The 229,861-nt window shown below is 62.1% G+C and carries 211 protein-coding genes, 1 tRNA gene, 7 pseudogenes and 1 other annotated feature (2 of these 220 cut by a window edge); of the genes and pseudogenes, 111 read left to right on the top strand and 108 right to left on the bottom strand.

Features of this window, described 5'->3' with window-relative positions; translation table 11 throughout:
* Positions 1–1,715, bottom strand: partial view of an AsmA family protein gene (locus GA829_RS31195; RefSeq protein WP_195176376.1) — the 5' portion only. Its footprint begins 139 nt before the window's first position; only the first 1,715 of its 1,854 coding nucleotides appear in the window; the start codon lies at positions 1,713–1,715; its stop codon lies off the left edge, out of view.
* Between the two features lie 201 nt (positions 1,716–1,916).
* On the opposite strand from GA829_RS31195, the gene GA829_RS31190 reads away from it, so the two are divergent.
* The gene (locus GA829_RS31190; protein WP_195176375.1) at positions 1,917–3,881 is read left to right on the top strand and encodes an acetoacetate--CoA ligase; all 1,965 of its coding nucleotides are present in this window, start codon (positions 1,917–1,919) and stop codon (positions 3,879–3,881) included.
* Between the two features lie 272 nt (positions 3,882–4,153).
* On the opposite strand, the gene GA829_RS31185 is transcribed toward GA829_RS31190, so the two are convergent.
* A complete protein-coding gene (locus GA829_RS31185) occupies positions 4,154–8,302 on the bottom strand; it encodes a PAS domain S-box protein (RefSeq protein ID WP_195176374.1) in 4,149 nt (1,382 codons plus the stop codon).
* A 249-nt stretch (positions 8,303–8,551) separates the two neighbouring features.
* Here GA829_RS31185 and GA829_RS31180 point away from each other — a divergent pair, with 249 nt between their 5' ends.
* The 4 genes from GA829_RS31180 to GA829_RS36945 all read left to right on the top strand — a co-directional run bounded on the left by GA829_RS31180 (position 8,552) and on the right by GA829_RS36945 (position 10,970).
* Entirely contained in the window at positions 8,552–9,010 is a 459-nt protein-coding gene (locus tag GA829_RS31180) for a phasin (protein ID WP_195176373.1), read from the top strand.
* 391 nt (positions 9,011–9,401) lie between these two features.
* Positions 9,402–9,478, top strand: a tRNA-His gene (locus tag GA829_RS31175).
* Positions 9,479–9,597: 119 nt separating this feature from the next.
* Positions 9,598–9,960, top strand: a complete 363-nt coding sequence (locus tag GA829_RS36950; protein ID WP_258052025.1) for a DUF6538 domain-containing protein — start codon at positions 9,598–9,600, stop codon at positions 9,958–9,960.
* A 176-nt stretch (positions 9,961–10,136) separates the two neighbouring features.
* The gene (locus tag GA829_RS36945) at positions 10,137–10,970 is read left to right on the top strand and encodes a site-specific integrase (RefSeq protein ID WP_258052024.1); all 834 of its coding nucleotides are present in this window, start codon (positions 10,137–10,139) and stop codon (positions 10,968–10,970) included.
* A 423-nt stretch (positions 10,971–11,393) separates the two neighbouring features.
* Here the strand turns inward: GA829_RS36945 and istB are convergent, their stop codons facing one another.
* The 10 genes and pseudogenes from istB to GA829_RS31120 form a co-directional block, all read right to left on the bottom strand.
* Positions 11,394–12,206, bottom strand: coding sequence for an IS21-like element helper ATPase IstB (istB, locus tag GA829_RS31165; RefSeq protein ID WP_195176372.1), 813 nt, complete (start codon positions 12,204–12,206; stop codon positions 11,394–11,396).
* Positions 12,196–13,724 (bottom strand): annotated as a pseudogene (gene istA / locus GA829_RS31160) (IS21 family transposase). The gene istB and the pseudogene istA overlap by 11 nt, the downstream one beginning before the upstream one ends.
* A 122-nt stretch (positions 13,725–13,846) precedes the next feature.
* Positions 13,847–14,353 carry a hypothetical protein gene (locus GA829_RS31155; RefSeq protein ID WP_195176371.1) on the bottom strand — a complete coding sequence of 169 codons (507 nt, stop codon included), beginning with the start codon at positions 14,351–14,353 and terminating at the stop codon, positions 13,847–13,849.
* Between the two features lie 103 nt (positions 14,354–14,456).
* A protein-coding gene (locus GA829_RS31150; RefSeq protein WP_258052023.1) for an IS630 family transposase occupies positions 14,457–15,405 on the bottom strand; the annotation gives its coding sequence in 2 pieces (ribosomal slippage) (positions 14,457–15,063 and positions 15,062–15,405; 951 coding nt in all).
* Between the two features lie 326 nt (positions 15,406–15,731).
* Positions 15,732–17,081: a phage/plasmid primase, P4 family gene (locus tag GA829_RS31145; protein WP_210337719.1), complete on the bottom strand. Its 1,350-nt coding sequence runs from the start codon at positions 17,079–17,081 to the stop codon at positions 15,732–15,734.
* A gap of 29 nt (positions 17,082–17,110) precedes the next feature.
* The gene (locus tag GA829_RS31140; RefSeq protein WP_195176368.1) at positions 17,111–17,554 is read right to left on the bottom strand and encodes a hypothetical protein; all 444 of its coding nucleotides are present in this window, start codon (positions 17,552–17,554) and stop codon (positions 17,111–17,113) included.
* A 118-nt stretch (positions 17,555–17,672) separates the two neighbouring features.
* On the bottom strand, positions 17,673–17,906 hold the full coding sequence (locus GA829_RS37390) for a helix-turn-helix transcriptional regulator (protein WP_195176367.1): 234 nt from the start codon (positions 17,904–17,906) through the stop codon (positions 17,673–17,675).
* Positions 17,907–18,007: 101 nt separating this feature from the next.
* Positions 18,008–18,493, bottom strand: coding sequence for a hypothetical protein (locus GA829_RS31130; RefSeq protein WP_195176366.1), 486 nt, complete (start codon positions 18,491–18,493; stop codon positions 18,008–18,010).
* Positions 18,490–19,791 (bottom strand): tyrosine-type recombinase/integrase, encoded by a 1,302-nt coding sequence (locus GA829_RS31125; protein ID WP_195176365.1) that lies wholly within the window; start codon positions 19,789–19,791, stop codon positions 18,490–18,492. Before GA829_RS31125 ends, GA829_RS31130 begins: the two co-directional genes overlap by 4 nt.
* A 1,167-nt stretch (positions 19,792–20,958) precedes the next feature.
* Positions 20,959–21,654, bottom strand: coding sequence for an antitoxin Xre/MbcA/ParS-like domain-containing protein (locus GA829_RS31120; RefSeq protein WP_195176364.1), 696 nt, complete (start codon positions 21,652–21,654; stop codon positions 20,959–20,961).
* Positions 21,655–22,024: 370 nt separating this feature from the next.
* Between GA829_RS31120 and GA829_RS31115 the strand changes: the two genes are divergently transcribed.
* Positions 22,025–23,212 carry a porin gene (locus GA829_RS31115; RefSeq protein ID WP_195176363.1) on the top strand — a complete coding sequence of 396 codons (1,188 nt, stop codon included), beginning with the start codon at positions 22,025–22,027 and terminating at the stop codon, positions 23,210–23,212.
* 345 nt (positions 23,213–23,557) lie between these two features.
* Here the strand turns inward: GA829_RS31115 and GA829_RS31110 are convergent, their stop codons facing one another.
* The 5 genes from GA829_RS31110 to GA829_RS36940 form a co-directional block, all read right to left on the bottom strand.
* Entirely contained in the window at positions 23,558–25,228 is a 1,671-nt protein-coding gene (locus GA829_RS31110) for a tetratricopeptide repeat-containing sulfotransferase family protein (RefSeq protein ID WP_195176362.1), read from the bottom strand.
* 788 nt (positions 25,229–26,016) lie between these two features.
* A complete protein-coding gene (locus tag GA829_RS31105) occupies positions 26,017–26,784 on the bottom strand; it encodes a thermonuclease family protein (protein WP_195176361.1) in 768 nt (255 codons plus the stop codon).
* 8 nt (positions 26,785–26,792) lie between these two features.
* A complete protein-coding gene (locus GA829_RS31100) occupies positions 26,793–27,257 on the bottom strand; it encodes a hypothetical protein (RefSeq protein ID WP_195176360.1) in 465 nt (154 codons plus the stop codon).
* A gap of 758 nt (positions 27,258–28,015) precedes the next feature.
* A complete protein-coding gene (locus GA829_RS31095; RefSeq protein ID WP_258052320.1) occupies positions 28,016–28,969 on the bottom strand; it encodes an IS3 family transposase in 954 nt (317 codons plus the stop codon).
* The gene (locus GA829_RS36940; protein ID WP_003603283.1) at positions 28,939–29,205 is read right to left on the bottom strand and encodes a transposase; all 267 of its coding nucleotides are present in this window, start codon (positions 29,203–29,205) and stop codon (positions 28,939–28,941) included. Before GA829_RS36940 ends, GA829_RS31095 begins: the two co-directional genes overlap by 31 nt.
* A gap of 105 nt (positions 29,206–29,310) precedes the next feature.
* Here GA829_RS36940 and GA829_RS31090 point away from each other — a divergent pair, with 105 nt between their 5' ends.
* Together GA829_RS31090 and GA829_RS31085 are read left to right on the top strand one after the other, a co-directional pair.
* Positions 29,311–30,174, top strand: coding sequence for an ATP-dependent DNA ligase (locus tag GA829_RS31090; RefSeq protein ID WP_195176358.1), 864 nt, complete (start codon positions 29,311–29,313; stop codon positions 30,172–30,174).
* A 160-nt stretch (positions 30,175–30,334) separates the two neighbouring features.
* A complete protein-coding gene (locus tag GA829_RS31085; RefSeq protein WP_195176357.1) occupies positions 30,335–30,874 on the top strand; it encodes a class I SAM-dependent methyltransferase in 540 nt (179 codons plus the stop codon).
* A 77-nt stretch (positions 30,875–30,951) separates the two neighbouring features.
* Here GA829_RS31085 and GA829_RS31080 read toward each other — a convergent pair whose 3' ends face one another.
* Genes GA829_RS31080 through GA829_RS31065 form a run of 4 tightly spaced genes read right to left on the bottom strand, consistent with a single transcriptional unit; the run spans position 30,952 to position 32,298 of the window.
* Complete coding sequence (locus GA829_RS31080) at positions 30,952–31,215, bottom strand: hypothetical protein (protein ID WP_195176356.1); 264 nt, start codon at positions 31,213–31,215, stop codon at positions 30,952–30,954.
* On the bottom strand, positions 31,215–31,403 hold the full coding sequence (locus GA829_RS31075) for a hypothetical protein (protein ID WP_195179906.1): 189 nt from the start codon (positions 31,401–31,403) through the stop codon (positions 31,215–31,217). Before GA829_RS31075 ends, GA829_RS31080 begins: the two co-directional genes overlap by 1 nt.
* Positions 31,400–31,582, bottom strand: a complete 183-nt coding sequence (locus GA829_RS31070) for a hypothetical protein (RefSeq protein ID WP_195176355.1) — start codon at positions 31,580–31,582, stop codon at positions 31,400–31,402. Before GA829_RS31070 ends, GA829_RS31075 begins: the two co-directional genes overlap by 4 nt.
* An 11-nt stretch (positions 31,583–31,593) precedes the next feature.
* On the bottom strand, positions 31,594–32,298 hold the full coding sequence (locus tag GA829_RS31065; protein ID WP_195176354.1) for an SOS response-associated peptidase: 705 nt from the start codon (positions 32,296–32,298) through the stop codon (positions 31,594–31,596).
* 249 nt (positions 32,299–32,547) lie between these two features.
* On the opposite strand from GA829_RS31065, the gene GA829_RS31060 reads away from it, so the two are divergent.
* Positions 32,548–32,820 (top strand): hypothetical protein, encoded by a 273-nt coding sequence (locus GA829_RS31060; protein WP_195176353.1) that lies wholly within the window; start codon positions 32,548–32,550, stop codon positions 32,818–32,820.
* 340 nt (positions 32,821–33,160) lie between these two features.
* Here the strand turns inward: GA829_RS31060 and GA829_RS31055 are convergent, their stop codons facing one another.
* The 4 genes and pseudogenes from GA829_RS31055 to GA829_RS31040 all read right to left on the bottom strand — a co-directional run bounded on the left by GA829_RS31055 (position 33,161) and on the right by GA829_RS31040 (position 36,612).
* The gene (locus GA829_RS31055) at positions 33,161–33,439 is read right to left on the bottom strand and encodes a hypothetical protein (protein WP_210337718.1); all 279 of its coding nucleotides are present in this window, start codon (positions 33,437–33,439) and stop codon (positions 33,161–33,163) included.
* 299 nt (positions 33,440–33,738) lie between these two features.
* Positions 33,739–34,941 (bottom strand): annotated as a pseudogene (locus tag GA829_RS31050) (IS3 family transposase).
* Positions 34,541–34,657: a sequence feature (AL1L pseudoknot), on the bottom strand. It overlaps the preceding pseudogene by 117 nt.
* A 12-nt stretch (positions 34,942–34,953) precedes the next feature.
* Entirely contained in the window at positions 34,954–35,265 is a 312-nt protein-coding gene (gene traD, locus GA829_RS31045) for a conjugal transfer protein TraD (RefSeq protein ID WP_210337854.1), read from the bottom strand.
* Positions 35,266–35,580: 315 nt separating this feature from the next.
* Complete coding sequence (locus GA829_RS31040) at positions 35,581–36,612, bottom strand: IS110 family RNA-guided transposase (protein ID WP_195176351.1); 1,032 nt, start codon at positions 36,610–36,612, stop codon at positions 35,581–35,583.
* 313 nt (positions 36,613–36,925) lie between these two features.
* On the opposite strand from GA829_RS31040, the pseudogene traA reads away from it, so the two are divergent.
* Positions 36,926–39,954: pseudogene (traA, locus tag GA829_RS31035) on the top strand (Ti-type conjugative transfer relaxase TraA).
* Here the strand turns inward: traA and GA829_RS31030 are convergent.
* Both GA829_RS31030 and GA829_RS31025 read right to left on the bottom strand, forming a co-directional pair.
* Positions 39,918–40,547 (bottom strand): DUF262 domain-containing protein, encoded by a 630-nt coding sequence (locus GA829_RS31030; RefSeq protein WP_195176350.1) that lies wholly within the window; start codon positions 40,545–40,547, stop codon positions 39,918–39,920. The pseudogene traA and the gene GA829_RS31030 sit on opposite strands and share 37 nt — an antisense overlap.
* Positions 40,548–41,265: 718 nt before the next feature.
* Positions 41,266–41,817: a hypothetical protein gene (locus GA829_RS31025; RefSeq protein WP_195176349.1), complete on the bottom strand. Its 552-nt coding sequence runs from the start codon at positions 41,815–41,817 to the stop codon at positions 41,266–41,268.
* Positions 41,818–41,959: 142 nt separating this feature from the next.
* Here GA829_RS31025 and GA829_RS31020 point away from each other — a divergent pair, with 142 nt between their 5' ends.
* The 4 genes from GA829_RS31020 to GA829_RS31010 all read left to right on the top strand — a co-directional run bounded on the left by GA829_RS31020 (position 41,960) and on the right by GA829_RS31010 (position 45,283).
* Positions 41,960–42,142 carry a type II toxin-antitoxin system antitoxin gene (locus GA829_RS31020; RefSeq protein WP_195176348.1) on the top strand — a complete coding sequence of 61 codons (183 nt, stop codon included), beginning with the start codon at positions 41,960–41,962 and terminating at the stop codon, positions 42,140–42,142.
* Between the two features lie 261 nt (positions 42,143–42,403).
* Positions 42,404–42,691 carry a DUF6538 domain-containing protein gene (locus GA829_RS37385; RefSeq protein WP_308462309.1) on the top strand — a complete coding sequence of 96 codons (288 nt, stop codon included), beginning with the start codon at positions 42,404–42,406 and terminating at the stop codon, positions 42,689–42,691.
* Between the two features lie 38 nt (positions 42,692–42,729).
* Positions 42,730–44,081, top strand: a protein-coding gene (locus GA829_RS31015; RefSeq protein WP_195176347.1) for an IS3 family transposase whose coding sequence is annotated in 2 segments (ribosomal slippage) — positions 42,730–43,066 and positions 43,066–44,081 — 1,353 coding nt in all. Because the reading frame shifts where the segments join, the coding sequence is not laid out codon by codon here.
* Between the two features lie 119 nt (positions 44,082–44,200).
* Positions 44,201–45,283 (top strand): site-specific integrase, encoded by a 1,083-nt coding sequence (locus GA829_RS31010; RefSeq protein WP_195176346.1) that lies wholly within the window; start codon positions 44,201–44,203, stop codon positions 45,281–45,283.
* A gap of 475 nt (positions 45,284–45,758) precedes the next feature.
* Here GA829_RS31010 and GA829_RS31005 read toward each other — a convergent pair whose 3' ends face one another.
* The gene (locus tag GA829_RS31005; RefSeq protein WP_195176345.1) at positions 45,759–46,016 is read right to left on the bottom strand and encodes a hypothetical protein; all 258 of its coding nucleotides are present in this window, start codon (positions 46,014–46,016) and stop codon (positions 45,759–45,761) included.
* Positions 46,017–46,767: 751 nt separating this feature from the next.
* Between GA829_RS31005 and GA829_RS31000 the strand changes: the two genes are divergently transcribed.
* Genes GA829_RS31000 through GA829_RS30985 form a run of 4 tightly spaced genes read left to right on the top strand, consistent with a single transcriptional unit; the run spans position 46,768 to position 49,671 of the window.
* Positions 46,768–47,481: a GntR family transcriptional regulator gene (locus GA829_RS31000; RefSeq protein WP_195176344.1), complete on the top strand. Its 714-nt coding sequence runs from the start codon at positions 46,768–46,770 to the stop codon at positions 47,479–47,481.
* The gene (locus GA829_RS30995; protein WP_195179877.1) at positions 47,481–48,575 is read left to right on the top strand and encodes an LLM class flavin-dependent oxidoreductase; all 1,095 of its coding nucleotides are present in this window, start codon (positions 47,481–47,483) and stop codon (positions 48,573–48,575) included. The genes GA829_RS31000 and GA829_RS30995 overlap by 1 nt, the downstream gene beginning before the upstream one ends.
* The gene (locus GA829_RS30990; RefSeq protein ID WP_195176343.1) at positions 48,575–49,117 is read left to right on the top strand and encodes a flavin reductase family protein; all 543 of its coding nucleotides are present in this window, start codon (positions 48,575–48,577) and stop codon (positions 49,115–49,117) included. The genes GA829_RS30995 and GA829_RS30990 overlap by 1 nt, the downstream gene beginning before the upstream one ends.
* Positions 49,118–49,170: 53 nt before the next feature.
* Complete coding sequence (locus GA829_RS30985) at positions 49,171–49,671, top strand: V4R domain-containing protein (RefSeq protein WP_195176342.1); 501 nt, start codon at positions 49,171–49,173, stop codon at positions 49,669–49,671.
* Positions 49,672–49,763: 92 nt separating this feature from the next.
* On the opposite strand, the gene GA829_RS30980 is transcribed toward GA829_RS30985, so the two are convergent.
* Both GA829_RS30980 and GA829_RS30975 read right to left on the bottom strand, forming a co-directional pair.
* Entirely contained in the window at positions 49,764–49,943 is a 180-nt protein-coding gene (locus tag GA829_RS30980; RefSeq protein WP_258052022.1) for a hypothetical protein, read from the bottom strand.
* A gap of 55 nt (positions 49,944–49,998) precedes the next feature.
* Positions 49,999–50,439 (bottom strand): Lrp/AsnC family transcriptional regulator, encoded by a 441-nt coding sequence (locus GA829_RS30975; protein WP_195176341.1) that lies wholly within the window; start codon positions 50,437–50,439, stop codon positions 49,999–50,001.
* Positions 50,440–50,575: 136 nt separating this feature from the next.
* Between GA829_RS30975 and rocF the strand changes: the two genes are divergently transcribed.
* Genes rocF through GA829_RS36930 form a run of 6 tightly spaced genes read left to right on the top strand, consistent with a single transcriptional unit; the run spans position 50,576 to position 53,919 of the window.
* Complete coding sequence (rocF, locus tag GA829_RS30970; RefSeq protein WP_195176340.1) at positions 50,576–51,508, top strand: arginase; 933 nt, start codon at positions 50,576–50,578, stop codon at positions 51,506–51,508.
* Between the two features lie 50 nt (positions 51,509–51,558).
* On the top strand, positions 51,559–52,566 hold the full coding sequence (locus GA829_RS30965) for an ornithine cyclodeaminase (RefSeq protein WP_258052376.1): 1,008 nt from the start codon (positions 51,559–51,561) through the stop codon (positions 52,564–52,566).
* Positions 52,567–52,609: 43 nt separating this feature from the next.
* The gene (locus GA829_RS30960; RefSeq protein WP_195176338.1) at positions 52,610–53,188 is read left to right on the top strand and encodes an efflux RND transporter permease subunit; all 579 of its coding nucleotides are present in this window, start codon (positions 52,610–52,612) and stop codon (positions 53,186–53,188) included.
* Entirely contained in the window at positions 53,185–53,439 is a 255-nt protein-coding gene (locus GA829_RS30955) for an efflux RND transporter permease subunit (protein WP_195176337.1), read from the top strand. The genes GA829_RS30960 and GA829_RS30955 overlap by 4 nt, the downstream gene beginning before the upstream one ends.
* A complete protein-coding gene (locus tag GA829_RS37380) occupies positions 53,435–53,713 on the top strand; it encodes an efflux RND transporter permease subunit (RefSeq protein WP_308462349.1) in 279 nt (92 codons plus the stop codon). The genes GA829_RS30955 and GA829_RS37380 overlap by 5 nt, the downstream gene beginning before the upstream one ends.
* Positions 53,710–53,919 (top strand): efflux RND transporter permease subunit, encoded by a 210-nt coding sequence (locus tag GA829_RS36930; protein ID WP_258052021.1) that lies wholly within the window; start codon positions 53,710–53,712, stop codon positions 53,917–53,919. The genes GA829_RS37380 and GA829_RS36930 overlap by 4 nt, the downstream gene beginning before the upstream one ends.
* 116 nt (positions 53,920–54,035) lie before the next feature.
* On the opposite strand, the gene GA829_RS30945 is transcribed toward GA829_RS36930, so the two are convergent.
* The 5 genes from GA829_RS30945 to cyoA all read right to left on the bottom strand — a co-directional run bounded on the left by GA829_RS30945 (position 54,036) and on the right by cyoA (position 59,034).
* A complete protein-coding gene (locus GA829_RS30945) occupies positions 54,036–54,740 on the bottom strand; it encodes an SURF1 family protein (RefSeq protein WP_195179876.1) in 705 nt (234 codons plus the stop codon).
* 90 nt (positions 54,741–54,830) lie between these two features.
* Complete coding sequence (gene cyoD / locus GA829_RS30940; protein ID WP_195176336.1) at positions 54,831–55,211, bottom strand: cytochrome o ubiquinol oxidase subunit IV; 381 nt, start codon at positions 55,209–55,211, stop codon at positions 54,831–54,833.
* The gene (cyoC, locus tag GA829_RS30935) at positions 55,208–55,834 is read right to left on the bottom strand and encodes a cytochrome o ubiquinol oxidase subunit III (RefSeq protein ID WP_195176335.1); all 627 of its coding nucleotides are present in this window, start codon (positions 55,832–55,834) and stop codon (positions 55,208–55,210) included. Before cyoC ends, cyoD begins: the two co-directional genes overlap by 4 nt.
* A gap of 5 nt (positions 55,835–55,839) precedes the next feature.
* Complete coding sequence (gene cyoB, locus GA829_RS30930) at positions 55,840–57,849, bottom strand: cytochrome o ubiquinol oxidase subunit I (RefSeq protein ID WP_195176334.1); 2,010 nt, start codon at positions 57,847–57,849, stop codon at positions 55,840–55,842.
* A 15-nt stretch (positions 57,850–57,864) separates the two neighbouring features.
* Positions 57,865–59,034, bottom strand: a complete 1,170-nt coding sequence (gene cyoA / locus GA829_RS30925; RefSeq protein ID WP_195176333.1) for a ubiquinol oxidase subunit II — start codon at positions 59,032–59,034, stop codon at positions 57,865–57,867.
* Between the two features lie 157 nt (positions 59,035–59,191).
* On the opposite strand from cyoA, the gene GA829_RS30920 reads away from it, so the two are divergent.
* The 3 genes from GA829_RS30920 to GA829_RS30910 are packed head-to-tail and all read left to right on the top strand — an operon-like array spanning position 59,192 to position 62,349.
* Positions 59,192–60,505, top strand: coding sequence for an MFS transporter (locus GA829_RS30920; protein WP_195176332.1), 1,314 nt, complete (start codon positions 59,192–59,194; stop codon positions 60,503–60,505).
* A gap of 40 nt (positions 60,506–60,545) precedes the next feature.
* A complete protein-coding gene (locus GA829_RS30915) occupies positions 60,546–61,826 on the top strand; it encodes an ATP-binding protein (RefSeq protein ID WP_195176331.1) in 1,281 nt (426 codons plus the stop codon).
* Positions 61,816–62,349, top strand: coding sequence for a response regulator transcription factor (locus GA829_RS30910; RefSeq protein ID WP_195176330.1), 534 nt, complete (start codon positions 61,816–61,818; stop codon positions 62,347–62,349). The genes GA829_RS30915 and GA829_RS30910 overlap by 11 nt, the downstream gene beginning before the upstream one ends.
* Before the next feature lie 49 nt (positions 62,350–62,398).
* Here the strand turns inward: GA829_RS30910 and GA829_RS30905 are convergent, their stop codons facing one another.
* From GA829_RS30905 to GA829_RS30885, 5 genes are all read right to left on the bottom strand, one after another.
* On the bottom strand, positions 62,399–63,196 hold the full coding sequence (locus GA829_RS30905; protein WP_195176329.1) for a M55 family metallopeptidase: 798 nt from the start codon (positions 63,194–63,196) through the stop codon (positions 62,399–62,401).
* 19 nt (positions 63,197–63,215) lie between these two features.
* Positions 63,216–64,310, bottom strand: a complete 1,095-nt coding sequence (locus GA829_RS30900) for an aminotransferase class I/II-fold pyridoxal phosphate-dependent enzyme (RefSeq protein ID WP_195176328.1) — start codon at positions 64,308–64,310, stop codon at positions 63,216–63,218.
* A gap of 14 nt (positions 64,311–64,324) precedes the next feature.
* On the bottom strand, positions 64,325–65,998 hold the full coding sequence (locus GA829_RS30895) for a serine hydrolase domain-containing protein (RefSeq protein WP_195176327.1): 1,674 nt from the start codon (positions 65,996–65,998) through the stop codon (positions 64,325–64,327).
* A gap of 111 nt (positions 65,999–66,109) precedes the next feature.
* Positions 66,110–67,372, bottom strand: a complete 1,263-nt coding sequence (locus GA829_RS30890; protein WP_195176326.1) for an amino acid deaminase — start codon at positions 67,370–67,372, stop codon at positions 66,110–66,112.
* A gap of 25 nt (positions 67,373–67,397) precedes the next feature.
* Entirely contained in the window at positions 67,398–68,546 is a 1,149-nt protein-coding gene (locus GA829_RS30885; RefSeq protein ID WP_195176325.1) for an NAD(P)/FAD-dependent oxidoreductase, read from the bottom strand.
* A gap of 128 nt (positions 68,547–68,674) precedes the next feature.
* On the opposite strand from GA829_RS30885, the gene GA829_RS30880 reads away from it, so the two are divergent.
* The 6 genes from GA829_RS30880 to GA829_RS30855 all read left to right on the top strand — a co-directional run bounded on the left by GA829_RS30880 (position 68,675) and on the right by GA829_RS30855 (position 75,221).
* The gene (locus GA829_RS30880) at positions 68,675–69,358 is read left to right on the top strand and encodes a helix-turn-helix domain-containing protein (protein WP_195176324.1); all 684 of its coding nucleotides are present in this window, start codon (positions 68,675–68,677) and stop codon (positions 69,356–69,358) included.
* A 96-nt stretch (positions 69,359–69,454) separates the two neighbouring features.
* Complete coding sequence (locus GA829_RS30875) at positions 69,455–70,996, top strand: ABC transporter substrate-binding protein (RefSeq protein WP_195176323.1); 1,542 nt, start codon at positions 69,455–69,457, stop codon at positions 70,994–70,996.
* 262 nt (positions 70,997–71,258) lie between these two features.
* Positions 71,259–72,275: an ABC transporter permease gene (locus GA829_RS30870; protein WP_195176322.1), complete on the top strand. Its 1,017-nt coding sequence runs from the start codon at positions 71,259–71,261 to the stop codon at positions 72,273–72,275.
* A complete protein-coding gene (ddpC, locus tag GA829_RS30865; RefSeq protein WP_195176321.1) occupies positions 72,275–73,168 on the top strand; it encodes a D,D-dipeptide ABC transporter permease in 894 nt (297 codons plus the stop codon). The genes GA829_RS30870 and ddpC overlap by 1 nt, the downstream gene beginning before the upstream one ends.
* Positions 73,168–74,205, top strand: a complete 1,038-nt coding sequence (locus GA829_RS30860) for an ABC transporter ATP-binding protein (RefSeq protein WP_195176320.1) — start codon at positions 73,168–73,170, stop codon at positions 74,203–74,205. The genes ddpC and GA829_RS30860 overlap by 1 nt, the downstream gene beginning before the upstream one ends.
* Entirely contained in the window at positions 74,202–75,221 is a 1,020-nt protein-coding gene (locus GA829_RS30855; protein ID WP_195176319.1) for an oligopeptide/dipeptide ABC transporter ATP-binding protein, read from the top strand. The genes GA829_RS30860 and GA829_RS30855 overlap by 4 nt, the downstream gene beginning before the upstream one ends.
* Before the next feature lie 63 nt (positions 75,222–75,284).
* On the opposite strand, the gene GA829_RS30850 is transcribed toward GA829_RS30855, so the two are convergent.
* Both GA829_RS30850 and GA829_RS30845 read right to left on the bottom strand, forming a co-directional pair.
* A complete protein-coding gene (locus tag GA829_RS30850; protein ID WP_195176318.1) occupies positions 75,285–76,751 on the bottom strand; it encodes a M81 family metallopeptidase in 1,467 nt (488 codons plus the stop codon).
* Positions 76,752–76,875: 124 nt separating this feature from the next.
* Entirely contained in the window at positions 76,876–77,733 is an 858-nt protein-coding gene (locus GA829_RS30845) for a LysR family transcriptional regulator (protein WP_195176317.1), read from the bottom strand.
* Positions 77,734–77,750: 17 nt separating this feature from the next.
* On the opposite strand from GA829_RS30845, the pseudogene GA829_RS30840 reads away from it, so the two are divergent.
* A pseudogene (locus tag GA829_RS30840) lies at positions 77,751–78,044 on the top strand (ABC transporter substrate-binding protein); the annotation flags it as partial.
* Between the two features lie 129 nt (positions 78,045–78,173).
* On the opposite strand, the gene GA829_RS30835 reads toward GA829_RS30840, so the two are convergent.
* Together GA829_RS30835 and GA829_RS30830 are read right to left on the bottom strand one after the other, a co-directional pair.
* Positions 78,174–79,346 carry an ABC transporter substrate-binding protein gene (locus tag GA829_RS30835; RefSeq protein ID WP_195176316.1) on the bottom strand — a complete coding sequence of 391 codons (1,173 nt, stop codon included), beginning with the start codon at positions 79,344–79,346 and terminating at the stop codon, positions 78,174–78,176.
* 324 nt (positions 79,347–79,670) lie between these two features.
* Positions 79,671–80,609 carry a LysR family transcriptional regulator gene (locus tag GA829_RS30830; RefSeq protein ID WP_195176315.1) on the bottom strand — a complete coding sequence of 313 codons (939 nt, stop codon included), beginning with the start codon at positions 80,607–80,609 and terminating at the stop codon, positions 79,671–79,673.
* A 229-nt stretch (positions 80,610–80,838) separates the two neighbouring features.
* Between GA829_RS30830 and GA829_RS30825 the strand changes: the two genes are divergently transcribed.
* Genes GA829_RS30825 through GA829_RS30815 form a run of 3 tightly spaced genes read left to right on the top strand, consistent with a single transcriptional unit; the run spans position 80,839 to position 83,746 of the window.
* Positions 80,839–81,996 (top strand): FAD-dependent oxidoreductase, encoded by a 1,158-nt coding sequence (locus GA829_RS30825; protein ID WP_195176314.1) that lies wholly within the window; start codon positions 80,839–80,841, stop codon positions 81,994–81,996.
* Between the two features lie 54 nt (positions 81,997–82,050).
* Positions 82,051–82,839, top strand: coding sequence for an alpha/beta fold hydrolase (locus GA829_RS30820; protein WP_195176313.1), 789 nt, complete (start codon positions 82,051–82,053; stop codon positions 82,837–82,839).
* Between the two features lie 31 nt (positions 82,840–82,870).
* Positions 82,871–83,746, top strand: a complete 876-nt coding sequence (locus tag GA829_RS30815; RefSeq protein WP_195176312.1) for an alpha/beta hydrolase — start codon at positions 82,871–82,873, stop codon at positions 83,744–83,746.
* 142 nt (positions 83,747–83,888) lie between these two features.
* Here GA829_RS30815 and GA829_RS30810 read toward each other — a convergent pair whose 3' ends face one another.
* Positions 83,889–84,377 carry a MarR family winged helix-turn-helix transcriptional regulator gene (locus tag GA829_RS30810; RefSeq protein WP_195176311.1) on the bottom strand — a complete coding sequence of 163 codons (489 nt, stop codon included), beginning with the start codon at positions 84,375–84,377 and terminating at the stop codon, positions 83,889–83,891.
* Between the two features lie 86 nt (positions 84,378–84,463).
* Between GA829_RS30810 and GA829_RS30805 the strand changes: the two genes are divergently transcribed.
* Positions 84,464–84,754 (top strand): DUF1330 domain-containing protein, encoded by a 291-nt coding sequence (locus GA829_RS30805; protein WP_195176310.1) that lies wholly within the window; start codon positions 84,464–84,466, stop codon positions 84,752–84,754.
* Positions 84,755–84,779: 25 nt separating this feature from the next.
* Here GA829_RS30805 and GA829_RS30800 read toward each other — a convergent pair whose 3' ends face one another.
* Positions 84,780–85,688 (bottom strand): LysR family transcriptional regulator, encoded by a 909-nt coding sequence (locus GA829_RS30800; RefSeq protein ID WP_195176309.1) that lies wholly within the window; start codon positions 85,686–85,688, stop codon positions 84,780–84,782.
* Positions 85,689–85,973: 285 nt separating this feature from the next.
* Here GA829_RS30800 and GA829_RS30795 point away from each other — a divergent pair, with 285 nt between their 5' ends.
* The 10 genes from GA829_RS30795 (at position 85,974) to GA829_RS30750 (ending at position 95,387) form a co-directional block, all read left to right on the top strand.
* A complete protein-coding gene (locus GA829_RS30795; protein ID WP_195176308.1) occupies positions 85,974–86,933 on the top strand; it encodes a dihydrodipicolinate synthase family protein in 960 nt (319 codons plus the stop codon).
* Positions 86,934–86,970: 37 nt separating this feature from the next.
* Positions 86,971–87,516 (top strand): 3-hydroxyanthranilate 3,4-dioxygenase, encoded by a 546-nt coding sequence (locus GA829_RS30790; RefSeq protein ID WP_195176307.1) that lies wholly within the window; start codon positions 86,971–86,973, stop codon positions 87,514–87,516.
* 7 nt (positions 87,517–87,523) lie between these two features.
* Positions 87,524–88,501, top strand: a complete 978-nt coding sequence (locus tag GA829_RS30785; protein WP_195176306.1) for an MBL fold metallo-hydrolase — start codon at positions 87,524–87,526, stop codon at positions 88,499–88,501.
* Positions 88,498–89,667, top strand: coding sequence for an ABC transporter substrate-binding protein (locus tag GA829_RS30780; protein WP_195176305.1), 1,170 nt, complete (start codon positions 88,498–88,500; stop codon positions 89,665–89,667). The genes GA829_RS30785 and GA829_RS30780 overlap by 4 nt, the downstream gene beginning before the upstream one ends.
* A gap of 74 nt (positions 89,668–89,741) precedes the next feature.
* On the top strand, positions 89,742–90,656 hold the full coding sequence (locus GA829_RS30775; protein ID WP_195176304.1) for a branched-chain amino acid ABC transporter permease: 915 nt from the start codon (positions 89,742–89,744) through the stop codon (positions 90,654–90,656).
* A gap of 19 nt (positions 90,657–90,675) precedes the next feature.
* Positions 90,676–91,659, top strand: a complete 984-nt coding sequence (locus GA829_RS30770) for a branched-chain amino acid ABC transporter permease (protein ID WP_195176303.1) — start codon at positions 90,676–90,678, stop codon at positions 91,657–91,659.
* Positions 91,656–92,414 (top strand): ABC transporter ATP-binding protein, encoded by a 759-nt coding sequence (locus GA829_RS30765; protein WP_195176302.1) that lies wholly within the window; start codon positions 91,656–91,658, stop codon positions 92,412–92,414. The genes GA829_RS30770 and GA829_RS30765 overlap by 4 nt, the downstream gene beginning before the upstream one ends.
* Positions 92,408–93,109: an ABC transporter ATP-binding protein gene (locus GA829_RS30760; protein WP_195176301.1), complete on the top strand. Its 702-nt coding sequence runs from the start codon at positions 92,408–92,410 to the stop codon at positions 93,107–93,109. Before GA829_RS30765 ends, GA829_RS30760 begins: the two co-directional genes overlap by 7 nt.
* Complete coding sequence (locus tag GA829_RS30755; protein ID WP_195176300.1) at positions 93,096–93,923, top strand: aspartate dehydrogenase; 828 nt, start codon at positions 93,096–93,098, stop codon at positions 93,921–93,923. Before GA829_RS30760 ends, GA829_RS30755 begins: the two co-directional genes overlap by 14 nt.
* A gap of 24 nt (positions 93,924–93,947) precedes the next feature.
* On the top strand, positions 93,948–95,387 hold the full coding sequence (locus GA829_RS30750) for an NAD-dependent succinate-semialdehyde dehydrogenase (protein WP_195176299.1): 1,440 nt from the start codon (positions 93,948–93,950) through the stop codon (positions 95,385–95,387).
* 58 nt (positions 95,388–95,445) lie between these two features.
* Here GA829_RS30750 and GA829_RS30745 read toward each other — a convergent pair whose 3' ends face one another.
* A complete protein-coding gene (locus tag GA829_RS30745; RefSeq protein ID WP_210337715.1) occupies positions 95,446–96,837 on the bottom strand; it encodes an aspartate ammonia-lyase in 1,392 nt (463 codons plus the stop codon).
* Positions 96,838–96,848: 11 nt separating this feature from the next.
* The gene (locus GA829_RS30740) at positions 96,849–98,918 is read right to left on the bottom strand and encodes an oxidoreductase (protein WP_195176298.1); all 2,070 of its coding nucleotides are present in this window, start codon (positions 98,916–98,918) and stop codon (positions 96,849–96,851) included.
* Between the two features lie 274 nt (positions 98,919–99,192).
* On the opposite strand from GA829_RS30740, the gene argE reads away from it, so the two are divergent.
* A complete protein-coding gene (gene argE, locus GA829_RS30735) occupies positions 99,193–100,350 on the top strand; it encodes an acetylornithine deacetylase (RefSeq protein ID WP_195176297.1) in 1,158 nt (385 codons plus the stop codon).
* Between the two features lie 12 nt (positions 100,351–100,362).
* Here the strand turns inward: argE and GA829_RS30730 are convergent, their stop codons facing one another.
* The 9 genes from GA829_RS30730 to GA829_RS30690 form a co-directional block, all read right to left on the bottom strand.
* On the bottom strand, positions 100,363–101,298 hold the full coding sequence (locus GA829_RS30730; protein WP_195176296.1) for a LysR family transcriptional regulator: 936 nt from the start codon (positions 101,296–101,298) through the stop codon (positions 100,363–100,365).
* A gap of 48 nt (positions 101,299–101,346) precedes the next feature.
* Positions 101,347–102,837: an aldehyde dehydrogenase gene (locus GA829_RS30725; RefSeq protein WP_195176295.1), complete on the bottom strand. Its 1,491-nt coding sequence runs from the start codon at positions 102,835–102,837 to the stop codon at positions 101,347–101,349.
* A 24-nt stretch (positions 102,838–102,861) separates the two neighbouring features.
* Positions 102,862–103,536: a DUF1028 domain-containing protein gene (locus GA829_RS30720; RefSeq protein ID WP_195176294.1), complete on the bottom strand. Its 675-nt coding sequence runs from the start codon at positions 103,534–103,536 to the stop codon at positions 102,862–102,864.
* A gap of 4 nt (positions 103,537–103,540) precedes the next feature.
* Positions 103,541–103,957, bottom strand: a complete 417-nt coding sequence (locus GA829_RS30715; protein ID WP_195179873.1) for a RidA family protein — start codon at positions 103,955–103,957, stop codon at positions 103,541–103,543.
* A gap of 200 nt (positions 103,958–104,157) precedes the next feature.
* Positions 104,158–105,432: a flavin-containing monooxygenase gene (locus GA829_RS30710; RefSeq protein WP_195176293.1), complete on the bottom strand. Its 1,275-nt coding sequence runs from the start codon at positions 105,430–105,432 to the stop codon at positions 104,158–104,160.
* 192 nt (positions 105,433–105,624) lie between these two features.
* Positions 105,625–106,326, bottom strand: coding sequence for an ABC transporter ATP-binding protein (locus GA829_RS30705; RefSeq protein ID WP_195176292.1), 702 nt, complete (start codon positions 106,324–106,326; stop codon positions 105,625–105,627).
* Entirely contained in the window at positions 106,319–107,104 is a 786-nt protein-coding gene (locus tag GA829_RS30700) for an ABC transporter ATP-binding protein (protein ID WP_195176291.1), read from the bottom strand. Before GA829_RS30700 ends, GA829_RS30705 begins: the two co-directional genes overlap by 8 nt.
* Positions 107,101–108,276, bottom strand: a complete 1,176-nt coding sequence (locus tag GA829_RS30695; RefSeq protein WP_195176290.1) for a branched-chain amino acid ABC transporter permease — start codon at positions 108,274–108,276, stop codon at positions 107,101–107,103. Before GA829_RS30695 ends, GA829_RS30700 begins: the two co-directional genes overlap by 4 nt.
* Positions 108,276–109,193 carry a branched-chain amino acid ABC transporter permease gene (locus tag GA829_RS30690; RefSeq protein ID WP_195176289.1) on the bottom strand — a complete coding sequence of 306 codons (918 nt, stop codon included), beginning with the start codon at positions 109,191–109,193 and terminating at the stop codon, positions 108,276–108,278. The genes GA829_RS30695 and GA829_RS30690 overlap by 1 nt, the downstream gene beginning before the upstream one ends.
* Before the next feature lie 207 nt (positions 109,194–109,400).
* On the opposite strand from GA829_RS30690, the gene GA829_RS30685 reads away from it, so the two are divergent.
* The 8 genes from GA829_RS30685 to GA829_RS30650 all read left to right on the top strand — a co-directional run bounded on the left by GA829_RS30685 (position 109,401) and on the right by GA829_RS30650 (position 117,327).
* Positions 109,401–110,531 (top strand): branched-chain amino acid ABC transporter substrate-binding protein, encoded by a 1,131-nt coding sequence (locus GA829_RS30685; RefSeq protein ID WP_195176288.1) that lies wholly within the window; start codon positions 109,401–109,403, stop codon positions 110,529–110,531.
* Between the two features lie 108 nt (positions 110,532–110,639).
* The gene (locus GA829_RS30680) at positions 110,640–111,731 is read left to right on the top strand and encodes an ABC transporter ATP-binding protein (protein WP_210337714.1); all 1,092 of its coding nucleotides are present in this window, start codon (positions 110,640–110,642) and stop codon (positions 111,729–111,731) included.
* A complete protein-coding gene (locus GA829_RS30675; RefSeq protein WP_195176287.1) occupies positions 111,728–112,627 on the top strand; it encodes an ABC transporter permease in 900 nt (299 codons plus the stop codon). The genes GA829_RS30680 and GA829_RS30675 overlap by 4 nt, the downstream gene beginning before the upstream one ends.
* Complete coding sequence (locus GA829_RS30670) at positions 112,624–113,412, top strand: ABC transporter permease (protein WP_195176286.1); 789 nt, start codon at positions 112,624–112,626, stop codon at positions 113,410–113,412. The genes GA829_RS30675 and GA829_RS30670 overlap by 4 nt, the downstream gene beginning before the upstream one ends.
* 107 nt (positions 113,413–113,519) lie before the next feature.
* The gene (locus GA829_RS30665; RefSeq protein ID WP_195176285.1) at positions 113,520–114,557 is read left to right on the top strand and encodes an extracellular solute-binding protein; all 1,038 of its coding nucleotides are present in this window, start codon (positions 113,520–113,522) and stop codon (positions 114,555–114,557) included.
* A gap of 88 nt (positions 114,558–114,645) precedes the next feature.
* Complete coding sequence (locus GA829_RS30660; RefSeq protein ID WP_195179871.1) at positions 114,646–116,250, top strand: GMC family oxidoreductase; 1,605 nt, start codon at positions 114,646–114,648, stop codon at positions 116,248–116,250.
* Positions 116,251–116,572: 322 nt separating this feature from the next.
* A complete protein-coding gene (locus GA829_RS30655) occupies positions 116,573–116,932 on the top strand; it encodes a hypothetical protein (RefSeq protein WP_210337713.1) in 360 nt (119 codons plus the stop codon).
* 80 nt (positions 116,933–117,012) lie between these two features.
* Complete coding sequence (locus tag GA829_RS30650) at positions 117,013–117,327, top strand: hypothetical protein (RefSeq protein ID WP_195176283.1); 315 nt, start codon at positions 117,013–117,015, stop codon at positions 117,325–117,327.
* Positions 117,328–117,340: 13 nt separating this feature from the next.
* Here the strand turns inward: GA829_RS30650 and GA829_RS30645 are convergent, their stop codons facing one another.
* The 7 genes from GA829_RS30645 to GA829_RS30615 all read right to left on the bottom strand — a co-directional run bounded on the left by GA829_RS30645 (position 117,341) and on the right by GA829_RS30615 (position 125,159).
* Positions 117,341–118,141 (bottom strand): VirK/YbjX family protein, encoded by an 801-nt coding sequence (locus tag GA829_RS30645; protein ID WP_258052019.1) that lies wholly within the window; start codon positions 118,139–118,141, stop codon positions 117,341–117,343.
* Positions 118,142–118,499: 358 nt separating this feature from the next.
* Positions 118,500–119,666, bottom strand: coding sequence for an ATP-binding protein (locus GA829_RS30640; protein WP_195176281.1), 1,167 nt, complete (start codon positions 119,664–119,666; stop codon positions 118,500–118,502).
* A complete protein-coding gene (locus GA829_RS30635; RefSeq protein ID WP_195179870.1) occupies positions 119,663–120,355 on the bottom strand; it encodes a response regulator in 693 nt (230 codons plus the stop codon). Before GA829_RS30635 ends, GA829_RS30640 begins: the two co-directional genes overlap by 4 nt.
* A 202-nt stretch (positions 120,356–120,557) precedes the next feature.
* Complete coding sequence (locus tag GA829_RS30630; protein WP_195176280.1) at positions 120,558–121,469, bottom strand: dihydrodipicolinate synthase family protein; 912 nt, start codon at positions 121,467–121,469, stop codon at positions 120,558–120,560.
* A gap of 8 nt (positions 121,470–121,477) precedes the next feature.
* Positions 121,478–123,190: an IlvD/Edd family dehydratase gene (locus tag GA829_RS30625; protein WP_195176279.1), complete on the bottom strand. Its 1,713-nt coding sequence runs from the start codon at positions 123,188–123,190 to the stop codon at positions 121,478–121,480.
* A gap of 122 nt (positions 123,191–123,312) precedes the next feature.
* A complete protein-coding gene (gene dgoD / locus GA829_RS30620; RefSeq protein WP_195176278.1) occupies positions 123,313–124,461 on the bottom strand; it encodes a galactonate dehydratase in 1,149 nt (382 codons plus the stop codon).
* An 8-nt stretch (positions 124,462–124,469) separates the two neighbouring features.
* Complete coding sequence (locus tag GA829_RS30615) at positions 124,470–125,159, bottom strand: FadR/GntR family transcriptional regulator (protein WP_258052374.1); 690 nt, start codon at positions 125,157–125,159, stop codon at positions 124,470–124,472.
* A 260-nt stretch (positions 125,160–125,419) separates the two neighbouring features.
* On the opposite strand from GA829_RS30615, the gene GA829_RS30610 reads away from it, so the two are divergent.
* From GA829_RS30610 to GA829_RS30580, 7 genes are all read left to right on the top strand, one after another.
* Positions 125,420–126,412 carry an arabinose ABC transporter substrate-binding protein gene (locus GA829_RS30610; RefSeq protein WP_195176276.1) on the top strand — a complete coding sequence of 331 codons (993 nt, stop codon included), beginning with the start codon at positions 125,420–125,422 and terminating at the stop codon, positions 126,410–126,412.
* A gap of 67 nt (positions 126,413–126,479) precedes the next feature.
* Positions 126,480–127,991 carry an L-arabinose ABC transporter ATP-binding protein AraG gene (araG, locus tag GA829_RS30605; protein ID WP_195176275.1) on the top strand — a complete coding sequence of 504 codons (1,512 nt, stop codon included), beginning with the start codon at positions 126,480–126,482 and terminating at the stop codon, positions 127,989–127,991.
* Between the two features lie 10 nt (positions 127,992–128,001).
* Positions 128,002–128,952 carry an L-arabinose ABC transporter permease AraH gene (gene araH / locus GA829_RS30600; RefSeq protein WP_195176274.1) on the top strand — a complete coding sequence of 317 codons (951 nt, stop codon included), beginning with the start codon at positions 128,002–128,004 and terminating at the stop codon, positions 128,950–128,952.
* 13 nt (positions 128,953–128,965) lie between these two features.
* A complete protein-coding gene (locus GA829_RS30595; protein WP_195176273.1) occupies positions 128,966–129,856 on the top strand; it encodes an aldose 1-epimerase in 891 nt (296 codons plus the stop codon).
* Positions 129,849–130,628 (top strand): SDR family oxidoreductase, encoded by a 780-nt coding sequence (locus tag GA829_RS30590; protein ID WP_195176272.1) that lies wholly within the window; start codon positions 129,849–129,851, stop codon positions 130,626–130,628. The genes GA829_RS30595 and GA829_RS30590 overlap by 8 nt, the downstream gene beginning before the upstream one ends.
* Positions 130,629–130,738: 110 nt before the next feature.
* Positions 130,739–131,554, top strand: coding sequence for an NAD-dependent epimerase/dehydratase family protein (locus tag GA829_RS30585; RefSeq protein WP_195176271.1), 816 nt, complete (start codon positions 130,739–130,741; stop codon positions 131,552–131,554).
* Between the two features lie 427 nt (positions 131,555–131,981).
* A complete protein-coding gene (locus tag GA829_RS30580) occupies positions 131,982–132,230 on the top strand; it encodes a DUF768 domain-containing protein (protein WP_195176270.1) in 249 nt (82 codons plus the stop codon).
* Between the two features lie 75 nt (positions 132,231–132,305).
* Here GA829_RS30580 and GA829_RS30575 read toward each other — a convergent pair whose 3' ends face one another.
* Positions 132,306–133,439 (bottom strand): DmpA family aminopeptidase, encoded by a 1,134-nt coding sequence (locus GA829_RS30575; RefSeq protein ID WP_195176269.1) that lies wholly within the window; start codon positions 133,437–133,439, stop codon positions 132,306–132,308.
* Positions 133,440–133,448: 9 nt separating this feature from the next.
* Entirely contained in the window at positions 133,449–135,014 is a 1,566-nt protein-coding gene (gene xseA, locus GA829_RS30570; protein ID WP_195176268.1) for an exodeoxyribonuclease VII large subunit, read from the bottom strand.
* A 120-nt stretch (positions 135,015–135,134) separates the two neighbouring features.
* Between xseA and GA829_RS30565 the strand changes: the two genes are divergently transcribed.
* Positions 135,135–137,345, top strand: a complete 2,211-nt coding sequence (locus GA829_RS30565; RefSeq protein WP_258052018.1) for a bifunctional diguanylate cyclase/phosphodiesterase — start codon at positions 135,135–135,137, stop codon at positions 137,343–137,345.
* 6 nt (positions 137,346–137,351) lie between these two features.
* Here GA829_RS30565 and GA829_RS30560 read toward each other — a convergent pair whose 3' ends face one another.
* Positions 137,352–138,308, bottom strand: a complete 957-nt coding sequence (locus GA829_RS30560; RefSeq protein ID WP_195176267.1) for a LysR substrate-binding domain-containing protein — start codon at positions 138,306–138,308, stop codon at positions 137,352–137,354.
* Between the two features lie 171 nt (positions 138,309–138,479).
* On the opposite strand from GA829_RS30560, the gene GA829_RS30555 reads away from it, so the two are divergent.
* Positions 138,480–138,770: a DUF1127 domain-containing protein gene (locus GA829_RS30555; RefSeq protein ID WP_195176266.1), complete on the top strand. Its 291-nt coding sequence runs from the start codon at positions 138,480–138,482 to the stop codon at positions 138,768–138,770.
* A 159-nt stretch (positions 138,771–138,929) separates the two neighbouring features.
* On the opposite strand, the gene GA829_RS30550 is transcribed toward GA829_RS30555, so the two are convergent.
* From GA829_RS30550 to GA829_RS30535, 4 genes are all read right to left on the bottom strand, one after another.
* A complete protein-coding gene (locus GA829_RS30550; protein WP_195176265.1) occupies positions 138,930–139,949 on the bottom strand; it encodes a DUF937 domain-containing protein in 1,020 nt (339 codons plus the stop codon).
* 100 nt (positions 139,950–140,049) lie between these two features.
* Entirely contained in the window at positions 140,050–141,423 is a 1,374-nt protein-coding gene (locus GA829_RS30545; protein WP_195176264.1) for a glutamate--cysteine ligase, read from the bottom strand.
* Between the two features lie 244 nt (positions 141,424–141,667).
* On the bottom strand, positions 141,668–142,402 hold the full coding sequence (locus GA829_RS30540) for a 16S rRNA (uracil(1498)-N(3))-methyltransferase (RefSeq protein WP_195176263.1): 735 nt from the start codon (positions 142,400–142,402) through the stop codon (positions 141,668–141,670).
* Positions 142,403–142,433: 31 nt separating this feature from the next.
* Positions 142,434–143,081 carry a hypothetical protein gene (locus tag GA829_RS30535; RefSeq protein ID WP_195176262.1) on the bottom strand — a complete coding sequence of 216 codons (648 nt, stop codon included), beginning with the start codon at positions 143,079–143,081 and terminating at the stop codon, positions 142,434–142,436.
* Positions 143,082–143,169: 88 nt separating this feature from the next.
* On the opposite strand from GA829_RS30535, the gene GA829_RS30530 reads away from it, so the two are divergent.
* The 5 genes from GA829_RS30530 (at position 143,170) to GA829_RS30510 (ending at position 146,796) form a co-directional block, all read left to right on the top strand.
* The gene (locus GA829_RS30530) at positions 143,170–143,868 is read left to right on the top strand and encodes a type 1 glutamine amidotransferase (protein WP_195176261.1); all 699 of its coding nucleotides are present in this window, start codon (positions 143,170–143,172) and stop codon (positions 143,866–143,868) included.
* 319 nt (positions 143,869–144,187) lie between these two features.
* The gene (locus GA829_RS30525) at positions 144,188–144,328 is read left to right on the top strand and encodes a hypothetical protein (RefSeq protein WP_023782442.1); all 141 of its coding nucleotides are present in this window, start codon (positions 144,188–144,190) and stop codon (positions 144,326–144,328) included.
* Between the two features lie 290 nt (positions 144,329–144,618).
* A complete protein-coding gene (locus GA829_RS30520) occupies positions 144,619–144,933 on the top strand; it encodes a putative quinol monooxygenase (RefSeq protein ID WP_195176260.1) in 315 nt (104 codons plus the stop codon).
* A gap of 111 nt (positions 144,934–145,044) precedes the next feature.
* Positions 145,045–145,932 carry an alpha/beta hydrolase gene (locus GA829_RS30515; RefSeq protein WP_195176259.1) on the top strand — a complete coding sequence of 296 codons (888 nt, stop codon included), beginning with the start codon at positions 145,045–145,047 and terminating at the stop codon, positions 145,930–145,932.
* Positions 145,933–145,941: 9 nt separating this feature from the next.
* Positions 145,942–146,796 (top strand): sigma-70 family RNA polymerase sigma factor, encoded by an 855-nt coding sequence (locus GA829_RS30510; RefSeq protein ID WP_195176258.1) that lies wholly within the window; start codon positions 145,942–145,944, stop codon positions 146,794–146,796.
* 56 nt (positions 146,797–146,852) lie between these two features.
* On the opposite strand, the gene GA829_RS30505 is transcribed toward GA829_RS30510, so the two are convergent.
* The 3 genes from GA829_RS30505 to GA829_RS30495 are packed head-to-tail and all read right to left on the bottom strand — an operon-like array spanning position 146,853 to position 149,614.
* Positions 146,853–147,626 (bottom strand): metallophosphoesterase, encoded by a 774-nt coding sequence (locus GA829_RS30505; protein ID WP_195176257.1) that lies wholly within the window; start codon positions 147,624–147,626, stop codon positions 146,853–146,855.
* Between the two features lie 35 nt (positions 147,627–147,661).
* Positions 147,662–148,798: an alpha-hydroxy acid oxidase gene (locus GA829_RS30500; protein WP_195176256.1), complete on the bottom strand. Its 1,137-nt coding sequence runs from the start codon at positions 148,796–148,798 to the stop codon at positions 147,662–147,664.
* Between the two features lie 18 nt (positions 148,799–148,816).
* Entirely contained in the window at positions 148,817–149,614 is a 798-nt protein-coding gene (locus GA829_RS30495) for a FadR/GntR family transcriptional regulator (RefSeq protein WP_195176255.1), read from the bottom strand.
* Between the two features lie 211 nt (positions 149,615–149,825).
* On the opposite strand from GA829_RS30495, the gene GA829_RS30490 reads away from it, so the two are divergent.
* The 5 genes from GA829_RS30490 to glcF all read left to right on the top strand — a co-directional run bounded on the left by GA829_RS30490 (position 149,826) and on the right by glcF (position 156,042).
* A complete protein-coding gene (locus GA829_RS30490) occupies positions 149,826–151,148 on the top strand; it encodes a DUF3422 family protein (RefSeq protein ID WP_195176254.1) in 1,323 nt (440 codons plus the stop codon).
* 163 nt (positions 151,149–151,311) lie between these two features.
* Entirely contained in the window at positions 151,312–152,808 is a 1,497-nt protein-coding gene (locus tag GA829_RS30485; protein ID WP_195176253.1) for an FAD-linked oxidase C-terminal domain-containing protein, read from the top strand.
* Between the two features lie 227 nt (positions 152,809–153,035).
* A complete protein-coding gene (locus GA829_RS30480; protein ID WP_195176252.1) occupies positions 153,036–154,292 on the top strand; it encodes an FAD-binding protein in 1,257 nt (418 codons plus the stop codon).
* Positions 154,289–154,681: a DUF4870 family protein gene (locus GA829_RS30475; RefSeq protein ID WP_195176251.1), complete on the top strand. Its 393-nt coding sequence runs from the start codon at positions 154,289–154,291 to the stop codon at positions 154,679–154,681. The genes GA829_RS30480 and GA829_RS30475 overlap by 4 nt, the downstream gene beginning before the upstream one ends.
* Positions 154,682–154,716: 35 nt before the next feature.
* A complete protein-coding gene (gene glcF / locus GA829_RS30470) occupies positions 154,717–156,042 on the top strand; it encodes a glycolate oxidase subunit GlcF (RefSeq protein WP_195176250.1) in 1,326 nt (441 codons plus the stop codon).
* Positions 156,043–156,057: 15 nt separating this feature from the next.
* On the opposite strand, the gene GA829_RS30465 is transcribed toward glcF, so the two are convergent.
* Both GA829_RS30465 and GA829_RS30460 read right to left on the bottom strand, forming a co-directional pair.
* Positions 156,058–156,978, bottom strand: coding sequence for a bifunctional 5,10-methylenetetrahydrofolate dehydrogenase/5,10-methenyltetrahydrofolate cyclohydrolase (locus tag GA829_RS30465; protein WP_195176249.1), 921 nt, complete (start codon positions 156,976–156,978; stop codon positions 156,058–156,060).
* A 274-nt stretch (positions 156,979–157,252) separates the two neighbouring features.
* Positions 157,253–157,987, bottom strand: a complete 735-nt coding sequence (locus GA829_RS30460; RefSeq protein ID WP_195176248.1) for a L,D-transpeptidase — start codon at positions 157,985–157,987, stop codon at positions 157,253–157,255.
* Between the two features lie 211 nt (positions 157,988–158,198).
* Here GA829_RS30460 and GA829_RS30455 point away from each other — a divergent pair, with 211 nt between their 5' ends.
* Positions 158,199–158,837, top strand: coding sequence for a DNA-3-methyladenine glycosylase I (locus GA829_RS30455; RefSeq protein ID WP_195176247.1), 639 nt, complete (start codon positions 158,199–158,201; stop codon positions 158,835–158,837).
* An 11-nt stretch (positions 158,838–158,848) separates the two neighbouring features.
* Here the strand turns inward: GA829_RS30455 and GA829_RS30450 are convergent, their stop codons facing one another.
* Positions 158,849–159,220, bottom strand: a complete 372-nt coding sequence (locus tag GA829_RS30450; protein WP_308462308.1) for a hypothetical protein — start codon at positions 159,218–159,220, stop codon at positions 158,849–158,851.
* 131 nt (positions 159,221–159,351) lie between these two features.
* Between GA829_RS30450 and hisS the strand changes: the two genes are divergently transcribed.
* The 6 genes from hisS (at position 159,352) to GA829_RS30420 (ending at position 166,359) form a co-directional block, all read left to right on the top strand.
* Positions 159,352–160,851, top strand: coding sequence for a histidine--tRNA ligase (gene hisS, locus GA829_RS30445; protein ID WP_195176246.1), 1,500 nt, complete (start codon positions 159,352–159,354; stop codon positions 160,849–160,851).
* A gap of 181 nt (positions 160,852–161,032) precedes the next feature.
* Positions 161,033–162,154: an ATP phosphoribosyltransferase regulatory subunit gene (locus tag GA829_RS30440; RefSeq protein WP_195176245.1), complete on the top strand. Its 1,122-nt coding sequence runs from the start codon at positions 161,033–161,035 to the stop codon at positions 162,152–162,154.
* The gene (gene hisG, locus GA829_RS30435; protein ID WP_195176244.1) at positions 162,151–162,849 is read left to right on the top strand and encodes an ATP phosphoribosyltransferase; all 699 of its coding nucleotides are present in this window, start codon (positions 162,151–162,153) and stop codon (positions 162,847–162,849) included. Before GA829_RS30440 ends, hisG begins: the two co-directional genes overlap by 4 nt.
* 81 nt (positions 162,850–162,930) lie before the next feature.
* A complete protein-coding gene (locus GA829_RS30430) occupies positions 162,931–164,703 on the top strand; it encodes an AMP-binding protein (RefSeq protein ID WP_195176243.1) in 1,773 nt (590 codons plus the stop codon).
* Between the two features lie 328 nt (positions 164,704–165,031).
* A complete protein-coding gene (locus GA829_RS30425; RefSeq protein WP_195176242.1) occupies positions 165,032–165,502 on the top strand; it encodes a carboxymuconolactone decarboxylase family protein in 471 nt (156 codons plus the stop codon).
* A 59-nt stretch (positions 165,503–165,561) separates the two neighbouring features.
* Positions 165,562–166,359, top strand: a complete 798-nt coding sequence (locus GA829_RS30420) for a sigma-70 family RNA polymerase sigma factor (protein WP_258052373.1) — start codon at positions 165,562–165,564, stop codon at positions 166,357–166,359.
* Positions 166,360–166,365: 6 nt separating this feature from the next.
* Here GA829_RS30420 and GA829_RS30415 read toward each other — a convergent pair whose 3' ends face one another.
* From GA829_RS30415 to GA829_RS30400, 4 genes are all read right to left on the bottom strand, one after another.
* On the bottom strand, positions 166,366–167,310 hold the full coding sequence (locus GA829_RS30415; protein ID WP_195176241.1) for a phosphoribosylaminoimidazolesuccinocarboxamide synthase: 945 nt from the start codon (positions 167,308–167,310) through the stop codon (positions 166,366–166,368).
* Positions 167,311–167,373: 63 nt separating this feature from the next.
* Positions 167,374–168,390, bottom strand: coding sequence for an RNA polymerase subunit sigma-70 (locus GA829_RS30410; RefSeq protein WP_195176240.1), 1,017 nt, complete (start codon positions 168,388–168,390; stop codon positions 167,374–167,376).
* Complete coding sequence (locus GA829_RS30405; protein WP_195176239.1) at positions 168,390–169,133, bottom strand: SDR family oxidoreductase; 744 nt, start codon at positions 169,131–169,133, stop codon at positions 168,390–168,392. Before GA829_RS30405 ends, GA829_RS30410 begins: the two co-directional genes overlap by 1 nt.
* A 205-nt stretch (positions 169,134–169,338) precedes the next feature.
* Positions 169,339–170,247 (bottom strand): hydrogen peroxide-inducible genes activator, encoded by a 909-nt coding sequence (locus GA829_RS30400; RefSeq protein ID WP_195176238.1) that lies wholly within the window; start codon positions 170,245–170,247, stop codon positions 169,339–169,341.
* 129 nt (positions 170,248–170,376) lie between these two features.
* On the opposite strand from GA829_RS30400, the gene katG reads away from it, so the two are divergent.
* Positions 170,377–172,572 carry a catalase/peroxidase HPI gene (gene katG / locus GA829_RS30395; protein WP_195176237.1) on the top strand — a complete coding sequence of 732 codons (2,196 nt, stop codon included), beginning with the start codon at positions 170,377–170,379 and terminating at the stop codon, positions 172,570–172,572.
* 100 nt (positions 172,573–172,672) lie between these two features.
* Here the strand turns inward: katG and GA829_RS30390 are convergent, their stop codons facing one another.
* Positions 172,673–173,350, bottom strand: coding sequence for an MIP family channel protein (locus tag GA829_RS30390; protein WP_195176236.1), 678 nt, complete (start codon positions 173,348–173,350; stop codon positions 172,673–172,675).
* Between the two features lie 323 nt (positions 173,351–173,673).
* On the opposite strand from GA829_RS30390, the gene GA829_RS30385 reads away from it, so the two are divergent.
* From GA829_RS30385 to GA829_RS30370, 4 genes and pseudogenes are all read left to right on the top strand, one after another.
* The gene (locus GA829_RS30385; protein ID WP_195176235.1) at positions 173,674–174,963 is read left to right on the top strand and encodes an RsmB/NOP family class I SAM-dependent RNA methyltransferase; all 1,290 of its coding nucleotides are present in this window, start codon (positions 173,674–173,676) and stop codon (positions 174,961–174,963) included.
* Positions 174,964–175,039: 76 nt separating this feature from the next.
* Positions 175,040–175,492 carry a TspO/MBR family protein gene (locus GA829_RS30380; RefSeq protein WP_195176234.1) on the top strand — a complete coding sequence of 151 codons (453 nt, stop codon included), beginning with the start codon at positions 175,040–175,042 and terminating at the stop codon, positions 175,490–175,492.
* Between the two features lie 102 nt (positions 175,493–175,594).
* Positions 175,595–176,054: pseudogene (locus tag GA829_RS30375) on the top strand (PaaI family thioesterase).
* Between the two features lie 3 nt (positions 176,055–176,057).
* Positions 176,058–176,693, top strand: coding sequence for a 5'-methylthioadenosine/S-adenosylhomocysteine nucleosidase (locus GA829_RS30370; RefSeq protein WP_195176232.1), 636 nt, complete (start codon positions 176,058–176,060; stop codon positions 176,691–176,693).
* Between the two features lie 5 nt (positions 176,694–176,698).
* On the opposite strand, the gene GA829_RS30365 is transcribed toward GA829_RS30370, so the two are convergent.
* The gene (locus tag GA829_RS30365) at positions 176,699–177,016 is read right to left on the bottom strand and encodes a hypothetical protein (RefSeq protein ID WP_195176231.1); all 318 of its coding nucleotides are present in this window, start codon (positions 177,014–177,016) and stop codon (positions 176,699–176,701) included.
* A gap of 86 nt (positions 177,017–177,102) precedes the next feature.
* Between GA829_RS30365 and GA829_RS30360 the strand changes: the two genes are divergently transcribed.
* The 11 genes and pseudogenes from GA829_RS30360 to GA829_RS30310 all read left to right on the top strand — a co-directional run bounded on the left by GA829_RS30360 (position 177,103) and on the right by GA829_RS30310 (position 188,332).
* A complete protein-coding gene (locus tag GA829_RS30360) occupies positions 177,103–177,582 on the top strand; it encodes a MarR family winged helix-turn-helix transcriptional regulator (protein WP_195176230.1) in 480 nt (159 codons plus the stop codon).
* A gap of 55 nt (positions 177,583–177,637) precedes the next feature.
* Entirely contained in the window at positions 177,638–179,200 is a 1,563-nt protein-coding gene (gene guaA / locus GA829_RS30355; RefSeq protein WP_195176229.1) for a glutamine-hydrolyzing GMP synthase, read from the top strand.
* 292 nt (positions 179,201–179,492) lie between these two features.
* Positions 179,493–180,029 (top strand): annotated as a pseudogene (locus tag GA829_RS30350) (tyrosine-type recombinase/integrase); the annotation flags it as partial.
* A gap of 186 nt (positions 180,030–180,215) precedes the next feature.
* Positions 180,216–181,691, top strand: a complete 1,476-nt coding sequence (locus GA829_RS30345; RefSeq protein WP_195176228.1) for an aminotransferase-like domain-containing protein — start codon at positions 180,216–180,218, stop codon at positions 181,689–181,691.
* Between the two features lie 140 nt (positions 181,692–181,831).
* Positions 181,832–182,602, top strand: a complete 771-nt coding sequence (locus tag GA829_RS30340; RefSeq protein ID WP_195176227.1) for an ABC transporter ATP-binding protein — start codon at positions 181,832–181,834, stop codon at positions 182,600–182,602.
* 42 nt (positions 182,603–182,644) lie between these two features.
* On the top strand, positions 182,645–183,439 hold the full coding sequence (locus tag GA829_RS30335) for a transporter substrate-binding domain-containing protein (protein ID WP_195176226.1): 795 nt from the start codon (positions 182,645–182,647) through the stop codon (positions 183,437–183,439).
* 147 nt (positions 183,440–183,586) lie between these two features.
* A complete protein-coding gene (locus GA829_RS30330) occupies positions 183,587–184,207 on the top strand; it encodes an ABC transporter permease (protein ID WP_258052017.1) in 621 nt (206 codons plus the stop codon).
* On the top strand, positions 184,204–184,938 hold the full coding sequence (locus GA829_RS30325) for an ABC transporter permease (protein ID WP_195176225.1): 735 nt from the start codon (positions 184,204–184,206) through the stop codon (positions 184,936–184,938). Before GA829_RS30330 ends, GA829_RS30325 begins: the two co-directional genes overlap by 4 nt.
* Entirely contained in the window at positions 184,925–185,737 is an 813-nt protein-coding gene (locus GA829_RS30320; protein WP_195176224.1) for an inositol monophosphatase family protein, read from the top strand. The genes GA829_RS30325 and GA829_RS30320 overlap by 14 nt, the downstream gene beginning before the upstream one ends.
* Positions 185,738–185,921: 184 nt before the next feature.
* On the top strand, positions 185,922–187,181 hold the full coding sequence (locus tag GA829_RS30315) for a cysteine desulfurase-like protein (RefSeq protein ID WP_195176223.1): 1,260 nt from the start codon (positions 185,922–185,924) through the stop codon (positions 187,179–187,181).
* Positions 187,182–187,213: 32 nt separating this feature from the next.
* Positions 187,214–188,332, top strand: a complete 1,119-nt coding sequence (locus tag GA829_RS30310; RefSeq protein ID WP_195176222.1) for an aminotransferase class I/II-fold pyridoxal phosphate-dependent enzyme — start codon at positions 187,214–187,216, stop codon at positions 188,330–188,332.
* A gap of 268 nt (positions 188,333–188,600) precedes the next feature.
* Here GA829_RS30310 and GA829_RS30305 read toward each other — a convergent pair whose 3' ends face one another.
* The 3 genes from GA829_RS30305 to GA829_RS30295 are packed head-to-tail and all read right to left on the bottom strand — an operon-like array spanning position 188,601 to position 190,868.
* A complete protein-coding gene (locus GA829_RS30305; protein ID WP_195176221.1) occupies positions 188,601–189,731 on the bottom strand; it encodes an aminotransferase in 1,131 nt (376 codons plus the stop codon).
* A 25-nt stretch (positions 189,732–189,756) separates the two neighbouring features.
* Positions 189,757–190,701 carry an ornithine cyclodeaminase family protein gene (locus GA829_RS30300; protein ID WP_195176220.1) on the bottom strand — a complete coding sequence of 315 codons (945 nt, stop codon included), beginning with the start codon at positions 190,699–190,701 and terminating at the stop codon, positions 189,757–189,759.
* 14 nt (positions 190,702–190,715) lie between these two features.
* A complete protein-coding gene (locus GA829_RS30295; RefSeq protein ID WP_195179905.1) occupies positions 190,716–190,868 on the bottom strand; it encodes a hypothetical protein in 153 nt (50 codons plus the stop codon).
* A gap of 39 nt (positions 190,869–190,907) precedes the next feature.
* On the opposite strand from GA829_RS30295, the gene GA829_RS30290 reads away from it, so the two are divergent.
* On the top strand, positions 190,908–191,390 hold the full coding sequence (locus tag GA829_RS30290; protein ID WP_258052016.1) for a helix-turn-helix domain-containing protein: 483 nt from the start codon (positions 190,908–190,910) through the stop codon (positions 191,388–191,390).
* A gap of 479 nt (positions 191,391–191,869) precedes the next feature.
* Here GA829_RS30290 and GA829_RS30285 read toward each other — a convergent pair whose 3' ends face one another.
* From GA829_RS30285 to GA829_RS30240, 10 genes are all read right to left on the bottom strand, one after another.
* Positions 191,870–193,063, bottom strand: coding sequence for an IS91 family transposase (locus GA829_RS30285; protein WP_195176218.1), 1,194 nt, complete (start codon positions 193,061–193,063; stop codon positions 191,870–191,872).
* A gap of 3 nt (positions 193,064–193,066) precedes the next feature.
* Complete coding sequence (locus GA829_RS30280) at positions 193,067–193,975, bottom strand: tyrosine-type recombinase/integrase (RefSeq protein ID WP_195176217.1); 909 nt, start codon at positions 193,973–193,975, stop codon at positions 193,067–193,069.
* Positions 193,976–194,309: 334 nt separating this feature from the next.
* Positions 194,310–194,804, bottom strand: coding sequence for a glycosyltransferase family 32 protein (locus GA829_RS30275; RefSeq protein WP_195176216.1), 495 nt, complete (start codon positions 194,802–194,804; stop codon positions 194,310–194,312).
* A 158-nt stretch (positions 194,805–194,962) separates the two neighbouring features.
* Positions 194,963–196,615, bottom strand: a complete 1,653-nt coding sequence (locus GA829_RS30270) for an ABC transporter substrate-binding protein (RefSeq protein ID WP_195176215.1) — start codon at positions 196,613–196,615, stop codon at positions 194,963–194,965.
* 153 nt (positions 196,616–196,768) lie between these two features.
* Positions 196,769–198,139: an MmgE/PrpD family protein gene (locus tag GA829_RS30265; RefSeq protein WP_195176214.1), complete on the bottom strand. Its 1,371-nt coding sequence runs from the start codon at positions 198,137–198,139 to the stop codon at positions 196,769–196,771.
* A 19-nt stretch (positions 198,140–198,158) separates the two neighbouring features.
* The gene (locus GA829_RS30260) at positions 198,159–199,838 is read right to left on the bottom strand and encodes a thiamine pyrophosphate-dependent enzyme (RefSeq protein ID WP_195176213.1); all 1,680 of its coding nucleotides are present in this window, start codon (positions 199,836–199,838) and stop codon (positions 198,159–198,161) included.
* 110 nt (positions 199,839–199,948) lie between these two features.
* Positions 199,949–200,848 (bottom strand): LysR substrate-binding domain-containing protein, encoded by a 900-nt coding sequence (locus GA829_RS30255; RefSeq protein ID WP_195176212.1) that lies wholly within the window; start codon positions 200,846–200,848, stop codon positions 199,949–199,951.
* A gap of 122 nt (positions 200,849–200,970) precedes the next feature.
* Positions 200,971–202,221 carry a pyridoxal phosphate-dependent aminotransferase gene (locus GA829_RS30250; protein WP_195176211.1) on the bottom strand — a complete coding sequence of 417 codons (1,251 nt, stop codon included), beginning with the start codon at positions 202,219–202,221 and terminating at the stop codon, positions 200,971–200,973.
* 147 nt (positions 202,222–202,368) lie between these two features.
* The gene (locus tag GA829_RS30245) at positions 202,369–204,786 is read right to left on the bottom strand and encodes an FAD-dependent oxidoreductase (RefSeq protein WP_195176210.1); all 2,418 of its coding nucleotides are present in this window, start codon (positions 204,784–204,786) and stop codon (positions 202,369–202,371) included.
* A 52-nt stretch (positions 204,787–204,838) separates the two neighbouring features.
* The gene (locus GA829_RS30240) at positions 204,839–206,359 is read right to left on the bottom strand and encodes a trimethylamine methyltransferase family protein (protein WP_195176209.1); all 1,521 of its coding nucleotides are present in this window, start codon (positions 206,357–206,359) and stop codon (positions 204,839–204,841) included.
* A gap of 1,472 nt (positions 206,360–207,831) precedes the next feature.
* Here GA829_RS30240 and GA829_RS36925 point away from each other — a divergent pair.
* Positions 207,832–208,128: pseudogene (locus GA829_RS36925) on the top strand (IS110 family transposase); the annotation flags it as partial.
* Between the two features lie 147 nt (positions 208,129–208,275).
* On the opposite strand, the gene GA829_RS30230 reads toward GA829_RS36925, so the two are convergent.
* The 9 genes from GA829_RS30230 to GA829_RS30190 form a co-directional block, all read right to left on the bottom strand.
* Positions 208,276–208,827, bottom strand: a complete 552-nt coding sequence (locus GA829_RS30230) for a LysE family translocator (protein ID WP_195176208.1) — start codon at positions 208,825–208,827, stop codon at positions 208,276–208,278.
* A 6-nt stretch (positions 208,828–208,833) separates the two neighbouring features.
* The gene (locus GA829_RS30225; RefSeq protein WP_195176207.1) at positions 208,834–210,195 is read right to left on the bottom strand and encodes an amidophosphoribosyltransferase; all 1,362 of its coding nucleotides are present in this window, start codon (positions 210,193–210,195) and stop codon (positions 208,834–208,836) included.
* 153 nt (positions 210,196–210,348) lie between these two features.
* Positions 210,349–211,386, bottom strand: a complete 1,038-nt coding sequence (locus tag GA829_RS30220; protein WP_195176206.1) for a zinc-dependent dehydrogenase — start codon at positions 211,384–211,386, stop codon at positions 210,349–210,351.
* 20 nt (positions 211,387–211,406) lie between these two features.
* Positions 211,407–212,093 carry a phosphoribosylanthranilate isomerase gene (locus GA829_RS30215; RefSeq protein ID WP_195176205.1) on the bottom strand — a complete coding sequence of 229 codons (687 nt, stop codon included), beginning with the start codon at positions 212,091–212,093 and terminating at the stop codon, positions 211,407–211,409.
* A complete protein-coding gene (gene trpD, locus GA829_RS30210) occupies positions 212,077–213,087 on the bottom strand; it encodes an anthranilate phosphoribosyltransferase (protein WP_195176204.1) in 1,011 nt (336 codons plus the stop codon). Before trpD ends, GA829_RS30215 begins: the two co-directional genes overlap by 17 nt.
* A gap of 29 nt (positions 213,088–213,116) precedes the next feature.
* Positions 213,117–213,956, bottom strand: a complete 840-nt coding sequence (locus tag GA829_RS30205; RefSeq protein ID WP_195176203.1) for a class I fructose-bisphosphate aldolase — start codon at positions 213,954–213,956, stop codon at positions 213,117–213,119.
* A 26-nt stretch (positions 213,957–213,982) separates the two neighbouring features.
* Positions 213,983–215,605 (bottom strand): NAD(P)/FAD-dependent oxidoreductase, encoded by a 1,623-nt coding sequence (locus tag GA829_RS30200; protein ID WP_195176202.1) that lies wholly within the window; start codon positions 215,603–215,605, stop codon positions 213,983–213,985.
* A gap of 35 nt (positions 215,606–215,640) precedes the next feature.
* Positions 215,641–216,273 (bottom strand): phosphoribosyltransferase family protein, encoded by a 633-nt coding sequence (locus GA829_RS30195; RefSeq protein ID WP_195176201.1) that lies wholly within the window; start codon positions 216,271–216,273, stop codon positions 215,641–215,643.
* Positions 216,274–216,338: 65 nt separating this feature from the next.
* Entirely contained in the window at positions 216,339–216,977 is a 639-nt protein-coding gene (locus GA829_RS30190; protein ID WP_195176200.1) for a cysteine hydrolase family protein, read from the bottom strand.
* 248 nt (positions 216,978–217,225) lie between these two features.
* On the opposite strand from GA829_RS30190, the gene GA829_RS30185 reads away from it, so the two are divergent.
* Entirely contained in the window at positions 217,226–218,149 is a 924-nt protein-coding gene (locus GA829_RS30185) for a DMT family transporter (protein ID WP_195176199.1), read from the top strand.
* Positions 218,150–218,182: 33 nt separating this feature from the next.
* On the opposite strand, the gene GA829_RS30180 is transcribed toward GA829_RS30185, so the two are convergent.
* A complete protein-coding gene (locus tag GA829_RS30180; protein WP_195176198.1) occupies positions 218,183–219,112 on the bottom strand; it encodes a helix-turn-helix transcriptional regulator in 930 nt (309 codons plus the stop codon).
* A 292-nt stretch (positions 219,113–219,404) separates the two neighbouring features.
* On the opposite strand from GA829_RS30180, the gene hutC reads away from it, so the two are divergent.
* The 7 genes from hutC to GA829_RS30145 all read left to right on the top strand — a co-directional run bounded on the left by hutC (position 219,405) and on the right by GA829_RS30145 (position 226,179).
* Entirely contained in the window at positions 219,405–220,211 is an 807-nt protein-coding gene (hutC, locus tag GA829_RS30175; protein WP_195176197.1) for a histidine utilization repressor, read from the top strand.
* 50 nt (positions 220,212–220,261) lie between these two features.
* Complete coding sequence (locus tag GA829_RS30170) at positions 220,262–221,407, top strand: ABC transporter substrate-binding protein (RefSeq protein WP_195176196.1); 1,146 nt, start codon at positions 220,262–220,264, stop codon at positions 221,405–221,407.
* 144 nt (positions 221,408–221,551) lie between these two features.
* Positions 221,552–222,415: a branched-chain amino acid ABC transporter permease gene (locus GA829_RS30165; RefSeq protein WP_195176195.1), complete on the top strand. Its 864-nt coding sequence runs from the start codon at positions 221,552–221,554 to the stop codon at positions 222,413–222,415.
* A 1-nt stretch (position 222,416) separates the two neighbouring features.
* A complete protein-coding gene (locus GA829_RS30160) occupies positions 222,417–223,268 on the top strand; it encodes a branched-chain amino acid ABC transporter permease (protein WP_195176194.1) in 852 nt (283 codons plus the stop codon).
* Positions 223,265–224,014, top strand: a complete 750-nt coding sequence (locus tag GA829_RS30155; RefSeq protein WP_195176193.1) for an ABC transporter ATP-binding protein — start codon at positions 223,265–223,267, stop codon at positions 224,012–224,014. Before GA829_RS30160 ends, GA829_RS30155 begins: the two co-directional genes overlap by 4 nt.
* A complete protein-coding gene (locus GA829_RS30150; protein ID WP_195176192.1) occupies positions 224,014–224,715 on the top strand; it encodes an ABC transporter ATP-binding protein in 702 nt (233 codons plus the stop codon). Before GA829_RS30155 ends, GA829_RS30150 begins: the two co-directional genes overlap by 1 nt.
* Positions 224,716–225,516: 801 nt before the next feature.
* Positions 225,517–226,179, top strand: coding sequence for an FMN-dependent NADH-azoreductase (locus GA829_RS30145; RefSeq protein ID WP_195176191.1), 663 nt, complete (start codon positions 225,517–225,519; stop codon positions 226,177–226,179).
* A 57-nt stretch (positions 226,180–226,236) separates the two neighbouring features.
* Here the strand turns inward: GA829_RS30145 and GA829_RS30140 are convergent, their stop codons facing one another.
* Positions 226,237–227,454, bottom strand: coding sequence for an ABC transporter substrate-binding protein (locus GA829_RS30140; RefSeq protein WP_195176190.1), 1,218 nt, complete (start codon positions 227,452–227,454; stop codon positions 226,237–226,239).
* A gap of 126 nt (positions 227,455–227,580) precedes the next feature.
* Here GA829_RS30140 and GA829_RS30135 point away from each other — a divergent pair, with 126 nt between their 5' ends.
* Positions 227,581–228,591 (top strand): GntR family transcriptional regulator, encoded by a 1,011-nt coding sequence (locus GA829_RS30135; protein ID WP_195176189.1) that lies wholly within the window; start codon positions 227,581–227,583, stop codon positions 228,589–228,591.
* A 15-nt stretch (positions 228,592–228,606) separates the two neighbouring features.
* A complete protein-coding gene (locus GA829_RS37375) occupies positions 228,607–229,527 on the top strand; it encodes a LysR substrate-binding domain-containing protein (RefSeq protein WP_195176188.1) in 921 nt (306 codons plus the stop codon).
* Here GA829_RS37375 and GA829_RS30125 read toward each other — a convergent pair.
* Positions 229,506–229,861, bottom strand: partial view of a polysaccharide deacetylase family protein gene (locus tag GA829_RS30125; RefSeq protein WP_195176187.1) — the 3' end only. It continues 562 nt past the right edge of the window; the window shows 356 of its 918 coding nt (coding positions 563–918); its start codon lies beyond the right edge, outside the window — the gene reads right to left on this strand; its stop codon occupies positions 229,506–229,508. The two genes, GA829_RS37375 and GA829_RS30125, sit on opposite strands and share 22 nt — an antisense overlap.

Below are 229,861 nucleotides of genomic sequence, written 5' to 3'. Positions count from 1 at the left end.
AAGGCCAGTCCTCGGCCGGCATAGGAGGCGATGCCGGACAGCCAGAGCTTGTACTTTGCCGAATTGGCTTCTGCCTTGTCGATCCTTGCCACGCCTTTCGAGATCGTGGCTTTGATCTCGGCCCCGTCGATAGGCAAGGTACCGTCCGAAACATCGTCAAGCGCGAAGAAGCCGCCTTGTTCGGTATGCTTGAGGAACGCGGGAAGATTGAGTGCGCTGAGCGCGCCGGGGCCGAAGGTCGCCGAAACCGAGCCGTCGGCATTCTCGAAAACGGAATCCCACGCCTTTCCCGGCCCCTTGAGAATTACGGATACGGTTCCGGTGCCGATCGGCACCAGCCGCGTCATTCCTGCCGCCGTGCCGAAAGCGCCGCCATCGATATCGGACGCCAGAAGCCGTATCTCAACCTGCGTGCCCTCGGGCTTGCGATCGAAACGAAGGCTGCTCTGGATGTTGCCGCCGAAGGCCGAAGCATCCGAGATATCGAAGACCGAGAGCCCGTCCTTGACCTGGGCCGTGGCGGCGACGTCGGCAAGCTGGATGGCGCCGGCGGTGGCGTGCGCGGCGGACACGCGAAGATCGAGATTGACGCGGTCGGCGAAGCTGGTGTCGACCTCGTCAGGCGCCGTCGTGCCGGTGGCTGGCGCCAAAGGCGTGAAGGCGGAAAGAAACGAGCGCAGGTCAAGCGTGTCGAAGGCGAGCGTGCCCGAGATCACCGGCCGGGCTTCGCCGTAGGAGAAGTCCAGCGCACCCATGCCCGGATTGTTGTCCAGGGCTATCGCGGTGTTCTCGAATTTGACACGGCCGGCAGCCGCCGAGACCTTGCTGGAGATCGAAACGGAGCCGATCGCGGCGCTCGGAGCGATGCCGGCCTTTGCCCATTCGAGCACGCGCCGCAGCGAAGGTGCCGAGAATTTAGCCTGGCCGTCGAAATAGGCGTTGTCGGACATGCTGGCCACGCCGTCGAAAGAGAAGGTGGCGGGAGCCGCCTTGAAAGACAAGGTGAGGGGAGCGGTGCCGCCCGCGAACAGCACAAGCGGCTTTGGCGAGGCGGCATCGACAGCGATGCTTTCGCCGCGCCAGATACCGGTTGCCGACAACGTCGCGTTGCTGTTCATCGCCGCCCAACTCGCCTGGCCGCTCAGGCTGCTGAGGATTTCGTCATCCTTGCCGCCAACGGAAGCCACCATGCGGCCGTCCCTGAATTCCACCGTGCCGAAGGCGTCAGCCGGCAGCTTGTCGAGATCCGGTTTGGCGGGATCGGCATTGACCACGCCGCGAGCCGTGTCGATGGAGCGCGTGATGCGCCCGCCGGTTGGCTGCGCCGGCAGGAACAGCCCGTTGGCGGTGCGCTGAACCCTGATTGTCGGCCGCACCAGCCGTGCTGTCGAAAACGCCACATCGCCGCGCAAGGCTGCCATGGCGGAAAGGTCGATCTCGACCCGTTCGGCCTCGATCACCGGTGGCGCGTCGGTTTCAGTCCATTGTGAAAGGGTTACGTCGGACAGGATGGCACGGAACTTCGGCCAGACCTCAATCCGCGGCGAGCCCTCGATTGTGACCCTGAAACCGCTCCACGCGCTCATCTCCCAGGCGATGCGGTCGCGCACGAGGCGGGTGGACGCGATCAGGGGCAGCGCGGCCACGACCAGCGCGATGACGATCACGGCAACGCCGATCGCCCATACTCCGCGCCGGATCAAAGATGATGGCATATTGCCCCGTATGCTTCCATTCCCACAAAGATCGCCCGACGGGTGTAATCCTCAGTCGTCACTACGACTTAGGGCTGAGGCATTTCAAGTCTTTATGGCCCGGCGATGGCATTTGCGCACAGTCGGACCCTCGGACTGAACAAAATCTTGCTCTGTTGCGGCGCAATATGCATAAGCGATGCAGCCTGTGGAGGAACGATGATGGCTGGCGACGTACCCCTCTGGACCCCAACCAAGGATCAGATCGACGCAGCACCGCTGACCGCCTTCACAAAGGCCGCGGCAGCGAAATCGGGCATTGATTTCCCCACCTATGCGGATTTTCATCGGTGGTCGGTTGATGATCGCGAGGCGTTCTGGGGGCTGGTCTGGGATTTTTGCGGCATTGTCGGCGACAAGGGAAACCAAGGCCGTGTGCTGGTCGATGGCGACAAGATGCCCGGTGCATCGTTTTTTCCCGACGCGACGTTGAATTTTGCCGAGAACCTGTTGTGCAAGACCGGGTCTGGCGAGGCAATCGTGTTTCGCGGAGAGGACAAGGTTGAACGGCGGCTATCCTGGAATGAACTGCACGCACTGACCTCCCGCCTGCAACAGCTCTTCCTGTTGCTCAAGGTCAAGAAGGGCGATCGCATAGCCGCGATGATGCCCAATATGCCCGAAGCCGTCGCCGCGATGCTGGCGGCCGCCTCGATCGGCGCGGTCTGGTCGTCCTGTTCCCCCGATTTCGGCGAGCAGGGCGTCGTCGACCGGTTCGGCCAGATCGAGCCTGTCGTTTTCATCGCGCCGGACGGCTATTGGTACAATGGCAAGGCGATCGAGGTGGGTGAGAAGATCGCGGCGGTCGCGGCGAAGCTGACAACTGTCCGCAAGATTCTGATCGTCGACTATCTCGGCACCTCAGGCGATGTCGCTGATACGATCGACAAGGCCGTGTCACTGGAAGAGGCGCTGTCGCCCTTTGCGGCCAAGGCGGTCAGCTTCGAACGGCTGCCTTTCGCGCACCCGCTCTACATCCTGTTTTCGTCGGGAACGACCGGCATTCCGAAATGCATTGTCCATTCGGCAGGCGGCACGCTGATCCAGCACGTCAAGGAGCAGCGGCTGCACGCCGGCTTGCTCGAAGGCGATCGTTTCTTCTATTTCACCACCTGCGGCTGGATGATGTGGAACTGGCTGGTCTCGGGCCTCGCTTCAGGCGCCACGCTGCTGCTCTATGATGGCTCGCCGTTCTACCCCGACGGCAACGTGCTGTTCGACTTCGCCGATGCCGAGAAGATGACCTATTTCGGCACCTCGGCCAAGTTCATCGATTCTGTGCGCAAGGCCGGCCTCAAGCCCATCCGCACGCATGATCTTTCGACGGTGCGCACCCTTTCATCCACCGGCTCGCCGCTATCGCCGGAGGATTTCCGGTTCGTCTATGACGGCATCAAGAAGGATGTGCATCTCGCCTCGATCTCCGGCGGCACCGATATCGTCTCCTGTTTCGTTCTGGGCGTGCCGACCTTGCCGGTCTGGACCGGCGAGATCCAGGGACCGGGTCTTGGCCTTGCTGTTGACGTGTGGGACGATGACGGCAAGCCGATCCGCCAGGAGAAGGGCGAACTGGTCTGCACGAAGGCGTTTCCAGCCATGCCTATCGGTTTCTGGAACGACGCCGACGGCAAGAAATACCAGGCCGCCTATTTCGAGCGCTTCGACAATATCTGGTGCCATGGCGACTTCGCCGAATGGACGGTGCATGGCGGCCTGATCATTCACGGCCGCTCCGACGCCACGCTCAATCCCGGCGGTGTGCGCATCGGCACGGCGGAGATCTACAACCAGGTCGAACAGATGCCCGAAGTCCTGGAGGCGCTCTGCATCGGCCAGGATTTCGACAATGATGTCCGCGTCGTGCTGTTTGTGCGGCTGGCGGCAGGCGTGCAGCTCGATGCCGAACTGGAAAAGCGTATCCGCGCCAAGATTCGCACCGGGGCCAGCCCCCGCCATGTGCCGGCCAAGATTGTCGCCGTGTCGGACATTCCGCGCACCAAATCGGGCAAGATCACCGAGCTTGCGGTGCGAGACATGGTGCATGGCCGCACCATCAAGAACAGGGAGGCGCTCGCCAATCCCGAGGCACTGGAGCTGTTTCGCAACCTGCCTGAGCTTGCCGAATAAGGGCCTCGGCATGGTTAATGAAATCTGTCGCTTAAATTTACCTAGATTTCATCAGTGGTACACATTGGTAAACTTTCCGCCGTGCCGGTAAGGATTTGTTAAGGGCCGACGCCGATAGTCGCATGTAACTTGAGGGAGAAATCCCGTCCTCCTTGCCCCAGAGGATCCGACATTCGCTCAAGCCTCGTTGTGACAGCAATCCCATCACTTAAGGCGTCCTTTTGGGCGCCTTTTCTTTTTCAGGCCATGCCCAAACTCAGCGTCGCAAAAGCTTAGTCGGCAAGCACGCGGGTCGATGGGAACGCGACTTCGACCAGCGTTCCTTCGCCTGGCGTCGAGTTGATGGTGAACCGCGCGCGGTTGGCTTCCACCATCGCCTTGGTCAAGGGCAGGCCGAGACCCGTGCCGTCGCCGCGTCCGCGCTTCAGCGCGTTGATCTGCTTGAACGGCTTCAGCGCCTGCTCGATTTCCGCCGGGCTCATGCCGATGCCGGTATCGCGCACGCGCATGACGACGTCGCCTGACGTTTCGTAAGCGGTCGAGACGATCACTTGACCGCCGGCTTGCGTGTAGCGGATGGCATTCGACAGGATATTGAGCGCTATCTGGCGCACGCTGCGCAGATCGGCCACCACTTCCGGCAGCCGTGAGGCGAAGCTGGAGCGGATGATGACGCGTTCGCGGTTGGCCTGCGGCTGCATCATCGCCACTGTTTCGGCCAGCGTGTCGTTGAGAGACACCGCTTCATAAGCCATTTCCTGCTGGCCGGCCTCGATCTTCGAGATGTCGAGCAGGTCATTGACCAGGTCGAGCACATGATTGCCCGACCTGTTGATGTCGCGCAGATAGTCGCGATAGCGGTCATTGGCCACCGGGCCGAACTTCTCGTCCACCATCAGTTCGGAAAATCCGATGATGGCGTTGAGCGGTGTGCGGATCTCGTGGCTGATGCGGGCGAGGAAATCGGTCTTCTGCGAAGAAGCGCGCTCGGCCACCGCGCGTGCCTGGGTCAGGTCTTCTTCAGCCCGCTTCCACTGGGTGATGTCGCGCACCACCGCACAGAACCCGCTGTCGCTGGGCAGCCGGCCGATGGTCATGAACAGCGGGATGAAGCGTCCTTGCGCCTCGCGCCCGATCACCTCGCGGCCATCGTTCAGCACGCTCGCCACGCCGGGTTCGGATAGTCCTTCGAGGTAGTCTCGCGCCGCGCGCTGGCTTTCGATCGCAAACAGCGAGGCGAACGGCTTGCCGATCACGTCGTCGCTGTCGAAACCGAACAGCGCTTCCGCCGGGCGGCTGATCGAGCGGATCGTGCCGTCGCGGCCGATCAGCACGACGCCGTCGGTGGCGGTGTCGATGATGGTGCGCATTTCGGCGATACGCGCCTTGAGCTCCGGAATGTCGGGCTGCGTTGGCTCGTCGGCGACAACATGCACGGCGGCGGCATCGTCGTCGCCGGAGCGCCGCACGACCAGCATCAATGCCTTGCCGTCGCGCCACGGAACCGAGCGCAGAATGGCCTCGATCGGGAATTCCTGCCCGTCACGTGTCTTCAGCCGCAAGGCGCGGTCGGACCCATCAGAGGCGCTGTCATCAGCGTAAGGGTCGGCAAAAAGCGCGCCGAGGCCGCCGGCATCTTCCAGGTCATCTGTCGTGGCGTAGCCTGTCAGGCTGAGGAACTCCTCGTTCGCATAGTGCAAATGGTCGCCGGAATGGATGAGCAACGGCACGGGCAGCTTGCCCAGAAGCGACGTGTCCGGTGCCTTGTTTTCTTGCCCCGACGAGAAGGCCGACGGAACAAATCCTTCGGTCTTGAGCGGCGGCACGAACAGGCGTGGCCGCTCGACCGGTGTCGCCACCGTGCTGGCGCTGACATGCTCCTCCGCGGGCACTGCGATCTGGTCGTGGGAGGTAGCCACGGTTTCGTCTTCAGGCTGCGCCCAGTCCTCGCTGTCCTCGGCGTCGCGGAAATCGGCGGCGGTAATGCTGTCATCGTCGACCACGGCACCATCCGCCGCCCCGGTGGCAACGCGCTCTTCGTTCACAGCCACCGGGCCGGTAATGTCCTGATCTGCGGAGGGCACCGGTTCGGAAACCCGGGCCGCCTCGCTGTTGTCAGCGACAGGGTCAACGTTGTCCCCCGGGCCGGCATAGTCGAGCAGCGAGCCCGTCGCATGGGGCAGAGCCTCTGCGGGCTCATCATGAGCCATCTCATCGGGCCGTGCGCCATCAAGCCGCGCCAGATCCGCCTCGTCATCGGCGTCGGACGCAACGTCCTCATTTTCCAGCGTCTCATGCACCGATCCTGCCGCCGTCGTCTCGCCAGCAGTTGGCTCTTCCCGAGGTGGCGTATCCGTCGTGTTCAGCGCCTCGTGAGCGGCTTCGTCTGGCCGCGCGCCGTCAAGCCGCGCCAGATCCGCCTGATCACCCGCGTCGATCTCCGACGCGGCGTCACGTTCCGCCGTCTCATTCTCCAGATTTGCCGCCGTAACCCCATCGGCATGCGTTGGCTCTTCGGTCGGCGACGCATAGGTCGCTGACGGAACCTCACCTATGGTCTCGCCCGGAGCTTTGGTCTCCGCCGTCGGCACTATTGTTGTTTCCGCCGCCGGCGCCGGCGGTTTATCGAGGTTGGGTTTCGCGGCCTCTGGTTCGGTTGCGCCACTGTCTTTCTTCAGCCGTTCGCCAATCTCGCGGAACGCGCTGCGCTCCAGCGTCGACAGGCCTTTGTCGTTGGCCGGCTGACGATGCTCCGCCAGCCTGATCACCTTGTCGGCAAAGCGCCGCTCCGGTTTTGGCACGATGGTCAGGGCCGGCACCTCGCCCTTGAACGGGTCCGGCGTCTTGGGCTCTTCAGGCGCAGGCTCGACGGCTTCCGGCACCGGCGGCGCCTCGCCATTCGGCACCAGTGCCATGCCGATGGCTTCCGGGTCGACCACCGCGTCGCCGGTACGGGCAACGCCAAAGCCTCGGAAACCTTCAAAGGCGCGGCTGCGGCCATAAACAGGAAGCGCTGCCAGGTCGACAGGGATCTTCAGATCGGTGCCAACGACCGGCCACAGCACGGAGCGGCCGGACCAGGTGTCGCGCCGTTCCAAGAGGCCAGCGATTTCGCCTGAGGTATCGAGGCCGAAAGTAGCCGCGACATCCTTGAAGCGCCGGCCAATGACATCGGCGGCGGTCTTGCCGACAATGTCAGCGAATTCCGGGGATAGGGCGCTGAACTTGCCCTCGGCATCGGTGCGCCAGACGAAACGCACCGGTGCCGCCGTGCGGTCGATCTTGCGCATGGCCGGCCGTTCGGCAGGGGAGGCGAGCCCGGCGTGAGCCTGTGCCGGACCTTCCGGTGTCGCTTCCAGAATGGGGGGAGGTGTTTCAACAGGCCCGGCCGCCGCGGCTGGTTGGTCCGTCTGCGCCGGCTCTTCCTCGCCGGCATGGAAGTACCAATGGTCATGCTGCGTTGGCGTACTGTCGTTCGCGGGTTGGTCGTGATCGGCAGCGACCTGTCCGGCGTCATCGTCGCTCCCCTGCGGAGCCGGCGTGGAGATATCTTCGACCGCAACTGGTGCGGCCGCCTCTTCCTGGACGGCGTCCGTCGTCGAGGCTGTAGCGGCCGGCTCGTTGTTCTGGTTCAACTCAGATGTCGCGACAGCATCGGCCGCCGTCGCTGATGGATCGGCAGCGATCGCAGCGGCAGCAGGTGCCATTGTTCCGGCCTGCACGTCCGTCAGCGGTTCTTCGACCGAAGCCTTGTCCTCAAGCTGGTCTTCGTCGATCACCACCAGCAGATGCCGTTGCTCGGTCAATCGGGCGAAGCCAGCGGGATAGGAGGCAGCGCCGCCGGGGACGAGGCGCTTGACGATGCGTTCGCTGCCGCTCGCGACGTCAGCGACGAGCGCCGCCAGCGTCTCAGGCTTGATGGCCAGTGCCGAAAATCCTTCCGACGCGGCTTCGATATTGCCCTTGGCGTCGACAAAGGCGATGAAATGACCGTCCTCGGTAAAGCCGCTGATGGCGCGGGCGGCGATTTCGCCGCCGCTGCGTGAGCCGGTCTGCGCTGCCGGCACCGCCAGCATGATTGCCTTTTCGCCATCGGGCATGGCTACCGCGCTGGCCAGGAAGCCGACCGCGCGGCTTGTCATGCCGGTCGCCAGCCGCACCATGATCGAACGGTCGCGGCCGATTTCTGGAAACCCGCTGGTCGCCATGATCTGTCGCCTTGCGATCAGCGGCAGCTGCGCCGAGGCGCCGATGATGGCCTCGATGTTGGCATAGCCGAACACCTTGGCACCCGGCCCGTTTGCCCAGATGACCTGCTCCAGATCCCCCGACAGGATCGCTATCGCGTCACCCTGGGCAAACCGCTCGCGGACCGTGTCGAGCACGGCGACGTCAAGGAAGGAATAATTTTCGGACGGCATGCGCTTGGCGGACCCCACGGAGCGGGCAAAATAGCAGTTAACGCTTTGTTAATAAAAGCCGGCGGCGCGAAGGTCCACAAGCCATAACGTGCAGAGGCCGGTTTCTGGGCTCTTGGTTAACGGCCCGAAAGAAATTTATGGTGCAGTGCAACAAAGATATTGCAATGCACAAAAATTGCCTTTATATTGCCATCATACATGAACGAGACGGCTTTCTGTCAAAGCCGCTGACGCTGAAAAGGATGGAAAATGTCCAGGACCAAGACCGCCGACACGATCGAAAACGTTGAATTCCCAAGCTTTGACGCTTCCAAGGCCACCGACCAGATCCGCGCTTTCGCCGAAAAGGGCGTTGAGCAGTCGAAAGAGGCCTATGCCAAGATGAAGACCGGCGCCGAAGAAACCCAGAAGGCTCTCGAGTCGACCTACGAGACCGCCAAGACCGTCTCCAGCGACCTGTCGCTCAAGACCATTTCAGCCCTGCGTGCCAACGCCGAAGCCGGCTTCTCGCATCTCGAAGCCCTGATCGGCGCGAAGTCGCTGTCGGAAGTCGTCGAACTGCAGACCGCGTTCCTGCGCAAGCGCGTCGAAGCGAGCGTCGAGCAGGTCAAGGACTTCCAGACCGTTGCCTCCAAGGCGGCTGAAGACGTCTCCAAGCCGATCAAGACCGCCTTCGAGAAGGCGATGAAGGAAATCAAGGTTGCCTGATATCCGCGCATGACCCGGAGATGCAACAAAGCGTCGCATTTTCCCGGAAATGATCAAGCGTAGGATACTAGCAGCTAAGGAATACCCGGTGGGTGGAACCTCCTCCCTCTGCTCCCGGGGTGACCAGCCAGCACCTCCTCCCGCTGGCTCGTAACAGGAAAAGGCCGGCACCTCCTCCCGCCGGCCTTTTTCTTTGCCTCGCGAAACCCGATTGCCGCGCAGGAATGTGGCCTTGCCGTAGCGGTGCGGATTTTCCCGGGAGCACCCATTCGGGAACGATTTTCGATTTCGGGGTATCCACCGCCAAAAGTCTTGAATTAAAATCCATTAGCCCGTATGGACGCATCGCCGAACGACGGAGCGGATCAATCCGATCCCGCCAGGCAAACGTGCCGTTGTAGCTCAGATGGTTAGAGCGCCGGATTGTGGATCCGGAGGTCGCTGGTTCGATCCCAGCCAACGGTACCACTGATCTCCTCGCATAAGTCATTGATTTTGCTGGGTAAATTCCTTTATTGCGACGGGGATATTGCCCCAGTTTGGCCTTTTGTGATACTTATTGTGTTACGTATTGTGATACAAATGGTATGATGGCGGCAATGGGACGACGACGCGAAGAGCACGACCCACATCGGTTTCTGCAACGAAGGGGAGATCGTTTCCACTACTATCGGCGCATTCCAAAAGAGCTGAAAGATCTTGACGACCGCGGCGAATTCGTGCGCCGCGCATTGGACACGTCCGATAGATCAAAGGCGTGCACCGCCCGCGATCTCCATGAGGCTGCCGACAATGCTCTTTGGGCCTCGCTTGTGCTGGGGGATAACCCTCAGGCCGCACGCATCCGATACCAGGGAGCGCTCAAACGCGCCGAAGCGCTGGGGTTCGTTTATCGGCCGCTCGCCGAAATCTCGTTGCCGAGCCGCTCGACACCATCCTCCACCGAGTAGAGGCTACGAATGGAAAGCCTGGCACCTCTCCCGTCGTCGATGCGGTGACTGGTACCATATCTCCTCCTAACGACAAGATTTCGGAGGCGCTGCGGCACTACTTCAACGAGATCGCTCGCGACGAAATCCGCACAAAAAGCCCAGACCAGAGAAAACGATGGAAGGCAAAACGCCAAATGAGCGTCGATGCCTTTATCGCCTTGGTCGGCGACAAGCAAATGGGGCAAATCACCCGCGATGATGCCCGATCGGTGCACAAATATTGGCTCGACCGAATCGCACCCCAGAAGGGAAGGGCAGATCGCTCCGCGTCGACTGGCAACCGAAATATGGGAAACTTGCGGACCCTATACGCCGATTACTACCGCCATCTAGGCTTTCCCGAGCAAAAGAACCCCTTCGCAGATCTGTCATTCAGCGACAAGTCGAAGCGCACGCGGCCTCCATTTTCAACCGAGTGGATTCGCGACAAGATATTTGCACTTGGCGCGCTGGCGACTCTAAATGACGAGGCGCGCGGGATCGTTCTTGCCTTTGCTGAAACGGGCGCCAGGCCAAGCGAGCTCGCGAACCTCCACTCAGGTGTCATCCACCTCGATCATGAAGTGCCGCACATTTCGGTCGAGCCACGTGACGATCCTGATGATCCTCGCGAAATCAAGTCGGTTTCATCCGTGCGCAAAATACCTCTGGTCGGTGTCGCGCTTGAGGTGTTCAAGAAACATCCGAAGGGCTTTCTGCGCTACAAGGATCGTGAGGCGTCCTTGTCAGCGCTGCTCAACAAGCACTTTGAGAATCACAAATTATTCCCAACCGACAAGCACACGGTTTATTCGCTGCGGCACTCCTTCGAAGACCGCATGAAGAACGCGCGGTTGGATGAGGAACTGCGGCGCATGCTGATGGGCCATACGATTGATCGGCCGAAATATGGCGAGGGCGGTGACATGAAGATGTGGCAAGAAGAACTCATGAAGATCGTCCTGTCGTTTGATCCCGCGATCGTCTAACGCGCTCCCGCACCGCCACAAGGCGATCCTGTTTTGCGTGGCGATCCTGCAGCGCACGCTCGAGATAGTCGTATAGCGGAAGCCATGCCTGACCCTGCTCGCCTCGTGCAACGATGATCTCGGCTACGCGATCGAGCGCTCGCTCAATCCGTTGCACGGTGATTGGCTGAAGCATGGGCGAATATCGCCTCACGGCTTCGCCTTTCTGCAGGGCCATAAGTGTAGCATGCCCTATGCGTAGGCAGACTATCCCAGTGCAGTGAAGGCCTGCGTTCGGCTCGCACTGCAATCGGCGGCTACGGAGTGCAAATAGCAAAGGCTCTCTGACAGTCGGGGGTTGGTAGCGGGAGACCGCTACATCGCGAGACTGTTGATTTTCACTGAGAACTGACCCGGCATTTCCACCGAGATTTGACCCGCCTTTCACGTATGTTTCGGTTCTGTGGGAACGGTCAAGGTTCTGGCTTTCTCCTTCGCTTTCTTAGGCTCGTGTGCAGAGCTGTTCTTGAAGCGGAAGCTGTCGTTTCCGGTTTCGAGGATGTGGCAATGGTGGGTTAGCCTGTCGAGAAGCGCGGTCGTCATCTTGGCGTCGCCGAAGACACTGGCCCACTCGCTGAAGCTGAGGTTTGTGGTGATGATGACGCTGGTGCGTTCGTAGAGTTTGCTCAGCAGATGGAAGAGCAATGCTCCACCTGATGCACTGAACGGCAGATAGCCAAGTTCGTCCAGGATCACGAGATCGGAATGGACGAGGCGATTGGCGATCTGGCCGGATCTCCCCTGAGCCTTCTCCTGTTCGAGCGCATTGACCAGCTCGACCGTCGAGAAGAACCGAACCCGCTTGTGATGATGCTCGATGGCCTGCACGCCAAGGGCGGTCGCAATATGGGTTTTGCCTGTGCCGGGGCCGCCGACGAGCACAATGTTGTGGGCCTCATCGACGAATTCGCAGCGATGAAGCTGCCGCACGAGTGCCTCGTTGATCTCGCTGCTGACAAAATCAAAGCCGTTGAGATCGCGATAGGCTGGAAAGCGTGCGATCTTGAGCTGATAGGCTGTCGACCTGACCTCACGTTCCGCCGTCTCGGCCTTGAGCAGTTGCGACAGGATCGGAATGGCGGCTTCAAACGCCGGCGCTCCCTGTTCGGTGAGTTCGCCGACAGCCTGCGCCATGCCGTGCATCTTCAGGCTCCGGAGCATGATGACGATTGCGCCGCTGGCAGGGTTATGACGCATGGCGCACCTCCAGGGCCTTCCTCAAGGCATCATAACGTTCGACATTGGCCTTCGGCTCATTGGTGAGCGTCAAAGCCTGAGGAGCGCTGATGGTCGGGGGCGTGAGCGATTTGCCGTCGACGAGCCGATGGAGAAGGTTCAGCACATGGGTTTTGGTAGGAACACCGGCTTCCAACGCCATCTCCACGGCCAGAAGCACGGCCTGCTCGTCGTGTTGCAGGACAAGTGCCAGAATCTCGACCATCTCGCGATCGGCGCCCGGCTTCTTGAGCAAATGCTGCTGCAACGACCTGAATGCATCGGGAAGTTCGGCAAAGGGTGCTCCGTTGCGTAGGGCGCCTGGCTTGCGCTGAACGACAGCCAGATAGTGCCGCCAGTCATAGATCGTCTGCCCTGGTCGATCATGCGAACGATCAATGATGCGGCGATGCTCACAGACAATCAGACCCTCTGCAGCGACAACGACACGATCCGGATAGACCCGAAGGCTCACGGGCCGATTGGCAAACGACGCCGGCACGCTGTAGCGGTTGCGCTCCAGATGCACGTGACAGGTCGGGGAGACCCGCTTGGTGTATTCGACAAAGCCGTCGAAGAGACGGGACGCCGGCATGAGGGCCTGGGCTTCCTCAGCCCAGATATCGGCAATGGTGCCGCGCATTTTTCCATGCGGGATCTTGTGCCAAAATTCTTGGCATCGAAGCTCCAGCCAGTCGTTCAGGGCTTCCAGGGATGGAAAGCGTGGAACAGGTTGAAAGAACCGATGACGCGCATCCTGCACATTCTTCTCGACCTGTCCCTTCTCCCAGCCGGACGCGGGATTGCAGAACTCAGGCTCGTAAAGGTAGTGGCTGGCCATGGCCATGAAGCGGACATTGACGTCGCGCTCCTTGCCGCGGCCGACCTTGTCGATCGCTGTCCGCATATTATCGTAGATGCCGCGCCGGGGAACGCCGCCAAAGACACGGAAAGCATGATTATGAGCGTCGAACAGCATCTCATGCGTCTGCAACAGATAGGCCCGGACGATGAAGGCCCTGGAGTAGCTGAGCTTGCTATGGGCCACCTGCAGCTTGGTGCGTTCATGGCCGATGATTGCCCAGTCCTCGGACCAGTCGAACTGGAACGCTTCACCTGGATCGAAAGAAAGCGGCACGAATGTCCCGCGCCCTGTCGTCTGTAATTCCCTCTGCAGATCAGCCTTCCACTCCCGAGCGAAAGCCGCAACACGACCGTATGACCCTCATAGCCAAGGCTCAGCAGATCGGCATGAAGCTGCTTGATCGTGCGTTTCTGTTTGCGGTTCTTTTTGGCCTCCGTCCTCAGCCAGGCTGACAAGCGGTCGGCAAATGCGTCAAGCCTGCTTGGCCGCTCTGAAACCTTGAACTTCGGCTCCACCTCGTCCACCCGCAGGTATTTGCGCACCGTATTCCGAGACAGGCCGGTCCTGCGGCTAATCTCTCGGATCGATAAATGCTCTCGATAATGCCAGCGTCGGATCACGCTCAATAATGCCATGTCGATCACTCCGTAATCCCCGCTGAAAAAACGCAGGGTAAGGGTCAAACATGGGTCAATTCTCGGTGGAAATATCCTGGGTTGCCGGGTCAGTTCTCAGTGGCAATCAACAGGGTTGTCCTTCAGTTTCGTTCTGCACCACCCCCGTTTGGCGTCACGTTGCCCACTAAGGCTTGGCCGCCCGCATGGACATGTACATGCTCGACCAAGACCTTTTGCTGGTTCTTGCCGCGATGCCGATTGAACGTCTCGACCAAGCTAGAAAACGCCCGCAGAAGCTTATTCGCGTGCCCCAAGTTTTCGTCGCGCCCTATCATCGTCTGGTTCGGCAGCATGGCACGCCGGAAACATTCCATTGACGCGTTATGTGCGGCGATCATCTGCGAGACCATCATACCTTCAAGTTCATCGCGCGGCGCGATTTGCTCCAGGGCATCGAGGATGGCATTTAGCTGTTTGGCACGATCCTCGCTGCTGCAATCGCCGTTCCATAGCGTCAGCAAAGTCTGCTCCGCGAGCATATCCGTCCAAGTGTCGGAAGGCGCGCCGGCCGAAGCCGAAGGTTTTAGTGCGACAGTTGAAACGTCGTTCCCCGACGCTCCCTTAGTGGCCGTGCCATTTTTGCTCATTCTAAATCTCCGAACTTTTCATCTTCGATACGTTCGCCTGAAACAGGCGATAGGATTTTCGGCCCAGCAAGGCCCCGACGAGGCGAACTAGAGCAGAATCTGATCATTCCGGCTCATATCCTGTTGCGGCGAAGTAGTTGGCGCACTCTGTTGGTGTGAAGCATGGCAGTGCGGCGCTGATGGTATCCCACAATTCCGCGACGGTTCGTGCGGCGGCTTTGCGTAGGATCGATTTCAGCTTGGAAAAGGCGTTCTCGATCGGGTTGAAGTCAGGAGAGTAGGGCGGGAGGAACATCATCCTTGCGCCGGTCGCTTCGATCGCCTCACGGGCGGCTGCGCTTTTGTGCGCCGGCAGGTTGTCGAGGATCACGACATCGTCGGGCCGCAGCGTCGGCACGAGAACCTGCTCGACATAGGCGACGAACCATTCGCCCGTCATCGGGCCGTCCAGGACCATTGGCGCGGTCATGCCAGTGAGGCGCAGGGCGCCGGTGAACGTCGTCGTCTTCCAATGGCCATGCGGGATTGGCGATCGGCACCGCATCCCGCGCTTCGTGCGCCCCCGCAGTCGAGCCATCTTTGTCGAGGCTCCGGTCTCGTCGATGAAGACCAGATGCTCGGGATCAAGATCGGGCTGGGCGTCGAACCACGCGTTTCGTCGCGCGGCTACGTCTGGTCGCTCCTGCTCGCTGGCGTGCGCCGTTTTTTTTGAAGGTCATGGAGTGACGATCGAGAAAGCGCCAGATCGTGCTCGTCGCAAACGACGCGCCATGCTCTTGTCGCAGCAACTCGGCGAGTTCGACCAGCGTGATGTCCACCCGCCTCTCGATCGCCGCCAGAAGGATGTCGCGATACGCTTCGACGCGGTGGGACCGCCTGTCGCCGCCCTGCGGCTTTGCGCAGGTGGATCCGCTCGCGCGCCATTCCCGGACCCAACGCACCGCGCTTGCCGCCGCCACGCCAAATCGCGCCGCTGCCGCCCGTCGCGACAGGCCGCCATCAACCGCTGCGACCACGCGAGCCCGCAAGTCTTCGGATAAGGATTTCGCCATGCCACGCCGGCCTCCTAATCCAGCAGATATGCTGAATCAGATTTCCAATCCCCACGAAACCCCTATCGATTCTATTCGCTCGGATTTTGCTCTAGCGGGCATTGCGGAAGTTTTCCGCGAGAGATTTCCGTCCCCGTCGAAAGGTTCCCGATCTGCGCCAGCCAGGGCGATGATCGGGCGTCGCAAAATCGACCTGATGTTGTTTGGGCAGTTGCGTAGTAGCGATTGCTGTAGGTGACGCATGTGACGCCAGTTCAGGTCAACACCGTTACGCGCGCGCATGACGTCTATAGCCAGACCTAGCGTCACATGCGTCACCAGCTTGCTCACTGATCGCTCCAATGCGGCTGGAGATCATCGGAGCGGTCGATCACCAACCCGTGAAATCCTCTGCCGTTTTTCTTCCGGAGTTGCTGGAAACCCCGCGTTTCGAGGTTCTGCGCGAACCGCTTTGTTGAGCCCGCGAATTCGCCTGCTCTGTCTGCCCATGCCTTCCAAGAGGCGAACAGTTCGCTGGTTCCGGTCCATCCCTGCGGGTCACGAGTACAACACTCTTCGATCCATGCAGCCATGGCGTCTTCTGCTTCGAGATAGGCCGCCGTGGCGTCGATGACTGCGCTTGGCGGACAGAGCCCGTTGGACTGCCAATCGAGGCATCCGTCGATCATCCATTGCAGGATGCCTGACCATTCGGCTTTCAGTTTGGACTTCAGCTTCAGGTCGCGATCCGCTGCGGGGATCGTCACAGTGAATGGCACAAGATGGAACCGACGCCGGATTGCCTCGTCCACCGAGCGCAGGCCGGGTTTGTGGTTTCCAGCGATAACGAGTTTGAATTGTGGAGAGAACTCGAAAAAGTCTTGCCGCATGAAGCGGGCCGAGATCTTGTCTCCCCCTGTCAGGCTTTTGATCCTGCTTTCGGCCCAACGTCGGCCTTCCTCCGTCTCGACGGCGGTTACGAGACGCGCGCCGCGAAGGCCGGCGAGGTCTGTCGGATGTCGGTCGCTATTGGATGCGGTGAAGGTCTCGATAGGCGCTGTTTTATGGTAGTCGGCTAAAATGTCCGACACGGTATCGATCGCCACGCTCTTGCCGTTGCCGCCTGTACCATAGAGGAAAAAAAGGGCGTGAGCCGAGGTGTCACCCGTCAGGCCATAGCCAAACATCCGCTGGATAAATGCCTGTAGGTCGCGGTCGCCAGCGGTAATGCGATCGAGGAAAGCAAGCCACGTCCGACACTCGCTGCCAGGCGACACGGCCGTGATCTTGGTCAGATAGTGGCTCGCATCGTGCGGACGGCTTTTGCCGGTCCGCAAGTCTATCACCCCGCCAGGAGTGTTAAGCACCCAAGGATCAGCATCCCATTGGGCAACGGTGGCGGCAAGACGGCGGTCGGCTTTGGCGAGGCGCTCCACGGCCGCAACCGTCTTGGCGCTTGCCACCAAAGCAGCAGTTCTGTCCTTGTCACATTTAGCCGCTTCCTCTCGGCAAACCACACGAGCGAGATTGAACGCGAGCAGCGTGTCATCGAGCCGCCAATGCATCCCCGTCCAGTGGAGCCATTTCGACCACGAGGCAACATAGCGTAGGTCGTTTGCATGACGATTGGCAAACCGAAGTGCCAAGGCTTCATCCGAGAAATCCGGCGGCCGAGCGTCCTGGGCGGCGAAAGCCACTGGCCTCGCATCCGCTGCTGTGTAACAGGTCATGACCGACTACCCCACGCCGGCTCAGGCAGCGTGCCGCGCTGGAACAGGTACCAACGACGTCGAAGCTCTGGGCTGAGGCCGTATTTAGCAATGAGGTCGGTAACGATCTTACGCCCGTCCGGGTCAGGGCGACCATCTGAACCCGCATGCAAGTCCGCGAGCATCGAGAAACAAACCATCGTACCTGGTGGGGTGATCTCATTTTTATGGTCAGGCCCGACCCGAAGGATTGGTCGGTTGTCATAGTCAAAATACACGCGACTCTTGTTTTCTTTGACGTAGGCAACTGCAAATGGGGCAATGCGCCACTTGGGCTCGCTTGCAAAAAGCCGAGAAATTTCCCGTTCGTATTCTAGAGAACCATCGAGAGGGGCGAGATTTTCCGGGCGCGAATTATTTGCAACGGCCTTGTTCCGTCGTAGAGATTCTCTAGGGTACATGGGTTGCTTTTGCCTTGAGTTCTGCGGCACCCCGTTGTAAAAATCTCACTCTCACATGGATTTTTACGGAGCGTCCGGCTGATCTTTCGGCCGGGCGTTTTTTCTGCCCGGCGGTGATTTAGGCGGCCGACTTCTGGTGCTCCCACGCTTCAAGGTCCGCGATGCGCCAGCGCGAGCAGCCAGACGACAATGAGACGGGACGGGGGAAAGAAGGATCGCTTTTGAGCCAACGCCAAACGGTTGCTCTGCTGGCGCCGTAACGTGCACCTACCTGGTAATCAGTGACGAATAGCGCAGCCGGATCGGGCTTGGTCTTCTTTGGCCTTTCTGTGTCAGGCGTGCAGGAAGTCATATCGCGGCTCCGTCAGTGTTAGACGGAGTCATATAGTCGCAATTTTTTATTATGTCATTGAAATTGCAGGGTAATTAAATTGGCATCTCATTACCGTGACTTCACCGCTTCGTACTCTTTCCCTGGCGGCGCGTGTCGTAAGCGTCGCGCACGGTTTGAGGACCGACCTTGATATTAGTAGCTGGCAACCACTCGTGCACTGCGGCTATTGCCGCTTCGTATTTTTCCCCAACGGCGATCTTCCGCTCGACTTCGCGGCCGATGAAGTAGTCGCGGACCACGAATTCTAGGTTCGACCTATCGCCACGCCGCTTGCCACTTATGGAGAGCCCGAAAGGCAGCGCATCTTTGAGCTTCGATGGCAGCACATCTGGGCTGTCCGCTCTTGCCATCATTGCCGCGACCAGCAAAACATTCTCGGGCGAAGGCTTGTGGCCGCGCAAAACCCAGTCAAAGAACGGCCGGGTATCGCCCGCCGTCAGCCAGAAGCCAATTATGTTATCGCGAGCGTTCGGCAGCGTTATACCTGTTTGGTCGCAATGCTCCTGCGCCAATGCATCCCAAGCCGAGCGAATATCCTCCGTCATGTGCGGGCCTCTCGAAGCCGGACTACGGTGGCCTTGGCGGCACGGCCGGTGAGGAAGCCAGACCATGACGCCATCATCTGGCGCCGCTTTTCCAGCTGATCGCCGCGCCGATAGGCCGCTTCAACGGCGTTGCTAACCTTGTGCGCCAAGGCAACTTCGGCCATATCGCCCGGAAATGTGGTGCGCTCAGCCACCCAATCTCTGAACGTCGAGCGAAGACCGTGCGGCACGGCAGGCCGCTTCGACGCGCGGTCGATAAAGCCCGTGCAACCGCGTTCGATGTCCGCATCATGAAGCCGTCGCATGGTGGCGCTCAAGGTCATGTCGGACAGTTGCCCGCCCTTTGGGGCATGGAACACAATTGGGTTATCGGCAAGGCGCGGCAGGGCTTCGAGCAGCGCTACGGCATGCGCTGTCAGCGGCACGCGATGCTCCCGACCCATCTTCATCCGAGCGGCCGGCACGACCCAGAGCGCCTTATCAAGATCGATCTCATCCCAGGTTGCCCCGCGCACTTCTTGCGACCGGCAGGCCGTTAGTGCCGCAAATTCCAGCGCGCGGCTCCCAATGCCATCCCGCGTCCCCAGCGATTTGAACCATCTACCAGCATCGTCAAGCTGGAGGGCTGGCTGGTTTTCGCCGCCGGCAACCTTTGACGGCGCGGGCAGCAACTCTTTTAGATTGCCGGCCCAGCGTGCGGGATTGTCGCCGGTTCGATGACCGGCAACCGTCGCCCATGCTAGTACGGCCTCAATTCGCCCACGCACGCGGCTGGCGGTTTCGGTCTTCGTCTTCCAGATCGGTTGGAGCACCCGGAGCACGTCCTGCACACCAATATCTGAAACCAGCAGCGCGCCAAGTTCCGGCCCGGCATAGCTTTTAAGGGTCATTTCCCATTGAGCACGGTGCTTGGCATTCTTGAAGGCATCCAGTTTGGCGGCGAGATAGCGATCAACCGCATCACCAAACATCAGCCCGCGCGCCTGCGCGGCGGCAAGGGCTGCCCGCGCGGCCTTTCGTTCCTCGACGGGGTCGACGCCAGCCAAGATCTTGACTTTCGCCTCGCGCGCCCGTCGAACGGCTTCGGCCAGGGGTACATCCGGATACCCACCCAGCCCTATCTCCCGCCGCTTCGTTCCTACAATTGTGCGCAGCAGCCAGGTGCGCGCGCCGCCTGGCGTGCACTGCAATAGCAGCCCCGAAACGTTGCCGACGGCAACCGCAGCGTTTCCGCCTTTGCCGGGGTGCCGCAGTCGGGACACCTCCAGCGCGGTGAGGTCTTTCGCTTTCTTCGGCATTGACCACCCCTCATCATACCCGCCAAACCGAACGCGATTTATCGCTACTATCTGCGACAAGTCAAGACAGGGGATTCGCTGGTATCACGACAACATACTGATTAAATGAGACAAACTGAGACGAAAAGCGACGGAATGGTATCTCACAATGGCGGCCTCCCTCTCCGCCAAATAATTTGATTCATTGATTTTTTGGCAAAGTCCTTTGTGTACAATATAACCAGAAACAAGCCGCGCGTCACCGGGGCTTGGTGCTGCCGAAGCGTCGACCAATGTGATCATTAGATCACACCGCACTTCTGCGGAGATCTCGGCATTGGCGACAGCGAAACAGCCAATTTCGCGGTCGCAGGCACCGATGACAAACAGAACCCGGACCACCGCCGTCACGTGCGCGGATCGCCAGTTGGCTGAACACTAACGCACATTGGATTACAAGGCCATGACGACGCCGTAATGGAGACGCTCGGGACATAGAGCCGTGTGGCGTTGCAGCGTCAGGTGATGCCGGCGCAAGACCCGCAGCACCGTTTGGCATTGACGGTCAGCTTGCTTTCGACTCGACGTTGCCGGGTGATCAGCGCGGTGACACTGCGATAACAATCGCTCGGCCGTCTGTCGATGATCAGCCTACTCTTGGCCAGCAGATCGGCATCTTCGAGCTTGCGGTTCGGTCCGCGCCGGACAACTGGAGAGGAGGCGCGTTCGATGAGATTGGAGCGCGCGCGATGCCCAAGGTTCCGGCAATCAGGCTGACCGGGAACACTAGAACACCAAGGGCAATGTGTATTTTTTGGGCGAGCGACCTCGATCGCCTCTCTGAGAATCTCGGTCTCAATGGTCTTTCGGCCCAGCATCCGTTCCAGGTCGCGGACACGCTTTTACAACTCGCGCACCTTCGAGGCGGCCACGACATCTTTGTCGGCCTGCACTACGGCATTACCATTTACGGCCGAATTCAAGCGAGACTCTGGCGCCAATCCAATCCACGCCCAACTGTGGAAGCAAATTCCGCTTCGCATGGTCCTGTGAGAGGTGCCTAGAAACCCTGGCAAGTGGCCACCGGCCGTACGGCTGGACGAAATCAACCCGCCGATGCGCGTGAGCGCCAACGCCATGCGGGGCATGCCGCGAGAATCCCGTTGCTACCGAAAAGTGCCTTTGGCATTACATTTTGGTTTTAGCAGATCGTGCCGAGTTGATCACTAACTCAACATTGCCATCAAGGAGAACAGTTAGTGGCGGCCGCCCCCCAAAGCCGGCGCTTGGCTCGACTAGCCACTTCCACGCGGTGCGTTGATCTCCGAAGAGAGATATAAGGGAAGAGATGCCTTCGGCTGGGCGCGCATCAACGAACTGTTTCAGTGGGAACACGGGTTTGCTAGTTCTTGTGTTGAGCGCCACGGCTTCGTTCCGCTTCTGCCATCTATAAAGAGTTGAACGGGGTATGCCATAGTGCTGTTCGATGACTGTGGGTCCCGCAACGGGCCCAGCCCAATCGTCAACCAGCTGTAGTGCTCCTGCGTCTGGGCCCGGCGGGGGTGAAGCCCGGAAGCCCTTAATGCGCTTGTTTGTGCCGGCGGTTGCTTCACTGATCAGATGGGCAATGAAATCGTCTCCATATCGATCCATTTCCCCCTCGATTGTTTGGAACGCCCGCTGCACGGCTTGAGTCTGCACCGCGATCTTCGATGCCAATAAGCCAGCCAGCTTCGATGCCGCTTGTGCCGCACGCTTGCGGATGGTGGGGTCATGCTTCTTAAGGAGCGCTTCAACTGCTGCGGAAACGGCGTGTTCCAGTTCCTCTCGACGTGCGAGTTTAAACTCGTTTCCCCTTCGCGAAAAACCCCGTCGCGTTACCATTCGTCTGCCCTCATTGTAATCTACGCGCTGAAAGGTAGCCGACAGGATGCGCTGGGAGCAACCTTATGGAGGCGATCGCTCAATAGAGCCGAGTCCGTCGCCGGAAGCCGCATTCTCAGTCTTTTGCTTAACAAATGATTATCGCCAACCCCAAAACGTGACCTTTCTGCAACAACGATATCAGATAGCGCGAACGAACGGGTCCGTGGAGACCGATCGTTGTTGAACGCCGCCGCCTCATGGGTAATGTCGATTTCGAAGGAGCGGCGCGGTGCGCATCTTTTTCGGTAGTGGGGATGGGGCAGGGAACGCTGTCCTTCAGCAAAGAATACCCAGACCCGTTTTTTAACTTTTGACTGGAGGTCAGAAAATGAACATTAAGAGCCTTCTTCTCGGCTCCGCTGCGGCCCTGATCGCAGTTTCCGGTGCGCGCGCCGCCGACGCCGTCGTCGTCGCCGAGCCGGAACCCGCTGAATACGTCAAGATCTGCGACGTCTACGGCGCTGGCTACTTCTACATCCCCGGCACCGAAACCTGCCTCCGCATCGGCGGCTATGTTCGTTACGACATCGGCGGTGGCGATATCGGCTCCTTCGATGGTGCCCGCTCGGCAGACGTGCGGACTGGCAAGGACCAGGGTACCTGGGCAAAGAACGCCCGCTTCACGCTGAAGACCTGGACCGGCCAGGAAACCGAACTTGGTACCTTGAAGACCTACACCGAGACCCGCTTCAATTTCGGCAACACTTCGCGCAGTGGTCAGAACCAAATCACGACCACACAAACAACTGGCGGTGGCACTGTTACTAGTTCTACCCGTGGTCCCGGCGCTTTCAACAAGGGCGTTTCTCTGAACTTCGCATGGATCCAGCTCGGTGGTCTCCGCGTCGGTAAGGACGAATCGGCGTTCGATACGTTCATCGGCTACGCCGGCAACGTCATCCAGGATACGCTGGTTCCCTACGGCGGCTTTGACACCAACGTCGTGCAGTACTACTTCGACGCTGGCAACGGCTTCTCGGCCGTGGCCTCTCTCGAAGAAGGCTCCGGGCAGGGAGGCACGATCGACAGCTATGTTCCGCATGTCGTCGGCGGCGTGAAGTACACGCAGGGCTGGGGCGCTATTACTGGCGTCGGCGCTTACGACAGCAACTACGATGAGTTTGCCGGTAAGGTTCGTTTGGACGTGAACGTTTCCAGCGCACTGTCGCTATTCATCATGGGCGGCTATGGCACCGACGGCAAGCTTAGCGACGCCGGTAACTTTGTGAACGCAAATGGTCGCGGCTTCTACAAGCAGTGGAGCGGCAACTGGGCAATCTGGGGTGGCGGCACCTACAAGTTCAACGAGAAGACCTCGTTCAACGCCCAGGTGTCATATGACGAAGGCAAGAACCTCGGCATCGCGGCGAACGTCGCCTATGACGTCGTCCCCGGCTTCACAGTCACGGCCGAAGTCGACTACCTCAACGTTGGCAACAACACTGTGTCCAACTGGACCGATGCCGACAAGAAGAGCAACATTGGTGGCATCCTCCGCTTCCAGCGCTCGTTCTAATCAGATCCTAATCTGAGCAAGATTAAACCCGGCGGGTAACCGCCGGGTTTTTTCATGCGCGTATGGCACGAAGACGGTGATCGGAAAAAACGAAATAGTCGCCGCAATGCGAGATTTCCCGCGAGGCTTCCCACCAAAGTGCGACCAGCTTGAGATTGCCGAGTGAGCATGGTGATTGCGGGAATGCTTTACGCACAGCTCGCACCTCCGATACCCTGCTCTCCAGTTTGGGAACAATGCCATGCGAGGATGGCGTATCGGGTGCATCCCTCCACGCCTTGACATCGACTGCTTACGTCCAGGTATGACCTCAAGTCGAAGCGCGCGACATCAAGCGGATGCCATTCAGAGTTCGGCCAAGTCACCCAGCGCATTGATTAACGGCCGGATGCTACCTTCGTAGTTTTTCCAACGTTTAACCGACGACGTGTAGATTGGTTGGCGAACTTGCCAGCGGCTGATGGTTCTGACCGACCCGACCTTTTCAAAAAAGCGAAGACAGGCGTCATCCCATGGCAGGCCAAGGTGGTCGATCATGCGACGCGACTGCCCTTCCTGATCAGCGATTAGGTCTTCGTAGCGGTTCTCAAAAATTCGCCCCGGGAATACCGACTGCCAGTGGCGCATAAGCCGATCATACTCACGATAGACTAGCCCGAGAGTCCGCAAATCATAACTGTAACTGAGGCCTTCTTGAAGGTTTGAAAAGAAGCATGAAAGACAATTGTCGATTGCATCACGCCTGCAGTGAATAATCCGAGCATTGGGGAAAAGGATTCCAACCAAGCCGATAAGTTCAAAATTATGAGGCATCTTATCGGTGATACGGGGAGCGCCAGAAGAATAGAGACGCAGGTTAGAGAGATATTCTGCGGCCAACGCTTGCGATTGCTTGATTGTCAGCGCCCGAATCGGCTCACCGAACGTTCCTTGCTCGTCCAGCTTCAAACCGATGGAAGCTGCCATGCGCCCTAGTTTTGTAAGCTCGCCCGCCCCGTGAACGGCCGGATGACTTGAGCAGATTTGTTCCGCCAGGGTTGTACCCGAACGTGGCATTCCCAGGATGAAAATCGGGGTCTCGGATCGACTCCCATAACCAGCCTTACTGGCCAGGAACTCCGTATCGAATAGGTTGATTATCGAATCCACCCGCTTGCGATAGACATCAATGTCAAAATCATGAGCCTTTAAGCTCTTGGCATTCAGGAAATGCTCCATCGCCTCACCGTAACGCTTAAGGTCGTTAAAGACCTTGCCCGCTGCTAGGTGGAGCTGGCTCGACTCGTCTGGAGAAATCGCCGGGTTGTTGAGCTCGTCTAGGATGGATCTCAGTTCCTCCGGCTCGGTCGAGAATTTTCGAGTGTCTACGAGGCTGTTATAGGCGTCTGGTACGCTCAAGCGGCGCGCGATAGCTTCCTTCAAACAGGTTGCAGCCTCATCCATCCGTCCCAAACTCATCAGCGTTCGTGCTAAGCCAGTTCGAACGAGGGGGTGATTTGGGTTCATCAAGAGCGCCTTTTCGAAGAGTGGCAAAGCCATATCCGCCTTGTCAAAGTCGAGATAAGCAGTTCCCAGCCAACAGACCGCCTCCACAAGATCCGGCTTTAGTTCACTGGCCCGTTGCAAATGGGTGATCGCTGGCGGGTAGTCGCCCACCTTCAACCGGGCCTCACCCAAGCTGAGCTGATAATACGGGTTGTTCGGTTCTTGCGCGGCCGCTCGCGCGAAGTACTTGATTGCCAACTCTTTGTCGAAGTCGATTCCCAGCGTGCCAAGTATGTATAGAGAGAGAGCATGGTTGGGGGAGCGAGCCAGAACGCGATGACACAGATCTTCTGCTTCGGTAAAACGCTCCGCGTTCTGAAGCTCAAGAGCCTGCCTCAGCAACATTTCATCGGACGGGTCGGGCAATAGTTTTCTTGCAAGCGGTGGCCTTGCTCCAGGCACAGGTGACGTTTGGGGGCCGGAAGCGACTTTCAAATGCTTGGACCAAGCGGGCGGCAGACGATTGTTCATGGTTTCTGGCTAGCAAAAAAAATCGATAGAATCCAGTGAGACAATCCGCACTTGCTGCGAGCTTGCGAGCGTCGTCTCGACAAGCTGCCAAGAAAGCCCATTTTTCGAGAGCTTTTAGCCATGCGCGCCCCTACGAGACTAAGATGTATTTTAGGCACCTGAAAGGCGACCAAGTGTCAGGAGCGGTTCATCCGGCCCTTGCCGGCGCAGCTGATCTTCTTATGTGTCCGAGGGAGTCGATCTACACGGCTAGCGAGCCGCGCAAATGGGTAAGCGAAATTTCGACTGAAATTCGCGATCGTATGCGGGAACTGTTAGATCGGGACGAATTATGGCAACTCGCAAAATAGGTCTTCAGGATATTGAGGAAACCAGGAGCCCTAGGAGGCTTCGGCTTCTCGCCCCCCTTCGTTATCTGAGCATAGAGGCCGCCGAGAAGGCGCGTTATGACCTGACGATTCCCGGCTTGTCAGGGTTGGCGCTGTGGGTTGGCTACAACCTGCTCGACCCGAAGCCCTCGCTGTTTGGGGTGGACGGAATTTCGACTAGTGCTCAGTCGTTTTTAATAATGGCCGTTCCATTCTTGATTGGAGCACTTGCATCGGTGGCGATGGGCTCACCTGGGGCGCATCTCGACCGGCGCGCAGTTGGGGTGGGCATTGTTCTAGACGGACAATCCATTTCACTTCGGCAGTTTGTTTGCCACCTACTCGGCTACCTCTCGTTCTTAGGCTTGGTAGCGTTCCTGGTGATCACGGTCGCAACTTTTGCTCGGCTAACCGCTATCGCTATGTTCGCCGGCACTGGGCCTCGTCGCAGGAACCGATCTGTTTGCATGTCAGCCGCGGTTCGCACGAATAGCCGCTCTGCGCGACCAGCTTGCGGCCGATGATGCCAAGCGGCTGGCTCGACGGCGCTGCACCGTCCGCGTGTGCCGCGCGCCAATCCCATGGCGCCTGAAATGCCCCGGCCCGCAGCCCGACTTTGGCCGCCTTTGCCTTCGCCTGTTGCGCGGCATAGGCGCCGTGGCTGTAGCGGGGCCAGTCCAGCGCCTGGCCGTGCTCCACCATCCAAGCGGCGACGCTGGTGCCATCTGCGCGCTGGCAGTCGCCGACAAAGCGGCCATAGCGGTCCCAATCGACGAAGGTGCATGCGACCGGCCTCAAGGCAGCCAAGAACGTGTCAAGCGCTTCGTTCGATCGCCGGCCGCAAGGATATTCGAAGCCCTTGGCGTCGTCGCAATATTGCCCGCTCTCAGGCGCGTCGATGCCGTTGAAGCGGATGCGCTGTCCGTGGATCTCGATCGTGTCGCCGTCAATGACGGAGGCGACGCCGGCAATCGGCGCTGGAGATGCGCCGAGTAATTTTGGCCGACTGAGCTTGGTCACCTGGTCGCCGTGCTGCATGACGAACTGCGTGATCAAGGCTGCAATGGCTGCGACCGTGATGACGACGACGCGCTTCGGCACACTGGCCAAAAGGATTGCGCGCCGGCGCCAGGCCCCGGTGCGCTTTCGCCACTGATCAGACCGATTGTCGTGCCGTGATCTGTCCATGGGCGCCCCTACGCCGACCAGCCCGGCCATGCCGTGTCGATCATCGGCATCCCGGCGCAGTAGTAGTCGTCCACAAACCGGCCGGTAGCTCTGTCTCGACAGCGCCAGATCAGATTGTGGCCTTGGCCATAGAACTGGTCCCAGGCGATGCCGTAAACAGGGCGAGGTGCGTAATATCCGCCGCCGCCATTGTTAGCGGCAACTGCAACCGCAGCGCCTCCGACCGCAGCCACCGCTATGCCAGTCGCAACCGCATTGTCCGCCTGGACAAGGCGCATGCACTTCTCGGCCGTTGCACCGCGCTTTACTAGAAGCGCGGCAGCCCGAATTCGGTACTGTTCATAAGTGCTCGCAGCCAATTCGTGACACAATGTCACCGTGCTCTTCGCCGTCAATTCGCTGTCGGAAACACTGTATGTAGAGTTGCAACCGCTTAATAGCGTCACAATCGCCAGAAGTGATGTTCTGTTCATTTGTTTTCCCCCAGCAAATACTGGAGCAATGTGGCGGAGAGAGTCCAGCGGTTTGTTTCTCAACGCGCTAGCAAAACCAACCGCCTGATCGTGCCGGTCCGACGCGAAATTCAGGATGGTCTTTACGATCTCGCGGGGCAGGTCGACGACGCGCTGACGAGCAGGCCCCCGGAGCAGAACCGACGATTGCCTTTAAACAGCGCGGAGCCTATTGTGCCTTCGGCTAGACTTCAAACCTCTGGCCGCCCATTCTCGATTTCAACCCGTCGGCTCGCGCTGGCGGGTTTTTTTGTTTCCCCCTTGGGAACTCTCTGAACGTAGGCTAGTTGGCAGAAGTCAGCTTGCAAAAGCTGGTGACCGGCCCTCCGGTCGGCCCGCGTGCATCCCGCCAGATTGTGCGCGGGCCATCCTACGCTGCTTGATCTAGCGACTCCAGAACCATCGCCCCGCTGGCTCCCGGCCCGCGCGGGTCTTTTTGTTGCCGATGTGTGGCTGCCATGCGCTTGACATCGGGAGGCCATTCGACAGATTGGCGACGAGGGAAAAGCTAGGGGTTCCAAATGAAAAAGACATACGAGAAGCCTGTGCTGGCTAAGCGTGAACGGCTGTCCAGCGTAACTGCGATTGCAGTCAATTCTCAGGGCACTCCACAGGGCGGTCTCTGACAGCGTAAAGCACCATTCTGCCCGCTGCCGAGAGGTGGCGGGCTTTTTCCGTTTCGGGAACCATTTCAGCGCAAGTGACCTGCCCCTGACCTGTCATCCAGCTGCGATTAGAGTCTCGACCGTTTTTGTTACGCCATGTGGCGCGGGTTGAGCAACCGGCGGAGGCGCGGAGCCTTCCATCAGCACAGCGTCGGAGCCGGTTGCGGTGATGACCTCGGCATAGGCTGCCGGGGTCTGGTAGCCGAGCGAGGAATGCGGCCTCGCGGTGTTGAAGTCCTCCCTCCATTCGGCGATGGCGCTGCGGGCGTGGTCGAGACCGAAGAACAGGCTCTCGTTCAACAGCTCATCGCGCATCCGGCCGTTGAAACTCTCGACATAGCCATTCTGCATCGGCTTGCCCGGCGCGATGTAGTGCCATTCGATTCTGTGATCCTTCGACCAAGCGAGGATGGCGTTCGAGGTGAACTCGGTGCCGTGGTCGGAGACGATCATGCCCGGCTTGCCGCGCTGGGTGATCAGTTCCGTCAGTTCACGCGCAACCCGACGGCCGGAGATCGAGGTGTCCGGGATCGCCGCCAGGCATTCGCGTGTCACGTCGTCGACGATGTTGAGCACGCGAAACCTGCGGCCGCAGGCGAACTGGTCATGCACGAAATCCAGCGACCAGCGCGCGTTCGGCTTTGCCTCGACCAGGATCGGCGCCCGCGTGCCGACTGCTCGCCGTCTTGCCCGGCGCTTGCGCACCGTCAGACCTTCCTCGCGATAGAGACGGTAGATACGGTTGACCCCAGATGCCTCGCCCTCGCGCCTGAGCAGGATGAACAGCCGCCGGTAGCCAAAGCGTCGGCGCTCGTTGGCGAGGTCGCGCAACCTGCCACGCAGCTCCGTCTCTGGCGGTCGCCTTGACCGGTAGCGGATCATCTTGCGATCGGCGCCGACGAAGGAACAGGCCCGACGCTCCGACAAGCCCATGACGGCCTGCAGATGCGCGACGGCTTCGCGCTTGGCGGCGGGCCCTACCATTTTTTTGACAGAAGCTCGCGCAATGCCGAGGCTTCCAGCATCTGGTCGGCGAGCAGCTTCTTCAGCTTGGCGTTCTCGTCTTCCAGAGCCTTCAGCCGCTTGGCGTCCGAGACGTCCATCCCGCCATACTTGGCCTTCCAGTTATACAGCGTCGCCTCAGAGACCCCGTGCTTGCGGGCAAGATCGCCCGCCTTCGCACCCGCCTCGTGCTCGCGAAGAACCGCAATGATCTGCTCTTCCGTAAACCGCTTTCTCTTCATCAGTCCGTCCTTCGATCAAGGGCCGGACTCTAATCTCAGATGGAGGAAATTCTCAGTGGCAGGTCACAAGCTAATTGAATCGAGGGTTTTGCGGGTTCTCTGGGCATGCGTTTGAAATTTGTCGAGCCGGTCATGCCGACCTTGGTGGAGAAGCCACCCGAGGGAGCTGACTGGATTCACGAGATCAAATTCGACGGCTACCGCTCGCAGATCATTCTCGACCACGATGTCCGCATCTTCACCCGAAACGGCGTGGACTGGACGGCGAAATACCGCGACCTTGCCGGCGCGGCCAAGCGCCTCGGCCTGGATAATGCCATCATCGACGGCGAGATCGTGGTGCTAAACGAGGCCGGCCTGTCTGACTTCGGCGCGCTACGCAAGGCCATCACCGGGCGTCAGTATGACCTCTATTTCGTCGCCTTCGACCTGCTTCACCTGAATGGCCATGATCTGCGCGACATGGCTCTGGAGGACCGTCGCGAGATCCTTGAAGGCATCATCCAACCGGACAGCCACATACAATTCAGCCAGGCGCTGCCCGGCGATGCCAAGGCGATATTCGACCTGATCGACAAAGCCGGTATCGAGGGGATGGTTTCGAAGCGGCGCGACAGCAAGTACCGCAGTGGCCGATCGACGAACTGGTTGAAGACTAAGAGCTACGCTGTCGAGGAGTACGATCTGCTTGGTGTCGAACGAGAGCCAGGCAAGCCGGCCTTCGCCCTGATGGCGGATCGCAAGACCGGGAAATATGTCGGGTCCGCCTTCATCAACTCCAGCCGCGTCATTCGAGAACGGCTATGGAAGCGCGTGCAGGAGCATGCCGGTCCGGCGCCTAAGGGGATGAAACGTCCCGCGACGGAGTGGGTCAAACCTGGGCTCATCGGACGTGTGAAGCACTTGCGCGGCGAGGAGGATTTGCGGCACGCTTCCCTTCAAGACTTCCGAGAGGACGGGGCCATCTGAGCTGGAAGACGTGGAGGCGGAGGCAGGTGGTAGGGGAGTTGCCGGGGCCCGGCGTGCCGTCCTATGATCCGAGACGGGGTAGGATACAGTGGCGCCAAGGTTCATAGCAAAACAGCTCTCTCAGCCCACCGGAATCGGCGGCTGGCTAGTCCGGGCTGGCATGAACCGTGGCAATGCGCGGCTGAACAGCTACGCGTTCGATCAATTGCAACTGGTTCCGGAAGATCGTGTCATGGAGGTCGGATTCGGCGGCGCAGGGGTAATCCCCAGACTTCTCCGAAGTGCGGCATTCGTCTGCGGTGTTGATCGCTCAAAGGATGTCGTGGAAGCGGCCGACCGCCGGTTCGCCGATGCGGTGCGCGCGGGCCGTGCCGAGTTCCGAACCGGGACAGTCGAGAGCCTGCCGTTGCCGGATGCCACATTCGACAAGGGCCTCAGCGTCCACACAGTCTACTTCTGGCAAAGCCTGAGAGCTGGATCTGCGGAGTTTGCGCGCGTACTCGCGCCGGGCGGGCGAGTCGTGCTTGGCTTTCTTCCGAAGGTGCATATGGATCGGATGAATATGCCGGGCGACATCTTCACGCCACGCGAGCCGGATGAGGTTATAGCCGCCTTGCAAGATGCAGGCTTCGGCGACACTGAGATTCGGAGACCGAGCCTAGAGACTGCGTGGCTCGTCGCGACAGGCGTGCGCGGTTGAGTTATTTTCATCTCAGCGGCTAGACTTACCAGAGCCTCGTCGGTCTCCGGGCCTTGGGATGGCTGTAGGTCATCTTATCACTCCATGTCCGGCACATCGCCGCTGACAAACAGCGTCGTTGTCGGCCCGTAGTCACCAAGCGCTGGATCGGCCTCGCGGCTCCAGGCAATGACACCGACGTGCTTTCCCGCCAAAGCCCTGGCGGTACGGATCACCCGGTCCTCGCTTTGCTGGTCGACAGGACCGAAGGCCGTGAACATCTCCCCATCCTCGCCGCAGTCGAATGCAACGACAACGATCAGCTTCGGTTTCTTCTGGCTGGGCAGAATGTGATCTGACATCAGAGATACCCTTCGCCATCCGCCCGATGCTCAAAGCAGAACCAGTGCGACGGTCGGCGCGGCTTCGCGAAACCCCAGCCCGCGTCCTTGCCGCAACCGGCATGCTCGCATACGTGCCCAAGGACGCCGCCATGACCGCGCGCCGCTGGCGTCATTCCCTCGGCAAGCGTGGCTGGTTCGTCGCTCACCCGTTTCGCCGCGGCATTGGCCGCTCGATCGCCTGTAGCCGCTCCTCGAGGTGCCCGTTCAATACCATCATCTCCTTGAGGGCTTTCATCACGTTGCCGTTGTGCAGGGCGACGAACTTGACGGCTGCGGCCTGTAAAGCGGCCTCCTGACGGCTGTCGAGCGTGACAATGTGATCCATGGCTTGCCTCCTTAGAACAGCGTGCCTTGCGTCGGCACCTGTTGCGGAAACTTGATTTGGGTCGCCGGCTTCTCCACGATTACCAGCGCATTATCCGGCGCGGAGCGCTGAAGCTTCTTTGCCTCCGACCACGGCGCCGTAAGCCATGTCTCGATTTCATCCTCGGTGGTCAGGATGACCGGCATGGCTTTTTCATGGATCGGAGCAATGAGCGCGTTCGGTTTCGTGGTCATGAAGCCGTAAAGCTCGAAGTCGCCTGGCCCGTCCTTGACCTTGCGCACACCTTGCCATTGCGTCCAGAGGCCGGCGAAGAAGAACAGCGGCCGCTCCTCGCCGCGCGCAAACCAGAAATTGCGCTGAATTCCGGTTTCAGGGTCCTTGTCTCCTGGCGTCGGGGAAGGCTCGGCGAAGCTGGTGACCGGAACGACGCAGCGGTGCTCAACCCCGACATACTGCTGCCAGTGGCCATATTGCGGGTTGCGAATGTTGGTGGTGCCGTAATCCGCTTTGCCCTTTACCCGTTCAGCCGGCGTCGGCATGCCCCAAAGGAGGTTTGCAAGCTCGCGCTCGCCATCCTGCCCATTGCGCACCACCGGGCCGGGTTGATTGGGGTAGAGGTCCAGCGACGGCACGAGGTTGCCGATGATGTCCCGCAAGGTGCGGGTCATCTGCCGTATCGCTTCCTGGCTGGTGGTGATGTTGTAGAGGTTGCACATCTCGTTGCCCCTAGTTAGCCGCAGCCTTCATGCTCTCTCGCAGATAGATATCGATCTGCTCACGCATGGCATCGGGCTGCTCGGCCTGAGTGACAATGGTCGACTTCATGGCGTGTCTCCATTTTGATCGCAGTGAACAAAAAGAGAACTCTTGAGTCAATAGGCTCTTGACCGGGAAGGAATATGTTCCTCTTTTAGGGCATGCCAGAGCAACCAGACAAATGGCCCAAAGGCCAACCGTGGACATTGATGCATGCCCACAATGCCGGGCAGGCGGCCAAGGTGCGCTGCGGCCTTTGCAGCGTCACGCGCTTTTACAAGCCGGCGGAATTACGTGAGGTCTACGGCAACGTCACCATCCGCGAGATCGGCCAGAAAATGCGTTGCATGAAGTGCGACAAGGGAGAGTACATGGATGCTGATCTGCTCGTTCCGCTCGGCGCCGAGGCAATCTCGATCAAATATCGGCGCCTGGTTCGGATCGAATTCTTGCGTCACATCGTGTGGCGAGACGAGCCGTGAACAGCCCGCTCGGGTCTATGGCCAACTGGATATGACAGCCGCAAGACCGCTAAGTACGACAGATACTGCTGTCCAAAACGCAGCGGTTTTTTTGAGAGAGGCGGATTCGCGAGCGGCCTGCATGATTCCGACAATCCAGCTGTTCGGGTCGCCCCCAGGCGGCTCAATGACGCCCATCTGTTGCCATAGCGGCGTGATTTCCACCTTGCTTGCCTGGTACCATTTCCAGGCAGCAAACAGGCCGCTTGCAGTGCCAGTAGTGCTAGTGCGAAGCTGGCAGACATGATCTCGCCCCCTTCTCGGTTCGACGATAGCGCGTCAGACATCGGCGCTTCATGGCTCAGTTGTCGACCTCGTTGCCGTCGTCATCTTCATCGGATCCTCGATTGGGATTTTCGACGTAGGCTTCGCATCCCTCAATGAAGGACTGACTATTGCCGGAACAGTCTGACGTGTCGCTCACCCCATTCTGCTGAGCCCAGTCGTAGCCGGCCTTATGGCCTGAACAATCTTCGGTGCAGTCGTACGTGACCTTGCCATTCGGCAACTCGCCGTCCGCCCGCCTGACGTCGGCCAGCGCATCGATCGTCTGGTCGACACCCTCCTTAAGGTTGGCCAAATCGTTTTGAAGTTGCGTGCTCGCGATGGGCGGTTTTTGTGGCGAAGGGATTTAGGGTGCACCAGAACGTCGCTTCCACGATTGCATCGAAAGGGCCGAGCAGCGCTCCGCACACAGATATCTCAGATGCTGGTTGGAAGTCCGTTGCCGTTAGCCCCGGCGATGTTCCGAAGCGGTTGGTGCAGAGGCCCGAGTTCTGCGCGGTCCCGGCACCGAGAGTCTACTCGACTTGCACACGGAAAACTAGGCCAGTAAGAGCGTGAACCGCCCCGGGTTTTCCGGAGGCCGTTTCGTTTGAGTCACGCGGCCATGGCTGGTTCATCCAGCATGGCGTAGTAGCGTTCCTCGGCTTCGGCCGGCGGGATGTTGCCGATGGGCTCCAATAGCCGGCGATTGTTGAACCAGTCGACCCATTCGAGCGTGGCGAACTCGACGGCCTCGAATGAGCGCCAGGGTCCGCGTCGATGGATCACCTCGGCCTTGTAAAGACCGTTGATCGTTTCGGCGAAAGCATTGTCGTAAGAGTCGCCGACACTGCCCACCGAAGGTTCGACGCCGGCCTCCGCCAGGCGCTCGGTGTATCTGATAGAGACGTATTGGCTGCCTCTATCGCTATGATGCACGAGCCCGCCGCGGTGGATCGGCCGCCGATCATGAAGTGCCTGTTCCAGTCCGGCTCACCCGCCAGCCAACGATCCTTCGCGCATAGGTGTCGATGACAAAGGCGACATAAACGAAGCCCGCCCAGGTCGCGACGTAGGTGAAGTCGGAGACCCACAGCATGTTCGGCGCCGGGGCATGGAACTGGCGATTAACGTGATCGAGAGGGCAAGGTGCGGCCTTGTCGCTCACCGTGGTGCGGATCGGCTTGCCGCGGATGATGCCTTCGAGGCCCATGGCCTTCATCAGGCGTGCAACCGTGCAGCGGGCGACGTCGAAGCCCTCGCGCTGCAACTGCCGCCAGACCTTGCGAACGCCGTAGACGCGGAAGTTGGCCTCGAACACGCGTCGGACCTCATCCCTCAAAGCCTCGTCCCGCTTCGCCCGAGCCGACAGCAGGGAGGGATCGACGCGCTTGGCGACATGGTCGTGGTAGGTCGACGGGGCGATCGGCAGCACCTTGCAGATCGGCTCGACCCCATGCGCCTGGCGGTGATCGTCGATGAACGCGATCATGGCTTGAACCGGCGGTCGAGCTCCGCCTGGGCAAAATACGCGGAAGCCTTGCGAAGGATTTCGTTGGCCTGGCGAAGCTCGCGGTTCTCGCGTTCCAAAGCCTTGAGTTTCGTCGCCACATCCGTAGGCACACCGGCTCGCACGCCACTGTCGCGCTCGGCCTTCTTCACCCACTCATGCAGCGTCTGCGCCGTGCAGCCGATCTTGGCGGCGATCGACGAGACCGCCGCCCACCGCGAGGCATGCTCGCCTTCGTGATCTAGAACCAGCCGCACCGCACGGGTCCGGACTTCGGGAGAGAACTTGTTGGTCGTCTTGCTTGTCATGGCTCCACCTTCTCAGGAGTTGGAGCCTCCGATCAACCCGGGGCGGTTCAGAGCGCCGCGAGGGTTGCGCTGAGATGCCGGAGCAGTTCGCCGGAACCTGCTCTCGAAAAACATCACCCCACGCTTGGCCCATGCCTCGCGCTTTGCGGTGTCTTTCGTCTCATTGATTGCGACCAGTGCGCCGGCCAGTTCGTCGGTGCTAAGCTGATCGGCGCCGGTGGCGATCACCAGTTCGCCAAGTTGCTGCACCTTTCGCGTTTTGAGCTCTCGCGCTTTGTCTTCCAGTGCCTTCAGTTCAGCGTCAAAATCCCGTGGTTGTCTAATCGCTTTCATCTGGTCAACTCCATTTCTAGTCGGGCGATGGATTGCACCGCCGCAGGTTGGAACGAAGAATGGGCATGCCCGCAATGGCCGCTTTCACACGAGTCTTATGCGAGTGCCGGGAGCAGGGTTGTCTCCGCGATCGGCATTTTGCCGTCGCATTATGGGTCTTCGCAGGCGAGGCCTTCCTGTGTTTGCGCCGCAATCTCCGTAGAGCTGCAATCACGAGAACGGAATGGTCTGACCCACGTCCCGGCGGGGACGCCTCGGCGCGCTAGAATGACGACGCGCTGAGAGTGTAGAACTGAGTTGCCTAGGCTAGGCGCTGGCCCCAGCCGATCGGTTGAAAGCTTCTCCTGACTTAAGCATCGCGTGCATGATGACTGACAGTTTACGCGCCACCGCGATCGCTGCGCGCTTGAAGCCCAGGCGCTCGCGTAGCTGGCGTCCCCAGGTCTTGAGGCTGCTCTCGTTCTTGGCGCCGGTTCGGGTGAGGATCACCAGCGCTGCTTCATAAAGCAAGCTGCGTAGGCGTTTGTCACCTCGTCGTGAGATGTGGCCGTCATAGTCGACCTCACCGGACTGGTAACGCCGTGTGGTCAGGCCCAGCCAAGCGCCCACCGCGCGTGACTTTCGGAAATTGTCGGGGTCTTCAATCGCTGCGACATAGGAAATAGCCGTCACCGCACCAATGCCGGGGACAGTCATCAGCAACTGAGCCCGCTGACTTTTGCGCACCATCGCAATTAGCTGATGATCGAGATCGGCCGCGCGCTTGCGAACGTCGCGCCAGGCTTCGAGCAGCGGCAGCATGATCCGAGCCAGACCTTCTTCGCCGTCCAGAAGGTGCCGGACATTGTTTTCGAACGCGCCTCCTTTGCCCCGCGGAACAATGAGCCCGAACGTCTTCATTGTTCCGCGTGTCTGGTTGCCAAGTTGCGTCGAGATGAGGATGAATTGATTGCGTGCCGCCACCAGCGTGCGGATCAACATCGTGTCGTACGACTTGACTCGCACCGCTTTGAAGAAGCCGGCTTCGGCAAGCCGGGCTAACCCATCCGCGTCATTGGCATCGGTCTTGTTGAGCGTTTCGCCCAGCACCTTCTGCGCATGGCGCGCTTCGATGCAGATCGCAGGCAGACCTTTAGCCGCCAACGTGTGATAGAACCAAGTTGCCGATGGCCCTGTCTCGAAGACGACGCGGCTGGCGTGCGGTGCATGCTTGCGGATCACTTGCGCCAGTATCTGAGGGTCAGAAGGACATTTTCCACGCCAAATCCGCTCACCATCCTGGCGGATCGAAATTGCGGTGTCTTTCAAGGAAACATCAAGGCCGACATACTGCTCCATGGTTGCTCTCCGTCCGATATTTGGGCCCGGCGCCAATCGTGGGACCGCTTCCGATTCTATCGAGGAGCAACCACCTTCACCATCCGCCGTCCCGACGGAATGGATCGTGAGTCGCGCCGCGATTAGCCCATGTTTGCGCATGGCTGTCTCCATTGATTGTTGATGCCGCGATGATAGGCGAGCGTCCGCCGGAAGGCTTCAGGGTTGCCGAGACAGCCCGGGACGGGCTGGTCCATCCAGAGAATTTTTCGAGGGAGGGCGCGCTTATACGTCGTGCCGACGTGGGCTTTGCCGTGCAAATGATCTGGTCGCGATGGCGATCTATCATCTTCACGTCAAGGTCATTGGCCGCAAGGCCGGGAGCAGTGCTGTGGCGTCGGCCGCCTACCGCTCGGCCTCGCGGTTGCGCGACGAGCGCATTGATCGTGTGCAGGATTTTTCCAGCAAGCGCGGCGTGGTGCATTCCGAGGTTCTGCTGCCGGAAAATGCTCCGCAAGCCTGGAGCGACCGCGAACGGCTGTGGAACGATGTAGAGGCGTTCGAGGTGCGCAAGGATGCTCAGCTTGCCCGGGAGGTGGAGTTTGCCCTTCCACGCGAACTGAGCCAGGCGCACGGCATCGAACTGGCGCGAGACTTTGTACAAGTCGAGTTTGTCAGCAAGGGCATGGTCGCCGATCTCAATGTGCATTGGGACAGGGAGAGGATGGCAGCCCCAAGCCGCATGCCCATGTCATGCTCACCATGCGATCCGTGGACGAGAACGGTTTTGGCGCGAAAGTGCGCGACTGGAACCAGACCGAGCTGGTCGAGCGCTGGCGTGAGCGATGGGCCGAGTTTGTCAATGAGCGCCTAGCCGAACTCGACATCGACGCCTGCATTGATCATCGCAGTCTGGAAGCGCAGGGCATCTTACTGGAGCCGCAAACCCAGATTGGTGCACCGGCCCAGCGCATCGAGGGCGACATTGAAGCAGATCGCGCCGAACTGCATCGCGAGATCGCGCGCAACAATGGCGCGCGCATCATTGCCGATCCATCCGTGGCGCTGGATGCCATCACGCATCAGCAATCGACCTTCACGAGAAAAGACATTGCAAAATTCTCGCATCGCCACAGCGACGGAATGGAGCAGTTCGATGCGGTGGTGGCAGCCATCAGCAACGCGCCCGATCTGGTCGAACTCGGCAAGGATGGACGCGGCGAAGATCGCTTCACCACCCGGCAGATGATCGAGACCGAACAGCGCTTGCATCACGCGGCGGAACGCATGGCCGGGGAGGAGCGTCATGCGGTGAGTGACGCACAGCGAGAGGCAGCTTTGGCGCGTGCCAAGCAGCGCGGGCTTATCCTCTCGGGCGAGCAGACCGATGCGATGGATCACATTACCGATGGCCGCGGTCTTGGTATCGTTGTCGGCTTTGCCGGCACGGGAAAGAGCGCCATGCTGGGCGTTGCGCGCCAGGCATGGGCAGCAGCAGGCTACGAGGTTCGAGGCGCGGCACTCTCAGGCATCGCGGCAGAGAATCTCGAAAGCGGATCGGGTATCCCGTCTCGCACCATCGCCAGCATGGAACATGGCTGGGGACAGGGGCGCGATCTGCTCACCGCGCGTGATGTCGTGGTGATCGACGAGGCCGGCATGGTCGGCACGCGCCAGTTGGAGCGCGTGCTCTCCCATGCCGCCAACGTTGGCGCGAAAGTCGTCCTCGTCGGCGATCCGCAGCAGTTGCAGGCGATCGAAGCCGGCGCTGCATTCCGCTCCATCCACGAACGCCACGGTGGCGTCGAGATCGGCGAAGTCCGCCGGCAGCGCGAGGAATGGCAGCGGGACGCAACGCGTGACCTAGCGACAGGCAGGATCGGTGCAGCGATCAGCGCTTATGACACGCAAGGCATGGTGCATCAGGCTGCGTCGCGCAATGACGCACGCAGCGATCTGGTCGAGCGCTGGGATCGCGACAGACAGGCGCAGCCACAGGCAAGCCGGATCATTCTCACCCATACAAACGACGAAGTGCTCGCGCTCAACCAGGCAGCGCGCGAGCGCATGCGCGCTGCCGGCGATCTCGGCGAAGAAGTGCAGGTGGATGTCGAACGCGGGATGAGAAGTTTCGCCAGCGGCGACCGCATCATGTTCCTGCGCAACGAGCGCGGACTCGGCGTCAAGAACGGAACGCTCGGCATCGTGGAGGAAGTCAGCACACAAAGCATGGTAGTGCGTACAGACGACGGCAGGTCGGTGCGCTTTGACCTGAAAGATTACGCACACATCGACCACGGCTATGCCGCGACCATTCACAAGGCGCAGGGCATGACCGTCGAGCGGACCCATGTGCTCGCTACGCCGGGCATGGATTCGCACGGCAGCTACGTCGCCCTGTCGCGTCATCGAAACGGGATGGACCTGCATTACGGCAGCGACGACTTCGCCACACGCGACCGGCTGATCCGGACGCTGTCACGCGACCGCGCCAAGGACATGGCGTCGGATTACGAGCAAGTTGACCCGGCGCAGAATTATGCCGAGCGGCGCGGTATTACTTTCCGCGAGCGTTTAGTCGAGATCGTGCGCCGGATCGTGCCGGAGAAGCTGCGCGAGAGGATCGGCGGCCTGCTGGACGGGTTGCGCTCGCCCGGAGACGTCGAGCCCGGCCAGGACCGTGGCCGCAGGCCGGGAAGGGAAAATGGTGAAGGTCGAACCGGTGATGCCGGCCCTGCGCCTGGGAGAGAAATTTCCGCCAGGGGAGCGCAACGCGAAACGGACGCGCCGTTGGACTCGGAAGCGGCGTTGCGCAGCGCGCGCACCAAGGCGCTTGTTCGTCACGCGCGCGCGCTCGACACGATCCTGGGCACTGGAAACGCAGACGGACAGGGCAGCCCCGAGCAGACGCGTGAATTGAGGGATGCCCGCGGTGCGTTCGAGAAAGTTCGGCCGCATGGTTGGCGCGATGCCGAAGCGGCCTATGTCAAGAACCCTGAACTCGTCCGTGAGGCCGGCGCCGGTCGGGTCAATCGGGTCGTGCTGGCTCTCCAGCTTGAGACGGAAATCCGCACCGGACTGGATACCGATCCGGGCCGCCGCGCCGACCGCTTCGTGGAACGCTGGCAGAAGCTCGACCGCACGGGCCAGCATCAATACCAGGCCGGCGACATGTCCGGCTACAAGTCAACGCGCTCGGCCATGTCCGATATGGCCAAGAGCCTCGAACGTGATCCGCAGCTCGAATCCCTGCTCGCAAATCATAAGAAGGCGCTTGGCATTCATACCGATTCCGGCCGCCGCCTCGGCGCGGAACTCGCATTCAGCTATGGCATCGGCAGGGGACGTGGGATCGGGATCTGAACACGTCCGATTCGCCGCCGTTTCCACGCCGCAGGCGGACGAGGCGACAAATTTGATTGCGTCCAGCATCGGTTCGTCCTGTCTGTCCCATTAGATATCGACAAAAGCCAGTGAGGAGCAGGCGAACCATGTCCGAGCCGGATCGCAGGAAACGCGTCCAGAGCGCCTTCCAACGCTGGCGCCTGCTGCATCTCATCGTAGGTCAGATTTTCCAGGTCGGCCCGATATTTGCAACCTTTTAGGCGCAGCGGGTCTTTCGTATCCAGACAGAACCGGGCAAGCGAGTTCAGGCGCTGCTTGCCATCGATTACCGCGAAACGGCCCGGTTGCGTTTCTGCAAGGACGATCTGGGGGACCGGAAGCCGTAGGAACAGACTCTCGATAAACTTGGACATCTTGTCCGTCGTCCATGCGATGCGCCGCTGGTAATTGGGCTGGAGGTCGATTTTCTTCCGCTTCAACAGGTCGATCAGAACTCCAATGGTCCAGTCGGTGGGTTCAACCACCATTTCCTGGAAGTCTTTGGGTTTGATATTGAGGTCGTCTTCGCTGACCTCGCCTACGCTGCTGAACAGATCGTCGTTGTCGTCCATGCGTCCCTCCGCGTTGGCCGTAGCCTAGCGATATTATACGCAGAGTCATCGGCCTGAATGTCGAATTGGATTGGTATGACCAAGCCACAGTTATTGAACCGCGGGCATTGCCAGATAGCTTACTATGACTTGGGCAATGCCTACGAGAATGAGAACCCCTTCAAGGCGGCAAGGATGTCCTGAAGCTGGGCATTCTGCTTGATCTCCTCTCCTCGAGTTCATATGCAATCAGCCCAGATATGCCGCTGGGCGACAGTCGGTAGTTACCGGCTTCCTGGACCAGCTCCCGAGATTCCACCAAAGACGCAAGAATGAGGCCGTAGTAGTTTGTGGTGGCCTCCCGCTCCGGGTGCCGAAAGCTACGGAGGGGATAGAGTTTCCAAATTAAGTCTGTTCGATCGGATGTGAAGCGGCTTTTCTCGATCGTGTTCGAGACGAAGTAGCGGAGGACATCAATGCGCCTCTGCCGCACTAGGGGCTTACGGTTGAACCGTGCCTGTGCCCACCGGTCCCTCAGATTGTAAGTCCAAAAATATAACGTCCAATGACGCAAAAAAAAGCGCCAAGCTTTCGTCGTGACGATTTGATGACCCTTGAAATAGTGCTCCGCCTTGAAGCCAAAATCTTGCAGAGACCGGCGAAGGACTGAACATGGAAAGGCGCTGCCGGTTGACTCGTTGTAGTAGTGTCCGGCCGCCGCTTGGCGGCCGAGCACAGGCTAATTGTTCCGCTTAAGCATTTCGACCCAAAATCGGTATTGCTTTTCGTCGGCTGCGCACCAAGCCGCATATGCGGCCCAAGCGGCGTATGCGTTCCGTTGATCGGCAATATGCTCAAGGTCGGCAAGCACTGAGCGAATATGAGGACCCGGGAACTCTGCAATGTCGGTATTGTCCTCGCACTCTCCGAGGATCATTTTCAGCTTCCCGACGATGCCGCTAACTGTCAAAGCAGGTGTGAGAGGCAAAGAATCAAGAAGCGTCTGCTCAACGTCGGCAGCCAAATTCTCTTCCCTGATCGCATCCGTGTGACGATCTCGAAGGTCGTGATCGCGACCGTCAACTGCGTCAGCCAAGCGAATTTCATGCTGTTGCTGCTGGATGCACAATGCTTGAGTCTTCGCGTGTGCTTCAGTCCATTTGATCGCGAGCATCACCGCAGGGTCGCGAGACGTGTCTCGGAGACCTTCCATTGATGATAATGTCTGACTCTTGATTTCGTCCCCCCGCGTGACGAAAGGCAAAGTCGTGCTATTGTCGGAATCAGCCATGATCCGAGCTCCACCCAGCTTGGGTTTGGTCAGGTTAGTCAGAGCGTTACAGCGCTCGGGCTAATCATTGCACGTGCAAGGAAAGTGCACTGCACGTGCGCCTTAAAACACATTTGCGATTGAAGCGCAAGACTGCGACTGGATGACAAAAAAGAAACCCTTCACCACCCGGATGGACCCGGCCATTTTGGAGCTAGCGGAGCGGCTGGCGGCGCTCGACCGCCGGTCGGTGACGGCGGTGATCGAGCTAGCGCTAATCGACTATGCCGAGCGGCGCGGGCTAGCAGTCGAGAAGAAAACGGGGAACAGTGAGCCAGGCAGCTAGGCCGCTCACGCTACTACATCCAGCAGGTTACGGGATATTCTAACGCCATGAGAATGCCGGGGCCTTCTGCCAGAGTCCAAGCCCCAGCCGATCCCAATTGCTGCTATCGCAATTGCACCGCCGGTCGCGATTCGACGTAATGCAGCCGCATTAGATGTACTAACAATTGCAACTGCGATCTGCTACTTTCACGCTTTCACGCATTAGTCTTGCCCCGTTTTGTGCTTTTGTGCTACCTATTGTGCTACAAAGGGTCAGGACATGGGACGACGCCGAGAAGAGCAAGACCCAGACCGCTTCCTTCGAATGCGGGGCAGTCATTTTCACTATTGCCGGCGCGTTCCAAAGGCACTCCGTGAGCTCGACGAGCGTGGTGAATTCGTGCGTCGCGCCCTGGACACTATCGACCGTTCAAAGGCGCGTACCGCGCGCGACCTTCACGAGGCTGCCGATAACGCACTTTGGTCCTCACTCATGCTGGGAGATAATCCACAGGCCGCACGTGTTCCCCGTCAGCACCTGTGTCCCAGATTTGAGGTTGTGAATTAAGGAGGGTTTTGGTCTCGTCAGCTGACGAAGGAACCAAGATGAACCCTAGATCCTCAAGTGCCAAAAAGCCTGCCGAGCAGGTTGTGAAGGACATCCGCCGGGCGACCCGACGGCACTTTTCAGCGGAAGACAAGATCCGGATCGTGCTGGACGGTTTGCGCGGCGAAGACAGCATCGCCGAGCTGTGCCGCAAGGAAGGCATCGCGCAGAGCCTGTATTACACCTGGTCGAAAGAGTTCATGGAGGCCGGCAAGCGCCGCCTGGCTGGCGATACGGCGCGTGCTGCCACCAGCGATGAGGTCAAGGACCTGCGCCGCGAAGCCAGCGCGTTGAAGGAATGCGTTGCCGACCTGACGCTGGAAAACCGCCTGCTCAAAAAAAGCATGATCGCAGATGGGGACGAGCAAGAATGAGATATCCCGCATTCGAAAAGCTCGAGATCATCAGGCTCGTCGAGCAGTCGCACCTGCCCACCCGCAAAACGCTGGACCGGCTGGGGGTCCCACGACGGACCTTCTATCGCTGGTATGACCGCTATCTCGGTGGCGGCCCTGAGGCGCTGGAAGATCGACCATCGGCGCCGAGCCGCGTGTGGAACCGCATCCCGCCTGCCATCCATGACCAGATCATCGAACTGGCGCTGGAGCAGTCCGAGCTCAGCCCGCGCGAACTGGCGGTGCGGTTCACCGACGAGAAGCGCTACTTCGTGTCGGAAGCCAGTGTTTACCGGCTGCTCAAGGCCTACGATCTGATCACCAGCCCGGCCTATGTGGTGATCAAGGCGGCGAACGAGTTCCACACCAAAACCACTCGGCCCAACGAGATGTGGCAGACCGATTTTACCTACTTCAAGATCATCGGTTGGGGCTGGATGTATCTGTCAACCGTGCTCGACGATTACTCCCGCTACATCATCGCCTGGAAGCTGTGCAGCACCATGCGGGCGCAGGACGTCACCGACACGCTGGATCTGGCGTTGGCCGCCTCAGGCTGCGATCAGGCCCATGTCCGCCACAAGCCACGTCTGTTGAGCGACAATGGCCCCAGCTATATCGCCGGCGAACTGGCCGATTATATCGAGGCCCAACGCATGAGCCATGTTCGGGGCGCCCCGATGCATCCCCAAACCCAGGGCAAGATCGAGCGCTGGCACCAGACCCTCAAGAACCGGATCCTGCTGGAAAACTACTTCCTGCCCGGCGACCTCGAAGCCCAGATCGCAGCCTTCATCGAGCATTACAACCATCGGCGCTACCACGAGAGCCTCGACAACGTGACCCCAGCCGACGCCTACTTCGGCAGGGCCCAGACCATCATCAAACAGCGCGAAAGGATCAAACGGCAAACCATCCAACATCGGCGCTTGCAGCACCGCAAGATCGCCGCATAACATCAACCCCAAGATGAGGCCGACACTCCGCTAAGCTACGCCGCAAACTGAGCCGAATGTTCTGACGACGGACAGCCGCACGTATTTTATACCAGCGAGCGGTCAAGCGCGCTGAGGCGTTGGGGTTCGTTTATCGGCCGCTCGCGGATATCCTTGTTGCCGAGCCGCTGGATACGATCCTGCAACGGGTAGAAGCAACGTTCGGAAAGCCTCCCACTTCGCCCGTCGTCGATGCTGTGACTGGAAGCGCTTCCCCGCCTGACGACAAGATTTCGGAGGCGCTGAAGCTCTATTTCAACGATATCGCCCGGGACGACCTCCGCACAAAAAGCCCTGATCAGCGAAAACGATGGAAAGCAAAACGCCAAATGAGCGTGGATGTCTTCATCTCTCTCGTAGGCGACAAGCCAATGGGTGAGGTCACACGCGACGACGCGCGAGTTATCCATAAATATTGGCTGGATCGGATTGCCCCCGAGAAGGGTAGGGCTGATCGTTCGGCATCGACCGGCAATCGGAACATGGGCAACCTCCGGATCCTGTACGCCGATTACTACCGTCATCTCGGTTTTCCGGAGCAGAAGAACCCTTTCGCTGACTTGTCATTCAGCGACAAGTCCAAGCGGTCGCGGCCTCCATTTCCGACCGACTGGATTCGCGACAAGATATTTGCACCAGGGGCGCTGGCGAAGCTCAATGACGAAGCGCGGGGCATTGTGCTTGCATTGGCAGAGACAGGCGCTAGGCCAAGCGAACTCGCGAACCTCCACGCAGGTGTCATCCATCTTGATCATGAAGTGCCGCATATTTCGGTCCAGCCGCGTGACGATCCTGACGACCCGCGCGAGATCAAGACCGCATCATCCGTGCGCAAGGTGCCCCTGATCGGCGTCGCGCTTGATGTGTTCAGGAAGCACCCACAGGGCTTCCCGCGTTACAAGGATCGTGAGGCGGCCTTGTCAGCGCTGCTCAATAATCACTTCAAGACCCACAAACTGTTCCCAACTGACAAACATACTTTCTACTCGCTACGCCACTCTTTCGAGGACCGCATGAAGAACGCGAGATTGGACGAGGAACTGCGGCGCATGCTGATGGGCCATACGATTAATAGGCCGAAATATGGCGAAGGCGGTGATATGAAGATGTGGCAGGAAGAGCTTATGAAGATCGCGCTGCCGTTTGATCCCGCGATCGTCTAGCGGGCTGCCGCCCCGCGGCTGGGCAGACCTGTTTCGACTGATGATCCTGGAGCGCCGGTTGAACATGATCGTATAATGGCAGCCACCCCTCGCCCTGTTTCCCACGGGCAACGATGATATTGGCTATACGATCGAGCGCGCGCTCGATACGTTCTGCAGTGGGTGGCCGAGGAGCGCAAGCGTGTCGCCTCACGGCTCGTTCTTTCGGAACATCCAAAAACCCAGCATGCTTTCTGGGTAATCGAGCTTTGATCAGGAAGGGACGGCGTGCCTACGGCTTGCGCGGCAAATGGCTGCAGAGGCGTGTTTTTAGGACCGATCGCCGCTTCTGGATCCATCGGCGCATCGGGTCGCCCGACAAGCCCCTACCAGAGGCTTGTATGCCGGGCGTGGCTCTTCTCGGCCTGCGCCCGTGGTCCTGGCCCAGGCTCGGCCTCTCCGGGCGCGCAGTCAGTCGAGCAACCCGCCGATCCTGTCACGCAGCTTTGTTGTACCCCAGACAGCTGGCTCGCAGGGCTTCATCATTCTTCATAAACAGAGAGGTGTGCGTCGCCGCCATAACTTCGATCATTGCCGGGGCAATCACTCGGCGGCCCTCGACCAACGATTTCCGGGCTAAGTCCACCAGCCGGTGTGCTTCAATAAGTGGAAGCGCCGCGCGCTCAGCTGTCCTCTGATCAGCCGCCTGCAAAATCGAACCCTCATTTTTGAAGCGACCGGAGTTCCTGTTCACGCACCATTCAGTCGCCTCCGGCCAGGGCAGGGGAAGGGTTGGCCAGCTATGTCGTCGGGGAGTTGAAACCAAACTCCAACCGATTTGCTCGACGTTGAACGTATTTCATGCGCGTCATTTACGCTCCGTCAGTAGCGCGCGCCAGCAGCAAACGTGCGGATCGGACTTCAGCCTTTAAGCAATATCAGGCACTTGCTTGAGGGGTGGCGCACCCGACAGGAAGCGGCGCCGGTACGGTTCCAATCTGGAGAGATCAGTCCGGCGCCCGCGAACCTCATCAATCGCGATTTCCAGGCAGCGGCCACGAACGAGAAGTCGTTGACCGACATCACAGAATTTATCCGGGCCGACTATCGCCCATCATCGACTGCTTGCGCGAATGCCTTCGAATGCGGAGCGGGGCTGGGCATTCGCCGGGTAGGTCGACGCGCGGGCATTGTTCAGAGTCACGATAAATGCTCACTCCCTGGACTGCGAGGACTTGCCGGATGCCAGCGCGGCACGCTGTTCATCCTTGCCCGGTTTCTTTCAACGCGTGGCGACACGGCGAAAGACAACCACATAACCATATACTGTTTAAGCTTAAAATAATTTGGTTTCGCGCTTGCAGTTGCCGAAAATTCTGGAAATACTCACCAAACGAGTGCGAAGAGCGCCATTTTGTCGAAAATAGAACAGCGGATCACAGATAAAAGCACCCAGTCCGCGAATAAACAGTATACAGATTGGTTGAAAATCGGCAGGAGAGGCGATGGTTTCGCAAACGGCGATACGGCCTAGTGGCAATGGCAGTCTGCGCGTCCGAGTCTATGACGAAATCCGCGCCCGCATCCACGGCGGCTTGCTTGGCCAGGACGAGAAGCTCGTCGATGTCGATATCGCCAATCGGCTTGGCGTGTCGCGCATGCCGGTTCGTGAGGCGCTTTTGCAGCTGACCCATGAAGGCTATCTGGTCGGCACGACGCGTGGCTTCATGCTGCCGCGCCTTACAGCAACGGATGTCGCAAATATTTTCGAAGTACGCCGCTGCCTTGAGCCCCGTGCGGCGGCGCATGCGGCGCGCGACATCGACGAAGAGGGCATGAGGCGGCTGGCCGAGGCTCTCGATGATGCCGAACAGGCCGCCTCGACGGGCGACGCGGAATTGCTGTTTCAGGCGAATGTGCGTTTTCGCAGCTGCTGGCTGGAGGCCGTCAGGAACGACCGGTTGGCATCGGCCATCTCGCGCTTTGCCGACCACGTCCAGGTGGTGCGGCTGGGAACACTGACGCACTTGCCGACCCAGGCTGTCGTGGTCGCCGGCATGCGCAAGCTGCACGAAGCCTTCGTGCGTCGCGATCCGATGGCTGCATTCGACCACATGACCCGCTTTATCGAGACCGCGGAGGAGCGCTTCGTGGTGCTTACGCAAGCGCTGGAAGCATCCGCCATGGAAAACCGGACCGCCGGACAGGGACGTACATGATGATGAGACCCCACCCACTCAAAGGCCCCAACAAGTTCAAGCTCGGCGTCTTCTCGATGAATGCCGATGGCGGCTTGGCGATGACCACCGTGCCCGAACGTTGGCGCGCCCGCTGGGATGACAATTTGCATGCCGCACGCATCGCCGACAGCGCCGGCATGGAGTTCCTGCTGCCGATCGCGCGTTGGCGCGGTTTCGGGGGTGTGACGCGGGCGCGCGAATGGTCGTTCGAGACGTTCACCTGGGCAGCGGGCCTTGCCGGCGCGACCAGCGACATCGCCCTGTTCATGACCGTGCATGTGCCGCTGGTCCATCCTCTGCAGGCCGCCAAGGCGCTGGCGACGGTCGACCACATTTCGGGCGGACGGGCCGGCCTCAACATCGTTTGCGGCTGGAATCCCGACGAATTCGCCATGTTCGGTCAGAAGGTCGGCGATCGGACTTACGATCAAGCCGAGGAATGGATCACCATCATCGAACGCGCCTACGCCTCCCAGGAGCCGTTCGATTTCGCCGGCGATTTTTATGACCTGAAGGGGGTCGTCAGCAAACCGGCCAGCCTGCAGGCGCCGCGCCCGGTGACGATGAACGCCGCCTTTGGCGCCCCCGGCCGCAACTTCGCGGCGCGCCATTGCGATTTCCTGTTCTCGACATTCTCGGAGATCGAGGACGGCAACGCCCACGTCCTCGACATCCGCAAACGCTCGGCCGAGGTCGGCCGCGATGTCGGCATCTATACGGTCTGCCATGTTGTCTGCCGCGAAACGCAAGCCGAGGCTGACGACTACTATCGCCACTATGCAGTCGAGCAGGCCGACCAGGGCGCCGTCGACGAGCACATGAGCAAGAAGAAGGAATTCGCCAATTCGCACGACGATAAGGCGTTCCTGCAGTACCGCCAGCGTTTCGCCGGCGGCGCCGGTACCTATCCGCTGATCGGCACGCCGGAAAAGATCGTCGACGACCTCATCCGCATCATGGATCAAGGCTATTCGGGTGCCGGGCTCAGCTTCACCAACTACACCTACGAGTTGCCATTCTTCTGCGACCGCGTGCTGCCGCTGATGCGCCAGGCCGGCCTCAGGGTGACCTGATGAATGCTGTCGCCTCCCAGGTGCCGCGCGTGGCTGGCATGCCTCGCGCCGTCGATCCGCGTGGCTTCAAGCAAGGCATGCGGGCGCTGGCCGGCGCCGTGGCAATCCTGGCCACTGAAGATCAGGAGCATGGCTGCTGCGGATTGACGGCGACAGCGATCTGTTCACTCAGCGCCGAGCCGCCCTGCCTGCTGGTCTGCCTCAATCAGAAAAGCTCGATGGCCGCGATCATTCGCCAGGGCACGCCCTTCTCGATCAATTTGCCGGCTCATGATCAGGAGCATGTGGCGCGCGCCTTTGGCGGCATGACCATCGCCAAGGGCGTTGCACGGTTTTCGGCCGGTTCATGGGTGCGCGGTGAAAGCGGCGCGCCAAGGCTGGTGGGCGCACGCGCTGTCTTCGAATGTCTGGTGGACGACGTCATTGCGCGAGCCTCGCACGTCATCGTCATCGGATTGGTCCTGGCCGTCGCCCTCGATCGCGAGAGCCGCGATCCGCTCCTCTACGCGGATGGCCGTTTTGCCACTGTGCGCACCGCTTAGAGGAGTTCAAAAATGTCCGAATTGCTTTCCAGCAAAAGTTCTGCAGGGGTTTCATGACGACCGTCCCGTTTCGCGAACGCCTGGTCTTCGACAACGCCAATGGTGAAATCCTCGATGAGAGCCGACGATACATGCTGATGCGTCCCGAAGCGTTGATGGGTATCTTCCAACGTCTCGACGTCGAGACGCGCGCGAAGACGCTCGAAGCGTTCGCGGCCTCCGTCATCGAGATGGGAGGCAACAGCGCGCGCGCCTATCGCGCCCATGGCGGCGGCGACGCCAAGGCGCTGCTGACCACTGTTGCGGCGACCGCGCCTGATCTTGGCTGGGGCCGCTGGACGTTCGATCACCGAGAGACCAGACTTCAGCTGACGGTCCAGAATAGCCCCTTCGCGGCTGGATACGGCCGCGCAACGCATCCGGTCTGCCAGGCCATATCCGGCATGGTGACCGCCGTTGCGAGACTTGCACTGGACCGAGACGACGTGGCAGCCAGGGAGACGGCATGCGCCGCCTGCGGCGCGCCAGCTTGCATCTTCGAAGCCAGCGCCTGATGGGAGAAGCCGAACAGCGGCCGCCCCTATCGCAGTGCAACAACGGCCGCCCCCATCGCTGTGCATTGACACAGCCCGCTTTTGGAGCGGATTCACGCCAGAAGCGCCAAAGCCAGTATGTGTGGAAGGTTGGACCAATCGACGTTGATGTCGGCGGAGCGGTTCAGCTCATACCGCAGCAGTGTCAAGGCATCGCGGGGCACGCCATAGGGAATGACGCTGGACCGCTCGATCAAGCCGGCATTGCCGTATCTCGTTTCTAACGCCGGCAACGCACTTTGCTCACTGCTCCTTCCGCGTTCGCCGGGTTTGTCAGCACCGCGACAGCTAGGTCAGCCGTGCCCTGGTCGTGCGCGGCGTGGCCAGGAGCAGGTTGGTTTCGCTGCCGGTTATCCCGGGAATAAGGCGGATCCGGCGCAGCACGGCATCGAAATCGGTCAAAGAGGCGGTTCCGAGTTCCACGACCAGATCCCACCGGCCATTGGTCGTGTGGATGTCCGACACCTCGGGAAAGCCCCCCAGCGAGCGCACCACGCGATCAGCGGCGTGGCCCTCGATCTCGATCAGCATGATGCCCCGGATGCGTTGGTCGACCGCGTCGGCGCGCAGCACCACCGTGTAGCCGATGATCTGGCCGGACCGCTCCAGCCGCTCCATGCGCGCCCTGACAGTGGCGCGCGAGACACCGAGGTCGACAGCGAGATCAGATACGCTGCGCCGACCATCGTGCCGAAGCAAGGTCACAAGCCGTTCGTCCAGAGAATCCATTGCCGCCGCCATTTTGATCAAAATCGGTGCCAATATGATAAGATAGCCTTTCCGAATTGCCAATTTAATATGTTCACGTCGCCGTGTCGCCATGGTTCTTTCCCGGACTATTCAAGCGTTGCCAGCGGGAGAAACAATGCGTTGCAAAATCGTCGGGGCGCCGGTGCAGGACGGCGCTGGCAGAATGGGATGTGAGATGGGGCCGAGTGCCCTGAGGACCGCCGGTCTTGCCGATGTGCTGTCCGGTCTCGGCCATGTTGTCGAGGATATGGGCACCGTCCAGGCAATTCCGACAAGGCGCATCGTGCATGGCAACCTGGCCCTGAAAGCCCTGCCTGAAATATCGGCCTGGACCTCCGCCATATCGGAGGCCGCCTACACTGCCAGCAAGGATGCCATGCCGATCTTTCTCGGCGGCGACCATTCGATCTCGGCGGGAACGGTATCGGGCCTCGCCCGCCGCGCCGCCGAAAGCGGACGCCCGCTGTTTGTGCTATGGCTCGACGCGCATCCGGACTTTCATACGCTCGACACCACCGCCAGCGGCAATTTGCACGGTGTTCCGCTCGCCTATGCCAGCGGCCAGCCGGGTTTCCATGGCTATTTTCCGGATCTGCCGGCAGCCGTCGATCCCAAGCGTATCTGCACCATGGGCCTGCGCAGTGTAGACCCGGCCGAGCGGAGTGCGCTGAACGAGGCAGGGGTAACCGTGCACGACATGCGCGCTATCGATGAGCACGGAATCGCGCCGCTACTGCGTGCTTTCCTGGCGCGCGTGTCGACCGAAGACGGCCTTCTGCATGTTAGTCTCGACGTCGACTTCCTCGATCCGTCGATCGCGCCGGGGGTCGGCACCACCGTTCCAGGCGGCGCCACCTTCCGCGAGGCGCATCTGGTAATGGAGATGCTGTCCGACAGCGGCCTCGTTTCCAGCCTCGATCTGGTCGAATTGAATCCCTTTCTGGACGAGCGCGGCCGGACCGCGACATTGATGGTCGACCTGACGGCCAGCCTGATGGGACGACGCATCATGGACCGCCCCACCCGCAGCCATTCCGGGAGCTTTTGATCGTGACCGCAGCAAAGCTGAACATCGTCCCCTTCGTCAGCGTCGACCGCATGATGAAACTGGTGATCGCCATCGGCGTCGAGCGCTTCCTGACGGAACTCGCAAGCTACATCGAGGAAGACTTTCGCCGCTGGGAGCTTTTCGACAAGACGCCGCGCATCGCCTCGCACAGCCATGACGGCGTCATCGAGCTGATGCCGACAAGCGATGGGCGTCTCTATGGTTTCAAATACGTCAACGGCCATCCCAAGAACATGCGGCAAGGCTTGCAGACGGTCACCGCCTTCGGCGTGCTGGCCGATGTCGGCAGTGGCTACCCGATGTTGCTCACCGAAATGACCATCCTGACCGCGCTTCGCACTGCCGCCACCTCCGCTGTCGCGGCCAAGTATCTGGCGCCGAAAGGCACCCGCACGATGGCTATCATCGGCAATGGCGCCCAGTCGGAATTCCAGGCCATCGCATTCAAGGCGCTGACCGGCGTCGATCGGCTCCGGCTCTATGACATCGACAGGTCAGCCTCGTTGAAATGCGCGAAGAACCTGACAGGCATGGGATTCGATATCACCATTTGCGGGACTGGGCAGGAAGCGGTTGAAGGTGCGGGGATCATCACGACCGTCACCGCCGACAAGCAGAGCGCCACCATTCTCACCGACAACATGGTTGGCTCCGGCGTCCACATCAACGCCGTCGGTGGCGATTGTCCGGGGAAGACCGAACTGCACAGGGACATCCTGCTGCGCTCCGATATTTTCGTGGAATTCCCACCACAGACCCGCATCGAGGGCGAGATCCAGCAATTGGACCCCGATCATCCAGTGACCGAACTCTGGCAAGTGATCGGCGCGAAGGCCGAGGGACGCCGCGACTCCAAGCAGATCACCCTGTTCGATTCTGTCGGCTTCGCCATCGAGGATTTTTCCGCGCTCCGCTATGTGCGCGACCAGTTGCAGGCGACCGGCCTCTACGAGGAACTCGACCTGCTGGCCGACCCGGATGAACCGCGCGACCTCTTCGGCATGCTTTTGCGGGCGGCCATGCAGCCGGCAGTCTGAGGAGGCTTGCTCGAACGGCAGCCGGCCAGTCCCAGCATCGCTGTTGACGGAATGGTGCCGCCACATAGGCGCGGTTTGCCGTGACCATGGAAAGACGCATCGTGAAGCCTCGCGCAATCTTTGCAGTGTAGTCTGCCACCAGATTGCGAGGCTCCATGACGCGCAAACCATTGCTGCTTTTCGCCTTCCCAGCTTTTTTCTTGCTAATTCTGGCGGCGGAGCGGACGGCTACCGTCCTGCTCGGGTCTATCCGGCAAGTCCCGAAATGTGGAGAATCTGGCTCGCGCTGCATGCGTTGCCAGCGGCGTTCTTCCTGACCAACCACATGGCCCTGCTTCTAGTGGGGGTATTGATCCTTGTCGGTGGCCAAACCGAGCCTTTGCTGGCGCCGGAACTCATTGTCAAACCGCGCTTTGACGAAGCGGTCCGGCTTGGTGTGTCGGCCGCGTCGGTTGGCGCGGTGGCGCGCATCGCCACGCTTGGCGAGATCGATTCCGCGTCGGCGCATTTCAATCTCGGCGGCCGCCAGGTGCCGATCCGCGTGCTCCTCGACAAGTCGGCGAGCGGCGATCTGGAGACGTTTCGGAAGCTTCGGGTGAGAACCTCAATGGCGGCGTCGTGACCCTGGCCGCGGTCGCCGATATCTCTTTCGACGCGGTGGAAGGAAAAGCCGAACGGCTTGACCGCAAGGGTCTGACTGCCGTCGAGGCCAATCCGAGGGAAGCAACGCTCCGCACCGCGATGAACGCGATCATGGTCCTGCCGGCCCTTACGAACCTGCCGCCCAGCGTCTCCATGATCGAATACGGCGACGTCGAGAACATGTCGGAAATGTTCCGCAGCTTCGCGCTGGCGCTGCTTCCGGCATATTGATGGTGACCGCCGTCCTGGTGCTTCTGTTCAAGGACTTCCTGCAGCCGGTCACCATTGCACTTCCGCTTCGATAGGCGGAGCTGCACCGGGTCTGATCCTCTATAGCGCCGCACTCGATCTCTCGTCGACCATCGGTGTTCTCATGCTGATGGGCATCGTCTGCAAGAACTCCATCCTGCTGGTGGACTATGCGATCGAAGCGCGAAACGCCGGGATGGACCGCCGCTCGGCCCTGCTCAAGGCCGGGACCACCCGTGCTCTCCCATCGTCATGACGACGATTGCCATGGTGGCCGGCATGCTGCCCGCGGCTGCTGGCGTGGATGCCTATGCAGGGTTTCGCGCACCGATGGCGGTGGCCGTGATAGGCGGCTTCATCGCGTCGACCCTGCTCAGCCTTGTGGTAGTCCCGGTGATGTTCGCCGCGATGAATGATCTTAGTTCCTGGTTCGGGCGCAGGCTGAAAGGACTGTCTTCGTGATCGATGCCGACCGCATTGCCGGCGCGGTGCTCGCGGAGCAAAATCTGAGGGGCGCGAGGTTCCCGGCGGAATGAAGGACCGCGCGCCCGTCCAGGTCAGCGTCCGCGCGCACGGCATCAGTCTCTTCCCGAAGACCGCGTTGCCTGGCGCAGCAGATAAGCGACCGCGCCAAGCATCATCAGCGCCAGTCCAAACCACGTCACGGCATAGACGAGGTGGCTGTTGTGAAACGAAACGACCGTCAGGCCGCCGACCGGCCATCCACCCGGGTTGGGTGTGGCGTCGGCGTCGATGAAATAGGGTGCAACCTGCGCAATACCTTGTGCGGCGGCGATTGCCTGGATATCGCGTGAATACCAGCGATTGGCCGCCGCATCATTGGCACGCAGGAAGCCACCCTTGGGCTCGGTCATGCGAAGCAGGCCGTGAAGGACCGTGAGGTCGCTCGACACCCGGGCCATGGGGCGAGCCGTGGGGTCGCGTTTGTCCGCTGGCACGAAGCCGCGATTGACCAACACGATGAAACCCGCATCCGTCCGGAACGGCGCCATCACCCAGAAGCCACCGCCGAGATCGGTCACCGCCTGAACCAGGGTCTCGCGGTCGTCGACAAAACGGCCAGGCACGGCAAGCCGCCGGTACTCGTCATCCGCCGCGCTGACCGTCGCCCAGGCGTCTGGTCCAGGTGCCGCGACAGGCGCGGCTTGCAGGCGATGCTCGACGCGATCGATGAGATCGAGCTTCCAGACCCGGCGCTCCAGCTGCCAGATGCCAAGCGCCGAGAATCCGGCCACACCGATGGCGCCGCAGAGGCAAAGCACCAGCAGCGTCCATGTCGAGGCCCGCTGGTCATTGTCGGCGTCAAATCGTGGCCGCGTCTGTGTCGCTGTGTGCAAAGCCGGCTACGCCTCTCAGGGCATCTGGCCCATGTCGTGGCCAGGCATCATGTTGGTGTTCAGGTGGTACATGACCCAGAGCGAACCGGTCAGCGTGATGACCACGAGAATGAGGGTGAAGATCAGCGCCATCATGATCCAGCCGCTTTCCGAGCGGGTGTTCATATGCAGGAAGAACACCATGTGGACGACGATCTGGACGACAGCGAAGCCCATGATGGCGATTGCCGATGCCGTCTGGTTGCCCAGTGCGTTGCTCATGACCAGCCAGAACGGAATCGCGGTCAGCAGCACCGACAGGCCGAAGCCCGTCAGGTAGCCCTTCAGCGAGCCATGGTCGACGCCGTGATGCAAGCGCGCGTGGTGTTTGGCGTCGGCTTGGTGTCCTGTACTCATCGCAGCATTCCCATCAGGTAGACGAAGGTGAAGACGCCGATCCATATGACGTCGAGGAAGTGCCAGAACATGCTGAGGCACATCAGGCGCCGCTGGTTGGCGGCGATAAGCCCGTGCTTGGAAACCTGGACCATCAGCACCACCAGCCAGACCAGGCCGAACGTGACGTGCAGCCCGTGCGTTCCCACCAGCGCGAAGAACGAGGACAGGAAGCCGCTGCGTTGCGGCGTTGCGCCTTCGTGGATCAGATGCGCGAATTCGTAGAGTTCGATGCCGATGAAGGCGAGGCCGAACAGGCCGGTGATCACCAGCCACGCCTGCATCGGGCCGACACGTCCTTTCGCCATCTCCAGCATGGCGAAGCCATAGGTGATGGACGAGAGCAGCAGCATGGATGTGTTCAGCGCGACGAGCGGCAGATCGAACAGATCCTTTGGCGCCGGCCCGGCCGCATAATTGCCGCCGAGAACGCCATAGACCGCGAACAGCATCGCGAAGATGAGACAATCGCTCATCAGATACATCCAGAAGCCGAGCATGGTGCTGCTGCCGCTTTCGGCGTGCCCATGGTCATCTTCGAGGTGGAAGATAGTGTCGTCGGTCACGTCATGCGCAAGTGCCATGGTGCTCACCCCGCTGCCTGGCTGGCGAGCAGGCGCGTCCGCGCGTCCTCGACGCGGCTGACGTCGCTGGAACCAATGTGGAAGTCCCTGTTATAGTTGAACGTGTGGGCGATGGCGTAGCCGATCAGGCCAACGAAGCTCACGATCGCCAGCCACCAGATGTACCAGATCAACGCCACGGCGAGCACCACGCTCAAGCCCGCCAGGATGACGCCGGCACCGGTGTTGCGCGGCATGTGGATATCACGGAAGCCGGTCAGCGGACGCCGGTAGCCGCGCTTCTTCATGTCCGCCCATGCGTCGCCGTCATGAACGATCGGCGTGAAGGCGAAATTGTAGGCCGGCGGCGGCGACGATGTCGCCCATTCGAGCGTGCGCCCGTCCCATGGATCGCCGTTGTCATCGCGAAGCAGCTCGCGCCGCCGCACGCTGATGAAGATCTGGATCAGGAAGGACACGATGCCGAGCAGGATCAGGAAAGCACCGAACGCGGCGATGATGAACCAGATCTGCAGCGAGGGGTCCTCGAAGGTGCGCAGCCGGCGCGTCACACCCATCAGGCCCAGGATATAGAGCGGCATGAAGGCGAACCAGAAGCCGACAACCCAGAACCAGAAGGACATCTTGCCCCAGAATGGGTCGAGCCTGAAGCCAAACGCCTTGGGGAACCAGTAGCTGATGCCGGCGAACAGGCCGAACAGTACGCCGCCGATGATGACGTTGTGGAAATGCGCGACCAGGAACAGGCTGTTGTGAAGCACGAAGTCGGCCGGCGGAACGGCAAGCAGCACGCCGGTCATGCCGCCGACCGTGAAGGTCAGCATGAAGGCCAACGTCCACATCATAGGCAGCTCGAAGCGGATGCGGCCTCGGTACATCGTGAACAGCCAGTTGAAGATCTTGGCGCCTGTCGGGATCGAGATGATCATCGTGGTGATGCCGAAGAACGAGTTGACGCTCGCTCCCGACCCCATTGTGAAGAAGTGATGCAGCCAGACCAGATAGGACAGGATGGTGATGACGATCGTCGCGTAGACCATCGACGTGTAGCCGAACAGGCGCTTGCCGCAGAAGGTCGAGGTCACTTCCGAGAAGATGCCGAAGGCCGGCAGGATCAGGATGTAGACTTCCGGGTGGCCCCAGATCCAGATCAGGTTCACGTACATCATCGGATTGCCGCCGAAGTCGTTCGTGAAGAAGTTGGTGCCGACATAGCGGTCAAGCGACAGCAGCGCCAGGACAGCCGTCAACACCGGGAAGGCGGCGACGATGAGCACGTTGGTGCAGAGGGCCGTCCAGGTGAAGATCGGCATTCTCATCATGGTCATGCCGGGCGCCCGCATCTTGACGATGGTGCAGACGAGGTTGACACCTGACAGCAGCGTGCCGACGCCTGCCACCTGCAGCGCCCAGATATAGTAGTCGACGCCGACATCGGGGCTGTAGCCTATGCCCGAAAGCGGCGGATAGGCGAGCCAGCCGGTACGCGCGAACTCGCCGACGAACAGCGACATCATGACGATGATCGCGCCGCCGGCCGTCATCCAGAAGCTGAAATTGTTGAGGAACGGGAACGAGACGTCGCGCGCGCCGATCTGCAGCGGAACGACGAAATTCATCAGGCCGGTGACCAGCGGCATCGCCACGAAGAAGATCATGATCACGCCATGCGCGGTGAAGATCTGGTCGTAGTGATGCGAGTTGAGATAACCCTCGGAACCGCCAAAGGCCATCGCCTGCTGCAGGCGCATCATGATCGCGTCGCTGAAGCCGCGCAGCAGCATGACGATGCCAAGCACCATGTACATGATGCCGATGCGCTTATGGTCGACGCTGGTGAACCACTCGCGCCACAGATAGCCCCAGAGCCGGTAGTAGGTCAGTGCGCCGACAAGGGCGATGCCGCCCAGCGCGACGGCGCCGAAGGTCGCCACGACGATGGGCTCATGCAGCGGAAGCGACTCGAGTGTCAGGCGGCCAAAGATCGCCTTTGTAAATGCGGGATTGTCGAACATGTCTTGCGTGGCGCCTCAGGAGTTGAACGGCGACCGAAGCGTGCCGGTTGTGGATGGTGCCGGCAGTCGGATCGACAGCGGCGTTGGCCGTTTCAGGCCGGCGCCGAGGATTGGCGTGGAAGTCATCGGCACGTCGGGTTGCGCCGCGTTCGAGGCCGCCAGCGCCTCTTCGGTCGTGCATATGCTGGCGACGTAGGAGGGCGAGGGGCCGAAAATCGTTCCGCGCCGCGCGAACTTGTCATATTCCAGCGGCAAGGTGTTGTAGATGCCGGCCATGCCAAGCCCGCCCTTGGCATCGATCTGTGACATCTCGCTCATGCACATCTTGCCGCGCTCGACGCACATGTTGAGGACCGCCTTGTAAAGGTCCGCGTCGACCGCCGCATATCGGCTCACGGGCTGGTTCTCGCTCGGCCGTTCAAGCTCCAGATAGACGCTCCGGTTCAGCTTGCCGCCGGCGTCCTTCGCCTTGGCAATCCAGGTCTGGAAGTCGGCATCCGTCAGTCCGTGAAAGCCGAAGCGCATTCCGGAGAAACCGGCGCCGCTGTAATTGGCGGAGAACCCCTCATAGTCGCCGGTCTTGTTGATGACCGCGTGCAGCTTCGTTTCCATGCCGGGCATCGCATAGATCTGGCCGGCCAGTGCGGGGATGTAGAAGGAGTTCATCACCGACGCCGAGGTGATGCGGAAGCTGATTGGCCGGTCGACCGGAGCCGCCAGCTCATTGACCGTCGCAACCCCATATTCCGGATAGATGAACAGCCATTTCCAGTCGAGGGCGACGACTTCCACCTCGAGCGGACGCACGTCTGGCACGAGCGGCTTGCCGGCGGCGACGCGTCCGATCGGACGGTAGGGGTCGAGCAGATGCGTGCCCATCCAGGTCACGGCGCCAAGGCAGATGATGATCAGCAAAGGCACGGCCCAGATGACGAGTTCGAGATGGGTGGAATGGTCCCAGTCCGGCTCGTAGCGCGCCTCGCGGTTCGACTGGCGGTAGCGCCAGGCAAAGAATATGGTCAGCGCCATGACCGGAATGATGATGATCAGCATCAGCACCGTGGAGATGACCAGCAGGTCGCGCTGCTGCGCGGCCACGTCGCCGGAGGGGTCCATGACCACCATGCCGCAGGAGGCCAGGGACGCTAGCAAAGGCAGCAGGAAGAGGATGCGGAGACGGCTCACGGGATGACCTGTCGGTTGTTCTCCCAAGTGCTAGCTGCAGTGCAGCAATGAAGGCATTGGACAATTTGTCCAATGCCGCAATGTCGCGCCAACCGGCATCAAGGCATCCGGCCCGCGCGCGCTAAGCAACCGTTTGTCCCGGGCGACGGAGAATGCTGTGAGCCCAACTTCGAAGATCGAGGCCGACGCCAGACGGATCACCGCGCGCCATCACGAGGTGAACCCGGGAGAAATCGCCATCGGTGTCATTATCGGCCGGACGTCGGATTTCTTCGACTTCTTCGTCTACGCGATCGCCTCGGTCATCGTCTTTCCCAAGCTCGTATTCCCTTATGTGGACCCGCTTACGGGCACGCTCTACTCATTCGGCATCTTTGCCCTTGCCTTCATTGCCCGCCCGTTCGGAACGACCATCTTCACGGCCATCGACCAGGCCTATGGACGCAGCGCCAAACTGACCATCGCGCTGTTCCTGCTCGGCACATCGACGGTCGCGATCGCCTTTATCCCGGGTCATGACCAGATCGGCTCGGCCTCGGCATGGCTGCTGGCAATGTTCCGGATTGGCCAGGGCCTCGCGCTCGGCGGAACCTGGGACGGGCTCGCCTCGCTGCTGGCGTTGAACGCTCCGGAAAAACGCCGCGGCTGGTACGCCATGATCCCGCAACTGGGTGCGCCGCTCGGACTGATCGTCGCCAGCGCGCTGTTTGCGTTCTTCGTCGGCAATCTCTCGGCGGAAGACTTCTTCAGCTGGGGTTGGCGCTATCCGTTCTTCGTCGCCTTCGCCATCAATGTCGTCGCCCTGTTCGCGCGGCTGCGGATCGTGGTGACGCCGGAATACACCAGACTGTTCGAAACCCGCGAGCTGCAGCCCACCTCTGTGGCCGAGACCTTGCGTGCGGAAGGCCGCACCGTCGTGCTCGGCGCTTTCGCGCCGCTGGCGAGCTTTGCCTTGTTTCATATGGTGACGGTGTTTCCGCTGTCGTGGATCTTCCTGTTCACGCGCGAAGGGCCGGCGCGGTTCCTGGTCATCGAGACCATCGGCGCCTTCTTCGGCCTTGCCGCGATCGTGATCTCCGGCTTCGTCGCCGACCGCGTAGGGCGCTGGCCGCTGCTGGGCGGTTCCGCCGTGGCCATCGCCGCGTTCAGCGGCTTCGCGCCTCAGCTCCTTGATGGTGGCTTTATTGGCGAGGCCATGTTCATGGTGCTCGGCTTCATCCTGCTTGGCCTGTCGTTCGGTCAGTCTTCCGGCGCGGTCGCGTCGAATTTCTCCAAGACTTATCGGTACACCGGCGCGGCGCTGACCTCGGATCTCGCCTGGCTGTTTGGCGCCGGCTTCGCGCCCATAGTTGCGCTCTTCCTGTCCAGCCATTTCGGGCTGATCTCATCGGGCGCCTATCTGTTGTCGGGGGCGGTCTGCACCTTGCTGGCCCTCAGGCTGAGCCAGCGCCTGGATCGGAGCACCGCTTGAGCCGGCAAGAGGCGATTGTATCAGCCAGGCGGAGGCCTGAATGACGCTGCACGATAAAACCAACAAGCAGAACTTCCTGCTTCTGATCCAGTTGCGCTGGATCGCCGTCGCCGGCCAGGTGGTGACCATTCTGGTTGTCCACTACCTGCTTGGCATCGACCTGCCGCTCATCCCGATGGCGGTGGTGATCCTGCTGCTGGTCGGGCTCAACATCGCCAGCCTGCGCCGGCACAGCAGTCAGGATGCCGTCACCAACACGGAGCTCTTCCTTGGGCTTCTGCTCGATGTCGCCGCGCTGACGGTGCAGCTCTACCTGAGCGGCGGGGCGTCCAATCCCTTCGTCTCGCTCTATCTGCTGCAGGTCATCCTGGGCGCGGTATTGCTCGAGACCTGGTCCGTCTGGGCGCTGGTTCTGATCACCAGCGCCTGCTTTGTCGCCCTGACCACCTTCTATCGCGCGATCGACCTGCCGCCGACCCATGGCGCCGGGCTGTTCAACCTGCACATCCAGGGCATGTTCATCTGCTTCGTGCTGGCAGCAACGCTGCTGGTGCTGTTCATCACCCGGGTGCAGCACAATCTGCGTACCCGCGATGCCCATCTGGCCGACCTGCGCCAGCAATCCGTGGAAGAGCATCACATCGTCAGGATGGGCCTGCTCGCCTCGGGCGCCGCGCATGAACTGGGCACGCCGCTGGCCACGCTTTCGGTCATCCTCAACGATTGGCAACGCATGCCGGTCCTCAAGGCCGATCCGGAGCTGGCACAGGAAATCCTGGAGATGCAGGGCCAGCTGGATCGTTGCAAGAAGATCGTCTCGGGGATCTTGATGTCGTCGGGGGAATTGCGCGGTGAGGGAACCATTCGCACCACGGTAGGCGCATTCTGGGCCGAACTTGTCGAGGAATGGAAATCGACGCGGTTGCCTCAAGGTTTCGAGTACACCAACCGCTTCGGGTCCAACCAGGAGATTGTGTCCGACCCTGCGCTGAAACAGGTGATGTTCAACGTGCTGGACAACGCGCTTGAAGCATCGCCTCATTGGGTCGGGCTGACCATCAGCCATCACGCGGGCAATCTTGGCGTCGAAGTCGTTGATGCGGGTCCGGGATTTGAAAAGGCCATGCTGGCGGAATTCGGCAAGCCTTACACGTCGACCAAGAACCGGCCCGGCAGCGGGCTCGGGCTGTTTCTCGTCGTCAATGTCATCCGCAAGCTGGGCGGCGCCGTTACCGTCAGGAACCGATCAGAGGGGGGAGCCTCGGTGACGCTGCGCCTGCCGCTGACGGCTCTGTCCGCAGGAGAGAAAAATGCCAGCTAAGCGCACGCTGTTGATCGTCGAGGATGATGTTGCCTTCGCGAACGCCCTGCGCCGATCCTTCGAGCGGCGCGACTACGAGACCCACATTTGCCAGAGCGTCGACGGCGTTCTTTCGCTCATCGGCAGCGTCGCGTTTCGGTATGCCGTCGTCGATCTCAAGCTTGCTCGCGGTTCGGGGCTGGAATGCGTCAAGGCGCTGCACGAACATGATCCCGAGACGAGTATTGTCGTGCTGACAGGCTTTGCCAGCATCGCCACGGCGGTCGAGGCAATCAAGCTCGGCGCCAGCCATTATCTGGCCAAGCCCGCCAATACGGACGACATCGAAGCTGCCTTCGCCAAGGCCGAAGGCGACGCGTCCGTGCCACTGACGCGCCGTTCGACCTCGATCAAGAACCTGGAATGGGAACGTATCCACGAGACGCTGGTGGAGACGGATTTCAACATCTCCGAGACCGCCCGCCGCCTCGGCATGCACAGGCGCACGCTGGCCAGGAAGCTGGACAAAAGGCCACTGAAGTGATCACCAGGCTGCGCCTGCCGGAGAACCGATCCGGGTCGAAGGCTCAGCCTCAGACGATGAAACGCACCGCTCGCTGAATGTCGAAGAAATCGGCGGCCTTGAAGCGCAGCGTGCGCGCCGCAAAATGTTCGACACCCGGATACCAGCTGGCATTGTAGGCCTCGACCGGCGTGGTGTATTCGACCACCAGTTCGAACCCGTCGGCAAGCCCAGGCAGGCAAGCCGAAAGGTCGCGTGATAGCGCCGCTTCGACCCCATTGCGGATTGCTTTGACGGCAGCGCCCGGCGTCAGTGATGAGGTCGCCGGGCCAAAGCCCTCGCTGGTCGCTACCGTGCCGATGGCCGGCACCAGTGTCTTCGCCTCGGCGCACATGCCGGCATCGCCGCTGAGAAATGCCGACGGCACGCCATAGCGCGCCGCGCAGAGCGCGTTCAGCGTGTATTCCGATGCGACCTCGCCATTAATCAGCAGCCTCGAAACGGTGCGGGTGAAGGTGTGCGCCAGCGGGTTGGTGTCGGTTCCCGCCTTGTTGTGATAGCCGGTATAGAGTGCGGCGGCGAAGCTGGCGTCGATGCCGAACATCATCATATCAGGATGGCCGCTCCAGCCGCGCACGATGCGGACATAGTCGGGCAGTTTCGACAGGATGAGGTTGCGCGCCGAAGAATGCGCGTCCTTCACCACCACCTCCGTGGCGCCAGCCGCCTTTGCCCCCTCGCAGGCCGCGACCAGTTCGTCGGTCATGTACTCGCGGAACTCGGCGTAATCAGGGTTGCCCTTCCTGGCTTCGTCCCAGTCGGTGATGCCGGCGGTGCCTTCGATGTCGGCGCTGATGAAGACTTTCATTGTCTGTCCTTCCGCATGTTTAAAGAAGCTCGGCCATCGACGACAACAGTCGGTCGATCTGCTCCGGCGAATGTTCTGAAAACACCGCCAACCGCATCATCGGCACGTCGGGCGCGTCGGAATATCCGGATGCTTTCGTCACCTTGACGACAATGTCGCGCTCGTCGAGCCGGGCTTGCAGCGCGTCGAAATCGACAGCGCCCCGGATCGAGACGATAGGGACCGGCGTGTCCACCACATCGAAACCAAGCTTGCGCAAACCGCCGCGCATATGGCCGACATTGCGGACCAGGTCGGAACGCATCCGTGGCGTCGCCGCCAGGATGCGCAAGGCAGCGCTGGCTGCCGCCGCGGCGCCGGGCGGTGGCGGCGAGGCACCGCGCATGATCATGGCGTTGCGGCCTACCTTCTCGGCCAGCGCCGTCTCGCCTGGGATGATGCCGCCGAGTGCGCCGAATGCCTTGCTCAGCGTGCCGGAGAGATAATTGCCTTCCGCTTCCAGGCCGGCATGTTCCAGCGAACCGCGCCCGCCCGCGCCAATGGCGCCGACGCCATGGGAATCGTCGATGCAGAGCAGGGCGCCGTCATAGGGCGCCATCGCCTTGCGGTAGTCCTCAAGTGGCGCCAGCGCACCCGTTGAAGGAAACACGCCGTCGGCGACAATGACGGGGCGCTGGCCAGGCCCCACATGGTTCGACAGTTGCTCGGCAAGGCTGCCGGCATCAAGATGGCGAAAGCCGTGGACCGGCTTGCCGAGCGTCGGGATGGCATCGCGGCTGCTGTAATGGGTCGCGGCGTCCATGAGCACCAGGTCGAAGTCGTCGCGCAGGCCCTGCAACAGGGCCATCGGCCCGGTGTAGCCAGAAATCATGGCCACGACCTGCTCCGTGCCGAACCATGCGCGAAGCCGCTCGTCAAGGTCGCTGTAGACCTGCATCTGCGCCAGCGTCCCCGGTCCCATGCCGAACTGCCGCGTGGCGGCGCAGGCGGCTTCGATGACCTCGGGGTGGCCGTGCAGGCAGAAGTAGCTTGTGCCGCAGAAATAATCGGCATCGCGGCCGTTGATGCGCATGCGGGCGCCCAACGGCGATTCCATGGTGACCGGCGTTGCCATTCGCGCTCTCCCGCTCAGCCAGCGATTGCCGCCGGGGCGTGCCGGCGCTCGAGGAACATCGGGCCGACGCGGATGCCATGCCGGCCATGATCGTCAACGGCATCGAGTTCGAGGACTTCCTCTTCGTAGAGCAGGCCATGCATGCGAAAGCGCCCGGCTTCCAGCGGCTCGCAATTGTGGGTGCAGAAATACTCGATCAGGCATTTCAGCTGACCATGGCTGTAGCTCAGATAGGTGATGTTGAAGTCCGGCCCGTATTCGCCGAGATGCGGCGCGATCTCGGTTGGCACCGTCTCGGCGGGCAGTGCATCGATGCGCGACCAGTGCGCGCCCTTCCACACCAAGCTCCCCGGCTTGGGGAACGACAGGTTCATATGCGGATACTCGGCACCGCGACCGTAAATACGTCCGTCTATGGTGAAATCCGAGCCGGCGATGGGACGGATCTGCAACGGCACGCCTTCGCCCATCAGGTAGAGTTTTTCAGCCCTGGCCTTGACCTCGACGATCTCGCCGGAAGTCTCGTTCCGGTAATGGCCGGGAAGTGCCGCGAGTTGATCGGCGGCGACAGGCGGCAGGCTCTGCCGCCGCGCTGGCAACGCGCCCATGTGGCGTTCGGCCAGCGCGATGCGCAGGCCCTCGACCCCCAGCCGCGCACCGATCTGGTTGGAGAAATCCAGTGTCGAGAAGATCAGCACGCCAACGCCGGCGGCTGGCAGCAGGATCATCTGCGAGGAATAGCCATAGACGGCGCCACCATGTCCCACCGACGTCCAACCGTCGACATCGCCGACGCCGAAGCACAGGCCATAGGTGTTGGCGACCCTTTCGCCGGAGGCGCGCTTGCCGATCGGCACCCACATTTCGCGCAGCGAGCCGGGTGACGCGATGACCCGGCCGTCCGGCGCGAAGCCGCCGCGCAGCAGGCATTGGGCATAGCGCGCCATGTCGCCAATGGTGGAATAGATGTTGCCGGCGGGCGGGCCGCCAAGATCGAACACAGGCGCCGGACTGTCGCCCTCCAGCGTCCACATGTCGGCCGGCGCCAACCGCTCGGCAATGCCCGGCGCCAGGCCCGACGAAGTCTGGTCCATGCCGAGCGGCTTCAGGACATTTTCAGTGACGTATTCGGCGTAGCTCTTGCCCGTCAGCGTCTCGATGACCATCCCGGCCACGGCGATGCCGGCGTTGGAATAGTGCATCTCGCCAAGGCTCGGATCCTGCTTCAGGATAGAAGTGGCAAGTTCGGCCACGGTGTCAGCCAGCGGCGGCCGCGACGCGTCCAGGTAGTGGCCGCTCTTGGGCTCGCGCACCATGCCTGCGGTGTGGCTCATCAGCTTGCGCAGGCTGATCTGGGAGCCATGCGGGCCGCCATCGCGTCCCGCATACGGATTGATTGGCCTAAAGCCGGGCAGGTATTCGGAGACGTCGACGTCGAGATCGACAAGCCCCTTCTCGGCAAGCTGCATGATCGACAAGGCGGTGAATGTCTTGGTGATCGAGCCGATGCGGAAACAGGTGTCGTCGCCCATGGCGAAACCGCGGTCATGGCGCTGGATATGGCCGGCCGCCATCAGCCCGTCGCGGTCGACAAGGCCGTACGAGATGGAGGGGATCGCCTTGTCCTCGACCTGCTGTCGGATCAGGTCCTCGAACAGCTCGCTAGCGGCGGCGGACAGTCGGCTCATTGGTGGTCTCCTCGAAAAATCAGTCGCTGACAATCAACTTGGTCATTCCGCGGGGGAGGGCGAGTTGAGCTAAGCTCGATCCCGCCAAGTACCGGACGGTGGTGCGCCGGCTTAAAAGAAGGTCTTCATCGCTTCCATCACCCTGTAGTCGTCGTCGACGAGGTAGATGATCTGCCACTTGTCGAATGTCGTGCAGGGATGAGAAATGCCGAGCCCGACACGGTCTCCCACGGCAAGTGGCAGATCGATGGGAAAGCGCATGTAGGCGTGCTGATCGTTGAGGTTGACGATCTCGCACCCTGCCGGCAGGTCCTGCGGGCGGGCACCCGCCCGCGACAACAGCAGCGGTACCGGGAATCCCGAATCCGTACCGCAATCACGCCGGCCGGCGGTCAGCAAGGCAAGCCCCGGCTCCGGTATCGATTGCACGTAAGCCCAGATTTCCAACGCTCTGCGCAATCCGTCCTGCGCGCCGGTCTTGGCTTGCAGGCGCTCGTGGGCGCTCTGATAGAGCCCGGAATCATGCGTGACGTAGCAGCCGCTTCTCGTCACCACACGGGCGCCGCAACGCGCCAGCCCATCGATGACGATGTCGTAGTACGAGGAGCCGCCGGCGGTGATCACCGGCGCATCGCTCTCAAACAGATCCTCATTCGCGCACAGGCCGAAGAGCGTGGCAATCTCATCCATGAAGGCCCCGACCGCCTGGTCGGGCGAGCCGTTTTCGGTTTTTATCAGGCCTTCGAAGGTTTCGATCCCGACAAGGCGAAGCTCCGGGGCTGCGCGTATCTGTCTGGCGAGGGCAATGGCGATGTCATTGGTCCGGCAGCCGGTGCGGCCGCCGGGGTAGCCGCGTTCAAGAAGCAGTTGCAGCGGACGGTCGAGCTGGTTGCGCCGGACTGTCTCGGCGGCGGCCTCGATGCCGGCGGCGCTGTCGACGATCATCATGAAGTCGAGATCGGGCGCCTTGACCATGGCGGCGATCGCGTCGAGCTCGGCTCGGCCGACAGCCTGGTTGGCGAGAATGATCCGGTCGGCGCCGAAAGTACGGCAGACCCGCATCTGCTGGACCGTGGCGACGGTGACGCCCCAGGCGCCATCCGCGATCTGACGGGCTATGATCTGCGGGCACATCGTCGTCTTGACGTGCGGCGCGATCAGCGCGCCACGTTCGGCGACGAAACGCTGCATCCAGCGCGAATTGTGGGCAAGGGCGTCGGCGCGAATGACCGCGGCAGGCAAAGGCAAGTCGCCGGCAAGCATGTTCCAGCCCTGGGCGGCGACATCGGCGAACCCGAGTTTCGCACCGAATGGAATGCCCTTGATGCTGTCGTCCAGGACGACCGTCGCCAGTGCGTCAAGATTGAAGGCCATTGGATGATCTCCCCCAAGATCAGAGTTATGCTTCGGCATGCACCGCCGCGCCAAGCCCGGAGCGGGCGGGCGAAACAGCGTCGGGATTGAAACCGGCTTCGAGGATTTCGTCGGCTATTGGCCTGCGGTTGGCCAGTGCGGCGACCACCTTGGCCAGCGCCGGAGCTGTCTGGATACCATAGCCGCCCTGGCCAGCCAGCCAGAAGAAACCCTCGACACGCGGGTCGAACCCAACCACCGGGCTGCGATCGGCGGCGAAGGTGCGCAGGCCGGCCCAGCGGCGTGGAATCGAACGCACCGGCAGGTCGGCCGCCTGTTGGATGCGGTCGATGGCGACGGCGATATCGAACTCGTCGGCCTGTGCATCGCATGGTTCGCTTGGGGTTTCGTCCGCCGGCGAGGCAAGAAGCCGTCCCGCGTCCGGCTTGAAATAGAACTCCTCATCGACGTCAATCACATGCGGCCAGGACGAAGCGTCAATGCCATCGGGCAGGTCCAGCATCATGGCGGTGCGGCGCAGCGGCGTCAGTCCGGCCGCTGCAACGCCAGCCATCGCCGCAATGCTGTCTGCCCATGCGCCGCTGGCATTGACGATGGTCCTTGCCTGGAACTGCTCTCTTGCCGTGGTGACACGCCAGCCGGATGGCCCCTTGTCAATATTCAGGACTTCGGCCGAGACCGCGATGCTGGCGCCCCGTGCGCGGGCGCCGCGCAGATAGCCTTGATGCAAGGCATGGACGTCAATATCCATCGACGTCTCATCAAGCAGGGCCTGCGCCACATAGTCGGTACGCATGATCGGCACGCGCTCGCGCACGGCATCGGCGCTGAGAACCCGCGGCGGCTTTCCGCCGGCCTGCATGAAGATCTCGCTCAGATGGGCGATGCTCGCTGCCTGATCGGCGCGTGCTATGAAAAGCACATGGCGTGGCGTCAGCAGGGGATGTTCGGAAAAGCCGGCCGGGGGCGCCTCATACAGGCGGCGGCTGGCGCGCGTCAGCGACCGGATCGCGGCGTTGCCGTAGGTTTCCGAAAAGAGCGCGGCGGAGCGGCCGGTCGTGTGATAGCCGCAATGCTCCTCACGTTCGACAAGCAGGACGCTTGCCCCGTCGGCCAATTCATAAGCCGCCGATGCGCCCGCTATGCCACCGCCGATCACAACAAAGTCGAACATCATTCACCTGAGGCTGATTACCCCTATCAGAAACTTATTTTTCCTATTGATCAAGTCGTTTTCCGTATCGCGCAAAAAATTAGAGTGTAGTATCCCTAAAGGTCTGAGATGCGGGATCAGCAGCTGAAATGACGGATCAGAAAGCAAGCCTGGGCGATTTCCTGCGGGAAATCCGCACGCGAAACCATTGGACCTTGTCGCAAGTCAGCGCGATGACGGGGCTCGCGATATCGACGCTGTCCAAGGTTGAAAACAACCAGATGTCGTTGACATACGACCGCATCGTGCAACTGGCGGAGGGGCTGAAGGTCGACATCGTCGAATTGTTCGGGACCCGTGCGGCTGAAACCAGCCCCAGTCCGCTCGGCCGCCGCACGATCAGCAGGGCTGGCGAAGGCCGTTCCATCAAGACCAGGAACTACGATTACCTCTATCTGTGCACCGACATTTCGAAAAAATCGATCGTGCCGATGTTCGGCACGGCGCATGCCCGCACGATGGAAGAGTTCGGTGCTTTCATCCGCCATGTCGGGGAGGAGTATACCTATGTGGTCGAGGGCGAGCTGGAACTTCACACCGAGCACTATGAGCCTGTGAAGCTGAGGGCCGGAGACTCCGTCTATTTCGACGCGACTATGGGGCATGCCTACCTGACGGTAAGCGAGAAACCGGTAAGCTTTGTCTGCATCTGCTCGACTTCGGAGAAGGAGTTGATCGACGCGATCGGCTCGTCCTCGATCAGCGAAAGCGCTATTTCGAAACTGACACCCCGTGCCAAGACCGAGCAACTTGTGAGTACGATAAGAAAATAAGTTGCGCTTAGGAAAACCCTTGCCTAATCTGATCCGGCGGACAAATTGCCGGAAACAGGCGTCGTTCGAGTCCGCCGAACCTCAGAGGGTAGAGAGATGGTTTTCGCGCACTGGAAGAAGTTGGGCCTTGCCCTTTTAGTCACCTCGTCGCTCACACAAGCAGCATGGGCCGCCTCGGATGTGCTGGTTCTCAGCCGGGCGGAGGACGCGCCGACCGCGGACCCCGGGGTCGAGATCAGCAACAGCGGCTATACCTTCATCTATGCCGCTTACGAGCATCTGGTGGCTTACAAGGGCGCCACCACCGAAGTCGTTCCGGAGCTTGCGGAAAGCTGGACCGTCGACGACACCAACACGGTTTGGACCTTCAAGCTGGCGCAGGGACACAAGTTCGATGACGGCACACCTGTCGACGCCGCCGCCGTGAAGTTCAGTTTCGACCGGGCGATGAAGCTCAAGGCAGGCCCTTCAGATGCCTTTCCCGTGCTGAAGGAAGTGCAGGTCGTTGATCCAGGCACCGTCAAGTTCATTCTCTCCTCGCAGTTCGCGCCGTTCCTCTCGACCATGGCCGTCTCGGGCGCGGCCATCATCAATCCCAAGGTAATGGAACATGAAAAAGATGGCGACATGGCCAAGGCCTGGCTTGCCGAGCACACAGCCGGCAGTGGCGCATACAAGATCACGAGCTGGGAACGAAACCAGAGTGTCGTGCTCGATCGCAACGAGCATTACAGCGGCCCAACTCCCGCCCTGAAGCAGATCGTGGTGCGTACCGTCGGTGAAATTTCAGCCCGGCGCCTGCAACTCGTCAACGGCGATGCCGACATTATCGAACAGGTCCCCGTCGATCAGGCAGCGGCGTTGAAAAGCGACGCCAGCATCGTCGTGGAGAGCAACCCGAGCCTCTACGTCAACTACGTCTACATGAACAACAAGCGGCCGCCGCTCGACGATCCGCGCGTGCGCCAGGCGATCTCCTACGCGGTGGACTACAAGGGCATCGTCGACGGCATCATGCAGGGCCAGGCCGAGCAGATGCGTGGCGCTGTTCCGGACGGCATGTGGGGGCATGATCCCCAGGGCTTCCAGTACAGCTACGACGTCGAGAAGGCCAAGGCGCTGCTGAAGGAAGCCGGCAAGTCCGACATCCACCTCACCTACACATTCTCGCAGGCAGATACAGCTTGGGAGCCGGTCGGCCTGGCATTGCAGGCCAACCTTGCCGACATCGGCATCAAGCTCGACCTGCAGGCCGTCGCCGACACCACCAAGCGTGAGATGGCGGCGAGCGGCAATTACGACCTGGCCCCAGGCGCATGGACGCCTGACTTCGCCGACCCCTACATGTTCATGAACTACTGGTTCGATCCGGACCGCATGGGTGGCCCCGGCAACCGCGCCTTCTACAACAATCCCAAGGTTGCCGATCTTGTCCGCGAGGCCGCCAGCATCATCGACCAGCCCAAGCGCGAGCAGCTCTATCTCGAGGCGCAGAAGCTTTCGACGCAGGATGCGCCCTATCTCTACCTGATGCAGAAGAACGACATCTTCGCGCGCCGCGCGGTGGTCAAGGGTTACGTCTACAACCCGATGCTGATCCAGGTCTACAACTTCGCCACCATGTCGAAGTCTGAATGATCGCGCGCGACGGAGCGCCTTTGGCGCTCCGGTTTGCCACCCCTATGGAACCTGACTTTCCTGGCGACATTGCCTTGCGCAATGCCGCGCCGCCAGATGTCTCCCGCTCTATATCAGGAGGCATCTGGCCGCGCCGTCTCCGTGATATCCTGAGCAGCGGAAGCCTCGGACAATGTCCGGCGGCCGGCGGGGCGCAACGCCTGGCCGGTCGTCATCTTCCATAGGGAAACGAAACCCGCAGCGCCGCGAGGACCGACCTCACATGACGATCATGCGCATTATCATCCCCCGCCTTGTGATGCTGTTCTTCGTCGTTTTCGGCGTCGCGGTCATCACCTTCATCATCTCCCACCTGATCCCCGGAGATCCCGCCCGGATGATTGCCGGCGACAGGGCAAGCGCCGAGACGCTGATGAGCGTGCGGCGTGATCTCGGGCTCGACCGGCCTGTCTGGGACCAGTTCACCATCTATGTCAGCAACCTGTTGCACGGCGACCTCGGCACTTCGCTCAGGACACGCCGCTCGGTTGCCGGCGACATCGCCACCTTCCTTCCGGCGACGATGGAACTCGGCGCCATCTCGCTCATCCTGGCGATCGTCATCGGCATTCCGCTTGGCGTGGCGTCCGCGATCTACAAGGACGGCCCGATCGATCAGGTGGCCCGCACCATCTCTGTCTGCGGCATCTCGATGCCGGTGTTCTGGTTCGCGCTGGTGCTGGTGCTGCTGTTCTACGCCAAGCTGCACATTCTGCCCGGCAGTGGCCGCATCGACATGGGCATTGCGCTGCCGACGCGTGTCACCGGCTTCTTCCTGATCGATTCATTGCTCGAAGGCCGCATGGATGCATTCTGGAGCAGCGTGCGGCATCTCATCTTGCCCTCTTTCGTGCTTGCCTTCGCCAATCTCGGCGTCATCACCCGGCAGATCCGGGCATCGATGCTGGATGTCCTGGAGGAGGACTATATCCGCACCGCCCGTGCCAGCGGCCTGAGGCGCCGGGTCATCATCTTCAACCATGCCTTGCGCAACGCCTTGATCCCGTCGATCACCTTGCTCGGCCTCGCGCTCGGCGATCTTCTCTACGGCGCGGTGCTGACCGAAACCGTGTTCGCGTGGCCCGGCATGGGTACCTATGTCGTGACCTCGATCCAGACCCTCGATTTCCCGGCGATCATGGGGTTCACCGTGGTCGCGTCGATCGGCTACGTCCTCATCAACCTCGTCGTCGACATCGCCTATATGTTCGCCGATCCGCAGATCAGGGAGATCGGATGATGAGCGTGACATCTCCCTTGGCGCAGTCCGTCCCTGCCGCTTCCGGCTGGAAGTCGCGGTTGCATTTTCTCTGGTATCTGACCCGCCGCAGTCCGCTGACGCTGGTCGGCGTGGCGATCATCGTCATGGTCATCATCATGATCGTCGCCGCGCCGCTGATCGCGCCCTACAATCCCGACAAGCTGATGCTGTCGGCGCGTCTGCAACCGCCGAGCGCGCAGCACTGGTTCGGTACGGATGAGGTAGGGCGCGACCTGTTCTCGCGAATCATCTACGGATCGCGCGCCTCCTGCGTGGCCGCCTTCATGATCGTCCTCATATCGGTCGGCGTCGGCGTGGCGATCGGCTGTCTGTCGGGCATACTGGGCGGCCGCATCGACACCGCGATCATGCGGCTGATGGACGTCATCATGGCCTTGCCGGCACTGGTCCTGGCCATGGCGCTGGCGGCGGCACTAGGCCCCAGCCTGGTGAACTCGATGCTGGCCGTGGCGTTGGTTCGCATTCCAGCCTATGTGCGGCTGGCGCGCGGGCAGACGCTGTCGCTGCGCGAGCGGGTCTACGTCAAGGCGGCGCGCACCTTCGGCGCTTCGCCGCTCTACATCCTGCGCTGGCATCTGCTGCCCAACGCGATGTCGCCGATCATCGTGCAGGCGACGCTCGACCTTGGCGGCATCGTGCTGATTGCCGCCGCACTGAGCTTCATTGGCCTGGGGGCGCAGCCGCCAACTTCCGAATGGGGTGCGCTGGTCAGCACCGGCCGCAACTACATCCTCGACCAATGGTGGTACTGCACCTTTCCCGGCCTTGCCATCCTGATCACCGCCATGGGCTGCAACCTGCTTGGCGACGGCATCCGCGACATGCTCGATCCGCGATTAGGAGGACGATGATGGCCTCTGCATCCGAACCCAGGAAACCGGACGGGCAGAAACCCCCGGCACTTACCATCGAAGGCCTGTCGCTGGAATTCCCGACCTATGCCGGCGCCATCAAGGCGCTGGACGATGTGACGATCGAGATCGGCAATTCAGAGATTGTCGGCCTCGTCGGCGAGTCCGGCTGCGGCAAGTCGGTGACCACGATGGCGGCGACAAGGCTGCTGCCGGAAGGCCGCTACCGCGTCACGTCAGGCAGTATCCGGCTGTTTGGCCGCGACCCGTTCGCGATGGACGAGACCGAACTGCAGGATGTCCGAGGCAAGCTGGTCTCGACCATCTTCCAGGAGCCGATGAACGCGCTCAATCCGACCATCCGCATCGGCAAGCAACTGGTCGGCGTCATCCAGCGCCACGAAGCGGTGAGCCGCGAAGAGGCCGAGCGCACGGCACGTGGCATTCTGAGGGACATGCTGATCGCGGAGCCCGAGCGCATCATGCGGGCCTATCCGTTCGAATTGTCGGGCGGCATGCGGCAGCGCGTGCTCATCGCCATGGCCTTCTCTTGCAATCCCGGCCTGATCATCGCCGACGAACCGACGACGGCGCTTGATGTGACCGTGCAGGCGGTGATCCTGCGGCTGATCCTGGACCGCGCCAAGCGGACTGGCACCTCGGTCGTCTTCATCTCGCACAACATCGCTGTCGTCTCGCAGCTCTGCGACCGGCTCTACGTCATGTATGCGGGGCGCATCGTCGAGGCCGGTCCGACGCGGGCGGTGCTGGAATCGCCACAGCATCCCTATACGCAAGCCCTGCTGCGCTGCCTGCCGGAACGGGTGGAGCCGAAAGCCGAACTGGAAGCCATTCCCGGCACTGTGCCCAACCTGCTTGATCCGCCGCAAGGCTGCTTTTACCGGCCAAGGTGCCCGGAGGCCAACGAACAGTGTTTCACGAAGCCGCCGTCGATGGCGCCGGCTCCCGATCATCTCGTCGCCTGCTGGCGGCGCGAAATGATCCAGCCATCGATGATCAGCGAGGCCCAGCAATGACGACCGCGCCTCTCCTCAGCGTCGAGGACTTGACCGTCAACTTTCCCATTCCCGGCGGCTGGTTTGGCGGATCCAAATCCTATGTCCATGCCGTCAACCAGGTTGACCTGACGATCCGCCCAGGCGAAAGCCTTGGCATCGTCGGCGAGTCCGGTTGCGGCAAGAGCACGCTCGTCCAGGCGATCATCGGCCTTGTCCAGCGCAGTTCAGGCAAGGTGCTGATTGACGGCCAGGATTTTCACGACGCGCGCGGCAAGCGCAAACGTGAAATCCGCCAGCAGATGCAGATCGTCTTCCAGGATCCGCAATCGTCGCTCGATCCGCGCCTGCCGGTCTGGCGGCTGATTACCGAGCCGCTGCATGTACGCGGCGGCATGTCGAAAGCCGAGTTGCGGGCGCGCGCCGCCGAACTCGCGGCGTCCGTTGGCTTGCGGCCGGAGCACCTGGACCGGCGGCCGCATGAATTCTCCGGCGGCCAGCGGCAGCGCATCGCGGTTGCCCGCGCCATCAGCACCGATCCGGACCTGTTGATCCTGGACGAGCCGACATCCGCACTCGACGTCTCGGTGCAGGCGCAGATCATCAACCTCTTGCTCAAACTGCAGCGCGAACTGGGCCTCGCCTATCTCATGATCTCGCACGATGTCTCGCTGGTGCGCCACTTCTGCGACCGCGTCGCGGTGATGTATCTTGGCCAGATTGTCGAGGCTGGACCAGCCGTGCAGGTGCTCGACGTCCCGGCCCATCCCTATACCAGGACCTTGCTCGCCACCGTTCCCAGCCTGAGCCATCCCTTGCCCGAGCTCGCCGCGACCCGCGTCGGGGAATTGCCCAACAATCGGGTCCTGCCCACCGGCTGCTACTATCGTGATCGCTGCTCGTTCGCCGCCGCTGGCTGTGATCGCCCGCAACCGCTTGTCGAGACAGGCGGCGATGCCGGAGCTATGTCCCAGCAGGACAAGGCGGCATCGCCGCGCTCGGTCCGCTGCCATCGGGCGCAAGCCGGCGAGATCTGAACAGAGCATCGGCAAGCCGGGTTACCCGGCTTGCCGATGCAACGGCTGGTATTCAGGTCTGGATTATACGGCCAGTTCCGAAAACGGATCCGACACCTTGGGCCAGTAGGGGTGCCGCAGCTTGGTGTATGCCAGATCGCGGAAATTGGGCTGCAGCGCGCCGGGAGCGGCCACATAGAGGATGTCCCTGGCGATCGGCTCGAAACCGGCACGGAAATGGTTGCTCGACTTGACGATCACGATCTTTCGCGTCGCGGGATCAAGCCCAAGCGTGGTCATGCATTCAGGGTGGAAGGTCTGTGTCCGCACGCTGTTGATCACGAGATCGATGCCGTCGGCGCTGACCCAGGCGCAGTCGCCGATCGGCAGCGGCACCACGCCAAAGCGCTGGGTGACGCCGGAAGCGATGCGGCGCACGGTAACGGTGAGGTCGAGCGGTTCGCCGGATGCCGGGCCGATCTTGCCGCCGATCCGCAGCGGCAGCGTCGCGCCTTCGCCGGCTGCCTGGCACAGCCGCACCGCGATCGGATCCCAGTAGAGGCAACTGGCAACGCCGCGTATGCCACGCTCGATGACACGGCGAATGATGAACGTGGAATCGCCCGGCGCGCCGCCGCCGGCATTGTCCGAGACATCGGCGAGCACCACCGGCCCGCCGTCGATCGCCATCGCGCGGTCAAGCGCTTCGTCGATGCCAAGATGATGCGGCTCGAGCGCATCGCGCAGCGCGAAAATCTCCTTACCAAAGGCCGACGCGACCGCGTGCGCCTTGCCCACATCGCCATCCGCCACGACCAGCATCCTGGCCCCGACATTGGCGACATCGCCCCACGGGAAGCCGTGCCCGAAAGACACCGACAGGATACCGTCGCGGCCCTGGCTCGCCTTCATGCGATCGACGAGGCCACGCAGTGGTTGTTGATGCGGCCTGAAGGTGCCGATCATGCGGCAATCGAACAGCGCCATGACAGGGCGTACCTCGCCTGCCAGCACCTTGGCCATCAGTTCGAACAAATGGCCGGCGCGCTCCTCGATGTCGGTATGGGGGTATTCCAAATAGGCAACGATCATCGTCGCGCTTTCGACCATGCGCTGCGTCAAATGGCAGTGCAGATCGAGCTCCGCGCCGATGGGAATATCGGGCCCGACCAGTGCTCGGACATGGGCCAGAAGATCGCCTTCGACGTCGTCATAACCCTCGGCGACGCAAGCGCCGTGCAAAGCCAGAAGCACCCCGTCGACCGGCATCGCGGCCTTGAGGTCGCGCAGGATCTCGGTACGGAAAGCCTCGTAGACGGAGCGTGTTGTCGTGCCGCCGGGTTCCGCCACGGCGCAAAGGCTCTCGACGATATCCCAGCCGCGCGCACGGGCGGCACCCCGCCAGACAAACAGCTGCGACGAGCAGCAGTTCAGCGGCTTCGTGGTGGCATCGCCATGCGCAATCTGCCCCTCGGCAAACGCGTCATGGCCGGTGCGTATCGGAGAAAACGTGTTGGTTTCGGTGTCCAACCCAGCCATGAACAACTTCACGAAACCACCTCATACGCCAACCGAAACGATTTTTATGATCAATAAAAATCTGTTTATGTTCGGAAAGTCAACTGAGCTATGCGCCTGTGCGGGCGGGATCAGGCGGGCGGCCATATCGTTGATCCTAAAGCGATGGAAGAATACGCCTGATGTGATTGGCGAAGGCCTCGATCGCCGGTGATGGCTCGGATTCCGCAAAAGCGATCAACACCCCAAGCCGAGGCAACTGAGGCATCGGCGCATTGAGAATGAAAAGGTCCGGAGGCACCGCTTCCTCTGTCATCACGCTGATCGCCAGGCCGGAGCGGGCGACGGCTATCAACCCGGCAAGGCTGTTGCTCGCATACGAGATCCTGTAGCGCAGGCCCGCACCGGCCATGGCATCGCAGGCAGCCCGGTGGTCCATGGCGTTCGACGCCGGCAATGCCAGGGGAACGGTGTCGCCAAAATTATGAAGCTCCAGCGTCGGTTTGCTGCCGACCCACACGAGCGCTTCCGTTCGCACGACATCCCGTGAGGCGCTTGCATCGGGGATCGAGACAAGCGCCAGATCGATTTGCCGTGAATGCAGGAGCGTGCGCAGTTCAACGGTCGGCGCCGAAACGACCTTGATTTCGACATCGGGGTGAATGCTTCCGAAGCTCCGCAAGAGCGTGGGGAAGAACGCGATCAGATAGTCTTCGGGGCTGCCGAATGTCATCGAGCCACGCAAGCCCTTGTCCGAGAGCGCCGAGATAGCCTCGTCATGGATTTTGAGAATGCGCTCGGCATAAGCGAGGAAGCGTTCTCCATTCCCGGTGAGGCGGACCCCGCTGCCGCTCCGGTGAAACAGGCTTTGGCCGAGCGCTTCCTCGAGCCGCTGGATCTGCATGGTCACGGCGGATTGCGTGCGCCCGACCTGTATCGCCGTCGCACTCAGCGTTCCCGAGTGAGCCGCACGAACGAACGTTGCCAGAAGCCTGAGATCGAGTGGAGCTTGCATATCAATTCTGCTGATATCGGAACCCGGCCGCCAAGGATATCGTCGAGAGGTTCCGCACAGCCGGCTTCGAGCCGGAAGCCTACACGCTGTACTCTTATGCCGCGGTCCAGATTATCGCCGCCGCGATCACCAAGACTGGCTCCGCCGATGACGCGACCAAGGTTGCCGACACCATCAAGGCATACGGTCCGTTCAAGACCGCCATCGGCGACTTCGGCTACGACGCGAAGGGCGACCCAACGCGTCCGGACTACGTCATCTATGAATGGAAGAAGGGTGAGGACGGCAAGCCGACCTATTTCCAAAAATAGGAACCCGGAGCCCAGAGGTTACAAAAAAGAGATGCCCGGCACCACTGCCGGGCATCAATCGTTTGCAAGCTGCAAACAATGTCGTCGCATCGCAGCCGCATGTGACGGCAGCACGGACGCCGGACCGTTTCAGTCCTTCGGCATCTTGCAGTCGGCCGCGTAGCTGTCGCCATGCGCCGTCAGCACCTTGCCGTCTGTCTTGAGCACCATCTTGCCATCGGCGCCTTTTTCCGCCTTCAGCGCATACCAGTCCTGGATCGGGTGCTGGTTCGGGCCGAACTTGAACGAGCCACGCACCGAGGGGATGGCCGAGGTCAAAAGCGCCTTGCGGAAGGCGGGCAGGTCTTCGACGCCCGCTTTCTCCAGGCCGGTGCCGATCAGCAGCGCCGCATCGTAGCCCTGCGCGGCATAATAGGTGATCGGACGGTCGCCGAATTTGGCATGCCATGCCGCGACAAAGGTCTTGTTGACCGGGTTGTCGAAATCGTCGTTCCAGTGGCTGGTGACCTTCACGCCGGCGGCGGCATCGCCGACAGCCTGGACGATGACCTGGTCGAGGGATGCCGGATGGACCACCATCGGGATGTCCTTGAGCAGGCCGGCCTGCTGGTACTGGCGCATGAAGGCGATGCCGAGGCCGCCGGGCTCGAATTCATAGACAACGTCGGGCTTGGCGGCGCGAATCTGCGCCATCTCGGCGGCGAAATCGGTTTGATCGAGACCCGTATAGGTCTCGCCGACGACTTCGCCCTTGTAGAAGCGCTTGAAGGCGACCATCGTCTCCTTGCCGGCCTGATAGTTCGGCGCGATCAGGAAGGCCTTCTTGTAGCCGAGCGACTGGGCGAGCGCGCCGGCACTTTCGCCCTGGCTGTCATCCTGCCACGAACTGACGAAATAGTTCGGGTTGCAATCCTTGCCGGCGAAGGTCGCCGATGCCGTGTTGGCGCTGACATAGATGGCGTCGCCGTCCAGGATGTCGGGAACCGCCGCGAAGGCGACGTTGGCGAAGACCATGCCGGTGAAGATCTTGATGCCCTGTTCGGACAGCATCTTGTCGGCGATCTGCTTGGCGTTGCCGGGCTTCAGGCTGTCGTCCTCGACCACCAGTTCCACCGGCTTGCCGCCAAGCTGGCCCTTGTTCTGGTCGATGGCGAGCTGGAAGCCGTCGCGGATGTCCTGGCCCAGGTACCCGGCCGGGCCGGAGAGCGTGGTGATCATGCCGATCTTGAGCGGATCCTCGGCATGGGCGGCGCTTATCGACAGGGCCAGCATGGCCGCCGACAGAATTCCCTTGAAACGCATCAGGTCAGTTTCTCCCCTCAAATTCCCGGCCGCTTTGTGCGATTCCGGATCGTGGTTTCCGCTGCCGTCGAAGGCAGCCTGTGATTTTGCAGGGAAGGTTCAGCACGTCAGGCGGTCACCCCAACGCCTGGCGACCGGCATTGGTTCGCCAGTCTCCGAGCCGATGGACCGCAGGCGACACGCCACTCCTCCCAGTGTCGTCCAGCCGGCCGGTATGGTCCCGCCAGGCTGGTTCAACCGGCCAACCTTGGCGCAATCATCATTGCGGTAAATGGAAAACTCGTCATCCAGCCATAACGAAATGGAATATCCGGCGGCTCCGGGTTACCGATCTCTCATGACGCTGAGGTCGGCGGCGGTCTGGCGCAAGGTCTCGACGAGCACCTCTGCCGCCGGCGAGAGCCGGGCATTGGTGCGGGTGGTGATGCCGATGGGCATGGCGGTGGCGCGCAATGTCACCGGCAATATGGTGATGGCGCCGGCCGCCGCCTCGCGGCGCGCGACCTGCGCGGGAAAGACGCCGAGATAGTCAGCATCGACCAACAATGCCCGGTTGGTCAGAAGAGATACGGAATCGACCGCATGCGGCGGCGGCTCCAGTCCCTCCTCGCGAAAGGCGATGTCGATCTGGCGGCGCAGGCTGGTCTCCTGGGGCGGCAGGATCCACTCCCAGCCGATCAGGTCGGCGAGGCTCAGTTGCTGGCGCTCGGCCAGCGGATGGCCGCGCCGGGCGACGACGCGGGCGATGTCGTCCATCAGCACTTCCTGGACGACATTCAGCCGGTCGCGGTGCTCGGACAGGCGCCCCACCACCATGTCGAGCTCGCCGGCCTTGAGCGCGGGGATCAGCACATCATTGGTGCCTTCGACGACCTTGACGACAAGCTTGGGCCGCTCCTTGCGCAGGCGGGCAATGGCGGTCGGCAGCAGTTCAGCGGAGGCCGACAGCAGCGTGCCGATCGCGACGCGGCCGCCGGTGCCGTCGCGCAGATCGGCCAGATGTTCCTCGGCATGGGCAAGCTGCGTGATGACAAGACGGGCGTGCTGGGCCAGCGTATCGCCGAACACAGTCGGCACGACGCCGCGATTGGTGCGGTCGAACAGCCGCGCCATGGTCAGCGCCTCGATCTCCTGCAGGGCCTTGGTCACGGCCGACTGCGTCATGTTCAGCCGCCGGGCCGCGCGCACGAGATTGCCTTCCTCGACGATGGCCACGACCATGCGCAGGTGACGGATCGTGAGGCGGCTGGTGACCAGCTTCATCGTGGTTGCCGTTTTCCAATTGATATGCCGGCCTGATATTCCAGATGCTCATAGAAAATTCCAGAGAATTCACTTGTCTGAATTCCTGTTCGCTGGAACCTATGCCCCGACAGGGCGCTGGCGGCGCGGGGATCGTGGCCGGTGCCTGGAGGTATTTCAGGCCGAAGCCGCCAGGGGCGCTTCGCCGCAAACGTCGGCAGGATTGCCGCACGGGGAGGAAACTCAAGACATGATGGAGAAAACCGGAGCCGGACGCAGGGCAGAAATCGCCGGCGCGGGAATTGGCGGCCTGACCACGGCGGCGGCACTCGCGCAGCGCGGCTGGTCGGTGACGGTGCACGAACGCGCACCGACTCTCAGGACCTTCGGTGCCGGCATCTACATCTGGAGCAACGGCCTGCGCGTGCTGCAGGCCATCGGCGCCTACGGCCAGGCGACGGTCGGGGCGCATGTCGGCCCGCAATTCCATACGCGTGACCACAACAACACGACGATGGAGGAAATCCCGATCAACGGCATCGGGGACGCCCGCCTGATCACCATCCTGCGTGAGACGCTGATCAACTCGCTGGTCGACACGTGCCGTCGCAGCGGCGTCGAAATCCTCACCAATTCGGAAGCTGTCGGCGCTACCGCCGAGGGCGAACTGGTGCTGGCGGATGGTTCGCGGCGAAAGGCCGACCTCGTCGTTGGCGCCGATGGCATCAATTCCAGGGTGCGCGATTCACTCGACCTGATGATGTACCGCAAGCATCTCGGCTATGGCGCTATCCGCATGCTGATCGCGCGCGACGACGGCGACGTGCCGGTGGAGGACCGCGAGCGCTATATCGAATATTTCACCGGCTCGCGCCGGATCCTCTACACGCCGGCCAGCGCCACCGATCTGTATGTCGCGCTATGTTGCGCCGCCGACGACGCGGCTGCGCTGAAGGTTCCGGCTGACCGCGCGCTCTGGACACAATCCTTCCCGCATCTCGCCAATCTTGTCACTCGTTTCGGCGACGCCGGGCGCTGGGATGCGTTCGAGGTGGTCAAGCTCAAGCGATGGAGCGCCGGCCGGGTCGCTATTCTCGGTGACGCCGCTCACGCCATGCCGCCCTATCTCGGACAAGGCGGCGGCTGCGCGCTGATGAACGGGCTTGGCCTGGCGGCAGCCGTGGACGGCACAACCGAAGTGACGGAGGCGCTGGCCGCCTGGGAGGCTCGCGAGCGTCCGATGACCGAGCACACGCAGGACACCGCCGAGCGCCTTGGTGACATGAACCTATGGCCCGACGATATCCGCTCGCAGGTACTGAAGATCACGGGCAAGAGCCGCGAGATCGGCATGGAACGCATGAAAACCGCCCGCCACGCCCCGACCGCCACCGACGCGCTGGCCTGATCCCCATCGATGTTTTCGAGAGCCGTTCGCTCCTCATCAGTTCGGAGTCCATATATGAAATCCGTCACGCTCGGCGCCAACACATTTTCCTATGACGACATCGGGGAGGGGCCGGCCCTGCTGCTTCTGTCGGGCTGGTGCCAGGATCACCGCCTGTTTAAGACGCTGGCGCCGGAACTCGCCCGGACCCACCGCGTCATCCGGCTCGACTGGCGCGGCCATGGCGAGCACCGTAGCCACGACGGCGATTTCACCACCGATGACCAGGCTGACGATGTCGTGGCCTTTCTCGATCACATGAAGATCGACACGGTCGTGCCGGTTTCGACCTCGCATGGCGGATGGGCCAATATCGAGGTCACCGACCGCCTGGGTAAGACGCGCATTCCGCGTTGCGTGGTGATCGACTGGATCCAGACAACGCCCAACGAGGCCTTCTTCTCGATGATCGATCATATCCAAGATCGGTCCAACTGGGAGAACGGTCGCGGCGATTTCTTCAACTACTGGATCGGGGATACCGAAAACCTCGACATTATCGACCACGTCAACAACGAGATGGCCAAGTACAGTTTCGAGATGTGGGCGCGGTCGGGCCGCGAGATCGCCAGGGCCTACCGCAAATGGGGCAACCCGATGCAGCGCATGGCTGAGATGAAGCAACATCGCCCGATCACGCATATCTATTCGCAACCCTTCGAGCCGGAATACGCGCAGGCGCAGCTCGATTTCGCCGCTGGGAACGACTGGTACAAGCCCAACAAGCTGCCGGGCAAGACGCATTTCCCGACGCTGGAACAGCCGAAGCTGGTGGCCGACACCATTCGTGCCTTCGTAAAGTAGGACTGACACCAGGAATGTGGATGGAGTTGCGATGAGCGCGCTTGCGAAGGAAGCAGATTGGCCGCGTGAGGTCCTCGACCGCGACTACAGCGCCCGCGCGTCGGTGACCATGGAGGTCTTCGATGCGGCGATGCGGCACTATCGCAGGCGCTCGCTGGAGATGCAGGGCCATGCGTCGCATCTCGATCTCGTCTATGATGCCGGCAGCGGCCAGACGATCGATATCTACGGCACCGGACCCGAGCCGCGCCCGGTCTTCGTCTTCATCCATGGCGGCTATTGGCGGATGCTGTCGAAGCACGATTCCGCCTTCATGGCGGCCATGCTTGCCCGCCATGGCATCGCCACCGCCGTTGTCGATTACCGGCTGGCGCCGGAGGTGACGCTGGAAGAGATCGTGCGCGAGGTCCGCGCGGCGATCGGCTTCCTGTGGAAGAACGGGGACCGCTACGGCATCGACCCTGAACGTATCCACGTCGGTGGCAGTTCGGCTGGTGGCCATCTGACCGGAGTGGTGCTCTCCGGCGGATGGCACGAAGAATTTGGCGTGCCGGAAAATGTGGTGAAGAGCGCGCTGCCGATCAGCGGCCTTTTTGATCTGGCGCCGATCGCGAAGTCTTTCGTGCAGGACTGGATCAAGCTGGACGATGCGATGGTTGAGCGGCTGAGCCCGGCGACGAATATTCCGGCCAAAGGCTGCCCGATCGTGGTCGCCTATGCCGATGGCGAACCCGCCGGTTTCAAGCGCCAGTCGACCGAGTATGATCGGCTCTGGCGCGAAGCCGGGTTTCCCTCGCGGTTGATCGAAGTGGCCAGCCGCAACCATTTCGACGTGCTGCTCGATCTCGCCTCGGACGGCAGCGTGCTGTCGCGGGCGCTGGTGCAACTCATCAATGGACCGGGCTGAGACCTAGGTCCTGTTGCCGCCGGAGCGTGGGGCTGGTCGCGACTTGCCGGGGATAGTCGGCGGCTCCCTCGATGGGATGCTTCGTCCCGCAGGTCGGCTATCCGTGGCGACAGGATGCTGGCCGCCACGCGATTGTCGCGCTCTATTTGGAAGGGCCACGGTCGATCCCGGCTCCGTCCGGTTGGTAACTGGCGGCCTCGGCAAGCTCAAGCATGGCCCGTCTTGCGGACTGGAGCGCTTCCTTCCCCAGGCGTCGAGACAACTCAGCCCTTGCCAATTCCCAGCGAGGCAACGCTTCCGCCATCAACCTGCGTCCCGCTTCTGTCAGACCGAGTTGCTTGCCCCAACGGCCACGGCCACCCTCCGCGCGGACCAAATCGCGGCGCTCAAGATTTTGCACATTGCGGCTGAGCGTGGTCGCATCGACGCCGGCGCTTACCGCCAGACCCGCGACAGTCGCGCTTCGCGTCGACCCGACCCCCACAAGCAAACTGAACTGTTCGGCCGTCAGCCCAAGCGGTTTGAAGAAGGTGTTGTAGTGGCGCGTGACGGCGCGCGCCGTGGCTCTGGCCTGGAATCCCGGGCAATCGGCCGCGACAAGTTTCAATCGCTCCGGGTCGAATCCGTTCAAGTCCGCACTCCAAGCAATTCCACAAACTTAATGCTGCATATACACTATGGTATTGATAATGTATATGCAGCATAAGGAGAGCGATCATGCCAGCTTACGTTCACGTGAATCTACGAATCATCGACGCGGCGAAGCAGGCGGCTCTGGCGCCGCGCTTTCAAGCTGCCTTGCAGGAGGCCGGCGGAAGGATTCTGCATTTCGGCCAGGTCGCCACCGCGCTTGAAGGCGAAGTGGCGCCGTTGCCGTTTGCGGGCATATTCGAGTTTCCTACCTTGGCCCAGGCGTTGGCCTTCTATGATTCCGAGCAGTACGCGCCGATCAAGCTCGAACGTCAGGATGCTCAGCAGGCCAGGATGTTCGTCGTGGACGCCGCGTGACTGCCGGTCGGAGGGCGTTGCGTCTTCAGCTTTCACGCGGCGTCAGTTGCTGGGCGTAGCGGCGCACGACGGCGGCGAAGGCCGAGACGGCCGGTGACACCGATCGTCCGGTGGCATGGATCATGACGATTTCCCGCGAGATGCTGGGCTCGGTCAAGGGCTTGCCGACCACCTTGCGATGCCGCGCGGCGGCCAGCGCGTAGGCCGGCAGCACGGCGACGCCGAGGCCAGCCTCGACCAGCGCTATCGCGGTGGTGATCTGGGTCACCTCGTAGGCTGGCTTCAGCGCCATTTCGCCCGCTTCGAAGCCAACCTCGACCAGCAGGCGGATGCCGCTGTCGCGCGTCAGCGTGATCAGGGGCTGGTCCTTAAGGTCCCGCCAGGCAACCGAAGCAGCACTGCTGAACGGACTGCGATGGTCGCAGAACAGCATCAGGCTGTCGCGCACCAGGGGCAGGCGCTCGATGCCGTCCTCAACCGGCGAGAAGGTGCCGAGGCCGCAATCGGCCTTGCCGGTGCGCACGCTGTCCACGATCTGCTCGGTGCCGACATCAGCGAGCTGGACCGAGATTCCAGGATAATTCTGGCGAAACTCGGCGATCGCGTGCGGCAGGATCACGGCGGCGAGCAACGGCGGTGCCGCGATGCGCAGGCGGCCGCGCCGGCGCTCGGCCAGTTCGTGCACGCTTTCCACCGCATGGTCGAGTTCTTCCATGACCTTGGCCGCCGAGTGGCGGAACTCGCGGCCGGCATCGGTGAGCTCGACCCGGCGCGTGGTGCGGTCGAACAGGCGCACGGCGAGCTCCGATTCGAGATCCTTGATCGCTTGCGAAAGCGCCGGCTGGGCGGTGTTCAGCCGTTTTGACGCGCGCGAGAAATTGCCGAGATCGGCGACGGCAAGAAAGCTTTCAATCTGTCGGATGGTGATCTTCATAGTGCTGATCATCTATCGCAATTTGATATGAATTAATACATAGAATGACGATTATCATATAGATTGAGTTCGTGTTCTCTGCGGGGGAGAGGTCAGGCCCCAGTGCCTGGCACGCGGAGGAATTCTTGAGCGCAACGGATGCAACGGCGTCAACGGTGTCGGGCAGGCCGATGCCATGGCCGATGCGCACCTATGCAACGCGAACAGCCCTCAGATGCCGCTCGAAGCCGAGAAGAACCGGCTCGCCATGCAAAGCCGCGCCAGCGGCAACCAGACGGATGACCGATGAAATACACCAGGAAAGACGCCAAGGCGCATTCGCGGGCGACGATGAAAGGCATCTGGGCGGCGGGGCTCATGCCGTTCACGCCGCAACTGGCGATCGACGAGGAGGGCTTTCGCCGCAACATCGATCACTGGATCGAGGACCTCAAGATCGACGGGTTCTTCATCGCCGGCAAGCAGGGCGAGTTCTTCGCGATGTCGCTGGACGAGCGCAAGCGCAGTTTCGACCTGGCCGTAGAGGCCTGCGCCGGCCGTGCCCAGACCATCATGTCCTGCTCCGACCAGAACATGGATGTGGTCATAGAGCTTGCCCGGCATGCGCAGAAATGCGGCGCCGACTACATCGTCGTGCACGCACCGATCCTGCATTTCTTCAAGGCGCAGGATGAGACGCTGATCAACTACTACCGCACCATCGCCGAGAAGGTCGATATCGGCATCGCGCTGTGGAGCCATCCCGACAGCGGCTATCTGATGAGCCCGGAGCTGTGCAACACGCTCGCCGATATCGAGAATGTCGTTGCCATCAAGTATAGCGTGCCGCGCCCGATGTACCGGGAACTGACCCGGCTGGCCGGTGACCGCATCCTGGTCAGCACTGCCTCCGAAGAGGAGTGGCTGGACAATATCGCTGAGCTCAACTGGCAGCTTTACCTCTGCTCGTCGCCGCCCTACCTGATCCAGACAAAGCACGACACGCGCATGCGCCAATACACTGACCTGGCCTTTGCTGGCGACATCGACTCGGCGCGCGCCGTCCGCGACAGTCTGGATCCCATGCGTGCCGCGCTTAGGGACACGCGCCCCGCCGAGAAGCCGCATGCGCACCAGAAATACTGGCAGGACCTGCTTGGCCAAACAGGCGGCACGGTTCGCCCGCCGCTGCTCGAACTGACCGAGGAAGAAAAGCGCGCGACCCGCGCCGCATTCGAGACCTGTGGTCTCAGGACCACGCCCTGATCCCATCACCGACGCGCCGCCACCCTGGAGGAATGACATGACCAGACGCCTCGCCGCCTTCAACTTCTCGAAATGGATCGACGAGCACCAGCACCTGCTCAAGCCGCCGGTCGGCAACCAGCAGATCTGGGAAGACGCGGACCTGATGGTGACCGTGGTGGGCGGCCCCAACAAGCGCACCGACTATCATGATGATCCGGTCGAGGAATTCTTCTACCAGCTCAGGGGCGACATGATGCTCAAGGTGGTCGACAACGGCAATTTCTACGATGTGCCGATCCGCGAGGGCGAGATTTTCCTGCTGCCGCCGCATGTGCGCCATTCGCCGCAGCGTCCTCAGGAAGGTTCGGTCGGCCTCGTCGTCGAGCCGAAGCGCCAGCCCGACCAGCACGACGCCTTCGAATGGTACTGCTTCGAGTGCAACAGCCTGGTCAAGCGCGTCGAGGTCTCGTTGAAGAGCATCGTGCGCGACCTGCCGCCGATCTACCAGGCATTCTACGCCGACGAGAAAGCGCGCACCTGCCCAAAATGCGGCAGCGTCCATCCGGGCAAGACTCCGCCCGAGGGCTGGGTGAAGCTCTGAGCCGGATATGAAGGTCGTCAGGCAACCGATCGCGGAACTTGGTATCGAACTGGAGCGCCTCGAAAGCGGCCCGGTAACGGTCACCTGCGTGCCCGACATGGCCAATGTCGCCTGGCCCGCCCAATCGATCTTCGGCGAGCTCTCGGCCAGCGATCTGGAACGTGCCGAGAAAGACGCGCCGGCCGGCACGGTCGACGCCGCCGGCGGCACGGTGCGGCTCAGCTTCAACTGCTATGTCATCGAAACCCCAGACTATATCGCCGTCATCGATGGCGGCATCGGCGACGGCAAGGAGCGTCCGCACCGGCCGGCGTGGCATCGGCGCGAGACCCTGTTCCTCGACACGCTGAAGGCCATCGGCATCGCGGCGGAGGATGTCGACATCGTCATCAACACGCATCTGCATGCCGACCATGTCGGCTGGAACACCAGGCGGGAAGGCGAGACCTGGCGGCCGACCTTTCCCAATGCGCGCTATGTCGTCTCAGAAACCGAGCTTTCCCACTGGACGGCCGTCCACGCGGCCCAGCCGGACGCGCTGCACGGCGCCTTCGCGGACAGTGTGTTGCCCATCATCGAGACGGTTGGCTTCGAGGCCGTGGCGTCCGACGCGCAAGTGGCGGTCGGCCTGAAGCTGCATCCGGCTCCAGGCCATTCGCCGGGCATGGTGGCGGTGGCGCTGTCGACGGCCGACGGCGAGGTGCTTTTCCTGGCCGACGCCATCCATCACCCGCTGCAGCTCAGCGATAACGATATCGTCTGCGAGGACCCCGAATTGGCGCGCACGACCAGGCTGGCGCTTCTGATGCAGGCCGTCGGCGGCGATGTCGTCCTGGCGCCCTACCACTTTCCCGCTCCTGTCTTCGGCCGGCTGAAGGCGGAAGCGGCGTCCTTCCGGTTCGTTCCTCTCGACATCGAGGCGACCGGCCACCCGCAAACAACAAGACGCGCTGAATGCGCCGACCAGAGGAGAACCAAAGCATGAGTTTCAAGAGAGCATTGCTTGCCCTTTCCATCTCTGCCCTCACGGTCCTGCCGGCGGCGGCCGCCGACGCTGTCAAGATCGGCATGATCACCACGCTTTCCGGACCCGCCGGCTATCTCGGCCAGGACGTGCGCGACGGCTTCAAGCTGGCGATGGCGCTGGAAGGCGGCAAGCTGGGCGGCGTGCCGGTCGACCTCGTGGTGGAGGATGACGGCCTGAAACCCGGGCAGGGCAAGCAGATCGCCGAACGCTTCCTGAGCGAGGACGGCATCAAGCTGTTCACCGGCATCGTCTTCTCCAATGTCGCCGGCGCCACCGTGCCCGACATCGTTGATGCCGGCGCCTTCTATCTCAGCCCCAATGCCGGGCCTTCGAACCTTGCCGGCAAGGAGTGCAACAAGAACTATTTCGTCGTCTCGTGGCAGAACGACAGCCTGCACGAAAGTGCCGGCCAGCTTGCCACCAACCTTGGCTACAAGACCGCCTTCGTGCTGGCGCCGAACTATCAGGCCGGCAAGGACGCGCTCGCAGGCTTCAAGCGCTACTTCAAGGGCCAGATCGTCGGCGAGGTCTACACCCGGCTCGACCAGACTGATTTCGCCGCTGAACTAGCCCAGGTCCGCGCCGCCAAGCCGGAAGTGGTGTTCCAGTTCCACCCCGGCGGCCTTGGCATCACCTTCCTGCGCCAGTACGAGCAGGCCGGCCTGATGAAGGAAATCCCGATGGTGGTCGCCGAGCCGTCCATGGACGGCGTCACGCTCGCCGCCGTCGGCGACGCGGCCATCGGCATCAATGTCTCGGCGCACTGGAATTCCGACTTCGACAATCCCGCCAACAAGACCTTCATGGATGCCTGGAACAAGACCTACAATCGTCCCGTCACCTACTATGCCAGCCAGGGCTATGACACCGCACTTGCCTACGCCTCGGCTCTGAAGGCGACCGGCGGCAACATCGACGATGCAGACGCCTTCCGCGCGGCGCTGCGCAAGGCCGACTTCCATTCGGTTCGCGGCAAGTTCTCCTTTGGTCCCAACCAGCACCCGATCCAGGACTGGTACGCGCTCAAGGTCGAGAAGGGCGCCGATGGCAAGCCGGTTATCAAGACCGTCGGCGAGGTGCTCAAGGATCACGGCGACGCCTATTCGGCCGAGTGCAAGATGTAAGCCGGCATTCGCGGCCTTCGGGGCAGCGGCGCCGCCGCTCCCCTTTCTCTCCAGTCTGCTCGAAATGGTCACGGATGACGCTTTTTCTCGAACAACTTCTGAATGGCGTCCAGTTCGGCATCATGCTGTTCCTGCTAGCCGCCGGCCTGACACTGATCTTCGGCATCATGGGCGTCATCAACCTGGCGCACGGCTCGATCTACATGATCGGCGCTTATGCCGGGACCTGGGTTGCGGCGCGGACCGGCTCGTTCTGGCTGGGCATCCCGGCGGCACTCGCCGCTGCGGCCTTTGCCGGCCTGGCGATCGAGTTCCTCGTCGTGCGCCGGCTCTACGGGCGTGACCATCTCGACCAGGTGTTGGCAACCTTCGGCCTGATCCTGATCTTCAACCAGGCGGTAACGATGATCTTCGGACGCCAGCCGCTGTTCGTAGCCATACCGTCCCTGCTCGATGGATCGGTCGAACTGCTGCCAGGGCTCGTCTACCCGGTCTACCGCCTGGCGATCATCGCCGTCGGCCTCCTGGTTGCCGTTGGCCTCTACCTGCTCATCAACAGGACCCGCATCGGCATGCTGGTGCGCGCCGGCTCGACCAATCGCGAGATGGTGCGCGCGCTCGGCGTCGACGTGCGCCTGCTCTACACGCTGGTGTTCGGGCTCGGCGCGCTGCTGGCGGGACTGGCGGGTTTCATGGCTGGGCCGATCCTGGCGGTGCAGGTCGGCATGGGCGAGCAGATCCTCATCACCACCTTCGTCGTGGTGGTCATCGGTGGCGTCGGTTCCATCCGGGGCGCGTTCTTCGCCAGCCTGATTCTCGGCGTCGTCGACACCGGCCTGCGCGCCTACCTGCCGGGGCTGCTGCGCCACGTGATGGTGGGGCCGGACGCCGACGCGCTTGGCGCCGGCATTTCCTCGATGGGCATCTACCTTCTGATGGCGATCGTTCTCCTGATCAGGCCCAAGGGCCTGTTCATCCGAAATTCGTGATCGAGGCGCTGGCTGCATCATGGAAAAATCGTTCAAACAACCGGCTCTGCTGGCCATCGTGCTGATCGCACTGATCGCGCTGCCGATCGTGGCGGACGCTGCCGGCTATGCATCGCTGACGTCGCTGGCGACGCGCGTGCTGATCTACGGCATCGCGGCGGCGAGCCTCAACCTGGTGCTCGGCTATGGCGGCATGGTGAGCTTCGGCCATGCGGCGTTCTTCGGCATCGGCGGCTATGTCGTTGGCATCCTCTACCAGCACTATTCGCTGGACGAACCGCTGTTCGGCTTCATCTCCGGCTCCAACCAGTTGCTGGTCACTTTGCCGGCGGCGATCATCGTCAGCGGCATCATGGCGGCGGCGATCGGTGCGCTGTCGCTGCGCACCGGCGGCGTGCAGTTCATCATGATCACGCTGGCGTTCGCGCAGATGCTGTTCTTCCTGTTCGTCTCGCTCAAGACCTATGGCGGCGATGACGGGCTGATCATCCGCCGCACCAACGAGCTGGCCGGCCTCAACATGCGCGACAAGCAGACGTTCTACTATGTTTGCCTGTCCATCGCCATGCTGTTCTTCGTGGTGCTGTGGCGCATCGTCAATTCGCGCTTCGGCAATGTCCTCGTCGGCTTGCGCCAGAGCGGGAAGCGCATGGCGGCCATCGGCCTGCCGGCCTATCGCTACAAGCTGATGGCCTTCGTCATCTCCGGCATGGGCTGCGGCCTCGCCGGCGCGCTGATGGCCAACTTCCTGCGCTTCACCAGCCCCGACATGATGCATTGGACCAAGTCGGGCGAGCTGATGATCATGGTCATACTCGGTGGCGTCGGCACGCTGTTCGGCCCGCTGGTTGGTGCTGCCGTGTTCACCGTGCTGGAATCCGTCCTCGCGTCCTGGACCGAGAACTGGCAGCTCGCTCTCGGCTTCATCCTGCTGTTTGTCGTCCTTTACACGCAGGGCGGCGTCCAGGCGGCCTTCGCGCGCCTTTTCGGGAAGCACGCATGACGCCGCCGATCCTCAATGTCCGCGGCCTGGTCAAGCGTTTCGGCGGCCTGCTGGCCACCGACCATGTCGACCTGACCGTGCGGCCCGGCGAGATCCACGCCCTCATCGGCCCCAACGGCGCCGGCAAGACGACGTTGATCTCCCAGCTGATGGGCGAGCTCAAGCCCAACGGAGGTTCCATCGAACTCGAGGGCAAGCCGATCGATGGCCTGCCGACGGCCAGGCGCGTCTCGCTTGGCCTGGCGCGCACATTCCAGATCACCTGCCTGCTGCCGGACTATAGCGTGCTCGACAATGTCGCCATCGCCGTCCAGGTGCGGCAGGGCCATTCCTTCCGCTTCTGGCGCAATGTGCGCGGCGAGGCGGCTCTGCGTCAGGAGGCTGCCACCTTCCTCGCCGGCGTCGGGCTTGAAGCCCGCGCTGACGAACTGGTCGCCAATCTCTCGCATGGCGAGCAGAAGCAGCTCGAACTGGCGGTGGCGCTGGCGACCAAGCCGCGTCTGTTGCTGCTCGACGAGCCGATGGCCGGCCTCGGCCACGCCGAGAGCCAGCAGATGATTGCCATGCTGCGCGAACTCAAGAACCAGGTGAGCATGCTGCTGGTCGAGCATGACATGGATGCCGTGTTCGCACTCGCCGATCGCGTCTCTGTGCTTGTCTATGGCCGCGTCATCGCGACCGGGACGGTGGACGAGATCAGGGACAATCCGGAAGTCCGCACTGCTTATCTGGGCGAAGGAGACGAGTTGTGCTGAGCGTCGCCAAGCTGCAATCGGGTTACGGCTCGAGCCAGGTGCTTTTCGATGTCGCGCTGGAGATCGGCGACGGCGAGGTGGTGACCTTGCTTGGCCGCAACGGCATGGGCAAGACCACCACTGTCAAGTCGATCATGGGGCTGATCAAGCCGCTGTCGGGCGCGGTGCGCTTCACCGGCCGTGATGTATGTGGCGCGACGCCCGAGACGGTGGCGAGGCTAGGCGTCGGCCTGGTGCCTGAGGGACGGCAGACCTTCGCCACGCTGACTGTACGCGAGAACCTGGTCGCCACCGCTGCCAACCGTCTCGGCCGCAAGGACCCTTGGACGCTGGAGCGCGTCTATGCGCTGTTCCCGCGCTTGCGAGAGCGCGCGGGGCAAGCGGCAGGCACGCTTTCCGGTGGCGAGCAGCAGATGCTGGTTGTTGGTCGCGCGCTGATGACCAACCCGAAGCTGCTCATCCTCGATGAGGCGACGGAAGGTCTGGCGCCGGTTATCCGCGCCGAAATCTGGGGCTGCATCGCCGCGCTGAAAGCCGAGGGGCAATCGATCCTTTTGATCGACAAGAACCTGCATGTGCTGAAGCGCCTCGCCGATCGCCACTACATCCTCGAAAAGGGCCGCACCGTCTGGTCGGGCAATGGCGAGGACCTGACCCGCAACGCCGAACTGGTGCAGCGCTATGTCGGCCTCTGACAGCACAGCGCGGCGCCTGCGCCTCTGCTTCGTCGGCTGGGGCGCCATCGCCAGCCGCGTCGCCGAACTGCTCGCGGAGCGCCAGCCGGCGAGCGTCGAGGTCGTGGCCGTTGCCGTGCGCGATTCCAGCCGCGAACGCGCCGGCATTCCCTCGAGCGCGCGATTGATCGTCGGGCCCGAAGAGTTGGCCGGGCTCTGCATCGACATGGTGATCGAGGCCGCCGGGCGTCCGGCTATCGCCATCTGGGGCGAGGCCGCGTTGCGTCATGCCGGCAGCTTCGTTGTTTCGTCAACAAGCGCCTTCACCGACGAGGCGCTACTGGAGCGGCTCATTGCCGTGGCGCTGGAAAATGGCAGCCGCATCGTGGTGCCGCCCGGCGCGCTTGGCGGCATGGACGCGCTCGCGGCGGCGGCGGTGCTGCCGCTCGACGAAGTCGTACACAGCATCATCAAGCCGCCGCGCGCCTGGCAAGGCACCAGGGCGGCGGAGCTCGTCGACCTCGGCGCGCTCTCGGAGCGGACAGTGTTCTTCACGGGTTCGGCGCGCCAGGCGGCCAGCGAATTTCCACAGAACGCCAATGTCGCCGTCATTTCGGCACTGTCGGGCATCGGCCTCGACCGCACGCGGGTCGAGCTTGTAGCCGACCCCGCTGCGTCCCGTAATTCCCATCGGCTTCGCGCTTCGGGCGCGTTCGGCCGCCTGGACATGCTGTTCGAGAACGAACCGCTGAAGACCAATCCGAAATCATCCGAGATGACGGCCCTCAACCTCGTGCGGCTTGTCGAAAGCCGGCTCGCCCCCCTCGCGCTTTAGCCGCCAGGGACAATGGAGACTACCATGACCAAGCACTACCCCGACCTTATGCTGTATATCGGCGGCGCGTGGCGCAAGACCGCCGATGCGCAGCCGGTGCTCAACCCGGCCGACGAGGCCGTCATCGGCGCGGTGCCGGTCGCCTCGCGCGCTGACCTCGACGACGCGCTAGACGCCGCCGCGAAGGGCTTCAATGTGTGGCGCCGCGTGTCGCCTGCGAAGCGCGCCGAGGTGATCCTCAAGGCCGCCCGGCTGATGCGCGAACGCATCGACGAGATCGCCCATGACATCACCCTGGAGCACGGCAAGCCGCTCGCCCAGGCGCGTCTCGAGGTTATCAGGGGCTGCGAGTTCTTCGAATGGGATGCGGCCGAGGGCCAGCGCACCTATGGCCGCGTCATTCCAAGCGAGCCAGGCATCAAATACATCGTGCATCACGAGCCTATCGGCACGGTGGCGGCCTTCTCGCCATGGAACTTCCCGATGAGCCAGCCAGCGCGCAAGATCGGCGGTGCGCTTGCAGCGGGATGCTCGATCATCCTGAAGGCCGCCGAGGAAACGCCAGCCGGCGCCTTCCATATCGCCCGCGCGTTCCACGATGCGGGCCTGCCCGCTGGCGTCTTCAACCTCGTCTTCGGCGTGCCCGCCGATATCTCGAGCTATCTCATCCCGCACAACCAGATCCGCATGGTGGCTTTCACCGGCTCGACCGCCGTCGGCAAGCATCTGACCGGGCTCGCGGCACGCCACATGAAGCCGGTGCTGATGGAACTCGGCGGACATGCGCCGGTCATCGTCTGTGATGATGTCGACCCCGTTGCAGCCGCTATCACCTCGGCGGTGCGCAAGGCGCGCAATGCCGGGCAGGTCTGCACCTCGCCGACGCGCTTCTTCGTGCAGGAGCGTGTCTATGAAGCCTTCACCAGGGCATTCGCCGAGAAGGCCCGCGCCATCGCTGTCGGCAACGGCCTGGATGCGGCCACGGAGATGGGGCCGCTGGCCAATCATCGCCGGATCGAGGCCATGGAAATGCTGGTGGCTGATGCGCGCGCCAAGGGGGCCCGCGTGCTGGCGGGCGGCGAACGGCTGGGCAATCGCGGCTATTTCTTCCCGGTCACCGTGATGGCCGATCTTCCTGACGACGCGCGCGCCATGCGCGAAGAGCCGTTCGGCCCGATGGCGCTGATCAACCCGGTTGCTTCATTGGAGGAAGCAATCGAGAAGGCCAACGCGCTGCCCTTTGGCCTGGCCGCCTATGCCTTCACGCACTCCGCCCGCAACGCCGACCAGCTCGCGGAGGGGATCGAGGCTGGCAATGTCTCGATCAACACGCTGGAAGCCTCCATTCCCGAAACGCCGTTCGGCGGCGTCAAGGAAAGCGGCTATGGCCGTGAAGGCGGTCTCGAAGGGCTGGCTCACTACACCGTCATCAAGAACGTGTCGCACCGCATGATGATCGCCTGACAGGCGATGCCTCCGGCGTCGGGCGCCCAAGGTCGCGCGCGACGCTGGTTGGTCGTCTCTAGGAAGGGGCAAACGCCCAGGCGTCTTGCTTGAGGGACACGAACTCAGTGGCCGACATCAATCCAAACTCGGCGACGATCTCCGCGATCGTTCGGCCTGTTGCTTTTGCCGTGCCCGCGACGCGGGCAGCGCTCTCGTAGCCTATCCGTGGCACCAGCGCTGTCGCCAGGATCAGGCTGCCATCGACGAGAGCCTCGCAGCGTTCCTTGTCCGCCTCGATGCCATCAATGCAACGATCGCTCAGCACCAGTATCGCGCGGGTCAGGATGCGCACCGACTGAAGGATGTTGAACAGCATGACCGGCTCCATCGCGTTGAGCTGCAACTGGCCGGCCTCCGCGGCGAACGTCACGGTCAGGTCGTTGCCGATGACCTGATAGGCAACCTGGTTGACGACCTCCGGAATAACAGGATTGACCTTCCCGGGCATGATCGACGAGCCCGGCTGAACCGCCGGCAGCCTGATCTCGCCAAGGCCGGCGCGCGGACCGCTGCTCAGCAGCCGAAGGTCATTGCAGATCTTGGACAGTTTGACGGCAATGCGCTTCAGCACGCCGGAGAAGGTGACGAACGCGCCGACGTCGGATGTCGCCCCGACGAGGTTCCTGGCCTGGATCAGTTGGTAGCCGCAGATGCCCGAGAGATGGGACACGGCGAGGGCGCCATAGCCAGGCGGTGCGTTGATGCCGGTACCGATCGCGGTCCCGCCCAGGTTCACTTCCTTGAGCAGCTTGGCGAGTCGCGCGACGCGTTCAATGTCTTCCGCGACCGTCGCGGCAAAGCCGGCGAATTCCATGCCCAGTGTCATGGGCACGGCGTCCTGCAATTGCGTGCGCCCGACCTTGCCTATGGCCGCAAAGGCGGTAGCCTTCCTTTCAAACGCCCGCACCAGTCGTTCCATGGCAGCCTTCAGCGGTTCGCATTGGCTCAACACCGCCAGGCGCATCGCGGTTGGGTAGACGTCGTTGGTGGATTGGGAGCGGTTGACGTGATCATTGGGGTGAAGTCGGTCATAGCTGCCCGGCGCGGCACCCAGCATCCCAAGGCCAATGTTGGCGATCACCTCGTTGGCGTTCATGTTGGTGGACGTGCCAGCCCCACCCTGGATCATGTCCACGACAAAGGCAGCATGATGGTTTCCCGCTATGATCTCGTCGCAGGCTTTCACGATCAGGTCGCAGATGTTTTCGTCCAGCGCGAGAAGCTCGCGATTCGCCAGCGCGCATGCTTTCTTGACCATGGCCAGGGCAACCACCAGCTCCGGAAAATGGCTGATCGGAACATCGGTTATCGGGAAGTTGTCGAGCGCGCGTGCGGTCTGAATGCCATAAAGTGCATCGACGGGCAGTTGCATCTCGCCAAGGAAGTCGTGCTCGGTACGTTGGCTCACGGATAATTGCCCTAGTCGGCGGCCAGGGCGGTGATCTCCCGGCGGAAGGGCAAGGCATCGCCGATATCGGCTTCGTCCAGTTCACGGGCAAAGCGATGACCGGCATAAGTTGCCCAGGCGATAGGGCCAGGCGCCTCGGCATCACCGATCACCTTGATCGAGCGGATGCCGTTGTCGGCCCATTCGCCTTGGCGTGCTTTCAGCTCATGCCAGAGGCTATCGTCTTGCTGGCGCGAGGTCACCAGCACCACGGCGTCGGCGGCAATGTTGCGTTCCGAACCGGTGTAGGCGCAGGCGGTTGCGACAGCGCCGTTCAGAAGACGGGTGACATTGCGATTGAGAACGATCTCGACGCCCAGATCCGCCAGCCGGCGATGAATGGCACCTTGTTCCAGTGTGTTGCGGGTCCAGTCGGAGACGTAGGCGGATGGCGTCACCAGCGTCACTTTCGCGCCCTGCCGGGCCATCAATTCGGCAAGCACGCCACCCATGTAATAGTGGTCGTCGTCGAACAGCACGACATTGCCCGCCGGCACGTTTCCAGCCATCAGGTCGTCCGGTGTGTAGACCGGCATCGCGGGATCCATCGGCATCGCGACGACATGGGCGCGCGCCACGCCGTCCCGCCGCCAGGTCGAGCCGGTCGCGAGAGCGATGTTCTGGAAGCCAAAGGCCAGAATGTCGTCGGCTGACAGCCGGCTTTCGAAGTAGATGTCGACATTGGGCATCTGGCTGATTTGATACTGCCGATAGTCGCGCACGCGGCCCCACGCCGAAAGACCGGGCAACCGGCATTCTCGCGCCACGCGGCCGCCGAGTTCCGTGCCTGCCTCGGCAATCGCCACCTGGTAGCCGCGCAGGCCAAGCGCGCGCCCGGCTTCCAGTCCGGCCGGACCGGCGCCGACGATGAGGACGCTCTCGCTGGCACCCTTCGCTTGCATGCGTTCAGGATGCCAGCCTTTGCGCCACTCTTCCATGAATGTCGGGTTTTGCGTGCAGCGCGAGATCGACATGGTCATGTCGCCGGTGATGCAGATGTTGCAGCCGATGCATTCGCGGATATCCTCGATGCGGCCTTCCTCAATCTTCCTGGGCAGGAAGGGGTCGGCGATCGAGGGGCGTGCGCAGCCGATGAAATCGAGCGTGCCCGATTTGATCATCCGAACCATCACATCGGGAGACGTGAACCGCCCGACGCCGACGACTGGTTTCGATGTCAGCTTCTTGATCCCGGACACCAGAGGTTCCTGGGCGGCCTCATCCTTGAAGCGGGAAGGGCCCGAACAGTCCTCCCACGCGCCATGCGCGAGGTCCCAAAGGTCGGGCAGGTCGGCATGCATCTCGATCATGTCGCGCACTTCGGAGTTGGCGAAACCCAGTTCGCCGATCATCTCGTCCAGCGACAGGCGCAAAGTCAGGCCGCAAGTATCGCCGATGGCGTCGCGCCCCTCTTCGATCAGTTCACGCATCAGCCGCGAGCGGTTCTCCAGCGATCCGCCATATTCGTCGCTGCGCTGGTTGGTGGCGGTCGACAGGAAGTGCTGGATGATGCCGAAGCCATGCGCACCGTAAAGGCAGACGAGATCGAACCCTGCCTGTTGGGCGCGCTTGAAGGCATTGCGATGCCAGCGCCGCAGGTCGCGAATGTCCTGTTTATCCATGGCGCGTGCCTGGACGGGATCATTGGTGAAGGTACGGATCGGCAGCGCCGACGGGCCGCGCGGCACTTCCTTGGTGTAGAGATTGGGGCCATTGATGCCCGAATAGGCCAGCTGGATGCCGGCCAGCGCACCGTACTGGTGCATGGCCTCCGACATCTTGGCCAGCATCGGGATATCGGCGTCATCCCAGAGCCGGAGTTCGATGAAGGGCGTGATTTCCGAGGTGTGGTGCATCTCGGTCTGCTCGGTGAAGATGACGCCCCAGCCGCCTTCCGACTTGATGCGGCGCATCTCGGCTGCGGCCGACGGATCGCGATAGCCGCCGCCATTGCAATGCGGAACCTGGTAGAAGCGGTTCTTCGCCGTCACCGGCCCGATCTTCATCGGCTCGAACAGAATGTCGTAGCGTGGATCCCGCATGCGTATTCCCTCCCTGTGTCCCTGCTCGGCAATAGCGCGAGCCGGCGTGTGGACCAATTCGTGGTCCTCGCCATCGGGGTGGTTCCGTCAGGCTACTCATAGGACGAGGCGCGCGGCGGAAAACTAGAGATTTCTTCCGCTACGATTAGGAACGGCCTAAGCGATACGGCGACGGGCATCATTAGCATCAGGTGAAGCCGCGCTGAGCCAAATGCGAATTCAGGATTGGCGCGGACCCGTGATAGTCAGGGTCGACAGGCACGAGACACGACGCATGGACAGCATTCAGATTCTCGATCAACTCATCGCGTTTCCCACGGTCAGCCGGGACTCCAATCTCGCGCTGATCAACTATGTTGCCGGGTTGCTGGAGGCGGCTGGTGTCGCCAGCCAGATCATTCACAGCGAGGATGGCCACAAGGCCAACCTTTTCGCCACCATCGGCCCGGCGGGCACCCCCGGCATCATGCTGTCCGGTCACACCGATGTTGTCCCGATCGATGGCCAGGACTGGACCCTGCCGCCATTTGAGATGACCGATCGGGACGGCCGGCTCTATGGACGAGGCGCCGCCGACATGAAGGGCTTCGTTGCCTCGGCCGTCGCTGCCTGCCTCAAGGCAGCGACGATGGAGTTGAAGACGCCGCTGCACCTGGCGCTGTCCTATGATGAGGAAATCGGCTGCGTCGGTGTCCGCAGCCTGATCGAAATGCTGCAGGGCGCACCGCAGCGGCCGCTGTTGTGCATCATTGGCGAACCGACCGAGATGCAGGTCGCGACCGGTCACAAGGGCAAGGTTGGCGCGCATGCCACCTGCAAGGGGCGCGAAGGCCATTCGGCGCTGGCACCACTCGCCCTCAACGCCATCCACCTTGGCTGCGATTTCGTCTCCGCCTTGCGCCGCGAGCAGGATCGGCTGGAACAGCATGGCGAGCGCGACGGCGACTACGACATTCCCTACACAACCGTCCATGTCGGCAGGATGAATGCCGGCGTGGCGCTAAACATCGTGCCGAACCTCTGCCGGATCGATTTCGAGATCCGCAACATCGCGGCCGATAACCCGGTCGAGATTCTCGATCGCATTCGCGGCGACGCGGCGCGCATTGTTGCCGATGCGTCGGCGATCGCGCCCGAGGCGGCGATCGATATCGAGATATTCAACACCTATCCCGGCCTCGACACGCCGGCGAATTCCCAGGCGGTCGCTTTCGTCAAATCGCTGACCGGCGGCAACGGTACCATCAAGGTCGCTTTCGGCACCGAAGGCGGGTTGTTCAGCCGCGACCTGGGCACGCCGACGGTTGTCTGCGGCCCGGGATCGATGGCGCAGGGGCACAAGCCGGATGAATTCGTCAGCCGCGAGCAGATGCGGCGTTGTGACGACATGCTGGAAAAGCTGCTGCGGAGGCTCGTAGCCGGCGCGGTGTAAGACGCCGCTGGACTACTCCACCACCCGCTCGCTGCCGAACACGCCTTGCTCGACCACGAAACGCCGGCAATGGGCGATGAATGCCTTGACGCTCTGGGTTCGATGGTCGGCATTCGGCAGCGCGATGCCCATCGTCAGAGGCCGAAGATCGCCGGCGAGAGGCACGAAAATCAGCGGCTTGCCGTCCGGCGCGAGTGTATTCAGCGGCCTCATGTTGGCGATGCCATAGCCGAAGCCGTTGGCCACCATGGAACGCATCGCGGCGATGTCGCCGGTCCGCTCCGCGATGTTGGGCCGCAACCCCTTCTGCTGGAAGGCGGAGAGGAAGTATTCGCGGCTGAACGGCAGGTCCAGAAGCACCATCGGCTCGTCAGCGAGTTCGTCCGGGGTAATCGACGCCTTGCCGGCGAAGCGGTGGCCGGGCGGCAGCATGACATAGGCCGGCACCAGCATCAGCGGCTCGAAACTCATGTCCTGAGACAGTTCAAGATCATAGGTCAGCGCGACTTCGATTTCGCCCCGCTGCAACATTTCGAGCAACTGGCCCTGATTGCGCTCGAACTGGCGGATCCGGACGTCTGGATATTCCTGTTCGAACTTGCGCCGCAGCGAAGGCAGGATGATCTGCGCGAAGGTCAGCAGGCAGCCTATGGCCAGGGGACCCCTGACCTTGTTGGCGAGGTCGCCGGCCACGTCGTGCAAGGCGTCCGCATCGCTCAGCAACTTCTGGGCTTCCTTGAGGAAGACCCGGCCAGCGGCTGTCAGTGACAGGCCATGCGAGTGCTTGCGGACGAAAAGCTCGACGCCGAATTCGATCTCGAGCTGTGCGATGGACGCCGAAATCGAGGGCGGCGACACGTTGACCTGATCGGCGGCCTTGGCAATGGATCCTGCCTCGCCCACAGCGACGAAGTATTCAAGCTGTCTCAGGGTGAAACGCAGCGGCATGGCGGCTATGTTGCCGTTTCCGGGGCTTCAATCAAGCCTCCGCCCTCATCAGTACTTGATCCAGGTGGTTTTGAGCGTGGTGTATTTGTCGAGCGCATGCAGCGAGAGGTCACGGCCAAAACCGGATTGCTTGACGCCGCCGAAAGGCGTCATCGGGCTCAAGGCATCGACGGTGTTGACCGAGACAGTTCCGGCACGCAGCCGTCCCGCGACGCGGTGGGCTCGTGACAGGCTGTCCGTCCATAGCGATGCGGCCAGGCCATAGGGGCTGTCATTGGCGATGCGGATTGCTTCCTCCTCATCGTCGAAGGCGATCACTGAAAGCACCGGCCCAAAAATCTCGTCGCGCGCCAGCGGATCACTATCCCTGACATCGTCGAAGATGGTGGGCTCGATGAAGCTGCCGCGGCCATTGATGGTGACCTGATCTCCGCCTGTGACAAGCCGCGCGGTCTTCTTTCCCGCCTCGACGAAACGCATGACGTTGGCGGCATGGCGGGCATCGACCATGGCGCCCATCTTCGAGGCCGGATCGAGCGGGTCTCCCGGCTGCATGGCCTTGGCCCGCTGCACCAGCTTTTCGACAAATGCGTCCTTGATGCCGCGCTGCACGAGCAACCGCGAATTGGCCGAGCACACTTCGCCCTGGTTGAAGAAAATGCCGAATGCGGCCATGTCGGCCGCCGTATCGAGGTTGCCGCAGTCGGCGAAAACGAGATTGGGGCTCTTGCCGCCGGTCTCCAGCCAAACCTGCTTCATGTTCGACTGGCCGGAATACTGCAGGAACATCTTGCCGACGGTCGTGGAGCCGGTGAAGGCGAGGCAGTCCACATCAGTGTGACGGCCGAGCGCCTGACCTGCGGTCTCGCCAAATCCGGGCACCACATTCAGCACGCCGGCCGGCAAGCCCGCTTCCATGGCGAGTTCCGCAAGCCGCAGCGCCGAGAACGGCGACTGCTCGGCGGGCTTCAGCACCACCGAATTGCCGGCCGCGAGTGCGGGCGCGCATTTCCAGGTGGCCATATCCAGCGGAAAATTCCACGGCACAACAGCGCCGACAACACCCAGCGGCTCGCGGCGCACCAGCACAAGGTCGCCTTCGCCGGTCGGTGCCACTTCATCGTAAATCTTGTCGATGGCCTCGCCGTACCACTGGAAAATCGCAGCCGAACCAGGAACGTCAACGCTGGCCGCGTCCTTGACCAGCTTGCCCATGTCGAGCGATTCAAGCAGGGCGAGCTCGTGCAGGTTTTCACGCAGCAATTGCGCCAGGCGCAGCAGCACATCCTTGCGATGCGAAGGGCTGGCTCTTGACCAGGCGCCGGATTCGAAGCTCCGGCGTGCGGCGCTGACCGCGATGTCGATATCTTCCTCGCCGCAGGACGCCACCTCTGCAAGCGTTTCACCGGTGGCCGGATTGATGCTGGCAAAAGTCCTGCCGGAGCGGGCGGGAACCGACTTTCCGTCGATGAAGGCTTTGTCGCGAAAGCGGATCGCCGACGCCTTGCCGATCCAATCCTTGTGGCTGAGCTCGCTCATGACAGGTTCCCTGGAATGGTTCGTCTATTCGTCACCGGGCACGCCGTAGCTCGGCGCACCTGAAGGGTTCATGGCCCGGGTCACATAGGCATCGAGCTGTGGCTTGTAGATCTCCCACAACGTCGCCAGCTGTTCGATCGGACAATCTTCGCTCCAGTCGCAGCGCAGATCGGCCACCGGCCAGCTCACCTCAAGCACCAGCTTGAGGCCAGCCGAGCGGACAGGGCCTGCTTCGCCTCCCGCCTTGAGCGCGGCGCGCATCGCGCCGATCAGCCGGTCGCCGAGTTCGCCTTCGGAGGCGACGAAGAAATCAACCATCGCCTGCGGAACATTGCTGTTGGCGAGCAGGTTGCCGCCACAGGCGACATTGGCTCCCCGCGCTTCCGCCCAGATGCCCAATGCCTTGGTGCCGGAATGGATCGCGCTGACGCCATCGGCGCCGACGGCGAGAAGTTGGCGGAATTCCATGTTGGCATTTGTCCGCTTCAGGATGGCCACCGCCTCTAAGGCAGAGGCGCCTCTTGCCATCAGGTCCAGCGCGCGCAAGCCAAGTGTAGGATCCGTCACGTTCTGGCTGGCGACGGCGCCCGTCCCGGCCTGTGCATACGCGCAGCGTGCCGCCACCGCTGGCGAGGATGATGAGACTGCGACCCCGAACATGCCCGTGCGTTCGCATCGCGCGACAATCGAAAAGGTCATGGCATCAGTCCGGAATGACGGCGGTGCCGTCGATCTCGACCAGCCAGTCGGGCCGCGCCAGGGCCTGCACGACGAGGCCCGTCGAAACCGGGTGCACGCCCTTGATGTATTCGCCCATCGTCCGATAGACCGCCTCGCGGTAGCGCACGTCGGTGATGTAGACGACGACCTTGACCAGGTGCTCCATCGTGCCGCCGCACTCCTCGATGAGCTGCCGGATGTTCTGCATGACCTTGTGCGTCTGCTCGACCGGATCATGGCTTCCGATATTCTTGGCGGTGTCGAGATCCTGCGGGCACTGGCCGCGCAGATAGACTGTTCTGCCGCCCCGCGTGACAACCGCCTGGCACAGATCGTTGTCGAGCTTCTGCTCGGGATAGGTGTCCTTGGTGTTGAAAGGACGAATTCGGATATGCGCCATCTTGGTCTCCATCAGGTAGGGCTCAGGGCCGGACATCCGTTGCCCGACGCTTCCTTGGCGAAGATGCGCCGGGACCAAGCCCGCGTGTCCCGGTCAGATATCCACAGCGCGGACAAACTTTGAAGAACAGTCTTTCTCATCCCTGCTAAGGACGCTCCTAATCAGGCGCGCGAAACGCGACGTCGCCTAGCCTGTTCCAGTTATGCGTCCTCGGTTTCACTTCGCATGGCGGCATCGTAGGCCAGATACTTGCGCTGTGTGGAAATGCGGTCGGCCAGATGCTTGGCGTCGTGCCAGACACCCCAGATGAAACTGGAACCCCGGCGCGACTGCCATGGCAGCCCGAGGAAATAGATGCCGGGCTCGGCCGACACACCGCGCTGATGCCTGGGCCTGCCTTTCTCATCGAAGGCGCCAACCTTCAGCCAGCTGTAGTCAACGGCATAGCCTGTCGCCCAGATGATCGCGGTGATCCCGGCGCCAGTCAGGTTCAGATCGAGAATGGGATCGGTTACGCATTGCGGGTCCGGCAGGAACTCGCGGGCATCGGGCTCTTCCGGAAGTGCCAGGCCATTGCGCACCAGATAGGCGTCGGCCTCATCCAGCAGCGACAGGTAATTGGCATCACCGCGCGCGATGTTCTCGCCAAGATCGGGCGCGAATGTCATCACACCGTTCTTGTAGGATTCCGTGCGGCCGACCAGCGTCATGCCTTGTGCCGCCAGATTGCGGAAGTCGATCGTCTGGCCGCCGCGCGCTCCGCTCACCGCGATCGTGACATGTTCGGTGCCAGGTCCCGGCGTCTCGGCGTCCCACTTGCCCAGAACCCCCAGCCACCAGCAGAAGTCGCGCCCGCGATAGGCGCGGGGAGGGCGGTCGTGTGGCCCGACCGAGAGATACACCTGCTTTCCCGAACGCTGGAGTTCGTCGGCGATCTGCACTCCCGAAGAGCCGGCGCCAACCACCAGCACCGCGCCCTCGGGCAACTGGCCGGGATTGTGATAGGCGCTGGAATGGATCTGCATAAGTCCGGCGGTTTCGGGAACAACGCCTGGGGTCACGGGATGCTGGAAAGGTCCGGTGGCGGCGACAATGTTGCTGGCCTCGATCACGCCATCCGAGGTTTCGACGCGAAAGCCCGGTCGGCCGACATTGCGTTGCACATCCGTGACCTCCACGCCGCAGCGGACAGGGGCAGCGATCTGCTCGGCATAGGCGACAAAATAGTCCGCAACCTTTTCCTTGGAGACAAAGGCATCGGCGTGCGCGCCGGGAAACTCCATGCCCGGGAAACGGTCGTGCCAGGCCGGTCCGTTGGCAACCAGGGAGTCCCATCTTTCCGAGCGCCAGCGTTCGGCAATGCGGTGCCGTTCAAGGATAAGATGAGGCACGCCGCATTTGCTCAGGTGCTCGCTCATGGCCACCCCCGCCTGGCCACAGCCGACAACGAGCGTGTCTACCTTTTCAACTGACATTTCGGCGTCCTTTTCTGGCTATCCGGGAGCTTCCGCGGATGCGGCGGAGGTCTGATCGTTGGTTTACTGGAGGGGCCGGGTCGCGAAAATTATGATTTCATGTGGCAGTGGTTAGCCTGTCCCTAAATGCCGGGGCGGGCTGCTGCACATTGCGTGGAGAGCATGGGGTGCGGAACGGATCGTGCCCGGGACTTACAGGTAGAGGCTCTTGGCCGCCTTGGACGAGAGCAGGTCGCGCGCCGGCCCCTCCTGCGCCACCTTGCCTTTGACCAGCACGTAGCCCCGGTCGGCGATGCTCAGCCCCATCTCGGCGTTCTGCTCGATCAGAAGGATGGTCGTGCCGCGCCGGTGAATCTCTTGCGTGATCTCGAAATATTCCCCGATCAGCTTGGGCGACAGGCCGAGCGACGGCTCGTCCATCACCACAAGCTTCGGCTCGCCGATCAAGGCGCGCGCCAGCGCGACCATTGCCTGCTCGCCGCCCGACAGCGTGCCGGCCTGCTGGCGCAGCCGTTCGCGTATGCGCGGGAAAAGCACGCACATCTTGTCGAGCTGCGGCTCGAAATTCGGCCCGCGCCGGGAAACGGCGTCGTAGCCGAGACGCAGGTTTTCCAGCACGGTGAGACTTGGAAACAGCCGCCGTCCCTCCGGCACGAGCCCGACGCCGAGTGCTGCGAGGTTCTCGGTTCCGAGCCTGGCGATGTCCTGGCCCATGACCTCGACCTTGCCGCGCTGAGCCGGCACGACACCGCAGACGGCCATGAAGGTGGTGGTCTTTCCCGCACCGTTCGGTCCAAGCAGGCAAACAAGCTCCCCTGGCTGTATGCTCATGGCCACGTTGCGCAGCATCGGCACCGCGCCATAGGCGGTGTCGACATCCTTCAGCTCAAGCATGGGCCGCCGCCTTTCCGAGATAGGCTTCCTGCACACGCCGGTCCGCGCGTACGGTTGCGAAGTCGCCCTCGGCGATCTTGCTGCCGTAGTCGATACAGATGACGTGTTGGGGGAAGGCTTCGACCACCCGCATGTCGTGCTCGATCAGGATCACCGACAGGTCCGGCTGTTCAATCCGCAGGCGCTTGATGTCGGCGACGAGCGCATCGGTTTCCGTATCGTCCATGCCGACCGAGGGCTCGTCCAGCAGGATCAGCTTCGGCTCGGACGCGAGAGCCCTTGCGATCTCCAGCCGGCGGCGATCCGCTTGCGCCAGGGCGCCGGCTGGCCGGTAGCGCTGCTCGAACAGGTCGCCAGAGCCGGATTGCAAAAGCGTCTCGGCCTTGGAGACACAGGCAGCCATCTCACGCTTCGATGCGCGCGGGCGAAACAAGGCGTCGAGCACGCTGGTCCTGGTGCGGGTGTGCATGCCGATAATGACGTTGTCGAGCACGCTGAGGTCGGAGAAAAGCCGCGACGACTGGAAGGTGCGGGCGATGCCGCGTTTCACCACGTCATGGGCCGGCCGGCCGGTGATCTCGGCGCCATCGAACGTCACGCGCCCGGCGGTCGCCGTGTAAACGCCGGTGACGACATTGAACAAGGTCGACTTGCCGGCGCCGTTCGGGCCGATCATGGCGAGCACCGAACCCTTGTTGATGGAAAAGCTGACATCGTTCACCGCGACAAGGCCGCCGAAGCGCATCGTCGCATTCTCGACCTTGAGAAGCGCGCTCATTGGTTGCCCCCGTAGCGGCGCATGCGTTGCGGGAACAGGCCCTGTGGCCGGATCATCAGGAAGCCGATGATCACCACACCGAAGAACAGCAGCCGGTAGTCGGAAAAGGCGCGCAGCTTCTCGGGCAGGATGGTCAGCAGGAAGGCGCCGACGATGACACCGAAAATGTTGTCCATGCCGCCGACGATGACCATGGTCATGATGGTGACGGAGACCAGGAAGGTGAAATTGTCGGGCGAAATGTAGGAGATATAGAAGGCGTAGATGGTGCCGGCGAAGGCGGCCAGGAAGGCATCGACCGCGAAGGCCAGCACCTTGTACCATGCGACGTTGATGCCCTGCGCTCGCGCCGCGATCTCGTCGGCCCGCAGCGCGTTCCAGGCGAGGCCGATGCGCGATCCGTGCAGCCGGTGCGCGGTGACGATGGCGACGACCACCAGCAACGCCGATAGGTAGTAGAAGTTCGCCTGGCTCGGCAGTTTGTGGCTGAACACCACCAGCGGATCGGCGAAAGAATGACCGAACAGGCTGGGGGCGGGGATGCCGACAAGCCCGTTCGGCCCGCCAGTCCATTCGAAATTGTTGAGCAGTTGCTGCACCACGACGCCGAAGGCGATGGTGACGAGCGCCAGATAGGTGTCGCGCGTGCGCATCGAAGGAATGCCGATGATGAAGCCGAACAGCGTCGCCGCGAGTGCCGCGATGGGCAATGTCAGCCAGAAGCTGACCCCGAAATTGACGGCCAGCAGCGCCGACACATAGGCGCCGATGCCGTAGGAAGCGCCGGTGGCGAAGTTCGGGATGTTGGCGCTGCCGAGCTGAAAATTGAGCGCCAGCGCCAGCACGGCATAGAGCTGCGCGACGATCAGCAGATGCAGCACATAAGTGTTCGAGCCGACGGCGAAGGGAAACAGAACGACGATGGCCGCCGCCGTGACCATCGCTACCAGCGGCACGCGCGCGAAGCTGGTCATCGCGTAATCGGCGATCCACGGCTGCTTTTCCAGAACGTAGAAACCGGCACCCAGAAGCGCGAGCAGGCCGGCGACCTGCCATCCCCCTTCTACCCTCAGGATCAGGTAGAGGAAGGCAGCGCCGCACAGTTGCGAGACGATCGCGAAGGCCGCGGCAGAGCCCAAACTCTGGGTCGAGGACGAAGCTGGCCCCTGCATCACACTTTCTCCATGACGGGACGCCCGAGTAGCCCTTCCGGGCGGAAGATGAGCACGGCAATGACCAGCAGGAAGACAAAGACCAGACGGTAGGACGCGCCGTCCGGCACGAAGGTCTGGGCCAGCACCTCGATGCCGGCAATGATCAGGCCGCCGAGGATCGCGCCCGGCATCGAGCCGAGACCGCCGATGACCGCGGCCGAAAAGCCGAGCAGGCCGGCCATCACGCCGAAGTCGAAACGCGTCACGCCGGCATAGCTGGCGAAGAGCAGGCCGGCTATCGCGCCGATCGCCGAGGCGATGAAGAACGTGGCGCGGAACACGCGAGCGTCGCGTATGCCCAGCATGCGCGCCACGACGCGATCTTCCGAGGCCGCGCGGATGCGCAGGCCGAGCGGCGTCATGCGCAGGAACACATAGAGCAGCGCCACCAGCGCGACAGTGAGCCCCACCACCAGCAGGGCGAACCAGCTGATCTGGACCCCGGCGGTTTCGAACGCGACACCGGACACCAGGCGCGGGAACGCCTGCGGGTTCGACCCTTGCGGATAAAGATGGCGGATCAACTCGCGGATGACGATGCCCAGCGAAACGGTGGCGACCAGCGCCATCATTGCAGGCGCGTCACGGAAGCGGCGGATGACCACCTTGTCCAGCACGACGCCGATCATGCCGACAATCAGGACGGCCGCCAGCACCGCGATGATCAGCCACGCCGGGCTGGCCACACCGACTGCGACCATCAGGGCTTGCGCCAGCGCCAGCGAGATGAACGGCGCCGTCATCGCCACGTCGCCATGCGAGAAATGGATGACGTTGAGCACGCCGAAGATCAGGCTGAAGCCAATCGCCAGCAGGGCGTAGATACATCCCAGGGTGATCCAGTTCACCAGTTGCTGGACAAGCAGCTCCGTCATTCGGATCCGTTTCTCAGGCTAGAGGACAACAATTGTGGGCGTCACCTTTAGGCGCACATCATCAATCCCTGAAATATGAATCTCCGAAGTCACGGATAGCAATTTCCGAATTTCGCGAGCCGGCGGGCGTCAATACATTTGCGTCAGCCGACGGCAATGATCGGCCGGGCCGTGACCGTCGCGGTAGACAACCATAGAGGTGGAACCATGCAAAACAGGCGGAAAGCACTTATCCGCATATCGTCATTCCTGGCCGGATCCGTATTCGCGGTGACGCTTGGTATCGCGCAGGCCCAGGCCGACCAGATCAAGCTCGGCTTCATTGGACCGCTCTCGGGCGGCAATGCGCAGCAGGGCCTCGGCGCCCGCAACGGCTTCCTGCTGGCCATCGAGCAGGCCAATGCCAGCGGCTATCCGCATCAGGTGGAGGGTGTCGTGCTCGACGATGCCTCCGATCCGGCCGTCGGCGTTTCCGCGGCGCAGAAACTGGTCAATGATCCGGACGTCATCGCCGCCACGGGCCATTGGAACAGCTCTGTCGCGCTGGCGACCATTCCGGTCTTCAACCGTGCGCAAATGCCCTTCATCGTCTGGGGCGCGGTCAGCCCCAAGATCACCGAGCAGAACCTTGCCAATGTCACGCGCGTGACGCCGACGCTCGTCAATGAGGACAAGCCGCTCGCCGAAGCCATCGCCAAGGAAGGCAAGATCAAGAAGATCGCCATCGTCTCCGACACCACCGACTACGGCGCGGCCAACACCAAGTGGTTCGCGGAGTTCTTCAAGGCAGCGGGCGGCGAGATCGTCTCGACCGACGCGGCCGCCGTTGGCACGACGGACTTCCGCGCCATGCTGACCAAGGCGAAAGCCGCTTCGCCGGACGCCGTCTATTTCGGCGGCGTCGTCACCGAAGCCGCGCTGGTGCGCAGCCAGATGGCTGACCTCGGCATGGGCGCGCTGCCGATGTACGGCATCTCCGGCATCTACGATCCGAAGTTCATCGAGATCGCCGGCGCGGCAGCCGAGGGCACGATCGTCGGCACCCCTGCGGTGCAGAGCAATCCCAAGCTGGAGGAATTCAACAAGGCCTACGACGCCAAGGGCTATACCGACCCTGCGGGCTCCTATGCCAAATATGCCTACGAGGCCACGCAGATCCTGCTCGAAGTCATCAAGGAAAAGGGTGTCGGCGACAAGGAAGCGCTAAGCAAGGCGATCCGCGACATCAACCACGAAGGCATTCTCGGCACCGTGTCCTTCGACCCGAACGGCCAGACCAACATGGCTGTCGAGATCGACAGATATGTCGTCCATGACGGCAAATGGGTGAAGATGTAGTCCTGCCTTTCACCCGCGCCGCTCTGGCGGCGCGGGCCCTTCTCGCGGCGCTGCCGCGATCGCTGGCCCGATGATCCGGCCGCCACTCCTCCCCTCCGAGACCGCATCATGGACAAGAGCCGCCTGATTGAGATGAACAAGGCGGTCGAGATCAAGGGCGTCTCCAAGACCTTCGGCAATTACCAGGCACTCAAGCCGGTCACGTTCGATATCTACGAGAACGAGTTCTTCACGTTGCTTGGCCCCAGCGGCTGCGGCAAGACCACGCTTCTGCGCATGATCGCCGGTTTCGAGCAGCCCTCCACAGGGGCGATCTCGCTGCGCGGCTCGAACATCCAGGGCCTGCCGCCGCACAAGCGGCGCGTCAACACCGTGTTCCAGAGCTATGCGCTCTTCCCGCACATGACGCTCGAGCAGAACATCGGCTTCGGGTTGGAAAATCTCGGCTGGACGAAAGATCGCCGCGACAAGCGTGTCGCCGACATGCTGCGGCTCGTCCACATGGAACAGTTCGCCGCCCGCAAGCCGCAGCAACTGTCGGGCGGCCAGCGTCAGCGGGTCGCCCTTGCCAGGGCGCTGGCGCCGGAGCCGGAAGTGCTGCTGCTCGACGAGCCGCTCTCGGCGCTCGATCTCAAGCTCAGGCAAGCCATGCGCGACGAACTGCGCACGCTGCAGCGCCAGACCGGCATCACCTTTGTTTTCGTCACGCACGACCAGGAAGAAGCGCTCGACATGTCGGACCGCATCTGCGTTCTCGGCGACGGCCATATCCAGCAACTGGGGACGCCGGCCGACATATATGAGGAACCGTCGAACCGGTTCGTCGCCGACTTCATCGGCGAGACCAATTTCCTCGATGCCGAGGTGCTTTCCGTCAAGGGCGATCACGCCACGGTGTCGATCCCGTTTGGCATGACGATGATCGTGCCGCACAAGCAGGCAGCGGTCGGCGCCCCAGCGGTGATGTCGATACGGCCCGAGAAGATCAGCCTTCCTTCGCAGGACAACCAGATCGTTGTCGACGGCACGATCGTCGGCGCGAACTATCTCGGCGGCTACACCCATTATGTGGTGGAGACCGGAACCACGCGGTTGCGCGTTTCCAAACGCAACAGCCTGAGCCGAGGCCGGACATTCGAGGTGGGCCAGCCGATCAAGGTCGGCTTCTCGGCGGAATCGGCGAGGGTGCTGGGCGCATGACGCGGCGCCTGAAACCGCCGGGCTGGAATGTCCTGGGCCTGTTGCCGGCCCATGTCATCATGTTGCTGACGCTGATCGTTCCGGTCGGCATCATCATCCTGGTGTCTTTTTCGACACGCGGTCCCTATGGCGGTTTCGACTATGTCTTCACCACGGCTCCCTACAAGCAGATCCTGTTCAACGAGGGCTGGACCGGTGAGCTGGAGTTCAATCCGCAATATCTGATCGTCGTCGCCAGGACGCTTATCCTGTCGCTGGTCACCACCTTCATCTGCCTGCTTTTGAGCTTCCCGGTCGCCTATTTCATCTCGCTGCAAAGGCCGGGGCTGAAGGTAGGCCTGATCTATCTGGTGACGCTGCCGTTCTGGGTTTCGATGATCGTGCGCGTCTATTCGTGGATCATCATCCTCGGCAATGACGGCGTTATCGCCAAGGCGTTGCGCGCGCTTGGCCTTGTCGAGAACATGGGCAGCCTCTTGTTCGGCGATACCGCCATGCTGATCGGCCTTGTCTACAGTTACATCCCGCTGATGATCCTGCCGATCTTCGCCTCGATCGAGAAGCTCGATCCGACACTGGTTGAGGCCTCCCACGACCTCTATGGCAGCCGCCTGACCACCTTGCGGCGGGTCATCCTGCCGCTGTGCCAGCCCGGAATGCTCGCCGGCTCGATCCTCGTCTTCGTGCCGTGCCTTGGTGCGGTGCTGGAGCCGACATTGCTCGGCGGCGGCAAGACGATGATGATGGGCAACCTCATCCAGCTGCAGTTCGGCGCGGCCCGCAACTGGCCGCTTGGCGCGGCGATTTCCATCGTGCTGATGGCGGCGGTGCTGATCTTCCTGGTCTCAAGGGGGCTGCGCGCCATACGTCGGGAAAGCCGGGAGCTTGGCAAATGAGCGCCGGCACCGACGTAAGGCGCTATCCAGGCTTCGGCCTGTTCAGCCTGCTGTTCTTCCTCTACCTCTATTTGCCCATCGCGGTAGTGGTGTTCTACTCCTTCAACGCCAACCGCATCGTTGCCAACTGGGGCGGCTTTTCCCTGCACTGGTACTCGGCCGCCTTGTCGAATTCGGCCCTGGTCGGCGCCGTCAAGACCTCGCTGTTCGTCGCGGCCATCGCCACCGTCTTGTCGACAACCGTCGCGCTCATGGCCGCGCTCGTCCTCGTGCGTGGCAGGGATGTGCGGTTCCGGCGTGTTTCGGAGACGGTTGTCAATTTGCCGCTGCTCCTGCCTGAAATCGTCGTTGCGGTGGCGGTGCTGATCCTGTTTTCCGAAATCGGGCTCACCAATGGTCTGCTGAAGCTGACGGTCGCGCACACAACCTTCTGTATTCCCTTCGCCTTCCTGCCCATTCGCGCCCGCCTGCAAGGCATGGACCCGGATCTGGAAGAAGCCGCGCGCGACCTCTACGCTTCTGCATGGGTTGCCTTCCGGCGCGTCACGCTGCCGTTGATCCTGCCAGGCGTGTTCAGCGGCGCGATGCTTGCCTTCGTCATCTCCATGGATGACTTCATCACCAGCAACCTGTTGAATTCGGGTGGGGCAACGACCTTGCCGGTCTATATTTTCTCGCTGATCAAACAGGGCGTGTCGCCGCAACTGAATGCCATCTCGACGCTGATCATGATTGTGTCGGTGCTGCTGGCGACGGTCGCGTTTCTGCTGCAGCGGCAGAAGTAGCCGGCCAAGCGAGTTTTTTCCTAACCATCGCGTCGGGCGATACAAATTTAACGCAGGCAGCGGTTTGTTATCGTCGTCCCCGGGAAAACAACAACCAGGGGAACGACATGTCGACAAACACGCGTATTGCCATTCTTGCCATGGCCAGTGCCATGGGCCTTGCCTTCAACGGATCGGCCCACGCCGACGGCAATCTTTCCATCTACGCCTGGGCCGATTCCATCGCGCCGGAGATGGTCGCGAAATTCGAGAAGGAGACCGGTATCAAGGTGACGGTCGATGCCTTCTCTTCCAACGAGGATCTGCTGACCAAGCTGCAGGCGGGATCGTCCGGCTATGACATCGTCACGCCCTCGCAGCACTTCGTGAAGATCATGGCAGACAGCGGCCTGCTGGAAGACATCGACGCCGGTTCCATGCCTGCCTATCAGCAGGTGCTGCCCGAATGGCAAAAGCCGTGGTGGGATCCGACTGGCCACTATTCCGTGCCGCTGGCCTTCGGCAATGCCGGCTTCACCGTCAACCGCGACCTCTACAAGGGACCGGTCGACAGCTGGAAAATCTATTTCGAGCCGTCGGACGAATTGAAGGGCAAGATCGCCAGCCTGGCGCAGCCCGATGAGGTGATCCCGGCGGCTGAGAACTATCTCGGCATCAAATATTGCAGCGAGGACCCGCAGGAAATGAAGCGCGTGCTCGACCTGCTGCTGGCGCAGAAGCCGTTCGTCGCCGCCTATTCCAGCGACAATATCGAAAACCGTGTCGGCAGCGGCGAAGTCGCCATGCACTTCTGGTGGGACGGCAACACCATGCGGCTGCGCCGCAACGACAAGGCCAATGTCGAATACGCCATGCCCAAGGAAGGGCTGGTCGGCTGGCTGGATTCCTATGTCGTGCCGAAGGGTGCGGCCAACATCGACAACGCCAAGAAGTTCATCGACTTCATGGCGCAACTGGACAACGCCACCCAGCAATACAATTACTATGGCCATTCCTCGCCGGTGAAGATCGACACACCCAAGGCGCTCTACAACAAGGAAAACGCCCCGGAACTGTTCCCGACCGTGCCGGTCAAGATGGGCCAGGCCTGCTCGCCGGCGGCGCAGGAACTGGTCACCAAGGTGTGGACGCAACTCCTGCAGTAATCCTATCGGCCGGGGTCGTGATCGATCCCGGCCATCCGCTCATGCACATGCAGTAGAGGCGGCGCGTCACGTGCCGAAATCCGCGACCATGACCGACACCTATGACTATATCGTCGTCGGCGCGGGTTCCGCCGGCTGCGTGCTGGCGAACCGTCTCAGCGCCGATCCAGCGGTGCGGGTTTGCCTGATCGAAGGTGGCGGCAGCGACCAGAGCCTGCGCGTGAAAGTGCCAGCCGGCATTCTCTCGCTCTACGGCAATCCGACCTACGACTACTGCTATGTCGGCGTTCCCCAGCCACGCTTGAACAACCGGAGGATTCCGGTCAATCGTGGCAAGGCGCTGGGCGGTTCGTCCTCGATCAACTCGATGGTCTATATCAGGGGTGCAGGCGCCGATTACGACGAATGGGCAGGCCTCGGCTGCACCGGCTGGTCCTATGACGATGTGCTGCCCGTGTTCAAGAAGCTGGAGCGCAACCTGCTTGGCCAGGATCCGCGCTACCACGGCACCGATGGCGAACTGCTGGTCGACAATCCGCGCGACCCCAACGCGCTGTGCCGGATGTTCATCGATGCCGGCAAGGATGCCGGCCTGCCGAGGAATGATGACTTCAATGCCGAAAATCAGCTTGGCCTCGGCGTCTACAATGTCACCCAGGATCGCGGGCAGCGGTTCAGCGCTTGCACCGCCTTCGTCCGCCCTGTGCTTGGCCGCAAGAACCTGACGGTTCTCAGCGATTGCGAGGTGCAGCATCTCGTCATTTCAGCCGCGCGCGCGACAGGTGTGCAGGTCCGCCATCAAGGCAGCGCCAGCACCTTCACGGCGACGCGGGAAGTCGTGCTTTCAGCCGGCGCCATCAACTCGCCCACGATCCTGCTGCAGTCCGGTATCGGCCCCGCCGAAGAGTTGCGGCGGATCGGCATCACTCCGGTCCACGACCTGCCCGGCATCGGCAAAAACCTGCGGGACCATGTCGACGGCATGATCACGGTGCGTTCCTCCAGCACCGAGACACTTGGCCTTTCCCTAGGAAATTTGCCGCGTGTGCTTGCGGCGCCGTTCAGATATTTCACCCGGCGCAAGGGTATGCTGACCACCAACTATGTCGAGGCCGGCGGCTTTGCCCGTACGAAATACGCGGGCGCGCTGCCTGACATCCAGTTTCATTTCGTACCGGGCTACCGCAGCCATCGCGGCAGGCTGGTCGAATACGGCCACGGCTATGCCATTCACACCTGTGTGCTGCGGCCTGGAAGCATCGGCGAAATCAAGCTGTCGCCAGCGGCTGGTTCGCACCGCGACGTGCTCATAGACCATCGCTTCTTTTCCGATGAACGCGATGCGAAGGTTCTCGTCGAAGGCATCAAGATCGCCCGGCGCATCTTTGCCGCCCCCCAGTTCGACGGCATTCGCGGCACGGAGATGCTGCCCGGCAAGGATGTTCACAGCGATGAAGAGATCCTGGATTATCTCAGGGCTGAAGCGCTGACCGTCTATCATCCCGTGGGAACCTGCAAGATGGGCAACGATGCGATGGCCGTCGTCGACCCCGCGACACTGAAGGTTCACGGCATCGACGGGCTGCGCATCGCGGATGCCTCCATCATGCCGACGCTGATTGGCGGCAACACGAACGCACCGTGCATGATGATCGGACAGCGTGCTTCGGACATGATGCTGAAAGCGCTCTGAACCCGAATTGGCCGTTGCGGGAATGGGCCGGCTTTCGGCCCATTCCATGGCCAGCCGAAACGGCCATCGCCATCACCTTGCGCGCCGGAGGCCAGGACGCGTCCGCCATTTCCCATTCAAGCCGTCCGCTGGAAAGCACGCTTCTTAAACTTGACTTTTTTAGTGAAGTTTTGTGTTTTCACAAATATCTTTCCTGGCTAGGATACGCTGCTTCGTCACGAAGCGACCGGAAGGACAGGAGAAGGCTTGTGGAGTTCCGCGCACCGACCAGGATTGTTGGCCGGCAGTGCGGCGCCCATGCTTCCGAGGCGGTGGCCAGGAGATGGGCAGCGTGATCCATTCGTACCCTCCCGCTGATCCGTCCCGGCCAGCAAGTGGACACTCAGCCGATGAGTTGAGCCGCCATCGCGAAAGTGTCGCGGAGGTCGAGGCTTGGGCAATCGCCGTGCGCAAGGCGAAGCGTGCGGCCCATGACAGCCTGGCCCGGGCCAACGACGCGCCGGGGCCGCATGAGTCGACGAACACGATCTTCGTGGGGCTCTATGAAGCGCATCTGCGCGACCGTGAGGCGCTGTTCGCGGCGATGCGCGAGCTTGACATGGCGCGTGATGCGCGGCGCGCGATCGCCACCGGGCCGACCGATGGGGCCATTCCCTTTGCCGACCGAAAACAGGTGGGTTGACGGACGATTGGTTCCGGCCCGCTTCGACTTGCTGATGTGATCCGCACCGGCATCAACGTGACAATTGGAGACTTGAGCGAGTGTTGCAGAACGAGGTCGAGCGCCGCCACGAAGAGGCGGAGGCGCATATCCGCAAGACGATCATGAACGAGTTTTGCGAAATCATGCACAAGTCCGGCCTGCCGCCGATGGCGGTGATGCGGTTGGCGGCGCGGTCAATCGGTATGATCTACAGGGAAGTCGCCGACGCGCATTCCGGTCCCGAGGCATGTCCCTGCGGCTGGAGGCCCAATGAGGTGGTCGATGTCGAGGTGCTCGGCATGGCGCTGATGACGGCATGCGAGCGCTGCCAGGTCCGTGATCTCAGGCACATGCGGATCGCCGGCACAGCCTGATCGAAGCCGGTGATCAGCGCGCTGCCCCTGTTTCGGGGCCGGCCGACTTCGACAGAAGCCTTTGACCGGCTTCCCAGAAGGCCAGCTTGCTTTGGGCGCGCCGCTTTTCGCCTTCCGCGCTGGAAATGGGCTTGATCGGCAAGCGGAAACCGAACGGTGCGGCGGGCTCGCCGCCACGCTCGATCCAGTAGTCGTCAAGGTTCGCGTGCATCATGCGCCTGCGCTTGCGGCGGCGCTGGTTGATGACATGCCGGGCGTTGGAAACCGCCAGGAGGTGCCCGCTGCTGCCGTTCGAAACCAGTCCCTGCAAGATGAGAAGCACCGCATCCTTGGGCCGCAGGCCGCCGAGGCATCGCGTGGCCGTGATCAGCGCGCGCTTCGCGTCGCTTGCTCTCGGTCCCTGCATGCCGCCAATCGCCAGGCTGTAGTCGCTATAGCCGCACCGGACAAAGACGAACCCAGCCGTGCACAAGGTGTAGCCGTCCTGCATCCTCGAGATCCTGACGGCGAAAACACCCTCGTGACGGCTGCCGCAACGGTCGGCGAGCAGAAGGTGGATCTTGTAGCTTTCGCTTCGCCCCTCGACCGTCCCGACATCCATGGCATCGCCGCGCCACAGCGCCCGCAGAACGTCAGGCGTCAGCACATCACCGGCGATGCGAAAGTTGTCCGTGAGCAGGTTCAGCCGGTCGCGCGCCGAGGCGCCGTGAACGAAAAAGGTCGCCAGCGATTTGCGCAGGAGATCATCGTGTGGGCACCCAAGTGATTTCCGCCGGGCGAAATCGCCGAGGAACGTTATCCACTTCAGGCTCATCGCCGGCCGGATAAGGAAACGGAGACAAAAAACGACCGACCGTTTGAGTGTCAGGCGACGTCCCAGCCCCAGGACTTGAAGCCAGATGGAAGGCCGGGCCAGATCGGGCTGGACCGGCTTTGGCGAGGCCGCCCGGCCAGCGCACAAGGCATCCTCGAGCAGCGGGCGATACGCGATGTCCGCGCACGCGGGCACGTCGGCTTCGAACTTCCAGGCAGGCTGCAAGGCGTTCCCTCGGGCTGATTCCACTGCCGCGATGAACGAGACATCGCGGCACCGAGCTTTTGCCCAAGGCTTGTCAAGAAACGGCGGAGAAACCCGCTGGATATTGTGCGCGGCAGCGCCTCAAATACCGGCCTCAGTTTTCAGGGTGGCGTGGCAACACGATCGTGATCGAAGCGCCGCCGCCCTCCCTGTGATTGAGCTGGAGCCGGCCATCATGGGCCCGGGCGATGGCATCCACCACCGAGAGTCCAAGCCCGGTGCCGCCAGTCGCACGCGACCTTGAGGGATCACCCGTGATGAACATCGCCAGGGGAGAGCGCGAGACCAGTTCATCCGGCAGGCCCGGTCCCCGGTCCATGATGCGGACAAACGCCTCGTGGTCGCCAAGGCGCCCGGTTTCGCATCGGATGACCTTGCCGGAGGCGGCATAGCGGCAGCAGTTTTCGACCAGCGCCAGCATCGCCTGCCGCAAACGCAACGAATCCGCCGTCGTTCGAACGGCATTGAGATCGGTTTCGATCGTCATCCCCGCAGCGGCGAGAATTGGCCGGGCCGAATCGATGAGCCTTTCCGCTTCCACCGCCAGATCGACGCGGCTGCGCTCGGTCACCAGCTTCTGCGCCGTGGCCAGCGACAGCATCCTCAGATCCTCGACCAGCCGCGACAATCCTTCCACCTGCGAAAGAAGAAGATGAAGGCGGCGGTCATCGAGCGGGAAGACACCGTCGAGCATGCCCTGGATCGATCCTTGCAGGACCGTGAGGGGAGTACGCAGTTCGTGTGCGACCGCCATCGTGTTGAAGCGCAGCCGCTTTTCCATGTTGTCGAGATCGGCGGCCAGCGCATTGAACGTATCGGTCAGCGCCGCTATTTCGCTGGCGCCTTTGCCCATTGCCGGAATGCGCACGGCGAAATTGCCGCCGCGCAATTCATCAGCGGCCACGGTCAGGATTTCGAGCGGTCGGCTGATGCGCCGCGCCAGCCAGTAGCCGATCAGGCTGCAAAAGACGGCCGCCAGGACACTGAACCCGATGATCGAGGCGTAGAGGCGCATGTTGCCTTCTTCATTGAAGGCCGGCAGCATGGTGACGAACTCCATCAGGTCGTCCCGGTCGGGTGTCTTGCCTGCCGAGATGTCACGATAGGCCTGGCTGACCCGGGGCGGCAACTTCTCGAGAAGCTGGCTCTCGATCCGGTCCGAATACCAGCTTATCCCCGCATAGATGATGGCGACACTGAGCAGCAGCATGGCCGCGATCGTCGAGGCGGTCAGGGTGCTGAGCGAGAGACGCCGCTTCATTGTGGCCTGCCGAAACGATAGCCAACGCCGCGCACCGGGCTGAGGTAGCCGGCGGCGCCGTGGTCCCTGAGCTTGTGCCTCAGATTGGCGACATGCGTGTCCACGGTGCGGACCAGCGCATCGCTGTCGGGCAGGCAGGCGTCGAGAATGTCGGAACGGTCGATGGCGTGTGTCGGCCGGCGGATCATATAGGCAAGGATACGGAATTCGCTCAGCGTCAACGGCAGCGACACGCGCTTCGCGCCGGTGTTGACGAATGCCGAATGGGCATCGAGGTCGACCTCGATATTGTCGTGGCTGAGCACCGGGCTGGCGTTGCCGCCGCGCGTGCGGCGCAGCACGGCATTGACACGGGCCACCACTTCCTGCGGGTTGAACGGCTTGACGATATAGTCGTCGGCACCGAGGCGGAGGCCCGACAAGCGGTCGATATCCTCGGCCAGGGCCGTCACCATGATCACCGGCGTATTGCCCTCGCGCCGCAGCCGGGCCAGAACTTCGAACCCGTCAAGGCGCGGGATACGGACGTCGAGCAGGACGAGATCGGGCGAGAGCATCTTGTGGTGCTGCAAAGCGGTCTCGCCGTCAGCGGCCCGCACGGTCCTGAATCCATCGCGGACGAGATATGCGTCCAGGATCCGCGCGATTTCCGGCTCGTCTTCCACCACAAGGATGAGACCCTTGTCGATCATTGGCAAGGCTCCCTCCGTCAGTGCTCGATGTGGGCCTTATGCGGTGAAAAACCGATCCTGCCAATTGTAGGTTGCCGGCCCGCGCGTCGAAAAGCGACGACCCACATGGGATCTACGTCAAATCTCCGCTAATTCTTGACAGATCACTATCCGGCCAAGCGTTCTCGCTACCGTCTTCAAAGACCTTGCCAAGTGTGATTTAGCTCAATTGCGGCAATCGGCCGAGCCTGGTTGCGAAGCGCTCCACCATGGCAAGCCCGGTTGCATTGTGCCGCATGGCGGGCGCGCGATCATGGATATCGATACCGGCGCGTGCACCGAACAGGCGCTTGCCGTAACAGATCAGATTTTCGATGCCTTGCATGACGAAGACAGCTGCCGGCAGCATCTCCTCGTAGCATCGTTGCGCGGTATCCTCGTCGCCGTTTCGAAAGGCCTCATAGGCGCGAACGGCATGGTCGATGCAATCCGGCGCCAGGATCATGCCACGGCAGCCGATCCGCAGATTGTCGATCAGCTCCAGGCCGCCACGCCCATTGAAGACCGGCACGCGGCCGTCCGTTCGTTCGATCAGGCCAGCGATATCGACCACCGGCCCTTCGCCCTTGATCAGCCGGATGTTCGGATGCTGCATGATCAGGTCGCGGATATCGTCGGCGGTCAGCCCACGTCCGAAGAAAGCGGGTGCATTCTGGATCGCCACCGGCAGGTCGGTTGCCTCGGCCACACGGCCGAAGAAGCGGATGTATTCAGCCGCACTGTATGATCCGGCGGCGGGAGGCTGCAGGATCACCCAGTCGGCGCCCACGCTTTCGGCATGGCGCACCTGCGCGACCTGTTCCGCCACGGAGGAGCCGAATATGGTCAGCGCCAGCGGCACCCTCGCGGCGGTGTCCTCGGCAACCCAGTCCATGACCGTGCGGCGTTCGGTTTCCGTCAGCTTCGAGACTTCGGTCGCCAGGCCAAGTGCGGCCATGCCATGAGCGCCCGACGCCAGGCAGATACTCACCTGCCGCCGCATGGCCTCGCGGTCGAGCTTTTCGCCTTCGTCGAACAATGCGTAGAGGATGGCATGGATGCCGTGAAAACTGTCGGGCTGGAATTTCGTCACGACCGGCCTCAATGACTTTCGCGCGGAATGGCATGGCCGCGGCAGCCAACGAGGAAGTCGAGGTCGGCGCCCCGGTCCGCCTGCAGGACACGCTCGACATAAAGGCTCTGATAGCCGCCCTTCATCGCCGCGACAGGCGGCGTCCAACCGCTTCGGCGCTGCGCCAGTTCGGCATCCGAAACCTCGAGGTGAAGCCTGCGCGCCTCGACATCCAACTCGATCATGTCGCCGGTTTTCACCAGGGCGAGGGGGCCACCAACCGCCGCTTCCGGTGCGGTGTGCAGCACGACGGTGCCGAAAGCCGTGCCCGACATGCGCGCGTCGGAGATGCGGACCATGTCGCGGATGCCTTTCTTCAAAAGCTTCTGAGGCAGCGCCATGTTGCCGACCTCGGCCATGCCGGGGTAGCCCTTCGGGCCGCTGTTCTTCAAAACCATGACGCATGTTTCGTCGATGTCGAGCGCCGGATCGTCGATCACTAATTTGTAGTGCTCGATGTCCTCGAAGACGACGGCACGGCCGCGATGACGCATCAGTTCGGGCGATGCGGCGGAAGGTTTGATGATCGCCCCATCGGGAGCGAGATTGCCGCGCAGCACCGCCATGCCGCCCTGTTGTGTCAGCGCCCGGCCGCGCGGGCGGATCACCTCCGGATTGTCGTTGCGTGCATTGGCGATGTTGTCGCCCACGCTCTTGCCGGTCACCGTCAGCGCGTCGAGATCGAGAAGATCGGCAATTTCCTTCATCACGGCGGGAACCCCGCCGGCATAGCAAAAGTCCTCCATCAGGAACCGGCCCGATGGCATGAGATCCAGAATGGTCGGCACATCGCGGCCATACCGGTCCCAGTCGTCCAGGGTAAGCTCGGTGCCGATGCGGCCGGCGATCGCCAGCAGGTGCACGACGGCATTGGTAGAGCCGCCGATCGCGCCATTGACGCGGATGGCGTTGGCGAAGGCCTCTTTTTTGAGGATCGCCGAGAGCCGCAGGTCCTCGTTGACCATTTCGACGATACGGCGGCCGGTCATCCGCGCCAGCCGTGCGCGATGCGCGTCGACAGCCGGATAGGCGGCGTTGCCGGGCAGGGCGATGCCAAGCGCCTCGACCATCGATGCCATGGTGGAGGCGGTGCCCATTGTCATGCAGTGGCCTGGCGAGCGCGACATGGCGCTTTCGGCGCTGGCGAAATCCTGAGCACTCATGACGCCGGCCCGCACGTCCTCGGAGAATTTCCAGACGTCGGTGCCGGAGCCGATCTCGCGGCCCTGAAAGCGGCCGTTCAGCATCGGTCCGCCGGAGATCACGATCGAAGGCAGGTCGCAGGACGCGGCGCCCATAACCAGCGACGGTGTGGTCTTGTCGCAGCCGGCCATCAGCACGACGCCATCCATGGGATTGCCACGGATCGCCTCCTCGACATCCATCGAGGCGAGATTGCGAAACAGCATCGCGGTCGGCCGCAGGTTCGATTCCCCGCAGGAGAAAACCGGGAATTCAAGCGGCAGGCCGCCGGCCTCCAGCACGCCCGCCTTGATATGCTCGATCAGGCCGCGAAAATGCACATGGCAAGGCGTGAATTCGGAAAACGTGTTGCAGATGCCGATGACCGGCCTGCCATCGAAGGCGTCGTCTGGCAGTCCATTGTTCTTCATCCAGCTGCGGTGAATGAAGGCGTCCTTGCCGAGGCCGCCGAACCAGTGTTGCGAGCGCCGTTTGGTCACGTCATCTGCTCCAGGTATCGCCCGTTAGAAATCATTTGACTGCTCCCGTGGTCAGGCCGCGCATCACCTGTCCGCGCAAGATTAGCGCAAGGTGATCGAGGCCCGCGCCGGCAGCGAGAATCTCACCACTCGGCGAAGGAGCCGTCCTTGTGGCGCCATATCGGGTTGTGCCAGTTGTGACCTTCCCTGGCGCGTTCCCTCACGTAGTCCTCGTCGATCTCGACGCCGAGGCCAGGCCCATCCGGGATCGCGACATAGCCGTCCTCGTAGCGGAAGACGTCCTTGTTGGCGGCATAGTCGAGCAGGTCATTGCCGGCATTGTAATGGATGCCCAGGCTCTGTTCCTGGATGAAGCAATTGTAGCTCACGGCATCGAGCTGCAGGCATGCGGCGAGCGCGATAGGCCCAAGTGGGCAATGCGGCGCCACGGCCACGTCATAGGCCTCCGCCATGGCCGCGATCTTGCGGCATTCGGTGATGCCGCCGGCGTGGGAGAGGTCGGGCTGGATGATGTCGACGACACCTTCCTCAAACACCGACTTGAAGTCCCAGCGGCTGTAGAGCCGTTCGCCGAGCGCGATCGGCGTCGAGCCAAGCGATGCGATTTCCTTCAGCGCCTCGCGGTTTTCGCTCAGCACTGGCTCCTCAATGAACATCAGCCTGTAGGGCTCGAGTTCCTTGACAAGGATGCGGGCCATCGGCCGGTGCACGCGGCCATGAAAATCGACGGCGATACCGACATTGGGACCGACGGCTTCGCGCACCATGGCGACCCGCTCGACAGCAGCGTCTATCCTGTCGTGGCTGTCGACGATCTGCAGTTCCTCGGTGCCGTTCATCTTGAGCGCCGTGAAGCCGCGCGCCACCACGTCCTTGGCGCCAGCCGCGACTTCTGCTGGCCGGTCGCCGCCGATCCAGGAATAGACCTTGATCGTGTCGCGCAGCTTGCCGCCGAGCAGTTCATGCACGGGAACGCCGAGCGCCTTGCCCTTGATGTCCCACAGCGCCTGATCGATACCGGCGATGGCGCTCATCAGGATCGGTCCGCCACGGTAGAAGCTGCCGCGGTGCATCACCGTCCAGTGGTCCTCGATCCGGCGCGGATCCTTGCCGATGAGATAGTCGGCGAACTCCTTGACCGCCGCCTCGACGGTCAGCGCCCGGCCTTCGATGACCGGCTCGCCCCAGCCGGTGATGCCGGCGTCGGTCTCGATCTTCAGGAAGAGCCAGCGCGGCGGAACGATGTAGGTGGTCAGCGAGATGATTTTCATGCGGTATCTCAGTTGTTCTTGAGTTTCTTGGCGCTGACGAGGTCGCGCGCCGCGAGGTTGAGAATCCGGTTTGCCGCCGCGCGCGCTGCCTCGGCGTCGCGCATGCGCAGTGCTTCCACGACCTCGCGGTGCGCGGCGACCGCTTCCGTGCGCCGGTCGAGCGAAATCGTCGCCGTCGCTTCCAGCGAGAATTTGAGCCCGGTATCGATCAGATTGCCAATCTGGCGGAAGATCGGGTTGTGGCTTGCCGCATAGACGATCTGGTGGAAAGCGATGTCGGAGCGCGAGAATGCCGCGAGATCTTCTCCGGCATTCGCCATGCCTTTCCACGCCGCTTCGAGATCCGCGATCTCCTGCAGCGTTGCGCGCGTGGCGGCCAGTTCCGCGACCAGAGGCTCGATCGCCCGGCGCGTTTCGAGGATCGCGTCGAACAGCTTGTCGTCCAACGCGTGCGGTGCGTGCCAGGCCAGCACCTGCGGGTCGATGATGTTCCAGTCGTCCTCGTTGCAGACGATGGTGCCGACGCGCGGCCGTGACAACACCAGGCCCTTGGCGGCCAGCACCTTCAAGGCTTCGCGAATGACGGTGCGGCTCACGCCATATTCAACGCCAAGTTCGTTTTCGGTCGGCAGGGAAGAACCGGCCGGATAGCGTCCGGAAAAAATGTCCGAGGCCATGGCCTTCGTCACCTGAGGCATCACACGCGGCCGACGGGTAGCCGCGTCACCTTGTGTCTTTTTCAAAACCTCGTTCACCTCAGCCCCTCCTCCAAGGCGGCGAACCCTGCCTGTTTCGCACAGCCGGTCCGGCCTTAGCGGACGCGGCTGATTTGCGCCAGCGGCCACTGATCAGAGCATGTATATTAATTATCATACCAGATCAATTGACGAGTATGATAAAAGCGAATAGAGACTTTGGTGCCCGGGCTGAACGCCCGGCCTTTGCTGGGAGGTAAATCATGCGACTTTTGAAAACCGCGCTCGTCGCGGGTGCGCTCGCCGTTCTGTCCGTCACGACGATCGCTTCTGCCTATGCTCAGGACACAAAGATCGGTTTTATCGTCAAGCAACCCGAGGAGCCCTGGTTCCAGGACGAATGGAAGTTCGCCGACCAGGCCGCCAAGGAAAAGGGTTTCACCCTCGTCAAGATCGGTGCCGAAGACGGTGAGAAGCTGCTGTCCGCGATCGATAATCTCGGCGCGCAGGGCGCACAGGGCTTTATCGTCTGCACGCCGGACGTGAAGCTCGGCCCTGGCATTGTCGCCAAGGCGGCAGCCAACAATCTCAAGCTGATGACCGTCGACGACCGCCTCGTCGGCGCCGACGGCAAGCCGCTGGAAGATGTGCCGCATATGGGCATCTCGGCAACAAAGATCGGCGAGGCCGTCGGCCAGACGATCGTCGATGAAATGAAGTCGCGCGGCTGGAAGGCCGACGAGGTCGGCGCCATCCGCGTCTCCTACGATCAGCTGCCAACGGCGGTCGATCGTGTCGAAGGCGTCATCTCGGTGCTGAAGGCGAACGGCTTCAAGGCCGAGAGCATCTTCGATGCACCCCAGGCCAAGACCGACACTGAGGCGGCATTGAACGCCGCGACGACGGTTCTCAACGCCCATGCCGACATCAAGAAGTGGGTGGCTTTCGGCCTGAACGACGAAGCCGCGCTCGGCGCGGTTCGTGCCACGGAAGGCGTTGGCATCCCGGCGGAAAACGTCATCGCGGTCGGCATCGGCGGTGCGGACTCGGCGATCAACGAGTTCAAGAAGCCGGCAGCCACCGGCTTTGTCGGCTCGGTGATCATCTCGCCGAAGCGTCACGGCTACGAGACGGCGCTCAACATGTACGACTGGGTCGCCAACAACAAGGAACCCGAGAAGCTGATCCTGACCGCGGGTGCCGTTGCCAAGCGCGACACCTATGTGCAGGTTCGCAAGGACCTCGGCATCGAGTAATCCTCCCGGGCAAGCGGGCGGCGGCTTGTCCGCCGCCCGCTTCTCATGGTGTTAGAAGGATCAGCGCGTGTCCTTTCTCGAATTCTCGCACATCACCAAGACCTATCCGGGCGTCAAGGCGTTGTCGGACGTTTCGTTCGGCGTCGACAAGGGCGCGGTGCATGGCCTGATGGGCGAAAACGGGGCGGGCAAATCCACCCTGATCAAGATCCTCTCCGGCGACCAGCACGGCGATGCAGGTGAAATCCGTGTCGACGGGAAGGTTCAGGCCTACGCCTCGACAAGGGATGCCTTCGATAACGGCGTCATCGTCATTCACCAGGAATTGCAGCTGGTTCCCGAACTCACCGTTGCTGAAAACCTCAGCCTTGGCCGCTTTCCAGCGAGCGCGGGCATCATCGCCCGCCGCAAGATGGCGGAAGAGGTCGGCGCCAAACTGAAATCGGCCGGCATCGACATCGACCTGCGGCGCAAGGTCAAGACGCTGTCGATCGGCGAACGGCAGATGGTCGAGATCGCCAAGGCGATCATGCTGGACGCGCGCGTCATCGCCCTGGACGAACCAACCTCGTCGCTGTCGTCGCGCGAAAGCGAAATCCTGTTTACCCTCATCGATCGCCTGCGCGCGGAAGGCAAGGTCATCATCTATGTGTCGCACCGCCTCGATGAGGTGTTCCGGCTCTGCGACAGCCTGACCGTGTTGCGCGACGGCAAGCTCGCGGCCCACCATGCCTCGCTCAAGGGTGTCACGCGCGACCAGGTAGTCGCCGAAATGGTTGGCCGCGAAATTTCGGACATCTGGGGCTTTCGCCCGCGCAAGGCAGGCGATGTTCGCCTCAAGGTCGATGCTGTCTCAGGCGCGAAGCTGAAGACACCCGCCAGTTTCGAAGCCCGCGCCGGCGAGATCGTCGGTTTCTTCGGCCTGATCGGCGCAGGACGCTCGGAACTGATGCGGCTGGTCTTTGGCGCCGACCCACGTTCGGGCGGCACGATCGCGGTGGACGGCAAAGTGATCCAGGCGGCCGATCCGCACGGCACAATCCGTGCCGGCATCGTGCTGTGCTCGGAAGACCGCAAGCATGACGGCATAATCCAGGGCCGCTCGATCGAGGAGAACATCAACATCTCGTCGCGGCGCCATCACACACGCTTTGGCGTGCTCAACCGTGCCAGCGAAGTGGCAACGGCCGAAACCTTCATCAACAAGCTGAAGGTGCGCACGCCGTCGCGCAAGCAGGACATCATCAACCTCTCCGGCGGCAACCAGCAGAAGGTCATCCTCGGCCGCTGGCTTTCCGAGCAAGGGGTGCGGGTTCTCATCGTCGACGAGCCGACGCGCGGCATCGACGTCGGCGCGAAGTCGGAGATCTATGAACTGCTTTACCAACTGGCCGAAGACGGCATGGCGATCGTCGTCGTTTCGTCCGAACTGCCGGAGGTGATGGGCATCTGCGACCGCATCCTGGTGATGTGTGGCGGGCGGATCAGCGCCGAACTCACGCGCGACCAGTTTGCCGAAAAGGCGATCCTGGCCGCTGCCCTTCCAGACACAAAAACCCCTGACGCGATCGCATCTTGAGGACATTGGCATGACCGACCAGTTGAAGAAGATCCTGCTTGGCGAACAGGGGCTCGTCGTCATCTTCATCGTCGCCTTCGCGCTGGTGTCGCTGCTGGTTCCGAACTTCCTCACCGACCGCAACATGCTCGGCCTGCTGCAATCGGTCGTCACCGTCGGCATCGTCGCCTGCACCATGATGTTTTGCCTCGCGGCGCGTGACTTCGACCTGTCGGTCGGATCGATCGTCGCCTTTGCCGGCATGGTCGCGGTCATGGCGTCGAACTACACAGGTTCCATCATGCTTGGCCTCGTGGCGGCAATCGCCTGTGGCGGCTTCGTCGGGTTCATCAACGGCGTCGTCATCGCGAAATTCCGCATCAACGCCCTGATCACGACGCTGGCGACCATGCAGATCGTGCGCGGCCTGGCGCTGATCGCCTCGGACGGCCGAGCCGTCGGCATCAACAGCCCTGATTTCTACCAGCTCGCGTTGTCGAAACTGCTCGGCATACCGACGCCGGTGTGGGTATTGGCCATCCTGTTTTGCATCTTCGGCTTCGTGTTGAACCGAACCGTTTTCGGCAAGAACACGCTGGCGATCGGCGGCAACCCGGAGGCCTCGCGTCTGGCCGGCGTCAATGTCGACAGGACGCGCATCTGGATCTTCGCGCTTCAGGGTGTGGTCTGCGGCATCGCCGGCATCCTGCTGGCTTCGCGCATTACGTCCGGACAGCCCAATTCCGCGGTCGGACTGGAACTGTCGGTCATATCGGCTTGCGTGCTTGGCGGTGTCTCGCTCGCCGGCGGCCGCGCCACCATGTCCGGCGTCATTGTCGGCGTGCTGATCATGGGCATCGCCGAAAACGCCATGAACCTGCTCAACATCCCGGCCTTCTATCAGTACATCGTGCGCGGCATGATCCTGTTGCTTGCGGTCCTGCTCGACAATCTGCGTTCGTCGGCCCTGGGACGGCGTTGAGCCGGGGAGGGGCATGTCAGCCTGGATATCCCTCGCCAGCGATCCGCTGAACGTCCGGATAAGTCCTCGCGGCGGTGCGATCGTCGACGGACACACCGCCAACGGCGTGCCGTTCCTGCGCCCCTACAAGAGCCAGGCCGAATTCGGCGTCGCGGACTGTGCCTGCTTTCCATTGATGCCGATCGGCAATCGCGTCGAGGACAACGCGTTTTCCTTCGGCGGCCGTATGGTGACGCTCTCGCCGAATGCCGCTGACCCGCTCTACATTCATGGCGACGGCTGGCTGGGAACCTGGGAGATCGGGGAGCATTGTGCCGACTACGTCGGACTGAGCTTCGACAAGAGAGCCGACACTGCCTCGCCTTATGCGTATCATGCCCGACAATCATTCCAACTCGCCGGAGCGCGGTTGGAACTCCATCTTTCGGTTGAGAATACCGGCACATTCGCGTTGCCGTTCGGCCTTGGCTTCCATCCCTTCTTTCCGCGCACGCCGCTGACGACCCTTTCCGCACCGGCCCAGGCCTGGTGGACCGAGCGTGACGGACATCTTCCAGCCAACAGGAATGCCATTGCCGAGGATGTCGATTTCTCCACCGCGCGCCTGTTGCCGGACCGCTGGCTGAACAACGGCTTCGAAGGCTGGAATGGTGTCGCGCGCATCGTCTGGCCGGAACGGCGTCTTGGTGTCAAGATCGAGGCGGATACGGCATTTGGGCGCTACATGCTCTACGCGCCCGATAGCGACAAGAGCTTCTTCTGCTTCGAGCCGATGAGCCATACGCCGAACGCGTTGAAGCATTGCGGGACCGACCTCATGGGGCTCAAGGTGCTCGCTCCGGGTGAAACACTTGGCGCGGATTTGGCAATGACTGTTTTCGACTGGAGTGCAAGCAATGGCTGAGCGCCTTCTCGGCAAACGCATTTTCCTGACTGGTGCCGCACAAGGCATCGGTCTGGCCATTGCCGAGGCTTGCCTTGCCGAGGGGGCAAAGCTCTTTCTCGTCGACCGCGATGGGGCGTTGCTGCGCCAGGCCGTGGCCGGTCTTGGCGCACCGAACGGCGATGTCGGATATGCGGCGGCCGATATTAGCGACGGGGCCGTGATTGCCGCTGCCGTCAGCCAGGCCGCAGCCGAGATCGGCCCCATCAACGCACTGATCAACAATGCCGGCGTCAACGTGTTCTCGACGCCGCTAGACACGACCGAGGACGAGTGGAACCGCAACTTCGACGTCAACGTCAAGGGTGCCTGGAACTGCAGCAAGGCGGTGTTGCCGGGAATGATCGCTAGCGGAGATGGCGCGATCCTCAACATCGCATCCACCCACAGCTTCACCATCATTCCGCACACCTTCCCTTATCCTGTCGCCAAGCACGCCCTGCTTGGCCTGACCAAGTCGCTGGCGCTCGAATATGCCGGCAAGGGCGTGCGGGTGAATGCACTGGCGCCAGGCTATGTCGAGACGCAGAAGGCCATCGACTACTGGAACTCGTTCCCCGACCCCGATGCCGCCCGTGCCGCCACGCTGGCGCTGCACCCTGGCGGCCGCATCGCGTCGGCACGCGAGATCGCCCTTGCAGCGGTGTTCATGATCTCCGACGAATGCCGCTTCATGAACGCGGCCTGCCTTGTCGCCGATGGCGGCCTGAGCATGCTCCAGCACGCAGTGTGACGCGGATCGCTCAAGACGGCGCTGAAATGCGTGCGGCTGAAGGCAATTTGCCGGATTCCTGCCAGCCCGATTTCGGGTAAGCTGCTTGCTTTCTGGGGGCGGAAAATCCGATGGGCAAAAAAATCTTGATGACGGGGGCCGCCGGGAATCTTGGGGTCAAGTTGGCCGCGCATCTGCGGGCGGCAGGGCATCTTGTCACCGGCCTCGATCTGCGGGCGGAATCCAGTCCCGTGCCAATCCATGCCGCGGATCTGTCCCGGTTGGACGACGAATGGACGGCAAGACTTGTCGGGCAGGACGTTGTCATCCATCTTGCCGCCGAGAGCTCGCCTGTTTCAGGGTGGAAGACCGCGATACCGCACAACATCGATGCCGTGCTCAATCTTTTCGAGGCATCGCGCCAGGCAGGGGTGGCTCGTGTGGTCTTCGCCAGCTCGAATTGGGTACTGGGCGGCTCTAGATTTCGCGGGGATCGCCTCGGCACCGACACCGTTCCGGATCCGGTCACCCCATACGGGATGTCGAAAATGGCTGGCGAGCGGATCGGCGCTCATTTTGCCGCTGCGCATGGGATGACGGTGATCTGCACCCGCATCGGCTGGATCCAGGCCACGCCTGACAACCAGCCTGGGCCGCACATGGGACTGGGCCGCTGGGGGCAGCAGATGTGGCTGAGCGACCGGGATTTCCTGGATGGGATGACGGCGGCGATCACCGCTCCGGTGATGGGTTTCGCTGTGGTCAATCTGATGTCCGACAACCCTGGAATGCGCTGGTCTCTTGACGAAACGCGCGCTGTTCTCGGTTTTTCTCCACAGGATGGAGCCCCCGCGAGCCTGTCCCCGAGCGTCCGGATGACAGAATGGGGCGCCTGGCTGGCGCAAGTCGGCATGCCGCGCCTCATGGGGCGGCTGATGGGCTGGTGACGATGTGTGCTTCACGATCAAAAAGCGGCTTCCGCGACGGAAAGAAGCAGAAGCGCCAGCGGAGTCGACATTGCATGAGGATGTCACTATATAGCGGCGGCTTCGACCGCGTACCTATGATTGCGCCACCAAGCAGCAGCAAAATGTGCTACGTATTGTGATACTTATTGTGACACAAATCGGTGGTCGTGGCCGAGAAAAAGCGAGTAGAAACAAGTACGTAGGGTTGCATGCGATCCCAGCCAACGGTACCAGTATCCTCCAGAATCAGAAATGTCCTTGAACCCTCGATTTCCTTCCGCTCTGTGGACTTGGACGAGATCGGCTTGCCGGTCGGCGCCGACTCGGTTCGAATGGGAACATGCATCCTTTGCGGGATGTTGACGTTTATGATTACCAACCGGCATAGCCGCCAGGGAATAGCAGTATGAGTGAACACGCGATCGAGTTCTTGCGGGGATGGATCGGCGAAAAGGTCCACTGCCAGCCTTCGGCTGCAAGGATCGAAAAGCAGGCCGAAACCCTGGCCAAGGAATGCGCGGCCAAGGCGGCTGAAGCCGGCATCCCGCTGGAAGATATTCAGGAAGAAGTCGGCGACATTCAGGAACTCATTGCGTCACGGCTCGAGGAAGCGGCCGAGGCCGGCGAGCAGGTTTCAGGCACGCCCGCGAAGTAAGGCGCCATTGCTGGCGCCGCTCCAGACCAGCTATCCAAGCACTGGATCGCCCAGGCGGCGCAAATCGTGCGTGGCCTATCCCTTGGGAAGCTGACCATATCTGTCGCTCAGCCACGCCTTCGGCAGCGAAGGCACGAAATTGCCGTCGCGCCCTGTCATGTCGTCATTGGCGACCAGCGCGTTGAGGATCGCCTCTTCTACGGCCTGAACCACAGCGTCGAAGAATGGGTCGATGTCGGTGTCCGGGATGAAATCGGCATTGGCCATCCGCCCTGATGGCGCCAGGGCAGCCGCTGGGTTGGCGGTCGAGAAGGCGAGAAAGATGTCGCCTGAACTGTGATAGCCAAAGCCGCCGGTCATGGCGACGCCAAGCGGCACGCGGCGGGCAAGCCGCTTCATCTGATGTGGAAGGAACGGCGCGTCGGTCGCGACAACGGCAATGATCGAGCCCTTTTCCGCGCGGGGCGTGCCTTCGCGAACTGCCGGTTCGGCGAGTTCTGGCCCGACGCGAGTACCGCGAATGGTGAAATTGTGCCGCTTGCCGAAATTCGACTGCACGAAAGCGCCGACCGCATGGCGTCGGCCCTGCCATTCGACCATTCGGGACGCGGTGCCTGAACCGGCCTTGAAGCCGAAAGTGATCATGCCCGTGCCGCCGCCGACACTGCCTTCCTCGATCGGCCCGCTGCTTGCACCGTCGAGCGCCTCGGTGACATGCTCGAATGTCACATGGTGGCCATTGATGTCGTTGAGGAAACCGTCATAGGTCTCGGCCGCCACCGGCAGACCCCAGGCGCTGTCGAGGGCCTCGGGCAGCACCCGTTGCATCCAGCGCAACGTTCCATCGCGCGAAACACCGCAGGAATGGGTGTTGGTGATGGTGATCGGGAAATTGAAGGCGCCGGTCTCCTCGACGATGTGTGAGCCGGTCAATTCGCCATTGCCGTTCTGGCTAAAGATACCGGCAAACACCGGCGTGGCGAGTTCAGCGCGTGGTCTGAGCAGGATGGCGGTCACGCCGGTGCGCACTGGGCCCGTGCCGGCGACCAGCGGGCCGTCGCCCGAAATCAGCGTCGAATACCCGACCGCGACACCGGGCACATCGGTGATGGCATTGAACGTGCCAGGAGTACCGTTAAAGCCGATGCCGACGCTTCGCGCGCGCGGCTTGCCTGAAGGTGTTGTGCGATGGTGTGAATTGTCTGTCATGGCAGCGTCTCAGAACAGGGATCCCTGGTTGCCGGGCTCTTTGCCCTTGGCAGCGGGCTTCGCCGCCGGCTTTGGTTTTGCCGCGCCGCTGGTCGCGACCGCATCAGCGGTCCCGTCGGCGAATTCCAGCGAAAGCGCCATTCCCGCCGCCACATCGGCGGCCTGCTTGACGACCGCGCCGTCGGCATCCTTCACCAACGCGAAGCCGCGCGCCAGAACGGCCTTGTGCGAAAGCGTTGCCAGCAACCGGTCGGCCTGGGTTAGTTTTCCGCGCAAGCGTTCGAGCTTTACGGAAATCACCTGATCATTTCGCCGCGCCAAGGCCGTCAGCGCATCGCCCAGCAGTTTCTGCCGCCTGGCGATCGGCGCCGGAGACAGCCGCGCCGTGGTGCGTGAGAAACGTGTGCGGCGCTCGCGCACGATGGCGAAGAACGCCGCCTGCGCGCGGGCGAGATCGCGCCCGGTCAGCGTGCGGGTCTCGTTGATGCGCCGCGACAAGGTGGCCGGCGTCAGCCGCTGTGCGGCAAGGCGGGCCCGTTTGCGTTCGACGCTGACCGAGAGCGCGCGGCCGAGCCGGCTGGTCGCCTCGTCAAGGCGGCGGCGCGGCAGCGCCAGCAACTGGTCTGGCGAAGGGAGCGCGCGTGCCGCGGCGCGCGCGGCTTGCCGCTTGCGCTCGAAATTGCGCGAGACCGCCGTTTTGAGCCGTGCTCCGAGGCTGGCCAGTGTCGCTTCAAGGTCCGCCCGTACCGGCACGGCGATCTCGGCCGCGCCCGTTGGCGTCGGCGCCCGCACGTCCGCCACCAGGTCGATCAGCGTCCAGTCGGTTTCATGGCCAACGGCCGAAATCACCGGAATGACGGAGGCAGCAACAGCGCGGGCCAGCGCCTCGTCGTTGAACCCCCAGAGGTCCTCGAGGCTGCCGCCGCCGCGCGCCACGATCAACAGGTCCGGCCGCTGAATCGCGCCGTCCCAGGCCAGTTCATTGAACCCATTGACGGCGGCAGCCACTTCGGCGCCGGCCGTCTCGCCTTGCACCCGCACCGGCCAGACCAGCACATGCAGCGGAAACCGGTCCTTGATGCGGTGGATGATGTCGCGGATAACCGCGCCCGTTGGTGACGTAACGACACCGATGATGCGCGGCATGAAGGGCAGCAACTGCTTGCGGCCTGCATCGAACAAGCCCTCGGCCTGCAGCCGGCGCTTGCGCTCTTCCAGTAAGGCCATCAGCGCCCCGGCGCCAGCCGGCTCCAGGTTGTCGATGACAATCTGGTAGTTCGATTTCCCGGGATAGGTGGTGAGCTTGCCGGTGGCGATCACCTCCATCCCTTCCTCGGGACGGAATTTCAGCCGGCTCATCGTGCCTTTCCACACCACTGCGTCGAGCCGGGCACGGTCATCCTTCAGCGCGAAATAGGCATGGCCTGACGAATGTGGCCCGCGATAGCCTGAAATTTCGCCACGCACCCGCACATTGCCGAAGACATCCTCCACCGTGCGCTTCAACGCGCCGGAAATCTCGCTCACCGTGTATTCGGCGGCGTTGGTGCGTGATTCGGATGCTGCATCGCTCATCCGGCAATTGGCAGGCGGTTGGGGGGGCGCGTCAAGGCGCCTTGCTTGACTCAAGGGGGCGTAACACGATCTTAAGTCCGCTTTGGTTGACTTGGGCACAACGGAGCTGGCCGGGGAAGCATGAGCCTACGCGCATATCGCAGCCCTTTGACGTATCAGGTCACGCTGACCGTGCTGGCGCTTGCCGCCTTTGCACTGGTCATGGTCGTTGGCTTTGGCTTCTACGCCGCCGTCCAGGCCGACCGTGTTTCGCTTGAGCGACAAAAGATATTCTTCGCCAATGGCTTGCAGGACAGGATCGCCGCGGTCGAGCGCGAGCAGGAAAGCGTCTCGGTATGGGATGATTCCGTCGTCAATGCCAAAGCCGGCAACCAGGCCTGGATGGCGGAGAACCTTAGCGTCTGGATGTATTCCTACTACGGCCATAACCGGGTCTATGTGCTGGACGACGCGAACCGCCCGATCCATGCGATGCATGAAGGAAAGGTGGTGCCGCCGGACGTCTATGGCGCCGACGAGCCCGCTCTGCTTCCGACCATCGAAAGGTTGCGTGCCCTGCTCACGCAACCTTCGAAAGAGGCTCCGTCCGCCGGACCGACGAAAATGGTCGCCGAAGACCTGGTATCGCTTGGCGGAATGCCCGCCATCCTCAGCGTCATGCCGCTGGTGCCGAACTCGGATCGTGTCACTCAGGCCCCAGGCAGCGAATATCTGCATGTCTCGGTGGAATTCATCAACGACGCCGTCGTCGGCAGGATTGGTGAGAAATACCTGCTTGATGGGGCGCATCTGGTGCCGTTGTCGCAGCCGGTCGGCTCGGCTGTTATCCCGCTCATGGATTCACGCAATGTCATTTTGGGATACATCAGTTGGGATCAGGAGCGCCCTGGCCTGACGCTGGTGCGCAAGGCCGGTCCGGCGTTGGTCGCCGGCATGCTGCTTTCGGCCGCCGCCTTGGCCTTTCTCCTGAGGCGCTTGCGCCGGGCGTCACTCGCGCTGCAGACTAGCCAGGCGGAAGCGCAGTATCTCGCCTTTCACGATACGCTTACCGGGCTACCCAACCGGGCGCTGTTCGAAGACAGGCTGCGGAGGGCCTTGCTCACAGCCGGGCATGATTCCGCCCGGATGGCGCTGCTCTATCTCGACATCGATCGTTTCAAGCATATCAACGACACGCTTGGCCACCCCGCCGGCGATGAACTCGTGCGTCAGACGGCAGCCAGGTTAAAGCGCGCAATCCGCGAGATCGACACCGTGGCGCGGCTCGGCGGCGACGAATTCGCGATCATTCTGATCGATATTCGTGACGCAAGGGCCGCGGAGGATGCTTCGGAAAAGCTGCTGGAAAGGATGCGCGACCCTTTCAAGCTGATGGACGATCAGGTCTTCGTCAGCGCCAGCATCGGCATAGCTCTGACAACGGGGCCGGGGACCGACGCGGATGATCTGCTGCGCAAGGCCGACATCGCGCTTTATGAGGCCAAGAAAAACGGTCGCGATCGCTATGAGGTCTTCGCTGGCGACATGGACGACCTCTTGCTGCGCAAGCGCAAGGTCGAGAGCGAGCTTCGCAATGCCCTCATCAGCGGCACCGGGATCAAGCTGGCCTATCAGCCGATCTTCGCGGCGGACGGCAAGACGATGCTCGGCGCCGAAGCCCTGATCCGCTGGGCGCATGAGATCCATGGCGCTCTGCCGCCGCAGCAGTTCATCGCCATTGCCGAAGAGCGCGGCATGATTGGTGATCTCGGCAAATGGGTGCTGCAGGAGGCCTGCCAGTTCGCTGCCGGCACGAAACTGCCTTGGGTTGCCGTCAACGTGTCGCCGTTGCAATTGCGCGACGCGGCCTTTGCGGGTCAGGTCGCGTCGATCCTGGAAGAAGCCGGCCTGGCACCAGGGCGGTTGCAGCTGGAGGTCACCGAAAGCGTGCTTCTGGAGAGCAACGACACGACCAGGATGGTTCTGGCGGCATTGCGCCAAATGGGCATTCGCGTGGTGCTTGATGATTTCGGCACCGGCTATTCATCGCTGAGTTATCTGCGCCGCCATGTCATCGACAAGCTCAAGATCGACCGGTCGTTTGTGCGCCTTCTGGATGCCGACCGAAATTCGGCCGCCATCGTCAAGGCTTTGATCGACCTTGCCATCGCCCTCGACGTAGAAGTCACCGCCGAGGGCGTTGAGACCGAGGAGCAGAAAAACCTGCTCGTCGGCATGGGCTGTCATCAGTTGCAAGGCTATCTGTTGTCGCCGCCGCTTGAGCCAGCCCAATTGCTCGGCCTCAGCGGTCGCGCATCGGGTCGGGGCGGGCCAACCCGGGTCCGCGTCTGACCTTTCCTACCAGCCCGGCAGAATCTGGTTCGGCTTGGTCCGCTTCATCTTGGTGAAGGCGAGCGCGGCGAAATCGAAGGTTCCGGCCTCTTCGCTGGTCGGCACGGATATGTTGTCCAGGCTTTCCGAGATATGGCGGGCAAGCGCATCGACGATCTCCGGCCGTGATGTCTGGCCGCGCATGATGCCGATCCGGCAATCGGGCAGGGCGCCGAAGCCATCGGCCTCGCCCAAGACGCGCATGCCGGGGCGAAGCGCGCATTCTGGCAGCACCGAGATGGCGAGACCGGAAAGCACCGCGGCAGTAATGACGGTTGCCGAAAAGCTGGTGAACAGGATGCGATAGTCGCGGCTCTGCCGGTCGAGCACATCGACCGCGGCGCGCCGCCAGATGCAGTTCGGCCGGCCGAATGCCATCGGCAGCGTTTCCTGCTCATGCGTTGCATGGTTGACGGAGGTCACCCAGAGCAGCGGCTCGCGCCGCACCACTTCCGACTGGCCGCGCGTGTCGTTGTGCGTGACCAGTGCCAGGTCGAGATTGCCGCGCTTGATGTGTTCGACAAGCCCCGGCGTCGGCTCGCAGATGACGGTCAGCTCGACGCGCGGGTTGGAGCGGGTGAACCGCGCCATGATCTCGGGCAGGAAGCGGTCGGCATAATCGTCGGGCGTGCCGATGCGGATCGTGCCTTCGAGCCGCCGGTCGTCGAAGGCGGCCAGCGTTTCGCGGTTGAGAAACAGCATCCGCCTTGCGTAGGAGAGCAGCTTGTCGCCTTCCTCGGTCAGCCGGTTGGTGCGCCCGTCTTTTTCGAACAGCGGCTTGCCGATCCGCTCCTCCAGCCGGCGCATCTGCATCGACACCGCCGACTGGGTGCGGTGCACCTCTTCGGCGGCGCGCGTGAAGCTGCCGGTGTCGGCAATCGAGATGAAGGTCTGCAACTGATCGAGATCGAGAGGCGCTTTCATCGATATGATCCATCATTAGTGTTGATGTTAAAGATTAGAAACATTCGTTGGATTAATCAATCGTGCCGTGGCAAATTCGCATCGTCCACATGAAGGCATGTGAATTGGAACGGGAACGGTCGCTTTCGCGCCGGTTGCCTGGTTCTTCGTTCGAGTCTGAAGGAGACCGACATGACCACGTTTGATTTCGCCACCGAGACCTCGCGCATCACTTCGCGTCCGGCTGTTGCGACGCGCGTGGCCAACACCGTCTCCAATTTCTACCGCGCCTTGAAAAACCGCCGCGCCTTCTATCGCCTTGGCGATATGTCCGACGCCGAACTCGCCGACATCGGGCTTACGCGTGCCGACCTGCACGTCGCCATCGATGTGCCGTTTGGCCGTGATCCGACTGTCATGCTGCGCGAAATCGCCAGCGACCGTGTGGAGACGATCGAGGATATCGCCCGCAAGGTTGCCTGATCGCGTTTGCTGGTTGCTATCGTTGCGGTCGCCATGAACCTTTTTGAGGTTCGGTGCGACTGATGAGTATGCAGGCTCCCACTCCCTGCCGGATCCCCGCCGGCCCGCCTGCACCCTGCCCGGTCCTCCCAGGACCGGGCTTTTCTTTTGGAGCAGGGCTTAGCGCCGGTCCATGCCGCGCTTGAACTGGTCGAAGATCGATTCCATCCCCTTCTGGTAATCGTCGCGCTGCTGTGCGCCGGTCTCGAACATCTTGCCGAACACATCGTCGAATGGGTTTCGTGGCCGGCCGCTGGGATTGGTATGTGGTTGCGGTGCCTGTGGCTGCTGCGGTTGCGGTTGGCCGCCCGGCATGCCACTGCCAAAACCACCGCCGCCGCCTTGCCGCAGCAGTTCCTCGAACATCTTTCCGAGCGGATTGTCGCCGTAGGGGCTTTGCGGTTGCTGGGGCTGCGCGCGGCCCTGCGGCTGCGCGGCGCCGCCACCGAACATATCCTGCAACACTTTGCCAAGCGGGTTTCCGCCATAGGGGTCGGGTGCTTGCTGTGGTTGGCTTTGCGGCTGCGCCGCACCGCCGCCGAACATGTCCTGCAGCACCTTGCCAAACGGATTGTCCATCGAGTTCTGAGGCTGTGGCGCCTGGCGCGGCTGCGGGGCCGCCGCGCCACCGCCCAGGCCACCCCCTTGGCGCATCATCTGTTCGATGATCTCGCCCAGCGGATTGCCGCCGCCGCCGAAGCCGCCCGCCGCCTGCATCTGATTTGTGGTCTGCTTGAACAGCCCACCCATGACCATCGAGGCGATGGCCGGAAGCATCTGCTGCAGGATCTGCTGGCTGACGCCGCTGGCCTGCGCCGCCTGGCTGGCAATCGCGCGCGACAGGTCCTTGGAGCCGAACAGGTGCCCGAGAATGCCATTGCCCTCATCAACGCCTTGCGGCGAAAAGGCTCGGGTCGCGTCCTCGAAATACTGGGCATGCTGGCCACTCGCCATCGCCGTCATGAAGGCGCCTAGTCCATAGGGATCCGCGGTGTTGCGCTGCAGCCCTTGCGAGAAGGCCGGCAGCAGCGCGGCGACGGCGGCTTGCGCCTGTTGCTGCGAAAGGCCAAACTGGCGGGCGAGCGCATCCATCCCGTTGCCGTTCTGGGCCTGCGCCAGCATATCGAACAAGGTGGGCATCGGCTTCTCCTCCGGTAATCCTCGGCGGAGAGCCTAATTCGTTTCGATGGCCGATTGAAGCGGCTTTTCGCGGCGGTGTCAGCCGCGCGGATAGCGACCTTTAGTAGGCATATTCCATGAACACCGGCTCGATCGAACCGCCCCAGCGCGTGTGGTAGGCGGAGAGCATTTCCTCGGCGCTGGTGGTGCCACGTGCGACGACTTCGTCAAGCGTGTTGAGGAATGAGGTCTCGTCGTAGCCGTCGCGGTTCTTGCGGCCGCGATTCTTCAGCCCCATGCGCGAAATGGTCATCACGTCACGGGCAATCTCGCGCAGCGTCGTGTTGCGGAACGGCGCCGAAATACCTTGTTCGGGCACCGCATTGCGCATCGCCAGCACTTCCGCGTAGCTCCAGCTCGACGTCAGCGCCTCGGCGGCGTCGAGGGCCGCCTCGTCATAGAGCAGGCCGACCCAGAACGCCGGCAATGCGCAAATCCGGCGCCAGGGTCCGCCGTCGGCGCCGCGCATTTCAAGGAAGCGCTTCAGCCGGACATCCGGAAACAGCGTCGACAGGTGGTTCGCCCAGTCACCCATGGTCGGCAGCCCATCAGGCACTTCATTACGGGCCGCACCGGCCATGAACTGGCGGAAGGTGATGTGCGTCATGTCATGGTAGTGGCCGTCGCGGATGACGAAATACATCGGCACGTCGAGCGCCCATTCGACGTAGTCTGCAAAGCCGAACTCGGGCGAGAAGCAGAACTCAAGCAGGCCGGACCGCTGGTTGTCGGTGTCGCGCCAGATGTCGCCGCGCCAGCTCTGCAACCCGTTCGGCTTGCTCTCGGTGAAAGGGGAATTGGCGAACAGCGCCGTCGACAGCGGCTGCAGCTTCAGCGAAACCTGCATCTTGCGGCGCATGTCGGCTTCGCTCTCGAAGTCGAGGTTAACCTGGATGGTGCAGGTGCGGTACATCATGTCGAGGCCCTTGGTGCCGACCTTGGGCATATAGCGCGTCATGATCTCGTAGCGGGATTTCGGCATCTTCGGCGTCTCGGCCAGCGACCATTTCGGGCTGCCGCCAAGGCCGAGGAAGCGGATGCCCATGGGCTCGGCGATCTCACGCACCTGAGCCAGGTGGGCATTGCCTTCGCGGCAGGTCTGGTGGATCGTTTCCAGCGGTGCGCCGGACAATTCGAACTGGCCGCCGGGCTCGAGCGAAATCGCGCCCTGGCCGGTCGGTTCGACCAGGCCGATGATGCGGCCGGCGTCCATGATCGGATCCCAGCCGAGCTTGTACTGCATGCCTTCGAGGATGGCGCGGATGCCACGCTCGCCGCCATAGGGCACCGGCGCGTTGCCGTCGACATAGAACGGGAATTTCTCGTGCTCGGTACCGATGCGCCACTTGTCGCGCGGCTTGTTGCCTTCGGCCAGGTGCTCGACGAGTTCGTCGATGTTTTCGATGGGCCGGAAATCGGTTGTGTCGCGCGCCATGAAACCCCTCCGGAGCATGATCCCGAAAATCGCCTTCGATTTTTCGGAAAGGATCCCGCACCAAAATCAAGTACTACAGCGTCCTGTGCGCGTCTGAAAGAACGCGCGGCGCTGTACGCGATCGGACGACCGCGGCGCTAGATGGACGAAATGTCAGCAGACGATCAAGCAAAAAATCCTGAGCCACAGTTCAACAGGAATTGAACATTGATGCTCCGCCCCACCCCTTGAACAAGGGGAGGCCTCACCAGTCTCCGATTGTTGCCTGTATGACCGCCAGCGCCGCCACCGCCGCCGTGTCGGCGCGCAGGATGCGTTGACCGAGCGGGATGGCTGTCACGAACGGCAAAGCGCGCAGCATCTTGCGCTCCTCGTCGGAAAAGCCGCCTTCGGGCCCGACCAGCAGCGCAAGCTTCTTCTCTTGCACCGCCTGCAACGCGGGCAGGGGATTGTTGGTTGAAGCGTCCTCGTCGCAGAAGATCAGCCGCCGGTCCTTGTCCCAACCGGCGAGCAGCCGATCGAACTTCTCCGCTTCGCGCACCTCCGGTACCGTCAGGATGCCGCATTGTTCGGCGGCCTCGACGACATTGGCGCGCAGGCGATCGATGGGAGGCTTCGCCACTTGCGTGTGCTGGGTGATGACCGGCTGCAGGACACCGGCGCCCATTTCCACCGCCTTCTGCATGAGATAGTCGAGCCGTCCCTGCTTCAGTGGCGCGAAACAATAGACAAGGTCGGGCAATGGCGGCTGCGGTCTTTGCCGCGCCAGAACGCCAAGCTTCACCGCCTTCTTGGATTTTGCGGTGATGGCCGCCGACCATTCGCCATCGCGGCCGTTGAACAACAGCACTTCAGCGCCTTCGCCAAGCCGAAGCACATGCATCAGGTAGTGGCTTTGCTGCTGGCCAAGCTCGAATTCGAGATCTGACCCGAGATCATCGGGTACGAACAGCCGTTGCATCTTGTAATTGGCGCGCATCGGCGAGGAATGAGCGAGCCGGCCTCTGGCGTCAAGTCTCGGCGGAAGGATGCCAGACTGGTTGAAAGCCCTGCCGCAACACGGCAATCGTCGTCGCTGGCGTCAGCACCGAGAGCGCTGTCTCGCCGATGCGGGTGAAATCGGCAGGCGGCCCATACCCGGCAAAAGACCAGGGTAGTGCCTTGCCGCCGCGTAGTGCGAATGCATCGGCACCGTCGGCAACCATGGTGCCGTCCGGCAGTCCGGCGAGTTGTTCAAGAGCCACCTTGGGCGGTTTGCCGCCGGCCGCCAGCCGCTCCTTGTGAAGCCGCTTGTCGACCTGCGGCGCCCGTGGTTCAGTGATGCCGAAGGCTCCGCCAAAGCGGCCAACGAAATCCTTGGCCCGTTCGCGCTGGCAAAAGAAACAAGGCCGGTGTCCCGCCGCCAGCGCCGTCACCTCGTCGAGAAAGAAAAGCTCGGTCCAGCCGGCTTTGCCACCAGCCCGGTTGCGGCCCATCGGATCGCGTCGCACATTGCGGAACTCGCAGACACAGATGATCCAGGCGTGGAGCGCCCAACGTTTTTTCAGCAACGTCTTGGTTGCGGGATCATGGATGATGCCGCGATTGCCCATGAACAGGCCACGCTCGGGCGCTGCGTGAATGGCGCCAAACGGATCGATCCGGTTCTGCAGTGGCATAGCTTTCTCTCCGAATGCGCATCTTGGCTGTATTGCCGGCAACATGATATCGCTCGTTCCATCGTTTTCATGTCAGCAGGGTTTTGCGATGCGGGTGCTGGTGGTCCAGAACTTCGACAATACCGGCCTCGGCCAGGTCGGTGCGGCACTTCAGGAAGCGGGGGCCGATCTCGATGTGCGCCTGCCCTACAAGGGTGATCCGCTGCCGGATGACGCGGCCGGGCATGATGCGATGGTGGTGCTCGGCGGCGGCCAGAATGCGCTCGCCGACGATGACTACCCCTATTTTCCCGCCTTGCTCGAACTGACCCGCGATTTCGCCGACAAGGACCGCTCGGTTCTCGGCATCTGCCTCGGCAGCCAGCTCGTAGCCCGCGCTTTCGGTGGCGAGAACAAGATTGGCGCCGCCAATGAATTCGGCTGGCATGGTGTTTCCCTGACACCGGACGCCAAATCCGATGCTGTTCTGGGCAAGCTTCCCGAAAAATTCCCGATCTTCCAGTGGCATGACGACACGTTTGTGCTGCCTGAGAATGCGGTGCGGCTCGCCGGCAATGAAACAGCGGAGAACCAGGCGTTTCGTGTTGGCCGCGCCGTCTATGGTTTCCAGTTTCATTTCGAGGCCGACCGGCCATTGGTGAAGGACTGGAGTTCGTCCTTCGCTCCCACCATCGCGGCGCGCCATCCCGACTGGGCCGGCAAGCTGGATGGCGAAATGGCCCGCAACGGACCTGCCGCCGATGCCGCAGGCCTGGCCATTGCCCGCGCCTGGGTGGCAACAATCTAGCGCCACCTCGCGCCAACCCTCTCAAGGACCGGTTTCCCGTTCGCGGGCGTGCGTTAGTGCCGTTGCATATTTGGCACGCGGCGGTGAATCCGCGCGGGAAAACCTGTTTCAGGCTTGGCTTGTGTCCGCCCGTCATCCTAGAAGGCGCGCGCTCTGCATGGGCTGTGCAACCGCGATGAACCTTTTGTGTGACCCGCGCGACACACCGTCGATACAGAACGCTTCTAGAAGCGCGAAAACGTTGAAACTTTGAAGCGAATTCTCCGTTTCAACGCATTGGTAACCACCTGATGCACAGATGCAGGAAGCTCAACAAGAGATGACGTCCGTGAAAGCAGCGCTTCTGTCCTTTGCAATGTTGTCCGCCATTGTCCTGTGCGGTCTCGGCATCTATGCCGCAGACGCAGCCAACAACCACAACGCCGTCGACGGCTACGGCGTTACCGCTTCCCTACGCTGACCCACAGTGCCGAAGCGCGTCCCACAAGGGCGCGGGCACCTTGGATCAGGACCCATAAATTTTCAGCGAGCTCTTAGCCGGCATTTTGCTGCATCTGCGTCTTGCGTGCGCTAAAGCGCCGAGCGCTGCCCAGGGCTATCGGAACGCCAAGGGGCAAATTGGCATCAACTGGCGAGGCTCGGCAAAAGCCCTGCCCCTTCGAGAGACTTTCCCAGAATTCTTTTTACTGCCGCGATCCGTTTCCACGCTCCGTTTCGTCCTTGGTGTGTCCGCAACTGAAAGGTACACCCATGTCCGGCGAATCCATCATTCTGATCAATCTGTTGAAGGTCAAACCCGGCAAGCAGGATGCGCTGATCGAGCTCTTGAAGCAGAACACCGATACGGTGATCCGCACGCTCCCCGGCTGGAAGGCGACCCGGCTGATCGCTGCAAACGACGGCACCGGTGTCGTCATCTACTCCGAGTGGGAGACCGCCGCGGCTGTCGAGGCGATGCGCGGCGATCCACGGATGAAGGCCTATTTCCCGAAGATCATTGAGTTGGGGAGCCTGGACTCGATTGTCGGCACGAACGTTGAAATGTTCGGCAACAGGGCAGCTTGAACTCATCCTCTTGTTCGGCCGCCGGGTTAGGCGGCAAAATCACGGCTACACAACGGGCGGCCGCTTGTCGCGGTCGTCAAGATCATGAAATGAGACGAAGAAGGATCGACGATGTCGGCAACCAAAGCAGCCTTTGTCCTGGTCCACGGCGGCTGGCACAACCATTCGGCGTGGGACAGGGTTACCCCAATGCTTGAGGCCCAGGGCTTCGCGGCCCTGACCCTCGACCTCCCCGGCGCCGGGGCAAATGCGATAGCACCGAAGTCGCTCAGCCGCCGCCCATTCGACCCGGCCGCTTTCGCCGCCGAGCGGTCACCCATAGCCGGCGTTACGCAGGAAGAGCGGACGCGAGCGGTGGTTGCGTTGGTAAGAGAAGCCGCGTCACGCTGCGATGGCAAGGTCATTCTGGTCGGGCATTCGGCCGGCGGGATGACGATTTCGGCGGTTGCGGAGCAGGTTCCGGACCTGCTCCTCGCGGTCGTATATCTTGCCGGGTTCCTGGTGCCGAACGGCGTGCCGTTGCTCGCGATGCTCATGCATGAAACCATGTCTTCAGCGCTGTCGCCCGGACTGTTCGTGGGAGACCCCGTCGCCATCGGCGCGACAAGGATCAACGCCGGCCCGGCTGACGATGACTACAGATCGCTACTCAAAGCCTCGTTCTACGCGGATGTGCCCGAGGCAGAATTCGCGCAGGCGGCGGCGCAGCTTCATTGCGACGAATCGAACGCCGGAGCCTTGGCTCTATCGGAAATCACGCCTGAGCGGTTTGGCACCGTGCCGCGCCACTATATCCGCTGCGCACAGGATCGCGCGGTTCCATTGACCGGTCAGGATCATATGATCGCGACAGTCGACGGTACCATCGGCGGCAAGACAATTACCCACACATTGGAAAGCAGCCACTCGCCATTTCTGTCGCAGCCGGCGGCTCTGTCGAAGATTCTCATCGACATTTGGGCAAAATCCCTGGCGGAACAAAGCGCGGAAGCACCTTAGGTCTTCGATATGAATACGGACGAATTCGAGGATCGCCTGAAAGCGATGCGGCCACGCCTTCATCGCTACTGCGCGCGCATGACCGGATCAGTGGTCGATGGCGAGGACATATTGCAGGATACCCTGGTCAAGGCGCTTCGCGCCCGAGCCCAGGGCGATGTGGTGGAAAATCTCGAGGGGTGGATGTTTCGCATCGCCCACAACACGAGCCTTGATTTCTTGCGCGACAGGTCCCGCAACACGGTCGTTCCGCTTACCGAAGACATCGAAACAGCGCCTATGTCGGATGCGGATGTCGTCGCGATCGGCTTTCAGACGTTTCTGCGCCTGCCTGAACTTCAGCGTTGTGCGGTGATCCTCAAGGATGTCCTGGGTCATTCAGTCGACGAGATCGCGAGCATCGCCGAATGCTCGCCGGCAGCCGCCAAATCGGCGCTTCAGCGCGGGCGCGTGGCGCTGCGGCAGTTCGCCTTGGCGCATGACGACACCCGGTTGCCGCTGATGTCCGATGCGGCGCGACAAGAGATTGCCGCTTACGTCCACTTGTTTCGGACCGGCGATTTCGATGCGATCCGCGCCATGCTCGCCGACGACGTGAAGCTTGATCTGGTAAACCGGCTCAAATGGGAAGGGCGCGACAAGATCGCCCCCTATTTCACGCGCTATGCCGAAGAAACGAAATGGCGGTTCGCTCTCGGCGCGGTCGAAGGCCGTCCAGCCATGCTGGTTTTCGACAGCGGCGCCATGGAGAAGCCAGCGCACTTCGTTCTGGTCGATTGGCGCAAGGACCGGATCGCGGCGATCCGCGATTTTCTATTCGCCCCCTATGCGCTCGAATCGGTGGATTGGGTGCGATTGGGCTAACGGGCTACCAGAAGACCATCGGGGACACAGTCACATGTAATTCGCTGTTATCCTGCCTAGGCTCCCTTTCCCGTCATTGTCAGAATACGTTTATCCGAGCCGTCCACGACGAGCGCAGTGAGAATTCCTGACTGCCAGGCAAGCGTGTCGACATTGACCCGGTTGGCCATCACCTCGGCCTCGGCCACCGGCGTGTGGCCGTGCACGATGATTTTTGGAAACAGCCCCGGATGGTTGTGGAAGACATCGCGGATCCAGATCAGGTCCTGCATACTCTGTCTTTCCAGCGCAACGCCCGGCTTGATGCCGGCGTGACAGAAGAAGAAATCGCCCAGCGTCAGTGAGAATGGCAGCGACCGCAGGAAGGCGACATGGCTTCGCGGCACTGCCTCGACCAGCGCCGTATGTCCCTTCCGCACGGCCGCCTCGGCCTTGCCAAACCAGGCGCTGGCGCCTTCAGTGATCGCCACGCCGTAGGATTGCGCCGTCTGGATGCCGCCGAAGCGGACAAAAAGTCCGTCCGGAGCAGGCGTTTTGAGAAAGTCGAGAAAGCCGATGTCGTGATTGCCGGCCAGCATCAAATGGCGTGGGTCGCGCTTGCGTGCCTCGATCAGGAAATCGATGACGCCCTTGGAGTCCGGCCCGCGATCGACATAGTCGCCGAGATGGATGACGCGCCAGTCGAAAGGCTGGTCACGCTCGATCTCCGCCATGATCTGGCTGTGCATGGCGGCCAGCAGGTCGAGCCGTCCATGCACGTCGCCTATCGCGTAGAGACGCACGCCTTCAGGTCCCTGCGCGTCAAGAAAATGGATACCCGGTTCTGCCAACGCCTCGTTGTCTCCGTGGTCAGGCCGTCACCGGTTTAGCGCCGAAGCTGGTCCTTGCCCATGTCGGTGACCAGACGCTTTCCGCACAGCGCCAGCGTGATGTCCATCTCCTTGCGGATGATTTCCAGCGCCTTGGTAACCCCTTCCTTGCCGAGAGCACCTAGGCCATAGAGAAATGGCCGGCCGATATAGGTGCCCTTTGCGCCGAGGCACAATGCCTTCAGCACATCCTGGCCGGAGCGGATGCCGCCATCCATGTGCACTTCGATTGTGTCGCCGACCGCGTCGGCAATCTCTTCCAGCACGCCAATCGAGGAGGATGCGCCGTCGAGTTGCCGTCCGCCATGGTTGGAAACGATGATTGCGTCGGCGCCTGTCTTGGCCGCCATCAGTGCGTCTTCCTTGTCCAGAATGCCCTTCAGGATCAGCTTGCCGCCCCAGCGTTCCTTGATCCAGGCGACATCCTTCCAGGAGAGGTGCGGATCGAACTGCTCCGTCGTCCACGAGGACAACGAAGCAACGTCGCCGACGCCTTTGGCATGACCGACGATGTTGCGGAAGGTGCGGCGCTTGGTGCTAGCCATGCCCATCCACCAGCGCGGGCGCATTGCAATGTCGGCGATGTTGGCCAGCGTCATCTTGGGCGGCGCCGACAAGCCGTTGCGGACATCCTTGTGGCGCTGGCCGAGGATCTGCAGATCCAGTGTCAGCACCAGCGCCGAGCATTTCGCCGCCTTGGCCCGGTCGATCAGGTCGAGCACGAAATCCTTGTCGCGCAGCACATAGAGCTGGAACCAGAACGGCTTTTTCGTCACCGAGGCGACATCCTCGATCGAACAGATGCTCATGGTCGACAGGGTGAATGGGACGCCGAATTCTTCCGCCGCTTGCGCCGCCAGCATTTCGCCATCGGCGTGCTGCATGCCGGTCAGGCCGGTTGGGGCCAATGCCACCGGCATGGCTACCTTCTCGCCGATCATGGTCGATTCCAGCGAGCGGTTGCTCATGTCGACAAGCACGCGCTGGCGGAACTTGATCTTCTGGAAATCCTCTTCGTTCGCCCGGTAGGTGCCTTCGGTCCAAGCTCCGGAATCGGCATAGTCGAAGAACATTTTCGGCACGCGCCGTCGCGCGAGGTCCTTGAGGTCGGCGATGGTAAGGATCTGGCTCATGGGCTTCCCGTTTCGAGATTAGGAGCGTTTGCGTGCGGGTTCGGTATCATCGACACGCTGCTTCAGCCTGAGCCGAGACACGCGCTGCCAGTCGCCGCTGCGTTCGGCCTCGGCCATCGATCGTTCGACGTAAGTGATGTGGTCCATCGCCGCCTGCCGTGCCGCGGCCGGGTCACCGGCCTTGACCGCCGCATGGATGGCGCGGTGCTGCGCCAAAAGCGCCTCGCGTGCGCCGGGCACACTGAACACCAGCAGCCGGTTCTGGAACACGCCTTCCGACAACAGCCGATAGCAGGAGCGCAGCGTGTGCAGAAGGATGATGTTGTGCGCGCATTCGCAGATCGCGTGATGGAACTCGACGTCGATCTCGGCCTCGTCGTCAAAGTCGCCGGTCCGGTCCGCTTCGTCCATCCGCGCCATGATCTGGTCGAGCAGTGCGAGATCATCAGGCGTGGCGCGCCGCGCGGCATATTCGGCAGCGATCCCCTCGATCTCGCGGCGGTATTCCAGATAGTCGGTCACCGCCTTGCGGTGCATCGAGATCAGGTCCGTCACTGGCTTGGTGAATAATTGGCCGGTGACGTCGGTCACATGGGTGCCGCCACCTGGCCGCGTCGTTAACAAGCCGCGCCCTTCGAGCGCCTTCAGTGCATCGCGCAGGATCGGCCGCGACACGTCGAACTGGCGTGCCAGTTCGCGCTCGCCGGGCAGCCGGTCGCCTGTGCGCAGGACACCCTCGAGAATGAGGCTCTCGATTTGCTGCACCACTTCGTCGGCGGTGCGCGAATGCTCGATCCTGGAAAAAATGTCGCTCAACAGGGTGCCTGGGGCTTGAACCGGTGCCGCTTACGATAAAGCCTGCGTCGGCAACTGGTCAAATTATTTATCCAATTCTTCTATTTTGGCCCGGGTGCGCGAGTCCTCGCTCTGTTGTCGTCGGCTAAACTTGCTGTTTGCGTCTCCCAGCGATTGGCCCTAGAGGGACGCGATTGCACGAAGGGCTCAGAGAAGCCTTGGGGGACATGCCGTGTCAGACGACCCGTCCAATCTCGAATTCCAGCCCCGCGCCAAGGGCAGCGTCATGGGTTTCCCCGCGCATGAGGGACGTCCGGGTGCGCTTGGCGAAGTCCATGCCCGCCCGCATCCGCTGATTGAAAAGCCACGCGTCCTGGTCCAGCTCGCCTTCATGACCGAGGGTGGCTCGGGCGTCGACCATGCGGTGCTTTCCGAACTGTCGCGGCGTCTCGGCATTGCCGCGCCTGACCGACAGGCTCGCCACCACGCGATGAAGTGGGGCAAGGGCTCGCTGCGCTGGGAACGGCACACGGAATTCTCCACCTATCTGTGGGAAGGGCCGCTTTCCGAAAGCGGCAGGGCGCAGGAAGACTCGCCCTTCGGCAATGGTTTCTCCCCACCGGGAACCGTCATCTCCGGCATCAGGCTCGAAATTCGCAAGTGGACGGCGGTCAGCGAGCGCCTGATCGCCGGCTTTGACCCCACCAGCCTGTGCTATTCGCTGGTCGAGCGCGGCAATGCCGCCATCATCACCGACTTCCGCCAGGATGGCGACGGCATGACCCGCATGCTGGTGCTCGACCGTGGCCTGACGCCGGCCCGAACCGGCGCACTCTCACAGCGGCTGATCGACATAGAAACCTACCGCACACTGGCCATGCTCGGCCTGCCGCTGGCGCTGACCCTCTCCGGCCGCGCCCGACGGATCGAGGACCGGCTGGCGCAGACAACGCTTGAAATGAAGGTGGCCGAGACCCGCGACAGCCAGACATTGCTGGCCGATCTGACCGAGCTCGCCGCCGAGCTTGAGGCCGATGCGGCGTCCAGCCTTTACCGCTTCGGCGCCAACCGCGCCTATGACGGCATCGTCAGCGAACGGCTGGAGGCGCTCGAGGAAGAGGCGGTGCCCGGCTACGACACCTGGGGCGGCTTTCTGCAGCGCCGTGTCGCGCCGGCCATGCGCACCTGCCGTTCGGTCGAGGAGCGCCAGGCCAACCTGTCGCGCAAGCTGACCCGCGCCACCACGTTGCTGCGCACCTGGGTCGACGTCGAAGTCGAGAAGCAGAACCGCGACCTGCTGGCGTCGATGAACAACCGCGCCCGCCTGCAATTGCGCCTGCAGCAGACTGTGGAAGGCCTGTCTGTCGCCGCCGTCTCCTATTATGTTGTCGGTCTCATCGGCTATGTCGCCAAGGGTGCCTCGGTCTTCGGCCATACCTTCGCGCCGGAAGTCGTGACCGCCGCGTCGGTGCCGGTCGCCATCCTGCTTGTCTGGTGGGGTGTGCGCCGTGTGCGCCAGATGCATTCCGAGCCCGGCAAGCACGCCGGCGAATAACGAGTTTATTCATAAACGGCGGAGGGCTGGTCAAACAGCGGCAGATTGCCGCTGCGGAAGCGTGGCTCTGCCTCGGCGTCCGATTTTCCGCCAAAGCAGGATTTGCAACATCGCCGCTTCACTGGTAAAAGATTTTGACCAGTCAAGCTAAGTGAGGCTGTTGATGTCCGGCCTGGCCATGCCGAAACCTGATGATGCCACGATGCGCCGGCGAAACGAGATTGTCGCCGACATGCGCATCATCGTGCCGGGCGAGGGCGTCGTCGACGCGGCCAACGCCATGCGGGCTTTCGAGAGCGACGGACTGACGGCCTATCGGCAACTGCCGCTGGTGGTGGTGCTGCCGCAGACGGTGGCGCAGGTCTCCCGTGTGCTGAAATACTGCAACGATCGCAACATCCGCGTCGTGCCGCGCGGTTCCGGCACCTCGCTGTCGGGCGGCGCGCTGCCGCTTGAAGATGCCGTGCTCTTGGTCATGAGCCGCTTCAACCGCATTCTCACGATTGATTTTCCCAACCGCGTTGTCGTTGCCCAGCCCGGTGTCACCAATCTCGGCATCACCACCGCCGTCGAGCAGGAGGGCTTCTATTATGCGCCCGATCCATCCTCCCAGATCGCCTGCTCGATCGGCGGCAATGTCGCGGAGAATTCCGGCGGCGTGCACTGCCTGAAATATGGCCTTACCGCCAACAATGTGCTGGGTATCGAGATGGTGCTGATGAACGGCGAGGTGGTTCGCCTCGGCGGCAATCATCTCGATTCCGAAGGCTATGATCTGCTTGGCGTCATGACCGGCTCCGAAGGCCTGCTTGGCGTCGTCACCGAGGTGACGGTACGTATCTTGAAGAAGCCGGAAACGGCGCGTGCGCTTCTGATCGGCTTTCCCACCAGCGAGCAGGGCGGCCAATGCGTCGCCGACATTATCGGCGCCGGCATCATTCCGGGTGGGATGGAGATGATGGATCGGCCGGCGATCCACGCCGCCGAGGATTTCGTCCATGCCGGCTATCCCCTCGATGTCGAGGCGCTGCTGATCGTCGAACTCGACGGGCCAGGCGTCGAGGTCGATCACCTGATCGCCGCTGTCGAAGCGATCGCCATCCGCAACGGTTCGACAACCTGCCGCATCTCGCAGTCGGAGCAGGAACGGGCGAGTTTCTGGGCTGGCCGAAAGGCGGCGTTTCCGGCGGTTGGCCGCATCTCACCCGACTATTACTGCATGGATGGCACTATCCCGCGCAAGGAACTGCCGCGCGTGCTGGCCGGCATGCGCGAGCTCTCGGAGAAATACGGCCTCGGCGTCGCCAATGTCTTTCATGCCGGCGACGGCAATCTGCATCCGCTGATCCTCTACGATGCCAATGTCCCCGGCGAACTCGACAAGGCCGAAAGCTTTGGCGCCGACATCCTGCGGCTCTGCGTCAAGGTCGGCGGCGTGTTGACCGGTGAGCACGGCGTCGGCGTCGAGAAGCGCGACCTGATGCCGGAAATGTTCAACCAGATCGACCTCGACCAGCAGATGCGCGTCAAATGCGCCTTCGATCCCAACCATCTGCTCAACCCGGGAAAAGTATTTCCGCAACTGCGCCGCTGCGCCGAGCTCGGGCGCATGCATATTTCGGGCGGCAAGCTGCCGTTCCCGGACATTCCGAGGTTTTGAGTGGACATGTCGGCGCTTGAACACCCCCCTCTGTCCTGCCGGACATCTCCCCCGCAAGGGGGGAGATTGAGCTCTCATCACGGCTTTCGCCAATCTCGCATACAGCAAGACAAGCGCCAACATTGCGACCAGCCAATCTCCCCCCTTGCGGGGGAGATGTCCGGCAGGACAGAGGGGGGTGGGCAGGATCACGGCTTCTCCGCATTTGCAGATGGCGCATCGTTCGAATGACCACCTTCACCCCAACCACATCGGACGAAGTCCTCTCCGCCGTCGCTTGGGCCGTGGCCGAGGACGCACCGCTCGAAATCGTCGGCCATGGTTCGAAGCGCGGCATCGGTCGCCCGCTGCAGACCGGGCACACGCTCGATCTGTCGAAACTGACCGGTGTCACGCTCTACGAACCGGCCGAGCTCGTGCTGTCGGCGAAGGCCGGCACGCCGCTGGCCGAGATCGAAAGCCTGCTGGCGCAAAATGGCCAGCGGTTCGACTTCGAGCCGATGGATTACGGCCCGTTGCTTGGCGGCGAGCCTGGAAAAGGCACGCTGGGCGGCGTGCTGGCCGCGAACCTTTCCGGCCCGCGCCGGCTGAAGGCCGGTGCTGCCCGCGACCATATCCTCGGCATCAATGCGGTTTCCGGCCGTGGCGAGGCCTTCAAGTCCGGCGGCCGCGTGGTCAAGAACGTCACCGGCTACGACCTGTCCAAACTGATGGCCAACAGCTGGGGCACGCTGGCTGTATTCACCGATGTCACCTTCAAGGTGCTGCCTGCCGCCGAGACCGAAATCACGCTCGCCATCCGTGGCCTGCTCGATGATGCGGCTGTTGCCGCCATGGCTCTGGCGCTTGGTTCTAGCGCCGAAGTGTCGAGCGCGGCGCATCTGCCCGAACGTGTCGCCGCGCGCGTTGCCGGCGGCAGTCTCGGCAGCGATGCGGCGACTTTGTTGCGGGTCGAGGGTTTTGGCCCTTCGGTCGCTTACCGCATCGCCGCGCTGAAGGCATTGCTGAGGAATGCAGGTCCGCTAGAAGAGATTGAGGCCGAAACCTCAAACGCCATCTGGCGCGATATCAGGGATTGCCGGCCTTTCGCCGATGGCAGCGAGAAACCCGTGTGGCGCGTTTCGATGACGCCGGCGGAGAGCCACCAGATGGTGCTGACATTGCGCATGCAGGCCGCCGTCAGCGCCTTCTATGACTGGCAGGGCGGACTGATCTGGCTGCGCATGGAGGAGGGCGATCCCGAAGCCGCCCTATTGCGCGGGCTGCTGAGAAAGCACGGCGGCGGCCATGCGACACTGGTCCGCGCCACGCCATCGTATCGCGCCGCTTTGCCGGTGTTCGAGCCGCAGGCGCCGGCGCTGGCTGCGCTGGCCGCGCGGCTGAAGCACGAATTCGACCCGAAGGATATTCTCAATCCGGGCCGGATGGTGCCGGGTGACAGCTCTGCTAGGCTCCATTCCGCAACCGAGGGAGCAATGCCATGAGCAACATCGATCCAGGCCCGGCCGCGACAGGGCCACGCCCCACCGACCGTTGGCTGGAGCCGGGGCCGACCAATGCGCTGGTCATTTACGTCCTTTATCTGGCCGGCTTTGTCATCGGCGTCAGCGGCATTGTCGGCCTTGTGCTCGCCTACATCAACCGCGGCAAGGCCGGCGGTTTCGTCGAGAGCCACTACACGTTCCTCATCCGCACCTTCTGGATCGGTCTGCTCTACGCATTGATCGCGTTTGTCTTGGTGTTCGTGATCATCGGTTTCGTGCTGATGTTCGCCGTCGCTGTCTGGTTCATCGCCCGCTGCATCCTCGGCCTGCAGGCCTTGCAGCGTGGCGAGCCGGTCAAGAATCCGGAAAGCTGGTTCCTTGGACTTTAGGGCATGACCTCGCTCAGGCAGTAAGGACGTTTCACGTGCAGACCAGTTTCTCGCTTGCTCAACTCGCCGATCCGCATGTCGCGGAATCGGAAAAGATCCTGCGCAAATGCGTGCATTGCGGCTTCTGCACCGCGACCTGCCCGACCTATGTGACGCTTGGCAACGAACTGGATTCACCGCGCGGCCGCATCTACCTGATCAAGGACATGCTTGAGAACAGCCGGCCCGCCGACAAGGAGATCGTCACTCATATCGACCGCTGCCTGTCCTGCCTCGCCTGCATGACCACCTGCCCGTCGGGCGTCAATTACATGCACCTGGTCGATCACGCGCGAGCCCATATCCAGGATACTTACAAGCGCCCGCTGCTCGACCGCCTGACGCGCGCGCTGCTGGCTTTCGTGCTGCCCTATCCCGCACGCTTTCGTGCCGCGCTCAAACTGGCAAAACTCGGCAAGCCTTTCGTTGGACTGTTCGGAAATATCCCGGCGCTTAGACCGATGGCTGCCATGCTCCGGCTCGCGCCGGCATCGGTTCCCCCGGCATCGCCGATGGCTTCACCGGGTGTGCATGTGGGGCAGGGCGCAACGAAGCGCGGCCGCGTCGCCATCCTTACCGGCTGTGCGCAAGCCGTGCTCGACCCCGGCATCAACGACACGACGATCTCGCTGCTGACCCGGCTTGGTGTCGAGGTGGTCGTGCCGTCAGGCGAAGCCTGTTGCGGCGCACTGGTGCATCACATGGGCCACGAACAGGCAGCGCTTGCCTCGGCGAGACAAAATGTCGACGCCTGGACGCGGGCAATCGCACAAGGGGGGCTCGATGCCATCGTCATCACCGCGTCTGGATGCGGCACCACCATAAAGGACTACGGTTTCATGCTCCGCCTCGATCCGGCCTATGCCGACAAGGCGGCAAGGGTGTCGGCGCTGGCCAAGGACATCACCGAGTACCTGGCCGTGCTCGACCTGCCGGAGCCCGTGCGCAAGCCCGGCACCATCGTTGCCTACCACTCGGCCTGTTCGATGCAGCACGGGCAAAAGATCACGCGTCAGCCGAAGGAACTGCTCGCCAAGGCCGGCTTCGTCGTGCGCGAGCCGCGCGAGGGACACCTGTGCTGCGGCTCGGCCGGCACCTACAACATCCTGCAGTCCGAAATCTCGGCGCAACTGCGGGATCGCAAGGTCAGGAACATCGAGGCAACCGGCGCTTCGATCGTCGCCACCGGCAACATCGGCTGCATCACCCAGATCGCTTCGGCGGCGAAAATGCCGGTGGTGCATACGATCAAGCTGCTCGACTGGGCTTATGGTGGACCGAAGCCGGAAGGCGTGGACGAGAGGCTGGTCGCGGCGGAGTAGCGGCGCAGTTCAGAATTACTCGGCAGCCAGCCTGTCCACCGTTCCATACGTCGCTTGATAAAGCGCGCGCTGACGGCCGAGTGCCACCATGGTGTTGCGCAGTAGGATCGCCACGGTGATCGGCCCGACGCCGCCTGGCACGGGCGTGATCCAGGACGCTACATCCTTGACGCTCTCGGTATCGACATCGCCGACGATTCGGCTGGAACCGTCCGGCAGCGTCTCGGAATTGATGCCGATGTCGATGACAGCAGCACCGGGCTTGACCATGTCGGCCTTGATCAGCCGCGGCTTGCCGACCGCGACGAACAGCGCATCGGCGCGCCGCGCATGCGCGGCAACGGATCGCGTCATGTGATGGCAGACCGTTACGGTCGCGCCTTCGCTCATCAGCAGGAAGGCGATCGGCTTGCCGACGATTTCGGAATGGCCAACGACGACGACTTCCAGCCCCTTCAGATCGAGGCCGGTTTCCTTCAAAAGCTCGACCGAGGCCGCCGCCGTACAGGGTGCGAGGTCGAGCTGGTTGTAGACGATGTTGCCGATCGAGGCCGGGTGCATGCCTTCGACATCCTTGAGCGGATGTACAGCCGCCTGCAGCATCTTGACCGGGATATGCGCCGGCACCGGCCGCTGGATGATGATGCCGGTGACGCGCGGATCGGCGTTCAGGCCATGGATCGCCGCTTCCAGCTCACCTGACGTGATGGTGGCGGGAAACCGCCGCTCCTCGAAATCGATGCCGGCGAGTTCCGCCTTGGCCTTCTGGTTGCGCACGTAGACACCAACCGCTGCCGTGTCGCCAACGGTGATCGACACCAGTTTGGGCGGAAACCCTTCTCGTGTCGCGATCGCTGCGTCCTCGCGCACGGCAGCGATAATGCGCTGGGCAACCGGGCCACCTCTGAGGTAGCGGCTGTCATCGGACAGGGGCATGAATGAACTCTCTGGCTGAAACGTGCCGCCGACATAGCAAAAGAAAATGGCGAAAGGCAGTACGAAAGCGAACCGCCATGCCCTTGCCGCGACGTGCGAGGTGGCGCGCCTGCTCTGGTATCAGTCTGAATTGGCCGGAAAACGGAAAAAGGCAGCGCGGTTTCCCGTGCTGCCCTTCCTGACTGACCGCATCCCCATACGGCCCGTCCCCCGTTGTCTCAGACTGGCGGCGAAAAGTGCAATGCTTTGCCGGCCAAGTGATTCGTGGAGGTTATTATATCACCTCGACCGTGGTTCCAACATTGACCCGTTCGTAGAGGTCCACCACGTCTTCGTTGCGCATGCGGATGCAGCCGGATGAGACCGCGCCGCCGATCGTCCATGGCTGGTTCGTGCCATGGATGCGATATTCGGTCGTGCCGAGATAAAGCGCGCGGGCGCCAAGCGGGTTCTCCATGCCGCCGGCCAGATAGGTCGGCAGGTAACGGCCTTTGGCTGCTTCACGCTTGATCATCTCCGCCGGCGGGCGCCAATCCGGCCACTCGCGCTTATTGGTGATCTTGTGCGTGCCCGACCATTCGAAGCCCGGCTTGCCGGTGCCGACGCCGTAGCGCCGCGCCTTGCCGTTCTTCTCGACCAGGAAGAGGAAATTCTGCGTGGTGTCGATGACAATGGTGCCTGGCTTCTGCGCGCCGTTGTAGGCGACTTCCTGCGGCAGGTAGAGCGGGTTGATCTGCGGGCGCATGACCATGCGCTTGGCTGGCGCCTGCACGGCGGCCGTCTGCACACGGTCGGGCTGCGCGGCGCGCAGGCGCGGCTGCTGCACCACCTGGCGGTTCTGGCGCACGATGCCGGGCGCACGGCCAAGCTGCAGAACCCAGGGCGCGGAAAGGTCGGGGCTCACCATTACTGGCGGCCTGTCGGCATAGCGGTCACCGGCAATGGAAGGCGTGGCGGCAGCAGCAAGCATGGCGGCTGCACCGAACAGGGTAAGCAAGACTGTCTTCATCGGAACGCACCTTGATCGTCGAACATACCGGGTGGAAAGCCTTCCCGGTTTTCGCGATCATTGGCGTGGAGCGGCAACCGAAACATGAATCGGAATGCGTAAAATGCCGAGATGTCAGTAAACCTTTTGGTGTGGTTACCGCCGGGTTCAGGAATCTGGTAAAGCCGCGGTAAATGTCGCGCCAAGGCGCGTTAACGAATGGATTTTCGCCATGGAAACTGAGAATACCGGCCTGATTGCCGGCCCAGACGGTGTCGTGCGCTGCTTCTGGCACGGCAATCTGCCCGATTATCTGCACTATCATGACAATGAGTGGGGCAGGCCCGTTGCCGACGACCGCAGGTTGTTCGAGAAAATCTGCCTGGAAGGGTTCCAGTCGGGCCTGTCCTGGCTGACCATCCTGCGCAAGCGGGAGAATTTTCGCGAGGCCTTTGCCGGCTTTGACATCGACAAGGTTGCAGCCTTTACCGACACGGATGTCGAGCGCCTGCTTGGCAATGCCGGCATCATCCGCCATCGTGGCAAGATTGTCTCGACCATCAGCAATGCCAAGCGCGCCCGCGAAATGACCGACGAATTCGGCTCTTTGGCCGCCTGGTTCTGGAAATTCGAACCCGGCAAGGACGAGCGGCCCGAGGTCGTTGACCTGGCGCACCTGCGCGCCAATCCGACGACGGCGGTTTCGGTTCGCATTTCAAAGGAGCTGAAAAAGCGCGGCTGGAGCTTTGTCGGCCCGACGACAGTCTATGCTTTCATGCAGGCCATGGGGCTGGTCAACGACCATATCGAGGGCTGCGTCTGCCGCAAGCAGGTCGAAGCGGAGCGGAAGGTGTTCAAGCGGCCGAAGTGAGCGACTGGGTCTCAGGTACCGCTTGCGCCGGCCAGGAAAAGACCGGCGACGATCGCTGCTACGGTGGCCAGGGCGGGATAGATCACCAGCAGGCCGGTCATCAGTGCATCGCGCATTGTCGGGCCATTGGTTTCATCAGCTGTAACGTCGAATGGACCTGCCGCCTGGCTCGCCATCTTGTGGGCGTGCATATCGGCGGGCCGCAGCCGGCCATGGGCTTCGCCGGCATTGCGGTCGATAATGTCTGACTTTGCTGCCGTGATCATGGCCCAGAACCCTTTGTTTCCGCGCGCTTTATCGGCTTGGATTGTGTCGGCACGATGCCGCAGCGGTGGCGGAATTGTTTCCTTTTGGCGCATTTTGTTTCCGGTGATGTGGTTCATCCCTCGCGCACGAGGAGGAGGCCTGGGTGCTGACCCTTGCCGCACAAAGCCGCATCGGTTAGGACACGCGCGCTGTGGGAAGCGGTAATTTTACCGCCCCACGAAGCCACGAAACACCGGGTACCCAACTCATGGCCGACAAATCGGAAAAGACGAAAGCGCGATTGCCGCGCGGGTTTGCCGACCGCAGCGCCGACGACATCCGCGCCGTCGAGAAGATGATGGTGACGATCCGCTCCGTCTATGAGCTTTACGGCTTCGAACCGGCCGATCAGCCGCTCATCGAGTATACCGACGCGCTTGGCAAGTTCCTGCCCGACCAGGACCGGCCGAACGAAGGCGTGTTCTCGTTCCAGGACGATGACGAACAGTGGCTGTCGCTGCGCTATGACCTGACCGCGCCGACGGCGCGTTTTGTCGCCGAAAATTATGAGCGCTTGCCGAAACCCTACCGCAGCTATCGCTCCGGCTGGGTGTTTCGTAACGAAAAGCCAGGTCCCGGTCGCTTCCGCCAGTTCATGCAGTTCGACGCCGACACGATCGGCACGCCGGGTGTCGCGGCGGATGCCGAGATGGCGATGATGATGGCCGACGTGATGGAAGCGCTGGGCATCAAGCGCGGCGACTACGTCATCCGCGTCAACAACCGCAAGGTGCTGGACGGTGTGCTCGAGGCAATCGGCCTCGGTGGTGACGACAATGCCGGTCGCCGGTTGACCGTGCTGCGCGCCATCGACAAGCTGGACAAGCTCGGGCGGGAAGGCGTGCGGCTCCTGCTTGGGCCGGGGCGTTGGGACGGTGGCAAGGAAGGCGAAGGCGACTTCGCCAAGGGCGCAGGGCTGAACAATGCGCAGGCTGAGGCAGTCCTTCTCGCGACTTCAAAGTCCGATCAAAACAGCCAGGCTGACCAGGATGTGAACGCGAACGCCGTCTACCAGGAAGGCGTTGGCGAGCTTTCGACGATCGAGGCGCTGGTCAGGGCGGCTGGATACGGCGAAGACCGTATCGCCATGGACCGCTCGGTCGTACGCGGCCTCGAATATTACACCGGCCCGGTCTTCGAGGCCGAGCTTCTGGCCGAGATCCCCAATGAGGACGGCCAGATCGTGCGCTTCGGCTCGGTTGGCGGCGGCGGTCGCTATGATGGCCTGGTCTCTCGCTTCCGTGGCGAGCCGGTGCCGGCGACCGGTTTCTCCATCGGAGTCAGCAGGTTGATGACCGCGCTGAAGAACCTCGGCAAGCTTGGCGCTTCAGACGTGGTCGCGCCGGTCGTCGTGCTGGTCATGGACAAGGACACGGAAAGCCTCGGACGCTACCAGAAAATGGTGGCCGAGCTGCGCGCCGCCGGCATCCGCTCGGAAATGTATCTCGGCGGCGCCGGCATGAAGGCGCAGCTGAAATACGCTGACCGCCGTGGCTGCCCGGTCGCCGTCATTCAGGGCGGCGATGAGCGCGCCAAGGGTGAATTGCAGATCAAGGACCTGATCGAAGGCGCGCGCATGTCGGCTGAAATCACCGACAACGCCGAATGGCGTGCCGCACGCCCGGCCCAGGTCACGGTGGCCGAGAGCGAGCTGGTTGCCGAAGTGAGGAAGATCCTGGCGGCGCAGGCCGAGGAACGCGCGAAGTGATGAGCGCCGTGCTCTGCTTGTCTTCTCCCCTTGTGGGAGAAGGTGGATTGGCGCGCAGCGCCAAGACGGATGAGGGGTGCTGGACGGAGCGAGACGTAAGTGCTTCCTGGAACACCCCTCATCCGACCTCGCTTCGCGAGGCCACCTTCTCCCACAAGGGGAGAAGGGAAGGGCGCACGACATGACCACCCGCTACCCCGCCATCGCTACGGATATCACCAGCCTCTTCGCCGCCCGCGACACGCATGCGGTCGAGGTGGCCGTGCTGCAGCCGGCCGATCCGTTTCTGGACATGGCCGGCGAGGATCTGCGCCGCCGTATTTTTCTGACCGAAAGCGAGACCGGCCAGACGCTGTGCCTGCGGCCCGAATTCACCATTCCGGTCTGTCTCGACCATATCAGTTCGCAGGCCGGCACGCCGCGCCGCTATTCCTATCTTGGCGAGGTGTTTCGCCAGCGCCGCGAAGGCGGCAATGAATTCTTCCAGGCCGGTATCGAGGATCTCGGCGATCGCGACACGGCCGAGGCCGATGCCCGTTCGCTGGCCGATGCGCATGCGCTGCTGTCGCTGGCGCTGCCGGCTCTCCCCCTGACGGTCACGCTTGGCGACCAGACTATTTTCGAAGCGGTGTTGGCGGCGCTCGGCCTGCCGCGCGGCTGGCGCATGCGCCTTGCCCGCGCCTTCGGTTCCACGGCGATGCTGGAGGCAGCCCTTGCCGATCTCGCCAATCCACCACGCAACGGCCAGCTTTCGGGAGCGGTCGCGGCGCTGGTGCTCGATGGCGATCTTGAAGCCCTTTCGGCGCATATTGCCATCGGCATGGAAGAAGCCGGCCTGTCGGCTTCGGCTGGACGCGCACCGGCCGACATCGCGCGGCGCTTGATCGAGAAGGCCGAGCTGCGCAGCGTGCGCCTTTCCAATGAAGCATTTTCGGCGTTGAAGAGCTTCCTGGCGATCGACGTTTCGCTCGATGGCGCAACGGCGGCGCTCGAAGCCTTCGCCACAGGGGCCGGGCTTTCGCTGGGCGCGGCACTGGAGAAATTCGCCGCCCGCGCCAAAGCCATCGTCGCGCATGGCTTGCCGGCGGAAAAAATCCGCTACGACGCCGCCTTTGGCCGGCCGCTCGACTACTACACCGGTCTCGTCTTCGAGATCGCGTCCGGGAACGGCGACCGGCCGCTGGCCGGCGGCGGCCGCTACGACCGGCTGCTGACGCTGCTTGGCGCGAAAACGCCGATTCCTGGCGTCGGTTTTTCGGTGTGGCTCGACCGCATCGAGGCATTGCGGGAGAAGGCGTCATGATCACGCTGGCGATCCCATCGAAGGGCCGGCTCAAGGAGCAGGCGCTGGAGGTTCTGGCGAAGGCCGGGCTCGCCGTCAGCCTGCCCGGCGACGAACGCTCCTACCGCGCCCGCATCGATGGCACCGAGAGTGTCGAAGTGGCGTTCCTGTCGGCCTCGGAAATCGCTGGCGAGATCGGCCAAGGCGCGGTCGACCTCGGCATCACCGGCGAGGACCTGCTGCGCGAAAACCTCGCCGACTGGGAGGCGCGCGCCGAGATCATCGCTCGTCTTGGCTTCGGCAGCGCTGATGTCGTGGTCGCGGTGCCGGAAATATGGCTCGATGTCGACACCATGGCCGACCTCGATGACGTTGCCGCCGATTTCCGCCAGCGTCACGGCCGGCGGCTCCGCATCGCAACCAAATACTGGCGGCTGACGCAGCAATTTTTCTCGCAAAAGCACGGCATTCAGGTCTACCGCATCGTCGAGAGCCTCGGCGCCACGGAAGGTGCGCCGGCGGCTGGACTGGCCGACATCATCGTCGACATCACCACGACCGGCTCGACGCTGCGCGCCAATCACCTGAAAGTGCTGGGCGACGGCGTCGTGCTGCGCTCGCAGGCCTGTCTGGTGGCTTCGAGGAGGACGCGGACGCCTGCCGACGAAGCCGTCTTGCGTGACATTGCCACGAAAATGGCTGCCATCGCCCAATAGGACATTCGCTCAGTACCATCGGCGGGATTTTCACCACCGCTGCGGGCTGATAGGCTCCGTCTGTCCTGGGAGGAGACGGTGATGGCGATCAATCTCGATGAGTTGAAGAATGCCACCAACCTGCGCGGACGCGGTCTGCGCAATGGCGGCACGTTCGTCGCGCCGCTCGATGGCCGGGCGCATGTGTCGGGCGAGCGCACGGTACCGCTGCTGCACAAGACCATTCCCGCGCTGTTTTCCGACACCGTCTCGAAGTTTGGCACGCTCGATGCGGCTGTCTTCGTCGACCAGGACAAGCGCTTCACCTGGAGCGAACTGTCGGACACGGTGGACGCCCTGGCCGCCGGCTTCCTGGCGCTGGGTTTGGAAAAGGGCGAGCGCGTCGGCATCTGGTCGCCGAACCGCTGGGAGTGGCTGGTGACGCAATTCGCCACCGCCCGCATTGGCCTGATCCTGGTCAACATCAATCCGGCCTACCGGCTGACCGAACTCGAATACGCCCTGAACAAGGTTGGCTGCAAGGCGCTGGTCACGGCGGCAAAGTTCAAGACCTCCGATTACCTCGGCATGATCGAGACGCTTGCGCCGGAGATTGCAAGATCGCAGCCGGGCAAGCTCGTGTCGGAAAAACTGCCTGATCTGAAGATCGTCATCCGCATGGGCGACGAGAATTCACCTGGCATGTTTAATTTCAGCGACGTGCTGGCCATGGCCGGGCGCGACGAGCACGACAGCCTCGACCGCATCTCGGACGGGCTGAGGGCTGGCGACGCCATCAACATCCAGTTCACCTCGGGCACCACGGGCGCACCGAAAGGCGCGACGCTGACCCACAACAACATCGTCAACAATGGCAATTTCGTCACCGCGGCGATCAAGCTCACCGTCGACGACCGGCTCTGCATCCCGGTGCCGCTCTACCATTGTTTCGGCATGTCGATGGGCACGATGGGTTGCGTCTCGAAGGGCGCGACCATGGTCTTCCCGGGCGAAGGGTTCGATGCCGGCGCTACGCTGAAGGCGATTGCAGGCGAGCGCTGCACAGGCCTTTACGGTGTGCCGACCATGTTCGTCGCCTTGCTCGACCATGCGGATTTCGCTTCCTTTGATCTCTCCGGCCTGCGCACCGGCATCATGGCCGGCTCGCCGTGCCCGATCGAGGTGATGAAGAAGGTTGTGTCGCTGATGCATATGGAGGAGGTGACGATCGCCTACGGCATGACCGAGACCAGTCCGGTGTCATTCCAGAGCAGCGTCGATGATCCCCTGGAAAAGCGGGTCTCGACCGTTGGGCGCGTCCATCCTTATGTCGAGGTCAAGGCGGTGGATCTGGACGGCGCCACCGTGGCTGTCGGTGCGCCCGGCGAGCTCTGCACGCGCGGCTATTCCGTCATGAAAGGCTATTGGGACGACGAGGAAAAGACCCGCGAGGCGATCGACACGGATGGCTGGATGCACACCGGCGACCTCGCGACCATCGATGCCGAGGGCTATTGCAACATCGTCGGACGGGTCAAGGACATGGTCATCCGCGGCGGCGAGAATGTCTATCCGCGCGAGGTCGAGGAATTCCTCTACCGCCATCCCAAGGTGAAGGAAGTCCAGGTGTTCGGCATTCCCGATGCGAAATATGGCGAGGAGCTGTGCGCCTGGATCGTGCTCAAGCCGGGCCAGATCACCACGGAACAGGAGATCAAGGCCTTCTGCTCTGGCCAGATCGCCCACTACAAGGTCCCCCGCTACATCCGCTTCCGCACGGAATTGCCGATGACGGTGACCGGCAAGCCGCAAAAATTCCTGATGCGTGAAGCGATGGTTGAGGAGCTTGGGCTGGTGAAGCAGAAGACGGCGTAACCAGCTCAGAAAGCTTGACGGAGACTGCAATCAATCAAATCTCGCCTTTGCGGCGGTCGCGCATAGCGAGCATGAGCAGGGGCTGATGCCGGCCGCCAGCGCGACGTGACCGCCGGCCGCTGTCGTCGCATTGCCTGGATGCGTTAAATGCTGTGCACTTTAGAGCCCCAGCGCCAAGGCCACGGCGTCGGCTTCAGCCCGGCAGCAACCGGCCGATGCGCGCGGGGCGAGGGACGCAGGCGAGCAGCGCCTCAAAAACTTGCCACGCATGTCACAGCGGCGGACTCTTAATCGTCATGACGTCGGAACCAACTCAAGGAGACTGATCATGACTGCTAAACTTGACATTATGGCCGCCGCGCCTGCGCTGATAAAGGAGTGGCAGCGCGCGGCGTTCGCCATTTCCTCCAGCCTCGAGCACAGCCTTGCCGAGCTTGTCGAAATTCGGGCGTCCCAGATCAATGGCTGTGCCAACTGCATCAACATGCATACGGTGTTCGCGCGTGAAAATGGCGAAACCGATCAGCGCCTCTATCTGCTGCCGGCCTGGCGTGAGGCGCCTTGCTACACCGACCGCGAACGCGCGGCACTGGGCTGGACCGAGGCGATGACACGGATCTGCGAAGGCCATACGCATGAAAGCGCCTATGAGGCTCTGCGGGCGGAGTTCACGCCCGAGGAACAGGTCAAGCTCACATTGCTGATCAATGTCATCAACGGCTTCAACCGGCTCTCGGTTGGTTTTGGCGGCTGGGTCGATCCGGCGGCCATCAAGTCCGCCAAGGCAGCCGCGGCTTGATTGCCAACGCACCATCCCAGGACGCAGCGGCTTGCTTCGAGCCGCTGCGTTCAAAGTTGATGCGCGTTGCCTATCGCATGCTTGGTTCCGTCGCCGACGCCGAGGACGTTGTGCAGGAGGCCTTCATACGCTGGATGAGGGCCGACCGCACAGAGGTGCGCGAGCCCGAGGCGTTTCTGCGTCGCATGGTGATGCGCCTCTGTCTTGACCAGCTCAAATCCGCACGACGCCGGCGCGAGACCTATGTCGGAACATGGCTTCCCGATCCCGTCGTCGAGGATGAGGAAGAAGACGATGTCACCTTGCCGCTGATGCTGGCGCTGGAGCGCCTTTCACCGCTCGAGCGGGCGGCCTTTCTGCTGCACGACGTGTTCGGGCTGGGATTCGAGGAGGTGGCGGCGACCATCCAGCGTGACCCTGCCGCCTGCCGTCAACTCGCCGGCCGAGCGCGCGGCCATGTCCGCGCGGCGAGACCTCGTTTCCAGGTGGAAAAACAACGTGGCCTGGCGCTTGCCGAGGCGTTTTTTACGGCGTCGCGCAGCGGCGACCTGAAAGCGCTCGGCGCTATGCTGGCAGCCGATGTCAGCCTTCATGCCGACGGCGGTGGCAAGCGGCCGGCAGCGCCGGAGCCGATCTTTGGTTTCGCTTCCGTCATGAAGGCCCAGGAGCATCTGGCGCCTTTGTTCCGCAAGCATGGCTCGAAACTCGTTCGCGCCGGTTTCATCAACGGATTGCCCGGCTTCATCACCATCGAGGCCGACGGCGAATTTTCAACCACCGCGCTCGAAATCGAGGACGGCAAGGTCGCGGCGATCTACGTGGTGCGCAACCCTGACAAGCTCAGGCACCTGCATTGATTTAGGTCAGGAGAAGTACGGCTTCAGGTTCTCCCGGATGCGGTCCAGCACCGTCGCGCCGGAAAGATCAGGAGCGAAGCTTTGGCCGGTGATCGCTTCGAAGGCCTGTATGTAAACCGCTGACGTCTGCTCGACCAGTTCCGCTGGGATTTCCGGGATAGGGTCCTTGTAGGGGTCGCATCGTGCCGTCACCCAGGCACGGACGAAATCCTTGTCGAAGCTGCGCGGCCGCTCGCCTTTTTCGAAACTCCCGGCATAGCTTTCGGCGAGCCAGTAGCGGCTTGAGTCCGGCGTGTGGATTTCATCGGCGAGAACGATTCTTCCGTCCTTGTCGGTGCCGAATTCGTATTTGGTGTCGACAAGGATGAGGCCACGTTCGGCCGCAAGGGCCTGGCCGCGCGCGAACAGCGCAAGCGCATAGCCGGAGACGGCGTCCCACTGCTCTTTTGTCAACAAACCCTGCTCGAGGATTTGCGCTGCCGACAACGGCTCGTCATGTCCGCCATCAAAGGCCTTGCTGGTCGGCGTGATGATCGGCTCGGGAAGCTTTTCGTTGTCGCGCAGCCCGTCCGGCAGGCGCATGCCATACATGTCACGTTCGCCGTTGCGGTATTTCGTCAGGATGGACGTGCTGGTGGTGCCGGCGAGATAGCCGCGAACAACGATTTCGACCGGCAGAATGTCCAGCCGGGTACCAATGACAACATTGGGATCGGGATAAGCGAGCACGTGGTTTGGACAGATATCGGCGGTTTCCTCGAACCAGTAACGCGCCGTCTGGGTCAAAACCTGCCCCTTGAGCGGGATCGAGGTCAGGATGACGTCAAAGGCGCTCAGGCGGTCGGTTGCGATGATAATGCGGCTGCCGTCCGGCAGATCGTAGTTCTCACGCACCTTGCCGTTGTAGCGGTTCGGCAGTTCGGGGATGAAGGCATCGGTAAGAACGCGCAAGGCTTTTGGTCTTTCGCTGGCGTTGTCGGTCCTTAACCGCTTAGAGCGGCCCGAACCCATGGGTCAAGCAAGATCGGCCATCCCTTTGATTTCCGACGGCCCTGTGATTTCTGGCGGCCCTGTGATTTCTGGCGGCCCTGTGATTTCCAGCGGCAAACCGAAAGCGGGAAACAGGCTCGCCCCCAGCGGCGGGGCGTAAAGCACCATTTCGCTGATCTGTCCGCTGCCTGCCAGCATATGCAGGGAGTGCGCCATATAGGGCTGGTTGGCGCGCCTGACATAGACGGCAACCGCCGGCTGTCCGTTGGCGACGCCCGCCACGGCGCGGAAGCCGTCATAGCGAGGCCAGACGCTGGTCATGAACTGCGCCACCTCGTGTCGGCCGTGGAACGTGCGATGCCATGGCGGCATGGTCATGACGATATCCCGTTGCAGCAGGCTGATCAGCGCGCCGACATCGCCCGCGTTCCACGCGTCGACATAGGCCGCCACCAGCACATGGTCCGACGCCGCGGTATCTTGCGGCGGCAGGGCGGAGCGCGCCCGTTGCAAGGCGCTGCGCGCCGCAGCCACGGTGATGCCGAGGGCGGCGGCCGCCTCCGCAGCCGTCATGCCGACGCCGTCGTGCAGCAGCAACACGGCGCGGCCTCGCGGCGACAGGGTGTGCAGCATCGAGATGAAGGCCAGGCGGATGTCCTGGCCGCGCTCCGGATCGGATGGCAGAGCCCCTCCTGGCCACGGTTCCACCCACGGCTCCATCCCCGGCTCGACCTCGTCGAGGCTGGGTCCGAACAGGGCTTGCCGCCGCTTGCGCGTCCGCAGCGCATCCAGGCAGACGCGGGTGGCGACGCTGTAGAGCCATGGCCGCCCGGCCGCCTCGTCCTGCAGGCTGGCGAATTCTCGCCAGCCGCGCAGCAATGTCTCCTGCAGACAATCCTCTGCGTCCTGCAGGCCGCCCATCATGCGGTAGCAATGACGCTTCAGCTCTGCGTTCATGACGCCAGCCAGCACGGAAAAAGCGCCCGATGCGTCTCGTCCATTTGATACGTCGAGGGCGGCGATCGAAGTCTCCATCCGCATCAGCTTAGCGCCGCCACCCCTTCCGGGGAAACGATGAAATTGCCGCCGGGCGCTGCCTCGCCAATCAGGCCGACCAGTGCGTCGGCAACCTGCTGCGGGGTCTGCCCCAGCCCCATCGTTTCGAGGAAGGCGGCTTCGCTGGTGCCGTTATAGCTCGCATAGCCCCTGACGCCCGCCGCGCCGATATCCGTCTGCGGCATCAGGCGGGCCGGTGCCAGTGACAGGAACCGCAGATCGAGGCCAGCGCGGTCGGCCGCCTTCTGGGCATAACTGGTCATGAAAATCTGCATCTGCTTGGCGCCGGCATAGCCGCCGGAGATCGGTGAGCCCTGGCGCACCGCGCCGCTGGTGATGGTGATGATGGTTGTGCCCGCCGGCAAGGGCCGCTTCAGCGCCGCTTGCAGGAAAACGTAGCTCATCCGCACGTCATTGTTCCAATTGCCGCTGAACGCCTCCCAGTCGACCTCGGGAAATGGGCAGCATGGCGGCATGGCGCCGCCGCACAGGACCAGGATACGTGGCACCTGGGTGGCGAAGACGCGGTTGGGTGTATCGGCAGCCGACGCATCGCAGGCCAGCACCGCCACGCCAGGCAGGTCGCGCGCCAAGCTGTCCAGGCCAGCCTGTCCGCGCGCCGTGACAAGCACCTGTGCGCCGAGGCGATGAAAGTTCTCGGCGAGCACGCGGCCAAGACCACGGCTGGCGCCGATGACGGTGACAGGGGTATGCGAGAAATCGGTCATTGAGGTTACTCCATGATGGTGACGTGGAGTAGGACGTCCCGGCCGCCGCGGATGCATCGCGGCGGCCGAAATATTTTTGGCGGCGGCGCGTTTTGCCAAGGGACGTATCGGGCAAAGGCAGCAAAAGTCGCCGGATTTTACGGTCTCATGCTCGCCGCGGAGCACGACTTCAGATGGAACAATTTCGGCCAGCTTACCGGCTCGCTCACGCCGCCAGCACCGCCGTACCAAGCCCCTGAATGATCTTCGCCAGTTCCACGCATTCGTCATGGCGCACACCGTTGCGGCGCCATGCAAGGCAGATCATGCGCTGTGGCATCGGTTCCTGGAAGGGGACGATCTTGAGATCGCGCATGGCGCTGGCCGGTCCCGCCGCCATTTCGGGGATGAGCGTGACGCCAAGCCCATGCGCCACCATCTGCAGGAGTGTCGTCAGGCTGGTGGCGCCGTAGCTTGCCATCGCCACGGGACGCACGCTACCGCAGATGGCAAGCGCCTGTTCGCGCAGGCAATGGCCTTCTTCCAGCAGCATCAATCTCTCGAGCGCCGGGCTTTCCGGCGGAACCGGCGGCGAGGCAAAGGCGGGGTCGCCGGCCGGCACCGCCAGGAAGAACCGGTCTGGAAACAGCGCCTCGGTCACCAGCCCAGGATGATCGAGCGGAAGCGCGGCCACGAAAGCGTCGAGCTTCCGCGAGGCGACGTCCTCGACCAGCGCGGCGGTCACCGCCTCGCGCAGTTCAAGTTGCAGCCCCGGAAAGTGCTTTTTCAATTCAGGCAAGGCACGGGGCAGAAGATACGGCGCCACCGTTGGAATGATGCCAAGCCGGAACCGTCCTTCCATCGCGGGGCGACCGCGCCGCGCCATGGTTTCGACGTCGCGAATATCGGACAGGATGCGCTCGATGCGCGGCAGCAAGGCCTGCGCCTCGTCGGTCATGCGCACCGATTTGCCGCCGCGTTCGAACAGCTTGCAGTTGAGGCGCGATTCCATCTCGGCGATCTGTGAGGACAATGCCGGCTGGCTGACGCCGGCAAGCTTTGCCGCGCGGCCGAAATGCAGCGTCTGCGCCAGCGCGTCGAAATAATGCATCTGCCGGACAGTCAAGCCTATCATAAGGAAAACCTATCGAAACAAACAGGAAAGGCAATTTGTTTTTATCGGCGAGCCGGCCTAGTCTGGAACCATTCCAAAGTGATGCGGCCGCTTGGCCCGCCCGGAAAACTCGGCAAATCGGAGATGAACATGGACGCGAACACTGATGACAAAAGCGCGGGCAAATGCCCGGTCGCGCATGGCCCCGTTGGCAGGATCAACCGCGACTGGTGGCCGAATCAGCTGAACGTCCAGATTCTCCATCAGCAGTCGTCGCTCTCCGATCCGATGGGCGAAGCCTTCGACTATGCCGAGGAGTTCAACAGCCTCGACCTCGACGCGGTGATCAAGGATCTGCATGCGCTGATGACGGACTCGCAGGAATGGTGGCCGGCCGATTTCGGCCATTACGGCCCGCTGTTCATCCGCATGGCGTGGCACAGCGCCGGCACCTACCGTATCGCCGACGGCCGTGGCGGCGCCGGAGCCGGGCAGCAGCGTTTCGCGCCGCTGAACAGCTGGCCGGACAACGTCAATCTCGACAAGGCCCGCCGGCTGCTGTGGCCGATCAAGCAGAAATACGGCCGCAAGATTTCCTGGGCCGACCTGCTGATCCTCACCGGCAACGTCGCGCTGGAATCGATGGGCTTCAAGACCTTCGGTTTCGCTGGCGGCCGCGCCGATGTCTGGGAGCCCGAGCAGGACGTCTACTGGGGTCCTGAAGGCAAGTGGCTGGCCGACGAGCGCTACAGCGGCGACCGCGACCTGCAGAACCCGCTCGGCGCCGTGCAGATGGGCCTGATCTACGTCAATCCGGAAGGCCCGAACGGCAATCCGGATCCGCTGGCCTCGGCGCGCGACATCCGTGACACCTTCGCGCGCATGGCCATGAACGACGAGGAAACCGTCGCGCTCATCGCCGGCGGCCACACCTTCGGCAAGACCCACGGCGCCGGCGATGCGGGCCTTGTGGGCGTCGAACCGGAAGGCGCCGATATCGAGCAGCAGGGCCTTGGCTGGGCGAGCAAGTTCGGCACCGGCAAGGGTGGCGACGCGATCGGCAGCGGCCTGGAAGTGACCTGGACCACGACGCCGACCAAGTGGAGCAACAACTTCTTCGACAATCTGTTCGGCTTCGAATGGGAACTGACGAAGAGCCCGGCCGGCGCGCATCAGTGGACGCCGAAGGGCGGCGCGGGTGCCGGCACAGTGCCGGATGCGCATAGCGCCGGAAAGCGTCACGCGCCCTCGATGCTGACCACCGACCTCGCACTGCGGTTCGACCCATCCTATGAGACGATCTCGAAGCGCTTCCACGAGAACCCGGACAAGTTCGCCGATGCTTTCGCCCGCGCCTGGTACAAGCTGACCCACCGCGACATGGGCCCGGTCGCGCGCTACCTCGGCCCGCTCGTTCCCGAGGAAGAATTGCCTTGGCAGGACATCATTCCGGAGCTCGATCATGTCCTGATCGACGAGCAGGATGCCGATGCCCTGAAGGCGAAGATCATCGCTTCCGGCCTTTCGGTGCCGCAACTGGTCTCGGCGGCCTGGGCGTCAGCCTCGACATTCCGTGGCTCCGACAAGCGCGGCGGCGCCAATGGCGCGCGCGTCCGCCTGGCCCCGCAGAAGGATTGGGCGGTCAACCAGCCGGCGCAGCTGGCCAAGGTGCTGGAAAAGCTCGAGGCGATCGGCAAGGAGTTCAACACGTCGCAGTCGGGCGACAAGAAGGTCTCGCTTGCCGACCTGATCGTGCTTGGCGGCAATGCCGCCATAGAGAAGGCTGCGAAGGATGCCGGCCACAACGTTGATGTTCCCTTCTGGCCGGGCCGCATGGACGCCTCGCAGGAGCAGACCGACATTCACTCCTTCGTCCCGCTGGAGCCGGCTGTTGACGGCTTCCGCAACTATGTCAGCGGCAAGCAGCGCCTGACCGTCGAGGAAGCGCTGGTGGACCGTGCCCAGTTGCTGACACTGACGGCGCCGGAAATGACCGTCCTCGTCGGCGGCCTGCGCGTTCTCGGCGTCAATGCCGGACAGTCGAAGCATGGCGTCTTCACCGGCAAGCCGGAGACGCTGACCAACGACTTCTTCGTCAACCTGCTCGACATGGGCACGGAGTGGAAGGCGGCGTCGGATGCCAAGGACGTGTTTGAGGGGCGCGACCGCAAGACCGGCGAAGTGAAGTGGACCGGTACCCGTGCCGACCTGATCTTCGGTTCGCACTCGCAGTTGCGCGCGCTCGCGGAAGTGTATGCAACGGCCGACGCCAAGGCGAAGTTCGTCTGGGATTTCATCGCGGCATGGACCAAGGTGATGAACGCCGACCGCTTCGACATCGTTTGATCCCGGCGCGAAATACGCAGGGATAGACGCTGCTGGGTAAGTACAAATGAAAAGGCGCGGGGCCAGCCCCGCGCCTTTTCCCGTTCAGGCTGTCGAAAGATCAATCTTTCTCGAACACGCGCGCCTTGGCGACGACCCCGGCAATGGCGCCACCGATCAATGGTGCGACGATGAACAGCCAGAGCTGGCTGAGTGCCGCACCTCCAGTAAACAGCGCCGGGCCGATCGAACGGGCGGGATTGACCGAGGTACCTGTGACCGGAATCATGGCAAAGTGGATGCCCGCCAGCGTCAGGCCGATGACCAGCCCGGCAAATGCTGTCGAGTGCTTTTCAGCGGTAACGCCGAGGATCACCGTGACAAACGTGAAGGTCCCGATCAGCTCCCACAGGAATGCCGAGCTCATACCCCATTTCGCCTCATCCCAGCCATTGGCTCCGAAGCCGCCGGTGTGGCCGCCGGTCTGGCCGGAGACGATGATCCACAAGGCCAGCGATGCCAGGATCGCGCCGATGATCTGTGCGATCCAGTAAGGGATGACATCCTTGGCCGGCAAACGGCCGGCGAGGAAGACACCCAGTGTCACCGCCGGATTGAGATGCGCGCCCGAAATCGGGCCGATTGCATAGGCCGCCGCAATGAGGCCGATGCCGAATGCCAGGCCGATGCCTTCCTGGCCGAGCGGCAGCGCACCGCCGAAACCGCCTGTCACCACCGACGCCGTGCCGATGAACACCAACAGAAATGTGCCTAGAACTTCCGCCAGATAAGTCTTCATTGCCCTCTCCTCGTGACGATCCGCCGGTCCACGGTTTCCGCGCCGCGAATCATGGTGACAAGAGTATTCTCAAGCGAAAAACTTGGAAAGCAGAGTGGTTGCGCCACAAGCCGTGCTTGCAGTCGCCAGTTACGAACATTAGAGACCTTTCATTTATTCACCGATCTGCTGTTGCCGGCCCGGGAGATTTATTGATCGGGCGGACTTGGCAGGCCACGGTCCGACTGCGGCCTCGTCACGAGACGGAGCGGGGTTCAATCCGGACGTGAAAGGCTCTAAGAGCAGGTCGAGAGATGAATGTGCTCGATTTGATGGAATAGCGAATGCGACTGGGCGGACGGCTGGCTGCGGCCATCGAAGTGCTGGAGGACATTGGCCGGCGTCACCGGCCGGTGGCCGATGCGCTGAAGGACTGGGGTCTGTCGCATCGCTTCGCCGGCGGCGGCGACCGCGCGGCGATCGGCAACATCGTTTATGACGGGCTGCGCCGCAAGCGTTCCGCCGGCTGGCTGCTGGGAGACGACACGCCGCGCGCCATCGGCTTCGGCGCGCTGCTGCTTGAATGGAGCCTCACCGCGCAGTCGCTGAACGGCACGCTGGATGGCGACAAGTTCGCGCCGCCCCTGCTGACATCAGCCGAACTTCAGGCAATCACCGAGCGCCGCCTGGCCGATGCGCCGCCGGCGGTACGGGCGGACGTGCCCGACTGGTGCGAACCGCTTTTCGCACAGGTTTTTGGCGAGGCCTGGATTGAAGAGGGGGCGGCACTCGCGACCCGCCCGCCGCTTGATATCCGGGTCAACACCTTGCAGGCCGATCGCCCGAAAGTGCTTGCCGAGCTGGCGGAGACCGGCGCCAAGGCAGCGCATATCGCGCCCTACGGCATTCGCATTGCGCCGATCGATGGTGACGGCAGGCATCCCAACGTGCAGGCAGAGCCCGCCTTCCAGAAAGGCTGGTTCGAGGTCCAGGACGAGGGTTCGCAGATCGCGGCGGCACTTGCCGGCGCCGAGGCCGGCATGCAGGTGCTCGATTTTTGTGCCGGCGCCGGCGGCAAGACGCTGGCGCTGTCAGCGGCAATGGACAATCGCGGCCAGATCTTCGCCCATGATTCCGAAAAGGCGCGGCTGGCGCCAATCTTCGACCGCATGCGCCGTTCCGAAAATCGCAATGTGCAGATCGTCACCAAACCGGCGGAGCTTTCGCCGCTCTCCGGCCATATGGATATTGTCCTGGTCGACGCGCCTTGCACCGGCAGCGGCACCTGGCGGCGCCGTCCCGATGCCAAATGGCGGCTGACGCAAAGACAGCTCGACACACGCAAGAACGAGCAGAAAACGATCCTCGAAGACGCCAGCCGCTACGTCAAACCGGGTGGCTTGCTGGTCTATATCACCTGCTCGGTGTTCGAAGAGGAGAACGGCGACCAGGTAACCGCCTTCCGCGGCCGCAATGCCGGCTTTGCCCCGGTCGATCATCGTGCACTCTGGAATGGCCGTTTCCCAGGCCATGAAGCGGCCATGCGTATTGGCGCTTCGGGCGGCATCTCGCTATCGCCGGCACGCAGCGGCACCGATGGCTTCTATTTCTGTGCGATGCGCAGATCGAGCTGACCTCGCCGTTGACAGTTCGCAGCCGCGCCCCAGTTGCTGGCGCGCGGCGTCATGCCGCCGTAACGGGGTGCACGCCTTGCAAAAATATCTGTCGCTTCTGATTTTCCTTATCCTCGTTTTGGGCGGCGGCCTGCTGATCGGCTACGCGACGCTGCCGGGCGCCTGGTACGCATCGCTGGCGAAACCTCCCTTCAATCCACCCAATTGGATTTTCGGCCCGGCCTGGACCTTGCTCTATGTGCTGATCGCCATTGCCGGTTGGCGGACCTGGTGCATTGAAGCCGACGGGACCGCCATGAAAATCTGGGCTGTCCAGCTGCTGCTCAATTTCGCGTGGTCGCCAACCTTCTTCGGTGCCAGGCTGATGGGGCCTGCCCTGGTCGTCATCATCCTGCTCTTGGCAGCCATCGTCCTCTTCATCGGCAAGGTCTGGAACAGGGACAGGGTTTCTGGATGGCTGTTCGTGCCCTACGCGGCCTGGGTGGCGTTCGCCACCGTGCTCAACGCATCGCTTCTCTGGCTAAATTAATACGCTTGCCGGAAGTTGTTTTGCTGCAGTGCAACATTAGATGATTGCCTGCAAAGCCAGCCTCTGCAATAAGCTTTTGCGACAAGAGTGAAGGCAATGGCCATGGCTGCAAAGATCGTACCCGCCCACGGACTACGAGGACCGTGTCAGGACGTCCTTCGCGCGCCAGAAAGCGATGGCGACCATCGGCGCCGAACTCACGCTGGTGACGCCCGGCATCATCGAGATCGAAATGCCCTATTCGGCCGCGCTCACCCAGCAGCATGGCTTCCTGCATGCAGGTGTTATTTCGACGGCGCTGGACTCGGCCTGCGGCTACGCGGCCTTCTCGCTGATGCCGGAGAATTCGAGTGTGCTGACCATCGAGTTCAAGGTCAATCTGCTGGCGCCGGGCAGGGGCGAGCGCTTCCTGTTCCGAGGCTCGGTGACGAAACCCGGCCGCACCATCATCGTTGCCGACGGCCAGGCCTATGCCTTTGCGGCCGACGGCGAGGCCAGGCTGATCGCCACTATGACCGGCACGATGATGACGGTGGTCGGCCGTGACGGGATAGAGGGGTAGTCTATGGGCGAGGCTGTCCGAATAGGGGGCAAGGATGTCCTTTTCGTCATGGCCGTGGAGGCCGAATATGGCCCGCATCTGAAGCGGCTGTTCACGCCATTGATGACCGGCGTAGGCCCTGTCGAGGCCGGCGTCAGGCTGGGAGCGGAACTGTCGCGGCTGAGGTCCGACAAGGCGTTGCCGGATCTGGTCGTGTCGCTCGGTTCGGCGGGCAGCCGCACACTGGAGCAGACCGAAATCTACCAGGCCGTTTCGGTCCGCTATCGTGACATGGATGCCTCGCCGTTGGGCTTCGAGAAAGGGGCCACTCCGTTTCTCGATTTGCCCGTGACCGTGCCGCTGCCGTTCAAAATTCCCGGCATCCTGGAAGCCTCGCTGTCGACCGGCGGCGCGATCATCACTGGGTCTGCCTATGATGGGATTGCCGCTGACATGGTCGACATGGAAACCTTCGCCTGCCTGCGCGCCTGCCAACTGTTCGGCGTGCCGCTGATTGGCTTGCGCGGCATTTCCGATGGCGCGGCCGACCTCAGGCATGTCGGTGACTGGACGGAGTATCTTCACGTCATCGACGAGAAGCTTGCGGGAGCAGTCGGGCTGCTCGAGCAGGCCATCGGCAACGGCCTGCTGAGCGCCTGACCGGATCAAGCGGCCAAAGAGGCGGTATCGCCGAAATCGATGCGCGAAACGCGCCCGCGTGCTGCACCGGTTGCGTCGACATATTCGATGGCACCCGGCATGTGGTCGAGCTTCCAGATGCCGGTTGGCCCGTCCTGCCATTCGACCTTGTAGCCGTCGTCCAGCAGCCACCATTGTCCATGAAAGCGGGTGCCGTCCGGCAAGAGCATGTGGGCGCGCTCCCCCGTTTCATAGTGGATGAAGGCGTTCTTGCCGCCCATGTCGATGACATGCGTGGTGCCGGCCATGATAATGGCCAGTGTTTCCTTGTTCAATATCGTCATTGTGCTGTCCCTGTGATCTGAGTTCGAAAGGCGTCTCGACGAGCCAGAGATCGTCAAGTATCTTGACTATATGAAGGATCGAGAAAATGGTCAAGTATCTTGACGAAAAAACCGAAGCGCTGCCCGATCATGTCGGCTGGCGGCTGTGGCAGGCAAGCCGCGCCTGGCAGGCCGAATTCACTGCCGCTATGCGTGCCGCGGGCCATGGCTGGTTCACTGAAGCGAGGGCCGGCTTGATGGGGCACATCCCGCGCGGTGGCATGCGCCAGTCGGCGCTGATCGAACGTTCGGCGATCTCCAAGCAGGCGGTTCAGCAATTGCTGGACGGGCTGGAGGCGGACGGCGTGGTCGAGCGGCTGCCTGATCCGCGAGACGGACGCGGCAAGCTTGTCCGTTACACCAGCAAGGGTCTGGATGCCCTGCGCGATGGCGACAAGATCAAGCTGGGGATCGAGCAAGCCTATGCCGCTCGCCTCGGCCCTGGGCGGTTCACAGCGCTGATGGACGCCTTGCGGACTCTCGACACCGGGCAAGCCAATGCACCTGATGCCGCCGAATCGAAGTGAAGGCGCGACCGCGCAACCCATTGCATCGACTCATTTCTTTCTCTAAACGCTCGCCATGAAAACAGCCAATCATCCCGACACCGTCCTGATTGTCGATTTCGGCAGCCAGTTCACGCAGCTCATCGCCCGCCGCATCCGTGAGGCCGGCGTGTTTTCCGAGATCGTGCCGTTCCAGTCGGCGGAAGCGGCGTTCAAGCGCATCAACCCCAAAGCCGTGATCCTGTCCGGCGGCCCGGCTTCCACCGGCGACATCGGCAGCCCGCGCGCGCCGCGGATCGTCTTCGACGCCGGCGTGCCGGTCCTCGGCATCTGCTACGGCCAGATGGCCATGTGCGTGCAGATGGGTGGCGTTGCCGAGAGTTCCGACCATCGCGAATTCGGCCGCGCCTTCGTCGAGATCGAAAAGGACAATCCGCTGTTCGAGGGCCTGTGGGCGCCCGGCCAGCGGCACCAGGTCTGGATGAGCCATGGCGACCGCGTCATCTCCTTGCCCAAGGGCTTCGAGGTGTTCGGCAAGTCGGAGGGCTCGCCCTTCGCCATTTTCGGCAATGTCGAACGCAAGATGTACGGCATCATGTTCCACCCGGAAGTGGTGCACACGCCGGACGGCGCCCGGCTGCTGAGGAACTTCGTCCACAAGATCGCCGGCATCGAGGGCGACTGGACCATGCGGGCCTATCGCGAGCACGCGGTCGAGACGATCCGCAAGCAGGTCGGCAAGGGCAAGGTCATCTGCGCGCTGTCGGGCGGGGTGGATTCTTCCGTGGCCGCGCTGCTGATCCACGAAGCGGTCGGCGACCAGCTTACCTGCATCCTCGTCGACCATGGTCTGATGCGCAAGGATGAGGCAGCTGGCGTGGTGGCGATGTTCCGCGAGCATTACAATCTGCCGCTCATCCTGGTGAATGCGTCGGACCGTTTCATCGGCGCGCTTGAGGGCGAGTCGGATCCCGAAAAGAAGCGCAAGACCATCGGTAGGCTGTTCATCGAGGTGTTCGAGGAGGAGGCCAAGAAACTTGGCGGCGCCGAATTCCTGGCGCAAGGCACGCTCTATCCCGACGTCATCGAGAGCGTCTCCTTCACCGGTGGCCCGTCGGTAACGATCAAGTCGCATCACAATGTCGGCGGTCTGCCCGAGCGCATGAACATGCAACTGGTCGAGCCGCTGCGCGAACTGTTCAAGGACGAGGTGAGGGCCCTGGGCAAGGAGCTTGGCCTGCCCGACAGCTTCATCGGCCGCCATCCGTTCCCGGGTCCAGGCCTCGCCATCCGCTGCCCGGGCGGCATCACCCGCGAAAAGCTCGAAATCCTGCGCGAGGCCGACGCCATCTATCTTGACGAAATCCGCAAGGCCGGTTTGTACGACGCCATCTGGCAGGCCTTTGCCGTGCTGTTGCCGGTGCAGACCGTCGGCGTGATGGGCGATGGCCGCACCTATGAATTCGTCTGCGCCCTGCGCGCCGTTACCTCGGTAGACGGCATGACGGCGGATTTCTACCACTACGACATGGCCTTCCTCGGAGCCGCCGCGACACGCATCATCAACGAAGTGCGCGGCATCAACCGCGTGGTTTACGACGTGACCTCGAAACCGCCGGGGACGATCGAGTGGGAATGATTCAGGCCCATCCGAGCGTATCCGGAACTACGCCTTGGTGCGAACTAAGTCACTGAAAACAAAACTAAATCCTTCCGAAGACTACCGATGACTATCGGTGGGCATAGTTTGGTTCTGACGGTCTAATCTGACGGTGCGGGCCATATTGCCTGAGCCGATTTTTCAAAGTACCGTCACGGCGAATGAGGTTCGTGACGGTACTTTTTTTGTTTTAAGTTATTGAAAACAAATGTGTTTTCCCCTTACGACTCCTAAAAAATGTGCTGACGGTACTTTTCAGGAAGAGGTGAGAATGCTGACGGACACCGCCCTCAAGGCATTGAAACCAAATGACAAATTATACAAGGTTGCCGATCGCGACGGCATGTATGTTCGCGTCACGCCGACCGGTGCAATTTCGTTTTGCCTGGACTAGCGACTTAACGACCGTCGGGAAACTGTCTATCTCGGCAAGTACGGGCGTGACGGCATTTCCCTAGCCCGGGCTCGGGAGAAGTGCCTCGACGCGCGGCGCGCCGTCGCCGAAGGACGATCGCCAGCGATAGAGAAGCAGCGCGACAAGCGGCGCATAAAGGAGGCGAAGAGCTTTGGTGAGTTCGGTGAGAAGTGGCTCACCGCCGCGCCGATGGCCGACAGCACGCGCGCCATGCGCCGCCACATCTTCGAACGAGAGCTTCTGCCTGTATGGCGCAGTCGTCTCCTGCCTGAGATTACGCCGAACGATCTAAGAGCCTTGTGCGGCAAGATCGTTGAACGAGGAGCCCCCGCGACGGCTATTCATGTACGAGATATCCTGAAGCAGATTTACAGCTTCGCGATCCTGCACGGTTAAAAGGTCGCCAATCCCGCCGCCTTGCCTGGGTCACCGCCAATGCGCGTAACCAGTCCGTATTTTGAGGATCGCTGTCGGGCAGCCGTTTTCCGACTGTAAGGCTATCCTGGTACAGGCGGGTGCGATAGCCACTAAGGGTACGCAAACGATGCACACCTTGAGCGGACATGCTGGGGACGGGACATGCAGACATTCAACTATCCAAGCTGGAACCGGATCACCTTCGACCGAAAAGGCACGGTGCCGCTGAACGAACAGCTGTTCGGCCAACTTCGACGCTTCATCGTTGATGGCATGATTTCTCCCACCGCGCGGCTGCCGCCGAGCCGCCTGATGGCGGAAGAGCTTGGCCTGTCACGCAACACCGTCGTGCTTGCCTATGAACGGCTCGCCACTGAAGGTTATGTCTCCCGGCGCGTAGGCGCGGGCACCTTCGTGGAAAACATGCTTCCGGAGGATCATCGCCCGAGTCCCAGTCCTGCGGCCGCAGCGACAAAGGATGCGTTCCTTTCTCCCTCGCGCCGTGGACAGGCATTGCTCGACTTGGACCTGCCACCCGAGCGCATCGCGGCCTTTGATCTCAGCGCCGGCGTCCCCGCGCTGAACGAATTTCCATATGACGTTTTCGCGCAGATCGCGAGCCGTCGATGGCGCGAGCATACCAGCGCACATACGGGCTACGACTATTCCCGCGGCGCATCGCTGCTCGGCAGCCGGATAGCCACCTATCTGTCAGACGCGAAGGCCATCGCATGCAAGCCCGAGCAACTCATCGTCATCGGCAACACGCTTCAGGCCGCCGCCCTCGTTTCCCACGTCCTTCTCGATCGCGGCGACACAGTGCTTATTGAGGACCCTTGTCACATACCCCAGGTCGCGACGCTGGAGGCGTTCGGCCTGACGACGGTTCCCGTGCCCCTCGATGAAAGCGGGTTTGACATTGCCGCGGCAGGGGAGGTGAACCGCAATGCCCGCATGGCCATCGTCTCGCCGGTCGAGCAATGGCCGTTCGGCTGTACCATGACGCCGCCACGCCAGCAGAACCTCCTCGAGTGGGCAGCCGATCGCGGGGGGTGGATCTTCGAGGACGATTCCAACAACGAGATACGCTGGTCGGGTGAAGCCCAAGTCTCGCTTCATGCCCGCGATCCACTGCGTGTGATCTATACGGGGTCGTTCAACCGTGTGTTGGCGCCCGGCCTGCGACTGGCCTACATGATCGTCCCCGAGCCTCTCGTGGAGACGTTCTCCGTCGCGCAGCGCATCTTCTCCTTCTATGCGCCGCTGCCTGATCAGATTTTGGTCGCCGACTTCATGGACCAGGGGCGGCTGGCCTCCCATATGCGCCGCATGCGCACCATCTACCGCGAGCGCGCGGCATGCCTGACCGAATGCCTGCGCGATCGGCTGGGTGACACGTTTGACGTACCGGACGCCCGCGCTGGCCTGCACCTGACCATCCGAGCGCGCAGGCCCTTCAACGACGTTGCCGTCTCGCGGGCGCTACTTGAGAAGGGTCTGGACTGCCCCCCGCTGTCGCGCTACTTCCGCGGCCAGGTGAAGCGAACGGGCCTTGTCCTCGGCTTCGGCAACACCTCGGTTCGGCGCATTCCGCGTTGCGTCGACATCCTCGCCCGTGCTGTCAGCGCAGTCGGCTGACAGCACTTCGGCGGTGGATTCTGGCACTGTGACCGCTTCCGCAAGGATTGGTCCGCACTCGCCACGCGAAATTGGCTCTTTGGCGCGCGCGGATTTCGGCTCACTCTTCATGTCAGCGAAGGATGGAGTTTTGGACCCCTATGGATGCAGAGCGGGAAATCGTGCTCAGCGCGGAAGGCATCCGCAAGAGCTTCGGCTCGCTGCAAGTCTTGAACGGCGTCAACTTGACCGCTCATGCCCACGACGTCATCACCATGATCGGCGCAAGTGGCTCGGGTAAGAGCACCTTCCTGCGATGCATGAACCTCCTTGAGATTCCCGACGCTGGCGTCATTACAGTCGAAGGCGAGGAACTGAAGCTAGACCGCAGTTCGGGGCGCGCGAGGCTCAATGCGCGCCAGATCAACCGCATCCGGAGTCGCATCGGCATGGTCTTCCAGAGCTTCAATCTGTGGAGCCAGCTAACTGTGCTCGACAATGTGGCGCTCGCTCCGACCAAGGTGCTCGGGCTGTCGAGGCGCGAAGCAGTCGATCGAGCCGAGGCCTATCTCGCCAAGGTCGGCCTCTACGACAAGCGCGACCACTATCCCGCCCACATCTCCGGCGGGCAGCAGCAGCGTGTCGGCATCGCACGGGCTCTCGCGATGGAGCCAAAGCTGATGCTGTTCGACGAACCGACCTCGGCGCTTGATCCGGAACTGGTCGGCGAGGTGCTGGGTGTTATGCGGACCCTTGCCGAGGAGGGTCGCACGATGATCGTCGTTACCCACGAGATCGGCTTTGCGCGGGAAATCTCGCGCGAAGTCCTCTTCCTCCATCAAGGCGGCGTAGAGGAACGCGGACCGCCCGAGCAGGTTCTCGGCAATCCGCAGTCGGGGCGCTGCCGCGCATTTCTCCAGCGCGTGCTGTGAGCCAGACTCCGTCAAAAAATAGAAAAACCACAGAGGGAAAACATGAAGAAGATCGTTCTGATGCTTATCGCCGGCCTCGCTGCTTTCGCGACCCAGGCTGCCGCACGCGAATTGCGCGTGGGCAGCGAATGCACCTATCCCCCGTTCAACTACCGCAGCCCTGACGGCGAACTGCTCGGCTTCGATATCGACGTCGCGAAGGAAGTGGTGAAGCGCATCGGCGCCGATGTTTCATTCGTCTGCCAGCCGTTCGATTCGCTCATTCCGGGACTGCTCGCGGGCAAGTTCGATCTTCTGGCGGCCTCGATGTCGATCACCGACGAGCGCAAGAAAAGCATCGATTTCTCGCTCCCCTACCGCTCCTCGACGGCCCGCTTCATCGGCCCCGAGGGCAGCGACACCAAGCCGCTCACCGACGATGGGCAGCCGAACCTGAAGGGCATGGAAGGCAAGACAATCGCGATCCAACGCTCCTCGACCTATGAGACCTACATGCGCGACAAGTTTCCAGACGCCAATATCTCGCTCTACGACACGGTCGACAACATGCTGCTCGACCTGACCTCTCATCGTGTCGATCTGGTTTTTGCGGGACCGATCAAGCTTGCCAACGACTTCCTGGATAAGCCGCGCGGCAAGGGCTACGCCTTTATCGGACCCGAGATCAATGACGTGAAGTATTTCGGGCCGGGCGTCGGCATCGGCCTGCGGAAGGATGACGGCAGCCTTCTGCAGGATGTCGACAAGGCAATGAAGGCCATGATCGACGACGGCACGTTCAAGACCATAAACGCCAAGTACTGGTCATTCAGCGTGCTCCCCGCGACAAAGAACTGATTAACTCTCGGGTTGCGCGCCCTTGGCCTCGCAACCCTTTTCCGAAACCCGAGGTGGAGCGCGTCCGCGATGGAGCTCTTTCAAGGCTGGGGCACCGAGATTGCTCGGGGGCTGCTGGTAACGATCGAGATAGCGATCCTTTCGCTCATGCTCGGCTTCGTCTGGGCGATCCTGGGCGCGCTCGCGCAGCTCTCGTCGATCGGTTTCTTGCGCGCGGCCGGACGCGGCTTCACCCTGGTGGTTCGCGGCACGCCGGAACTGTTGATCATCCTGATCGTCTATTTCGGGGGCACCGTGGCGCTCACCGGCTTGGTGAAGTTGATCAACCCTCATGCCGGCTACTTTGAGGTCCCGGCGATGCTGGCCGGCGTCTTCGCGCTTAGCCTGGTCTTCGGCGGATACGCCGCCGAGGTTCTGCGCGGCGCTTTCCTCGCTGTGCCCAAGGGCGAAATCGAGGCGGCCCACGCCTTCGGCATGTCGGCATATACGAGCTTCGTCCATATCCAGCTACCGCTGATGTGGCGCTTTGCCTTGCCGGGCCTCGGCAACAACTGGATATCACTGATCAAAGACACCTCGCTCATCTCTATCGTCGGCCTGGAAGAGCTGATGCGCATCACCAGTATGGCAACGTCGGTGAATGGGGAGCCGTTCCGCTTCTACCTGATCGCAGCCTTGATCTACCTGCTGCTGACGATGCTCAACACGGCGATCGTCGACGCCCTTGAGCGGCGCGCTGCTCGCGGCGAAAGGAAGCTGGCACGATGAACTTCGGCCTTATGATAGAAAGCCTGCCGGCACTGCTTCACGCCACCGTCACAACGGTCGAGCTGCTGATCGCATCCCTCGTCTGCGGCATGGCGATCGCGGTTCCGGTCGCCATCCTTCGCGTTAACGGCCCTGCGCCGGTGCGCATGCTGCTTCACTGCTACATCTACTTTTTCCGCGGCACGCCGCTGCTGGTGCAGATATTCCTGGTCTACTACGGCCTTGCCCAGTTCGAACCTGTGCGCGATAGCTTCCTCTGGCCTTATCTGCGCCAGGCCTGGGTCTGCGCGATCTTGACCTTTAGCCTGAACACGGCGGCCTACACCGCCTACATCCTGCGCGGCGCCATTCTGGCGGTACCGGCTGGCGACATCGAGGCCGCGCGCGCCTGCGGCATGTCAACCGCTCTGGCCTACCGCACGATTATCCTGCCGCGCGCCTTCCGCCTCGCGCTGCCGGCCTACGGCAACGAGGTGATCAGCATGCTGAAATCAACCTCGCTTGCCAGCACCATCACCGTGATGGAGCTTACTGGCACCGCCAATACGATCGTGGCCCGCACCTTCGCTCCCTATGAGCTCTTCATCACCGCGGCCCTGATCTATCTCGCCATCACCTATGTGCTGACCACGGCAGTGCGTTCCCTCGAACACAGGCTTTCGCGACACATGCGACCTCTCTCACAATCCGCTTCGGTGCTCTCCAGGGAGACCAATCATGCCAGTGCCTGATCTCGCCGATTTCGCGACCTTCGCCGATCGCCTCGCCGACATCAGCCGCGCCACGGTCCGCGAGACACTCGGGCAGGCACGCGCCTTCATCACCAAGGGTGACGCAAGTCCGGTCACGGCGATCGACCGCGAGGTCGAGAAGCGGCTGCGCACCGCCATCCGCGACATGCATCCTGGCCACGGCATCCTCGGTGAGGAGTTCGATTCCGTCGACCTCGACGCCGAGTGGGTGTGGGTGATCGATCCCATCGACGGGACGAAGGCCTTCATCACCGGCATCCCCACCTTCGGCACGCTCATCGCGCTCGCCCGCAATGGTGTCCCTGTTCTGGGGGTGATCGACAATCCGGTGACCGGCGAACGCTGGCTGGGCGCCGATGGCATCGGGACGCGGCGTAACGGCCAACCCGTCGCCACACGCGACTGTGGCGATCTTGGCGATGCGCTGGTCGGCAATGGCAATCCCGAGCCTTTCGATGCCGACGAACAGTCCGCTCTCCTTGCATTGCGCAGGGGCACGCGCTGGTGCGTCTATGGCGGCGGTTGCCATGCCTATGGCCGCGTCGCCGACGGTGCTTTGGACATCAATGTCGATGGCGGCCTCGACGCCTTCGACTACTGCGCTTTGGTTCCGGTTGTGCGGAATGCCGGTGGCGCGATGTCCGACTGGCGGGGTGAGGGGCTCACAATCCATTCCGGTCGGCGCAGCGTCATCGCGAGCGCGACAGCCGCACTGCACGGTTGCGCGCTCGATATCCTTTCCGGAACGTCCTCCCCGGTCCTTGCCTCTTCCTCGTAACGCTGTCGGCGGCCTGGATGAGGATGGGTCACGCTGGCGCTCGCCATAACGGTCGTCGACGAGGCCGTGACCGCCCGGGCGGCAGCCAGCCTCGCGGTCGAGAGCGATATGGCTGTCAAATACAGTGCGGTCGTGCCGTGCGGCGACGATTTCGACAATGACTATGTGGGCTGAGGGGAACGTGATGACGACTGCAAGATGGGACATCGATGCCGTTCGCGCGGCCTTTCCCGCGCTGGCGCTCCTCGACGACGGCAAGCCACGCCTCTACCTCGACGCACCGGGCGGCTCGCAAGTTCCGGCCCGCGTCGTCGAACGCATGAGCGAAGTCATGCTTCTGAGCTGCGCCAACGAAGGTGGCGCTTTCCGCACCTCGCAGGATAGCGACCGCATCCTTGCCGGGGCGCATGCTGCCGCGGCTGCCTTCCTCGGCGCCAGGCCCGACGAGATCGTATATGGTCTCAACAGCACCTCGCTGATCTTTCATTTTTCGCGCATGATCGCTCGCGAATGGCAGCCGGGCGACGAGATCGTGCTGACCCGGATGGACCATGACGGCAATGTCGGACCGTGGGTCATCGCCGCCGAGGAGCGCGGAATCACGATCCGCTGGCTCGACTTCGATCCCGAAACCTTCGAGTACCGCTATGAGATGCTGGACGAACTGATCGGCCCACGCACCCGGCTGGTCGCCTGTAACCACGCAAGCAATATTTTTGGCACGGTGAACGATGTGAGCCGCATTGTGGCCGCCGCGCGCGCGGTCGGCGCGGTGACCATTGTCGATGCGGTCCAGTCGGCCCCGCATTTGCCGATCGATGTCACGGCGATCGGCTGCGATATGCTTGTTTGCTCGGCCTATAAATTCTTCGGGCCACATGCCGGCATCATGTTTGTGGCCGCCGACCTGCGTGACCGTCTTTCCCCACTCAAGGTGCGGCCAGCTTCCACGGACATGCCTTGGCGCCACGCCCCCGGCACGCCCTCCTTTGAGGCACAGGCCGGCACCTGGGCCGCAATCGAGCACATTGCGTGGCTGGGTGAAATATGCGCGGGCAAGACGGCGCAAGCCCCGCTTCGGGAGCGCATAGTGGCGGGCCTCGAAGCTGCGATCACCTACGAGGCTGGACTGATGGACCGCTTCTTGGCCAACGCGACAGGCATAGCGGGCCTTACCCTCTATGGCACCACCAGCCGAAACAGGCTCGATGCCCGCGTGCCGACCTTCAGCTTCAGGCTTGCCAGACGTTCACCGCAAGAGATTGTCGCCACGCTGGCTGCGCAGAATATCTATGGCTGGTCAGGCGACTTTTATGCGCACGAGGCCTCTGGCCAGCTCGGCCTGCGCGACAAGGGTGGCGTCGCGCGGCTCGGCCTGTCGCACTACACGACAGTAGCGGAAGTCGATCGCGCCCTTGAGGCCATTGCAGCCCTCGCTGCCTGACAACAAAACAAAGACGCATCCAGGGAAAGATCATGAACTACACGCGCATGCTCATCGAGAAGGAATCGCCGGAGCAATACGGCTACGACAAGATCCGCTTCAATCTTTCTGAAAGCTCCATCCGCGACCGGAAACTTTCGGACTTCGGCCTCACTATGCCTGATCTGCTGCTGCCTTATGGGGAGCATCGTGGCGACGCACGGCTGCGAAGCCTGATCGCCGCTCAGGGCAAAGACCTCGTGGCCGAGGATGTACTGGTGACCGCAGGCGCGGCAGGTGCGCTGTTCATCATCGCAACCACGCTTCTGGCCCGCGAGGACCATCTCGTCGTGGTACGTCCGAACTATGCAACCAACATTGAAACTCCAAGAGCGATTGGCTGCGAGATCGATTTCATCGATCTGGATTTCTCGACAGGCTTCGAGCTCGACCTCGATGCCGTGGCGGCTGCGATCCGGCCGAACACACGCTGTATCAGCATAACGTGCCCGCACAACCCGACCGGCTCAATGATCACCCGCGCCGACCTCGAGGCCCTGGTCCGGCTCGCCGAGAATTCGGGCTGCCGGCTGCTGGTGGACGAGACCTATCGTGACCTGATCCACGGCCACGCGCTACCGCTTGCAGCCTCGCTCAGCCCCAGCGTGATCAGCGTTTCCTCGCTGTCGAAGGCCTACGGCGTGCCAGGCATCCGTGTCGGATGGATCAGCTGCCGCGATGCGGACCTGATGGAGCGGTTCTTGGCGGCGAAGGAGCAAATCGGCATCTGCGGCAGCATCGTCGACGAATGGCTTGCCGCGAGCATTCTCGAACAGCGCGACACCTTCCTCACCGCGCAGGCGCCCGTGCTGGCGGAACGCCTTGCAATCATGCGCGACTGGGTCGCCAGCGATCCGTTGATCGAATGGGTGGAACCGAAGGGCGGCGTCGTCTCATTCCCCCGTTTCCGCCACGGTGCCGCGTTCGACTTCGACGACTTCTACGCCGATCTGCTGGAAAGCTATGGCACTTATGTCGGCCCTGGTCATTGGTTCGAGATGCCTCGGAACCATATGCGCATCGGCTTCGTCTATCCCCTGGAAGACGAGTTGCGCGGCGGACTGGCGGCGATCTCCGCTGCCATTCGGAAGCATTCCGCCCGCCAGGTGTGATGGTCTATAGAGGATCGTTTGCGGCAAGGTGTTTCGTAGCGACCGCTCAGCCGACGAGGGCGAAACCCTCCGCCCAAAAGATTGCGGCGGAGGCTGGCATCGGCCGGTTCCCGTGGTCCGCACTGCTGCAGATGCGCAGGTTTTCGGCCGAAGCTGTCCCGGTGAACAGTCACAGGGAAAGAGCCGCCGGGGGTTGTTTCCCGAATCCTTTCTTGGGAACGCCTCTTCCTCCGCCCGTTGGGCGGCCGGATCTCCGGATTTGCGCGGATCAAGCAGCCGAGATGACGCTTTCCTTCAGGAACCGCGAGACGCGCTTGAGACCCTCCCGGAGAACGTCCTCGCCGTTGGTGTAGCCGATGCGCAGATAGCCCTCCATGTCCATGGCGCTGCCCGGGGTGAACATGACGCCCGTCTTTTCGAGAAGCCCGATGCAGAATTCTTCAGACGAGATCGGCAGGTCGTATTTGAGCAGCGCGGTGGTTCCCGAGCGCGGCTTGACCCAGGAGATCAAGGGCTCGGCGTCCACCCATTCGGAAAGGATGGCGAGGTTGGTGCGTGTGATGCGATGGCTGCGCTCAAGGATCTTGTCCCGGTTCTCCAGCGCGATCGCGGCGAAGTGGTCATCAAGCATGCCTACGCTGATCGTGTTGTAGTCGCGATGGATGGAGGCGGCGTGGATCAGGCCCTGCGGACCGGCGATCCAGCCCAGCCGGAGACCCGCGAGCGAGTAGGTCTTCGACATGCTGCCCGTGCTGATCCCCTTTTCGTACAGGTCCGCGATCGACGCCGTTATGCCATCGCCGTCCTGGTCGGTTCCGCGGTAGACCTCGTCGCATAGAATCCACGCGTCGCAAGCACGAGCAATCTCGACGATGCGCTCGAGGTATTGCCGGTCCATCAGCGAACCCGTCGGATTGTTCGGATTGTTGATGGCGATGAGCTTCGTTCCGGGCGTCGCCAGAGACTTCAGTTCCGCGAGATCGGGGAGGAAGCCGGTCTTTTCCGTCAACTTCAGGATCCGGGTGTCCGCACCGATGCTTTCGGGGATCGAGTAGTGCTGTTGATACGTCGGGAGCACGGAGATGACGCGGTCGCCCGGATCCACCAGGGTCTGATAGACCAGGGCGTTCGCACCGATGGCCCCGTGGGTGATGACGACATTCTCCATCCGCTGCCGCTCATAAAGGCCGGCGACGAGCCTGCGAAGCCGCACACTCCCTTCGATCGCGCCGTAGGTGAGCTTCAGCGGCAGGAGCTCCTGTGCGATATCGGTCTTGCCCGCCATATCGAGAAGCTCGGCCACCGTCAGCGACTCGACGCAGGTCTCCGCCAGATTGAGTTCGCACTTCGTCTCGTAGTGATTCATCCAGATCTCGACGCCAAAATTCCGAATCTTCATTTCAATTTCCTCAGCGTGTTGTTGTTCAGGCGCGGGCGATGGCGAGCAGTGCGACGGCAGCTGCGATGTCCTCGAGACCGAGGCCGATTGAGCGGAAGAAGGCGGGTCGTTCGCGGCTCGGCGCCCTGGCCCTGCCTGTCAACAGTTCCGGTAGATCGCCTCGGAGTGCTTTCGGATCCCACGCGCCGGATGCCGTTGCGAGCTTCATCTCGCCCGCGGATGCCGGAGTGGTCGCGCGATAGTCGCAGTAGACGTCGAATCCGGCCAGCGCCGCGGGATCGACCTCGTGGGCGTTCGCCACGTTCGTGCTGATGGATGTCACAACCGCCGTTTTTGCCAGAAGCTTGGCATCGATCACCGGCTTGCCCGACGAGGTGCAGAGCATCACCACGTCGGCGCCATCGATGGCCTTGTTCGCGTCCGAGAATGTCGTCACGGAACATCCGCTTCCAATTCGAGCCGGGATATCGGCACGGTTGCCTATGTTCGGCGATGCGATCCTGATTTCCTTCCAATCTCTTATGGTCTCCGCGTATCTGAGATGCGCCATGGCAACCTGGCCGGAACCGACGATCGTCAAGACTGAGGCCTGTTGGGTGGCCAGGACGTCCGCGGCGATGATCGAGGTGGCGGCCGTCCTCTCCGTGGTGAGCTTTTTCGAATCGCAAAGGAGGACCGGCATGCCGGTCTGCGTCGACATCAGCAGCGTCCACGCTGTGACCAGCGCCTTGCCGTCTGCGGGAATGTATGGAGACAGTTTCGCGCCGAAGACCTTCTCGTTGGCGAGGACGCCCTGGTACGTGATGAAGTCCCCAGCGTGGTGCGGAAAGAGGCTGAGCATCTGTGGCGGCTGCACAGCGGCGCCCTCTGCGAGTGAGCGGAACATGCGCTCCAGGGCAGACCGGATGTCCAGGCGCGGCAGGAGGGCAGCGATATCGCTTTCGTTCAGGACGATCGGCTGTTGCGACATGAATCACCTAGCTTTTACATGCTGGCAGCCAACCGCACGCAATCGACCACTCGCGCCGGAGATGATGCGCGGTCGAATTCGCTGTTGAAGGGCTTGCCCGTTGAGAGTAGAAGGATTTTATGAGCAATATATTGCACAGTCAAGAGCGGGGTGATGTCCTTGCGCATGTTTCCGGCAACCTCCGCAGCTTGCGGCAGGCAGCCGGAATGAGTCAGATCGCACTCGCCGAGGCTTCCGGTATCAGTCGCAGGATGATCATCGCGGTAGAGGCCGGCGATGCGAATATAAGCCTGTCGAGCCTCGACAAGCTGGCTGCAGCGATGGGCGCCAGCTTCGTTGATCTCGTTAGAGACCGGGATCGAAGGTCGTCGTCCGACATCAACGAAGTGACGTGGCGTGGGAGCGGAGCCGACAGCACAGCGTTCCTGCTAGGAACCGCTCCGGCGACGAATGAGACGCAGATGTGGCTCTGGTCGCTTGAAGGAAGCGAACGCTACGACGCCGAGCCCGACCCGGAGGGCTGGCACGAGATGATCTTCGTGACGCAAGGCGTTCTCACACTGGTTCTGAGCGGCGCCGAAAAGGAGTACGTCGCCGGCACCTTCGCGGTCTTCAGCTCCGCCCAGCTCTATTCATATCTGAACAGGGGTTTGCAGACGGTGAGATTCATCAGAAACGTGGTCTCCTAGATGCACAGCCGCAGGCTACCCGCGATGTGCACTTTGGCTAGTCAAGAGTTGAACTTGCGCTTTCTGCGTATATGGAAATCTGAATCTGGCGAAAGCCCGGAAGTTGCGGTCTGCGATGTGGGAGAGACGCCGAACGACCGCTTTCTTCACAGTTCTTTCCAGAACCGAACATCGGCTTCCGTGAAGAGTTTCGGGCGCCGGCAGGCGTACGAAAGTCCCCGAGGAAGGAACCCGCGGGCCACAAGTCGATGGCTATGGGGATTTCGATTTGCGGCTGATGTCGGCGATGGCGCGATCGTCGCCGGGAAGCGCCGCGATTGATACGGACAGGCCGCTTTGGTGCGCTTCCGCGCGATGTTGCGGGCTCGGCGCTGGTCCGGACGCGCGCCTTTCGGCGTCAGTAGTCACCATGGGCACGCGTGGATCCGTTGCCGGAGGGGACGCGCCTGCGGCTGAAGGCTCTACCATGCCATGCCGGATCATGGGCCGTTCTCCCGGTTCGATGCCGTTGCGTGCGGCGGTCCGCGGGGCTGCCGCCAGCGTTCGAACACCTCAACGACGATCATGCGTCCGCGACAGCGTGGGCATGGCGGGCGGAAGTCGTCCGGTTCGTCTGATGTGTCGTCATCGGGCTGCGCGGCGACGTCCAGGAGTTCGCGGGCGAGCGCGAGGCTGGCCCTGCGGGCGGAGCCAGCGAGTAAGCCGCAATGCCGGATGCGATGGAAGCCACGCGGCAGGACATGGAGCAGGAAGCGGCGGATGAACTCGTCGGTGGCGAGCGCCATGACCTGCTGGCGACCGGCGCCGTCGCGGCGGTAGTCCTTGTAACGGAAGGTGACGCCGCTCTCGTCGAGGTGGATGAGGCGGCTGTTCGAGATCGCGACCCGGTGCGTGTAGCGCGACAGGTAGGCGAGCACCGCTTCCGGACCGGCGAAGGGCGCCTTGGCGTAGACCACCCAGCGCTTCTTCTGGACCGGCGACAGGTGGCGTAGGAATGCCCGCCGTTCCGCGAGATGAGCAATTGCGCCGAAGAAGGCGAGCCGGCCAGCGTCGTGCAGCGCGACCAGCCGGGTCAGGAATAGGCGGCGGAACAGCTTGCCGAGCACGCGCACCGGCAGAAGGAAGGCCGGCCGCGATGATATCCAGCGTGCCCCGTCCGGTGCGATGCCGCCGCCCGGCACGATCATGTGCACATGCGGATGATGCGTCATCGCTGAGCCCCATGTGTGGAGGACGGCGGTGATGCCGATGCGTGCGCCGAGATGCTTCGGATCGGCGGCGATCGTCAGCATCGTCTCCGACGCCGCCTTGAACAGCAGGTCGTAGACCGCCGACTTGTTCTGGAATGCGATGTCGGCGACCTCGGCGGGCAGCGTGAACACGACGTGGAAGTAGCCGACCGGCAGCAGGTCGGCTTCCCGCTCTGCAAGCCATGTCCGCGCGGCCGCACCCTGGCACTTCGGGCAGTGCCGGTTGCGGCAGGAGTTGTAGGCGATCCGCCATTGGCCACAGTCCTCGCAAGCCTCGACATGACCGCCAAGGGCTGCGGTGCGGCAGTGCTCGATTGCCGACATGACCTTCAGTTGCTGCAGGCTCAGATGGCCGGCATGGGCGACCCGATAGGCGAGCCCGGCAGCACGGAAGATGTCGGCGACCTCGATCGAGGCGCGCATGGCTCAGCCGTCGGGTGAGATCTCTTCCGGCTTGAACAGGCCGAGCTTGTCGAGCGGGCTCGTCACGGCACGCACCGTGCGGGTCGCGACCTTGGCGTAGAGAGCGGTGGTGTTCAGCTTGGCGTGCCCGAGCAGAACCTGGATGATCCGGATATCGGTGCCGTCCTCCAGCAGGTGGGTCGCGAAGCTGTGACGCAGCGTGTGCGGCCCGACCCGCTTGGCGATGTCGGCGGCCTGCGCTGCCTCGACGACGATGCGATAGAGCTGTCGCGTGCTGATCGGCTTCATCGCGTGCTGCCCAGGGAACAGCCAGCCGTCGCGATGCATCACGCCCTGCTGCCGCCCAACCTTCCACCACTGACGCAGCAGAGTGAGTAGATCGGCAGAGAGCATGGCATTGCGATACCGCCCGCCCTTGCCGCGCTCGACGCGCAGCAGCATGCGCTCGCTGTCGACGTCGGCGACCTTCAGCATCGACACCTCCGCGACGCGCAAGCCCGCACCATAGGCGACCGACAATGCGGCCTGGTGCTTGAGACACGTGGTGGCGTTGAGCAGCCGGGCCACCTCGTCGCGGCTGAGCACCACGGGCAGGTTGCGCGGATGCGACAGCCGGACGAGCCGGCGCGCCAGGTCCGGGCGGTCGAGCGTTTGGGTGAAGAAGAAGCGCAGCGCCGACACGATGCTGTTCATCGTCGGCACGGGAACGCCGTCTTCCTGCTGCTCGATCTGGAACCGACGTAGGTCGTCGGCTGTCGCCGTGTTTGGCGAACGCCCAAGGAATGTCGCCAGGCGTCCGATATCGCGGAGATAGTTGCGCTGCGTCTCGCGTGAGAAACGCCGCATGTTCATGTCGTCGATCAGCCGCTGGCGCAGCGGGCTGATGGGTGCATCGAGAAGGGGATGGGGCATGGTCGGGCTCCTTGTTGAAGAAGCCCGTCATCTTCTGCCGTTGCTGGACGACGCTCAACGCGAGCGCGACGGCCGGCCCATCACCCCTACCTCAACCGCAGGCGCCCTCCCGCGCAGCGGGTTCGTTCAACGGCCCAAAGGCCGCCGGTCGGCTTTGCGCTCAATATCAGTCGCTGAGCGCAATTTTCCAATTGCCCAAAAGCAGACATCTCGGGCGACTGCGCTGGAGGCCGCGATTGCGCCGAAATGGGTACCGTTCGATGGCGGATAGCGCAATCAGCTGCTCAATGGGGCAGCCAAGCCCCTCATTCTCTAAAACCCGCTATTTGCCTTCTCAACTGACATATGGCTTTGCCAGGCGACTGAATGTCGAATTTCCATTGTCGATTTCCGCAACGATTTGCTCGTCGGTCTTGCCTGAAAAATAGCGCGGGTAAGACTGTGACTCCCAGAGATGATGACATCGAGCGTTCGGAAAAACGAAATCCCTCTCGAACAAGGCAATCAATCCGCCAGACCGCCAGGTTGGCCAATGAAAACTGTCAAATGGCTCGACATGGACGTCCCATCGGCCACTGCGCCACATGACATAGGGCAGACGAACGGAGAAGCGATCCCATTGCCCTGTGAAGCGGGAATAGGAATCGAGCCAGTTTTGGACAAAAGCCCTTTTGGGCTTCGCGACCATGACCGCATTGCATAGTCCGTCGATGCGGCTTAGCCCCTGCACCCCGATCGCGAAGGGACAGTCCAGCAGCGGATCGAACGACGCGACAGTGATCGTGTCGAGATCGAGATGAATGCCGCCCAACTCATCGAGGAGGGCCATATCGCGGGGCCGCGCATATACGCGTTCCGCGCATGATCTCCTAACCCTCGGGTCACATCTTCCGCCAGTGGTCGGACCCGCCGCACACTGGCTTTGTTTCAAAACGACTTGGCCGAGGTCGCGGTTACAATATTGGGGGGCGTTCCAACCTCTTCACACTATGCATTGTCGAGCCAGACATTCTCGAAGTTCTGCTCGAAGGTCGGGTGGATGCCGTAGTTCTTCACCGACTTGGTCGAGTGGTTGAAGATCTTGCGCCAGTAGGGCTGGATGATGATGCCCGAGCTCTGCAGGATTGTCTCGATGTCGACCATCAGTTCGCGTCGCTTGTCGACATCGGCAACGGTCAGCGCCTTGCCGATCTTCTCGTCGAGTTCCTTGTTGGAATAGGCGGACTCGTTCCACGATTCGCCTGTGCGATAGGCAAGCGCGATGACCTGCACGCCCAACGGCCGCATGTTCCAGTTGGTCATCGAGAACGGGTATTTCGTCCAGTCGTTCCAGAACGTCGAACCGGGCAGCACCGTGCGCTTGACCTTGAAGCCGGCCTCGCGAAGCTGCGCGGCGATCGAATCGGCGGTGTTCTTGTGCCAGTCCTGGTCAAGGCCGATCAGTTCATGTTCGAACCCCATCTGCCCGGCTTCCGTCATCAGCGCCTTGGCCTTGGCTGTATCGCGGCTGACCTTCGGCAGTTCTGCATATTCCGGATGGATCTTGCAGACATGGTGGTTCTCGCCAACGATGCCAGCATCGCCATAGCCGAGCTTGAGCACTACGGCATTGTCGACTGCCATCTGGATGGCCTGGCGTACGCGCTGGTCGTCATAAGGTTTGTGGCCGACATTGGTACGCGCCACGATGGTGTTGGCCGTCACCACCTCGTGCTTGACCATCCCCATCTTGTCGAGAATGTCGACATAGTCGGCGGTGGTCTCGTAGTTGGTGTTGACCTCACCGGATTCGAAAGCGCTGATCATGGCGTTCGAATCCGTGCCGTAGTCGATGAATTCGATGCCGTCGAGGTGAGCTTCGCCGCCCCACCATTTGCCGTTCACCCGGCGCTTCAGCACGACTTTCGAGCCGACATCATAGGACACCAGCTCGAACGGCCCGGTGCCGATCGGATGGGCGATGAAATTGCTCCCCATCTTTTCGTAGTCGCGATGCACGATCAGTGCCGGATAGTCGGAGAAGCCGGCAATGATCGAGATGTCGGACTCCGGCAGCTTGAGCTTGATGGTATAGGCATCGACCTTTGTGATGGCGCCGTCGCGCGGCTTGCCGGTCTTGGCATCGATGAGCGCGCCCATGCGCGCCGCCATCGAATTGCCCGCGGCAGCCTTGTCGCACCAGCGTGTCAGGTTGAAGACCACGTCATGGGCGTTGAAGTCGTCGCCGTTGTTCCACTTGACGCCTTTGCGAACCTTCAGCGTGTATTCGGTCGCGTCGTCATTGATCTCCCAGCTTTCAAGCAGGATCGGCTTGAAGGTGAATTCGTTGGTGTATTTGACCAGCGGTTCAAGCGTCTGGCGTGCGACATTAGCCATTTCGGACCAGTCATAGGTCCTGGGGTCCTTCTGCTCCTTGACGCTGGTGGCGACTTTCAGCACGCCGCCCTTTTTCGGCTCATCGGCCCGCGCAACCGTCGGTGCAGCGAGGCCAAGCATTGCGTAGGCGGCGACGGTCGTGGCGCCGAAAGTGCTGGCAATCGCCAGGAACTCGCGACGGTCGACCGCGCCTGACCTGGCGCTCTCGGCCATCGTCGTCACAAAATCAGAAATGCGATCGCCATTGTCCTTGAACGTCTTCATTGATTTCTCCCACTGGTTTCCGTTCCCTCACGCGCTGTTGATTTCAGCGGCTCTCACGGCTCATCGTAAAGGTTGGCCGGCGCGATGGGATCGAAAAGCATTCAGCGTGATATGAGAATAATTCCGGTGGCACGTGGATTGAGGCCACGCAGGTCACCGGCGGTCGCCAATGTCGAGCGGCGCAACGATCAGGTCGATCAGAGAGCCGAGTAGTTTGCTGTCCAGATCGTCGAATGACAGTGCCATCGCCTCCATGTCATCCGCACGGTCCTTGCCGATCAGACCATCGGTAAAGTTGGCATACTTGCTATGGAATTCTTCCGCGCTCATGGGATTGTCGAGGTCGCCTTTCGGCGTGCGCGGCTCAGACATGATCTCGCGGCCATCCCTGAGGTAGAGCGTTACATCGGCCCAGCGCTTGCCCACGCTGATGCGGGTGTAGTGCTCGGTTTCGACCAGTTCCGTGGCGTTGGAAATGCGGCGAATTTCCTCGTCCTGCAGTACTCCGGGCAAAAGCTCTTGCGGCCCTATTCTGCCGCGCACGATCATCGTCGCTACCGGGAAGGCGATCGAATAGGTCATCTCGTCCAGCGTCCGGGGATTGTGGCCGGCAAGCCGGACGGCATAGTGGAAGGTCTGGATGCGGACACGCGCGACATCCTTGCTGGAAAGCCCGTTGTCGCGCATCAGGTCGCGCGCGGCATCGATCGATGGATGCGCCCAGCGGCACACCGGATAGGGTTTGTACGAAGTGTCTTCAGCCACACGCCAGGCCTGTCCGAGGTCGCGCCACCAGGGCTTGGCGGCTTCCCCCTCAGCTGTGATCGCGGGGGCACCGGTGAAGCCGAGTTCAGCCATATAGGCCGCCATGACGCCCGATGGCGCACCCCAGCCGACGCCGTCGCGCAGCATGGTCGGGAAGTCGATGCAGCGCATCATCTGGCTGCGCGGGCCATGGTATTCGGCAATGCCCGCGGCATGGCGGGTCTGTTCCTGGCTGAGCCCCAGCAGGCGAGACACGCCGGCTGCCACGCCGACCGCGGTCCAAGCTCCTGAGGTGTGATAGTCGGATACGGTGCCGTGCAGCGTCAGCCCGGCGCGATAGGAAATCTCATAGGCGACGGCCAGGGCCACCATGAAGTCCTCGCCGGAGAGTACGGCGCCCGATGCCTTGAGCGAATCCGCAACGGCCAGCAGTGCCGGAAACACCGCTGAGCCGGCGTGGCCCTTGCACGCGCTGGTGGTGTCATGTCCATCGATGGAATCGACGGTGAAGGCACCGGCAAAGGCGGCTCCTGCCGGGCTGACCGGCCGCCCATCGAAGATCATGCGCGCAGCACCTGCCTCGGGCGACGAACGCCACAGCCGATCGGCGATCTCTTTGGTGATCGACGAGATTTCTGTGGTCGAGCCCACCGCCGCCACGCACAGCGTATCGGCGAAGCTGCGCCTCAGGATGGCGCGGACCTCTTCAGGAATGGCATCGTAGGTCAGGCTGCCGGCAAACTTTGAAAAACTGATCACGCTGTATCCTCTCGCAGGTTCAATTCGACAGCCGCTGCCTGACGGTGCGCCGGCTGTTCAAGGCAGACACAGTCATGTTCGGCCCAAGATGGTCGGGGCCGACCTTGATATGGATGATCGCCGCCTTGCCGCTCGCCATGGCGCGTTCGAAGGCGGGCGCGAAATCGTCTGTGGCCTCGACCGTTTCTCCATGGCCGCCATAGCCGATCGCAACGGTGGCGAAGTCCGGGTTGGTGAGCCCCGTGCCGGAATTGCGGCCTGGAAACGCCCGTTCCTGATGCATGCGGATGGTGCCGTAGGACTGGTTGTCGACGATGATGAAGATCGGATCGAGGCTGTACTGGATCGCGGTCGCGAATTCCTGGCCGTTCATCAGGAAATCGCCGTCGCCGCCAATGTAGATGGCGGGCGCGTCGGGGTCGGCGACCTTGGCGGCAACCGCCGCCGGCACGCCAAATCCCATGGCGCCGCACACCGGCGCCAGCCCGCCGCGAAAACGCCGGTAGCTGAAATGGATGTTGGGCCAGTCCGAGGCATTGCCTGCGCCGGTGGTCATGAAGGCATCTGCCGGCAGCCGCTTGCTCAGAAAGCGCATCACCGCCCCCATGTCGACCGGTCCCGGCTGCGGAGCGAGCTCGAGCATTGTTTCGTAGCGGCGGCGTGCCGAGGCACAAGTCGCGGCGTGTCTTGTGCTTGCATTGTTCGGTATCAGCGCGGCCAGGGCGGCAGCGAAGGCATTGGGGTCGGACTGCACCAATAGATTGGCCTGATAGAGCCTGCCTAGCTCTTCAGCGCCTGGATGCACATGGACAAGCGTGCAGTGCGGCACCGGCGTGATCAGGGAGAACTTCAGTGTGGTGCCGTCACCCAGCCGGCTGCCAACAGTGATGATCAGGTCGGCTTCGCGGCAAATGTCGTTGGGCATCGGAGCGCCGCCGAAGCCGAGATTGCCGATGTAGTTCGGGTGGTCATTGGGAAACAGGCCTTGCCGACGAAAGCCGACGGCGACGGGGACGGAAAGGCGTTCGGCGGCGGCGATGATGGCGGCGTGGCCGGCACGTGTCCAGTTGGCGCCGCCGAGCAGCAGCAGCGGCCGCTCAGACCGCGCCAGCATCCGCTCGATGTCAGCCATGTCGGACGCCAGCGGCGCGACCGGCGTCAGCATCACCGGCTTCAGGTCGGCGATGTCGCTTTGCGCCTTCAGCACATCTTCCGGCAACACCAGCACCACCGGGCCGGGCCGGCCGGACATTGCGGTTCGCCACGCCCGGTTGACATATTCGGGAATGCGCGAGGGATGATCGACCTCCGCCACCCATTTCGCCATCGGGCCGAAGACCTGGCGATAGTCGAGTTCCTGGAAGGCCTCGCGGTCGCGGTGCGCGGAAGCGATCTGGCCGACCAGAAGAATGAGTGGCGTCGATCCCTGATAGGCGGCGTGCAGGCCGATCGACGCATTCATAGCGCCGGGGCCACGGGTGACGAAACACACACCGGGCTCGCCGGTCGCGTCGGCATGGGCGGCGGCCATGAAACTGGCGCCGCCTTCATGGCGGCAGGTGACATAGCGGATGGAGTTGGCGTCTTCCCACAGCGCGTCAAGCGCCGGCAGATAGCTTTCGCCGGGCACCCCGAAGACGGCCTTGCAGTCGTTTTGCAGGAGCGCATTTATCAGAATTCGACCGCCGTTTCGCACCATTGTCCCGCCTTTTCGCGGACCCTAGGGGTGCGTCCCCGGCGTCTCAATCGAATAAAATTTCGGCGCCGATGAATTGATTTCGTCCGGCGGCAAACGCGAACGACGGCATCTTATTCGGCTCGAAGTCCAGTGCAGAGCGACAGTAGCCATGCCTTGAAATGCTTGACACGAGCGAGCCCTGCCGAGCGTTTGGGCGCGATGAAGTAGTAGGCGCCTCCGGTTCTTACCTCGCCGGCAAAGGGTGCGATCAACGAGCCTCGCTTCAACAGAATATCACCATAAGGTCGCCGGTTCATCGCCACACCCATGCCCTCACTGGCGGCGAGCAAAGCGTGCGAACGGGAATCGAACATCAGTTTCGGCGTCTGGTTCGAGCCCTGCACGCCCATCTTCTCAAACCAGAAATCCCATTCATGCGGCACGTAATCGCAACCGATCAGCCGCCGCCCGAGCAGATCCTCAGGCGTCTCGATTGGGCCGTTATGGCGCAGATAGTCCGGCGACACGACGGGCGCGATCACCTCGTCAATCAGCTTCTCGCAGGTGTGTTCTTCAGGCGCCCTCATGGCATAGTGGATGTCGATGTCGATGCTGGAACCGGAGAATTCTATATCGTCCGGCTTGGTGATCAGCTTGACCGAAATCTCAGGGTTGGCCGACAGGAAATCGTCCAGGTGCGGGATCAGCCACATCTGCGCCAGCGATTGAAAAAGATGGATGGTCAAGCCGCCGTTCTTGGTGTTCTGCATCACCGACAGCGTGCTGGCCTCGATCCGGTCGAGGGCGTCGCCCAGCCCCTCGAGATATTTTTCGCCGATTTCAGTGAGCTTCAGGCCGGTCTGTTCGCGCACAAAGAGCCTGGCGCTGACGAAGGTCTCCAGCGACTTGATCTGGTGGCTGACAGCCGAGCTCGAAATCAGCAACTCTTCAGCGGCGTCGGCGAGGCTGCCGGCACGAGCGGCCGCCTCGAACGCCCGCAACGCGGCAAACGGAGGTAAACGCCTCGCCATTTTTGCAACTCCTACCCACCGGGCGCGACCGTCGGCGGCGCTTTTGCAGAATACATAGGCGCTTTGTGGGGATAGCGGAAGGAATGAACGCCGGATAGGAAAGTGCCGGGCGGCAAGCAAGCTTAGCCCATCGATGATGCCTGTAACGTCCGCTGTTTTGCCTGCCCTGTCGTCTCGGCAAGAACGCGACTGGCCTCTGCGATTAGACTCATCCCGAGTGTTAAATTTGCCTCGGAAGTCGCGATCGAGATGCGAAAATATGGGCCGCATTCGAACCCTTCGCCCGGCACAACCACGACACTCCAATCCTCCAGGAGGTAACGGGCGAAGTCGCCAGACGAAGTGATCGTCTCGCCGTTGGGTCGCCTTGTCCCAATAAGCCCACTGCACTCAGGCATCAGGTAAAATGCCCCCTGCGGCTTCACAAGTCTCAATCCATTTGCTGACTCAAGGCGTTGCAAGGCGAGGTCGCGCCGGCTTTGGTAGCGCGCTGCCCGATCGGCAAGGAAGTCTTTGGGCCCTTCCAGCGCGGCGATAGCAGCCGCCTGGCTGATCGAGCAGAGGCCGCCGCTACATTGGCTATAAATCTGACGAACGCCATTGACCCATGCGAGCGGGCCTCCGGCGAATCCGATACGCCAACCCGTCATTGCATAGGCCTTGGACAGTCCATTGACGGTCATGGTGCGATTGAACAGTTTCGGTTCGATCGCGGCGATCGTGTGAAAGGGCGTACCGTCGAAAAGAATATGCTCGTAAAGGTCATCCGAGAGAACGGCGACCTGGGGGTGGCGAAGCAGTACTTTGGCCAACTCACGCAACTCTGTCTCGCTGTAAACCGCGCCTGTCGGGTTCGACGGCGAGCAAAGAATCACTAGCCGGGTCCTCGGATTGATGGCGTCATCAAGCTGCGAAGCCGTCATCTTGAATCCGCTGTTGATACTGGTTCCGACCTTGATGGCTTGTCCACCCGCCAATTCGATCATGCCGACGTGTGAAGGCCAGCATGGTGTCGAGACAATTGCTTCGTCGCCAGGAGACAGAACCGCCTGCACAGCTGAGGCGATCAACGGCTTGGCCCCCATGCCGGCAACAATATGATCGATCGGATAGTCCAGGCCGTTTTCGACGAGGAACTTTCTACGGATCGCTACTTTCAGGCCTATGCTGCCGTCCACCGGCGTGTAACGCGTCTGCCCCCGTTCTATAGCAGCTTGGCCAGCCTCGCGAATGTGGGAGGGCGTATCGAAATCGGGCTCACCGATCGAAAAATCCAGAAGATCGCGGCCTTCGCGTCGCAAGCTTTCAACGGTTGAAAATATGCCGGCAATAGGCGATGGCCGAAACCGGCCGAGGACACTGCTGGTGATCATTTACAGCCTCTCCAATCTCTTTCGGAGCTAGCCCCGTAGGGCGCCCTTCACCCGTTGGCCGTGCGGACGCACGTCCCTCAAACGCCGAGCACTGTGCGAAGACGATCGACAAATCGCGCGTCGAAGTCGCGGCTCGGGAGCGCCATCTCAGCCCCGCATCCGGGCGCCGGTTGGATCGAAACGCGCACCCTCTGTGATCTTGGCAGGCAGATGCTTTCCGTTGATTTCGATCTCAACCCTGGCATCCGCCTCGAATGCGTGCCGACGGATATAGCCGAGCGCGAGGCTCTCGCCGACGCAATAGCCATAGGCGCCGGAGGTCACGTAGCCGACATATTCCCCATCGCGAAAGATCGCTTCGCCTCCTGAGCAGTCGGCATCGTCGGCATCGACGACCATGGTGACGAAGTGCTCCGACGCACCTTGCTCGCGATGCCCGCGCGCGGCTTCCTCACCAATGAAGCCACTGCGCTTCCAGTCGACGAAACGGTCCATGCCTGTTTCCATGACCGTATAGTCTGGAGCGAGATCGAGCCCCCAGCTTTTGAAGGCTTTCTCGATGCGCAAGCTGGCCAGCGCTCTGCTGCCGGCGGGCACCAGGCCGAGATCGGCGCCGGCACGGAGCAGCGCTTCGTAAAGGCCGGCCTGATACATGGCAGGCGCATAGATTTCGTAGCCGAGTTCGCCGGAGAACGAGACCCGCAGCACGATAGCGTCGGTCGCGCCTTCAAGTTCCAAGCGCTTGACCCGCAGGAACGGAAAGGCCGCGTTCGATACGTCCTCTTGCGTCACCTTGGCCAGGATCTTGCGGGCATTGGGTCCGGCGAGCATCAGACCGGCCCAGGTGTCCGATTGGTTTTCGATCACGGCATCTGGCTGTGCGTGCTCGGAGAACCAGCGCATATGCTGACCCTGCATCGTTCCTGCACCGAGCAGGAGAAAGCTCTCGTCGTCGAGCCTCGATACGGTCAGATCGCCGATCAGACGGCCTTTCTTGGAAAGCATCGGCGACAGCGCAACCACGCCGGGTTCTCGGGGAATTCGTCCCCCGAGAATCCGGCTCAGCCACGCTTGGGCGGCATCTCCGGAAATGCGGTATTTGGCAAATGTCGATATCTCGAAGAGCCCTGCGGCGGTACGCACAGCACGGCACTCCTCGCCAACCGTTTTCCACCAGTTCTGGCGGGCATAGCCGAACATGTCGCGCTTTTCGTCGCCAGGCCGCGCAAACCACAGCGGCTGTTCCCAGCCATTGTTGAAGCCGAAAACCGCCCCCTTCGCCTTCTGCGCGGCATAGGCGGGGAAGGTCCGGACCGGCCGGCCAGCGGCGCATTCGAGATGCGGATAGGGACGCTCCTGGCGGTTCTCGTAATAATATTTGGTTCGCTCGAAGGTGAAGCGCTTGCCGGCCCAGCGCCCGAAGCGCGCAACGTCCCAGAAGTTCACGTCCATCTCAGGCTCGCCGTCGACGATCCATTCCGAAATCACCTTGCCGATGCCGGCGCCCTGGTTCAGGCCGCTCATGACGCCGCAGGCGCAGAAATAATTCCCCAGCTCCGGATGCGGCCCGAGCAGGGGGCCGAGGTCGGGCGAGAACATCATCGGCCCGTTGATGACGCGCTTGATGCCGGCCTCGCCAAGACACGGCATGCGGTCCATCGCCACTTCAAAGTTGCGATCCATCCGCGACAGGTCGTTGGGCAGGAGCTCGTGGCCGAAATCGAGTGGTGTGCCGTCGAACGACCAGTGATGGCAGGTGGCCTCATAGGCGCCGAGCAGAATGCCCTTGCCCTCCTGCCGCGAATAATAGCCGGCCTCGCTCTCGCCGATCGTCGGCAGTTCGTGGTCCATCGCCTCGATTTCGGGGATCGCCTCGGTGATCAGGTAATGATGTTCCACCGGCAGCAGCGGCAACTTGATGCCGGCCAGCGCCGCGACCTCGCGCGCCCAAAGGCCAGCGGCATTGACGACGACATCGGCATGGATGGTGCCGCCCGGCGTCTCGACATCCCAGCCGCCATCGGTGCGCGGCGTCGTAGCGGTTACCGGTGTGTGGCGGTGGATTTTGGCGCCGAGCTTGCGCGCCGCCGCGGCAAAGGCATTGGTCGCTGACGACGGATCGACATGGCCCTTGATCGGCTCCCACAGCACCGCCTTGAGGCTCTTCGTATCAAGGACCGGCGCACGATCTCTTGCTTCGTCGAAGGTGATCCATTCGGCCTCGACACCGTTGCGGCGGGCCCGCGCACGGGCAATGGCAAGCGTCGTCACCTCGTCGTCGGACGCCGCCAGATGCATGCCGCCGGTCGGATGGTAGCCGACAGGCTGCCCGCTCTCTCGCTCGATTTCCGGATAGAGGTTGATCGTGTAGACCTGCAGCCGCTGGGCGTTGGAAGGCCGCGTTAGGGAAAACAGATTGCCGGCCGCATGCCAGGTCGAACCGGATGTCAGTTCCGAGCGCTCCAGCAGCACGACATCCTTCCAACCCTTTTTGGCAAGATGATAGAGGATGGCGCAGCCGGTTATCCCACCGCCGATCACCACCACGCGGGCATGTGTATCCATTCCGTCAGAGATCCATCTGTTTGATTTTCAAGGAGCGCGAGGAAGCAAGCATCTAGCGCAGGGCTTCGAGCTCGATCTTGCGCCGCGCGACATAGTCCTCGAGTTCCTCGATCACCGATGGATCGATGGGCGGCGCCTCGTATTCGTTCACCATCTGCTTCCAGATGCCGTTGGCGCGCCGCGCCGCGTCCGGGCTGCCCTTGTCCTGCCAGTTCTCGAAATTCGACCAGTCGGAAACCAGCGGCTTGTAGAAGGCGTTCTCATAACGGGCGAGCGTATGCGCGGTGCCGAAGAAATGGCCGCCAGGTCCGACCTCCTTGATCGAGTCGAGGCCGATCGTGTCGTCATTCACGGTGAGCGGCGTCATCCAGGCGCACATCATCCGCACCATCTCGATGTCGAGGATGAATTTCTCGTAGGAGCCGACGAGCCCACCTTCCAACCACCCGGCACCATGGTTGAAGACACTGGCATGGCCTGTCAGCGCGCCCCAAAGCGACATCATGGACTCGTAGGCCGCCTGCGCGTCCGGTGCATTCGATGCGTTCACGTTGGACGAGCGCCACGGCAGGCCATAGCGGCGCGCCATCTGGCCGGTGGCTTGCGCGCCAAGCGTGAATTCGGGCGTGCCGAAGGCCGGCGATCCGGTTTTCATGTCGGCGTTGCAGATGAAGCCACCATAGATGTAGGGGCAGCCTGGGCGGATGATCTGGGTCAGCGCGCAGCAGGCGAGCGTTTCGGCATTCTGCATGACCAGCGCACCAGCCACCGTGGCCGGGGCCATCGCACCGGCAAGACCGAAAGGCGTGACGCAGACGACCTGTCCGAGCCGCGCATACTCGATGACGCCTTGCGCGATCTCGCCATCCAGCACCAGCGGCGTGTTGGTGTTGGTGTTGACGAAGAATACCGGATTGGCGGCAAGGCTTTCTTCATCCTCGCCATACCAGATCTTGGCCATCTCGATGGCGTCGCGGGCGCGATGCCGGCCGATGGTCAGCGGCTTCCATGGCTTGTCGGACAGCTTGCAGCAGGCCAGGTAGAAATCCAGGTAGCGGGTATCCGCTGGCAGGTCCTGCGCCTCGACGCTGGTGCCGCCCTCGATCTGCAGTACGTCCGTCATATGCGTCATCTTCAGGAAGTTTTCCTGATCGCGAAACGTGCCGGCCCGACGACCGTGATCCAGATCGGAAACAAAGGGCGGACCGCTGACCGCCGTAAAGGCGACGCGGCCTTCGCCCATGAACAGCTTCTTGCGCGGATCGCGACCGCGCACCGTTGCAATCGACGGCGCCTTGGCGACGAGTTCAAGCAGGCCTTGGCGGTCGAAATGCACACGCTCGGTTGGATGATCAACTGTGAAGCCGGCGCCGGCAAAAAGCTTGCGCGCTTCTTCGTCCTGAATGCGCATGCCGACGTCTTCGAGCACGGTCATTGACGCATCATGAATGCGCTCGATCTGTTCCTCGTTCAGAACGGAGATCGGCGCGTGTGGGTTGCGCAGTTGTAGCCACTCCTTCGAGAATTCCAGTCTGCCGTCGCGCACCCTGCGCACCCTGGCCGTTGCTCGCATGCCCGCCCCACAAAGGTTCGATCTTAAGCCGGGAGTTGATGAGCTTTGCTCAGGCGGGGCAATTGAAAACCCTTCAGCCGGTGATGAGGGGATTTCGCCCGTCGATCGATATTGCCTACGGCGTCGATCCTTCCGGGTTGCTGGGTGTAGCCGGATAGCGGTTTCACGCTTGTTCGAGTGCCGAGCGCGGCTCCCTATTATATCCAACAGGCGCTCGATTGCGGTGCTGAAGGTCTACCGCACGTGAAAGACGAAGCGACTGCACTTGAGATCGTCGCATGCGCGCACTTTCCGCTTAAAGGGAAAAGAGGATTGCAAACCCTATCACGCAGGCACCCATCACCCGTTGACAATTTTCGGGGGCATCGATGCCGCAGTGAGACCTAGACTGACAGCGCGAGTGATGTCCGCATATCTCCTGAAGTCACTGACTCTCCTTCGGATTCGAAGCGACCAGAAAGCACTCGCGGCGGGATCATACGGAACGATACGGGACAGCCTATGATTTTGACCCACGAAAAAGTCAACAAAATCAACGATCTTCGCTCGCCCTCCGGGCCCACCAAAATGCTTTCGTAAGTAATTGATTTTTCTGAATTTTTCTGGGCTACCATTTGGTGGGGACTCGAACCCCTCTAATGGAGGGGTCAAGAGCCCCAAATTGTTGATGGCCATCGCTCGCAATCGCGAGGCCGGTGACCTTACCGCCATCCCGGCGTTTGAAGGGAAAGTGAGAGGATCTTTCCCGTGGCTATGTTGGCGGTGAAAGTTGGTCCATCGAGTTAGATGCCCCTCACCATGGGTTCACGCTGATCGCAAATCCTGCGAAGGTCCTGACACTGGTCAGTTGGGACGTGCCCGTATTGTCCGATGCAGATTGACCAGTTCCGGGCCTGGTCAGACCTTTGCATCGTAATCCTTTGATGTTGGCTTTGTAACGCTACTACGCCAGCGACGTAAGAACTGATCTGCTTCAGAGTCCGATACGTCGGATCGACGTTGTTTCTTTTCGCTCTCACGCTGCCGCTCGACGAGGCTTGGCCCCGATGGGCTAAAGCGTCTCAGCGTTTAACGGAAACGCCGAACCGCTCTATCTCTTTGTTTTTACGCAATTCCGAACGGAAAACCGGTACACACTTTTCCTGGAATTGCTCTAATGCATGTCGCCCAAAAGTGACCTCGGTTTTGGGGCAACGACATGCATAAGAACAACGACCGAAAGCGCGTCGCCTGAATCCGTTTCGACGCGACGCGCTTGTCTTATGACTTTATTTGCCGAAGCGGCGAGAATGAACCGCTGGGAGAGAGCAGCGGCTCTCTCGTCAGCGGCGAGGGATGGATCGTCGACGCGCTGGCCATTTGAGGGGCCGAGCTAAAGTTTGATCACCCTCGTCTTTTCCCGAAGGCCTGAACGGATACGCGCAGTTTGAGCTGCGCATGACAAGCAGAGGCACGGCAAAAGATGACGGAGCGTCGTCTACGAGCCGACTGGTCCTTACCATCGCGGTTTTGAGTGCCGGCTCGCGGAGGCCGGACTGCCATTGGTCAAGGTCAATCCGCGCCAGGCACGCCGTTTCGCGGAGGCGACAGGCAAGCTGGCCAAGACCGATCGATGCGACGCCGCCATGCTGGCGCGCATGGGGGCAATGCTGGCTTTGACGGCGCGCCCGCTTCGCAGTTCCCTGCTCAATGAGCTCAAGGACCTGCATATGGCTCGTGCGGCTCTGATCAAGGATCGCACCGCAGCCAGGAACAGAGCCAAGACCCTTATGAAAGTACGACATGCTCAAGGCGGCAGGCAAACCCCCGAAGGTCGCAATCACTGCATTGATGCGAAAGCTCATCATCCCCGCAAACGCTCTGCTCAAGGCGCAGCGAAAATGGACCCCTAAAAGCACTTGATCAAAACGGATACTTTAGCCGACGATGGACAAGAGCATGAGGCTGGCGAACCCGCCGAGAACGACGGAGGCGATGCGCGGCGCCAGCAAGTAAAATCGCCGCCCGGCGATGTGGCCGAACGCCACCCACAGGAATCCGACGACAACGACGCATGCCGAAAAGGCCGCAAGGTAGGGCGCGATGTTCACCACGCCGTGGGGAATGATGACGACCGAAAAGACGAACGCCTTCGGATTGATCAACGTTGTTGCGAACACGCCACGGGTTCTTATGATCGAAGGCGACGCCGCTGCCGATGCGTTCCATAGCCCGCGAGCGGTGAACGCGAGATAGGCCACGACGACAAGCTTGAACCCGCCGTTGACTACCGGACTATCGAGCAATGGCTCCAATGCCAGCCGGATGAGCCCGATCGCCGCCAGATAGCCTGTGAGTTCTCCGGCCAACAGCGGCAAGGAGCGGCGCACCCCGGCGACGGCGCCCGAGGCGGCCAGCAAGGTGTTGCTCGGGCCGGGGGTCGAAAGCAGCGCCACCACAGAGAGGACAAAGAGGATTGGGTCGCTCACGGCCGATCAAGCCGTCGTTGATGTGCGCAGAACGGCAACGGTCGAGCGTACGTCCGTTTCGCCGGCGGCGATGATCCGGTCTGCTCGGTCGTCGCACGGTCGCCAACTGTATGAGAGCGCGCCTTCCGGATATCGCCCGCTGAAGCAGCCCGTGCAGATTTCGCTGCCGAGTGCGTCGTGCAACCCGGCAAGAGACAGGAAAGCCAGGCTGTCCAATCCAAGCAATGAGCTGACTTCCGCCAGGCTTCTGCCCTCACAGATCAGTTCTTTGCGATCCGGCACGTCGATCCCAAAAAAGCAGGGATGAGTGAACCTGGGCGATCCGATGCGCGCATGCACCTGGCTGGCGCCGGCATGACGCAATGCACTGGCCAGGTGCTTCATCGTGGCGCCTCGAACGAGGCTGTCATCGACGATGATCACCGAGCGGCCAGCAATCGCGCTCGTGTTCAGCACGTACTTACGGCGTATGGCATCCGCTCTGCTTGCGGCTTCCTGAATGAAGGTTCTTGCCGCGTCAGCAGTCAGGGAAATCGCATGCTCCGGTACCCTGTGGAGCTGCTCTGCAAAACCTTGGGCAAAGTCGATTCCAGATTTGGGGACGGGAACGACCAAGTCGCCGTCGACGGGATGTTCGCGCGCCAGCAATTGGCCGAGCCGATGCCGAAGCGCCGCCACGGGGCTGCCACGCAACAGGCCGCCGGCTGTATGGAAATAGATGCTTTCGAATGAGCACGACGAGCGCGGCGCGGGAGGCAGGCTGCGCACTTCGATGGGGCCAACAGCCGTCCAATCGGTCACCGAGCCAGGTTTGATTTCCTCGATGTCATCGCATTTGAGGTGTTGCAGTGCCGGCGTCTCGGAGGAGAATGCCATACCGCCAGGATAGCGGGCCTGGAAGAGCGGCCGGATGCCAAAGCGGTCGCATGCCGTTGTCAGCCCGAAACGATCGGCCGCGACGAGGGCGAAGGCACCGGCAACCCCATCGAGGGCCGCGAAGACCCGGTCGCCGAGTTTCAGCGATGTCTCGTTCTCAATCCGCATCGAGAACAGACGCGTGTCTGACAGTGGGCGACCACGGCCTCGCTCCCAAAGCTGGAACTGGCCGTTGTGAGCGAGTGCGGCCTCGCCCCCGTCAACCAGGATCGGATGGACGTCCGCGATCAAGCTGCCGCCACGCGTCGCGTAGCGCCAGTGCGCCAGGAAGACCATATGCTGCGTGTCTGGGAGATGCCGCACGACGTCCGGATCGCCCCTGCCTGTCTGCCGCTGATGAGTGGTGGCGAAACCATTCGCAGTGTCGCGGCAGTGCCAGACACCGACTCCGTCCTGACCCCTGTGCTGGATGAGCCGCAGCGCCTCGATCAACGTCGAGACTTCCGGTGGCTTGCCCACGAACGCTAGGATTCCACACATGCTCTCAACTCGATCGGCGGCCGCGGCATGGCAATCCCGCGACACGGTGAGACGGACGAACGTGGCGAAGTCGTTGAGCCGGCTCGCCGATCAACTGCGGCACACTCAGGGGTGGATCACGACTTTCAGCGCCTCACCTCGGTCCATCAGGCCGATACCCTCCACGATCTCGACGAGCGGCAGCTTGTGCGTAATGATCGCGTCCGTGCGTATCTTGCCGCTGGTGATTAGGTCGAGCGCGAGCCGGTTCTGGCTCGGGCTGGAGGCGAAAGCCCCGAAGACGGCAAGCTCCTTGTAGTGGATGATGTTGCCGTCGATCGCCGCGATCGAATCCGATTTCGGCAGCCCGCCGAAGAAGCTCACGCGGCCGCGCAGCGCCGCCATCTTCACTGCCTGGCCTTGCGCCTCCTTGGCGGCACAGGCCGATATGACCACGTTGGCGCCGCGCCCGCCGGTGATCTCCATCACCTTTGCCACCGCGTCCTCCTTCGAGGCGTCGACATAGTAGTCGGCGCCGAACGCCATCGCCTTTTCCAGCCGCAGCCTGTTCTGTTCGACGTGGATGATGCAGACCGCGCCCCTGGCGCGCGCTACCTCGACATGCATGCAGCCGATCGGCCCGGCGCCGATGACAACCACCGTGTCGCCGAGTGTCACGTTGACCAGTTCCTGACCATTGATGACGCATGACAGCGGCTCGGCCAATGCTGCCTGGTCATAAGTGACGGACTCTCCAATCACGCTCAGGGCTTTTTGAGTGACCGCGCTCTGGTTGACCGCCATGTATTCGGCGAAGCCGCCAGGATAGTGGAAACCGTGCGCCTTGACGTTCGAGCACAGATGCATCCAGCCGCTGGTGCAGGCGCGGCATGTGCCACAGGGAATCCCGGCTGCGACGGTGACGCGATCGCCACGCGCCACGCCGGAAACGTTCTTTGCGACCTCGACGACTTCGCCGGCGACCTCATGGCCGATGATCCATGGTGGTTCGCAGAAGCTGCTGCCATGGTGATAGGTCCTGAGATCGGTGCCGCAGATGGCACATGATTTGACCTTCAGGAGAACGCCGCCTTCCGGCAGGTCTGGGCTGGCCGTTTCCCGGACCACCAGCTTCTCGATCCCTTCGTAGATTGCTGCTTGCATGACTGTTCCTCCGGTTCGGATTAGGAAATTCTGGGGCTGGTCCCATGCGTCGGTTCGCGCGCCAGAAAGGGCATCGCCCAATCGCGCCGCTGTGGGCAGGAGACCGATTTCGCATTGGTGACAAAGGCGCGGATCTTCGCGGGGTCCTTGAGCCGAGCGCTAAGCGATACGCCACTGCTGACGTCGACGGCATAGGGATGCGTCCGCGCGATCGCGCTGGCGACGTTTTCGGGATCGAGACCCCCGGCAAGAAAGAATGGTCGGGCTGAAAATCCGGCCACCCAGCTCCAGTCGAAACGTTTGCCCGTTCCACCCGATAGGCCGGGTACATGGGTGTCGAACACAAAGGCCGAGACGTCGTAGGCTTCGAGGTCGTGACGCGCGAGCGGCCCGTCGAGGTGAATCCCCTTGAACACCGGCCACCTGCACCGCGCGCAATAGTCCGCCGTCTCGGTACCCTGCAGTTGCACGGCATCGAGATGGCAGCCGGCGGCGGCGGCGTGGACGAACTCAAGCGATTCGTTGACGAACACGCCGATCGTGCGTGCGATCGGGGAAATCGCCTCAACGATCGTCCGGGCGATGTCGAGCGACACGCGACGCTGGCTATCAGAAAACACCAGGCCGATAAAATCGGCGCCGGCGTCCGCTGCCACTTCGGCATCCGCGACCTCGGTAATGCCGCAAATCTTAACCGCGACGGTCATGACTTGCCTCTCGAAGATCTATCAGGACCCTCGCCGCGGCGCCTGATCCGATCGCCTCACGGGCCGCCGCCATCCCGTCAAGGAGCGTCGACGTCAACCCAGCGAAAACGAATGCGGACGCCGCGCAAATCAGAACGGCATCGGTTTTCGGACCAGGGGCGCCGGCGAGAATGTCGCGGCAGATCGCTGCGTTCTCCACACCGTCGCCGCCGCGAAGCGCCGTCACTGGCGAGGGCACGATGCCGAAGTCTTCTGGACTGACGGAGAAGACCCGAAACTGGCCGTTCCGCAGTTCGTGGATGGTGGTGCGTCCCGAGACGCTGATCTCGTCGGCGCCGTCCGCGCCGTGGAAGATCCAGGCCTGCTTCCGCCCTGATCGCGCCAGAACATTGCAGAAAACAGGCAGAAGCGTGGGGTCCGACACGCCGATCATCTGTCGTCGCAACCGTGCCGGATGTGCCAGCGGGCCGGCGAGGTTGAAGATCGTGCGGATGCAGAGCCGCTTGCGCAGCGCGTTCAGGCCCTCAGGGAACCGGTGATGCGTCGGCGTGAACAGATACGCCATGCCAACCTCGGCGAGGCAGGCGCGGACGTGTTCGTGGTCTGGCCACGCGGACAACGATATGCCGAGTGCCTCGATCATGTCGGCGCTTCCGGAGCGGCTGCTGAAACCGCGATTGCCGTGTTTCAGCACGGGCAGGCCGGCGGCGGCGACGACGAATGCCGTGGTGGTCGAGATGTTGAACGTGCCAAGCCGATCGCCGCCGGTGCCGCCGATGTCGATGGCGTCGGGACCATCGAGATCGGTCGGCGCTACCCGCTTCATCATGCTGCGGACGCAACCGAGGATTTCCTCCTCCGTCTCGCCCTTGCGTGACAGCGCCACGAGAAGCGCGCCGGCCTCATCAAGCGGCATGTCGCCGTCGAGAATAGCTGTGAACTGCTGTTCGGCTTCCGCCGTCGACAGATCCTCAATCACGGGCGGGCTGCTCATCAGCACATCCTGGACCATCGCCGCCTCCTTCAGCCGAGGAACCGGCGCATGGCTTCGCCCGAAGCCATGCCGTCGTGGACGATGGCGCGAATGGTCCGCAGCGTTGCCGCGGGATCCTCCGCCTGGATGATGTTGCGGCCGAGCAATACACCTGCGGCACCAGCCTCAACCGCGCCTTCGACCATCTCGAAACTCTCGGCGAGCGTCTTGGTCTTCGGGCCGCCGGCGATGAGGATCGGCACGGGACAGGCCTCGATCACCGGGCGATAGCTGGCGGCGGAGCCGCTGTAATCAGTCTTGAGGGCATCAGCGCCGATCTCCACTGCCATGCGACAGGCAAAGGCGATGAACTCGGCATCGAACGCCTTGTCGGCGGCCTTCGATCCGCGGCACATCGGTTCGATGATGTGCGGAATGCCGAACCGTTCACAGGCCCGCGTCAACGCTGCGTTCTTGGCGATCTCGTCGGCCTCGACGCGCGAATCCGCATAGCCGATGAACATGAAGCTGAGAACCGCGTCGGCACCGTAGCGCACCGCGTCCTCGACCTGCGCGATCAGGCAGGTGGAGCCCTCGGCGTAACTCAGTTGCGGTATCGGCCGCCAGATGTTCGTCCAGTCCATGCGCAGGATCAGCGCCGGCGCTTGCTTGCCGGTGAACTGATCCTTGCAGATCCTCGCCACGCCGGGAGAAACCAGCACCGCATCGGCACCGCCTTCCACCAATTTGGCCATGGTGCCGCGCGCGTCGGTGATGCCTGGCATCGGGCCGACGTCGAGGCCGTGGTCGAAGGCCACGCACACGGCCTTGTTGCTGGCCTGGTTAAAGATGCGACCGAGCCTGAACGATTTTCCGCAATCCGTCGACATAAAGCGATCTCCTTGCCTGCGTTGAACTAGACGGCGGCACGTTGCTGGCCGGCCGGTGCATCGGCCAGTTCGAGCACGCCATAGGTGATCGCATCGGCCAGGCTGCGGTAGACATTGGAGGACGCCAGCTTGCCGTCTTCCGTCAGCGTCGCCACGATGGAGTCGACCCCATGACCTCGCCGCACCTCGGCGAGGATGCCGTCAACCACGGGCGTCAGCGGCAGCTCGAGCTTTTGGTGGGTGCGGATGGTCTTGCTGGGCACCAGACGATCGTTCTCGATCGAGTAGTCGTCCACCACCTGCCAGCCGTCGGACACCCGCAGCACCAGGTTCGAACGCGCCGTATCATCCTTGAATTGCTCCGGATCGGAGAGCTCGGTTACGATCCGCTGCAGCTCGGTTGGCGTGCCCATGCGCTGCAGGCAGCGGTGGTACCAGCCGCGGTGCTCGAACGAACCGGCGATCAGCGAGATGAACGCCTGCCTGGGATCCAGATTGGGCCGATCGAAGATCGACCGGGCCTTCCAGAAGAAGTCCTCCTGGCTGCTCGCCTGGCCCGCATACAGGAAATAGACTTGGTCACGGTAGCGCGTGAAATCGCGTCGGTAGTTGCGTTCGTAGAAGGCGAGGAGAGCCGCTTCGTCGGCCGTCTCGTCTTCCAGCAACGTGTTCACCACGAGGGAGGACATGTAGCCAGCCAGCAGTGCGAGATGGACTCCCGTCGAAAACAGCGGATCGATGAAGCAGGCCGAGTCACCGGCCGCCAGATAACCCTTGCCGCAGAAATTGTCGTATTCGTACGACCAATCGCGCAGGATGCGGATCTTTTCGACCTGCTCGGCACCCTCCAGCCGCTCCGCGAGTTCCGGCGTCCGCGCAATCGCGGCGTGGTAGAATTCCTCGATGCCCTGCTCCTTGAGCTTGTCCATGTTCTTGCGGTCGACGACGCAGCCGATGCTGGTGATCTCGTTGCGCAACGGAATGAACCACCACCAGCCTTCCGAGAAGGTCGGCAGGAAGGTGTTGCCATTGTCGATGCCTTCGCCTCGCTTGGCATTGCGCCAGTAGGACCAGACGGCCATGTTCTGGAGCAGTGGATCCCACTGCTGCTTCTGGGTCTTGCGGGTGATCAACCCGCCTTGGCCCGAGGCGTCGATCACCCATTTGGCGAGCGCGCGCCGGACCTCACCGCCGTCAAGAGCCTCGAACTCGACGCCGACCACTCGATCGCCCTCAGTGATGGAGGACAAAACCTTGCATTCTTCGCGCACGTGCACGCCGTGACTTGCGGCGTTGTCGAGCAGAATCTTGTCAAACTCGGCACGCTCGACCTGGAAACCGTAGTCATAAGGTATGGAGACGGCGTCCTTGAAATAGGTCGTCCATTTCTTGCGCGTTTCACCCCATATCCACTCGACGCCCCACTTCTTGGTGAAGGTCTTCTCGAGTTGGTCGAGCACACCCAGCTTCCGGAACAGTTCCAGCGTTCCCGACAGCAAGGACTCGCCGATATGGTAGCGGGGGAACTTCTCGCGCTCGAGCAGCAACACCCGCTTCCCCGACTGTGCCAGGAATGTCGCGGACGAAGAACCGGCGGGCCCGCCGCCGATAACGATGACGTCATAGTCCGTGTCGAATTGCTGGGACATCTCATATTCCTCCGCTTGGTGTGTGGCTTGTCGCTTTAGTCGAGGATGGCCGAGGTCGGGCCTGACAGATCGAGCTTGAGTAAGGTCTTGATTTTGATGCCGGTTTCGTCCTGCACCCGCTCCACGCCGCGATAGGCGGATTTTTCGGCGACGCAAACGACGTCGACGATCTCGGCGCCGCACTGGCGGATCGCCTGGATCAGGCTGACCATCGTGCCGCCCGTACTGATGACGTCGTCGACGATTACGACCCGGTCGTTGGACTCAACGCCGTTGAGGTAAAGGTCGCCACTGGTGTATTCGCATTCGAACGGCACCTTGATCTGCCCCTGCAGGCCAGACGATTGCCATCGCGCAAGCCCGAACGGCAAACCGACCAGCAGGGCGGTTGCGGCGACGAGCACAGCACCCTTGTCCTCTTCGCCGGCAATCTTGGTCGCCTTGCTGAAATCGACAACCTCGGCGACCCAGTTCGCGGCATCGCGAAGCAGCTCGGGACTGGTTGCGGGTATCTGCTCGGTCAATGGGTTGAGGACGAATTGCCTGCCGTTGACGGGAATGAGCGGGCATCCGTCGAATGCCGCGCGAACCATCCACCCAACCGGTTTCTTCGACCCGTTGATGCGGTTCGCGTTACGTGCGCTGGAATCGATATCGACGTTTTGCATGGAGTTCCCTCTGGTGACGATCGAATTCATTGCCGTGCCGGCTGAATGTCCGGCATTCGTTCTCGCTATGCCGCGCTCCGCGTCGCGCCTGGGGCGCCGCGATCAGCTTTCGACAGGCGTGGGTTCGCGCTCGTGCTGCTGAGAAGGGTGCAGGCCTCGCGAGCAGGCAGTATGCTGCCGAAGACATAGGCGATGTTGTCCAATGCGGCTTCGTTTCTCGCCTCGGTCGTGCCGGCAACGCATTCAGGAACGACGAACACGCGGTAGTTCAACTGTTGCGCGTCCTGTGCTGTCGCCCGGACGCATACATCCGTGGCCACGCCGGTCAGGATCAACGTGTCGACCCCCAGGCCCTTCAGAAGGATCTCGAGATCGGTGGCGAAGAACGCGCTATAGCGGCGCTTTGGAACGACAAACTCGCCCGCTTCCGGCGTCAGCGCGGGGTAGAAATCCGGCCCCGCGGTGCCTTCGAGGCAATGAAGTGGTTCGCCATATTCGAGTTCCAGACCAAAATCGACCATCTCGGCGCGGTGCCGCTCCTGGGTGAAGATGACGGGGATGCCTGCCGTGCGGGCGGTCCGCCGCAGCTCATCGATGGAGCCGCATATATCCGTCGCGCCGGGGCAGCGGATTGGCGCGCCGGAGGCTACAAAATCGTTCTGCATATCAATGATGAGCAAGGCCGGTGACATCGCATCGAACATTGTCTACTCCAATTGGATGCAGGCCCGGGGAATGCCGAAAGTCTTCCTGGAAATCGACACTATGAGGCCGGGTACTTGGCTGTAAACGTGCAGAAGTGACAGTTGACCGGGTGTCGATGTATTTCGATTATCTCGCGATAAGTTGGAAGTTAACATTTTACTAAAAATACACGCCGCTCCGATTATATGCAATTTACTTTGCCGGCAATTTTTATTTAAAGAATACTGGCAAGAAGGTGACAATAGCGATGATGTCGAAAGCTATGAAGGGCGTTTTGGCGGCTGTGGCCTCGGCGCTGGCGCTGTCCTGCATGGGCATACTTGGGAAGCTGCTTCTTCAGCGAGGGATACATCCGCTCAACGTCGTGACCTTGAGAGCGATTGTCGCTTTCGTGACGTTGGCCGTAATTCTTACGGCCGCACGCCGGCGGCTGCCAACGATCGCTCTCGGCCAGGTCCCGTTCTTCGCCATGCTTGGGTTGATTGGCATCAGCCTCAACTACGCGACGTTTTTCCTGGCGCTCGACCACTCCTCCGTCTCGACCGCCATATCGCTGCTCTATACCTACCCTGCATTCGTGACCGTGGGCGCCGTGCTGTTCCTCGGCGAGGCGATGACGGTAAAGAAGATCACAGCCCTGGTTCTCACCATCGTCGGGTGCGTCTTCGTTACCGGTGCCTATGATCCGGCTTCGCTCGAACTCAATGCTCTTGGGGTGTTGTTCGGCCTCAGCGCCAGCCTCACGAAGTCGGCATACACATTGCTCAGCAAGCGAGCATTGCGGCAGAACGATCCGTGGACGACGGTTCTTTTCGCGTTCGGCTTCGGCGCGCTCTTTCTGACGTGCTGGACGTGGCCGGCTTCGATCCTCGACATCGATATCGGCTGGGAAGCCTGGGCGCTAATCCTGGCGATCGCCTGGATCCCGACGCTCATTGGCTACTCCCTTTTCGTCCTGTCCCTGAGTTACCTTGAGGCGAGCAGGGCCAGCATGATCGCGACGCTTGAGCCGGCTGCCGCAATTCTGCTTGCAGGGCTGTTTCTCGGTGAACTCGGAGCGTGGCCGCAATTCTTCGGAGTTGGCCTCATCCTCGCTGGCATCATCGTGCTGAACATCAGGACCGCGGCGGCGCCGGTGCGATTGCCCGCGCCCAAAGCGCGACCCCGGTAGCTGGGCGTCATTGTGACCTCGGCGCGCCGCCAATCATCCCATCGGATCGAGATCGTAGTCGCAGGCAGCCCTGGCCAGGGTCTGCCGCATCGTTGCGTAGCCGTAGCGCTTCCGCGCCTGCTCCATGTGATACCGCACTGTACGATAGTGCAGGCCGGTGAGGACCGATATGTCCTCGATCGTCTTGCCAGCGACCGCCCATTTTATGCATTCCAGCTGCGTGGCGCCGAGCACCACTGCGTCAACCGGGTCGCCGTCCGGCGGTGCGGCCGACCGCGTCCGGCAAAGCTCGTGATAGAAATAGACCAGGGTGATCCCGGCCAGCATATCGCGCGCGCAGGGAGTGCGTTGCGTGAACAGGCCAAGATAGGCGGTCTGGCCTCCCGCTATCTCTATCGGGACGCTCAGCCGATCCCGAAAGGCGGGTTGGCCGAAATCCGTGCCGATGCTGAAGACGGTCTGCAGCAGCGGCAGATGCTTTCGCGGCGCGTCCGTGACGTTCAGGAACGGGGTCACGTGCTGCCGCACGAAGTGGCGAGCCTGGTGACCGCGCCGGTCCTCGAAATACGTCTTGGCTGCCGTCGAAATGGCCGAGAGATAGCTGACACTGCTCGATCCGAGACGCTGAGCGATGTCGTTGTAGAGGTTGCTTTCATCAAAGAAAGTGACGAAAGTTGAAGTATCGATATCGCTCTCTCGCTTATCGTTAAGAATCTCGTCGTCGCTAAGAGGTTGGAATAGGGATCTGTCGCAGATGAATCCGCCAAAGCCGAAATGATTTATTGAATCACGGAACCGGAATTTCAGCTCCTTTGCCGTGATAGCCTCCATCAATTTGGAGATCATGGTTTGCAAGTATACCTTGCCGGGCCTGCCCGCTGGGCGTGGCGCAACGCTTTGATTTTGTCTTTTTGATATTTTCATGTCGCTACACTGAACTGTGTTCCACAACGCGGCTTCCATTGGAAAATGTCAAAGAACCATTTTCCAGGAATGAGGGGCTTTCAAAATGGACGACGATCTTGGAAAGGCATACTGGTATATACAAGCAGGCTTGACAAGAGGTATAGACATGTCATCTCATCTCATACAGCAGGCCCGATAGGGCTTCGGGGAGCGATGGGGTTGATGAGGGTGGGACGCGCATTCGCGCGGATTTTTCCGATTGAACAATGCGCGGTGCCCGGCGCCGCTTCCGTCTTCCGCGCCATCTTCCTGTCGCGGGCACCGAAAACGAATTGGTGGGGATAGGCCTATGAAGAAGATAATCGAGGACATCTTTTCCGGGCCTCACCCGCTCTACTTCCAGTTCAAGGAATATGTCCTGGGCCGGATCCGTTCGGGCGAGTGGCCGAGCGGCACGCGGCTTCCATCCGAGAACCAGCTGGTCAAGGATCTCGGCATCAGCCGCATGACGATCAATCGTGCCTTGCGCGAACTCATGCACGAGGGGTGCATCACGCGCGTCCACGGTGTCGGTACTTTCGTCAGGGAGGCGCCCCAGCAGGCAAGCCTGCTCGAACTCAAGAACATCGCCCAGGAGATACGTGACCAGGGCAATCAACATTCCGCCTATGTTCACGCCAGCAATTGCATTGCCGCTCCCGCGGACTTGGCGAACCGGTTTGGATTGCAGCCCGGCGACAGTCTTTTCCATATCGTGCTGGTTCACTCGGAGAATGGCGTGCCGGTGCAGATCGAAAACCGCTACGTCAATCCCGACGTCGCGCCGCATTTCCTCGATCAGGATTTTTCCTCGGTCACTCCGACCGAGTACCTGGTTTCAATTGCCCCGGTGGGCGAGCTTGAGCACGTGGTCAAAGCAAGTCTTCCGACGGCGGAGCAGCAGGACTTGCTGGAGATCGAGGCAATTGAGCCGTGCCTGGTGCTGCACCGGCGGAGCTGGTCCTGGAACCAGGTGGTTTCGGTGGTCACGCTGACCTATCCAGCCAGCCGATACGAATTGCGCGGCCGCTACCGGACAACGCCAATGGGCATGTTGTTCGACGACCGGACGAACCGTCCGGTCAGACGTCCGCTGCGGCAGAAGCAGAGGACATAAACTGCAGCGCAGACCTGCAGACAACCTTAGTCAACAGTAGGGAGGAAGTTATGAAACTGAGTGCATTGTTGTCCGGCATCACGATGAGCGGCTTGCTATTGGCGAGCGCGGCGCATGCGGACAGTGTTAAGATCGGCTTCAACGTGCCGCTCACGGGTTTTGCCGCGGCCGACGGCAAGTCCGCGCTGACGGGCGCGGAGCTTGCGGTCGAGCAGGCGAACGCGGCAGGCGGCATCAACGGCCAGAACGTTGAACTTGTCGTCTATGACGATCAGGGCTCGCCGGACGAGGCGGTTCCGATCGCCCAGAAACTGATCGAGAAGGATCAGGTCGTCATGGCGGTTTCGGGGAGCTACTCTGGATCGACGCGGGCCGCGGCTGGTATTTTCCAGGAGGCCAGCGTCCCCTATATCTCCGCCTACGCCATTCACCCGGACATCACGCGCGCGGGCGACTATGTCTTCAGAACCTCGTTCATGGGCGAAGTGCAGGGCCGCGCCGGCGGGTATCTGATCGGCGAAGTGCTGAAGAAAAAGCGCGTCGACGTCATCACCCTCAAGAATGACTTTGGCCAATCGCTTGCCGCCGGCTTCAAGGACGTCGCCGGCAAATATGGCATCGAGATCGTGGCGGAATACGAATATGGCATGAAGGACCGACAGTTCGGCCCGATCGTTTCGCAGGTGAAGAACGACAATCCCGACGTCATCTACGCGACGGGCTACTTCTTCAACGCCGGACCGCTCATCAGCCAATTGCGCGCCGCCGGTGTGACCGCCCAGGTGATCGGGCAGGAAGGTTACGATTCGCAGGAGTTCATCGAGATCGCCGGCGCTGCCGCTGAAGGCACCATCATCACCACGTCGCTCGACCGTGACTCCGAAGCGCAGGTGACGAAAGACTTCATCGCGGCCTTCGAAAAGAAGGCTGGCCACAAGGTCGACATGGTCGCCGCTTCCGCTCACACCGCCGTCAACGTCGCCATCGAGGCGATGAAGAAGGCTGGAACGACCGATCGCAAGGCGATCCGCGACGCGATCGCCGCGACCAACATGGTCGCTTCGACGGGAACCATCACCTTCAATCAGTTGGGCGAGGTGCGCAAGGACGTGCAGGTCCAGATTGTCAAGGATGGAAACTGGCATCATTATTCGGTGATCAGCGATCCGGTGCTTCTCGCTCCGCCGGAAAAGTAGCATCCAGCGCTCCGTCGCCTTCCCGGGGTCGATTGGCCCCGGGAGGGCGGTTCCGTTTTGCGGTCAGAGTGCGCCCGTTCGCTATCGGGCCTCTCCCCCTAGACGGCTTTTCGCCTTACCGATCAACGCTGGAAGCGCGGGCATATGCTCTATCTCGAATTGTTCATTCAAGGGATTGTCCAGGGTAGTATCTATGCCCTGATCGCCCTCGGCCTCACGCTTGTCTACGGCCTCCTGCGGATATTGCACGTCGCCCACGCGGCGCTCTTCACACTCGGTGCCTATCTTGGCGTGATCGTCACCAACCAGACCGGAAGCTTTGCCCTGGCTTTGATCGTGGCGATGGCGGCATCCGGGATCGTCGGCATGGCGATGTACCGTTTCGCCTACCGGCCACTGCTCTCCCAGCCGCCATTCATCGCCCTGATCGCCTCGATCGCGCTCTTCATCGCCTCGGAGGAGATCTACCGTATCCTGTTCGGTCCCTATGGGCTGTCCTATCAGAACCCGCCGCTGCAGGGGCAGTTCGAGCTGTTCCCAGGGTTCCTGCTGAAGTATGCCGAGGCGCTGGTCATTGGGCTGGCGATCACATTGCTCGGCCTGCTTGCATGGCTCTCGACGAGCACCCGCACCGGCATTGCCTGGAGGGCGACCGTGACTGATCCGGGCATGGCGCGGGCTTTCGGGGTCAACATACAAAACGTCCGCTATCTCAACTTCTTTGTCGGATCGGCGCTGGCTGCCGCCGCCGGCGTGCTGGTCGCGCTGCTGAACAATCTCGTCGAGCCGACGATGGGCAGCGTGCCGTCCTACAAGGCCCTGGCAATCATCGTTCTTGGCGGCCTGGGCAGCATCAGGGGGACTTTGCTCGCGGCCATGCTGCTCGGCGTCATCGAGGCATATGGCACCATCTATCTCGGACGCTTCCTCGACCGCGACGCGCTCGCCTTTGCCTTTCTCATCCTGGTTCTGATGGTCCGGCCGCAGGGCCTGCTGGGGAACAAATAGCATGTCCTACGAGATCACCCTCCTCACCACCATGGCGATCAGCATATTGTTTGCCCTCAGCTTGAATTTCATCTCCGGCTTTTGCGGCCAGATCAGCCTTGGCCATGCCGCGTTCCTTGGCACCGGCGCTTACGTTTCCGCACTTATGACCAAAGCTTCGGTGCCTTTTCTCCTGACCCTGCCGGTCGCCGCCCTGGCCGCCGCGACCCTCGGCTTCGTCATCGGCCTGACCAGCCTGCGGGTGCGCCACGACTTTCTGGCGATCACCACGATGGGAGCCGGCTTCCTGTTCGTCGGCATCGTCCGGCAGCAGGATTTCCTCGGCGGCGAGGTTGGAATTTCGGGCATACCGGGAACCGGATTCAGCCGCATTGGTTTCATGGTCTTCTGCATGGCCCTGGCCGCTGCCTTCATGGCTTTTTCGCTCTACGTGCGGAAGTCGTGGATGGGCTTTGTCTTCCAGTCCGTCGCCGACAATGAAGACGTCGCCCGCGTTCTCGGCATCGACGCGTCACGCTACAAGCTGATCGCCTTCGTCATTGGCACCGCCACCGCCGGCATAGCAGGCGCGCTCTATGCCCATCATTTTCGTTACATCGGCCCGGACAGCTTCGGTTTCGTTGAATCCGTCAGCGTGCTCGCCATGGTGATTGTTGGTGGCATTGGCTCGGTTTGGGGAGTGGCGCTCGCGGCTGCGATGCTCAGCATCATGCCTCTGCTTTTCCAGTTCATCGACGACTACAAGCTGCTCGCCTACAGCGCGTTGCTGTTCTTGATGATGCGTTTCGCGCCGGACGGCATAGCGGGATTGTTCACTCGCGCTTTCACGCGCCGGCGGAGCACCGAGGTATGAGCAAGGTCCTCGAAGTTCGCAAAGTCACGGTCCGGTTCGGTGGTGTCGTCGCCGTCCAGGATGCATCGCTGACCATCAACGATGGCGAACTCATCGGCTTCATCGGACCAAACGGTGCCGGCAAGACCACCTTGATGCGCGTCGTCACCGGCATCGTGAAACCGACCGAAGGCGACGTTCTGCTGCTCGGCAGGGACATCACCGGCTGGCCGATCAACGTCCGCGTCCAGGCGGGCCTCGCCTTCGCCCAGCAGATCGTCCAGCCACTCGCCGGGATGACGCTGCTCGACAATGTCGCGCTTGCCTGTGGCTCCGGCAAGACCAGAAATCCTCTGCTGGCGATGGTCCGGACCGACCGCGGACCGGAAAGGGCCAGGGCACGGGAATTACTGGGGCTTGTCGGGCTGGGCGACGTCGTCGATCACTTTCCCGGCACGATGCCGCTCGGCGTGCGCAAGCGCCTGGAAATGGCTCGCGCGATGGCTCTGGATCCGAAGCTTCTGCTCCTTGATGAACCTCTGGCGGGGCTCAACCAGGCCGAGGCTCATTCGCTCGCTGACCTCATCCGCGACCTCAATGCTCGCGGCCAGACGATCCTTCTGATCGAGCACAATTTGCGCGAGGTCATGCGCATCTGCCCGACGCTTTATGTGCAGGACCGCGGGCGCCCGCTGGCGTTTGGCGGCGCGGCCGAGGTGATGGCCGATCCCGCGGTCCGCCAAGCCTATCTCGGAGGACATGCCTGATGCTTGAAGTTTCCGGTCTCTCCTGCGGTTACGGTGACATCGTCGCGGTCCGGGATTTGTCGTTCACGGTCAGCGCGGGCAGCATCCTGGCGCTGCTCGGCGCCAATGGCGCCGGTAAATCGTCAACGCTGATGTGCCTGGCTGGCATTGTCGCGCGCAAGGCGGGGCGTGTTGTGGTCGAGGGAGCCGACATTTCCAATCTGCCAGCCGAGCAGCGGATCAGGCACGGCATGGCGATCGTGCCCGAAGGCCGCCGCATTTTTCCGGACCTCTCGGTGCTCGAGAACCTGACTGTGGGCGGCCACATTGTCTCCTCCGCCAAGCTCGCGGATGGCGTGGAACAGGTGTACGGCTATTTTCCCCGATTGAAGGAACGCAAGACCCAACTCGCCGGATCGCTCTCGGGCGGCGAGCAGCAGATGCTGGCCATGGGGCGCGCCTTGATGTCGAGCCCAAGGCTTTTGCTGGTGGACGAGTTGTCGCTCGGTCTCATGCCGAAGGTCGTCGACGAGTGCTACGAGGTGCTCTACCGGATGAAAGCGACAGGGATGGCGATCATTCTGGTCGAGCAGAACACCGAGCGCGCGCTCGCAGCCGCCGACAATGTCTGCGTGCTCGAGGCAGGCAACCTTTTCTGGAGCGGGTCGGCCGCGCAAGCACGAGCGAACGAAAACCTGGTTGCGGCCTTTCTTGGACAATAGGGAACGTGGCTCCATTGTCTTGATTTGTCGTCAATCTGGCGCCGGCTGCTTTCCATTGCCAGCCGGCGATAAGTCGAGGAGGTTCCGCTCGCTCGCGGCATCGTCGTCTCCTTTGAAATGATGCGCCGCTCGTGCAAAAGACATTGTTGCCGACTTACGCGCCGTCTGCGCCGAAAGCTGACGTCATCGAACGACATGTGGCATCTGGGTGCAGTCGTGCCCTCTGGATCATTGTTATAGTATCCGTGTTGGCCAAGGAGGGGTTGGAGCGCAATTGCGTCCGTCCCTAAGTAGTGGGTTTGCGAAAATGATGAGCTTTCGCATGATGGCTGTGATGGGCGACCTTTGAGGCTTGAACTGACTGTATTTTGCCTTGGGGGTCCAGATTGAAGCGCGTTGCGAGAAGGGAGGAATGTAAAGCGCCAAGGCGAAGATCCGCCGAGCTTTCTTTCATTCGCGGCGGACGGGCCAATGTCCGCTAGGCGGTCGTCGCTGATGACACGAATAGACAAAGGCTTCCTAGCCGGTTCCGTCTTGGCTGGGTGCCTGGTGCATCGGCGATTTTCAACGCTCGAACCAAGGGGGCTGCTGCCGGCCAGATACCGGCCGACCATCCCAATTGCCGTGGCGGGCAACGCTGTTGGACGCTGCGCCGCCCCAATGGGCCGGGCATCGCCGTCGCGTCAACTCTTGAGGACCGCCACGGTTGAGCCCTATTCATAGGCACTTGAGACGTTCGATTTTGCGCCTGGGAGGTCGCCACGATAACTCTGATCATCTTCAATCTACAGAGGTGGCCAGATGGCAAAGCGTACCATACTTCACATCGACTCGAGCGCTCGGGTCGCGCGATCGCATTCCCGCCGGCTGAGCAAGTTGTTCGTCGATGCCTGGCTCACCGAACGCGGTCAGGACGACGTGATCTATCGCGACGTTGGCACCAATCCCCCACCGTTCATGACGCAAAACTGGATCGCGGCCGCCTTCACCAGGCCGGAGGCGCGCAGCGAGGCCATGAAGGCGACACTCGCCTTTTCCGATGAGCTCATCGACGAAATCGAGAAGGCCGATGTGATCGTGCTTGGGGCGCCGATGTACAACTACAATATGCCCGCCGCCCTCAAAGCCTGGTTTGACCAGATCGCCCGGATCGGGCGTACATTCTCGTTTGATCTGGAACGCGGCGACTTCCCAATCGAACCAATCCTGGGCGGCAAGACGCTGGTTGTTTTGTCCTCGCGCGGCGAATTCGGGTTCGAGGACGGCGTCCGGCGTCACATGAACGCATTGGATCCCGGTATTGCCGCATGCGCGCACTATCTTGGCGCCTCCGAAATCCACACGATCTCAGCGGAATTCGAGGAATTCGGTGGCGAGCGGCGCGCCAAGTCGGTCGAAGCGGCTGAGGCAAAGGCAAAGGCACTTGCCAGTTCGATCGCATCCGTCCTTAAGGCGGCTGCCTGAGAACGTATGGCGAGGGCATAGCCAATCAGCCGCGCCGCGGTTTCCCCGCCGCCCGACTTAGCGGCGGAAACTCAGGAAATCATGCCATCGCCTGACGAGATAGTTGTGCTCGTCCATCACCGCATTCCAGATCGCAATCCTTGATATGCGTTCCTGGTAGGAGCCTCCCTCCCTGACGTGGCCCCGTGCGATGACGGGGTCACCAGATGGCCCAGGAAGGTCCTCCGAGGCCGCCCGGCCTTCGTACCAGTAGTCCCATTCCGCCACCGTCAGATGTTGGCGTACGAGGTTGGGCGCCGAGAAGTAATACCCGTGACGGGCGACGACCGCGCCTGGCCAACCGTCAAGCCACCAGTTGAGATACTCGTAAGCCATGTCGAGTGTATTTCCTTCGGCATGGCGTGATATCGACATGCCGCCAAACCAGCCGCGATAGCCTTCCCTGGGCACCGCGGTCCTGAAGTTGATGCCTTGTAGTGCTGGCAGCACCAGAGCCGACGACCAGATGCTGCCGATACGGGCCCGGCCCCTGGCAAAGAGCTCGGCTGATTGCGACTGGGTTTCCCAGAAATGCGGGAAGTGCCCACGCCGGCGCAAGGACATCAGGATGTCCATGAGCGCGTCGATTTCGGCGATGGACAGATTGCCCGGGTCGCGGAACTCGACGAGGCCGGCGGCGCGCACGGCAAGCACGGCATCGATGGCGCCGATCGAAGCATTGTTCTGCAGCGTCGCGCGTTTCCACGCGGGATCAAGCAGCCACGCCCAGCTCTCCGCGCCGATGTCGGCTCCATCTGGCAGCAACTCGCGCCGATAACCGAAACTGTCGGCGCAGTGGCTGAGCGGCAGCATGCTGATCCGTTCGGCCGGCGTGTCTGAAAGGCGCCCATCACCTTGCACGTAAAGCAGCCTGTTCGGCGCGCCCCCCGGCACCGATGGGAGGGTTTCATTGGCCTTGCCGGTCAGGGCGAGTTCACCAACATCGCCCCACTTCTTGATCCGTTCGATTTCGATCGGACGGATGGAGTGCGCCGTCCAGACAAATTCGAGGTTGTGAAACCATTGATCGTAAACGTCAAAGCTCTCAGGCGCGACGACGCCCACCTGATGGGCAACATTGCCATCGAGTACCTTGCCCTCGACCGTGAAGCCGAGATCGGCTTTCGCCTGCCGAAGGATAGGTTCAAGCACCGTGGAGGCTGTTCCAAGCACCCTTAGAACACGCTGCGTGGTGCGAATGGCGGGGCGGGATAGTGGATCGGGTCGAGCGTGCATGACAGGAGATCCTTCGGCCAGTCTCCACAATGCAAAATACGACTATTGTTTACAAGCATCATTTTTTGTGAGAGCCTATCAGGATCGAAATGATGGAGCCTGCCTGCTCCCGTCGCGATGGATTAAATGCGAAGCTCGATTGCAGACAACTCGGACAAGCAGAACGCGGGTGCCCTCTACAAGCGGTGCGCCGTCCAGATTGCGTCGGCGATCAGGACAGGTTCGCTTGAGCCAGGGCTGATTCTGCTGGAAGGCCCGGTTTCGCTCGCCTTCGACACCAGCCGGGCGACCGTACGCAAGGCCATGTCGGCACTCGCTGAGGTAGGCCTCCTCGAACGGTTCGACGGCCGCGGGTTCATGATCGCGGGCCGGCCAGCCGGCGCGCCACCGATCAAGCGAAATCTGTCCGGGCGGGATTTCATCCTGGACGACGCGGTCAAGCCGGACGGGAAGCCCGCGGCGGACCAGATGATCGACAGCGTCGAGGCCGACATAATGGTAGCCATCGCGTTTGGTCACTACCGGGTTGATGAGCAGCAGCTCGCCGACGTTTTTGGCGTCAGTCGCCCGATCGCACGGGAAGTGCTTTGGCGCCTGCGCGAATCCGGTCTTGTCGAGAAGACCCTTCACTCGCCATGGCTTGTTGGACCGGTCACGGCGCAGGCGATCGCTCAGGATCGTGAGGTCCGCATGCTGCTTGAACCCTATGCCCTGAACCAGTCGGCGCCCTATCTGAGCCACTCTGAACTGGAGGTCATGCGCGAGACCGTTTCAGACGCCATGGCGACCGAGGGGAAGATCGCCAGGCATGTCATCGAGAGCATCGAGCGCGACCTTCACATCTCGTGTCTGCGGCACTTCGACAACAGGCGCATGAGTCACATCTTGCACGGCTGCCGCCTGCCGATGATCGTGGACGCGCTGTTTGCGCAATCCATAGGCATCCACAGGGACGATGCCACCTTCGCCGAGCATGCGGAAATCATCGACAAACTGCTGGCGGGCGAGTTCGACACCGCGGCCGCCCGCCTCTCCACACATCTGCGAAACGAAGGCCGCCGCACCCTGGACCGGCTCAAGGTGCTCTCGATTCTACCCGAGCCCGACGTCGCGCCGTACCTGCAACGAATTGTCTGAGCAACGGAGATCGCCATGCGCAAGATTCCGCCCCTGAACGCCATCCGCGCATTCGAGGCTGCCGCCCGCAACCGCAGCTTCACGGCGGCGGCGTCGGAACTGTGTGTGACGGTGACCGCGATCTCGCACCAGATCCGCCATCTCGAGGAGCAGATCGGCCAGAAGCTGTTCGAACGCACACCGAGGGCCGTCGCACTGACCTTGCTCGGAGAGAGGCTCTATCCGGTGCTGCGAGACGGCTTCGACAGGTTCGCCGAGGCATTCGAGGAACTGGAGGACAGGAGCCAGGGCGATACGTTGACCGTGACCACGACGCGCGCCTTCGCGGAGCGCTGGCTGATGCCCAGGCTCTCCAGCTTTACACGATCGTATCCCGGGCTGAGTGTGAATGTCGAGGGATCGGACGCGCTGGTCGACCTGCGTACGGCCAACGCCGACGTGGCGATCCGATACGGGATGCCGGCGGGTGATGAACTCTCCTCGTTGCCGCTTCTGACAGACGTCTATCACGCAGCTGTCGCCATCCCGGCCGATACCAGGGTCTCGACCAGGATCGAGGACTACATGACGCGCCCCTTGCTCGCCTACCAATGGCACAACAGGTCAATCGACTGCCCGACCTGGGCGAAATGGCTGCGCGCCGCTGGCAAGACGGGTGGCGAGGACTGCAGGCTGTCCTGGATCAATGACGAAAGTCTTGCCCTGCACGCCATGGAACGCAGCTTCGGGCCACTTCTTTGCTCCAGCGTGATGGTCGCCGAAGGTATCGAAAATGGCCGCCTCGCTCGGATCGACGGGCCCGACCTGCCCGGATTCAGCTACCGCGTCGCCTTCGTTCCGACCCGACGGACCAAGCGCACAATCGGAAAATTCACCGACTGGCTGCGAGGCGAGGCTGCCGATTTCACCAATGCCTATAACAGCCTCGCCGCCTGACGAGGTTCATTCATGAGCGCTACCGGTCCGTCATAGTAAGGCAGGGCCTCCACACGCACGCCGCCGCCAGAGCGCCGGAAAGCGTCGACATGCGCAACGATTTCGGCAAGCGGTGCAAACCAGATATCGTGGGTGGTCAGAATCTTTTCGATGAATTTTTCCACCAGCCGCCAGCGCGCCAGCCGGCCGGTCAGGAAGGGATGCCAGACCGGCATCCACAGGCCACCAGCTTCATACTGTGCCTCGAATTCCTCGAAGAATGCCGACAGGCCAATCGAGGGCGAGCGTACCGGCATCATATAGCCGATCTCCTCGAAATGGGCGAAGGCCGGCC

Origin of the sequence: Mesorhizobium sp. INR15 (assembly GCF_015500075.1) — a bacterium.
Lineage (GTDB): Bacteria > Pseudomonadota > Alphaproteobacteria > Rhizobiales > Rhizobiaceae > Mesorhizobium.
This window is presented reverse-complemented; position numbering and strand designations above follow the sequence as displayed.

Coding starts and splice junctions, on each gene's coding strand:
- GA829_RS36940 (WP_003603283.1), bottom strand. CDS start 29,205: ATGAAGAGAAAGCGGTTTACGGAAGAGCAGATCATTGCGGTTCTTCGC.
- GA829_RS30690 (WP_195176289.1), bottom strand. CDS start 109,193: ATGACGGAGCTGCTTGTCCAGCAACTGGTGAACTGGATCACCCTGGGA.
- GA829_RS30780 (WP_195176305.1), top strand. CDS start 88,498: ATGAGTTTCAAGAGAGCATTGCTTGCCCTTTCCATCTCTGCCCTCACG.
- GA829_RS30775 (WP_195176304.1), top strand. CDS start 89,742: ATGACGCTTTTTCTCGAACAACTTCTGAATGGCGTCCAGTTCGGCATC.
- hutC (WP_195176197.1), top strand. CDS start 219,405: ATGAAGAAGATAATCGAGGACATCTTTTCCGGGCCTCACCCGCTCTAC.
- GA829_RS30975 (WP_195176341.1), bottom strand. CDS start 50,439: ATGGATTCTCTGGACGAACGGCTTGTGACCTTGCTTCGGCACGATGGT.
- GA829_RS36950 (WP_258052025.1), top strand. CDS start 9,598: ATGATGGCGGCAATGGGACGACGACGCGAAGAGCACGACCCACATCGG.
- GA829_RS30370 (WP_195176232.1), top strand. CDS start 176,058: ATGGGCGAGGCTGTCCGAATAGGGGGCAAGGATGTCCTTTTCGTCATG.
- GA829_RS31020 (WP_195176348.1), top strand. CDS start 41,960: ATGACAAAAAAGAAACCCTTCACCACCCGGATGGACCCGGCCATTTTG.
- GA829_RS30915 (WP_195176331.1), top strand. CDS start 60,546: ATGACGCTGCACGATAAAACCAACAAGCAGAACTTCCTGCTTCTGATC.
- GA829_RS30805 (WP_195176310.1), top strand. CDS start 84,464: ATGCCAGCTTACGTTCACGTGAATCTACGAATCATCGACGCGGCGAAG.
- GA829_RS31120 (WP_195176364.1), bottom strand. CDS start 21,654: ATGGTAACGCGACGGGGTTTTTCGCGAAGGGGAAACGAGTTTAAACTC.
- GA829_RS30720 (WP_195176294.1), bottom strand. CDS start 103,536: ATGACCTTTTCGATTGTCGCGCGATGCGAACGCACGGGCATGTTCGGG.
- cyoB (WP_195176334.1), bottom strand. CDS start 57,849: ATGTTCGACAATCCCGCATTTACAAAGGCGATCTTTGGCCGCCTGACA.
- argE (WP_195176297.1), top strand. CDS start 99,193: ATGGACAGCATTCAGATTCTCGATCAACTCATCGCGTTTCCCACGGTC.
- GA829_RS30680 (WP_210337714.1), top strand. CDS start 110,640: ATGGACAAGAGCCGCCTGATTGAGATGAACAAGGCGGTCGAGATCAAG.
- GA829_RS30240 (WP_195176209.1), bottom strand. CDS start 206,359: ATGCGAGCAACGGCCAGGGTGCGCAGGGTGCGCGACGGCAGACTGGAA.
- GA829_RS30400 (WP_195176238.1), bottom strand. CDS start 170,247: ATGATAGGCTTGACTGTCCGGCAGATGCATTATTTCGACGCGCTGGCG.
- GA829_RS30315 (WP_195176223.1), top strand. CDS start 185,922: ATGACGACTGCAAGATGGGACATCGATGCCGTTCGCGCGGCCTTTCCC.
- GA829_RS30485 (WP_195176253.1), top strand. CDS start 151,312: ATGTCCGGCCTGGCCATGCCGAAACCTGATGATGCCACGATGCGCCGG.
- GA829_RS30215 (WP_195176205.1), bottom strand. CDS start 212,093: ATGACCGTCGCGGTTAAGATTTGCGGCATTACCGAGGTCGCGGATGCC.
- GA829_RS30365 (WP_195176231.1), bottom strand. CDS start 177,016: ATGACGATATTGAACAAGGAAACACTGGCCATTATCATGGCCGGCACC.
- GA829_RS37375 (WP_195176188.1), top strand. CDS start 228,607: ATGCGCAAGATTCCGCCCCTGAACGCCATCCGCGCATTCGAGGCTGCC.
- GA829_RS30795 (WP_195176308.1), top strand. CDS start 85,974: ATGAAATACACCAGGAAAGACGCCAAGGCGCATTCGCGGGCGACGATG.
- GA829_RS30990 (WP_195176343.1), top strand. CDS start 48,575: ATGAATGCTGTCGCCTCCCAGGTGCCGCGCGTGGCTGGCATGCCTCGC.
- GA829_RS30540 (WP_195176263.1), bottom strand. CDS start 142,402: ATGCGCGCCAATTACAAGATGCAACGGCTGTTCGTACCCGATGATCTC.
- GA829_RS30475 (WP_195176251.1), top strand. CDS start 154,289: ATGAGCAACATCGATCCAGGCCCGGCCGCGACAGGGCCACGCCCCACC.
- GA829_RS30585 (WP_195176271.1), top strand. CDS start 130,739: ATGGGCAAAAAAATCTTGATGACGGGGGCCGCCGGGAATCTTGGGGTC.
- GA829_RS30285 (WP_195176218.1), bottom strand. CDS start 193,063: ATGCGCGCCTCGATCGAGGTCGCCGACATCTTCCGTGCTGCCGGGCTC.
- GA829_RS30335 (WP_195176226.1), top strand. CDS start 182,645: ATGAAGAAGATCGTTCTGATGCTTATCGCCGGCCTCGCTGCTTTCGCG.
- GA829_RS30875 (WP_195176323.1), top strand. CDS start 69,455: ATGGTTTTCGCGCACTGGAAGAAGTTGGGCCTTGCCCTTTTAGTCACC.
- GA829_RS30165 (WP_195176195.1), top strand. CDS start 221,552: ATGCTCTATCTCGAATTGTTCATTCAAGGGATTGTCCAGGGTAGTATC.
- GA829_RS30135 (WP_195176189.1), top strand. CDS start 227,581: ATGCGAAGCTCGATTGCAGACAACTCGGACAAGCAGAACGCGGGTGCC.
- dgoD (WP_195176278.1), bottom strand. CDS start 124,461: ATGAAAATCATCTCGCTGACCACCTACATCGTTCCGCCGCGCTGGCTC.
- GA829_RS30890 (WP_195176326.1), bottom strand. CDS start 67,372: ATGGCCTTCAATCTTGACGCACTGGCGACGGTCGTCCTGGACGACAGC.
- GA829_RS30830 (WP_195176315.1), bottom strand. CDS start 80,609: ATGAAGCTGGTCACCAGCCGCCTCACGATCCGTCACCTGCGCATGGTC.
- GA829_RS30170 (WP_195176196.1), top strand. CDS start 220,262: ATGAAACTGAGTGCATTGTTGTCCGGCATCACGATGAGCGGCTTGCTA.
- cyoD (WP_195176336.1), bottom strand. CDS start 55,211: ATGAGTACAGGACACCAAGCCGACGCCAAACACCACGCGCGCTTGCAT.
- GA829_RS30255 (WP_195176212.1), bottom strand. CDS start 200,848: ATGGCGAGGCGTTTACCTCCGTTTGCCGCGTTGCGGGCGTTCGAGGCG.
- GA829_RS30670 (WP_195176286.1), top strand. CDS start 112,624: ATGAGCGCCGGCACCGACGTAAGGCGCTATCCAGGCTTCGGCCTGTTC.
- GA829_RS30790 (WP_195176307.1), top strand. CDS start 86,971: ATGACCAGACGCCTCGCCGCCTTCAACTTCTCGAAATGGATCGACGAG.
- GA829_RS31110 (WP_195176362.1), bottom strand. CDS start 25,228: ATGAACAATCGTCTGCCGCCCGCTTGGTCCAAGCATTTGAAAGTCGCT.
- GA829_RS31125 (WP_195176365.1), bottom strand. CDS start 19,791: ATGCCGAAGAAAGCGAAAGACCTCACCGCGCTGGAGGTGTCCCGACTG.
- GA829_RS30660 (WP_195179871.1), top strand. CDS start 114,646: ATGACCGACACCTATGACTATATCGTCGTCGGCGCGGGTTCCGCCGGC.
- GA829_RS30880 (WP_195176324.1), top strand. CDS start 68,675: ATGACGGATCAGAAAGCAAGCCTGGGCGATTTCCTGCGGGAAATCCGC.
- GA829_RS30360 (WP_195176230.1), top strand. CDS start 177,103: ATGGTCAAGTATCTTGACGAAAAAACCGAAGCGCTGCCCGATCATGTC.
- GA829_RS30580 (WP_195176270.1), top strand. CDS start 131,982: ATGAGTGAACACGCGATCGAGTTCTTGCGGGGATGGATCGGCGAAAAG.
- GA829_RS30280 (WP_195176217.1), bottom strand. CDS start 193,975: ATGCCCCATCCCCTTCTCGATGCACCCATCAGCCCGCTGCGCCAGCGG.
- GA829_RS30755 (WP_195176300.1), top strand. CDS start 93,096: ATGTCGGCCTCTGACAGCACAGCGCGGCGCCTGCGCCTCTGCTTCGTC.
- GA829_RS30655 (WP_210337713.1), top strand. CDS start 116,573: ATGGGCAGCGTGATCCATTCGTACCCTCCCGCTGATCCGTCCCGGCCA.
- GA829_RS30640 (WP_195176281.1), bottom strand. CDS start 119,666: ATGAAGCGGCGTCTCTCGCTCAGCACCCTGACCGCCTCGACGATCGCG.
- GA829_RS30465 (WP_195176249.1), bottom strand. CDS start 156,978: ATGCCCCTGTCCGATGACAGCCGCTACCTCAGAGGTGGCCCGGTTGCC.
- GA829_RS30910 (WP_195176330.1), top strand. CDS start 61,816: ATGCCAGCTAAGCGCACGCTGTTGATCGTCGAGGATGATGTTGCCTTC.
- GA829_RS30705 (WP_195176292.1), bottom strand. CDS start 106,326: ATGCTTGAGCTGAAGGATGTCGACACCGCCTATGGCGCGGTGCCGATG.
- GA829_RS31025 (WP_195176349.1), bottom strand. CDS start 41,817: ATGGCTGATTCCGACAATAGCACGACTTTGCCTTTCGTCACGCGGGGG.
- GA829_RS30260 (WP_195176213.1), bottom strand. CDS start 199,838: ATGGTGCGAAACGGCGGTCGAATTCTGATAAATGCGCTCCTGCAAAAC.
- GA829_RS30220 (WP_195176206.1), bottom strand. CDS start 211,386: ATGCAAGCAGCAATCTACGAAGGGATCGAGAAGCTGGTGGTCCGGGAA.
- GA829_RS30965 (WP_258052376.1), top strand. CDS start 51,559: ATGATGAAACTGGTGATCGCCATCGGCGTCGAGCGCTTCCTGACGGAA.
- GA829_RS31060 (WP_195176353.1), top strand. CDS start 32,548: ATGCATGCCCACAATGCCGGGCAGGCGGCCAAGGTGCGCTGCGGCCTT.
- GA829_RS30310 (WP_195176222.1), top strand. CDS start 187,214: ATGAACTACACGCGCATGCTCATCGAGAAGGAATCGCCGGAGCAATAC.
- GA829_RS30590 (WP_195176272.1), top strand. CDS start 129,849: ATGGCTGAGCGCCTTCTCGGCAAACGCATTTTCCTGACTGGTGCCGCA.
- GA829_RS30295 (WP_195179905.1), bottom strand. CDS start 190,868: ATGCGCAAGGACATCACCCCGCTCTTGACTGTGCAATATATTGCTCAT.
- GA829_RS37390 (WP_195176367.1), bottom strand. CDS start 17,906: ATGACTTCCTGCACGCCTGACACAGAAAGGCCAAAGAAGACCAAGCCC.
- GA829_RS31190 (WP_195176375.1), top strand. CDS start 1,917: ATGGCTGGCGACGTACCCCTCTGGACCCCAACCAAGGATCAGATCGAC.
- GA829_RS30440 (WP_195176245.1), top strand. CDS start 161,033: ATGACCACCCGCTACCCCGCCATCGCTACGGATATCACCAGCCTCTTC.
- GA829_RS30510 (WP_195176258.1), top strand. CDS start 145,942: ATGAATACGGACGAATTCGAGGATCGCCTGAAAGCGATGCGGCCACGC.
- GA829_RS30855 (WP_195176319.1), top strand. CDS start 74,202: ATGACGACCGCGCCTCTCCTCAGCGTCGAGGACTTGACCGTCAACTTT.
- GA829_RS30740 (WP_195176298.1), bottom strand. CDS start 98,918: ATGCGGGATCCACGCTACGACATTCTGTTCGAGCCGATGAAGATCGGG.
- GA829_RS37385 (WP_308462309.1), top strand. CDS start 42,404: ATGGGACGACGCCGAGAAGAGCAAGACCCAGACCGCTTCCTTCGAATG.
- cyoC (WP_195176335.1), bottom strand. CDS start 55,834: ATGGCACTTGCGCATGACGTGACCGACGACACTATCTTCCACCTCGAA.
- GA829_RS30250 (WP_195176211.1), bottom strand. CDS start 202,221: ATGATCACCAGCAGTGTCCTCGGCCGGTTTCGGCCATCGCCTATTGCC.
- GA829_RS31000 (WP_195176344.1), top strand. CDS start 46,768: ATGGTTTCGCAAACGGCGATACGGCCTAGTGGCAATGGCAGTCTGCGC.
- GA829_RS31185 (WP_195176374.1), bottom strand. CDS start 8,302: ATGCCGTCCGAAAATTATTCCTTCCTTGACGTCGCCGTGCTCGACACG.
- GA829_RS30665 (WP_195176285.1), top strand. CDS start 113,520: ATGTCGACAAACACGCGTATTGCCATTCTTGCCATGGCCAGTGCCATG.
- GA829_RS30895 (WP_195176327.1), bottom strand. CDS start 65,998: ATGAGCCGACTGTCCGCCGCCGCTAGCGAGCTGTTCGAGGACCTGATC.
- GA829_RS30750 (WP_195176299.1), top strand. CDS start 93,948: ATGACCAAGCACTACCCCGACCTTATGCTGTATATCGGCGGCGCGTGG.
- GA829_RS30765 (WP_195176302.1), top strand. CDS start 91,656: ATGACGCCGCCGATCCTCAATGTCCGCGGCCTGGTCAAGCGTTTCGGC.
- GA829_RS31085 (WP_195176357.1), top strand. CDS start 30,335: ATGAACCGTGGCAATGCGCGGCTGAACAGCTACGCGTTCGATCAATTG.
- GA829_RS30430 (WP_195176243.1), top strand. CDS start 162,931: ATGGCGATCAATCTCGATGAGTTGAAGAATGCCACCAACCTGCGCGGA.
- GA829_RS30870 (WP_195176322.1), top strand. CDS start 71,259: ATGACGATCATGCGCATTATCATCCCCCGCCTTGTGATGCTGTTCTTC.
- GA829_RS30825 (WP_195176314.1), top strand. CDS start 80,839: ATGATGGAGAAAACCGGAGCCGGACGCAGGGCAGAAATCGCCGGCGCG.
- GA829_RS30270 (WP_195176215.1), bottom strand. CDS start 196,615: ATGAAGACGTTCAAGGACAATGGCGATCGCATTTCTGATTTTGTGACG.
- GA829_RS30330 (WP_258052017.1), top strand. CDS start 183,587: ATGCTCGGCTTCGTCTGGGCGATCCTGGGCGCGCTCGCGCAGCTCTCG.
- GA829_RS30770 (WP_195176303.1), top strand. CDS start 90,676: ATGGAAAAATCGTTCAAACAACCGGCTCTGCTGGCCATCGTGCTGATC.
- GA829_RS30515 (WP_195176259.1), top strand. CDS start 145,045: ATGTCGGCAACCAAAGCAGCCTTTGTCCTGGTCCACGGCGGCTGGCAC.
- GA829_RS30420 (WP_258052373.1), top strand. CDS start 165,562: ATGCGCGTTGCCTATCGCATGCTTGGTTCCGTCGCCGACGCCGAGGAC.
- GA829_RS30535 (WP_195176262.1), bottom strand. CDS start 143,081: ATGCCACTGCAGAACCGGATCGATCCGTTTGGCGCCATTCACGCAGCG.
- GA829_RS30710 (WP_195176293.1), bottom strand. CDS start 105,432: ATGTCAGTTGAAAAGGTAGACACGCTCGTTGTCGGCTGTGGCCAGGCG.
- hisG (WP_195176244.1), top strand. CDS start 162,151: ATGATCACGCTGGCGATCCCATCGAAGGGCCGGCTCAAGGAGCAGGCG.
- GA829_RS31105 (WP_195176361.1), bottom strand. CDS start 26,784: ATGGACAGATCACGGCACGACAATCGGTCTGATCAGTGGCGAAAGCGC.
- GA829_RS30550 (WP_195176265.1), bottom strand. CDS start 139,949: ATGCCCACCTTGTTCGATATGCTGGCGCAGGCCCAGAACGGCAACGGG.
- GA829_RS30180 (WP_195176198.1), bottom strand. CDS start 219,112: ATGGAAGCCGCGTTGTGGAACACAGTTCAGTGTAGCGACATGAAAATA.
- araH (WP_195176274.1), top strand. CDS start 128,002: ATGACCGACCAGTTGAAGAAGATCCTGCTTGGCGAACAGGGGCTCGTC.
- GA829_RS30820 (WP_195176313.1), top strand. CDS start 82,051: ATGAAATCCGTCACGCTCGGCGCCAACACATTTTCCTATGACGACATC.
- GA829_RS30560 (WP_195176267.1), bottom strand. CDS start 138,308: ATGAAAGCGCCTCTCGATCTCGATCAGTTGCAGACCTTCATCTCGATT.
- GA829_RS30555 (WP_195176266.1), top strand. CDS start 138,480: ATGACCACGTTTGATTTCGCCACCGAGACCTCGCGCATCACTTCGCGT.
- GA829_RS30565 (WP_258052018.1), top strand. CDS start 135,135: ATGAGCCTACGCGCATATCGCAGCCCTTTGACGTATCAGGTCACGCTG.
- GA829_RS36945 (WP_258052024.1), top strand. CDS start 10,137: ATGAGCGTCGATGCCTTTATCGCCTTGGTCGGCGACAAGCAAATGGGG.
- GA829_RS31180 (WP_195176373.1), top strand. CDS start 8,552: ATGTCCAGGACCAAGACCGCCGACACGATCGAAAACGTTGAATTCCCA.
- GA829_RS30480 (WP_195176252.1), top strand. CDS start 153,036: ATGACCACCTTCACCCCAACCACATCGGACGAAGTCCTCTCCGCCGTC.
- GA829_RS30545 (WP_195176264.1), bottom strand. CDS start 141,423: ATGGCGCGCGACACAACCGATTTCCGGCCCATCGAAAACATCGACGAA.
- GA829_RS30700 (WP_195176291.1), bottom strand. CDS start 107,104: ATGAGCGCGCTTCTCAAGGTCGAGAATGCGACGATGCGCTTCGGCGGC.
- GA829_RS30410 (WP_195176240.1), bottom strand. CDS start 168,390: ATGCGGATGGAGACTTCGATCGCCGCCCTCGACGTATCAAATGGACGA.
- GA829_RS30145 (WP_195176191.1), top strand. CDS start 225,517: ATGGCAAAGCGTACCATACTTCACATCGACTCGAGCGCTCGGGTCGCG.
- GA829_RS30200 (WP_195176202.1), bottom strand. CDS start 215,605: ATGTCCCAGCAATTCGACACGGACTATGACGTCATCGTTATCGGCGGC.
- GA829_RS30815 (WP_195176312.1), top strand. CDS start 82,871: ATGAGCGCGCTTGCGAAGGAAGCAGATTGGCCGCGTGAGGTCCTCGAC.
- GA829_RS30985 (WP_195176342.1), top strand. CDS start 49,171: ATGACGACCGTCCCGTTTCGCGAACGCCTGGTCTTCGACAACGCCAAT.
- GA829_RS30320 (WP_195176224.1), top strand. CDS start 184,925: ATGCCAGTGCCTGATCTCGCCGATTTCGCGACCTTCGCCGATCGCCTC.
- GA829_RS30520 (WP_195176260.1), top strand. CDS start 144,619: ATGTCCGGCGAATCCATCATTCTGATCAATCTGTTGAAGGTCAAACCC.
- GA829_RS30645 (WP_258052019.1), bottom strand. CDS start 118,141: ATGAGCCTGAAGTGGATAACGTTCCTCGGCGATTTCGCCCGGCGGAAA.
- GA829_RS30205 (WP_195176203.1), bottom strand. CDS start 213,956: ATGTCGACGGATTGCGGAAAATCGTTCAGGCTCGGTCGCATCTTTAAC.
- GA829_RS30385 (WP_195176235.1), top strand. CDS start 173,674: ATGCGACTGGGCGGACGGCTGGCTGCGGCCATCGAAGTGCTGGAGGAC.
- GA829_RS30150 (WP_195176192.1), top strand. CDS start 224,014: ATGCTTGAAGTTTCCGGTCTCTCCTGCGGTTACGGTGACATCGTCGCG.
- GA829_RS30190 (WP_195176200.1), bottom strand. CDS start 216,977: ATGTTCGATGCGATGTCACCGGCCTTGCTCATCATTGATATGCAGAAC.
- GA829_RS31090 (WP_195176358.1), top strand. CDS start 29,311: ATGCGTTTGAAATTTGTCGAGCCGGTCATGCCGACCTTGGTGGAGAAG.
- GA829_RS30785 (WP_195176306.1), top strand. CDS start 87,524: ATGAAGGTCGTCAGGCAACCGATCGCGGAACTTGGTATCGAACTGGAG.
- GA829_RS30325 (WP_195176225.1), top strand. CDS start 184,204: ATGAACTTCGGCCTTATGATAGAAAGCCTGCCGGCACTGCTTCACGCC.
- GA829_RS30905 (WP_195176329.1), bottom strand. CDS start 63,196: ATGAAAGTCTTCATCAGCGCCGACATCGAAGGCACCGCCGGCATCACC.
- GA829_RS31155 (WP_195176371.1), bottom strand. CDS start 14,353: ATGAGCAAAAATGGCACGGCCACTAAGGGAGCGTCGGGGAACGACGTT.
- GA829_RS30995 (WP_195179877.1), top strand. CDS start 47,481: ATGATGAGACCCCACCCACTCAAAGGCCCCAACAAGTTCAAGCTCGGC.
- GA829_RS31040 (WP_195176351.1), bottom strand. CDS start 36,612: ATGGAGCAGTATGTCGGCCTTGATGTTTCCTTGAAAGACACCGCAATT.
- GA829_RS30685 (WP_195176288.1), top strand. CDS start 109,401: ATGCAAAACAGGCGGAAAGCACTTATCCGCATATCGTCATTCCTGGCC.
- GA829_RS31115 (WP_195176363.1), top strand. CDS start 22,025: ATGAACATTAAGAGCCTTCTTCTCGGCTCCGCTGCGGCCCTGATCGCA.
- GA829_RS30305 (WP_195176221.1), bottom strand. CDS start 189,731: ATGAAGATTCGGAATTTTGGCGTCGAGATCTGGATGAATCACTACGAG.
- GA829_RS30730 (WP_195176296.1), bottom strand. CDS start 101,298: ATGCCGCTGCGTTTCACCCTGAGACAGCTTGAATACTTCGTCGCTGTG.
- istB (WP_195176372.1), bottom strand. CDS start 12,206: ATGCGTCATAACCCTGCCAGCGGCGCAATCGTCATCATGCTCCGGAGC.
- trpD (WP_195176204.1), bottom strand. CDS start 213,087: ATGAGCAGCCCGCCCGTGATTGAGGATCTGTCGACGGCGGAAGCCGAA.
- ddpC (WP_195176321.1), top strand. CDS start 72,275: ATGAGCGTGACATCTCCCTTGGCGCAGTCCGTCCCTGCCGCTTCCGGC.
- GA829_RS30675 (WP_195176287.1), top strand. CDS start 111,728: ATGACGCGGCGCCTGAAACCGCCGGGCTGGAATGTCCTGGGCCTGTTG.
- GA829_RS31140 (WP_195176368.1), bottom strand. CDS start 17,554: ATGTACCCTAGAGAATCTCTACGACGGAACAAGGCCGTTGCAAATAAT.
- GA829_RS31030 (WP_195176350.1), bottom strand. CDS start 40,547: ATGGACGACAACGACGATCTGTTCAGCAGCGTAGGCGAGGTCAGCGAA.
- GA829_RS30185 (WP_195176199.1), top strand. CDS start 217,226: ATGATGTCGAAAGCTATGAAGGGCGTTTTGGCGGCTGTGGCCTCGGCG.
- GA829_RS31070 (WP_195176355.1), bottom strand. CDS start 31,582: ATGGATCACATTGTCACGCTCGACAGCCGTCAGGAGGCCGCTTTACAG.
- GA829_RS30575 (WP_195176269.1), bottom strand. CDS start 133,439: ATGACAGACAATTCACACCATCGCACAACACCTTCAGGCAAGCCGCGC.
- GA829_RS31130 (WP_195176366.1), bottom strand. CDS start 18,493: ATGACGGAGGATATTCGCTCGGCTTGGGATGCATTGGCGCAGGAGCAT.
- GA829_RS30425 (WP_195176242.1), top strand. CDS start 165,032: ATGACTGCTAAACTTGACATTATGGCCGCCGCGCCTGCGCTGATAAAG.
- GA829_RS30695 (WP_195176290.1), bottom strand. CDS start 108,276: ATGCAGGGGCCAGCTTCGTCCTCGACCCAGAGTTTGGGCTCTGCCGCG.
- GA829_RS30340 (WP_195176227.1), top strand. CDS start 181,832: ATGGATGCAGAGCGGGAAATCGTGCTCAGCGCGGAAGGCATCCGCAAG.
- hisS (WP_195176246.1), top strand. CDS start 159,352: ATGGCCGACAAATCGGAAAAGACGAAAGCGCGATTGCCGCGCGGGTTT.
- GA829_RS36930 (WP_258052021.1), top strand. CDS start 53,710: ATGACGACGATTGCCATGGTGGCCGGCATGCTGCCCGCGGCTGCTGGC.
- GA829_RS30275 (WP_195176216.1), bottom strand. CDS start 194,804: ATGGCCCTCCTCGATGAGTTGGGCGGCATTCATCTCGATCTCGACACG.
- GA829_RS30155 (WP_195176193.1), top strand. CDS start 223,265: ATGAGCAAGGTCCTCGAAGTTCGCAAAGTCACGGTCCGGTTCGGTGGT.
- GA829_RS30615 (WP_258052374.1), bottom strand. CDS start 125,159: ATGCCTCAGGTGACGAAGGCCATGGCCTCGGACATTTTTTCCGGACGC.
- GA829_RS30345 (WP_195176228.1), top strand. CDS start 180,216: ATGCAGACATTCAACTATCCAAGCTGGAACCGGATCACCTTCGACCGA.
- GA829_RS30595 (WP_195176273.1), top strand. CDS start 128,966: ATGTCAGCCTGGATATCCCTCGCCAGCGATCCGCTGAACGTCCGGATA.
- GA829_RS30500 (WP_195176256.1), bottom strand. CDS start 148,798: ATGAGCCAGATCCTTACCATCGCCGACCTCAAGGACCTCGCGCGACGG.
- GA829_RS30800 (WP_195176309.1), bottom strand. CDS start 85,688: ATGAAGATCACCATCCGACAGATTGAAAGCTTTCTTGCCGTCGCCGAT.
- GA829_RS30140 (WP_195176190.1), bottom strand. CDS start 227,454: ATGCACGCTCGACCCGATCCACTATCCCGCCCCGCCATTCGCACCACG.
- GA829_RS30835 (WP_195176316.1), bottom strand. CDS start 79,346: ATGCGTTTCAAGGGAATTCTGTCGGCGGCCATGCTGGCCCTGTCGATA.
- GA829_RS30900 (WP_195176328.1), bottom strand. CDS start 64,310: ATGGCAACGCCGGTCACCATGGAATCGCCGTTGGGCGCCCGCATGCGC.
- rocF (WP_195176340.1), top strand. CDS start 50,576: ATGCGTTGCAAAATCGTCGGGGCGCCGGTGCAGGACGGCGCTGGCAGA.
- GA829_RS30290 (WP_258052016.1), top strand. CDS start 190,908: ATGAGTCAGATCGCACTCGCCGAGGCTTCCGGTATCAGTCGCAGGATG.
- GA829_RS30405 (WP_195176239.1), bottom strand. CDS start 169,133: ATGACCGATTTCTCGCATACCCCTGTCACCGTCATCGGCGCCAGCCGT.
- GA829_RS30525 (WP_023782442.1), top strand. CDS start 144,188: ATGACGTCCGTGAAAGCAGCGCTTCTGTCCTTTGCAATGTTGTCCGCC.
- GA829_RS30725 (WP_195176295.1), bottom strand. CDS start 102,837: ATGAGCGAGCTCAGCCACAAGGATTGGATCGGCAAGGCGTCGGCGATC.
- GA829_RS31100 (WP_195176360.1), bottom strand. CDS start 27,257: ATGAACAGAACATCACTTCTGGCGATTGTGACGCTATTAAGCGGTTGC.
- GA829_RS30195 (WP_195176201.1), bottom strand. CDS start 216,273: ATGCAAAACGTCGATATCGATTCCAGCGCACGTAACGCGAACCGCATC.
- GA829_RS30610 (WP_195176276.1), top strand. CDS start 125,420: ATGCGACTTTTGAAAACCGCGCTCGTCGCGGGTGCGCTCGCCGTTCTG.
- GA829_RS30160 (WP_195176194.1), top strand. CDS start 222,417: ATGTCCTACGAGATCACCCTCCTCACCACCATGGCGATCAGCATATTG.
- GA829_RS30245 (WP_195176210.1), bottom strand. CDS start 204,786: ATGGATACACATGCCCGCGTGGTGGTGATCGGCGGTGGGATAACCGGC.
- GA829_RS30715 (WP_195179873.1), bottom strand. CDS start 103,957: ATGGCGCATATCCGAATTCGTCCTTTCAACACCAAGGACACCTATCCC.
- GA829_RS30860 (WP_195176320.1), top strand. CDS start 73,168: ATGGCCTCTGCATCCGAACCCAGGAAACCGGACGGGCAGAAACCCCCG.
- GA829_RS30300 (WP_195176220.1), bottom strand. CDS start 190,701: ATGTCGCAACAGCCGATCGTCCTGAACGAAAGCGATATCGCTGCCCTC.
- GA829_RS30845 (WP_195176317.1), bottom strand. CDS start 77,733: ATGCAAGCTCCACTCGATCTCAGGCTTCTGGCAACGTTCGTTCGTGCG.
- GA829_RS30885 (WP_195176325.1), bottom strand. CDS start 68,546: ATGTTCGACTTTGTTGTGATCGGCGGTGGCATAGCGGGCGCATCGGCG.
- xseA (WP_195176268.1), bottom strand. CDS start 135,014: ATGAGCGATGCAGCATCCGAATCACGCACCAACGCCGCCGAATACACG.
- GA829_RS30455 (WP_195176247.1), top strand. CDS start 158,199: ATGGAAACTGAGAATACCGGCCTGATTGCCGGCCCAGACGGTGTCGTG.
- GA829_RS30450 (WP_308462308.1), bottom strand. CDS start 159,220: ATGAACCACATCACCGGAAACAAAATGCGCCAAAAGGAAACAATTCCG.
- GA829_RS31065 (WP_195176354.1), bottom strand. CDS start 32,298: ATGTGCAACCTCTACAACATCACCACCAGCCAGGAAGCGATACGGCAG.
- katG (WP_195176237.1), top strand. CDS start 170,377: ATGGACGCGAACACTGATGACAAAAGCGCGGGCAAATGCCCGGTCGCG.
- GA829_RS30530 (WP_195176261.1), top strand. CDS start 143,170: ATGCGGGTGCTGGTGGTCCAGAACTTCGACAATACCGGCCTCGGCCAG.
- guaA (WP_195176229.1), top strand. CDS start 177,638: ATGAAAACAGCCAATCATCCCGACACCGTCCTGATTGTCGATTTCGGC.
- GA829_RS30390 (WP_195176236.1), bottom strand. CDS start 173,350: ATGAAGACTTATCTGGCGGAAGTTCTAGGCACATTTCTGTTGGTGTTC.
- GA829_RS31080 (WP_195176356.1), bottom strand. CDS start 31,215: ATGTCAGATCACATTCTGCCCAGCCAGAAGAAACCGAAGCTGATCGTT.
- GA829_RS30460 (WP_195176248.1), bottom strand. CDS start 157,987: ATGAAGACAGTCTTGCTTACCCTGTTCGGTGCAGCCGCCATGCTTGCT.